Annotated in this window: 198 protein-coding genes and 1 tRNA gene (2 of these 199 only partly in view); 98 read left to right on the forward strand and 101 right to left on the reverse strand. The window is 39.2% G+C overall.

The window, feature by feature from the left end; genetic code table 11:
• A protein-coding gene (gene rsmI / locus L0668_RS14635) for a 16S rRNA (cytidine(1402)-2'-O)-methyltransferase (RefSeq protein WP_235313456.1) crosses the window boundary here: on the reverse strand, positions 1-779 show its 5' portion. Its footprint begins 55 nt before the window's first position; only the first 779 of its 834 coding nucleotides appear in the window; it begins with the start codon at positions 777-779; its stop codon lies beyond the left edge, outside the window.
• Positions 780-933: 154 nt separating this feature from the next.
• Here rsmI and L0668_RS14640 point away from each other — a divergent pair, with 154 nt between their 5' ends.
• From L0668_RS14640 to dolP, 4 genes are read left to right on the forward strand one after another with little or no spacing between them, the layout of a single operon-like run.
• Positions 934-2,769: a penicillin-binding protein activator gene (locus L0668_RS14640; protein ID WP_235313457.1), complete on the forward strand. Its 1,836-nt coding sequence runs from the start codon at positions 934-936 to the stop codon at positions 2,767-2,769.
• Positions 2,756-3,127: a YraN family protein gene (locus tag L0668_RS14645; RefSeq protein ID WP_235313458.1), complete on the forward strand. Its 372-nt coding sequence runs from the start codon at positions 2,756-2,758 to the stop codon at positions 3,125-3,127. Before L0668_RS14640 ends, L0668_RS14645 begins: the two co-directional genes overlap by 14 nt.
• 32 nt (positions 3,128-3,159) lie before the next feature.
• A complete protein-coding gene (locus L0668_RS14650; RefSeq protein WP_235313459.1) occupies positions 3,160-3,753 on the forward strand; it encodes a phosphoheptose isomerase in 594 nt (197 codons plus the stop codon).
• A gap of 12 nt (positions 3,754-3,765) precedes the next feature.
• The gene (gene dolP / locus L0668_RS14655; protein ID WP_235313460.1) at positions 3,766-4,344 is read left to right on the forward strand and encodes a division/outer membrane stress-associated lipid-binding lipoprotein; all 579 of its coding nucleotides are present in this window, start codon (positions 3,766-3,768) and stop codon (positions 4,342-4,344) included.
• Positions 4,345-4,460: 116 nt separating this feature from the next.
• Here the strand turns inward: dolP and L0668_RS14660 are convergent, their stop codons facing one another.
• The 7 genes from L0668_RS14660 to rplM all read right to left on the reverse strand — a co-directional run bounded on the left by L0668_RS14660 (position 4,461) and on the right by rplM (position 9,469).
• Positions 4,461-4,865 carry a ClpXP protease specificity-enhancing factor gene (locus L0668_RS14660; RefSeq protein WP_235313461.1) on the reverse strand — a complete coding sequence of 135 codons (405 nt, stop codon included), beginning with the start codon at positions 4,863-4,865 and terminating at the stop codon, positions 4,461-4,463.
• Positions 4,866-4,878: 13 nt separating this feature from the next.
• Positions 4,879-5,511 (reverse strand): stringent starvation protein SspA, encoded by a 633-nt coding sequence (sspA, locus tag L0668_RS14665; RefSeq protein ID WP_235313462.1) that lies wholly within the window; start codon positions 5,509-5,511, stop codon positions 4,879-4,881.
• Between the two features lie 190 nt (positions 5,512-5,701).
• A complete protein-coding gene (locus tag L0668_RS14670) occupies positions 5,702-6,436 on the reverse strand; it encodes a cytochrome c1 (protein ID WP_235313463.1) in 735 nt (244 codons plus the stop codon).
• Positions 6,433-7,701, reverse strand: a complete 1,269-nt coding sequence (locus L0668_RS14675) for a cytochrome b (protein ID WP_235313464.1) — start codon at positions 7,699-7,701, stop codon at positions 6,433-6,435. Before L0668_RS14675 ends, L0668_RS14670 begins: the two co-directional genes overlap by 4 nt.
• A gap of 1 nt (position 7,702) precedes the next feature.
• Complete coding sequence (petA, locus tag L0668_RS14680) at positions 7,703-8,335, reverse strand: ubiquinol-cytochrome c reductase iron-sulfur subunit (protein WP_235313650.1); 633 nt, start codon at positions 8,333-8,335, stop codon at positions 7,703-7,705.
• 300 nt (positions 8,336-8,635) lie between these two features.
• The gene (gene rpsI, locus L0668_RS14685; protein WP_235313465.1) at positions 8,636-9,028 is read right to left on the reverse strand and encodes a 30S ribosomal protein S9; all 393 of its coding nucleotides are present in this window, start codon (positions 9,026-9,028) and stop codon (positions 8,636-8,638) included.
• A 12-nt stretch (positions 9,029-9,040) separates the two neighbouring features.
• A complete protein-coding gene (rplM, locus tag L0668_RS14690; protein WP_235313466.1) occupies positions 9,041-9,469 on the reverse strand; it encodes a 50S ribosomal protein L13 in 429 nt (142 codons plus the stop codon).
• Between the two features lie 257 nt (positions 9,470-9,726).
• Here rplM and L0668_RS14695 point away from each other — a divergent pair, with 257 nt between their 5' ends.
• Both L0668_RS14695 and L0668_RS14700 read left to right on the forward strand, forming a co-directional pair.
• Positions 9,727-9,981: a hypothetical protein gene (locus tag L0668_RS14695; RefSeq protein WP_235313467.1), complete on the forward strand. Its 255-nt coding sequence runs from the start codon at positions 9,727-9,729 to the stop codon at positions 9,979-9,981.
• Positions 9,982-10,478: 497 nt separating this feature from the next.
• Entirely contained in the window at positions 10,479-11,144 is a 666-nt protein-coding gene (locus tag L0668_RS14700) for a DUF2971 domain-containing protein (protein ID WP_235313468.1), read from the forward strand.
• Positions 11,145-12,176: 1,032 nt separating this feature from the next.
• On the opposite strand, the gene L0668_RS14705 is transcribed toward L0668_RS14700, so the two are convergent.
• On the reverse strand, positions 12,177-12,770 hold the full coding sequence (locus tag L0668_RS14705; RefSeq protein ID WP_235313469.1) for a hypothetical protein: 594 nt from the start codon (positions 12,768-12,770) through the stop codon (positions 12,177-12,179).
• 9 nt (positions 12,771-12,779) lie between these two features.
• The gene (locus tag L0668_RS14710) at positions 12,780-13,076 is read right to left on the reverse strand and encodes a hypothetical protein (protein ID WP_235313470.1); all 297 of its coding nucleotides are present in this window, start codon (positions 13,074-13,076) and stop codon (positions 12,780-12,782) included.
• A gap of 87 nt (positions 13,077-13,163) precedes the next feature.
• On the opposite strand from L0668_RS14710, the gene L0668_RS14715 reads away from it, so the two are divergent.
• Positions 13,164-13,394, forward strand: a complete 231-nt coding sequence (locus tag L0668_RS14715; RefSeq protein WP_235313471.1) for a hypothetical protein — start codon at positions 13,164-13,166, stop codon at positions 13,392-13,394.
• A gap of 242 nt (positions 13,395-13,636) precedes the next feature.
• Here the strand turns inward: L0668_RS14715 and L0668_RS14720 are convergent, their stop codons facing one another.
• The 3 genes from L0668_RS14720 to yejK form a co-directional block, all read right to left on the reverse strand.
• On the reverse strand, positions 13,637-14,440 hold the full coding sequence (locus L0668_RS14720) for a M23 family metallopeptidase (protein WP_235313472.1): 804 nt from the start codon (positions 14,438-14,440) through the stop codon (positions 13,637-13,639).
• Positions 14,433-15,308, reverse strand: a complete 876-nt coding sequence (locus tag L0668_RS14725) for a 6-carboxytetrahydropterin synthase (protein WP_235313473.1) — start codon at positions 15,306-15,308, stop codon at positions 14,433-14,435. Before L0668_RS14725 ends, L0668_RS14720 begins: the two co-directional genes overlap by 8 nt.
• Positions 15,309-15,388: 80 nt before the next feature.
• Positions 15,389-16,465 carry a nucleoid-associated protein YejK gene (gene yejK, locus L0668_RS14730; RefSeq protein WP_235313474.1) on the reverse strand — a complete coding sequence of 359 codons (1,077 nt, stop codon included), beginning with the start codon at positions 16,463-16,465 and terminating at the stop codon, positions 15,389-15,391.
• Between the two features lie 118 nt (positions 16,466-16,583).
• Between yejK and L0668_RS14735 the strand changes: the two genes are divergently transcribed.
• The 3 genes from L0668_RS14735 (at position 16,584) to L0668_RS14745 (ending at position 19,464) form a co-directional block, all read left to right on the forward strand.
• Positions 16,584-16,802: a YejL family protein gene (locus tag L0668_RS14735; protein ID WP_235313475.1), complete on the forward strand. Its 219-nt coding sequence runs from the start codon at positions 16,584-16,586 to the stop codon at positions 16,800-16,802.
• A gap of 24 nt (positions 16,803-16,826) precedes the next feature.
• Positions 16,827-18,380: a DUF3413 domain-containing protein gene (locus tag L0668_RS14740; RefSeq protein ID WP_235313476.1), complete on the forward strand. Its 1,554-nt coding sequence runs from the start codon at positions 16,827-16,829 to the stop codon at positions 18,378-18,380.
• Positions 18,381-19,011: 631 nt separating this feature from the next.
• Positions 19,012-19,464, forward strand: coding sequence for a hypothetical protein (locus tag L0668_RS14745; protein WP_235313477.1), 453 nt, complete (start codon positions 19,012-19,014; stop codon positions 19,462-19,464).
• Between the two features lie 149 nt (positions 19,465-19,613).
• Here L0668_RS14745 and L0668_RS14750 read toward each other — a convergent pair whose 3' ends face one another.
• The 3 genes from L0668_RS14750 to L0668_RS14760 all read right to left on the reverse strand — a co-directional run bounded on the left by L0668_RS14750 (position 19,614) and on the right by L0668_RS14760 (position 24,520).
• Positions 19,614-21,776 (reverse strand): TonB-dependent receptor family protein, encoded by a 2,163-nt coding sequence (locus L0668_RS14750; protein WP_235313478.1) that lies wholly within the window; start codon positions 21,774-21,776, stop codon positions 19,614-19,616.
• Between the two features lie 213 nt (positions 21,777-21,989).
• Entirely contained in the window at positions 21,990-22,841 is an 852-nt protein-coding gene (locus L0668_RS14755) for a putative RNA methyltransferase (protein ID WP_235313479.1), read from the reverse strand.
• Positions 22,842-22,936: 95 nt separating this feature from the next.
• Complete coding sequence (locus tag L0668_RS14760) at positions 22,937-24,520, reverse strand: sulfatase family protein (RefSeq protein WP_370659906.1); 1,584 nt, start codon at positions 24,518-24,520, stop codon at positions 22,937-22,939.
• A 263-nt stretch (positions 24,521-24,783) separates the two neighbouring features.
• Here L0668_RS14760 and L0668_RS14765 point away from each other — a divergent pair, with 263 nt between their 5' ends.
• Entirely contained in the window at positions 24,784-25,491 is a 708-nt protein-coding gene (locus tag L0668_RS14765) for a DsbC family protein (RefSeq protein WP_235313481.1), read from the forward strand.
• Positions 25,492-25,564: 73 nt separating this feature from the next.
• Here L0668_RS14765 and L0668_RS14770 read toward each other — a convergent pair whose 3' ends face one another.
• Complete coding sequence (locus L0668_RS14770) at positions 25,565-26,011, reverse strand: hypothetical protein (RefSeq protein WP_235313482.1); 447 nt, start codon at positions 26,009-26,011, stop codon at positions 25,565-25,567.
• A 215-nt stretch (positions 26,012-26,226) separates the two neighbouring features.
• Between L0668_RS14770 and L0668_RS14775 the strand changes: the two genes are divergently transcribed.
• Entirely contained in the window at positions 26,227-26,943 is a 717-nt protein-coding gene (locus L0668_RS14775) for a ZIP family metal transporter (protein ID WP_235313483.1), read from the forward strand.
• A gap of 4 nt (positions 26,944-26,947) precedes the next feature.
• On the opposite strand, the gene L0668_RS14780 is transcribed toward L0668_RS14775, so the two are convergent.
• A complete protein-coding gene (locus L0668_RS14780) occupies positions 26,948-27,808 on the reverse strand; it encodes a prephenate dehydratase (protein ID WP_235313484.1) in 861 nt (286 codons plus the stop codon).
• A 295-nt stretch (positions 27,809-28,103) separates the two neighbouring features.
• On the opposite strand from L0668_RS14780, the gene L0668_RS14785 reads away from it, so the two are divergent.
• The 7 genes from L0668_RS14785 (at position 28,104) to L0668_RS14815 (ending at position 37,343) form a co-directional block, all read left to right on the forward strand.
• On the forward strand, positions 28,104-29,420 hold the full coding sequence (locus L0668_RS14785; protein ID WP_235313485.1) for a c-type cytochrome: 1,317 nt from the start codon (positions 28,104-28,106) through the stop codon (positions 29,418-29,420).
• Positions 29,420-30,865 (forward strand): DUF7133 domain-containing protein, encoded by a 1,446-nt coding sequence (locus L0668_RS14790; RefSeq protein ID WP_235313486.1) that lies wholly within the window; start codon positions 29,420-29,422, stop codon positions 30,863-30,865. The genes L0668_RS14785 and L0668_RS14790 overlap by 1 nt, the downstream gene beginning before the upstream one ends.
• Before the next feature lie 324 nt (positions 30,866-31,189).
• Positions 31,190-33,364 carry a glutamine synthetase III family protein gene (locus L0668_RS14795; protein ID WP_235313487.1) on the forward strand — a complete coding sequence of 725 codons (2,175 nt, stop codon included), beginning with the start codon at positions 31,190-31,192 and terminating at the stop codon, positions 33,362-33,364.
• 205 nt (positions 33,365-33,569) lie between these two features.
• Entirely contained in the window at positions 33,570-34,982 is a 1,413-nt protein-coding gene (locus tag L0668_RS14800) for an ATP-binding protein (protein WP_235313488.1), read from the forward strand.
• A gap of 7 nt (positions 34,983-34,989) precedes the next feature.
• The gene (locus L0668_RS14805; protein WP_235313489.1) at positions 34,990-35,682 is read left to right on the forward strand and encodes a response regulator; all 693 of its coding nucleotides are present in this window, start codon (positions 34,990-34,992) and stop codon (positions 35,680-35,682) included.
• Between the two features lie 193 nt (positions 35,683-35,875).
• Positions 35,876-36,238 (forward strand): hypothetical protein, encoded by a 363-nt coding sequence (locus L0668_RS14810; protein ID WP_235313490.1) that lies wholly within the window; start codon positions 35,876-35,878, stop codon positions 36,236-36,238.
• 82 nt (positions 36,239-36,320) lie between these two features.
• The gene (locus L0668_RS14815) at positions 36,321-37,343 is read left to right on the forward strand and encodes a DUF4405 domain-containing protein (protein ID WP_235313491.1); all 1,023 of its coding nucleotides are present in this window, start codon (positions 36,321-36,323) and stop codon (positions 37,341-37,343) included.
• A gap of 76 nt (positions 37,344-37,419) precedes the next feature.
• Here the strand turns inward: L0668_RS14815 and L0668_RS14820 are convergent, their stop codons facing one another.
• From L0668_RS14820 to L0668_RS14830, 3 genes are all read right to left on the reverse strand, one after another.
• On the reverse strand, positions 37,420-37,941 hold the full coding sequence (locus L0668_RS14820; protein ID WP_235313492.1) for a CC0125/CC1285 family lipoprotein: 522 nt from the start codon (positions 37,939-37,941) through the stop codon (positions 37,420-37,422).
• A 66-nt stretch (positions 37,942-38,007) separates the two neighbouring features.
• Entirely contained in the window at positions 38,008-38,736 is a 729-nt protein-coding gene (locus L0668_RS14825) for an anti-sigma factor family protein (RefSeq protein WP_235313493.1), read from the reverse strand.
• A complete protein-coding gene (locus L0668_RS14830; protein ID WP_235313494.1) occupies positions 38,733-39,224 on the reverse strand; it encodes an RNA polymerase sigma factor in 492 nt (163 codons plus the stop codon). The genes L0668_RS14825 and L0668_RS14830 overlap by 4 nt, the downstream gene beginning before the upstream one ends.
• A 132-nt stretch (positions 39,225-39,356) precedes the next feature.
• On the opposite strand from L0668_RS14830, the gene L0668_RS14835 reads away from it, so the two are divergent.
• Complete coding sequence (locus L0668_RS14835) at positions 39,357-40,688, forward strand: S8 family serine peptidase (protein ID WP_235313495.1); 1,332 nt, start codon at positions 39,357-39,359, stop codon at positions 40,686-40,688.
• 2 nt (positions 40,689-40,690) lie between these two features.
• On the opposite strand, the gene L0668_RS14840 is transcribed toward L0668_RS14835, so the two are convergent.
• The 3 genes from L0668_RS14840 to L0668_RS14850 form a co-directional block, all read right to left on the reverse strand.
• A complete protein-coding gene (locus L0668_RS14840) occupies positions 40,691-41,626 on the reverse strand; it encodes a hypothetical protein (protein ID WP_235313496.1) in 936 nt (311 codons plus the stop codon).
• A 79-nt stretch (positions 41,627-41,705) separates the two neighbouring features.
• Positions 41,706-42,527, reverse strand: coding sequence for a hypothetical protein (locus L0668_RS14845; RefSeq protein ID WP_235313497.1), 822 nt, complete (start codon positions 42,525-42,527; stop codon positions 41,706-41,708).
• A 188-nt stretch (positions 42,528-42,715) separates the two neighbouring features.
• Positions 42,716-43,618, reverse strand: a complete 903-nt coding sequence (locus L0668_RS14850) for a LysR family transcriptional regulator (RefSeq protein ID WP_235313498.1) — start codon at positions 43,616-43,618, stop codon at positions 42,716-42,718.
• Between the two features lie 169 nt (positions 43,619-43,787).
• On the opposite strand from L0668_RS14850, the gene L0668_RS14855 reads away from it, so the two are divergent.
• The 3 genes from L0668_RS14855 to L0668_RS14865 all read left to right on the forward strand — a co-directional run bounded on the left by L0668_RS14855 (position 43,788) and on the right by L0668_RS14865 (position 46,187).
• The gene (locus L0668_RS14855) at positions 43,788-44,411 is read left to right on the forward strand and encodes a glutathione S-transferase family protein (protein WP_235313499.1); all 624 of its coding nucleotides are present in this window, start codon (positions 43,788-43,790) and stop codon (positions 44,409-44,411) included.
• Between the two features lie 112 nt (positions 44,412-44,523).
• Positions 44,524-45,513, forward strand: a complete 990-nt coding sequence (locus L0668_RS14860) for a PNPOx family protein (protein ID WP_235313500.1) — start codon at positions 44,524-44,526, stop codon at positions 45,511-45,513.
• A gap of 2 nt (positions 45,514-45,515) precedes the next feature.
• A complete protein-coding gene (locus L0668_RS14865) occupies positions 45,516-46,187 on the forward strand; it encodes a cupin domain-containing protein (RefSeq protein ID WP_235313501.1) in 672 nt (223 codons plus the stop codon).
• 66 nt (positions 46,188-46,253) lie between these two features.
• On the opposite strand, the gene trxA is transcribed toward L0668_RS14865, so the two are convergent.
• Complete coding sequence (gene trxA / locus L0668_RS14870) at positions 46,254-46,565, reverse strand: thioredoxin (RefSeq protein ID WP_235313502.1); 312 nt, start codon at positions 46,563-46,565, stop codon at positions 46,254-46,256.
• Positions 46,566-46,677: 112 nt separating this feature from the next.
• On the opposite strand from trxA, the gene L0668_RS14875 reads away from it, so the two are divergent.
• Entirely contained in the window at positions 46,678-47,556 is an 879-nt protein-coding gene (locus L0668_RS14875; RefSeq protein WP_235313503.1) for a LysR family transcriptional regulator, read from the forward strand.
• Between the two features lie 426 nt (positions 47,557-47,982).
• Complete coding sequence (locus L0668_RS14880) at positions 47,983-48,153, forward strand: hypothetical protein (protein ID WP_235313504.1); 171 nt, start codon at positions 47,983-47,985, stop codon at positions 48,151-48,153.
• A gap of 5 nt (positions 48,154-48,158) precedes the next feature.
• Here L0668_RS14880 and L0668_RS14885 read toward each other — a convergent pair whose 3' ends face one another.
• The 5 genes from L0668_RS14885 to L0668_RS14905 all read right to left on the reverse strand — a co-directional run bounded on the left by L0668_RS14885 (position 48,159) and on the right by L0668_RS14905 (position 54,280).
• Entirely contained in the window at positions 48,159-49,103 is a 945-nt protein-coding gene (locus tag L0668_RS14885) for a hypothetical protein (protein ID WP_235313505.1), read from the reverse strand.
• A 73-nt stretch (positions 49,104-49,176) separates the two neighbouring features.
• Positions 49,177-50,601 (reverse strand): PQQ-dependent sugar dehydrogenase family protein, encoded by a 1,425-nt coding sequence (locus L0668_RS14890; RefSeq protein ID WP_235313506.1) that lies wholly within the window; start codon positions 50,599-50,601, stop codon positions 49,177-49,179.
• The gene (locus L0668_RS14895) at positions 50,601-51,974 is read right to left on the reverse strand and encodes a c-type cytochrome (RefSeq protein WP_235313507.1); all 1,374 of its coding nucleotides are present in this window, start codon (positions 51,972-51,974) and stop codon (positions 50,601-50,603) included. The genes L0668_RS14890 and L0668_RS14895 overlap by 1 nt, the downstream gene beginning before the upstream one ends.
• A 336-nt stretch (positions 51,975-52,310) precedes the next feature.
• Positions 52,311-53,840: a carotenoid oxygenase family protein gene (locus L0668_RS14900; protein WP_235313508.1), complete on the reverse strand. Its 1,530-nt coding sequence runs from the start codon at positions 53,838-53,840 to the stop codon at positions 52,311-52,313.
• Entirely contained in the window at positions 53,840-54,280 is a 441-nt protein-coding gene (locus L0668_RS14905; RefSeq protein ID WP_235313509.1) for a DUF2141 domain-containing protein, read from the reverse strand. The genes L0668_RS14900 and L0668_RS14905 overlap by 1 nt, the downstream gene beginning before the upstream one ends.
• A gap of 27 nt (positions 54,281-54,307) precedes the next feature.
• Here L0668_RS14905 and L0668_RS14910 point away from each other — a divergent pair, with 27 nt between their 5' ends.
• Positions 54,308-55,189 (forward strand): LytTR family DNA-binding domain-containing protein, encoded by an 882-nt coding sequence (locus L0668_RS14910; protein WP_235313510.1) that lies wholly within the window; start codon positions 54,308-54,310, stop codon positions 55,187-55,189.
• Positions 55,190-55,223: 34 nt separating this feature from the next.
• Here the strand turns inward: L0668_RS14910 and L0668_RS14915 are convergent, their stop codons facing one another.
• Positions 55,224-55,976 carry a DUF5995 family protein gene (locus L0668_RS14915; RefSeq protein WP_235313511.1) on the reverse strand — a complete coding sequence of 251 codons (753 nt, stop codon included), beginning with the start codon at positions 55,974-55,976 and terminating at the stop codon, positions 55,224-55,226.
• A gap of 59 nt (positions 55,977-56,035) precedes the next feature.
• Between L0668_RS14915 and L0668_RS14920 the strand changes: the two genes are divergently transcribed.
• The 5 genes from L0668_RS14920 to L0668_RS14940 all read left to right on the forward strand — a co-directional run bounded on the left by L0668_RS14920 (position 56,036) and on the right by L0668_RS14940 (position 60,027).
• The gene (locus L0668_RS14920; protein WP_235313512.1) at positions 56,036-56,542 is read left to right on the forward strand and encodes a DUF3087 domain-containing protein; all 507 of its coding nucleotides are present in this window, start codon (positions 56,036-56,038) and stop codon (positions 56,540-56,542) included.
• A 572-nt stretch (positions 56,543-57,114) separates the two neighbouring features.
• Complete coding sequence (locus L0668_RS14925) at positions 57,115-57,804, forward strand: DUF6680 family protein (protein WP_235313513.1); 690 nt, start codon at positions 57,115-57,117, stop codon at positions 57,802-57,804.
• Between the two features lie 829 nt (positions 57,805-58,633).
• Complete coding sequence (locus L0668_RS14930; RefSeq protein ID WP_235313514.1) at positions 58,634-59,041, forward strand: GFA family protein; 408 nt, start codon at positions 58,634-58,636, stop codon at positions 59,039-59,041.
• 35 nt (positions 59,042-59,076) lie between these two features.
• Positions 59,077-59,514, forward strand: coding sequence for a hypothetical protein (locus L0668_RS14935; RefSeq protein WP_235313515.1), 438 nt, complete (start codon positions 59,077-59,079; stop codon positions 59,512-59,514).
• A gap of 27 nt (positions 59,515-59,541) precedes the next feature.
• Positions 59,542-60,027: a hypothetical protein gene (locus L0668_RS14940; RefSeq protein ID WP_235313516.1), complete on the forward strand. Its 486-nt coding sequence runs from the start codon at positions 59,542-59,544 to the stop codon at positions 60,025-60,027.
• 66 nt (positions 60,028-60,093) lie between these two features.
• On the opposite strand, the gene L0668_RS14945 is transcribed toward L0668_RS14940, so the two are convergent.
• The 3 genes from L0668_RS14945 to L0668_RS14955 form a co-directional block, all read right to left on the reverse strand.
• Entirely contained in the window at positions 60,094-60,381 is a 288-nt protein-coding gene (locus L0668_RS14945; RefSeq protein WP_235313517.1) for a type II toxin-antitoxin system RelE family toxin, read from the reverse strand.
• Entirely contained in the window at positions 60,371-60,619 is a 249-nt protein-coding gene (locus L0668_RS14950) for a type II toxin-antitoxin system Phd/YefM family antitoxin (protein ID WP_235313518.1), read from the reverse strand. Before L0668_RS14950 ends, L0668_RS14945 begins: the two co-directional genes overlap by 11 nt.
• A 333-nt stretch (positions 60,620-60,952) precedes the next feature.
• Positions 60,953-62,125: an aminotransferase class I/II-fold pyridoxal phosphate-dependent enzyme gene (locus L0668_RS14955; protein ID WP_235313519.1), complete on the reverse strand. Its 1,173-nt coding sequence runs from the start codon at positions 62,123-62,125 to the stop codon at positions 60,953-60,955.
• A gap of 174 nt (positions 62,126-62,299) precedes the next feature.
• Here L0668_RS14955 and L0668_RS14960 point away from each other — a divergent pair, with 174 nt between their 5' ends.
• On the forward strand, positions 62,300-63,289 hold the full coding sequence (locus L0668_RS14960; RefSeq protein WP_235313520.1) for a hypothetical protein: 990 nt from the start codon (positions 62,300-62,302) through the stop codon (positions 63,287-63,289).
• Positions 63,290-63,355: 66 nt separating this feature from the next.
• Here the strand turns inward: L0668_RS14960 and L0668_RS14965 are convergent, their stop codons facing one another.
• Complete coding sequence (locus L0668_RS14965; protein ID WP_235313521.1) at positions 63,356-64,024, reverse strand: MlaC/ttg2D family ABC transporter substrate-binding protein; 669 nt, start codon at positions 64,022-64,024, stop codon at positions 63,356-63,358.
• A 194-nt stretch (positions 64,025-64,218) separates the two neighbouring features.
• On the opposite strand from L0668_RS14965, the gene L0668_RS14970 reads away from it, so the two are divergent.
• On the forward strand, positions 64,219-65,202 hold the full coding sequence (locus tag L0668_RS14970; protein WP_235313522.1) for a LysR family transcriptional regulator: 984 nt from the start codon (positions 64,219-64,221) through the stop codon (positions 65,200-65,202).
• 191 nt (positions 65,203-65,393) lie between these two features.
• On the opposite strand, the gene L0668_RS14975 is transcribed toward L0668_RS14970, so the two are convergent.
• The gene (locus L0668_RS14975; protein WP_235313523.1) at positions 65,394-67,142 is read right to left on the reverse strand and encodes a gamma-glutamyltransferase family protein; all 1,749 of its coding nucleotides are present in this window, start codon (positions 67,140-67,142) and stop codon (positions 65,394-65,396) included.
• A gap of 566 nt (positions 67,143-67,708) precedes the next feature.
• Here L0668_RS14975 and thiI point away from each other — a divergent pair.
• The 6 genes from thiI (at position 67,709) to L0668_RS15005 (ending at position 74,972) form a co-directional block, all read left to right on the forward strand.
• Complete coding sequence (thiI, locus tag L0668_RS14980) at positions 67,709-69,166, forward strand: tRNA uracil 4-sulfurtransferase ThiI (protein ID WP_235313651.1); 1,458 nt, start codon at positions 67,709-67,711, stop codon at positions 69,164-69,166.
• Positions 69,167-69,242: 76 nt separating this feature from the next.
• On the forward strand, positions 69,243-70,256 hold the full coding sequence (locus tag L0668_RS14985; protein ID WP_235313524.1) for a fatty acid desaturase: 1,014 nt from the start codon (positions 69,243-69,245) through the stop codon (positions 70,254-70,256).
• A gap of 86 nt (positions 70,257-70,342) precedes the next feature.
• Positions 70,343-71,566, forward strand: a complete 1,224-nt coding sequence (locus tag L0668_RS14990; RefSeq protein WP_235313525.1) for a helix-turn-helix domain-containing protein — start codon at positions 70,343-70,345, stop codon at positions 71,564-71,566.
• Between the two features lie 116 nt (positions 71,567-71,682).
• Entirely contained in the window at positions 71,683-72,645 is a 963-nt protein-coding gene (locus L0668_RS14995) for a hypothetical protein (protein ID WP_235313526.1), read from the forward strand.
• 98 nt (positions 72,646-72,743) lie between these two features.
• On the forward strand, positions 72,744-73,640 hold the full coding sequence (locus tag L0668_RS15000; protein ID WP_235313527.1) for a DUF4440 domain-containing protein: 897 nt from the start codon (positions 72,744-72,746) through the stop codon (positions 73,638-73,640).
• A gap of 60 nt (positions 73,641-73,700) precedes the next feature.
• Positions 73,701-74,972, forward strand: a complete 1,272-nt coding sequence (locus tag L0668_RS15005) for a S41 family peptidase (RefSeq protein WP_235313528.1) — start codon at positions 73,701-73,703, stop codon at positions 74,970-74,972.
• Positions 74,973-75,036: 64 nt separating this feature from the next.
• Here L0668_RS15005 and L0668_RS15010 read toward each other — a convergent pair whose 3' ends face one another.
• A complete protein-coding gene (locus L0668_RS15010) occupies positions 75,037-76,410 on the reverse strand; it encodes a hypothetical protein (RefSeq protein ID WP_235313529.1) in 1,374 nt (457 codons plus the stop codon).
• 108 nt (positions 76,411-76,518) lie between these two features.
• Between L0668_RS15010 and radD the strand changes: the two genes are divergently transcribed.
• Positions 76,519-78,300, forward strand: coding sequence for a DNA repair helicase RadD (gene radD, locus L0668_RS15015; protein WP_235313530.1), 1,782 nt, complete (start codon positions 76,519-76,521; stop codon positions 78,298-78,300).
• A gap of 236 nt (positions 78,301-78,536) precedes the next feature.
• On the opposite strand, the gene L0668_RS15020 is transcribed toward radD, so the two are convergent.
• The 3 genes from L0668_RS15020 to L0668_RS15030 form a co-directional block, all read right to left on the reverse strand.
• Positions 78,537-79,823 carry a HipA domain-containing protein gene (locus L0668_RS15020; protein ID WP_235313531.1) on the reverse strand — a complete coding sequence of 429 codons (1,287 nt, stop codon included), beginning with the start codon at positions 79,821-79,823 and terminating at the stop codon, positions 78,537-78,539.
• A 2-nt stretch (positions 79,824-79,825) separates the two neighbouring features.
• On the reverse strand, positions 79,826-80,104 hold the full coding sequence (locus L0668_RS15025; protein WP_235313532.1) for a helix-turn-helix domain-containing protein: 279 nt from the start codon (positions 80,102-80,104) through the stop codon (positions 79,826-79,828).
• A gap of 673 nt (positions 80,105-80,777) precedes the next feature.
• Entirely contained in the window at positions 80,778-83,984 is a 3,207-nt protein-coding gene (locus L0668_RS15030) for a DUF3427 domain-containing protein (protein ID WP_235313533.1), read from the reverse strand.
• Between the two features lie 185 nt (positions 83,985-84,169).
• Here L0668_RS15030 and L0668_RS15035 point away from each other — a divergent pair, with 185 nt between their 5' ends.
• Complete coding sequence (locus L0668_RS15035) at positions 84,170-84,742, forward strand: hypothetical protein (RefSeq protein ID WP_235313534.1); 573 nt, start codon at positions 84,170-84,172, stop codon at positions 84,740-84,742.
• 41 nt (positions 84,743-84,783) lie between these two features.
• Here the strand turns inward: L0668_RS15035 and nadS are convergent, their stop codons facing one another.
• Together nadS and L0668_RS15045 are read right to left on the reverse strand one after the other, a co-directional pair.
• Positions 84,784-85,068, reverse strand: coding sequence for a NadS family protein (gene nadS, locus L0668_RS15040; protein WP_235313535.1), 285 nt, complete (start codon positions 85,066-85,068; stop codon positions 84,784-84,786).
• Positions 85,065-85,400, reverse strand: coding sequence for a type II toxin-antitoxin system RelE/ParE family toxin (locus L0668_RS15045; protein ID WP_268820385.1), 336 nt, complete (start codon positions 85,398-85,400; stop codon positions 85,065-85,067). Before L0668_RS15045 ends, nadS begins: the two co-directional genes overlap by 4 nt.
• Positions 85,401-85,753: 353 nt before the next feature.
• Between L0668_RS15045 and L0668_RS15050 the strand changes: the two genes are divergently transcribed.
• Together L0668_RS15050 and L0668_RS15055 are read left to right on the forward strand one after the other, a co-directional pair.
• Positions 85,754-86,041: a helix-turn-helix domain-containing protein gene (locus L0668_RS15050; RefSeq protein ID WP_235313536.1), complete on the forward strand. Its 288-nt coding sequence runs from the start codon at positions 85,754-85,756 to the stop codon at positions 86,039-86,041.
• On the forward strand, positions 86,031-87,323 hold the full coding sequence (locus tag L0668_RS15055; RefSeq protein ID WP_235313537.1) for a type II toxin-antitoxin system HipA family toxin: 1,293 nt from the start codon (positions 86,031-86,033) through the stop codon (positions 87,321-87,323). The genes L0668_RS15050 and L0668_RS15055 overlap by 11 nt, the downstream gene beginning before the upstream one ends.
• A 446-nt stretch (positions 87,324-87,769) precedes the next feature.
• Here L0668_RS15055 and L0668_RS15060 read toward each other — a convergent pair.
• The 6 genes from L0668_RS15060 to L0668_RS15085 all read right to left on the reverse strand — a co-directional run bounded on the left by L0668_RS15060 (position 87,770) and on the right by L0668_RS15085 (position 99,880).
• Positions 87,770-87,859: transfer RNA gene (locus tag L0668_RS15060), tRNA-Ser, on the reverse strand.
• Between the two features lie 747 nt (positions 87,860-88,606).
• Positions 88,607-91,744 carry a TonB-dependent receptor gene (locus L0668_RS15065; RefSeq protein ID WP_235313538.1) on the reverse strand — a complete coding sequence of 1,046 codons (3,138 nt, stop codon included), beginning with the start codon at positions 91,742-91,744 and terminating at the stop codon, positions 88,607-88,609.
• Between the two features lie 101 nt (positions 91,745-91,845).
• On the reverse strand, positions 91,846-95,082 hold the full coding sequence (locus L0668_RS15070; RefSeq protein WP_235313539.1) for a glycosyl hydrolase: 3,237 nt from the start codon (positions 95,080-95,082) through the stop codon (positions 91,846-91,848).
• Between the two features lie 510 nt (positions 95,083-95,592).
• A complete protein-coding gene (locus L0668_RS15075) occupies positions 95,593-96,816 on the reverse strand; it encodes an AGE family epimerase/isomerase (RefSeq protein ID WP_235313540.1) in 1,224 nt (407 codons plus the stop codon).
• Positions 96,817-96,822: 6 nt separating this feature from the next.
• On the reverse strand, positions 96,823-98,010 hold the full coding sequence (locus L0668_RS15080; protein WP_235313541.1) for a glycoside hydrolase family 130 protein: 1,188 nt from the start codon (positions 98,008-98,010) through the stop codon (positions 96,823-96,825).
• Between the two features lie 31 nt (positions 98,011-98,041).
• A complete protein-coding gene (locus L0668_RS15085; protein WP_235313542.1) occupies positions 98,042-99,880 on the reverse strand; it encodes a sodium:solute symporter family protein in 1,839 nt (612 codons plus the stop codon).
• 220 nt (positions 99,881-100,100) lie between these two features.
• Between L0668_RS15085 and L0668_RS15090 the strand changes: the two genes are divergently transcribed.
• The 3 genes from L0668_RS15090 to L0668_RS15100 all read left to right on the forward strand — a co-directional run bounded on the left by L0668_RS15090 (position 100,101) and on the right by L0668_RS15100 (position 103,058).
• Positions 100,101-101,096 (forward strand): LacI family DNA-binding transcriptional regulator, encoded by a 996-nt coding sequence (locus tag L0668_RS15090; protein ID WP_235313543.1) that lies wholly within the window; start codon positions 100,101-100,103, stop codon positions 101,094-101,096.
• 172 nt (positions 101,097-101,268) lie between these two features.
• Positions 101,269-102,459 (forward strand): AGE family epimerase/isomerase, encoded by a 1,191-nt coding sequence (locus L0668_RS15095; protein WP_235313544.1) that lies wholly within the window; start codon positions 101,269-101,271, stop codon positions 102,457-102,459.
• 74 nt (positions 102,460-102,533) lie between these two features.
• Positions 102,534-103,058 (forward strand): NUDIX domain-containing protein, encoded by a 525-nt coding sequence (locus L0668_RS15100; RefSeq protein ID WP_235313545.1) that lies wholly within the window; start codon positions 102,534-102,536, stop codon positions 103,056-103,058.
• Here L0668_RS15100 and L0668_RS15105 read toward each other — a convergent pair.
• The 5 genes from L0668_RS15105 to nlpI all read right to left on the reverse strand — a co-directional run bounded on the left by L0668_RS15105 (position 103,055) and on the right by nlpI (position 107,802).
• Complete coding sequence (locus tag L0668_RS15105; RefSeq protein WP_235313546.1) at positions 103,055-103,894, reverse strand: glycerophosphodiester phosphodiesterase; 840 nt, start codon at positions 103,892-103,894, stop codon at positions 103,055-103,057. The two genes, L0668_RS15100 and L0668_RS15105, sit on opposite strands and share 4 nt — an antisense overlap.
• Positions 103,895-104,608: a CPBP family intramembrane glutamic endopeptidase gene (locus L0668_RS15110; RefSeq protein ID WP_235313547.1), complete on the reverse strand. Its 714-nt coding sequence runs from the start codon at positions 104,606-104,608 to the stop codon at positions 103,895-103,897.
• Between the two features lie 104 nt (positions 104,609-104,712).
• Entirely contained in the window at positions 104,713-105,771 is a 1,059-nt protein-coding gene (gene nadA, locus L0668_RS15115) for a quinolinate synthase NadA (protein WP_235313548.1), read from the reverse strand.
• 118 nt (positions 105,772-105,889) lie between these two features.
• A complete protein-coding gene (locus tag L0668_RS15120; RefSeq protein WP_235313549.1) occupies positions 105,890-106,894 on the reverse strand; it encodes a hypothetical protein in 1,005 nt (334 codons plus the stop codon).
• A 2-nt stretch (positions 106,895-106,896) separates the two neighbouring features.
• Positions 106,897-107,802 carry a lipoprotein NlpI gene (gene nlpI, locus L0668_RS15125; protein ID WP_235313550.1) on the reverse strand — a complete coding sequence of 302 codons (906 nt, stop codon included), beginning with the start codon at positions 107,800-107,802 and terminating at the stop codon, positions 106,897-106,899.
• Positions 107,803-108,047: 245 nt separating this feature from the next.
• On the opposite strand from nlpI, the gene cdd reads away from it, so the two are divergent.
• A complete protein-coding gene (gene cdd / locus L0668_RS15130; protein ID WP_235313551.1) occupies positions 108,048-108,467 on the forward strand; it encodes a cytidine deaminase in 420 nt (139 codons plus the stop codon).
• An 11-nt stretch (positions 108,468-108,478) separates the two neighbouring features.
• Here the strand turns inward: cdd and L0668_RS15135 are convergent, their stop codons facing one another.
• The 4 genes from L0668_RS15135 to L0668_RS15145 all read right to left on the reverse strand — a co-directional run bounded on the left by L0668_RS15135 (position 108,479) and on the right by L0668_RS15145 (position 111,349).
• Positions 108,479-110,014, reverse strand: coding sequence for a multicopper oxidase domain-containing protein (locus L0668_RS15135; protein ID WP_235313552.1), 1,536 nt, complete (start codon positions 110,012-110,014; stop codon positions 108,479-108,481).
• A 21-nt stretch (positions 110,015-110,035) separates the two neighbouring features.
• Positions 110,036-110,557 (reverse strand): multicopper oxidase domain-containing protein, encoded by a 522-nt coding sequence (locus tag L0668_RS15140; protein ID WP_235313553.1) that lies wholly within the window; start codon positions 110,555-110,557, stop codon positions 110,036-110,038.
• Positions 110,558-110,753: 196 nt separating this feature from the next.
• Positions 110,754-110,885 (reverse strand): hypothetical protein, encoded by a 132-nt coding sequence (locus L0668_RS20735; RefSeq protein ID WP_268820386.1) that lies wholly within the window; start codon positions 110,883-110,885, stop codon positions 110,754-110,756.
• A gap of 44 nt (positions 110,886-110,929) precedes the next feature.
• Complete coding sequence (locus L0668_RS15145; RefSeq protein ID WP_235313554.1) at positions 110,930-111,349, reverse strand: MarR family winged helix-turn-helix transcriptional regulator; 420 nt, start codon at positions 111,347-111,349, stop codon at positions 110,930-110,932.
• A 123-nt stretch (positions 111,350-111,472) separates the two neighbouring features.
• On the opposite strand from L0668_RS15145, the gene L0668_RS15150 reads away from it, so the two are divergent.
• The 6 genes from L0668_RS15150 (at position 111,473) to L0668_RS15175 (ending at position 113,901) form a co-directional block, all read left to right on the forward strand.
• Positions 111,473-112,204 carry a siderophore-interacting protein gene (locus L0668_RS15150; RefSeq protein WP_235313555.1) on the forward strand — a complete coding sequence of 244 codons (732 nt, stop codon included), beginning with the start codon at positions 111,473-111,475 and terminating at the stop codon, positions 112,202-112,204.
• 6 nt (positions 112,205-112,210) lie between these two features.
• On the forward strand, positions 112,211-112,465 hold the full coding sequence (locus tag L0668_RS15155) for a hypothetical protein (RefSeq protein WP_235313556.1): 255 nt from the start codon (positions 112,211-112,213) through the stop codon (positions 112,463-112,465).
• Positions 112,466-112,468: 3 nt separating this feature from the next.
• A complete protein-coding gene (locus L0668_RS15160; protein WP_235313557.1) occupies positions 112,469-112,681 on the forward strand; it encodes a DUF4405 domain-containing protein in 213 nt (70 codons plus the stop codon).
• On the forward strand, positions 112,678-112,989 hold the full coding sequence (locus L0668_RS15165) for a hypothetical protein (RefSeq protein ID WP_235313558.1): 312 nt from the start codon (positions 112,678-112,680) through the stop codon (positions 112,987-112,989). The genes L0668_RS15160 and L0668_RS15165 overlap by 4 nt, the downstream gene beginning before the upstream one ends.
• Positions 112,990-113,096: 107 nt before the next feature.
• Positions 113,097-113,447: a hypothetical protein gene (locus tag L0668_RS15170; RefSeq protein ID WP_235313559.1), complete on the forward strand. Its 351-nt coding sequence runs from the start codon at positions 113,097-113,099 to the stop codon at positions 113,445-113,447.
• A 214-nt stretch (positions 113,448-113,661) separates the two neighbouring features.
• Positions 113,662-113,901, forward strand: coding sequence for a hypothetical protein (locus L0668_RS15175; RefSeq protein ID WP_235313560.1), 240 nt, complete (start codon positions 113,662-113,664; stop codon positions 113,899-113,901).
• A 380-nt stretch (positions 113,902-114,281) separates the two neighbouring features.
• Here L0668_RS15175 and L0668_RS15180 read toward each other — a convergent pair whose 3' ends face one another.
• The 8 genes from L0668_RS15180 to L0668_RS15215 form a co-directional block, all read right to left on the reverse strand.
• Entirely contained in the window at positions 114,282-116,501 is a 2,220-nt protein-coding gene (locus tag L0668_RS15180) for a xanthine dehydrogenase family protein molybdopterin-binding subunit (protein ID WP_235313561.1), read from the reverse strand.
• Positions 116,501-116,971, reverse strand: a complete 471-nt coding sequence (locus L0668_RS15185; protein ID WP_235313562.1) for a (2Fe-2S)-binding protein — start codon at positions 116,969-116,971, stop codon at positions 116,501-116,503. Before L0668_RS15185 ends, L0668_RS15180 begins: the two co-directional genes overlap by 1 nt.
• 109 nt (positions 116,972-117,080) lie before the next feature.
• Positions 117,081-118,319, reverse strand: coding sequence for an ABC transporter permease (locus L0668_RS15190; protein ID WP_235313563.1), 1,239 nt, complete (start codon positions 118,317-118,319; stop codon positions 117,081-117,083).
• Positions 118,319-119,497, reverse strand: a complete 1,179-nt coding sequence (locus tag L0668_RS15195; protein WP_235313564.1) for an efflux RND transporter periplasmic adaptor subunit — start codon at positions 119,495-119,497, stop codon at positions 118,319-118,321. The genes L0668_RS15190 and L0668_RS15195 overlap by 1 nt, the downstream gene beginning before the upstream one ends.
• Entirely contained in the window at positions 119,494-120,474 is a 981-nt protein-coding gene (locus L0668_RS15200; RefSeq protein WP_235313565.1) for an HlyD family secretion protein, read from the reverse strand. Before L0668_RS15200 ends, L0668_RS15195 begins: the two co-directional genes overlap by 4 nt.
• Complete coding sequence (locus L0668_RS15205; protein ID WP_235313566.1) at positions 120,467-121,459, reverse strand: HlyD family secretion protein; 993 nt, start codon at positions 121,457-121,459, stop codon at positions 120,467-120,469. The genes L0668_RS15200 and L0668_RS15205 overlap by 8 nt, the downstream gene beginning before the upstream one ends.
• Before the next feature lie 4 nt (positions 121,460-121,463).
• Positions 121,464-122,159, reverse strand: coding sequence for an ABC transporter ATP-binding protein (locus tag L0668_RS15210; protein WP_235313653.1), 696 nt, complete (start codon positions 122,157-122,159; stop codon positions 121,464-121,466).
• A gap of 139 nt (positions 122,160-122,298) precedes the next feature.
• Positions 122,299-122,604 carry a DUF1244 domain-containing protein gene (locus tag L0668_RS15215; RefSeq protein ID WP_235313567.1) on the reverse strand — a complete coding sequence of 102 codons (306 nt, stop codon included), beginning with the start codon at positions 122,602-122,604 and terminating at the stop codon, positions 122,299-122,301.
• Between the two features lie 218 nt (positions 122,605-122,822).
• Here L0668_RS15215 and L0668_RS15220 point away from each other — a divergent pair, with 218 nt between their 5' ends.
• Positions 122,823-124,448, forward strand: a complete 1,626-nt coding sequence (locus L0668_RS15220) for a methyl-accepting chemotaxis protein (RefSeq protein ID WP_235313568.1) — start codon at positions 122,823-122,825, stop codon at positions 124,446-124,448.
• 216 nt (positions 124,449-124,664) lie between these two features.
• Here L0668_RS15220 and L0668_RS15225 read toward each other — a convergent pair whose 3' ends face one another.
• From L0668_RS15225 to L0668_RS15240, 4 genes are read right to left on the reverse strand one after another with little or no spacing between them, the layout of a single operon-like run.
• The gene (locus L0668_RS15225; RefSeq protein WP_235313569.1) at positions 124,665-125,294 is read right to left on the reverse strand and encodes a hypothetical protein; all 630 of its coding nucleotides are present in this window, start codon (positions 125,292-125,294) and stop codon (positions 124,665-124,667) included.
• A gap of 56 nt (positions 125,295-125,350) precedes the next feature.
• Positions 125,351-126,235 carry an archaetidylserine decarboxylase gene (gene asd / locus L0668_RS15230; RefSeq protein WP_235313570.1) on the reverse strand — a complete coding sequence of 295 codons (885 nt, stop codon included), beginning with the start codon at positions 126,233-126,235 and terminating at the stop codon, positions 125,351-125,353.
• Between the two features lies 1 nt (position 126,236).
• Positions 126,237-128,969 carry a glycosyltransferase gene (locus L0668_RS15235; RefSeq protein WP_235313571.1) on the reverse strand — a complete coding sequence of 911 codons (2,733 nt, stop codon included), beginning with the start codon at positions 128,967-128,969 and terminating at the stop codon, positions 126,237-126,239.
• Positions 128,970-128,971: 2 nt separating this feature from the next.
• A complete protein-coding gene (locus L0668_RS15240; protein WP_235313572.1) occupies positions 128,972-130,759 on the reverse strand; it encodes an aminotransferase class III-fold pyridoxal phosphate-dependent enzyme in 1,788 nt (595 codons plus the stop codon).
• A gap of 347 nt (positions 130,760-131,106) precedes the next feature.
• Here L0668_RS15240 and L0668_RS15245 point away from each other — a divergent pair, with 347 nt between their 5' ends.
• A complete protein-coding gene (locus tag L0668_RS15245) occupies positions 131,107-132,372 on the forward strand; it encodes a LamG domain-containing protein (protein WP_235313573.1) in 1,266 nt (421 codons plus the stop codon).
• Between the two features lie 106 nt (positions 132,373-132,478).
• Here the strand turns inward: L0668_RS15245 and L0668_RS15250 are convergent, their stop codons facing one another.
• Complete coding sequence (locus tag L0668_RS15250; protein ID WP_235313574.1) at positions 132,479-132,892, reverse strand: SRPBCC family protein; 414 nt, start codon at positions 132,890-132,892, stop codon at positions 132,479-132,481.
• 273 nt (positions 132,893-133,165) lie between these two features.
• Here L0668_RS15250 and L0668_RS15255 point away from each other — a divergent pair, with 273 nt between their 5' ends.
• Positions 133,166-133,543 (forward strand): TonB-dependent receptor, encoded by a 378-nt coding sequence (locus L0668_RS15255; protein ID WP_235313575.1) that lies wholly within the window; start codon positions 133,166-133,168, stop codon positions 133,541-133,543.
• A 69-nt stretch (positions 133,544-133,612) separates the two neighbouring features.
• Here the strand turns inward: L0668_RS15255 and L0668_RS15260 are convergent, their stop codons facing one another.
• Entirely contained in the window at positions 133,613-135,130 is a 1,518-nt protein-coding gene (locus tag L0668_RS15260) for a sulfatase family protein (protein ID WP_235313576.1), read from the reverse strand.
• Positions 135,131-135,148: 18 nt separating this feature from the next.
• Positions 135,149-136,936, reverse strand: coding sequence for a sulfatase-like hydrolase/transferase (locus L0668_RS15265; RefSeq protein ID WP_235313577.1), 1,788 nt, complete (start codon positions 136,934-136,936; stop codon positions 135,149-135,151).
• Between the two features lie 262 nt (positions 136,937-137,198).
• Here L0668_RS15265 and lhgD point away from each other — a divergent pair, with 262 nt between their 5' ends.
• Positions 137,199-138,398 carry an L-2-hydroxyglutarate dehydrogenase gene (lhgD, locus tag L0668_RS15270; protein WP_235313578.1) on the forward strand — a complete coding sequence of 400 codons (1,200 nt, stop codon included), beginning with the start codon at positions 137,199-137,201 and terminating at the stop codon, positions 138,396-138,398.
• A gap of 123 nt (positions 138,399-138,521) precedes the next feature.
• Here lhgD and L0668_RS15275 read toward each other — a convergent pair whose 3' ends face one another.
• A complete protein-coding gene (locus tag L0668_RS15275) occupies positions 138,522-139,850 on the reverse strand; it encodes an HD-GYP domain-containing protein (protein WP_235313579.1) in 1,329 nt (442 codons plus the stop codon).
• Positions 139,851-140,069: 219 nt separating this feature from the next.
• On the opposite strand from L0668_RS15275, the gene mgtE reads away from it, so the two are divergent.
• Positions 140,070-141,425, forward strand: coding sequence for a magnesium transporter (mgtE, locus tag L0668_RS15280; RefSeq protein WP_235313580.1), 1,356 nt, complete (start codon positions 140,070-140,072; stop codon positions 141,423-141,425).
• 1 nt (position 141,426) lies between these two features.
• Positions 141,427-142,290 (forward strand): DMT family transporter, encoded by an 864-nt coding sequence (locus L0668_RS15285; protein WP_235313581.1) that lies wholly within the window; start codon positions 141,427-141,429, stop codon positions 142,288-142,290.
• Here the strand turns inward: L0668_RS15285 and L0668_RS15290 are convergent.
• Positions 142,264-143,091, reverse strand: coding sequence for a sialate O-acetylesterase (locus L0668_RS15290; RefSeq protein ID WP_235313582.1), 828 nt, complete (start codon positions 143,089-143,091; stop codon positions 142,264-142,266). The two genes, L0668_RS15285 and L0668_RS15290, sit on opposite strands and share 27 nt — an antisense overlap.
• A gap of 149 nt (positions 143,092-143,240) precedes the next feature.
• Here L0668_RS15290 and L0668_RS15295 point away from each other — a divergent pair, with 149 nt between their 5' ends.
• On the forward strand, positions 143,241-143,954 hold the full coding sequence (locus tag L0668_RS15295) for a DUF3313 family protein (protein WP_235313583.1): 714 nt from the start codon (positions 143,241-143,243) through the stop codon (positions 143,952-143,954).
• A 367-nt stretch (positions 143,955-144,321) separates the two neighbouring features.
• Here the strand turns inward: L0668_RS15295 and galK are convergent, their stop codons facing one another.
• From galK to arcB, 3 genes are all read right to left on the reverse strand, one after another.
• Positions 144,322-145,485 (reverse strand): galactokinase, encoded by a 1,164-nt coding sequence (gene galK, locus L0668_RS15300; RefSeq protein WP_235313584.1) that lies wholly within the window; start codon positions 145,483-145,485, stop codon positions 144,322-144,324.
• 5 nt (positions 145,486-145,490) lie between these two features.
• Positions 145,491-146,540, reverse strand: a complete 1,050-nt coding sequence (locus L0668_RS15305; RefSeq protein WP_235313585.1) for a UDP-glucose--hexose-1-phosphate uridylyltransferase — start codon at positions 146,538-146,540, stop codon at positions 145,491-145,493.
• A 125-nt stretch (positions 146,541-146,665) separates the two neighbouring features.
• Positions 146,666-149,011, reverse strand: a complete 2,346-nt coding sequence (gene arcB, locus L0668_RS15310) for an aerobic respiration two-component sensor histidine kinase ArcB (RefSeq protein WP_235313586.1) — start codon at positions 149,009-149,011, stop codon at positions 146,666-146,668.
• Between the two features lie 611 nt (positions 149,012-149,622).
• On the opposite strand from arcB, the gene gltB reads away from it, so the two are divergent.
• From gltB to L0668_RS15325, 3 genes are all read left to right on the forward strand, one after another.
• Entirely contained in the window at positions 149,623-154,089 is a 4,467-nt protein-coding gene (gene gltB, locus L0668_RS15315; protein ID WP_235313587.1) for a glutamate synthase large subunit, read from the forward strand.
• A gap of 9 nt (positions 154,090-154,098) precedes the next feature.
• Positions 154,099-155,514: a glutamate synthase small subunit GltD family protein gene (locus tag L0668_RS15320; protein WP_235313588.1), complete on the forward strand. Its 1,416-nt coding sequence runs from the start codon at positions 154,099-154,101 to the stop codon at positions 155,512-155,514.
• A 571-nt stretch (positions 155,515-156,085) separates the two neighbouring features.
• On the forward strand, positions 156,086-157,636 hold the full coding sequence (locus L0668_RS15325) for a malectin domain-containing carbohydrate-binding protein (RefSeq protein WP_235313589.1): 1,551 nt from the start codon (positions 156,086-156,088) through the stop codon (positions 157,634-157,636).
• Positions 157,637-157,855: 219 nt separating this feature from the next.
• Here the strand turns inward: L0668_RS15325 and L0668_RS15330 are convergent, their stop codons facing one another.
• Positions 157,856-158,392, reverse strand: a complete 537-nt coding sequence (locus L0668_RS15330) for a VOC family protein (protein ID WP_235313590.1) — start codon at positions 158,390-158,392, stop codon at positions 157,856-157,858.
• Between the two features lie 835 nt (positions 158,393-159,227).
• Here L0668_RS15330 and L0668_RS15335 point away from each other — a divergent pair.
• Both L0668_RS15335 and L0668_RS15340 read left to right on the forward strand, forming a co-directional pair.
• Positions 159,228-162,752: an Ig-like domain-containing protein gene (locus L0668_RS15335; protein WP_235313591.1), complete on the forward strand. Its 3,525-nt coding sequence runs from the start codon at positions 159,228-159,230 to the stop codon at positions 162,750-162,752.
• Positions 162,753-162,774: 22 nt separating this feature from the next.
• Entirely contained in the window at positions 162,775-163,317 is a 543-nt protein-coding gene (locus tag L0668_RS15340) for a cohesin domain-containing protein (protein ID WP_235313592.1), read from the forward strand.
• A gap of 283 nt (positions 163,318-163,600) precedes the next feature.
• Here the strand turns inward: L0668_RS15340 and L0668_RS15345 are convergent, their stop codons facing one another.
• Both L0668_RS15345 and L0668_RS15350 read right to left on the reverse strand, forming a co-directional pair.
• On the reverse strand, positions 163,601-164,035 hold the full coding sequence (locus L0668_RS15345) for a hypothetical protein (protein ID WP_235313593.1): 435 nt from the start codon (positions 164,033-164,035) through the stop codon (positions 163,601-163,603).
• A gap of 342 nt (positions 164,036-164,377) precedes the next feature.
• Positions 164,378-165,289, reverse strand: coding sequence for a helix-turn-helix transcriptional regulator (locus L0668_RS15350; protein ID WP_235313594.1), 912 nt, complete (start codon positions 165,287-165,289; stop codon positions 164,378-164,380).
• Between the two features lie 574 nt (positions 165,290-165,863).
• Here L0668_RS15350 and L0668_RS15355 point away from each other — a divergent pair.
• Both L0668_RS15355 and L0668_RS15360 read left to right on the forward strand, forming a co-directional pair.
• The gene (locus tag L0668_RS15355; RefSeq protein ID WP_235313595.1) at positions 165,864-167,852 is read left to right on the forward strand and encodes a TonB-dependent receptor plug domain-containing protein; all 1,989 of its coding nucleotides are present in this window, start codon (positions 165,864-165,866) and stop codon (positions 167,850-167,852) included.
• Positions 167,853-167,864: 12 nt separating this feature from the next.
• Positions 167,865-169,226 carry an ABC transporter substrate-binding protein gene (locus L0668_RS15360; protein ID WP_235313596.1) on the forward strand — a complete coding sequence of 454 codons (1,362 nt, stop codon included), beginning with the start codon at positions 167,865-167,867 and terminating at the stop codon, positions 169,224-169,226.
• 111 nt (positions 169,227-169,337) lie between these two features.
• On the opposite strand, the gene L0668_RS15365 is transcribed toward L0668_RS15360, so the two are convergent.
• From L0668_RS15365 to L0668_RS15375, 3 genes are all read right to left on the reverse strand, one after another.
• On the reverse strand, positions 169,338-169,916 hold the full coding sequence (locus L0668_RS15365) for a hypothetical protein (RefSeq protein ID WP_235313597.1): 579 nt from the start codon (positions 169,914-169,916) through the stop codon (positions 169,338-169,340).
• Positions 169,917-169,977: 61 nt separating this feature from the next.
• Positions 169,978-170,655 (reverse strand): DsbA family oxidoreductase, encoded by a 678-nt coding sequence (locus L0668_RS15370; protein WP_235313654.1) that lies wholly within the window; start codon positions 170,653-170,655, stop codon positions 169,978-169,980.
• Positions 170,656-170,735: 80 nt separating this feature from the next.
• A complete protein-coding gene (locus tag L0668_RS15375; RefSeq protein ID WP_235313598.1) occupies positions 170,736-171,245 on the reverse strand; it encodes a DUF2937 family protein in 510 nt (169 codons plus the stop codon).
• Positions 171,246-171,353: 108 nt separating this feature from the next.
• On the opposite strand from L0668_RS15375, the gene L0668_RS15380 reads away from it, so the two are divergent.
• From L0668_RS15380 to L0668_RS15415, 8 genes are all read left to right on the forward strand, one after another.
• Entirely contained in the window at positions 171,354-171,734 is a 381-nt protein-coding gene (locus tag L0668_RS15380; protein ID WP_235313599.1) for a hypothetical protein, read from the forward strand.
• Between the two features lie 115 nt (positions 171,735-171,849).
• Positions 171,850-172,461 (forward strand): DUF2726 domain-containing protein, encoded by a 612-nt coding sequence (locus tag L0668_RS15385; RefSeq protein WP_235313600.1) that lies wholly within the window; start codon positions 171,850-171,852, stop codon positions 172,459-172,461.
• 261 nt (positions 172,462-172,722) lie between these two features.
• Complete coding sequence (locus L0668_RS15390; RefSeq protein WP_235313601.1) at positions 172,723-176,778, forward strand: hybrid sensor histidine kinase/response regulator transcription factor; 4,056 nt, start codon at positions 172,723-172,725, stop codon at positions 176,776-176,778.
• Between the two features lie 252 nt (positions 176,779-177,030).
• The gene (locus L0668_RS15395; protein ID WP_235313602.1) at positions 177,031-180,327 is read left to right on the forward strand and encodes a DUF1553 domain-containing protein; all 3,297 of its coding nucleotides are present in this window, start codon (positions 177,031-177,033) and stop codon (positions 180,325-180,327) included.
• Between the two features lie 76 nt (positions 180,328-180,403).
• On the forward strand, positions 180,404-181,885 hold the full coding sequence (locus tag L0668_RS15400) for a DUF1501 domain-containing protein (protein WP_235313603.1): 1,482 nt from the start codon (positions 180,404-180,406) through the stop codon (positions 181,883-181,885).
• Positions 181,886-181,949: 64 nt separating this feature from the next.
• On the forward strand, positions 181,950-183,557 hold the full coding sequence (locus L0668_RS15405) for a c-type cytochrome domain-containing protein (protein ID WP_235313604.1): 1,608 nt from the start codon (positions 181,950-181,952) through the stop codon (positions 183,555-183,557).
• A gap of 32 nt (positions 183,558-183,589) precedes the next feature.
• Positions 183,590-184,612 carry an NHL repeat-containing protein gene (locus L0668_RS15410; RefSeq protein ID WP_235313605.1) on the forward strand — a complete coding sequence of 341 codons (1,023 nt, stop codon included), beginning with the start codon at positions 183,590-183,592 and terminating at the stop codon, positions 184,610-184,612.
• A gap of 86 nt (positions 184,613-184,698) precedes the next feature.
• A complete protein-coding gene (locus L0668_RS15415; RefSeq protein ID WP_235313606.1) occupies positions 184,699-185,067 on the forward strand; it encodes a hypothetical protein in 369 nt (122 codons plus the stop codon).
• A 90-nt stretch (positions 185,068-185,157) separates the two neighbouring features.
• On the opposite strand, the gene mdh is transcribed toward L0668_RS15415, so the two are convergent.
• On the reverse strand, positions 185,158-186,093 hold the full coding sequence (gene mdh / locus L0668_RS15420) for a malate dehydrogenase (protein ID WP_235313607.1): 936 nt from the start codon (positions 186,091-186,093) through the stop codon (positions 185,158-185,160).
• Positions 186,094-186,391: 298 nt separating this feature from the next.
• Between mdh and argR the strand changes: the two genes are divergently transcribed.
• Positions 186,392-186,865, forward strand: coding sequence for a transcriptional regulator ArgR (argR, locus tag L0668_RS15425; RefSeq protein WP_235313655.1), 474 nt, complete (start codon positions 186,392-186,394; stop codon positions 186,863-186,865).
• Positions 186,866-187,018: 153 nt separating this feature from the next.
• Here argR and L0668_RS15430 read toward each other — a convergent pair whose 3' ends face one another.
• Both L0668_RS15430 and L0668_RS15435 read right to left on the reverse strand, forming a co-directional pair.
• Positions 187,019-188,161, reverse strand: coding sequence for an endonuclease/exonuclease/phosphatase family protein (locus L0668_RS15430; protein ID WP_235313608.1), 1,143 nt, complete (start codon positions 188,159-188,161; stop codon positions 187,019-187,021).
• Positions 188,162-188,277: 116 nt separating this feature from the next.
• Positions 188,278-191,487, reverse strand: coding sequence for a TonB-dependent receptor (locus L0668_RS15435; protein ID WP_235313609.1), 3,210 nt, complete (start codon positions 191,485-191,487; stop codon positions 188,278-188,280).
• 342 nt (positions 191,488-191,829) lie between these two features.
• Here L0668_RS15435 and udk point away from each other — a divergent pair, with 342 nt between their 5' ends.
• The 3 genes from udk to L0668_RS15450 are packed head-to-tail and all read left to right on the forward strand — an operon-like array spanning position 191,830 to position 194,572.
• The gene (udk, locus tag L0668_RS15440) at positions 191,830-192,453 is read left to right on the forward strand and encodes a uridine kinase (RefSeq protein ID WP_235313610.1); all 624 of its coding nucleotides are present in this window, start codon (positions 191,830-191,832) and stop codon (positions 192,451-192,453) included.
• Between the two features lie 52 nt (positions 192,454-192,505).
• Complete coding sequence (locus tag L0668_RS15445; protein ID WP_235313611.1) at positions 192,506-193,714, forward strand: NupC/NupG family nucleoside CNT transporter; 1,209 nt, start codon at positions 192,506-192,508, stop codon at positions 193,712-193,714.
• 21 nt (positions 193,715-193,735) lie between these two features.
• Positions 193,736-194,572, forward strand: a complete 837-nt coding sequence (locus L0668_RS15450; RefSeq protein ID WP_235313612.1) for a 2OG-Fe(II) oxygenase family protein — start codon at positions 193,736-193,738, stop codon at positions 194,570-194,572.
• A gap of 72 nt (positions 194,573-194,644) precedes the next feature.
• Here the strand turns inward: L0668_RS15450 and L0668_RS15455 are convergent, their stop codons facing one another.
• Positions 194,645-195,688 (reverse strand): tetratricopeptide repeat protein, encoded by a 1,044-nt coding sequence (locus L0668_RS15455; protein ID WP_235313613.1) that lies wholly within the window; start codon positions 195,686-195,688, stop codon positions 194,645-194,647.
• 324 nt (positions 195,689-196,012) lie between these two features.
• Here L0668_RS15455 and mtnN point away from each other — a divergent pair, with 324 nt between their 5' ends.
• Genes mtnN through L0668_RS15470 form a run of 3 tightly spaced genes read left to right on the forward strand, consistent with a single transcriptional unit; the run spans position 196,013 to position 198,119 of the window.
• Positions 196,013-196,723, forward strand: a complete 711-nt coding sequence (gene mtnN / locus L0668_RS15460) for a 5'-methylthioadenosine/S-adenosylhomocysteine nucleosidase (RefSeq protein ID WP_235313614.1) — start codon at positions 196,013-196,015, stop codon at positions 196,721-196,723.
• Between the two features lie 17 nt (positions 196,724-196,740).
• A complete protein-coding gene (locus L0668_RS15465; RefSeq protein WP_235313615.1) occupies positions 196,741-197,703 on the forward strand; it encodes a cobalamin biosynthesis protein CobD/CbiB in 963 nt (320 codons plus the stop codon).
• A gap of 41 nt (positions 197,704-197,744) precedes the next feature.
• Positions 197,745-198,119, forward strand: coding sequence for a rhodanese-like domain-containing protein (locus L0668_RS15470; RefSeq protein WP_235313616.1), 375 nt, complete (start codon positions 197,745-197,747; stop codon positions 198,117-198,119).
• An 81-nt stretch (positions 198,120-198,200) separates the two neighbouring features.
• On the opposite strand, the gene tyrS is transcribed toward L0668_RS15470, so the two are convergent.
• The gene (gene tyrS, locus L0668_RS15475; protein WP_235313617.1) at positions 198,201-199,400 is read right to left on the reverse strand and encodes a tyrosine--tRNA ligase; all 1,200 of its coding nucleotides are present in this window, start codon (positions 199,398-199,400) and stop codon (positions 198,201-198,203) included.
• A 209-nt stretch (positions 199,401-199,609) separates the two neighbouring features.
• On the opposite strand from tyrS, the gene L0668_RS15480 reads away from it, so the two are divergent.
• Together L0668_RS15480 and L0668_RS15485 are read left to right on the forward strand one after the other, a co-directional pair.
• Positions 199,610-200,902: a peptidoglycan DD-metalloendopeptidase family protein gene (locus L0668_RS15480; RefSeq protein WP_235313618.1), complete on the forward strand. Its 1,293-nt coding sequence runs from the start codon at positions 199,610-199,612 to the stop codon at positions 200,900-200,902.
• A 10-nt stretch (positions 200,903-200,912) separates the two neighbouring features.
• Complete coding sequence (locus L0668_RS15485; protein WP_235313619.1) at positions 200,913-202,025, forward strand: anhydro-N-acetylmuramic acid kinase; 1,113 nt, start codon at positions 200,913-200,915, stop codon at positions 202,023-202,025.
• A gap of 8 nt (positions 202,026-202,033) precedes the next feature.
• On the opposite strand, the gene L0668_RS15490 is transcribed toward L0668_RS15485, so the two are convergent.
• Both L0668_RS15490 and L0668_RS15495 read right to left on the reverse strand, forming a co-directional pair.
• Positions 202,034-203,149, reverse strand: a complete 1,116-nt coding sequence (locus L0668_RS15490) for a succinylglutamate desuccinylase/aspartoacylase family protein (protein WP_235313620.1) — start codon at positions 203,147-203,149, stop codon at positions 202,034-202,036.
• A 45-nt stretch (positions 203,150-203,194) separates the two neighbouring features.
• Complete coding sequence (locus tag L0668_RS15495; RefSeq protein ID WP_235313621.1) at positions 203,195-204,436, reverse strand: EAL and HDOD domain-containing protein; 1,242 nt, start codon at positions 204,434-204,436, stop codon at positions 203,195-203,197.
• A 344-nt stretch (positions 204,437-204,780) separates the two neighbouring features.
• Here L0668_RS15495 and rpoH point away from each other — a divergent pair, with 344 nt between their 5' ends.
• On the forward strand, positions 204,781-205,635 hold the full coding sequence (gene rpoH / locus L0668_RS15500) for an RNA polymerase sigma factor RpoH (RefSeq protein ID WP_235313622.1): 855 nt from the start codon (positions 204,781-204,783) through the stop codon (positions 205,633-205,635).
• Between the two features lie 78 nt (positions 205,636-205,713).
• Here rpoH and L0668_RS15505 read toward each other — a convergent pair whose 3' ends face one another.
• The 3 genes from L0668_RS15505 to pip all read right to left on the reverse strand — a co-directional run bounded on the left by L0668_RS15505 (position 205,714) and on the right by pip (position 208,111).
• Positions 205,714-206,619: a bifunctional GNAT family N-acetyltransferase/hotdog fold thioesterase gene (locus L0668_RS15505; protein ID WP_235313623.1), complete on the reverse strand. Its 906-nt coding sequence runs from the start codon at positions 206,617-206,619 to the stop codon at positions 205,714-205,716.
• An 86-nt stretch (positions 206,620-206,705) separates the two neighbouring features.
• Positions 206,706-207,143: a D-aminoacyl-tRNA deacylase gene (gene dtd, locus L0668_RS15510; RefSeq protein WP_235313624.1), complete on the reverse strand. Its 438-nt coding sequence runs from the start codon at positions 207,141-207,143 to the stop codon at positions 206,706-206,708.
• Positions 207,140-208,111 (reverse strand): prolyl aminopeptidase, encoded by a 972-nt coding sequence (gene pip, locus L0668_RS15515; protein WP_235313625.1) that lies wholly within the window; start codon positions 208,109-208,111, stop codon positions 207,140-207,142. Before pip ends, dtd begins: the two co-directional genes overlap by 4 nt.
• A gap of 95 nt (positions 208,112-208,206) precedes the next feature.
• On the opposite strand from pip, the gene L0668_RS15520 reads away from it, so the two are divergent.
• Together L0668_RS15520 and L0668_RS15525 are read left to right on the forward strand one after the other, a co-directional pair.
• Positions 208,207-208,440 carry a hypothetical protein gene (locus L0668_RS15520; RefSeq protein WP_235313626.1) on the forward strand — a complete coding sequence of 78 codons (234 nt, stop codon included), beginning with the start codon at positions 208,207-208,209 and terminating at the stop codon, positions 208,438-208,440.
• Positions 208,440-209,078 carry a DUF2959 domain-containing protein gene (locus L0668_RS15525; protein ID WP_235313627.1) on the forward strand — a complete coding sequence of 213 codons (639 nt, stop codon included), beginning with the start codon at positions 208,440-208,442 and terminating at the stop codon, positions 209,076-209,078. Before L0668_RS15520 ends, L0668_RS15525 begins: the two co-directional genes overlap by 1 nt.
• Positions 209,079-209,100: 22 nt before the next feature.
• Here L0668_RS15525 and L0668_RS15530 read toward each other — a convergent pair whose 3' ends face one another.
• Entirely contained in the window at positions 209,101-210,009 is a 909-nt protein-coding gene (locus L0668_RS15530; protein WP_235313628.1) for a virulence factor BrkB family protein, read from the reverse strand.
• 219 nt (positions 210,010-210,228) lie between these two features.
• On the opposite strand from L0668_RS15530, the gene metJ reads away from it, so the two are divergent.
• Complete coding sequence (metJ, locus tag L0668_RS15535) at positions 210,229-210,564, forward strand: met regulon transcriptional regulator MetJ (RefSeq protein ID WP_235313629.1); 336 nt, start codon at positions 210,229-210,231, stop codon at positions 210,562-210,564.
• 27 nt (positions 210,565-210,591) lie between these two features.
• On the opposite strand, the gene L0668_RS15540 is transcribed toward metJ, so the two are convergent.
• Together L0668_RS15540 and L0668_RS15545 are read right to left on the reverse strand one after the other, a co-directional pair.
• Positions 210,592-211,176, reverse strand: a complete 585-nt coding sequence (locus tag L0668_RS15540; RefSeq protein WP_235313630.1) for an HD domain-containing protein — start codon at positions 211,174-211,176, stop codon at positions 210,592-210,594.
• Between the two features lie 83 nt (positions 211,177-211,259).
• The gene (locus tag L0668_RS15545; protein ID WP_235313631.1) at positions 211,260-211,586 is read right to left on the reverse strand and encodes a c-type cytochrome; all 327 of its coding nucleotides are present in this window, start codon (positions 211,584-211,586) and stop codon (positions 211,260-211,262) included.
• A 403-nt stretch (positions 211,587-211,989) separates the two neighbouring features.
• Between L0668_RS15545 and L0668_RS15550 the strand changes: the two genes are divergently transcribed.
• The 7 genes from L0668_RS15550 (at position 211,990) to L0668_RS15580 (ending at position 221,338) form a co-directional block, all read left to right on the forward strand.
• Positions 211,990-214,839, forward strand: a complete 2,850-nt coding sequence (locus tag L0668_RS15550) for an EAL domain-containing protein (protein ID WP_235313632.1) — start codon at positions 211,990-211,992, stop codon at positions 214,837-214,839.
• Between the two features lie 166 nt (positions 214,840-215,005).
• Positions 215,006-215,626, forward strand: a complete 621-nt coding sequence (ribA, locus tag L0668_RS15555; protein WP_235313633.1) for a GTP cyclohydrolase II — start codon at positions 215,006-215,008, stop codon at positions 215,624-215,626.
• 123 nt (positions 215,627-215,749) lie between these two features.
• Positions 215,750-217,213, forward strand: coding sequence for a DUF3300 domain-containing protein (locus L0668_RS15560; RefSeq protein WP_235313634.1), 1,464 nt, complete (start codon positions 215,750-215,752; stop codon positions 217,211-217,213).
• 112 nt (positions 217,214-217,325) lie between these two features.
• Positions 217,326-217,796, forward strand: a complete 471-nt coding sequence (locus L0668_RS15565; protein WP_235313635.1) for a GNAT family N-acetyltransferase — start codon at positions 217,326-217,328, stop codon at positions 217,794-217,796.
• A gap of 34 nt (positions 217,797-217,830) precedes the next feature.
• Positions 217,831-218,835: an aspartate carbamoyltransferase gene (locus L0668_RS15570; protein ID WP_235313636.1), complete on the forward strand. Its 1,005-nt coding sequence runs from the start codon at positions 217,831-217,833 to the stop codon at positions 218,833-218,835.
• 64 nt (positions 218,836-218,899) lie between these two features.
• On the forward strand, positions 218,900-220,201 hold the full coding sequence (gene hemL, locus L0668_RS15575) for a glutamate-1-semialdehyde 2,1-aminomutase (protein WP_235313637.1): 1,302 nt from the start codon (positions 218,900-218,902) through the stop codon (positions 220,199-220,201).
• A 54-nt stretch (positions 220,202-220,255) separates the two neighbouring features.
• On the forward strand, positions 220,256-221,338 hold the full coding sequence (locus L0668_RS15580) for an adenylate/guanylate cyclase domain-containing protein (RefSeq protein ID WP_235313638.1): 1,083 nt from the start codon (positions 220,256-220,258) through the stop codon (positions 221,336-221,338).
• On the opposite strand, the gene L0668_RS15585 is transcribed toward L0668_RS15580, so the two are convergent.
• The 4 genes from L0668_RS15585 to L0668_RS15600 form a co-directional block, all read right to left on the reverse strand.
• Positions 221,335-222,261, reverse strand: a complete 927-nt coding sequence (locus L0668_RS15585; RefSeq protein WP_235313639.1) for a Dyp-type peroxidase — start codon at positions 222,259-222,261, stop codon at positions 221,335-221,337. The two genes, L0668_RS15580 and L0668_RS15585, sit on opposite strands and share 4 nt — an antisense overlap.
• Before the next feature lie 14 nt (positions 222,262-222,275).
• Positions 222,276-223,967: a gamma-glutamyltransferase gene (gene ggt / locus L0668_RS15590; RefSeq protein ID WP_235313640.1), complete on the reverse strand. Its 1,692-nt coding sequence runs from the start codon at positions 223,965-223,967 to the stop codon at positions 222,276-222,278.
• Positions 223,968-224,088: 121 nt separating this feature from the next.
• On the reverse strand, positions 224,089-225,333 hold the full coding sequence (locus L0668_RS15595) for an ammonium transporter AmtB (protein ID WP_235313641.1): 1,245 nt from the start codon (positions 225,331-225,333) through the stop codon (positions 224,089-224,091).
• Positions 225,334-225,350: 17 nt separating this feature from the next.
• On the reverse strand, positions 225,351-225,689 hold the full coding sequence (locus L0668_RS15600; RefSeq protein WP_235313642.1) for a P-II family nitrogen regulator: 339 nt from the start codon (positions 225,687-225,689) through the stop codon (positions 225,351-225,353).
• Positions 225,690-225,959: 270 nt separating this feature from the next.
• Between L0668_RS15600 and L0668_RS15605 the strand changes: the two genes are divergently transcribed.
• Together L0668_RS15605 and L0668_RS15610 are read left to right on the forward strand one after the other, a co-directional pair.
• On the forward strand, positions 225,960-226,331 hold the full coding sequence (locus L0668_RS15605) for a hypothetical protein (protein ID WP_235313643.1): 372 nt from the start codon (positions 225,960-225,962) through the stop codon (positions 226,329-226,331).
• Between the two features lie 163 nt (positions 226,332-226,494).
• The gene (locus L0668_RS15610; RefSeq protein ID WP_235313644.1) at positions 226,495-227,175 is read left to right on the forward strand and encodes a hypothetical protein; all 681 of its coding nucleotides are present in this window, start codon (positions 226,495-226,497) and stop codon (positions 227,173-227,175) included.
• A gap of 84 nt (positions 227,176-227,259) precedes the next feature.
• On the opposite strand, the gene bamJ is transcribed toward L0668_RS15610, so the two are convergent.
• A complete protein-coding gene (gene bamJ, locus L0668_RS15615; RefSeq protein ID WP_235313645.1) occupies positions 227,260-227,880 on the reverse strand; it encodes a BamJ family beta-barrel-assembly machinery protein in 621 nt (206 codons plus the stop codon).
• A 210-nt stretch (positions 227,881-228,090) separates the two neighbouring features.
• On the opposite strand from bamJ, the gene ppc reads away from it, so the two are divergent.
• Positions 228,091-230,686: the 5' portion of a phosphoenolpyruvate carboxylase gene (ppc, locus tag L0668_RS15620; RefSeq protein WP_235313646.1), read on the forward strand. 23 nt of this gene lie beyond the right edge of the window; only the first 2,596 of its 2,619 coding nucleotides appear in the window; it begins with the start codon at positions 228,091-228,093; its stop codon lies beyond the right edge, outside the window.

Genomic DNA, 230,686 nt, shown 5'->3' on the forward strand with positions numbered 1-230,686 from the left:
GCGGTAATGGCTGCGGCTTTTTTCAAAGGTAATTCTTTCATTAAGGATGTGAGTAACTTTAAGGCTTCTGGTGAAACTTGAGTTTGATCATTTTTTTCTCCGGCGATCATTAATACAAACTCCCCTCTTTGATGGTTTGCATCTTCCTCTAACCAGCTAACACATGAACCAGCGCTGCCAGAATAAAAAGTTTCAAAGGTTTTAGTTAATTCTTTGGCCAACACCATTTGTCGCTGCTCTCCCAGCACCTCTACAATTAACTTTACCGTATCCAATACTCGCCTAGGTGATTCATAAAAAACACTGGTACAAGTTTCAGCTTTCAACTTTTCTAATGCTTGTTGCCGAGCCAAGGCTTTTACCGGTAAAAAGCCTTCAAACCTAAATCTATCAGTAGCTAAACCCGCTCCACTTAAAGCTGTAATAGCAGCACAAGCTCCAGGTAGCGGAATAACATTTACCCCTGCTTCACGACATTGACTGACAAGTCCGTAACCTGGATCACTAATAAGTGGTGTGCCCGCATCAGAAATTAATGCAATATTTTCGCCCAACTTAAGTTTTTCAATAAGTTGTTTTGCTCTTTGACTTTCATTATGATCGTGCAAAGAAATTAAGCGTGTGCCAATCGCATAATGTTGCATTAATTTTTGACTATGCCGCGTATCTTCCGCTGCAATTAGGTTAACCTCAGCCAAGACTGTCAAAGCCCTATGGGTGATATCTGCCAAATTACCGATTGGCGTAGGCACAATAAAAAGCGTACCAGTTTCGTTCAATTTAATTCTCCGTAAGCTAAGGTCTGTTTATCTTAATATCGCCGACTAACCTAGATATTTATTCCCGATACTATAAACTATTACGCAGTGAAATTTTTGAGTATCAACCATGAGTATGAGAGTTTTTTTAGGGTGTACAATCAGTATTTTTGTAATGCTGTCATGTACAAATAAACCTACTCAAATTAGCAAAGTTAAAACGGAACAACCAGTAGTTAATCAAACTAAAACCTTCGAGGACAGTCGGTATTATCTAGATTTAGCGCAAACTTCGTTCACAGCCAATCAAGATACGTTTCAGCGCAACCAGTTATTACTCAAAGCTGCCCAGATGTTTCAAACTGAACAACAGTATTCCCAAAGTATTAAATTGATCCAAGTATTATTGCCAGAGCTGCAAGATAAACAACAATTAAGTCAGGCTTATTTAGACATGGCTGAAAGCTATTTGGCTATTTCTGACAAAAACATATCTGTAGTTGCCAAAATTTTACAACATGTGGATGCCCAACTAGTCGATTCGAATCAATTATCCTTATTACAGTACAAAGTACTAGTTAACCAAAAAAGCTGGTTAAGCGCAGCTGACATACTGTTAAATACCCAGTTAAGCCCTGAGCAAAAAAGTCAAAATATTTGGCAAGCCATTTCACATTTATCCACTAAAGAATTAGAGGAAGCTCGTTGGCAAAACCCTACACTTTTACCTTGGATTCAATTAACTTTAATCACTCGGCATTATGCTTTGACACCTACAGAGCTAAGCAAACAGGTGGTGGCTTGGACATCTGCTAATGTAGGACACCCGCTGCAAGAAAATTTACCCTTGAACTTAATCCAAGCATTAGAGCAGAAACCCATTGTAGCTAAACGAATAGCAGTATTACTGCCACTTTCTGGGCGTTTAGCAAGCCAAGGAAAAGTATTAAAAGATGGCTTTTTAACAGCTTATCTAAATCAGAAAACCAATAACACTGAAGTACAGTTTATCGATTCTGCATTAAAAACAGCGCCAGAATTAAATGAATTAGTCACAGATTACGACGTAGTGGTTGGCCCATTAATAAAAGAAAAAATTCAAGCCTTAAGTGAAATTCTACCAGCTGAAAAAATACTCCTAGCGTTAAACCGCGTGGACACATTAAATCAAGTGGGCACATTAAATGTAGAACAAGTCGAGAGTTTATCGCAACCCAGCCCGACAGGTGATAACAAAGAGCATTATTACTTTTCTTTGGCTCCAGAAGACGAAGCTCAGCAGTTAGCTAGGTTAATTCATAAAAAGCAGTTATCTAGACCTATACTTTTTGCAGATGATAATAGTATAACCAAGCGAATGGCCCAAGCCTTTATCCAAGAATGGCACAAAGTTCCAACAGCCAATAAACCAGAACTGACAATTTTTAAAGATATAAAAGAAATGCGCACCAGCGTAGCAGCCATGTTGGATGTAGAACAAAGCAAAGCTAGAATTCGTCAAATTGAACGATTAGCCAATGTTGAAGTAATTGGTAAAGAGAGAAATCGCAGAGACATTGACGCCATAGTGCTATTTGCTAACCCGGAACAGACGGGGTTGCTTAATCCAATAATAGAAGCAAGTTTAAGCTCATTTGCAGAAGTTTCCTTGTCGGTTTTCGCCACCTCACGAAGTTATAGTCAAAATCAAACCACAGGCAGTCTGCGAGACTTACGTAATTTAACCTTTAGCGATATGCCTTGGTTACTACCTGACCACCCATGGCAAGATTTACAAAACCAAACCACTCTGCTTTGGCCACAAAGGCAAGATTCGTTAGCCCGCTTATTTGCTATGGGTTACGATTCTTACAATTTAATTCCCCACTTACGCCAAATGAAAAACTTACCACAAGTGACGAAACAAGGCTTAACCGGACAAGTAAACTTAGAACAATCTGGTATTATTCGCAGACATTTACCCATGGCAAAAATTAGCATGGAAAAGGTCACCTTACTTGAAATGGATTAAACAAGCCCTTTCACCACTGATTGGTAACGAGGCAGAGCAATTTGCTCGTCGGTTTCTAGAAGATCAAGGCTTAAAATTTGTATGCCAAAACTATCGCTGTCGAAGTGGTGAAATTGATTTAATCATGCAAGATCAACAAGAATTAGTTTTTGTTGAAGTAAAATACCGTAGTAGTCAATCCCATGGCAGTGCAATTGAATATTTTCATAGTCACAAGCAGCGAAAATTCATCTCAGCGGTAATGTTTTACCTGCAAGATAATGGTTTAAACCCAAACGTTATTCCTCACAGGATCGACTTAGTAGGGATTGATAAACACAAAGAACACAACAAAGTAAATTGGTTAAAAAGTGTGTAACCAAAGTACCCAATATTATTCCGAGGATATTCATGTTAGATCAGATTAAGGCTAATTTTACTGAAAGCATTCAGACCAAAATTGCTGCTATAGAGCTATTACCTGAGCCTATTTCTAACGCCACATTAATGATGGTAAATGCCTTGATTAATGGCAACAAGATTTTGTGTTGCGGAAATGGGGGCTCAGCAGTCAGTGCCCAACATTTCTCTTCACTATTACTTAATAAGTTTGAACGGGATAGACCTAGCCTACCGTCCATTACCCTTACAGCTGATGGAGCCACCTTGTCTTCCATAGCTAATGATTTTGACTTTGAGCAAGTTTACTCAAAACAAATTAGAGCCTTAGGTCAGGCTGGTGACATACTATTTGTTATTTCTACCAGCGGCGACTCACAAAACGTAATTAGAGCTATGGAGGCAGCATTAAGTCGAGACATGACCATTGTGGCATTAACTGGTAAAGATGGCGGTAAAATGGCCGGTTTAGTAGGCCCTAACGACGTTGAAATTAGAGTCCCCTCAAATCGTACTGCACGTATTCAAGAAGTACATTATTTGGTGGTACATAGCCTTTGTGATGGAATTGACAATTGTTTGTTCCCAGAAAATATTCAGGATTAGGATTAAAAGTTGATGAAGATAAAAAATACTACACTTGCGCTCACTATATCTAGTGCACTTTTATTGCAAGGTTGCGCAGGGTTAATTGTAGGAGCTGGAATGGGTGCAGTAGCCGTTGCTCACGATAATCGTACTATTGGTACACAACTAGATGATAAAACTACAGGCAGTAAGATTGCTACAGTTTTAGGCACAGACGAAGCTATAAAAAACCAAACAAATATTACCGTGCAAGTATTTAATGGAACCGTATTACTGGTAGGTCAAGCGCCTACGCAAAACCTAATCCAACATGCTGGAAAGTTAGCCGCTTCAGTAAAAAATATTAAAAAAATACATAACCAAATCCGCCTAGGCGCACCAATCCCACCCAGCGTTGTGGCTCACGATTTATGGTTGTCATCAAAAATAAAAACCAAACTAATCGCTGATAAGCGTATTGATGGCCTAAACATTGAGATAGAAATTGAAAATGGTGAAGTGTTTTTAATGGGCTTAATCACCGCTCATGAAGCCGCTATTGCTGTAGAAGTCACACGTCATATAGAAGGCGTTAAACAGGTTATTAAAGCCTTTGAGTACTTGGACTAAATACTCATAGCCATAAAAAAAGCGCCATTCGGCGCTTTTCAAATTCTACTAATAACTATTTACCTATTTATAACCCGCTTACTTATCTAACAGTTTACTGTGGTTTATTGGTTCGCTTATTTAACGACAGTTAAAGTGGGTCGACCCTTTTTAGGTTTAGTTGGAGTTGATTCAGCCGGTACAGAATCTTCTGCATCAGAAGGCTCCATATTATCTTCAACCGTAAACACTGTGCCTGCACCGTTTTCTTTAGCATAAATAGCTAACACACTAGGACATGGAATAACCAAACTACGAGCTACACCACCAAACCTAGCTTCAAACATAATGTAATCCAAACCTAACTGCATTTTTCCAGTAGAAGAAGGAGAAACGTTCAACACTATTTGCCCGTCTCGAACAAACTCTTGGGGCACTTGTGCTTCAGGGTAATGCGCGTCAACAACAATGTATGGAGTGAGATCGTTATCCACAATCCACTCATAAAATGCTCTTAACAAATAAGGTTGGTTAGGTGTCATAAGTCATCAACTCTTATAGAGGGTTGTGAATTTCACGTTCTTGGTCAGTTAAAGAAGCTTTAAATGAAGCACGATCAAAAATACGCTTCATATAAGTACGCACATCTTTACTACCATTACCCGTAAGCTCAATACCTAAAGCTGGTAAACGCCATAATAACGGGGCTAAGTAACAATCCACTAAACTAAACTCTTCACTCATAAAGAAAGGAGTTTCGGCAAAAAGCGGCGCTAAACTTAATAATGCTTCGCGCAATTCATTACGGGCAGTATCTACATTACCTTCACCATTTAGGATTTGTTCTGCCAACACATACCAATCATTCTGAATACGGTGCATTGTTAGGCGGCTTTGACCACGAGACACTGGATATACTGGCATCAAAGGTGGATGAGGAAAACGCTCATCTAAATATTCCATGATGATATGCGAGTTATATAGAACCAGCTCTCTATCAACTAATGTAGGAACCGTTCCATAAGGATTAAGATCTAATAGATCTTCCGGTAGGTTAGTAGGATCAGTATAACTAATTTCTACACCAACACCTTTTTCAGCTAGCACTATACGTGCTTGGTGACTGTATATGTCTACGGTATCTGAAAATAACGTCATGATTGAACGTTTATTTGCGGCTACAGCCATTTAAATATCTCCTAAATTTTACATTTTGCGCTTAACTCTAAAAAGCCAGTGCACTATTAATCTATTACAAACGAGCGTCAATTAACGCTTTTTCTTCATAATAGAAAACGAAGGGGCCACTATCGGATGATAGCGCCCCTTCAAAATTTTCGCGGATTATACACTAAATTAAACCAAAGGTTTTGTTGATTTAATGTACATCTCGCCAATATTCTTTTTTCAATAAATAAATCAACACTAGCAGAACCAGTAAAAATAACATGACATAACGCCCGATGTTTTCTGACTCTAACCGTGAAGGTTCACCTACATACACTAAATAATTAACTAAATCTAATACAGCAGTGTCATATTCAGCAGCGCTTAGTTCACCACTTCCGTCCGCTTTGATACCGACGTAGCGTTCAACCATTTCACCGTCAACCATAGTCTGCTCTGTGGTCTTACGAGGAACACCTTGTAATTCTTGAAGAACGTGTGGCATACCTACTTCAGGAAATACTTCATTGTTCACACCAAATGGACGACTTTCGTCAACATAGAAAGCACGTAAATATGTATATATCCAATCTGCACCACGTACTCTGGCCACCAAGGTTAAGTCTGGTGGCGGCGCACCAAACCACTTTGCTGCTGACTCAGCAGGCATAGCATTTTTAATATGCTCGCCTGGTTTCTCACCAGTGAACTGCAAATATTCTTGACCTAATTCAACAGGAATACCCAAATCAGAAAAAGTACGTTGATAACGCTGATACTGAGTTTGGTGACAACCTAAGCAATAGTTCATGTATAACTTAGCGCCATTTTGCAAAGATGCTTTGTCAGTCAAGTCATATTCAGCTTTATCAAGATGGGCGCCACCTCCAGCGGCTATAGCGCCCATAGGTAGCAGCATGGCTAAAACAAAAATTAACTTCTTCATTCTGTAATCCTCGCTGGTACTGGCTTACAGGTCTCATTTTTGCTGTAGATATATAACAATGCAAAGAAACCAAAATACATAATAGTGGCAATTTGAGATGCGGTAATTTTCCAATTTTCCTGAGGTGTACCACCTAAGTAACCTAAGAAAATAAATACCACAGCAAAAATTAACAAGTTCCATCTGTGCAATCCACAGCGGTAGCGCCACGACTTAACCTTTCCTCTGTCTATCCAAGGTAATAAGGCTAAAGCAATAATTGCAGCAAACATGGCTATTACACCACCTAGTTTATGAGGTACAGCTTTCAAAATTGCGTAGAAAGGCGTGAAATACCAAACAGGAAAGATATGCTCAGGAGTTTTCAACGGGTTAGCAATTTCAAAGTTAGGGTGTTCTAAGAAATACCCACCCATTTCAGGGTTAAAGAACATGATGTAACAGAAAGCCAACAAGAAGAAAGCAAAGCCTACTAAATCTTTCAACACTATATGTGGGAAGAAAGGCACTATATCATCAACAATATCGTATTTGCTTGTGTAATATTCGTGGATTTTAAAGTTAGTTTTTTCGTCTTCTTTTAACGAACCTTTTTTACGTTTAACGTCTGTTCCGTCCGGGTTATTTGAACCCACTTCGTGCAACGCAACTATGTGTAAGAACACCAAAATAACGATAACTAACGGTAGAGCAATGACGTGTAAGGCAAAGAATCTATTTAAGGTAGCACCAGAAATAACGTAGTCACCTTGGATCCAGATAACTAGGTCAGGACCAATTACCGGAATAGCACTAAACAGAGATACAATTACTTGTGCCCCCCAGTAAGACATTTGTCCCCATGGCAATACATATCCCATAAAGGCTTCAGCCATAAGCGCAAGATAAATAAACATACCGAACAACCAAAGTAACTCCCTTGGTTTTTGATATGAGCCATAAATCATGCCGCGGAACATATGTAGATATACCACAATGAAAAACGCTGATGCGCCAGTACTATGCATGTAACGCAGTAACCAACCATATTCCACATCACGCATAATATATTCAACAGAAGCAAACGCACCTTCAGCAGATGGGGTATAACTCATAGTTAACCAAACACCAGTGACAATTTGGTTGACTAATACTATGGTGGCTAAAAAGCCAAACATGTACCAAAAGTTCATGTTGCGAGGAGCTGGGTATTGAATAGCGTGCATATTGGCCACACGCATTATAGGTAGACGATATTCCACCCAATCCATTAAATTTTTCCACATGTTATGCTGCCCCCTCTTCCGAACCAATCAAAATGGTATTGTCGTCGATAAACATATATGGCGGTACCACTAAGTTTAATGGAGCAGGCACGTTGTCAAATACTCGACCAGCCATATCAAATTTAGAACCATGACAAGGACAAAAGAAGCCTTCAGGTACACCTTCAACGTACTCTTCAAATGCACCATCTTTTAAATGTTGTGGTGAACACCCCAAGTGAGTACAAATACCCACTAATACCAAATATTCTTCTTTTAAAGATCTGTGAGTATTCTTGGCAAATTCAGGCTGTTGTTCTTCATCAGAATTAGGATCTTTAAGCTGACCTTCTAAGCCAGCTAAAGTAGCGATAAGTTCAGGGGTTCTGCGAGCGATCCACACAGGTTTACTTCGCCAAATAACCCGAATTAATTGGCCTGGTTCAATTTTGCTAATGTCTGCTTCAACATCTGCACCTGCTGCTTTTGCCTTAATGCTGGGATTCCAAGATGCAATAAAAGGCACTGCTGCACCTACTACACCTACACCGCCAACCACAGAAGTCGCCACAGTTAAAAATCTGCGCCTTGTATTATTTTCTGGTTGGTTTTCAGCTTCAGACGAATCATGCGCATCTAAAGATACATTGCTCATCCACATTTCTCCGAGGGTTGGATTTACTTTTACTTTCAGTGTTTGCAGCATAAAAATGATACAAAGTGGCTGAAAAAGTTATGGTTCTGTTATTAACAGAAAATGATAAAAGAAAACCCACAAGAAAGACAAGGAAATATCCAATAAAATGAAGAATAACTGGGACTTATAGCTATTTATGGCAATTAAATTACTGAATACAGAACTTTGACTAAAAAAAAGCCAATAAAAAACCCAGCATAAGCTGGGTTTTTGTAATATTTGGTTTGTGCACTTTTTTGTAAAAGTGCCGTCGAACAATTAACGTTTTGAGAATTGAGGACGTTTACGTGCTTTATGAAGACCAACCTTCTTACGCTCAACTTTACGTGCATCACGAGTAACAAAGCCCGCTTTACGTAATGCTGGACGAAGAGTTTCGTCAAATTCCATCAATGCACGAGTAATGCCGTGACGGATTGCACCAGCTTGACCACTAATACCACCACCAGCAACTGTGATGTATAAGTCAAACTTTTCAGTCATTTCAACTAGTTCTAAAGGTTGACGCACGATCATACGTGCAGTCTCACGACCAAAGAACTCATCAAGAGGACGTTTGTTAACTACTATGTTGCCACTACCTGCACGAAGAAAAACACGTGCGGTAGAACTTTTGCGTCGGCCTGTGCCGTAATATTGATTATCTGCCATGTGTAATGCTCCTTACAGGTCTAAAACTTGAGGTTGTTGAGCAGCATGCATATGCTCAGCACCAGCGTAGACTTTCAATTTGCGGAACATATCGCGTCCAAGTGGACCTTTAGGCAACATACCTTTAACCGCTTTTTCAATGATCATCTCTGGTTTGTGGGCTTGTAACTTCTCGAAAGTAGTATCTTTAAGGCCACCTGGATAACCAGTGTGAGAATAGTAAATTTTGCCTTTGGCTTTGTTGCCAGTAACAGTTACTTTCTCTGCGTTGATCACAACTATGTAGTCACCAGTGTCTACATGAGGTGTATATTCTGGCTTATGCTTACCGCGTAAACGGCTAGCGATCTCAGTCGCTATACGACCAAGAGTTTTGTCTGCGGCGTCAACCACATACCATTCACGTTTTACCGTTTCTGGCTTTGCAACAAAAGTTTTCATTTTAAATTACCCGAAAAATATAATAATCGTTACTCTAGTTTCTACTTAATTAACCACTTTAAAAGTATTTAATTAATCTGCAAGAAACCGCTAAAAATCAATACTTTGACCCCTTCGAGTCGTATGATTCATCCGCTTTCCCAAAGCGGGGGCAACTGGGCAGGGCGCGAATTATACAGAAGTTAGCTTAAAACGCGAGAGGAAATTTTGAACAAATTAAGGTTTTTTGAAGCATTATTTGTTAAAAGATTAAAAGTATGCGCTTCGCTTGGGTTATGGCTGCGCCACTTTATGAGCTTAGCTCACAAGGCATGTACTTCGTACACAAAGAGCATTCACTTCGTTCACCGCAATCCATTGCGATATGGCTGCGCCACTTATTCGCTGCGCTCACCGTCATCCTGACGTTTTTCAAACAGCGTCCCTGCTTTTCGATTTACTTTTTACCAACAGCAGCAAAAAGTAAACAAAAAGTGCCGCCCACCAGCAAGTTTTCTTCTTCAAATGACTGATATTCATAAGGCCGCTTGGAAATGTTCCCGACATTGCCAAGCTTAATTGACGTCCTGTCAATTATCCTGATGAATATTGGCGTCATTTGAGAAACCTTGAATGTGGGAAATGGTCATCAACCGTGAGTTAGTAATATGCCTAGGCTTTAAGACCTACAGTTTTCTCGGAAATTTGCAATACCTTAACAATTGCCAATCGAAAGTTCAGCTGGCAAGATGAGTAGTAACTAGCATTACGCCGAAATTAAGCTTTAGAAATGAGTCCTATATATCGATTTGTTACGTTAACAGAATTATTCACCATTTTGTTTGAGAAGAAATTAAAGTTTACTCAGTCAAAACTTATGGAAGATGCGAATGAAGGTTTAGGCCTCGCAATGAGTTCGCAATAAGCACTAGATGCTTGGACATTAGAGCAATCATCAGCATTAGAAAAACACCATCAAGTGATAAAAGAATTGGTCTACTTATCATGTTGGACAAAAGAACCTGATCTTATGGCGATGTGGTTGTTGTACTCGAAAAACAAAGACTGCATTAGAATCAAAACGACCAAGGAAAAGTTGGTAAAAGCCGCTGAACAGTTTGGTAAACGAAACCACTGGAGCAAGCATGTAAAGTCTCCTGAAAAAACTCCTATCTTATTAAGCAGACCTCTGGTTGACGATGTAAAATATGTATCTTTTGAAGAAATCTCTGAAAAAATTAAAAAAAAATACAAAGAGATCAATGAGAATATTTTATCTGGTAAATGCACTAAGGAACTTGACGCTAAATCTGTTATACCGATTCGTGAAGCCTCTTTCTTAAAAAACAAAGCATATTTTCATGAACAAGAATTAAGGGCTTCTTTCATTCTTCGTTTCAAAAATAACTATCCGTATGAAAAATGGAAAAGTGAAATAGAAACAGAAAGTACGATAGATCATATGTTGGGCGGGATCTTTGTATCTGAACATAATACAAACGATTTCCCGAATATATTTAAAATAGAAATACCTGATGATTTTATAGATTCAATTTGTTTCGACCCAAGATTACCCTTATACATCAAAGAGGATATGTTAATCATTATACAGAGTGTTTGGCCAGATGTAATTGTAGAGGAAAGCTATGTATTTGGTAACAAATTCAAAACGCATGACTTTTCATTACCAACTTGAATTACATCACTCATCTTAATTATCCAAGTAAACTAGACATTCTTGATAAAAAAGCACCATGATGTTTTTTGTTATACATACATTGCTCCAAAAAACACAATAATTAAAACGGCTACGATCTCTTTTACTCTTAATTGTTTACTTAAACAAACATAAACGGACAATTAGTCAACTTTCATTTGCTACAGCAAACAAATAACGCTAACGAATTACATGGACATCCACCTTAATTATCTTTGTCGGCAACGCCGATGCTTTTGATTTTCCCCGACTCTATGTTCGCCAATTATCGACTTACTTTTGTGGGTCAAGAGCCATGGATAGGCGATTGAGTGATGCGCTGCCGGGAGCAGCTCAGCACGACCTGCAAAAGTATGCTGATAATTGGAAGAAGAACACAAAAATTAACAAGACACCCTTGATAAAAAACACTTTCAATAAAACAAATTAAAACAACATATTACCTAGCTTTCACAAAATTAAAATGTCGGGTATTTACGAGGTTAGCAGAGTCATGCTTTGATTTTCCTCCACATTCAAAACTTCCCAATTAATTTATATTTACTTTTTACGGCTGTTGACTAATTTTTAAAGGATAAAAATAGAACAGCTTTAGCTGGCCCGCACTAGAAGTCGAATATCAAAAAATTAACAAGGCACCCTTGATAAAAATACTTTAGATAAAATTAATTAAAACAACATATTACCTAGCTTTCACAAAATTAAAATGTCGGGTAATTACGAGGTTAGCAGTGTCTTGCTTTGATTTTCCCCCACATTCAAAACTTCCCAATTAATTTATATTTACTTTTTACGGCTGTTGACTAATTTTTAAAGGATAAAAATAGAACAGCTTTAGCTGGCCCGCACTAGAAGTCGAATATCCGCCACATCCCATTTGCAGCCACTCCACACATTTGATGGTAACTTCGGCTTCACGTCCAAAGCGGACTAAATAACGTATGAACGGTAAAATTGGTGACAAATGATACGCTTCAGCGAACCTGCCCCTGCAGGTTAAACCAAGGTAGATTATGCGAAGGCGGCAGCTACGCCTTTAAGGTTGTTAATGATCTGAGTTTTAGGGTGGATAAATACATCATCATTGATTTTAAGTACAACCGCTTTAAGCACATCGGTAGTACTTTTAATACTCGTTTTGATTTTGATGTTATTAATCTCTTGAGATACTTGCCTACCTTTTAACGAAATACGCTTTTGAGCCTCTCCTTTTGCAAGATCGCTTTTAAGGTATTTTGTTAAACTTTTAACCGACGTCTTATCTTCTGATAAATTATGTAGGTAGTATTTAATCAAGGCATTGGAAAAATCGGTGCTACCACCTAGCTCCATGCTCGCTAAGTTAAGCATATCTACCATATGTGCTGGCACTCTGGTTTCAACTGCTTTCTTCTGTACATCCATTTGTTTTTTGATAGCTGGAGTTGACTGATGTGGGATCAGCACCACTTCATCACACTTATCGCAGACACCTGCTAATACCTTTTTAACGATTCCACTACCATCACTAAAAGGTACATTACGTAGTAAAAATGTGGCATCGGTAAGTGACTGACACGTCTCACAGACGGCCTTTTTTTTATCTCCTACTTTAAAAATATTCATAACTTCGCCTTAATGATGAACACTGATGAAAATACTATCAGGCTCAATAAAATACCATTTAATGTACCAGTTTTTCCCTCGATAATGCGTTTTAAGAATATGCACATCGATTGCAGATATTACATGATGTTTACTCAATTCGTACTCAGTCCCTTTTGCTCTGGCAATAATATCACTCACGTCATCTTCAGAAACTTGCCCAGTAACTAATAAATTTTTAACATCAATAGTTTGTCTTTGCTCATGCTGGATATTGCCAGATGCTAGACATGCCAGCACCTGACTTTTCACATTTTTAAATCCCATCACTCGGCCTCATTGTACGTATATTTACGTACATATCAAATATTATCATTTCTACTCCCTTAGACTCTGATGATTCATGGCTGATGAATGACAGTTATTGTAGACCTTACTCAATACTTTTTTGGCTGTTTGACCAAATATTTACTGGATAAATATGGAACAGCTTTAGCTGGCCCGCAGGGTGAAACATTAATTACATGGACACCCATCTTAATTATCTTTGTCGGCAACGCCGATGCTTTTGATTTCCCCCCCCACATTCAAAACTTCCCAAATAACGCCAAGATTAATTGGGGCAATTGGCAGGACGCCAATTGAGCTTAGCCTTGTCGGGAACAAATCTAAGCGACCTAATTAATATCAGTTATTTGGAGTAGAAGTTTTGTTGGTGGGCGGCCCTTTTTGTTTACTTTTTGCGGCTGTTGGTAAAAAGTAAATCGAGCAGCAAGGATGCTGCTTGAAAAAGGCATGGAAGCCGTGTGCGTAGCACATAAGTGAACGTAGTGAATCCTTAGTCGCATAGCGATGCTTTAAATTCATTGTGCGCAAAGCGCATGCTTTTAGCGTTTTGGCACAAGTAGTGCCGGGTCTAGTCTTTCGTTAAACCAATTAATTCGCCAATCTAGATGTGGCCCAGTCACACGGCCTGTTGCACCAATTTCGGCGACTAAGTCACCTTGTTTGACTTTTGTACCAGCCTTTGTGTGCCCTTTACTCAGGTGTATAAAAGTAGAAGTCACCCCAAAACCATGATCGATAATCATAGTGCCACCGGAATAATACATATCTGGCACCCATAAGGTCACTATACCATCAGCAGGTGCATGTACAGGCGTGCCGGTTGGTCCTGCTACATCGACACCAAAATGAGGCCTTTTAGGCACGCCGTTAAACACTCGGCGACTACCATATACCCCGCTTATCGGGCCTTCAGCAGGCCAAATAAAATCTTGGATGAAATCTAATCTGTCGTCACTATTATTGCGCGCTTTACCAATTTGTTGATTGTCTTTTTTAATTCTGGCTAACACTTCTTTAGGTGGACTGACATATTTGCTGGCCACACCTTCTATTTTTTGCTCAACATAAGTTCTTTGGGTTAAATTTAAGGTTTTGTTGTGTGTAACGCCTTGCTTATCAAGCCATCTAAGTTCTTGTGTGAGTTCGGCATCACGGCCAAAACCGAAGGCAAAATGGCCTTCATCAGAAATTTTGACTTCTTTACCATTTAACCAAATTTGGCTAGCGGCTGGCAATACGCCGCGTATTAGGCTGCCTTGAGTCATTTCACCTTTAAGTTGAATATCATTCGCAAACACATTCAAGCTAAAGCATAAAATACATATCAAAAAATACCTAAGCATGGGCAATCGCGCCTTTACCTACCCCTTCAAAAGCTAAGACCTTATATTCACTTTTTGCGTCTAAACGTTTTTGCTCTTCAACCATATACTGGGCTAAACACTCCACAGTGGTATCGGTTTGCATTAATTCTGATTCAGATTTTGGTATGGCTAATTCAAAACGGCCTTGGGATGCTTCATATGCAAATACAAAATGACTCTCAAAACCGACACCTTCTATACCAAGGTTGGTCGTGTCAGTCTCAACTATGTCTTCTTCAGTGCCAATGTAAATATCAGCCCAACGTTTAGCCCAATATTCCTGCCATTTAAGGCTAGGTTGTTGATTTTCAAACACTAACACTTTGGACCTGTGTCCATGGGCAATACGTTGGCAATTACCGTCATGTTTTTTCAAACCATGAGTGTAATGATAATATGGAGTGTTGATTACCTCAGCTCTTAGTATCAGTTCAATACCTTGTACATTTTCAGGTAGATGAGTGGCAATCACGTCTTTTAAATAGTCACTTACCGACGGCATAGTTACTTGTTCTGCATACACAAAAGCATAGGCTTCTGCAGGGCAATCTAAGTGGATCGACTTGCCATTAGGACGCATAAAATCGACTTTTACTCTGTCGTTTTTTTCATCTCTATGTATCAAACTGTAATCATGTTCAACCGCGACTAATAACTTATGGTCGATATATTCATCAATCAAATATTTAAGTTGCTTTTTAACTTTACCAAAATCCAACACCATGCTTTCTTCATTCAGGTCACCATTTAGGATCACATCGACAATCCAGCTTTCTCCTACCATACCCCGCTCAGGGCAAAGGTAAGAGAAGTCCATCACGGTTAAATCATTAACGAATAATTGCATAAAAAATTGTGTCTACTTTGTTAGGTAATAGTTTAAAACAAGCTAATTATATACTTATAGTGCCAGAAGTCAGTGAGATATTAGTTCTGCGACTTTAATAACTGATCTTTCAAATTAGGTGGTATACCACGGATCATCAAGGTATCTGAGCCTGCATCGTAACTCACTCTATCGCCTAATAATTTACGTTCAAAGCTCAAAGAAATCCCACCACCTTGGCCAGTAAATTTAGCTAACGTTTTTAATGCACTGCGATCTGCTTGAAATTGTTCTTCAACTGGCTGTTCGGCATTTTGGTTGAATTGTTCAAAACTCACATGATCGCTAGGTAATTTAGCGGCAAGTTCTTGAATTTGAATATCTTCACCCATTTCTAACTTTTCTTTGTAATAGTCAGATACTGTTTCACGGGCTTGATGCTTTTCTTGGGGGTCTAGTTGTTCTGCCGCTAAAAACTCATCAACAGTGGTAAGCAACTGTTTATTTTGCTGTTTAACATCAACCAACTCTTCGCAGCCAATAAAGTGCATAAAGAAATCAGATACTTTACGACCCATGCGGCCTTTAATAAAACTAATGTATCTTTGTTGCTCAGCACTTACCGCCAGTTGGGTTAAATCAATACGCACAGCCAACTGCATTTTGGCTAAATCGAGATGATCGCTGCTACTTAGTTCTAATTCACGGTTAATTTCTACATGTTGTTTAGTATTAATAATCGCAATCATCAAATAATCAGTGGCCAAAAACTGGTAATGGCTAAACACTACAAAACCTGTTTCTAAAGTGCCAGTGTCAATTAGCGACTTTTTAAGTAACTCACTGGCTTGAATACTAAATTCAACAAAATCATGCTCTTCACTTAGCATTTTTTCGAGCAAAGTTTTAAATTGTACATCATGGGGTTTAAGTACAGGTGATTCATCATCACTTTCACCCTCTGTATCTCGACTCACACTGACAATTTCGGCATTTGGCTCAACAAAGCAGCCCACACCTTTGCCTGGTTTAGTATTAAAAGCGTGATTGATTTGCTGAGCTAAATTTTCAATTTCAGGGCTAACCTCAAAACAACTAGCCCGTGGAACAAGCGTCAATTCTTCTTGTTGATTAACCGCTAGTTGATGTACAACAAAGTGATGGATTAAGGCACTCACATTATTTCCTTAACTAAATTCAATATAATTACTTGCTTAACGCGCTGTTTATTCGCATTTTACCCAGACCATTGTTACTATCGCGCTAATAGTTAGTAAAACTTTAGAGCTTAACGCCATGCCACAAAAATCCAAATATTCAGACAGTCAATTTGACGCCATCATGCACGACTTTATTGTCACTCTTGAAAAACACCAAGTAAACCGAGACTTATCTCTTATGGTACTAGGTAACTTAATCACTAATATTTTTCATCAACAAGTGAATGAAAACCAACGCGAACAAATGGCCGAACAGTTTACACAAGTGCTATTAAAAAGTATCAATGGAAAATAAAAAAATTAAAGGCTATTGCGCTCAATGATTTTAACTGAAACACCACGCAGAAAATTAGTGACTCAATTAGTTAATTGGGGACACTGGTTCGCATTACTCAATATTTTTATCGCGATTACCATAGCCGGAATTTATATTCTTAATTCTCCAGCCCCAGATACAGCCTTAGGTATGGTGTACCTATTGACTAACTGGGTCAGTCATATTGGCTTTTTAACCTTTTTTGGCTTTGTGATCTTGGTTTTGCCTCTGTGTTATTTATTACCAAACGCCAAAGCAGTTAAAATTACCAGTTCAGTCTTTGCAGCCTTAGGATTGGCTCTTTTGGGTTTTGATGCCTTGTTATATAACAAATATGGCGTACATCTTAGTCTTAACTCAGCAGAGTTGATTCGCCATGAAGCGCAAACCGTTATAGCCCAATTTGGTTGGCAACAATGGGGTTTTTTGGTGTTTTTATTTTTGGCTTGGTTATCGTTTCAGTTAGTTGTGGCAAACGTTTTATGGCAACGCATTAACAGACTACAAAAGCGTAAATTAGGATTACCCATTAGCAGTGTTTTTGTTGGCTTTTTTGTAGCAAGTCATACCTTACATGTGTGGGCCGACGCTAACCTATATCAGCCCATAGTGCAGCAAGACAATATGTTTCCGTTGTCATATCCAGCTACAGCTAAAACCTTAATGGCCCGTTATAGTTTGTTAGATATAGAAAACTATCAGCAACGTAAATCCTTGCAATTTAATCACAAGGTTAAAGGCATTACCTACCCAGCAGAGCCGGTTTATTGTGCAGTTAACAAAACTGAAAAGGTATTAATACTAACTGTAACTGACGGCAAGTTAGCAGACTCAATTAGTGGGCTTACCAGTCAATCGAGTCATTTTGCATTTCATTCCACCCAAGCTGACGGTGAAAACACTATTTTATATGGTTTGCCTGAGTTATATCATCAGGCTTTACAAGCGCATCTACCAATATTAATCAGCTTGCCAGACTCAATGGGATTAACCATATCTTTGTATGCACCACAAAATAGCCAAACTCAGTTACAAAGATTTATGACTGGATGGCAACAGTTCAATCAATCCATCCAAAATACGAGTGACAACTTAGCTATCGGCTTTATTCAAGCCCAGCAACTAAGTGACGTGTTAACCCCTAAGGTTTTGGCTGAATATAAAGTGTTAGTCACTGATTTAAATACTCAGGAAGATTTAGGCAGTACTTTATTAACTAATTTTAAGACCAATAAAAGCATGTCTAGCCAAGAAGACATAGCACCTACCGCACTTAATTTATTAGGCTGCCAAGCCAAAGCCAATAGTTACAGTACAGGCACTAGCCTAATCGCAACCGATAGCCCTAAGTATTTGGTAAGTACCCAAGGCAATAAAGTACTTTTATTGGATAAAAATCATAAAATTGAAGTGATGAATAATGGCAATGTAGAGATATTTGACTTAAGTACCAATCAAGAAGTGTTTAGCCCGATAGACACCAACCTGCTTAGTCAAGGTATTAAACACTTAAGTCGTTTCTCCAATAAGCGTTCTTACACTCTGCCCTCCAATTAAGACCAATCCCCTTAAATATCAGTAATGAGCGGCAATCCAGTCGCTCGTATTGCTTACAAGATAAACTCGTTACATAAACTCAGTTGATAAACTCACTGTCACGGCCTGCCTAAAACATACAGAAATTTAACACTTTCTCTTGACACCTTGTGCCAACTAAAATAATGTAAATGAAAATCATTCTCATTAACGAAATTTGAATAGAGAAAATCATGTCTCATTATTATTGTTTTACATTTTCAGCTATAGAATCCACAGTCCGGTATTGCGATAACCAAGCAAACGATCTCGATCTTATCGGTAGCTATGTGCACCTAGGATTGCAAAGAGCCAAAAGTTTAAAACAATTAAACAGTGTTCGAACTGCCCACATGCGTGTGGTTAATACACTGATAGAAACAATGTGTGATAGCAACATCCCACTTGTTTGGCGTGAGCACTGCTTTTTATATATCAAACGTTTAATGCCGCTATTATTTGAAATGTTAAGCCGTGATGAATATGACAAAAAAACCATTCAAATCAACACTCTGTATCACTACTTTATTTGTAAGCAGCTAACTCAAAGTCCAACAAAAGCCAAAACTCATCACACTACAACTATTAACAATCTAATTAAAAGGAGGAATTTATGATTGAATATCAATATATTTGTATTAAACACAGAATATGGGTTGATGAAAATCCTGAGCTAGCATTTGACAATGTATTGCAATTAAGCAAACAAGCCGAAAAAAAACTGCTAAAAAATCAATATGATGAGGCCATAATATTATTGGGTACAGCTTTTGAAACCGCTGAAATTATTTTTGATAACAGACTAGAGTCTCCACAACTCACTACTTGTTTAACCTCATCAGCTATCATGTTAGCCCACGCGTATTCTATGACAGGTCAAGTGGAAGCTGCCAACCGCTTATTAGTTAAACTTAAACATAAAATGCAATGCGCAATAAACTGTGCTGTTGGATACGCCACCAAAGTCGCCTTTTTTAAACATTGTTCAGAGGCAATTACCGAAGCTAATAATGACATCACTAACGCGATACAAGACAATCCAAACCATCAATTAAGCTATCACTAAAATCGGCAATAAATATAAAAGCACAACCACAATTAAACTTGCTTTGATTCAATATATTTTTACCGAATTCTGTTTATAAGGATTGTAAAAAAGCCTATTTATCTTTGCTAACAAAAAGATAAACAGGCTTATTTAATACTAATTACAGCTTAGAAGCTGTACTTATAACCTATATTCGCAGATAAAGGTTTACCTACCATAATTGAACCATGCACTCTTGAACTCATGTATTTTTCATCAAGCAAATTATCAATGGAAAAACTTATTTGTTGATTTTCTGCAAGGTGATAACCAGCAACTAAATCGACTATAGTTCGAGATTTTATCGGCTCTAAAGCCACACCATTACCCGCTCTTGTGCGCATTTCACTGGAATAACGAACTAGTATATTTGAGTGCCATTTTCCTTGCTCTAAGCCAAGGGTAAATTGAAATTGATTTTCAGGTACATAGGGGAATTCATCACCAGCTTGCACATCCCCCCAAAAATCTGATTCAAAGGTGTTCATAAACTCGGTTTGTGTATATGTGTAAGTAAAATCTAAAGGCATAGATATCTCACCCAAATTCACTATATAGCCCGCTTTAAGCTCTAAACCAGAAACATCTACCTCACCCGCATTGTATTGGTCTCCAATATTTTCATCATCGCAATTTTGGCTAGCTGTGCAGTTACCATGCATGTTTTCATAATCAGATTGGAAAACAATAGCTTCAGCTCGAAACTGATTATGGGCATATCTGGCACCCAACTCAAAATTCATACTTTCTTCATTTGTAGCACTTGCATTACCTGGCGCTGGAGGTGCAAAGCCTTTTTGAACACCTGCCAACAAAACCATATCCTGGGTTAATCGATAAGTCACAGCTAAAGATGGAAGAAAAACATCTACTTTGTTTTCTTTATAACTTGGTGTAGTTATACGGCTGGGATCTTCTTTCCCCCAGTCACGGCGGTCGAGCACCATATCTTCATAACGCAATCCAGCGTTAATTACAAAGTCCCCTACTGCCCATTGGTCATGCACAAACAAAGCTAAGGCCTCAGCACTGTCAATCCTATTTGAGTCAGTTCCAGGTACACCAGCTGAAGACAAGGTCATCTGATAACTAGCATCCAATAAATATTTATCCACCCACTGAAAACGATCCATTTCATCTTTATGTAAACGTAAGCCAAATTTAACCTGATGCTCATTTAAATCAGCATTTAAAACAGTTTGTATACCTTGGGATAAATAATCTCGACTATTCGCTTTTACATCAACAATTAAACCTACGGAATCACTTTGTTGATCAAAATCAGCAGCTATTTCAATACCACCAGCACCTAAACTGCTGCCATTAACACTGCTCGTTTTATACCAGTTTCGGCTAAAATCATTGTGATAAAAATTGCTCACCAAAGCAAAACGCTTGTTTAACTCTATTAAATGATTGATTTGAACTTGAGAATGCTCAGTAGCCATATTGTCTTTTTGCGAAGCAGAGTAACGACTATATGGAGAACGGTTATAATCGTCTTCAGTTAACCCCATATAAGTTTCATCTGAATCTTCATCCGAATATTTTACTTTTAATTCAAGCTCTTGATAAAAATTAGAGCCCACATCTGAGTTAAAACGTAATTTTCCTAACAAATCATTTTTTACAAAACCCGTATCATTATTACTGTGATTGATATGTTTAAATCCATCAGCCTGATATCGGTACAGTTCAAATAATGAGCCAAAATTTTGGCTGTTAGTGCCAACATAAGCATGCAATTTGGCAAAGCCATCTTGCCCTGCTTGCACTGCTACACGACCAGCTAAGGCTTCCTGTGGGATCTGACGAGACAACAAATTCACCACACCACCCGTGGTCCGAGGCCCATAAACAGCGCTTGAAGTACCTTTTAACACTTCCACTTGTTGCATGCGGCCCGAGGTCGGAAAATAATAGGCAGAAGGCGCTGCGTAAGGTGCAGGAGCCGCCAATACGTTATCTTCCATTATGGTGACTTTTTCACTTCGGTTCTGACCTGTACCTCGCATACCAATATTGGGACGCAAACCATAACCGTCTTCTTCCAACACATAAACACCAGGCACAGAGGTTAATGTTCGCATAATGTCTGAATAATCAAAGATTTCTAACGCCTGTTGCGAAAGAACGTGAGCACTACCAGGAATATCATTTAACGATTGATTAGCCCCAAAAATCGAAATGTGTTCCACAACAGAAGTATCTTCATTATTTGCCAAGGCAATTGGCGACAATATGCTAGCAACAATAAGGCTTAATAAACTAGGTTTACAAAAGTGTTTCATCAAAAGTATCCGGTAAGTTAAATCTTTAAAATTAAATTATGCATATTAAAACATACACACAAATGATAATCACTCTTATTAAGAAATGTATTTATTATTAGTTATGAAATAATTGCACAGGTAAATCTATACTTTTCAACAAAAAAGATGGGTGGGAGATAAAACTAAAAAGTAATTTCTTTGGTGGAGTAATACCAATCTCAGAAGAAGTCGCTAATTTCCAAAGCTCTGATAAACCCTAATATCAAAATCTGTAGTGACTAATTCTAAGCTTTCAATCAAGAACTGCTTTTTGTCTGGTGTGGCAGTCCAGTAATAAGGTGTCATCATTAGCAAACTTTCTCTTACTGCTTCGGTAGTCAATGGCACTGTAAAACTGACATTTTGGTGTTTGGTGAGTTCAAATCCTTCTGGTATGTCTGAGTGATCTTTATTTTCAGTGGGCGTGTCATACAAAGCTTGTTTCATTTCTTGTAAATGATTACTTGCAGGATTGACTGTGATCCAGACTCCAGTCGATTTTAATACTCGACGAATTTCATGCTCGCTACTAGGGGCGAATATTTGTAGTACAGCATCTTGGCTATGGGTGGCAACGGGTAATTGATAAGTACTGGCGACTGCAAAAAAACTGTCTGGATATTTTTTAGCGGCTTTTAACACCGCATTTTTTGAAATATCGATGCCACTAAACCGACATACGTGCTCTAAGGTTTGTATATGCTTACTAACAACATTCGAATAATACCCTTCACCACAACCTGCATCAAAAAATGCCAACTCGGATTTATCTTCTAACGACTCAACATACTCAGCAAATATTCGTGCGACTGTTTCGGCCAAAGGTAAATAATGGCCTTGTTCTAAAAAGGCACGCCTAGCATTCACCATAGCTTTATTGTCACCCGGTTCTTTGCTATTTTTTTGATGAGCCAATAATAGGTTTACATACCCTTCTTTGGCCAAATCAAAACTATGATTATTTTTACAACGCCAAGTATTGGTTTCTAATACCAATACGTTATGACATGTAGGGCAATTCCAAGAGGCCGGGACACTGTTCATTAAATAGTTCTAAAAATTTATTTATACTTATAAGTGTAACAGAAGCGATAAAAAATGGACGTTATTCATTACAAATACCCCCTCTTTTAAAGTTACTATTTTTTAGCCTTAATAGCTTGAATTCGTGCATGTAACTTGGCCACAACATCTGGATACCGGGCTGCTACATTGATTTGTTCTGTTACATCTTGGGACAAATCAAATAATTGTGGCTCTGCCCTTAAACCGTTTTCGATGGCGGTTTTATTAGCTAACCAGCCTGGTGTTGTGCCGTTAAAAGGTGCTACATATTTCCATTTTCCACTGCGTAATGACAAAGTAAACGACTCCTCTAACATCTCCTCACGTGCATCCACAGTGTTATCTAATAATGCTGGTAATACATCCAGACTATCGATGGCTTCACCTTGCTCAAGGGGTGCACCGGTTAAAGTTGCCAATGATTTATAAAAATCGATATGGCTAATTAATGCATCACTATCACCTTTATTTTTCATACCATTTGGATAAGTCACTATCATAGGAACACGAGTACCGGCTTCATAGGCACTGTATTTTCCACCACGGAACCCACCAGCTGGATCATGCTCTCCTTTTAATTCTTCTGCTTGGTCAGCGTATCCATCATCCATAACTGGACCGTTGTCACTGGAATACAAGATAATAGTATTGTCGTAAACACCTTGTTTTTTCAATTCATCAACAATTTGACCTGTCATCCAATCCATTTGCAAAATTGCATCACCACGCGGGCCCATACCTGATTTACCCGCGAACATTTGGTTTGGCACACGGGGTACATGGATATCATGAAACGGAAAGAACAACATAAAAGGTGCATCTTTGCTGTCTTTGATAAAGTCTTTGGCTTTGTCGGTAAACACATGGGGGAAATCTTCATCCACCCATTCAGCGGCTTTCCCCCCAGCCATCCAACCAATACGTGAAATACCATTTATGATTGTTCTACTATGTTGTAAATCGGCTGTTTGTTTAAGTAACGCTGGGCTTTCAGTGCCTACTGGCCTGTCACCAATACGTTTTTCGTAACTTATGGTGATAGGGTCATTTGGGTCTAAATTAACCACTTTATGGTTTTCCAGATACACAGTAGGTACACGGTCGCCTGTAGCTGGCATTAAAAAGCTGTAATCAAAACCTAACTCCAACGGACCAGGTTTAACGTCTTTGTTCCAATCTACAAAACCATCCCCTAAACCTAAGTGCCACTTGCCCACTACCGCCGTTTTATAACCTGCTTTTTTCAACATTTTTGGCAGCGTAGGTTTAGTATGGTCAATAATTAGAGGCGCGTCACCGGGTAGAATGGCGGCATCATTTCTAAAAGCAAACTGTCCTGTTAGCAAAGAATAACGAGACGGTGTGCAAGTAGCGGCCGAGCTATGGGCATCAGTAAAACGAATCCCCTCTTTTGCTAACGCATCAACATTCGGTGTTTGGGTAGCTGTCATGCCATAACTACTCAGGTCGCCATACCCTAAGTCATCTACATAAAAAATCACTATGTTTGGTTTGGTATCCTTCACAGAGGTATCTTTTGCTTTTGGGGGTATTTGTGATGTGTCGCTGCAGCTCACTAATCCTAATAACACCAATACACTTATGCTTGTTTTGAAAAAAACAATCGATTTATTAATCAAATCTCTACCCTCTATCATGTGGAAAAATGTGTGAGCCTTTCACTTCGGCTGCTTTTTATAGAATAAGATCAACTGTAACAAGAAGAATTAATGATTGAAAAATAAATTACATATATAAAAGGTAATTTAAATATGAATTAATAGGCTATTTCCTAAAAATGCAGTAGATAAGTGTTTTTACGTATAGACATATATTCCCCAGTCGCTAAAGTATCGATTCATAGCCTGAGTAACCTTTCGAGTGACATATTATCAAAACTGTTGTTTTTAGCTGTTTAATCTTGTTTTTCTTAGCCAGCCTAAAGGTTTTTAGTCAGGAAGTTCCACCACAAATCCAAGCTAACATCATTAACGGACTGAAAAATGGGCCTGCTGGCTTACAAATCACCCGTATAGAATCCACACCAGTAAATGGCATTTATCAGGTAAGTGTAGGCGCTGACCAAGCATTCTATACCTCTGAAGATGGGCAATTTATCCTGACTGGAAAAATGTTCCAAGTAGCCAATGGTAAAGCCACAGATGTTGTGCAAATAAAACAATCACTGGCACATATTAAAAAGATCCAACAAGTGCCTTCCCATGACACGATTGTTTATCCAGCCACAACCGCCCAAAAATATCAGTTAAAAATATTTACTGATGTTGATTGCCCCTATTGTGCCAAATTACATAAAGAGATACCTAAGCTAAATGCACTAGGCGTTGAGGTGGTTTATTTGGCTTTTCCAAGAGCAGGGATTGACTCACCGTCATTTTCTAAAATAGCATCTGTTTGGTGCAGTGAAAACCGACAAAAAAGTATGGACCTTATGTACCACAATAACCAAAGCACACTGAAAAATTGCGACAATACAGCCGTAAAGGCTCAATATGAATTAGCCAAACAACTTGGATTACAAGGTACACCAGCTACTTTTTTTGCCGATGGAAAAATGATGAATGGCTACCATAGTGCCGAAAGTTTGTTGGAAATGTTGCAGAATTAAGCGAGATTGAATTATCAACCTAAGGGCTTGGGGAACTAACTCCCCAAGCTAACATTCCTGCAGTATTAATTCATTAAAATGTACACACCGCAGTCCAAGTAGATGCTACACCACCCGCTGCGGCAGGCGTGTAATTTGGGGTGCAATTAGCCTTACCATTACCCGGATTACCAATGCCTGAGTTGAACACAGCTGGTCCACCAATATCTATTGATGTAGCCACAGCAGTTGTCCCTCCCAAAGAACATTTGGCTTTAACTTCAATTTGGTTTCCATTAACTCCTCCAACAATACTGGCTTCAGCCTTAACTTGAGGAGAAGTAGGGCTACAGTTTCCCCCCCCTACAACCCTAGTAACATTCCCACCTACTCCAGAAATTGTGACTGAGGTAGTTGGCGCAGCTTGAAATTCCTCAGTATCTTGATCTTCGATAGTATCTTTTAAATTAATGTATGAAAAACCAACAGCTAGCAAAGTCAAAATACTAATGATTAATAATAGTTTGTTTGGATTTTCCATTTCGTTTCTCCACAAAACATAGTTAGTTCGATCACAAATGATCAAACGAATTATAGGAGAAAGCTCAATATTCGCCTGTTAAGCTAGATTGCCAAACAGCATTTAGGCAAGACAAATAAGTACAGATATACTCGTTCTAGAGTAAAGTTATTTAACGTAGAATAAATGCTAGAAAAGTGCACAACTAAATAACGTTTTAACTCAAGGATAACACTATGCCACTTTTACTGACGGTTGTTACTACTACTCTTTTAGCGGGTTTAGCTATGCCATTAGGTGCGGTGATTGCCCGATTTGAAAAATTTCAAAGCGAGTGGTTTGAACAAGAGTTTAGGCATATGGTCACCGCATTTGGTGGTGGTGCACTCTTATCTGCCGTAGCCTTAGTTTTAGTGCCAGAGGGTATCGCCAATCTGGCCCCTCTCTTCGCATGTGCTTGGCTTGTTGTAGGTGGATTGTGTTTTATGGGGTTAGATATTTTCCTTAATAAAATCAATACCCCAGCCAGTCAATTGGCTGCAATGCTCTCTGACTTTATTCCTGAATCTATCGCACTAGGAGCCGCATTTGCTACAGGTAATAACCACGCCTATTTACTCGCAGCATTAATAGCGCTACAAAATTTACCGGAAGGATTCAGCGCCTATCTGGAATTAAACTCATCTCATGTTTATAAGACCAGTAAAATCATCATTATATTTTTACTGATGGCTTTGCTTGGTCCAGTAGCAGCTGTGATAGGTTTTTTGTGGTTAGCTGAATCGCCACAAATTATCGCCGCGGTTATGTTGTTCGCTTCTGGTGGAATTTTATATGCAATTTTTCAAGATGTAGCCCCACAAGTAAAACTAGAAAAACATTGGGCGCCACCTATGGGCGCCGTATTTGGATTTGTTTTAGGCATGTTGGGCTTAATGTTAACTACCCAATAAAACGTTAAAGGGTGTCTTCAACTACTTTTAAATGTATTTTTGCCGCTGGGTAAGATCCCATATTTTTCACTTTGGCTATTTTATTAATTTCGGTAATTGCCTCAGCTACCGCTAACTCGGCAAAGTGTCCTTGCACATCAATCAAAAAGTTATATTGGCCAAATTCAATTTTGGTTGGCCTAGAAATAATTGAGGTTAAATTGACGTTTCTTGAAGCAAAAGACGTTAACACTTCTGCTAATAACCCAGGCCTATCGCGATCATCAAACACCACCAGACTCGTTTTCCAATTTACATTGGAGCTCGGATCAAGTGCCCTACTCTCTTTTGATAAAGCTAAAAATCGGGTTTGATTATTTTTGTAGTCATTTACATTTTCAACCACATGACGAAAACGCTTTGACTCAAATGATGTTGACGGCACGATGGCCGCACTATTGCCAGCATCTTCTATCACACAATTCAAAGATTCGATATTGCTTTGAGTGGTGATAATTTCAACGTTAGCCAATGCGTCAATATAGTCAGAACATTGCCCTTTAGCGACAAACTGCACAAATAGTTTATCTATTGAACTCAAATCAGCGGTATTACTGACGAAGGAGAATTGAATGGGCAATAATATTTCAGACACGATTGTGAGTTCACTTTCAATCAAATGATCAAGTACTAAAGACACAAAACCTTCAGACAAATTTTCAATCGGCAAAACAGCAACATCACTGCTTTGTCCTACTGAATTTAGTACTTTTTTAATGGAACCAAAATATTCGATTTCATGGGGAGAGTTACTCGCGTCAATATATTTCAACGAAGCCGACTCAGAGTAAGTCCCTCTGGGACCTAGGGTGGCTAATTTATTCATTTTTCTAAACGGGGAATTCCTATATGCAAGTTATTAGCATCATACACAATATACACACTTTACTATGTTATTCAGCAAACTATAAAACACCATTATTTATTAGTAATACCATTATTGGTGGTAAATAAGACAGGCAGATATCTAAAACCTAATTGAAAAAAGCGCAAAACAAATAAAATAACTTCAACAATAAAAACAGTTATTTTTTAAACTGTTAAATTTAGTGAAAATAAGATCATAATTGGTTAAATTTTGCCTGGAATATTGTTACCAAGCTAATAATAAAGGAAATACTTTGAATTTGTTAAACCACAAAATAGTAAAAATTAGTCTAGGCGCGCTGTTTAGCTTCACACTACACAGCCCTTTAGCACACTCAGCTCAATCAGAAGGTCAAGCATTGTACGAAACAACTTGTGCAGCTTGTCATGGTAAAGACCTGTCTGGCGGCGCAGGATTTAATTTAAAAGATGAAACCTGGGTGCATGGTGACAAACCTAGTGAAATTTTAGCCAATATTAAAAAAGGCTTTGGTCAAGCGGGTATGCCAGGTTTTGAGGCCGTTTATTCCGAACAGCAACTAAAAAGTATTGTTGATTACATACTGTCCAAGCGCCAAGGGTTCGAAAACCTCACCTACAAAATTTACCATTTAGAAGAAGATGCTCCTGCTGACTTTTCCATACTAAAGGATCTCAAAGCTCAAAAATCAGGCAAAGTGCCAAACAATATAATCGACTTTACGCTGCCCGAAGTAAAAAATTACATCATTGAATTCGAAGGTGATTTAAATACCCCTAAAGAACATGCCGGACAAATTTTTGCCATGGTCTACAAGGAATTATTCGAGGTAGAAATAGACGGAAAACTAGTACAGCCATCTCAACAAGAATGGTTAAGAGTGGCTTGGCCACTTAAAGCAGGTAAACAACATTTTAAAATTCGTTATTCAACGGTTGGTACAAGACAAGACCACAATAAAAACTTTAACTTTTTTGTGGCTGACCAGGCCTTAACTCAAAAACTATTTGGAATCAGTACCGGCGGTAAACAATTTTTAAATAAAGCTACGGTAAACATCAAAGCAGAATCTCAACCTCAAGTGGTGCGTAAAAAAATCGTTAACTTACCTACATCATCTGTTGCAGTGGGTTTCCCAGAAAAAATCAATTATGCATTTAACACTAAAAATTGTTCGATTAACGGTATTTGGACCGGCGATTTGCTCAATATCGGCCCGAACATTGAAGGTAGAGGCAGAGACGGTGGGGTGATATTGGGAGAGTGGTTATTCCATTCGCCACAAGCTATCACTCACCATGCAAACAACTGTGTATTTAATAAATATAATCGCCAAGGCAACCCTATTTTTGAATATGCGCTATATGACAACCAATATTCTGTTCAAGTTAAACCTGAAAGTAGTCAGTCCTTAACTTTTATCTACACCTTGCTGACGGGCAAAAGCTCTACATTAGCCTTAACTTTACCCACTTTAGCTAATGCTACTTTTAGTAGCCAAGATGGCAGTATCCAGAGTAATCAATTTAGTACTCAAGCCAAGGTAGGCCAATCTTATGCAATCACCTTAACCTTGAAGGAAAGCAAATAATGAAATTCAAACAATCTATTTTGACTTGTAGTTTGATGCTAGCTGGCCTAATCAATGTTGCAGATGCAAAAACGACTTATATTCCAAAAGGTTATTCAATTCAAACCATAGAAACACCTAAAGACGTGCGTTTTCATGCCACTGGACTAGATACCAATAAACAGGGTCATGTTTATGTTGCCACACGTTTTGGCGATGTTTGGGCCTATAAAAATGACACTTGGAGTAAGTTCGCCGACGGGTTACACGAGCCTACCGGTCTTATGTGTGAGGACGATGGCAGTATACTGGTCGGGCAAAAACCCGAATTAACCCGTCTAGTCGATCTCAATAAAGATGGTGTGGCAGATGATTACATTCGAATAGCCGATGGTTGGGAATTTCATGATAATTACCACGAATTTAACTTTGCGCCTGTTAAAGATAAAGCCGGTAATTATTACGGCACCTTAAATTTAGGTCATGGTGTGCCCGATGCTCTTGCACTTGGCGCGATGGATAGCGGTGGTGGTTACCGAGGCTGGGCATATAAAGTGTCTAATAATGGCAAATTTACTCCTTTTGCTTCTGGCTTGCGATCTCCTGCAGGTTTAGGTATCAGCCCAGAAAACGAATTGTTTTTCACTGATAACCAAGGTGATTGGGTTGAAACCTCTAAGTTGCACCTACTCGAAGAGGGTAAGTTTTATGGGCATCCAGTACCTTTGCGAGACGACCCAAATTTTGGCTTGAATAAAGTGCGTAAAAATAAGTCAAATTTCAAATTGTTTGACGACATGCGTGAAAAACCAGTGGTGTGGATCCCGCATATTGAAGTGGCCAACTCGCCTGGTAACCCTGAATGGGATGTCACCAAAGGTAAATTTGGCCCTTTTGAAAATCAAATTTTTATTGGTGACCAAACCCAATCTAATGTTTTCCGCGTAATGTTAGACAAAGTAAATGGTAAATACCAAGGTGCCGTAATTAACTTTATCGATGGCTTTCAAAGTGGCAATATCCGCCTAGATTTTGATACCCAAGGTCAGTTGTGGGTGGGCCAAACAGCCAGAGGTTGGGGGGCAAAAGGCAACAAACCTTTTGGTTTACAAAAAGTGGTGTGGAATGGAGAAATGCCATTTGAATTGTTAGATATGAAACTGACTAAAAAAGGATTCAAACTATCTTTTACCGAAGCTTTAAATGACAAAACCGTGCTGGCTAAACACTTTAAGGCTCACGAGTACAATTACAATTACACCAACAGGTATGGATCTGACAAACACAATATTAAAGATTTAAAAGTGAAAAACGTAACTTTGTCTAAAGATAAAAAGTCAGCTGAGATCGAATTAGATTTAACTGCCGACAAAGTGGTTGTGGTGGATTTTTCGAATTTACAAAACAGCAATCAAGACAAACCATCTGTGACTAAAGTGTATTACACCTTAAATCAATTATTGTAAGCACCCTCAAATACAAAGTAACCATTTGGGCTAATGCCGTTTACTTAAAGTGAACGGTATTAACCCAAACTTCCAATTATACCAATCCAATAAAATACTGAGCAAAGCACATAAATCAGAACCTTAGCGTTATTGTTTTGCTGCCCATGTACTTTTACATTATATTGCAATTATCTACACTCAACTTTCATTGTTTCACTTTATAAGATTGGCTTAATTGATGCTTGTATAGCACTTAAGTAATACCAATTAACCTGATTTGATTTGTCAATTTACCCCTGACAAATCCTTTCATCCCTTTAGATTTAAAGCTTAGGAAGAACTATGTCTGGATTAAACTATCGTAAAACTGCCATTAATGAAATCACCAAGCGCGCACCAAAAAAGTGCGGGCCAACAGACCCATTGAAAAAAATATGGGCAACAGATGTATTTAGTCTAGCTGCCATGGAAGAAGCCTTGTCAAAAAATGCCTTCAAAGCCATGAAAAAAACAGTGCAAACAGGTTCACCATTGGACACAGCTACAGCTGATGTGGTCGCTGCCGCCATGAAAGATTGGGCGATGGAAAAAGGCGCTAAATTTTTCTCACACATTTTCTACCCAATGACCAACATCACGGCTGAAAAACATGATGGTTTCATTGTAACTAATTCAGACGGTGGAGCTATCACCGAATTTACCGGTAGCTTATTAATCAAGGGTGAGCCAGACGGATCATCATTCCCGAATGGTAGTTTACGTATGACCAACGCCGCTCGTGGTTATACCGCTTGGGATCCGTCCAGCCCAGCTTATGTCATGCATACAGACAACGGCGCCACCTTAATGATCCCAAGTGTATTTATGTCTTGGACAGGTGAAGCCCTGGATAAAAAAATCCCATTATTGCGTTCTAACAAAGCTATGGATAAAGCTGCTCAAAAAGTATTAAGCTTGATGGGTGAAACCGAGATAGCCACACTTAATTCTAGCTGTGGTGCAGAACAAGAATATTTCTTAGTAGATGAACATTTTGCAAATGCTCGCCCAGACTTAGTTTTGGCCGGTCGCACCTTGTTTGGCGCAGCGCCAGCCAAAGGGCAACAATTTGATGACCACTACTTCGGTGCTATTCCTGCCCGGGTTCAAGTGTTCATGCAAGACTTTGAAGATAAATTATATCGCTTAGGTATTCCTGCCAAAACTCACCACAATGAAGTTGCGCCGGGGCAATTTGAAATTGCACCATACTTTGAGGCCGCTAACGTTGCTGCTGATCATCAACAAATGATGATGACCTTAATGAAAAGTACAGCCAAAGAACATGGTTTCTTATGCTTATTACATGAAAAACCTTTTGCCGGCGTAAACGGTTCAGGTAAACATGTAAACTGGTCAGTAGGCAACTCAACTCAAGGTAACTTACTTGATCCAGGTAGCACACCTCACGATAACCTTAATTTCTTATTATTCTGTGGTGCGGTGATCCGAGGCGTACATAAATTTGGTCCACTTTTAAGAGCGGTAATCGCATCAGCAGCGAATGACCATCGCTTAGGGGCAAACGAAGCGCCTCCGGCTATTTTGTCTGTTTATTTAGGTACACAACTTGAAAGTGTGTTTAATGATATTAAAGAAGGCAAGTTACTAGAAAAAGCCAAAGGTGGATTGATGGATTTAGGTCTTTCCCAAATTCTTCAATTTGAACGAGACCCAGGTGATCGTAACCGAACTTCTCCGTTTGCCTTTACAGGAAACCGTTTTGAGTTCAGAGCTGTAGGTTCATCACAATCTGTATCTGGACCTTTAGTAGCGATGAATACTATGTTAGCGGATTCTCTAAACTGGATTGCAGAAAAACTAGAAGTAGTATTAGCGAAAGGTGAAGACAAAACTGCAGCTGTTATCACTGTTTTACAAGAGTTAATGGAAGAACATGGAAACGTTATCTTTGGCGGTGACGGCTATTCAAGCGAATGGCATAGAGCGGCTGTTGAAGAGCGTGGCTTAAAAAATATTCCAACTACGGCTGACGCATTACCAGCCTTCAAAGATCCTTCTGTTGTTGAGTTATTTAAATCAACGGGCGTGTTATCTCCAGCTGAATTAGCCAGTCGTTTTGAAGTTTACGCAGAACAATATGTGTTATCTATTGAAGTAGAAGCTAAATTAGTTGTAGGCATGGCCAGCACTCGAATTTACCCAGCTACCATTCAATATTTAGATAGTTTAGCCAGTGCAGCAACTAACCTTAGTAAACTTAATATTAGCATTAGCCACAACAGTATCGACACTGTAGTGGCTGAAACTGACGCTATGATGGCTGCAGTAACTAAACTTCAAGCAGCTATTGATATTGAAGAGTTTGATAGTGAAGAAGCCCACATGGATCACTGCGCTAAAGTATTATGCCCACTTATGTTAGAAGTGCGTACCCATGCTGATGCACTAGAGCTAATTGTGTCTGATGACTTATGGCCACTAGCTAAATATCAAGAAATGTTATTTATAAAATAACAATTAATCACTGTACTAACAGGTATTAACTAAAGAGCAAAAGGGCCATCCCTTTTGCTTTTTTTATACAAAAAATATGCCTAAGCTTTTTTCTTACAAATTGTGAAAACAATATGAAACCAGTTTGGTTATGGTTTCAAATACTGTTCAAGTAATCACTAAACCACTAAGATACCTGCCACATATTTTGTTCAGAGCGTTATTTATGCGTATTAATGTTGGTGGAAAACTGTGGTTAGCTTTTTTCTGTACATTAACCTTAACCGTACTGACTATGTATTTATTGCTACACAATAGTCTTAAACGGGGCTTTTTAGATTACACCTCGGTACAAGCAATACAACGACTAGATGTGATGCAAGGTGCTTTACTCAACATCTATAGATCTGAGGGTTCATTTAGTGAACTGGTACAAGATCCTAAACGTTGGTTAGACGTAAAATCCATTATATTTTCAGATAGTCACCGCTCTGTATCTCCCCCTAATGAAAGCCAACAGCAGGTCCAACTGACACAGAATTATTATCGTGAATTTGTCACCAGCATCAGTTTGTTCGATGCTGACAAAAACCTATTAATGGGCATTATAAAACCAGAGAAAACCATTAGTTGGATCCCTTTAGTGGATAATAATGCAGTTGTAGCCTTTATTGGTTTTGTTAAACCAGAGGTAGTAGAGCGCGAGTCAGACCGACGTTTTATGGCCCAGCAATTGACGTTTTTTGGCATTATTAGCCTAGTTGTGTTGTTTATTTCCATTGGTGTAGCCACCATACTTACCCGTCGAATTAGCCGGCCAATCATAGCCTTGTCTAAACATACTGAAGCGCTCGCTTCAGGCGATTATCAGCAACGTATTAAGATAAACAGTCACGATGAAATTGCCCAACTTGGAGATAATTTCAATAAACTTGCTCAAACCTTAGAAGCCAACGAGCAATCAAGGGCCAATTGGATAGCCGACATATCTCACGAGATGCGCACCCCAGTGGCGGTATTAAAAGCACAAATTGAAGCCATGCAAGATGGTATTCGCCCGCTAGATAAAAATGGCTTAAGCTTACTGGCACAAAAAGTAGAGGGGCTGAATACTTTAGTTGATGACCTTTTTGAACTTACCTTGTCAGACATAGGGGCATTGAGTTACCACAAACAACGCTTGTCCATCGACGAACTGATCCAATCATGTGTTGAGCAATTTCAAACTCAAGCACAAGAATCAAACTTAAGCTTAGTCACTCAACTACCTAAAACGCTGCCAATTAACCTGCATGGTGATGGTAAACGTTTGGAACAGTTACTCACTAATCTCATCGAAAACGCCATTCGATATACGGACTCAGGTGGCCGTATAGAAGTCGAATTAATAACAAGGTTTGAACAGGTCATAATATTAGTGCGAGACAGTGCGCCTAGTGTTGATATAAGCCAACGAGAAAAGATATTTGAAAGATTGCATCGCCTAGAAAACTCCCGTAATCGCGCAACCGGCGGGGCAGGGTTAGGTTTAGCAATTTGTAAAAATATAGTCGCCGCTCACCAAGGTACCATTTGTGCCGAAGATTCACCTTTAGGGGGCATTTGTATTCGAGTGACCCTCCCCCAAAAAGCACAATAGGCCGCTTATGACAGACTCACAGTTAATTTGTATAATTGAAGACGAACAAGATTTAGCATTACTGGTAGAAGATTACCTCATAAACCATGGCTACCAATGTATTCAGTTTCAGCGTGGTGACACAGCAGACACATGGCTTTCCAGTCATCAACCTGATTTAATTTTATTAGACTTAATGTTACCGGGCATGGATGGTTTACAAATATGCAAAAATCAACAGGCTCGTAATAATACGCCTATTATAATGATGACGGCGAAAGTAGAAGAAATCGACCGCCTGCTGGGCTTAGAGCTGGGAGCCGACGACTATATTTGTAAACCTTTTAGTCCCAGAGAAATGGTAGCCAGAGTCAAAGCCGTTTTGCGACGAAGTCAAAATCAACATATCCATACACCTATTGCTACTTCTGAGTCAGCAGTGATCTTAAATGAACAGAGTTTAGAGGTAATGGTTTTTGGTCAGTCTATTGAATTAACCAGCATAGAATTCAAACTATTTGCCCTACTGCATGCCAATCCAGGACGAATTTTTTCGCGCCAATATATTCTGGATAACTTGTACCAAGATTACCGAGTGGTAGGTGATCGCACGGTAGACAGTCACATCAAAAAACTGCGTAAGAAACTAAATTCAGCGAAAGATGATATAGAACTGATCCGCTCGGTTTACGGTAGTGGATACAAGTACGACCCCCCTTGAATGATATTCACCTAGAGATTTCATACCAACTGTAAAGCGGCCATCCCCTAAACCGTCCAGAACATTTTTATACTTACACATTTCTTTCACATTTCGAACATTTTGCTTCCCTAATTTTGTAGCAATCTAGTCGTGTTCCCAAGCAAAGGTGTTCGCAGGGGAATAAACATCACTTACAAATGAGGATGAAATGATGAAAAAATTATTATTAGTTGGTTTAGTGGTATCTGGCTTATGCGGGCTAGTATATGCCTCTGGTCATGTTAACCACCAATACGGTGCGCAAAAGTTTATTGCTAATTTAGAGTTAGATGAAACGCGCCAAGCTAAAACCTTAGAAATTCTGCACTCCTATAAACAAATAAAAGATTTGGCCATGAGTGGGCAATTCGAACAAATACCAATTTTTCTTGAAAAAAAAGAAAATGAACTAGCTCAAGTACTAACCGAAGCCGAAATGCAACAGTTTAAACAAAATGTTGGCAAATGGGCTGAAGGTAAAGACTTTTCTAAATATCAAAAATACGCCGAAAAGCACTTTAACAAATACGATTAACTCACCGACTTAGTTGGCTAACCAACATAAAGGTTAGCCACCTTGCCTATAAAAAACATAAACAATGACTTGAGGCTGTATTATGACTTTAAATCAACGCTCCGCTACCACAGTGACCATTTCTATTATATTTGTCACATTAATGACCACAGGCATTTTACTCTATGCCCTACCATGGAATTATTTTATTGGTGCCATTCATATTTGGGCCTCTTTCTTTTTTATCATAGGCACCATTTTACACTTTAAAAACAACCTTAAAGTTTACCTAAGCCACCTACAAAAAAAGGTAGGTAAACAAACCTTAATAAGAACTGGATTAGGCTTTTTAGTGGTGGTGATTGGGCTTATGGCAGGTGTACCGCCGTTTTCTAGTATAATGGAAGTGTCAGAAGAACTTAAAACAGCCAACCAACCCGTCACCGCTGAATATACAGTATTAGATCTGACCGCTAATCCAGAATTGCCAAAACTAAACTTATTCGTAAAAACAGGTAGCTCCTATGTTTCAGAGCCACAGCCTTACATGTTAGGTATTACCTACACATCCATTCCACAAATGGCAGTGTGGATGGAAACCATAGAAGGCCAATACATAGACACACTTTATGTAACCGGAAAAATCTCTTCATCAGGTTTTGGCGAAACAGATACAGGCCCTACTCGTCGCCCAGAAGCACTGCCATACTGGAGTCATAGCCGTGGCATTCAAGAAGACGATGGCTATTTCGCGCCAGTTGCCAATAACGCTGATTTAGATGGTGTAACCAGTGCTACACCAAAAAATGATTCGTTAATTGCCCTTACTGCTCCTCAAATGGGCAAGTATCGACTCATGTTAGAAATAAACCGTAGTTATGATTTTAACGATTATTACAGCAAAGATAGATTCCCAGAAGACCCTATTTATAGCGGTGACGGCTCGTCGGGCCAACCTTCACTGATTTATTCCGTGACTATAGATTCAGCTTCACCAGGCAAATATTTATTAGAACTCATTGGCCATGGTCACCACTCTGGCCAGAATGGTGACTTGTATTCAGACCTGTCTAATATTTCCAGCGCTAAAGATATACTGTCATTTATTGTGGCTGAGTTAGAATAATACTAGGGCTGTTGATCTTTGGTAAATACACTGATTATTGAAAATAAACTGAGGCCTAGCACCTCAGTTTATTTTATTAAGCTTTATCGACTTTTGTTTTTAAGTTATCAATTACATCTTGGGCTTGAAGGGCATCTTCATTTAGCTTTACTCCCCTACCCATTCTGACTTCGATAATAGTATGTACTTCTTTACGACTGTCACCCGTTCCTAATTGCAAACTAGCGCCTATTTGATTGCTAGGTCGAGCAGACGTTTCGCAAGTTAACAAACCACATCGTCTCTCAATATACTGATGGCGTGCTAAATGAATTTCAGATGCAGGGACTTTTTCAGATTCTACAAAAGTTTCTTTGCTACTTACCACAAACCAGTCAAACTCTTGCTGTTTAGTTAATTCAGCGGCGCGCAGTAAGGCGTAATCATATGCATCTGCCACACTTTTACTGCGACTTTTAAACTGGATACGGAACCTATCATCACTGATTTTTTGTTCGCTGTAGCCTACTGAGCCATTTTTAGCTTCCCGATATTCTGGTTTAGCTGCACATCCGGATAACAAGATAACTGCTGATAAAAACATCATGATAATTTTCATATTTCACCTCTTTTATTGTTAAAGACTTCTATAGTTAGCGACTTTTATTAGTTCAGGACTTAACGTTTAATGCCAATTATTGTTAATCGCAGCTTGCTCTTGAGCACGGTCAAATGCCGGTCCATCAATTAATTTGTCAATTTCAGTATCCAAATCATTTTGATTGGATGCAGCTTGATAAGCCGCCTGTGGCTCAATATAAGACACAGCACCTTGAGCTTTCAGTTGCCATTCACCAGCTTCTTTGCAGGCAATATTTGCTCGGCTGTTGGTGCCAGTTGTCACCTGATATTGACGACACATTTGACCTTGTACACTAGCAAAACTTAACTGACTCTCTACAATTGAATCGTCACTTAGCGTACGCGGCGAACCACTTGGTGCTGTATCCAATACTTGGGCGACTTCTGTAGAAACCGTTTCCACACTATTTAATGTGGTCATGATCCCAACACCCACCACTACCGCAATACCTGCTGCCACTTGGTAATACTTACGCATACTTTGGCTAGCCGTTTTCCATTTAGATATTTGCACTACATTACTTGTTGTAGCTTGGTTATCCCTCGCCAATTTAGAATCAATTCCATCAGCTAATTGATTTAGTTTGTTAGGAATAGGCGTGGCATCAATTTGTTCGGCATATTCAACAACCCATTGATCAACTTCAGCCAATTCTGCCAGGCGCAGCACCAATTCATCGTTTGTTTCAAGTGCAGTTCTCACTTGCTCCATCTCAGCTTCGCTAAGTTCAGCATCTAAAAAAGCACTCAACATTTGGTCACTGATTGTCATATTTGGTCTCCTAACTGTTGAGTATTAACTTTATCTAAAAGTGTGGTTCTTGCTCTAGATAACCTGCTCATCACAGTACCTACAGGTATTTTTAAGATGGACGACACGTCTTTATAAGACATGCCTTGTAATGCCACCATAGATAAAATTGAACGTTGATCTGACGGTAAGTTATCCATGGCAAGATGCACTTGTTTTAATTTTTCTTTTGACTCTCGTTGGCTTTCATCTTCAACATTATGTATTTGTTGTAATTCAGGCTTCTCAACGGCGGCCAATCTTGTTTTTCTAGCGCGGTATTCATCAATCCATACATTGCGGCATACTTTAAATGCCCATTTAGTTATCTCTATTTCTGCCGGTATACCTTTATCTAAAATACGTTCCATAGTAGTTTGCACTAAGTCATCTGCATCTGCGGTACTACCCGTTAACGAATACGCAAACCGTCTAAGTGTTGGTATCAATGATTTAAAAGATTGTTGCATTATAATTACTCATGTTTTTAAGCTCTTTGTAACAATGACGAATGAGATTTAAATTTATTCCCAAAAAATTGAAATTTTTTTGAGTTTAAAACGTTATTTTAATACCTGTTATATAATTTATTAGGAAAACCAATGTCTTGGCACAAGTTAATGTTATTCAGCTGTTGCATTATTTGCCACCCTAGTCTTGCTCAATTAGTCGATACCAGCAAAATTACAGGCAGTATTAATCAAATTAATGATCGCTTAACCAACCAGGTTGAAAACCTTGAAGACCGTATTCAAGATAATGTAGATCTGCCTTTCTCACTCAGTGAACTGCCGCCTATCGAGAGCCTATCTAAAGCCCCGTTAAGCGCATTGCCATTGCAAATATCGGTAGGGACAAATGTCCTACAGCCGGCATTAATTGATGTAGAGGTAGAAAACGGGTGGCGCGCCATAAAACAACAATGGTTCTTGTTATCAGATCCGCAAACCAAACTGTTACTGATTGACCTTGGGGCAACTATTATTTCTGAAAAACACTACCAAGGGTTAGATCTTAGCTTACTGCAATTTGAAGTGCCTGCTCATTTAGATTCCACTCAGGCTTTAGCTGAACATCTACCTAAAGATGTGATTGAATCTTTAGCCCGTAACCATGTTTATCAAACTCAAAACAAGCAAACAGCAGAGCAAGTCCAACTTACTAATCAAACATCAAAGGCATTTTGCCATGACTCTATAAAAGTTGGCATGATTGATAGTGCCATAGACGTGCATCATCGAGCTTTTGCTCAAGCTCAAATTATCTCCCGTGACTTGTTACCTGAATCAGCAGATTCTCCAACGTTTCATGGCTCTGCTGTAGCAGGTGTGATGGTGGGAAGAGTAAACAACCAAGAGCCACTGAATAAAAATGCGACCTTATATTCAGCCCAAGTATTTTATGCTCAATCTAATTATTCCCAAGGCGCGCCATTAGACGCCATTATTGCTAGCTTAGATTGGTTACTTACAGAACAAGTCCCTGTGGTTAACATGAGTTTAGCTGGCCCAGACAACCCCATGTTGAAACGCATCATTCAGCAGGCGCACAAAAAAGGCATGTGGATAGTGGCCGCTGCTGGAAATAAAGGCCCTGCCTCCGCACCATTATATCCCGCCGCCTATGAACCGGTTTTTGCCGTGAGTGCAATTGATTCAGCCATGCAAGCCTATCGCTGGTCGGTAAGAGGTGAGCATATTGATTTTTCAGCCTTAGGGGTAAATGTATTAACGGTGAAAGCCGGTGGCGACTATGCAACAGAATCTGGCACCTCTATGGCTGCCCCAGTGGTGACTATGGCCTTGAGCTGTCTAATCAAGCAACACACTAATCCCCTGTCTAAATCTGAAATATTAAAGCGCATGAGAAAAGTAATAAAAGATGAGGGCCCCAAAGGTAGAGACCCAGTTTACGGAGAAGGAGTGGTTATATAAAATTAATTAAATTTAGCGCCAAATGACACATTAAACATACTTTGTTGATAGGTTTGCTGGCTTAATTTACCGTGATAATCACCATATTCGACTTGGGTCTTGACTAAGATGTAGTCGGTCACATTGAGTTGCCAATCGGCGGTAACCACACTCCGGTATTGATCTCTTTCTACTATTTCTTGAGTAGAACCCAACTCTGATTCTTGAGAGACTAAAACTTGTTGATAATCTTTTTTCTTATATTTCCAACCTAAGCCGATTTTATTATCTAACCCCATAAACGAAAATTTTTGGCTAATTTTGCTTTTAATACTCAAACCCACAAAATCAAATTGCTCGTCAGTCGCTTGTTCTTTTTCTGCGCCTATTCCAGCGGTCAACATTAAATTAGTCCCGTCGGCAAAATAAAACAAATCTGCTGCTACGCCATAATTATCAGCATCTCTTTCGCTTAGAGTAGGAAATGACTTTTCTTTTAAATTGCCACTGGTTCTGAAATAAGTGGTGCTAGTTAAAAACTGTCCATGATACAAACTTAGCTGCTGAAAAGACAAAAACTTATCATTTTGCAACAAGGCATTCACCTTGTCATATCTCAGGCCAATTTCCTGATCAGTCAGTTTATAACTTGAGTCCATGTAAAAACGCTGCAAACTCAGATCAAATTGTTCAAACTCGTGATATTGCTCTTGTGAATAACCTACTCCTGAAGCCAGTTTAAACTTGTCAGTAGGTTTCCAAATTGCGCCAAGTGTACCTTCAATTTTCGTTCCATTATCACCTTGGGTGTTCACTGCATCTATTTCTTCCACGGTTAATGCTGAGTTATACATGTATCCAGCCGATGCTTGGCCTGAAAAAGTAAAGGAGTCATCTTGGTTAGCCACAACCTGTGGGATAAATACTGCCCCCAAGACACAACAAAATAGGCGTTTCATACGCACCTCCAAACAAATAAGAAAAAACAGCCGGTCTATGACCGGCAAGAAATATAAATATGAATTATATCGATTGATATTAAAGCTCTAGACCCGTTGTGATATCACTCACAACTTCTGTTGCTGCTGTGGTGGCAATTTCAGAGCTCAGCTCTTCTGCAATCGAAGTACTCACTTGATTAGTCACAGATTGAGCTATTTCAGAACTTGCTTCGCTGGCAATAACCTCAGACACTGAGCTATCAATAACCTGGGAGACAGACTGATTAAGCTCGCCTGCCACATCAGCTGCAGCGAGATTTTGCACTTCACCTGAAATTGATTGTGTTACCTCTGAAACCACAGCCACAGAAGCCTCTGAAACTAAGCTAGCATCAGCAATTTGTTCAGACGATAAAGCACTTACGCTAGATACTGCTGAGTCTACGGCGCTAGTATCTGGCACCGAAATGGCACTCACTGTATCAAGAGTGTTACTCACACTTGCATTAACTCGATTAGTTAAATCAATTTCATTGGTAGCCGATTGCGCTGTTTCTCCCGTTGCTTCAGCGTTTTGCTCTAGGGTTTGCTCAGCGGTTTCGGTGTTTTCTTCAGGGTTTTCTTCAGCGCTTTCTTCAGTACCTTCTTCGGTCGTATCATCAGCAGGTGTTTTTGCTGCAGGTGGGGTGTCAGCTGTTTCAGCGTTTGCGTTAGCACTGGCTTGTGCATTAGCTGAAGAATCGCCTTCAATACGTGTTTCTGATTGATTATCTTGGCTATCAATATTGTGAGATACCTTAGATTCACTTGATACATTTGATTCAAACTTGACTTGAGTTTCTACTGCTAGTGCTGCAGAAGTAGCACTCATAAAACCTGCTATTAAAATTACTCGTGATATTTTGTTTAGCTTAGTCATTGTCGTTTCCTCATGTTTTAGTTAAATGACACTTGGATAACGAAGCAAAAAACGTTTTATTCCAAAAAAATACAATTTCTTCAAATGATTTTATGATCTACAACCCTAAAAAATCTATTTTTAGTAGTTACTTCAATGCGTTACAACATAAAAATAGCCCACTAAATTTTTCATTGGCTCTCTGAGCATTAACCTTGGTTATTACAGTTTTTGAATTTTTGCTGCATAAATTCTACAAAACAGCGAACCTTACGCGACACATATTTTCTATGGGGGTACATCACGTACAAACCTAAGTTCTGTGAGCGGTAATCTGGCAGTACTTCTACTAGCTCACCGCTACGAATGGCTCCAATAGCGGCATGCATAGTGACATAACCAATACCACCACCCGCTTTCACCATATTGACTATGGCCTGAGGACTGTTACAAGATAAATCACTAAACACTTCAACCACTTCTTTTTGACCTTGTGAGTTATACAATTCCCAGGTTTTTCCATCGTTAAAGTTTGTATCCACAATACAGGTATGGGCAACTAAATCAGCCAAGTTCTTAGGTGTACCTTGAGTATTAAGGTAGGCAGGCGAGGCACAAATGACCCGTGACACATCACTAATATGCCTAGCGATTAATGTTGAGTCTTCTACATTTCCCACTTTTATTCGAACATCAATCCCCGCTTGTAACATGTCTACGGCATGATTGTTGAGTACCAAATCAAACTGAATATCTGGATAGAGCTGGCAAAATTCTGGGATATGTTCTGCTAACCAAATTTCACCAAAGGTCACAGGTGCACTGACTCTCAACGAGCCTTTAGGGCTAGATTGCTCACCTACCACATGATCCATCATAACTTCGTAACGCTCTAGCACTTGTAAGGCGTGGTGATAATAATTACTCCCTGATTCGGTCAGTGAAATTTTTCGAGTAGTGCGATTAAATAGTCTCACATCGAATTGTTTTTCAATTTCTCCAATGTATTTGCTCACCAAAGCTTTTGAAATATTCAGTCTTTGGCTTGCTGCTGTAAATGAGCCTGTCTCAACAACGGCAATCACAGTTTTGATTGCGTCTAATGAATCCATCTAAATTAACCACGATACGTTGACAATATTTCAATATTAACAGTATTTATCAACTTATCGTGAACAAATACTATCTAAACACTGAATACAAGTTTCGTCACTTACATCAGTAAACTTAAACAAGATAATTTCATCACTTAACCTAGCAAACTTTAACAAGGTAAATAACATGTCAAAACTTAAACTTTATACTTTTCCTTTATCAGGCCATTCCCACCGCGTGGAGTTGATGCTCTCATTATTAAGCTTAGATGCAGAATTAATTAAGGTGGATCTAGCTAAAGGTGAACATAAATCGGCTGAATTCTTAGCAAAAAACCCAGCCGGACAAGTTCCAGTATTAGAAGATGGCGATATAACCCTAGCTGACTCCAATGCCATCATAATGTACTTAGCTACCAAATATGACCAAGGCAGAACTTGGTACCCTGAAGACTTAGTGACTCAAACCAAAATTCAAAGTTATCTTTCACTCGCCGCTGGAAAACTCGCTTTTGGCCCCTGCAACGCGCGCATTATTAACGTGTTTGGAAAACCGCTGGATAAAGAGTTTGCCTTAACTTTGGCTCACGACTTACTTACCTTACTTGACCAAACTTTATCATCACAAACATGGTTAGTTGGTGACACGCCGACCTTGGCAGATGTGGCACATTACACTTACATTGCTCACGCGCCAGAAGGTGATGTGTCGCTAGAAAACTACCCTCACATAAAAACTTGGCTAGCTACAATCGAACAACTTAAAGGTTTTGTGCCAATGCCAAAAACCAAAACAGGCCTGACCGCATAAATAACCTGACCGTGTAAGTAACCTGACCGCATGAGCAGGCCTGACCGCGGAGATAACCTGACAGCGTGAAAAGCCAAATCGCATCAAAAGTTAAGATAGGAACGAAGTAAAGATGACTGATACAACCCTAATAACTAACAAGCCTGAAATGGCTTCCGCTTTTCATGAAGGTGAACAATTCATCCAACAAAAAGTGGGCAAAAAGAATATAATGGATGCCGTTGGTAAAAAATTCATTCGTTCATTTTTACTTGAACAACACTGTGAATTTTACCAAGGATTACAATATGTGTTTATCGGTCATCTTGACGCACAGTTACAACCTTGGGCATCTATTTTATTTAAAAAAACCGGCTTAATAAAAGTTATATCTCCTACCCAGTTACATATTGATATCAGTGAAACTGACACTAAAACCCATGAATATTTTTCGAAAGGTGATCAAGTAGGCTTGCTAGGGATAGAGCTTAGCAACAAAAGAAGAAACCGCTTAACTGGTGTGGTTCTAGACATATCCGCTGATTGCATCAAAATTCAAGTGAAACAGTCTTTTGGAAACTGCCCTAAATATATTACCCCTAGAGTTATAGCCGATTGGCCTGCTTCCAACCAAGCAACTCACAATAAAGAGACGCATAGTCAAGCTTTACACAATCAAGATGTACAAAAAACAGAGGCATTTAATAATAAGATGCTTGATTTGCTCAAACGCGCTGATTCATTTTTTGTGGCTAGCTATTATCAGAATAGTCTAGCTAAAAACCAGCATGTGTCAGAAGGGGCTGATGTTTCTTATCGTGGAGGTGAGCCAGGCTTTATTGAGATTATCAATAATAAACAAATCATTATTCCAGACTACGTAGGCAACAACTTTTTTAATACCTTAGGTAATATAGAAAAATCCGGCAAAGCGGGTTTATTATTTATAAACTTTGACAATGGCGATACCTTATCCATGAGCGGTAAAGCAAAAATTTTGTGGGATCTTGAACCAACAAAGCAAATATCTAAGTCCAATAAAGCTCAGCGTTACTGGCAATTTACCCTAGAACAGGCTTATCTTAAGCCTCATCATTTACCTTTAAAATTTGAGAAAGTATAACCATGCTTAATATGGATTTCAGCCAACGTATAGCGATAAACACCAACAATTTGGAGTGGCAACCAAGCCCTAAAGCAGGTGTATGGCGTAAACCTTTGGCTAGAGAAGATAAAGAACGAGGCCACGCCACAAGTATTGTAAAATATGAACCTGGTGCTTCTTTCTCTGAACATGACCATCCTCTTGGTGAAGAAATATTAGTCCTAGAGGGCACGTTTTCTGATCACTCCGGTGACTATAAAAAAGGGCAGTATTTTCGAAACCCAGAAGGTTTTAAACACGCTCCTTTTAGTCAAGAAGGCTGTACTATTTTAGTAAAACTACATCAGTTTCAAGCTGTCGATGATCAACACATACAAATCGATACAAATTCACAACCTTGGCTAGCTGGACAAGGTAACTTACGAGTTATGCCTTTACATACTCATAATACTGAATCAACTGCTTTGGTTTATTGGCCAGCCAATACCAAGTTCAAACCTCATCAACATTGGGGCGGTGAAGAAATTTATGTGATTTCTGGTGAGTTTATCGATGAACAAGGTCGATACCCAGCCGGCACATGGATCCGCAGTCCACATTTAAGCAGTCATAATCCTTATGTAGAAGTGGACACTTTGATTTGGGTAAAAGTGGGCCACCTTTTGGGAGAGTTAGCTAACCCCAAGGATTAAAGCCATATAAGCCAATAAAACTCCCTTAAAAGCTCGAGAAAAGGAAATGCCCGAGCGAATTTTAATTTAAGCAACAAAGGCTTTTAAATCAGTGAAAGACAATGCGCCAACTTTGGTTGCCGCTAATTCACCATCTTTAAACAGCAGTAAAGTAGGAATGCCTCTAATACCAAACTTCACCATTAAATCTTGGGCTTCATCGGCATCCACTTTAACAATTTTAATCTCATCGTTCTCGGTAGATAGTTGGTCCAATATCGGCGCTATCATTTTACATGGACCACACCACTGGGCAAAAAAATCCACTAAAACCGTTCCTTTGTGTGCGCTAACTTCTTGCTCAAAATCATTTGGGTTAATAACAGTTACATTACTCATCTTGGTTTTCCTCATTATCAAGTTTATTTGAGTGAGAGTGTAAAGCCTTTGCTTTTTATTGTATATATAGGCCCAATAAAACCAATTGTTCTATTTATGAGACAAATTAACCATGCTGAATTTAGATGATCTGACTTTTTTCTCAACCATAATTGATAGTGGCTCGCTGACCTTAGCCTCGCAAAAGATGGGTGTACCTAAATCAAAACTAAGTCGCAGATTAGCTAATCTTGAAGCCGAATTAGGTTATCAATTATTAATCCGTACCACCCGAAAACAAGAATTAACCGAAAGCGGTTTATTGTTGTATCGGTCTTGTAAGCCCCATTTAGAAGCCTTAAGCCAAGTTGAAAATGACTTACATGAGCTCAACACCGCGCCTAAGGGCAGATTAAACATACTCTTACCCATAGAGTTTTTTAACCAAGTAATTAGTACCATAGTGACCAATTACGCCAAACAATACCCAGATGTGATGGTACATTGTAGTCACTACTCATCTGTATTACCGGATGAAAGTTATCAATACGACCTTATATTTGTACTCCACGAAACGGACTTGGCTGATACTAGCTGGGTGGGGAAACAACTGTTAAGTTTTCCTCAATCTATTTATTCAGGGCTCGACTACAAAACGGAGCATTTACACAGCCCCGAAGATCTTGAGCAAGAAGATTGCATCACCTCTAGCGACAATACCCAGTGGTTATTTAGAGATAAACATAAAGTGCAGCTAATTTCTGCGCCAGCTAAAATGATCTTGTCTAGCCCACAAATGCGTCTTCAAGCAACGGCTCAAAATTTAGGCATAGCGAAACTTCCAGATTACCTTTGTCAGTCGACCCAAACCTCAGCCATGGTCAAACGTGTAAAACTAGATAAAGAACCTGTAGCACTTAAATTAACTGTGTTGTATCAAAGTCGAAACATTGCCTTTAAAACCCGTAAGTTTTTGGAATACTTTCAATCCAATATTGGTTGCTTAAATTAACTGTTCAAGCTTATGCATAAGTGGGGGGATGTTATACCATTTCACCTTGATATGTGATCACTCAGAATGCGTCCAGCGGATTTTGATTAAGGCGTCGCTATGCAGTAATGGTTGTTCCCTTTCAAATAGCGAGAACCAGCTCTTTTTAAAAAGATAGGCGCAAAACCCGCTGGGGCATTCCTTTCAGGCGAGTTTTAAAAGGGCTTACTCTACGTTGCATGAATTCGAAATAGAACTAGTTGATTTTAATAAAAAGCTATCAGCCATGCGCCTTGATTAAGCCCTTTTAAACTCTCGCTGAGTGACTACATATAAAGATGGAATGGTATTACCTTTCGCAGTAAAATATTAAAAAGTGAGGTGTACAAGTGCTCGACAAAAATTATACTCTTGCCTGGCTAATTTATTATAGAAATACGGTGACAAATGTCTGAAAAAACCATTAAGTTTGAATTTGAAAAGCAGAATAAAAATAGCATTCGCTACAAAGAGACGCCCGAGGAGGGCATGCCTCCTGTGATAGGAAGCATTTATGTGCAGAAATGGTTTGCTGGCAATAGTAAAACTTTAGAAGTCACTATTAATAAAAAAGACTAGGACTATTAGTTACTGCTTTCTGATGCCAAACCAGCCTTAGAATCAATTAAAACCTTACCTTGACTCACAACAAACGCCTGCCAAAACTCTTCAATGGTGTGTAACCCCGACATATTTAAAATAAACCAAACTTCTGATGTATCAGAAAAATCAACACCGCCATGATGAATCGAAGACCATTCTTCAGGAAAGCCATTTGGATAATATCTATCAACCACATCAGAAGCTTTATTCCACAATGCCTTAGCTTGCTTTATTGAAGATGATTTGGCCGATGGTAAAAAAGTCTTCACTTTGTTTTGATAGCCAGGAGTACTATAGTCACTGCGATCGCCCCATTCAGTTGTTCCATATGGGGCGTTGCCGTCATCTAGTTGCACATACCAAGAGTTGACTTTTACGTAGGCTAAATCATCATCTGTGGTTTGATTCTCGTTCCATTGGCTATGCTGCACCACCACCACCTGACGTTTAATGGTATCGGCAGAAACCCCGTCTTTGAGTAAGGCCGCCATCCAATCAGCTGTTACATCCGATTGCCCAGCTTCTGCTACCCATACACGGCCACCAGCTTGAATAATGCTTTTAGTTTTATCTTTTAAACGCTTAACCGAACCCTCATTGTCAGTGTGCCTATCTGTCCATTTAATATTTTTCTGACCAAATGCCAAAGTAAACAATTCAGGCGAATGCATAAACTTGCCATTTTGTTTTCCATAGGCACCAGACACAGCATAATAATTTACATCTTGAAAATCAGGGTGAGCTAAAATACTCCCTGCAGCGGCAATGGCGTGTATATCATCTGGATCAGGCTTACTGTCATATTGCAATAACAGAAGATCTTTACTGCGATCGAATTGTACCTTTTGGCTTGTTTGCGCCGCTACATTCGTCACACTTGTAAAAGCCATCACGACAAAAACACAGCCTAATATTTTGTTTTTCATTTTGTTCTTCTTATTCTTCATAACTGATTATTTATAAATTGCTTATTCATAAATTGCTTATTTATAAACTTGGCTATTTATATACTTGGTTTAATGTATAAAACACCTTACTAGATGATGTTTTACGTTGACTGGCGCTGGTAACACCTTCAAATGCAATTTCTACTATTTTTTCCGGCGTTAAGGGCATAGTGATATCCACATAAGTTCTATCTTGAGATAACTCCACCTTACTAATGTTGACATCCACCAAATCGACTTTTTCAGAACCGTATTTTTGATGATAGTGATAATGCCATTGTTTAGCCTTGAAACTACCCACAGAAACACTATCAGCCTTTAGCGCTTCTGTAAAAGAAAGTCTAAACCCTGTTTTGGTTAATTTAATATCAAGTAACTCAAATGGATTGGTACCATCCCACACGACTTTTTGTAAACCAAAAGGTTTATTGCCATCCGCGCCCCAGCCTCTAGCGGTTTGTCCCACCCAAAGCTGACCTTCTTTATCAAACTCTGCACGAATATTGCCACTTTGAAAGCCATTCATAAAGTTAATCACGGCGCCTTGATATTGACCATTCACCTTTTCTAACAAGACACGAAATAAACTCGACATGGTTAAATCTGGCATAAAGATTTGCTCTTTAAATGGCCCAAATTTGCCTTTGGTTAAATCCCACTCAGGATTACCTGGCGACTTAGCAATCTCACCATGGGGCATTTGAATAATTGGCTTTTCGCGCATCCGATCTAAATCTTCAACCGTGTATTTTTCTTTCCAGTTTTTAGGCTCTCCTGGCACATTCATTAATGAACTAGGCTGACCATAAAACTTGCCTTCTTCTAACAAGTGCATTTTGGAAGTGCCCACCCAGCCACCTTGATTATCCGTAAAGAAGATTTCACCTTGTGGGTTAATGCCTATTCCTGCTGGCGAGCGTAAACCCCATGAATAAGGGGTAAACTCACCTTGTGGTGTCACTTTGTAAGCAAATCCACGATAACCACCCCAACCTCCTTGGAATCCTAAATTTAGGGTACCGTGTAAGTTACCCGCTTTATCTTTGATAGGCCCAAAGTTAAATTCGTGATAGTCATTATGAAACTCCCATCCACTAGCAACATGAATATAATCTTCAGCCACGCCGTCATTATCAATATCCACTAAACGGGTTAATTGTGGTTTATGAGCAACCAATATACTGCCATCGTCATCCACCAATAAACCTGTGGGTTCATGCAAACCAGAGGCAAATTTAGACCATTGATTATTTTTGAGCTTCCACACTTCACCCAAGCGCGTAGCTACATACACCACACTGTCTGCATCGGTATCTAAACCCGTTATGTGAAATCTGACATTTTCCGGTGTTTTTATTGTTTCTAACTGGTATCCGTCTGGTTTATACACTTGGGCCGCAATAGCAGAGTAAGTGTGCGTACATATCAGCAACAAACTTAAATTAATTATCTGACTTAACTGAAAAAACTTAGTCATTATTGATTATCTCCAGTCCAAGCCATTTGAATCGAGAAGTTAGAATAGGCTTTAATATCAAAAACCAAAGAATCTTTTTGTATCTTGCCTTGAGCGCTGTTTATAGCCAAAGAGGAACTTTGCGGAAGACTAAAAGCCAGTTCAGTGTGTTTATTTGGATTAGCTAATACTCGATAGATAAAATTAGCTCGGCCGGGCACACTAAAATCTGACGTCACCATCAATTTGACTTGGTTCAAAGTGAAATAGAACTCAGGGGTATTGTCGTTTATACGGTATTTGTCTAACTGGCAACTTGCTTCGCTATTTGCTTCACTTTTTACTGAAGCACTAGGTTTTAACTGCTGAGGAAAGTGAAAAATCCAGTCCCCTAGAGGGATACTACCGTCTTTGCCTCGGCCACCAATATTGGGGCCCACATTTAATAAGTCGCCTTGCCACATACCGTTAATCGCACAGGTTTTAGCATTAAAGGCATAGTTTATTTTTTCTGGCGCGCCTACCGCGATTGAATAAGCTGGTAACTTGATAATTTTCTTTTGTTGTACCAAGTATTCACCTGCAGTTTTTACCTCATATTTAGTATTTTTACTGGCTGCTAGCGCTAAAGTAGAAACCGGAAATAACTTGATGGTTGAATCTTCATTCACTACATATAAAGGAATATTACGTAAGTAAGGGCTCGCTTTACTTGAATTAAAAGTGAAGGTTAATGCTTGTTGACCTGGTTTTAATAACCACTTGGCCACACCACCATAGGTAATTGGTTTAATTGGCTTTCCATCTACCTTAACTTCTATCTTTAAGTCTTTTACACGCTCAGAAAACAAAAATGACTTTTCATTTTTAGGAGCATGGAATACCCCAGAAAACCGAATGGCATAGTGAGGGATCTCAGGTAATTCAAAATCAACCACATTATTTTTCAAGGCACCACTTTTAATAATATCGTCTTCGCTTAATTCAAAGTCTTGATCACTGTCTAATTGATAAATTTTATAGACTAAGTTTTCAAACCCTTGCCGCTGCGACAAGATATACGCCACTATGGCCTGTTGATCACTTTTAGCTAATATATTGCCAAATCCAGGCATACCTGCTTTATCAAAACCTTGCTGTAAGCTGCGCAAAATTTGTTGCGGCTTTCCGCCATGTACCCATTCTCCGTCTTTTAGATTAAAACCAACTGAGCCACTTAAATCTTTTTTATGACAGCCAGCACAATGCTTCAAATATTGATTTTTGCCTTGTTCAAGCACTTGAGTAGAGGGTAATTCCGACTGAGAAGTTTGCTCTGAGGTTTGAGCGTTAGATTGAAAACATAAACTTGCTAACACCACAGAAGGTAAAAAATAAGAGTAATTGTATTTCATACTGAAATTAAATATAAATCATGTTTTTTATATACGTAAAATAAATGCTAACACTGTTTTAATTCCTTGTCTAAATTCTCTGTTTTTAATCCCCCAATAAATGTATTACTACAAAATGAACCTTTCCGAGATATATTACTAATTAAGTATTCAAATAAGTCTAACTATTCTAATACATTAATTTTGCTCACTACGTTACCACGCTCACCAACCCGAATAAGCTTTGTAATCGCAGTACCAGTGAATCCAGGGAAACGGACTACCTTAGAAAAATAAGCCATTTGTTGATCTTTTAATAAGATTAAAGCCCAACTTATGCGGGCGTTAAAAGCAGGTTTACCCCTTTACAAAATTACCGTGGAACCCCAAGGGTATATGATAAGGTAACCAAGCTCTGGCCATTGGCCCGTCGGTAAGGGCATCAGCATTAAAAACATTTAAACATGTGCGCTTTGTTGGAACATTCAATGCCGTACCTAACAAGTAATTTTGTTTACCTGTTCCTTTAATTGGAATATGTTCCTCCACCAGATATTCATCACCAAAATGATAGTGTTGATAGCTTTGGGAACTTAGATCAAAACGACTTACCCTGTCGCTCCACATCTTGCCAGTCTCATTACTAACATGAAACAAAGTTTGATTTTTTAGCCCAGTGACCTGTGAAAACACTCGAGGGAATTCACTATTCACCATAGTATTGAGCATGCTATGACTGCCATTTTTATGTAGTGTCACCAAAACATTTTGAGCATCAGTTGCCCCTTGTAAATCATGCCCTTGCATTACGTCAGACAGAGCAGTTAAGACACTTAAATCAGGATACAAACTGGCGTCAAAATGCACGGTTCCGTCTTTATCCTCCCACGCATTTCCATAATGAAACGCAAAACCAGCAGGCAACTCATACTGTTTGGTTATGGAAAAATCTTCTTTATTAATTAACAAAACCTGCATAGGTAATTGCTTAGAAAACTCAATACTAGAGAAAAACCCATCATTTTTATGTGAGCGCTTACTTTTTATTGAAGGCAATATAATCAATAAGTTTTTATCTGTAATCAAAAAATCATGAAGCATGGCACCTTGGTATTGAGTGGCAATCACCTTAACTTTTTTGACCTTACCATTGGCCCCTAAATGATAAAGCACGATATGCCCGGTGGGATTCAATCCAAAATTCCAAATATCGCCATTAGCTTCAATTTTAGGGTGGGCCGAAAACGGTACACCTTTTAATGATTGTCCGTAACTTTGAGTACCACCTATTACTTCATAACCTTCAAAATCTAAACTTTTTTTGTTCACCAAAGCAGGAGACCCCGCTTCCCAAAGGGCCCATAATTTTTCACTGACGGGAATAATATTTGTATTCGCCACATTAATATCATTCGGGCTCGCTACACCAAGTGAATTTTCTAGACGAGAATCAGGGCCTGAATACAAAAACTTTCCAGCTTGGTGCTCTTGGGTAAATTTAGGCGTTTGAATAAAGCGACCACGATGACGCACTTTACCATCGGCCATTGTAAACTCCTGCAACATGCCGTCGCCTTCGAACAAGTGTTTGTATCTCTGACCACCTCTTTCATGTTTTGCAGGGCCATTGCGATAAAAAGCGCCGGTTAACTCTTTAGGCCACCTCCCTTCAATGGTGAGTTCTTGTGGTTTAAAGTCTGATTTAACATCTGTAAATCCTAGAAGTGCAGGTTCATTAGCTAACGCCGAAGCGAAGTTTTGCTGCACCTGAGTTAAATCGCTGTATTTTGTTGTATTGGATAGGCTTTTTGCTAATAAATTGGCTTCAGGCGTCATACCCAATACCGTCATAGCAGACAAACTTTTAAGAACTTGGCGGCGATCCATTAGTAAATCACCTGAGTTTTGTTGACAACTTTTTGCGCGCCAGTAGGCACATTAAACTTTATTTGTTGATAAGTAGCCGGACCAAAATTAGGTTTCGCACTATTTGAGTAACCGTACCCTTCCGTTGGCATACCAAACATATTCGTTTCTAACTTTCCGTTGTCATTTTCATCATGGAAAAACCTTATGGCATACTCTCCTGCTTCAATCACGCTAAACATAATTTTCGCTTCACCTTTTTGAGCGTTAACTATAGATGCATTTACCGCTTGTCCATTTTTGTAACCCTCTTGCCCTTTAAACAACTGCACATACAACTTACCCTTGTTACTATTTATACCCTGTATCTGAAACTCAATATCTTTGGCTTCACTTGCAAAACTGTGTAAATTACCCATCACCATAGCTAAAGCAACCAAGTTAAAAGTACGTTTTTTCATTTTTATTTCCTCGTGTAAATTTCGGTATTGGAACAATTGCGTCCCGTTGAAAAGACGATAGAATGTTGCCTAGCAGAAGCACAGCCAGATTACGCGAAGCAAGTAAAAGACTTCGCAAAATACACAAAATTAAGGCCAGAACATTTGACGAATCGCGAAATTGTCACGAAAAAACTTCAAGATTTACTGATAGTTATAGGAATTGGCTCCTTTGTTGGCTTTTTATCACCCTATGGTATGAATAAGCTTTCATTACTCACATCTATTCTTTATTGGAACACAGTGTGTATTGCGGGATACTTTGTCTATCACCCAATTATTAGCTTTGCCGAAACCCACCTAGAAAAACCCATTCCAACTCATTGGCACAGGGTTGCCATAGGCTCGTTAATTTCGAGCATTCCTATGAGTTTTGTTGTCCCCTTAGTTACGTACTTATTTTTTGATTACAGCCGCCCTATATGGCAACAATTTGTAGATGTATTGCCAAAGGCCATCGTCATTGGCGGAGTGATCAGTTTGATCAGTATGGTAAAAGACATCTTGATTGAACAAAAAACCGAGCTAAATAAAACCCAAGCAAAAGATCAGGAACAACTCGACAAGTTTATGGCCTTATTACCTGTAGAAAAACGCGGAGTGTTATATTGTTTTGTTTCCGAAGATCATTATTTAAAAGTATACACAGACAAAGGTCATCACCTAATCTTGATGCGATTTAAAGATGCCGTAGACATGTTAAATGAATATCCCGGCATACAAACTCACCGTTCTTGGTGGGTAGCACTTGATGCCATTCAATCTGTAACAAAAGAAAACCGTAAAACCTTACTTAGCTTAACGAATCAGGTTCAAGTGCCTGTATCCAAAACCTACTCAGAAGCCGTTAGGCATGCTGGAGTGCATTAATGCTCATTGAGCAATTGTAAAGCTCTGCCATTTTCTAGATTAATACATTAATTTTGCTCACCACGTCACCGCGCTCACCAATCCGAATAAGTTTTGTGATCGCAGTACCAGTGAATCCAGGGAAACGGATCACTCTAGAAAAATCAGCCATTTGTTGATCTTTTAATAAGATTAAAGGCTGCTGTTCAGGTTCTGACAGCGGCGCTAAACTCTCTGCGAATTCCCACGCAGCATCACGTGCTTTTTCCATACTGAAGTTGATAACAGACTTTTGAAGGTTTCCCAGATTGCGATTAAAAAAGCCCAGAATCGGCCAAATCTCTGCTAAATCGTTTTGCACTCCATTTACTAAAGAGGCTAAAACTTGGTTGATGCGGTTAAAATCCTCTTGCAACAATGGCAGTTCGTCTTCTGGGTAGGTTTGTGCTGCTGCAATGCCCAAATCTAAATTAATATGGGCGTTCATGCCTAACAATAAATGTTGTAAAACAATTGGCCACCAATTATCGCTGACTTCAAAAGCCCTCTGCCAAGACTTAGTAGGCTTTGCACCATTTTGATCTTGGTAAAACGCTTGAATATAACGATTAGCAAAAATGACATCTAGCCGCTCCATACGTTCTGCATTTTCAAACTCTCCTTGCTCGATCCCTTCTTTCACCCTAATGGTTACTTTGCAATAAAGAGCGGCAAAATACCCAGCTCTAGATTTATGTACTTTTGCCCACTGCACTATATCTGTTAGTTGTTCAATAACTTGGTCTATCGTTTCAGCAGCTTTTACCATTGCTCACTTCCTTTTGATGTTATGATCATAATAGTGAATGAATATATGTATAAACCAAAATGCAACTTATCGAAATTAATAAAGAACGTTATCGTAAACACCTTAACCAAGTCATTATTGCCTGTATTGCTAGTTTAGTTGTGGGCTGTTTAGCTGTCGCACAAATTCTCATTGCACTTTTTCCTGACGAAAGTGGCAGTCACTTTCATTGGAACTTAACTGGTGTAATCGTAACTTGTCTTGTCATTGCTTGGGTGTTGAATAAGTATCGTCAACATGAATTTATGACCGAACTTGTGTATGTATGGGAGTTAAAACAAGCCTTAACTAAAATCAATCGTAAAATGCTCAAACTTGAGGCCGCAGCTAAAGCCGGTGACGTAAACGCGTTAATTAGCTTGCAGTATTGTTATGCAGGCTCTCGCCAACTTTGGAAATTAGACGACAACACAATAGTCATGGATGAATTAGCCGTTAAACAAGTTGAACTTGATACCTTGGCCAATCAATACAATTTAACCTTGAATGCTGAGGATTATGATCCAGCTATGTTGCAGGGGTTTTAAGTGGTAGTATTCGATTTCTTCCCAAAAGCAAAAAATGTAAACCACTGAGAACACAGAGCGCTGCACTTCACAGAGAAAAAATGCTCAGTGCTGACATATATTCTGGCTGGCAGCTATAAGCGAAAGAGTACGTTGGAAGTACCAATTACTAATGTCTCCTTATCCGACAAGCCGGACCTTAGCCTTTTATCAACAACGATTACTATAATGCAATTTTACTAAAAAATTCTATCTCCCTTCCTACTATGTAAATTTCCGAGGTCTCGTTTTGTTTTCTAAAAAACGTTAAGTTATTCATTTAACTATGGAAAATATTTTGCACATGGTTTTTAATAGGAAGCAGAAAAGTCGCGTTAAAGTCAGGTCTCCTTTTGCTTTTGAAATATGCTGTTTTCTTGATAGCAGAATAGTGAAAAATACATAATAAAATCAAAAGGTAAGTGCTGATGGTGACTAAATTAAAAATCAAATCGAGAAGTTACATATACGACATGCTCGATAATAAGTGTTATGTGTAAGTCAGCGTCTGAGAACAAGCAACCTCTATAGGCTAAAAGAAGGAAAGCCAAACTATGTTATCGAATTTTAGCTTTAGTGATCTTCTAATGATAATCGCCGTTCTATCCGCACCGTTAGTTGCGGTACAGGTGGAAAGGTTTCTAGAAAAGAAGAGAAATAAGAGAGAGCGAAAACTCAATATATTTAAGACTCTCATGGCGACTAGAGGAAGAAATCTCGACCCACGTCATGTTGAAGCTCTCAATATGATTGACTTGGAGTTTGATGGTGACAGAGATGTTACAGATGCATGGAAATCATATTTGGATCACCTATTGAATGTACCGAAGTACCCAACTTCTGAAGGTAAGAGCGAAGAGGTTAAAAAATCTGAAAAGGCTCTATATGATTCGCAGATTTCAACATGGGGGGATCAGAAGGAAAATCACTTGGCTGAACTCCTTCATACTATGGGTAAGAGACTTGATTATAGCTTTGATAAAACTCATATAAAACGTTCAATATATTCACCCCAAGGGCATGCAGATATAGAGAATGAGCAACAATTGCTAAGGCGAGCTTCGATTGAGCTTTTAATGGGGCGGCTATCGTTACCCGTTAAAACCATAACCTCTGATCCATCTGAGGATGCTCTTAATAGGCAACGTGAAGAACAAGAAGAGCAAAAACTAATAAGGGAGTTGCTCATTAAACATTATCAAGGGAAAATTCCCACAACTGTTAAAATTGTCAAAGAGCAATAAAACACATAATCGGGTAGCCGGAGGTCTCTAACCTCCAGCCCCCACAACACCCTGCATGCGGCTCCGCACAGGGCGTTTCCTGAAAATGTTTAAAGCATGATGGCCGATTAGCTCCTTCATGCTCCAATTATGGCTTCTGATTTTGCGCCACTGTTCCTAAGTCCGGTCGGATACGAAACAAGTGAGCTGCACAGGCTCCTAATTGATTTTCAGGTTCAGGCCTTCACCGTGTCCCAACCATTACGATGGGCATTTGGCTACTATGCCGTCTGCTGACTTCTGCTTAATCATCAACAAAGTTGCCCCTGTTGACGCTATCGGTTTTCATCTCATTCGCTCCTTGGGTTGATGAAACTCAAAGGCCAAGACACTTATATACCAGAGTCTCACTGGTTATTTACCGATCGCCTGTTAAGCAGATCTCCCCAGATAAGAGCATGAACTGTCTCTGCACTGCTGCATCATTTACGGTGGCCGTTAGATCACGTGGTTTCGTCGTCTTGTGCCAACTCACCTTCAGCCTACGCCTCATATGATGTTCTTGTTCATCAGCTCGCAGATTTGCGTCCGGCTTCCTTCAGACCCAACCTCGCGGTTAAGCCCTTGCCATTCGCTAGTAGTTATCGTCTAATCACAACATGGTTTTCGACGGTGACCTTCCTACAGAGGACTTTCACCTCATTAGTTCATGCCCATGCTGGGCGTACACAAAAACATCTTGAGCGACATTTTGGTCGTCGCTTGAAAAAGACCAAGCAACAACCAAAATGCGCCAAATGTTGGCGTTAGATGCTTACTGTTTCGTTTTTGAACATATAGAGAATTGATTATGAGTGGATTGCATTGCGGGTCTTGCCTTTGTGGTCAAATTCAATATGAAGTCATAGGTGATTTTGAAGGTTTCTTCTTGTGTCATTGCAAATACTGTCAGAAAGACACCGGATCTGCTCATGCTGCTAACCTATTCAGTTCAACAGCAACGCTAAAATGGTCGGCTGGGCACGATAAAGTTGTGGTTTTCAATTTGCCTTCAACTCGCCACTCTCGATCATTTTGTTCGCTCTGTGGTTCAGCGGTTCCTTCTCAACAATTCAAGGGCAGCTTGTTGGTGGTTCCAGCTGGCAGTCTGGATAGCAAAGTGAGCCTAAAGCCCAATGCGCATCTCTTTGTGTCCAGCAGAGCAAATTGGGATCATGAGTTAGAGCATGTGCCATGCTACGAAGGGCTACCAACGTGAGCAAATATGCCAAGGCATCTAACAAGAGTTATTAAGTGGGATTTATTATCCATACAAGGCGGCGGGTTAGCTTGTCGTTAGGTTTTCAGGAGAGTTTGGTGGATACATTCAAGGGTCGAAGTGTTGAATTATTTAGGTTAAGTATTTGGCTGTTAATTTCACTATCTATCATTGTTAGTTTACTAATTTATCCTGATAAAAAAATGTTATTACTAGGCATGTTTATCGGACCTATCAATATGCTCTTTAAAATGAATCAACCTTTGGTGCTTAACAAATTTACTAAATTATTTTTTGTATTTTTTGGTACGGTATTAATCTACTTAATGCTAAATGTTTTTTTCCCTCTTGAGTGGCTTCCTGAAGTAGCTAAAATCAGTGACACAGGTTTAATATACTTAACATCAGTCTGCCTTTTAATTATCTTTATCGTTCAATATATTAGTAAGTTACGGCAAATAATGAGGCGTTAGGCGCCATCAACTAAAAGGATGTATAAATTGAAAGTAGCACTTCTAATCATTTTGCTTTTTTTGACAAGTTATCATTCAAAAGCAGAAGAACGCTTTCTCAGCCATGAGGAAGTCCCGAAAAGCATCTTGTCTAGAATAAAAGAAGGATCAAAGCATACAGTAAGCCAGATGCATGAACAGGGTATATCTCACTTTGATTATAATGAAGCGTCAGTGAAATTTCTTAGTGAGGTAATCACAGATGAGCACCTTCATTTATCTGATAATGCGAAAAGGATTCTACCTGAGATATGGGGTGCTTTCTTAGGGGAAGTCATAATCGAGGAGCTTGGCGGCAAATGGGTTAAATTTGGCGACCAATATGCCGTATTGGTTAGTGATAGTCACCTATGTTTTCCAATGAACAAAGTACATGAGCAAATCGCGAACGGGCAAATAGATTCTATTTATGCTTTTTATTTATCAACAGCTAGGATAGCAAATGAAATTTCAAGCGCAGACGATGGCGCCTAACAAGTGCATCATGGTGGGAATTTTACTCGCTGAAAAAGCGCTCCTAAAATCCCCATATTCAAAGCTTTAGTTGGTACGATCCATTGCAGTCTTATATACCTTTCCTTTGTCACGTTTTCCAACAGAGATTACAGTGACGGTAATGACCGTATCGTTGACCTCATACACTAATCGATAACCCGCTTGTCTAAGTTTGATTTTGTATAATTCATTACCACCTGAGAGATTGGCACTTTCTATGTGGGGATTATTTAAGATATCAGTAAGTTTCTTCTTAAACTGTGATTGGATCGTAGCACCTAGTTTTTTCCACTCTCTAAGAGCTGACTTTTTAAATTCCAACTCATAGGTCATTCAAACTAACCTTTACACTTGCTTCATTCTTACGTTGTTCAACAATTGCAAGTAGTTCTAGATCTTCAATATGATCCATCATAAATTCATATGTCTCCGCTGGTATGCAATAGAATGCAGGTTCATTTCTATTTAAAACTGCAATTGCTTCACCATGAGCGCTCAATGCAACTTTCATCGGGTTTGCTTTTAGCTCGCTTATACTTGCCGCAGCTTCGGTTAATATTCTAGTTGTCATGCTCTCACCAGTACGTTAAAGTGGTCTTTAATTAGGGCTAAGTATAAACAACGAAACTTAACAAGGCAATTAAATAACGGACACATAACAGTTGGCTCGGTTCCGCTTCGCTTCACATTTTAGCCAACTATTACTTAGGCGTTAATGTCCACTTTAGGTCGATTTAAGCCGTTTCTATATTAGAACCTTATGTCGGTTTTTGGCACAGCCTCACCTATCAATCTTACTTAAACTATTCATTTAACAATGTAAGGTGGATAATCGGTCACCTTGATAATTTCTTTTTACTTTACCTCTGCGCGCTCGGCGGTAACTAGCTTTTTATATTAGAGTTCAGGTATTTAAGCTAGCCATAAACTTTGCCAGACGGCGCAAACCTTCTTCTAGTTCTGACGCTGCGGAAGCATAAGACAAACGTACAAATTGGTTATGCTGCTCACTAAAATCATCACTAGGTGTCAAGGCTACATGTACTTCTTGCAATACTCGTTCACAGAATTCCATAGCACTGAGTCCGGTGACACTCACATCTATGTACACATAAAATGCCCCGTCTGGTTGCACTGGCACTTGTAAACCACACTTTTGAATACCGGCTAACACTAATTTTTTGCGAGTAATCAAGGTTTGTCGCCGTGTCTCACACACAGCAAGTGAGTTTTTAGTAAAACATTGTAATGCGGCTTTTTGCGCCACGGTTGATGGGCAAATAAAATAGTTTTGCGCCAAGCGTTCCATCACATCCACCATTTCTTGCGGCACTACACACCAACCAAGGCGCCAACCTGTCATGCCGAAATATTTGGAAAAACTGTTCACCACTATAGCCTTGTCATCGAAACACAACACACTTTTCGGCTGTTTATCAGCTTCACCATGATGCAAGTTAAGATATATCTCATCCACAATTAGCCATGCACCTCTGCTACGGGAAAATTCACACATTGCAGCTAACTCTTGTGCAGGAACTGATGTTCCTGTGGGATTTGACGGCGTAGCTAACATTAACCCTTTAGTATCTGGCTGCCAATGCTGTTGCAATAACTCATTGTTAAGTTGAAAGTATGAATCGGCCTGAGTGGGCACCAACTGCACCTTGCCAGCAAAACTTTTGATAAATTCTTGATTACAAGGATAACAAGGATCAGCCATGATCACTTGGTCGCCTTCATCAACCAAAGCGGCTGACAATAACAATAACGCAGCAGAGGCACCTGCAGTTACGACAATACGATTTGGATCGATATCAACTTGATGACTGGTTTGGTAAAAGTCAGCGATAGCTTGGCGTAATTCAGGCAAGCCCAGAGCTGAAGTGTAAGGTAAGTCTGTATTCTCAGCTAACTGCTGCATAGTGTTTAACACATCAGGTGGTGCGCCAAAATCTGGCTCACCTAAATTCAACTTAACAACATGTTTACCTTGGGCTTCTAATTTTGCCGCTTTTTCACCAAAAGCCATGGCATAAAAGGGAGAAATAGCTTGTGCTCGTTGGGAAAATTTCAAGTAACAACACTCGTATTTTAATCAGTATATGAGCCAGTTATTTTGCCATTTGTAAGGGAGTGACAACACCCTTAAATTACATTTAGTTTTAAATGTAAATCGACTGTCTTACATGCTTGTTTCAGCTACTTTTTTGCATTAGCATAAAATTTAGACAATAAAGAAGGAATTGAAATGTCTTTCGCTGACAAACTGAAAAATACTCTAAACACGCTTTGTTACTTAATATTGTTGTTTACTGTCACATCTTGCGGACAAAAAAAAGATCCCAATAATGAACAACAAGAGCAGGCTAACTCTGTTGAGCCGATTGTTGAAATTCCAGTAACAAATACGGCCAAGGCGCCCCCTGAAATTTCAACACCACCCGCTGTGATAGTAGCTCCACAGCCTATATTAGTGCCACCAGTCCAAATAAGTAAAGCGCCCTCATCAGGTATGGCTAAGACTCCAGTCACTGGCTCTAGCAGCAAGGGTAAGACAAATACCTCAGGCAATGGCGGCACAAATAAAGCAAACTATCCTGATAATACTGACCACGATGCAATCATTGAGGCGATCTTGACAGGTGGATCCAGTGTTGAAGAACTAGGTACTGCCGCAGGTGGTGTTTCAGCACTTGAGTTTTATTCTGTGGTGGTGTCTGGCTCTAAACAACTTAAGTTGCCGGGTAATAAAGGCCTGTTAAATGTGTGGATAGGCGACGAACAATTCACTCCGCAACCAGACATAGATATGAATTATGCAGGAACCCAGATAGCCGCGGTGGGGCAGTATGCATTGGTTGAAGCGAATGCCCCAGACTTCGAAGTTTCTCCGGTATCTTCACGGTGTTTATTACTCCACCCTTCTGGCGTAGATGCAAAATTCAATTTAACCGCCACTAAAGCGGGTAACTTCGTGGTGAGTGCCACCGTAAACCTGTTTAACACTGACGATTGCACCGGTCCTGCAATACCTAAAACAGCGAATACTCTTGAAGTTAGCGTAGAGGTAAATGAAGCCTTTATAGACAACCAAAGGCGGAAAAACTTTGAGGATACCTTTTGGACCAAAGCCCTGGAATTTTGGGGTGCACTATTAGCTTTGATTTTTGGTTTGAGCTTGTTTTTAGTACGCAAGCAGTTAAAAAAATGGTTTGGCTACGATAAGAGTGATGACTAACCCCCTTAACTTTTGAAGAAAATCAGGGGATGCTTAATCCCCCTTTATCTAATGTCTAATGATAGTTTAGTTAGCGTTTGCAGCCAGTTCCAATGGTTGATTATTTTTATCTTTCATAATGTCGATCACAGCTTGAATACCCTGTTGGCGAATAACCGAGGCAAACTCAGTTCTTTTGCTAGATAACAAACTTATACCTTCGGCCACTAAGTCATAGGTTTTCCATTCTTGTGTCTTATTATTTTTACGTAACTTAAAGTGCAGGTTAATGTCAGGATGACCTGCTTCACGGATAATGGCTTTGATGGTTAAATTTTTAAGGTTCTCGACATTTTTTACTGGTTCAAAAATTAACTGCTGTCCACCGTAACTAGCCAGTGCGGTGGCAAAATTTGAGATTAAATACTGTTTAAACTCTGCTACATATTCAGGAATTTGCTTTTTGGGAACAGCCCTAAACTGATTTCCCAACACTTTAAAAGCAGCAAACTGATGGTCAATATGAGGCATTAACTCTTGTTCGATTATGCCTTTAAGATGATTAGGGTTTGACTGAATGTCTTGCTGTTCTGACTCAATTCGTTGAAAAGTGGTGTTGGTCACTTTTTCAAGTAATACCTGCGGATTAGTTTGATCTGCATAGCTAATATTCGCCGACAGTGTCGCCATCCCAGTCAACAAAATAACTAGAGCCGTTTGACTGACCTTCCTTAGTATAGAAAATTTCACATTCATTTTTTCAAACCCCTTAAGAGCAATATAATTTTTAATTAAGTACGACTGATTCAAGCTTTAGGTTCAAAATCTAAGCTCGAATGTTATAGCTTAAGTATGCCTAATCAAAAAACATAAAAATAATTATATATTCATATGAAATACATTCACCAAAATGATACTTTATTAAGTATGACTTTTTAGGAAAAGATCCCATGCGCCCGCAAGAATTAAACCTTTTAATGGTTTTTGATGCCATCATGACCGAACGCTCTATCACCCGAGCGGCGAATAGATTGTCTATGACTCAACCAGCCGTATCCAATGCCGTAAGTAGAATGCGTGTGGCTTGGAAAGATGAATTATTTGTCAAAGATGGGCGTAATATTCAGCCTACTTTACATGCACAAAATTTATGGAACCAGATACGAGCGCCACTGACTTCGTTGACCGAAGCGGTAAACCCTAAAAGTTTTGACCCCGCCACTGCCAAACGTACTTTCAGAGTAGCAGCAACTGACATAGTAGTAGACATGGTGTGGCCAGATTTACGGGCTGTCATTGAAAAAGAAGCGCCAGGTATCAACATTCATACAGTGCCCTATACAATAGTGAATACCAACCAAATACTTGAAGACGCAGAAGTGGATATGGTGGTTGGCTCATCTGGTGTTATATCCAATACCTTCAGAGCTGAGTATTTATTTTCACCCCAATTTATCTGCATAATGCGGCATGGTCACCCATTAGCCAAAGCTGACTTAAAATTAGCAGAGTTTGCAGCAGCAGATCACCTGTTAGTTTCTTTGTCTGGCGACGTAACAGGTTTTACCGATCAGGTCTTACTCGAGCATGGGCTCTCTAGGCGAGTAGCGGTTACCATCAATCACTTTTCATCTGTGGCCAATTTAATTAAACGAAGTGATCTAATTTGTGTCATTCCAATTTCTGCAGTAGCCAACGAGATTATTACGGGTGAGATAGCCGCCACCAAGCCACCTATCGAACTCATGCCCCAGCAAGTATCCTCTTTGTGGCACAAACGACAAGATAGTGATCAAGGCTTGATATGGCTTCGCGAGCACATTAAACGAATAATCAGCCAGCACATTGAAATTGAAACCAAACAAGTGATGGACAGTTTATGTAAAAATAATCAATCCATGTGTACTCAAAATAAAAACGAGTCTGCACTTTAATACCATTAATTGCAGTAAAAAATAGCAAAAAAAAAGCCTGATAAAAAATCAGGCTTAAAATTACAACACACATGAAAACTACATAGTCAGACGGTAATAAACAGCATAAATTCAATGTGTTGCATATTATTTTAAAAACTTTACAAAGCTATTACCGCTTAGGTTGCAAAAAATGAGTATAAGGTTAAGCCCTAAAGGACACCAATAACCCCTTCTCTGCGTTTGTCTGCTGCACCTTCAAGGGTGCCGTCTGGTTTACGTAAAATAACACTCAAACCAGAGTTTTCACCTCTTGAGGCATCCACATCAAATCCCAAATCTTTCATTGCCGAAATAATTGCTTCTGGGGTCGCGCCTTTTTCTAAACGAACAGTTTTTCCTCTAGCCACCATATTAGGTAAATCAACAGCGGCTTGCGGATCTAAGCCCCATTCAAACACACCCACCATTGTCTTAACGGTATAAGCAATGATGTTATTACCACCTGGAGATCCCGTCGCCATTAAAAACTCACCATTTTTATCTAATACGATAGAAGGTGACATAGACGAACGTGGCCGCTTATTCGGCGCAACTGCATTAGCAATAGCGTTGCCATTTTTATCAGTATGTTGAAAAGAAAAATCAGTTAGTTGGTTATTTAAAAACATGCCGCCAACCATACGAGTAGTGCCAAAAATACTTTCAACAGTCGCGGTCATCGACACCACGTCACCCTTTGTATCTACAATAACAAAATGCGTTGTACCATGAACGTCTTGGGTCGCATCAATACCTGCAGTTTGGTCACTTGGCGTGTCGTTGTAGGCCCAAGGGTTGCCTACAGCATAAGTGAGAGGTGTAGACCTATCTGAAATAAGTTTTGCACGACTCGCTAGATACTCTTTGTTTAGCATTCCTTTTATTGGCATGTCCACAAAATCTGGATCGGCTATAAATTGATCTCTATCGGCATAAGCAAGCTGTTGAGCTTGCGCTAAAATAGCCCAGTTTCTTGGATCACTAGGACCTGCAGTAGTTGGTTTTGGACCATTTTCTAATATCCCCATGATCATACCCACAGCCAACCATGAAGAAGGAGGCGGCACACCGCATATTTGAGTATCACGATAATCCTGACAAAGAGCCTCACGCTTGACTGGTTTATAGGCCGCGATATCTTCAGCCGTTAAGCTACCCGCTCTTGGTTCTTGTTGCACCATAGCGGCTATGTCTTTGGCAATTTCTCCGTGATAAAACGCCGATGGGTCTTTAGCTATTATTTCTAAGGTTTTAGCATATTCTGGATTTTTCAGCAGGTACCCCTCAGGGTGAGCTACTCCCGCGTCATCAAAAAAATACTCATAGGCATCGGTTGGACCTTGTTCTGGAGTACTTGGGATATACTTTCCAAACCGAACCAACATACCGTGTAAACGAGGAGATATTTCAAATCCTTCTTTTGCCAACTTGCTGGCATGACTAAATAAGCTGCCCCACTCCAATGTGCCCTGTTCTTCATGGGCCATTGATAACATAGCTAATACGCCCGGTGCTCCGGTAGACAAGCCACTGTTTTTGGCTTGAATAAAAGGCATACTGTCTCCGTTTTCTAGCAGGAACATATCCGCTGTAGCACCACTTGGTGCACTTTCTCTACCGTCATAAACCGCTAGTTTTTTTGTCTCACTGTCAAAGTGCACCATAAAGGCACCACCGGCTAAACCTGAACTTTGTGGCTCTACTAGACTCAATACCGCTTCAATTGCAATAGCCGCATCGACAGCAGATCCTCCCGCTCGTAACACATCTAAGCCAGCTTTTGTGGCATGTGGATTCGCAGTCACCACCATAGCTTGTTGTTTTGGTGTGTCTGTTACTTTTTCTGTTTGTTTTTCTTCAGCGCTACAACTCAAAAGTCCAGCTGAGAAAACCCCTAACACCCATATCCGAAAGTTCATAGACTGTTCCTTATAGTTGAAACTTATTAAGTTAATATTTTGTATTGAATAAATAAGGCGAGGTTCACGTAAAAAGTTTAAACGTGTAATACACCAAAAGGACGGAACAAAAAATGTTCTGATAATTTTTTATCACAAATAAAGCTTGGGTAACAACGGAATTGCAATATTAGGCGCTATTTATTCAATTTACCGAACACAAATAAATCTAAGCCAACTTTAAACACTGAAATTCAACAAAAATTCAACAAAAACAACAACTAGTAAACATAAAAATAGTGGAAGGTGATTGTTATGCAACCCCATAACTTATGTCATTTTAGAATGTAACAGCAAAACTTAAAGGCGCTGAAAAGCCACTATATAAATTGTTTGTCACTCTACTAGGAGGGTCTTAATCTATTAACTAACCTTTGGTTTTTAATGAAGATGGAGTGATTATTTATATAAAATATGCTTCTGGGTTTTGTAGCTAAATCAGCCTGCAGGTTAAAAGCTGTTATAGCAAAGTATTTGGTATTATAATCCGCAGCCGTAAATTCAATAGAGCTATTTATTAACTTAGTATTATGCAGTTTATTATCCGTTTACATCCCGAAATTATTATTAAAAGCCGCGCAGTACGCAAACGTTTTACTTTTGTGCTGGAAGGTAATGTTCGCAGGATTTTCAAATCAAACGAGCTCTCAGTAGAGGTACGTTCTGCATGGGATAAACTGATACTTATCATTAATCCAAAGTCTATAAACAAGCAAGATAAAATTATAGCGTTATTGCAACGAATACCCGGTATTGATCAAATCATCCGAGTACAAGAAAGCACCTTCACCGACCTAGATGATATTTGCCAGCAAGTCAAACAGACTTGGGCACCATTATTGGTTGGAAAAAGTTTCGTAGTACGGGTAAAACGCAAAGGTAAGCATGATTTTTCCTCACTCGAATTAGAACGATATGTAGGGGGGTATCTCAACCAAAACTGTGAGACCGGCGGGGTAAACCTTAAACGACCAGATCAAATTATTGAATTTGAAGTCCACAACGACAAGCTCATTCAAAGCCATAGCAGAATTAAATGTTTAGGCGGCATGCCACTGCCCACCCAAGGTGATGCCTTGTCACTCATGTCTGGCGGTTACGACTCAGGTGTGGCCAGCTACCAAATGATCCGTCGTGGCACGCGTACCCATTTTTGTTTTTTCAACTTAGGTGGCCGCGAACACGAAATTGGGGTCAAACAAGTCAGTTATTATTTATGGAAGCGTTACAGCGAATCTCACAGAGTGAAGTTTATCTCGGTAGATTTTGCCCCTGTGGTTGCGGATATTCTAAAAAATGTCGAAAATAATTTGATGGGAGTGGTCCTTAAACGAGTGATGATGCGCGCCGCAAGTAAAGTGGCAGACAAGTTAAATATCAGTGCCTTGGTTACCGGTGAAAGTTTAGGCCAAGTATCGAGCCAAACATTAACCAATCTAAGTGTGATCGATCAAGCCACCGACAAAATCATCCTTAGGCCACTAATTTGTTTAGATAAATATGACATTATCGATCAAGCTAAACAGATAGGTACCGAAGAGTTTGCTAAAGTCATGCCCGAATATTGTGGCGTGATATCAAAAAGGCCAACCACTACTGCACAATTAGCTGATATTGAAGCTGAAGAAAACAAGCTAGATCCAAGCATCTTGGATCGAGTAATTGGTGTAGCTGAAATGCGTGACATACGCACCATAGCCCTAGAAGCCGAGCAAGAAACAGAATATGTGACAGAAGTAGATATATTACCGGCTAACGGCGTAGTACTGGATATTCGCTCCTTTGAAGAACAAGAAGCCAAACCGCTTGATTTAGCTAACATCACAGTTAGTCATATTCCATTTTTTAAGTTGGCCTCAAAATTCCCAACACTCGATAAAGACAAACACTATTACTTGTATTGTGAGCGCGGGGTAATGAGTCAACTCCAAGCGTTATTGTTGCATGAGCAAGGTTACACCCAAGTGCAGGTGTACCGACCTTAGCAAGATATATATCATAAATAGTAAATACCTATTAATTTAGAAAACCCAATAGTAAAAACACCATAACAGGAAACCAATGCAAGCCAACCAAGATAAAAATACGATTCGAGAAATTGTTAGTTTTATAAAAGCTCAAGAAAATAACTTACGCTGTAAGTTGCCCATCTTAGCTCAGCAAAACAGCCTAGGTTTAGCTTTACTGTTATTTTCAGTATTGGGGTTTATGACATCAGGTATCTTGTACTTTTATGGGCTTATCCCAGCTTGGGTATGTATTGTTTTAGGCGCTTTGAGCACGTCTATTACCCACGAAATTGAACATGATTTGATTCATATGCAGTACTTCAAAACAAACTCCATCATGTACCATTTGATGATGTTTTTAGTGTGGATTATTCGACCTAGTACGATTAACCCTTGGTATCGCAAAAGTATTCATTTAAACCACCATAAAACCTCAGGCACCCAACAAGACATTGAAGAGCGTTTGGTGGGCAATGGCACTAAAAGCCATTTTTTACGGTTGTTAGTCATATGTGATGGTTTATTGGGATTAATACTGCGTACTAAACAATTTTCTAAAGAGATAAAAGGTTATAACTTTTTACGTTTGTTTAATGCAGGTTTCCCGTTAACCACTCTGTATTACATTATTATTTACGCCTTTGTATTGTTTCATGGAGCTAACTTTATACTTGAGAGTTTAGCCATTGCAACTGACTACCCCGCTTGGTTTATGAGCCTAGTGGATTACATGAACTTAGCTATGGTGGTATGGGTAGCCCCGAGCTTTTTACGTTCAGCTTGTTTAAACTTTGTGACTTCGTCGATGCATTATTATGGCGGCGTTTACAACTTAATCCAGCAAACCCAAGTGTTAAATCATTGGGCCTTTATACCATTCCAACTATTTTGTTTTAATTTTGGTAATAGCCATACCATTCATCATTTTGTACCGGGTCAACCTTTTTATATTCGACAAATGATCAGCAAAAAAGTGAATGCGTTTATGCAAGAAAAAGGGGTAAGGTTTAACGATTTGGCTAGCATTCTGGCGGCAAATCGCTTTCGAACATCTGACAATTTGTAATCATTAGATCTCTAACTAAGGGTATTGATTTTATCAAGACTTACTAGCATCATAAAACCTATGCTTGTACGACTCACGTAACGAAAATGGATATTTTAAACTTCGCGCAACCCATCAGAGGCGGTTTTTATATCACTGCACTGGTTGTTTGTGTGTTGTTTTTAACCTTTATCAAACAAGCAAAATTAACCCACAAAGGTTATTTGACTGGTTTTTTAGGCATAAAGATGACTATGGCTTTATGTGAATGGTTAATCATTCATGTACCCATGCCGCAAAGCCATATCTGGCTGTCTTTATTATTTGTTTTATCATTTGGCTCTGCGCCACTTTTATTACGCTTTGCGCGTGGTGTAACAAACACTCCAAACCAAGCTTTATCCCATAAATTTAAACTCTGGGAGTGGGCATTTATTCTAGCCAGTATTGCCTTAGTTACCCCATTATTTATGGCGTCACAGGTGTTGTTCTATTTTGAATTTGGTGGGGAATTTGGTCACTTTATTCACGTGACTATGTTGTTGTGTGTTTTATTATTTGTTGCCCAAGTTTCAGTGTATTGGCAAAAAGCCTTCAAAATATACAAGCTTGAAGTTAGGCGCACTATGCAGCAGTTTTCAAGTTTACACGGCCGCTCACTATTAGTATTAAAATTACTTTTAGTCTTAGTGTTAGCCAACTTGGTATTTAGCTTAATTCGCACCTTTAATTGCTGGTTTTGGCAAAGCCAAATTGAGATTACTGTAATTGCCAACATCATGGAATATGCCATTCTTTTGGGGTGTTTATTTTATATATTTCACGGTGCTTTGCCTGCGTCGACTCCGGATGCAACAACTACAATACAAGCAATAATCGATGAAAATACAGCTGCGCCTAGTTCAAGCACTAGCCCACATACGCCTGAAACAGATAAATCACCCAAATATGCAAAGACAAAACTCGATAGCCAATTTATAAAACGGGTACAGGCCAAGTTACTCAACAAAGATAATGTTACTCAACTGGCCTTAGACAGTGGTATATCCCTAGCTAAATTTGCCGATGCTATTGGTGAAAAACCTTATTACGTGACCCAAATTCTGAATCAAGATTTACACACCAATTTCTATGAATTTATCACAGAACATCGAATTCAACATGTTATGAGTAAACTGTCAGAACCTTCTGAGCAGACCATTCTAGATATAGCCCTGACTGCCGGATTTAATTCAAAATCCACCTTCAATACTGCTTTTAAAAAACAAACAGGCCAAACACCTTCGCAATATCGTAAACAAATCCCCCAATCTTCGCCTTTATCAACATAATTCTACTGAATTAGCCAAATAAAACGTTCGACCCACTGAGTTCGTACGTTTTAAAAAACCTTCACTGTTAGCCTTCCAACTAAGTATTAGTTAAATCGACATAAGAGGCATTAATAGTGAAAAACCTCCATCTACTCCCCATGGTGTTAAGCGTTATTTGTATATGTTTATTAAGCAATAGCGCCCAAGCCCAAAATAATTCCAAGACTACAAATGTTGAAAAACATATTGCTCAATCCATTAATAATATAAATCAGCACTGGCAGACTAACCTGCAAAAAGGGCATGTTGCTAAGGTACTGGAACACTATGCTGAAAAAGCGATTTTTATGCCTGAATATCAACCCACCTTAAACGGTGCACAGCAGATAAAAGACTATCTCACAGCGCTCAATAAACAACGTAAATTTCACCAGATTAATTACCAATCGACGGAAATGCTCAAACTAGGCAAATACGTGCTGGAAATTGGTAATTTTGACATGGATGTCCAATGGTTAAATCACACCTCAACCAAAACCTATACAGGTAAATATTGGCGAATTTGGGATACAGATAGTGGAGTAAAAAAAGAGCTTCAAATCATCGGTGAAGCCTTTGGGTTTTATAAACACCTAGAAAATCCAGAACTATGGGTAACCGATAGGAAAACTCGTGCCGGCCTTTCGCCTAGTGGTTTTAAAGCCACAGATATGAGTATTGAACTACAGGCCTACCACTCCCTAGGCCAAAAAGGCGTGAAACAAAAAGACGGAGAATTACGAGCCAAAATGTATGCTCAAGACGCCGTTTTTTATCCCTTTGCTGATACCCCCAAAAAAGGCATGGAAGTGCTTAAACCATACCTTATTCAGTATTCCTCTCATGGCGCGATTATTGAGTCTGTGAAAACTTACAGCCATGAGGTGATTTACCTCGATGGTTTCATATTGGAATTTGCCAAATTTGCTGTGGCTTGGACCTACGACGGCGTGCCTGGCAGCGCAAATGGCAAAGGGATCTCTTTGCGTAAACGCCTAGAAAATGGCGAATTAAGATTTTTCCGCCACATAGGCATGCACAATTATGATGGTTATTAAACAGGATTAAAGATATGAAACTATTGATAAACAGATTAACAAAATTTAAGAAATACCTAACATTGTTATTTGTAAGCCTAGTGTTTTCAAGCAGCAGTATGAGTGCACAGAACGCACAAACTGCTTATGCAAAATCTGGCGTAAAGACAGATGTAGCGAAAATTCTCAATCAGCATCGCACAGACTATACCCAAGCTATGCTGGCAGAAAACACAGTAGCATTATTAAACCAATACTCAACTGACACTCGCTTAATGCCTGAGGCTAACCCGACTATTTTTGGCAAAGAGAATGCAAAACACTATTTCGACAGCTTGTTTGAGCGATTTGATATTCAAAGTTATAAAAAGTCAGCCACTGACTTTATTCCCATAGCAAACAAACTTATCGCAGAATCTGGGGCATTTGAATTGACCATGCTCAACAAGCAAGGACAACAAAAATTAGTATCCGGTCACTACACCAACTTGTGGCGTAAACAAGCTAAAGGCCAGTGGACTATAGATACCGACATATGGAACTTTAACCAATGGTTTGATTTCAAACAGGAGTTAGTTTTTAAAAATGTCCCCTCTGTTGTCACAGCCTTAGGCTCGCGTATTTCGTTAGACAATGAATTAGCAATAGAGTTGGCGGCGTACGAAGTATTAAGTAAGGACGCCGTGTTAGAAGGAGATCCCAGAGTATTAATTGGAGTTTATGCACAAGATGCCAGGCAATATCCCAACTACCATCCGCCAGTAGTCGGTAAAAAGGCCATCGATGATTATTGGCGTAAACATATACAGCAACTACCCACTTTTAGTATGTTGCAAGATAGAACCGACAAAGCCGAAGAGCATGGAGATTACATCATTCAACACGCATCCCATATTGCCGCTTACCGCACAGCAGAAATCTCAGGGGTAAGTACAGGAAAACATTTAAGAATATGGAAACGCAATGCTACAGGCAGAATAAAAACACTTTTATCCATCAGTGCATACGACAATTAAGTTAAAGATTGAATTGATAAAACCTACCACACCATAGTGGTACACAAGGAGGAATACATATTGAAATTTTTATTGGTCTTTTTCACAGCTTTTTTGACAGTAAGTTTACTGAGTGCCTGTCAAAATAATAATCCAACACAGGGTGACGTGCAGCCTTACCCTATTTTATTAGACGACCCACTACTTTGTGCAGATCAAACCGTTAAAAATCAGACTTTAATAGATTATTTACGCCAGTGGTATTTATGGGAAGACGAGATCCCCAGCCAGTTAGTAGCCGAGCAATTTTTAACCTTGAGCGACTTACTAGAAGAAATTAAGTCCTCTACAAACTTAGATCGTTGGAGCGAAGTGATGAGCGCTCAACAATATGCTGATAATTTTTTAAACAGCTCTGCGGCCAGTTATGGTTTTAAGATTGGCTTTAACACAGCAAGAGATGCCTTGCTAGTATTCGACGTTTACCCGCAAAGCGCGGCAAACCTAGTAGGCTTAAAACGCGGCGATAGAATCACCCATGTTAACGGTCTGCCAGTCTATAAACTGCAGAATTCAGTACTACTACAAGCCCTTATCACCCCAGGAGAAACGGGTGAAAATAGTGGAATATCCATCAGCTGGATCAACGCTAAGGGTATCCAACATCAAAACTTTATTCAGCGCACATACATAGAAACAAACGCAATCAGATACCAAACTATCTTTACACTTAATCAGCAAAAAATTGGCTATTTTGTGTATGACTCTTTTGATCAACCCAGTAGCGAACAGCTAAACACACTGATAAATGAATTTATTTCACAAGACATTGAGCAATTGATTGTAGATTTAAGATACAACCCAGGTGGATTTGGGCATATTGCTAATCAACTCGCCTCTCAAATTGCTGGAGAAAATGTGCGAGGTGAGATATTCAACCACCTTAAACTCAATAATATCCAGTCTCAGCAGTCGCAAGTTAGCCGACCTTTTATCTTAGAAAATGGCCAAAATACTTTGCATTTATCTGAAGTGACAGTGCTCACCACCAAGAGAACCGCTTCAGCTAGCGAAATGTTTATTAACGCCCTAACACCGCATATAAAAGTGAACATTATTGGCCAGCAAACAGCGGGCAAACCTATTGGCATGAAGGTAGTAGGAATATGCGATCAAGTGATATTTGCCGCCACCCAACAAAACCTAAACTCACAGATGCAAGGTGACTACTTTGATGGACTAGCAGCAGATTGCCCCGCCATTGATGAGTTTTCCTCAGACTGGGGAGATAGCCAAAATGACAATATTTTACAAAAAGCCTTACACTTTGTTGAACATGGGCAATGTGATTAGTAGTTGTTCTAATTGAGTGAGTGATGAAGCAATAGAAATGACGCACAAATACTGCCCCGCAGGATCACTCGCCTTCACGCACAGGAATAGGTTCAATATTAATAATAGTCGAACGGTTTAGAGTTATTTTAAAGCGCTGCATTTGTTGCTCGTTGTCTTTATCGGTGTGCGTTAACACTAGATTAATCTGATATCTACGCTCAACGGCTTGTTTGGTTATTTTGCTGTTATCTAGCGAATACAAGCGCCCTTCGCCCTTTTTCAAAAACCGAATAAAAGGGGTTAAGTTAAAATAAATACGTTGCTGGATATCGTCGTAACCAGGTAAAAACTCTTTTACATTAACCTTAGTGTCACTCCTAAAATGCAATAACTGGGCTGCCTGTTTATTTTGTTGGCGACGGGTTTGTAATAGTTTATCCACCTTTTCAGGCAAGTCTTTGTTACGAATATACTCTAGCCAAAGGGTTTGGGTAGCCACTTTACTTTTAGTCACACTATGACTAAAAATCACTCTCCACTTAGGCAAACCTTTTTGAATACGCCGCCAAATAATGCGCGTAAGGTCATCCTTAAATATCTCCCTTAATCCGTAAATCACACCTAACATACCGACAAGGGCAATAGTCACCTCGGTAAAGTTAGTGCGAGCATTTAGTACTAACACCATAACAAGGGCCATGATCACAGCTGTAACTGATCCCCGCACCATACGATTTAGGTTTTTATTTAGGTTTTTAATGTCTTTTTGAAACACCACGCCGTATTCAATTAACCTTTGCAGTAAACGCATTTTATTAGTAATGCGATTGGGGTCGCTTAAAGTTAATTCTGAGTTGTAATGATTAGCCGCTCGATATTCGTTTTCACTGCGACAAAATGTCAAAATAAAAACTCTTTCACTAGTAAAGTCACTACTTTTCGGGGCTCGTGACAATAATTCCAAAAATGCCTGCTCCACCCGCCAGCTCAAATAATTATCTGCATTGTCAAAATAGGCTTTAAGCTTTTTATCAGGTGGCGTGTAACGTCGTAATTTTTTGAGTAAGCCAGAAATTTGCTCAGCCAATTCTATGGCTTTAGGATAAAACTCTTCACTATCTTTAAGTTTAAGGGTTTGTTTTATGTCTGTGTCTAGGGCAATCCGAATTTGATAAGAGAATAAATTCAGATTAAGACGATAATCGTTTTGTTCACCTTTTTTTTGACTAATAAAGCGGCTGCGTACTAAAGGTAAATGTAATTGGTCAGAATAATAAGCACTATGACTTTGAATGCTACTATGAAAATAATGCTCTTCGGTTAAGGTTTTGGCACTAATGCCCATCTCATCAGGCAGTGAAAAATACAGATCAAAACGCTGATGATCACTAGGCAACAGTTGATAACTCACTCTAAGAGAAAGATTTTCATCTTGCGTCAGATGTATTTTGTTCAATTAAGTTCTTTTTTCCTTGTTGAGCAATATTGCTAAAATGCGATAAAACAATTATGCCTTATTTTTGATACGATCCACAGTTAAAGTGACGCCTACCCATTTACGTTAATGAGCCAAACATTCATATTACGAGATTACCAAACTCAAGCTGTTGAAGCAGCTGTAGAGCATTTTCGTCATGGTGATGATCCAGTAGTGATTGTATTACCTACAGGTGCGGGTAAAAGCTTAGTGATAGCAGAATTAAGTCGATTGGCAAAAGGTCGGGTGATTTGCCTTGCCCATGTAAAAGAATTGGTTGAACAAAACCATGCAAAGTTTCTGGCTACTGGAGCGGTGGCAGGTGTGTTTTCAGCAGGGCTGGGCCAAAAGGAAAATGGCGCAAAAACCACCTTTGCCAGTATTCAGTCACTGTCTGCTAGTTTAGATGTTTTTCAAACCCCAGCCAGCCTAATTATTATTGATGAGTGCCACCGAGTAGGCATGGACGATAGCGGCCAATACAGTAAAACACTGGCCCATTTTCGCGCACTTAATCCTAATGTAAAAATTTTAGGCCTAACCGCTACTCCCTATCGATTGGGCAGCGGCTGGATCTATCAGCATCATTATCACGGGTTTACCCGACCCTGCCCTAGTTCATTTTTTAAAAAATGTGTTTTCGAGCTACCACTACAACACATGGTAAAAAAAGGTTATTTAACTCCGCCCATTCATTACGATGCAGCCATTGCCCATTATGACTTTAGTTTATTAACCGAAAGCTTAGACGGCGAGCAAAACACCGATGACATCGCTTTAAACGAACTTATTCACAAACACCCACGTGTGACCAAAGCAGTTACCGAGCAAATTATACAGCTTAGCCAAGAGCGCCAAGGCGTGATGATTTTTGCTGCCACTATCGACCACGCAACAGAGATCTGCGGCTATTTACCCACAGAACAAACCGCCTTAATTACAGGCAGCACAAAAATAAAACAACGTGATGAGCTAATCGTCGCGTTTAAAGCTAAAAAGATTAAGTACCTGGTGAATGTATCGGTATTGACCACAGGCTTTGATGCGCCCCATGTTGATGTGATTGCTATTTTACGGCCCACCCAATCCATCAGTTTGTTTCAACAAATTGTAGGCCGTGGTTTACGCTTAAGTCCCGGCAAAAAAGACTGCTTAGTATTGGACTACACCAATAATGGTTACAATATTTTTCAGCCAGAAATCGGCGAAAAAAAACCCACACCAGATTCCGTTGCCGTGCAAATCCATTGCCCCCAATGTGATTTTGCCAATGTATTTTGGGGCAGAAAAGATCCTGAAGGGAATATACTTGAGCACTTTGGCCGCCGTTGCCAAGGGCTGGTAGAAGCCCCTTCTTCCACGGAAACAAGTGAAGACACAAAACACCAAACCCAATGCACATACCGTTTTCGTTTTAAGCACTGCCCTTATTGCAACCAAGAAAACGACATCGCCGCCCGGCAATGCCAACACTGCAATGAAAAACTCATCGACCCCGATGATTTATTAAGAAAGGCGTTAAATTTAAACAATAACAAAGTGCTACGCTGTGCCGCCATTACTTCAAAGATTAACAAGGCCGACAAGTGTGTAAAAATCACTTACCACGACGAAGACGGCCTGACCTTATCCGAAACCTTTCGTTTTAACTTTAAAAAATCAAAGCAAAGCTTTAACGATTTGTTTGCCCGCAGAATAGCCAAGGGTACCCAGTCTCTTGAATTTGACTCACTTGAAGAGTTAGCGCCTTTTTTACCCCACCTGCCTGCACCCGATTTTGTAATAGCCAAAAAACAAAAACAATACTGGCAAGTCACCGAAAGGTTGTTTGATTATCAAGGGCCTTATAGAAAAGCTAATGAACTTTGATAAAAGCAGAGCTTAGTAACGAGTATAGAGACACTGTTAAAAGCCAAAGATATTGAACCACCGAGGGCACAGAGAACACGAAGGAAAAGACAAGTAAACTGTAGATTGGGCTTTAGCTCATCAATCTATCTAGCTTCGATCAATAATTGCTAAATTGACACTCTAAAGGACGACCTACAAACACAAAACGTAAGTATACGGTTTGTTTACAGTTCTATTGTTAGAATTTCTTGTACCTAGCTTTGTAAATGGGTGGTTCTCATTCTTATGTTTTCAAGTAACTCATCAATATATGCATGTTCTGCGCTAGACAAGGTTTGTTGTTCGATTAACTCGGTTAAAAAATGCCTATCGTCTAAAGCCTTTAACACAGACTTAGCTAAGTCAGTTAACATTCGAGAAACTAATTTTCTGTCTAAGCCGCAGGTTTCTGCAAAGTCTGCAATTTGATAAGCATGAATACTTTTGGGATCAAACTCATCCCCCATGGCCATAGCAAGCACATGTTTGAACTGTTCGAACATGGCGACATTCACCAAATCATAAGCAGGTGTAAATGAGAAATCACCTAGAGAAAAATACAGCGATACATTTTTACCATGACTGTCGTAATTGTTGATCATTAGATTGAACAACTGCCAGTTAATCAGCCATTGCATAGACTTAACTGGTGATGAGGTACGTTCACAAAGAGCAAACAACCCCTGCAAACTTGCACCATCGCGTATATGTAATACATCTGTGCCATCACCCAAGTTTCTTTCGTATTTATAGTCTCTAGATAAGTTAAGTGCTTGGCATCCATCGATCACATGTCGCCTCAGTACTCGGTTGGAGGTCTGAGCTAGCCTTCGATCAAAACGGGTCACTAACAATGCAGGGTGTGAACCAAAACGTTTGAATGCAACCTCTGCGGTTGGCAGACCTATTGCTGATGATAATTTCATGCAAATATATTCATTCAACACTAAGTGTTCGCAGCTTGGCTTTTCGAACTTTAAAATATGAGTAGAACAATAAGCACCGTCGCCAAAACCGATTTCCCCTTGTGCAGTAACAAACACATTAAGCTTGTCTTGCACTCCCGCCACACTCAACCTTGGTTTATCATCCCATTGCAGCAGGCCGAAATCTTCTTTGTGATTAAGCCGTTCTGTTAACTCTTGCTCCCCCAGCAACCTAAAACTAGCAGCAGCGCTTAAATCCGCAGCGTTATCCGTAAACGAAAAAGCGCCTGACAAATCTTGACCTAACACTCTTATTTGCGGGTAGACCTGTTTTTCAGATACACCTAAGTCCAGTGCCAATAACTTTCTGGCTTCTCCTTCTGGCAATAAGTTATCCAAATAATTGTAGGCAGCAGTTAATGAATGCTGATTATCTAGGGGTAACCCTGTTGAAATGGCATAACCATTTTGTTGCCATTCAGTTTGATAAGTAATACTAAGTAGCCCACTGGCTTCATCTTGAGTAAGCGTACCTACCCGAGTGTCCCGTAAAAATATACCTAGTGAATAAGCCATAATTAGACCCACTCGTCATCTGGAGTATATTTACTGGGCTCTAAGTGTGACAACCTAATACCTAACCCTTTTAGAATAGAAAAGGTAGCACCCAATGTGCTATTTGGGTTGCCATTTTCAATACGTGATAGAGTATTAATGCCCACACCACACAAAGCAGCACAATCAGCCAACTTCATTTTCATTGCAGTACGCTTAGCCTTGATAAGTTTTCCAAGGTTGACCGGATCTAAGATCAAATCCGTTTCCGGCATAGTAGACTGCGTTACTTGCTTACCCATTTATTTTACTCATAATCACCGTTATTAGTGATTATAGGTAAAGGTAGTAAACTGTCAATTAAATTCACCGATATCGGTGATTAATTAAATGTTATAGATAAATCATGAGCTGCGCTCACTTTATGCTTCGCACAGGGATTATTCACTACGTTCACCAAGCATGGCTACGCCATAGGGCATCGCTACGCGACAAAGCATTCACTTCGTTCACCAATACGCTGCGCTCACAAGGCATCGCTGCGCTTATTAAGATCATTCACTACGTTCACCGTCATCCTGACGTTTTTGATAAAGCATCCCTGCTTCACCAGTTACTTCTTTTCAAACGACAAAATAAGTAACCAAGAAAGTCTCTGCTCCCACCAAATTTACTTCGGGCTATCCATGCCCTACGTGAACCAGCTAAAGCTGTTCAAAAGTTTTCCAGAAACTTTTGTCTAATCCATCAAATAATTGTCTTCAATGTTGAGACGGCAATAAGCCGCTCCCAGCTATAAAAGATTGCCTTGTTCGAGCGTCCTTGCTCGAACACACAACAAGCCAACTATTTGATGGGTAATTTGGAGTCGCGAGAAAATCAAAAGCATGGCTTTGCCACCAAAAAACAAGTGCAATTGTGACTTATAGTCCGTGGATTAATAGCTTACTAGAAGCTAATTAGTATTTACATATGTTAGCCAACGGCTAATTTGGCTGTATCGTGCCACATATAAGAAGGCATGGGGTGTTTGAGTTTCCATGTAATATTCATTGGTTGAGAGCCGTCATATTTAACAAATTCAACTGGGCCAAAATTAACAAACCCCATAGTTTTTCCATACTCATCTTTTGATTTCTCACGGACGAATAAAATAATAACTTTGCGATCTTTTTGTTGATTAATATAACTCAACCCTCTTCCTGAGTTTGGCCTAGCACTGTTTTGAGTTTGCCAATGAAATAACGTCGGGCTCAGCGCATAATCATGATACATAGTGGTTGCTGAAAACTGTTTTTCACATTTATCTAGAGTAACAAAAAGTAATTCAGTATTAGCATTTTGTATACTTAGTACACCTTCTCGACTAGAAGACTTTTTATTAAAATCAGTATCGCCAAATGCAACTAAAATATGTTCTTTAGGATATCGAACATGCATTTTTAAAGGTGAATGGTCGATAGTTTGATTACCAACCTTTGGCATATCAAACTCATTAAACTCTAACCTTTCAATTAACACTTCTACGACTTCCAATAATTCTTTCTGTAAATAATTATTGCGTAAGGCCAGTAGGCTAACTTCTACATCTTCAAACCCAGCTTGTGACCCTACACTGTCCCAAAAATCATAATGTGCCATTAAGGCAAATAATTTAATATTCTCTTTGGTACGCACTACATCTTTTTGTGTTTTACACTTTGCCAGTTCGAAGTTTTTCTCACATAAACTTTTTATAAAAAGTAGATAAGAAATAGACGTACAAGTTAATAGGCGATTATTAATAGCTCTGTAGTAGGCTTTATGCAGAGTAATTTTATCTGAATTAATAAGCTTACTCTTAGCAGCCAAAATCAAAGTATTCCAACCACCAAATTTCCCTATCTTAATTTTATAAACATCCTCTAATTTAATATCAGGATAAATATTTAAAAAATTATTTAGGGTTAAAGGAAGATCTGTCACATTGCTGAAGTTTTGAATTAAACTAATTAACTTGTTTTTATTCAGGGTCGCACTCTTGATATTTTTTAAAATCATTTGTTGTGTTTGTTCTTGCAACTCAATTCGGCAACCTATGGGTAAATGAGGAAAACCCTGCTCTATCTCTTTATTCATCCCTTGGTTTGTTTTACCAACCAATGCCCTAAATTTGTGGGTGAAATCATATTCTGGTCGAGAGTTACCTACGAAATCTAATACAGTGCAACAATCTTTATCATCAGTTAAGCGCAGGCCACGGCCTAACTGTTGAAGGAATATTGTTAAACTTTCTGTGGGCCGCAAAAACAAGAGCGTATCCAACTCGGGAATATCGACTCCTTCATTAAATATATCAACCACAAACAATACGTTGATTTGTTTGGTTCTGAGTTGCTGTTGTACAAGAGCACGATCAGCGCTGTTATCACTGGTTAGTACTGCACATGGAATACCGCTTAAAGAAAATTTTTGTTCCATAAAATTGGCATGCTCTTTACTTACGCAAAATGCCAGAGCACGCATTTTGGATATATCTGTAATTATTTCATCAAGACTTTGAATGACCTTCTTTACACGTTGGTCATTCAGAGTATAAAGCCTAGTCAACTCTGCTATATCGTATCGGCCTTTAGACCATGAGATGGCCGTTAGATCAGTATTGTCGTCAATTGCGAAATACTGAAAAGGTGAAAGGTGCCGTTGATTAATTGCTTCAGGTAACCTAATTTCAGCTGCTATCACATTACAAAAGTCAGCAAGAATATCTGTGCCGTCGTGGCGTTCTGGTGTAGCAGTTAATCCCAATAAGATTTTAGGCGTAAAATACTCCAACACACCTCGATAACTCTTAGCTGCCACATGATGTACTTCATCAATGACAATATAGTCAAAGTAGTCTTCACTAAGGGTTAATGTATTGATTTGATTATTCAAACTCTGGATAGAAGCGAATAGATGATGGTAATTATCCGGCTGATTATTGCCTACTAATAGCTCACCGAAATGACCATTTTTTAACACTCCCCGATAAGCACTTTGTGCTTGCTTTAATATTTCTTCCCTGTGAGCTAAAAACAAAAATTTAGCTTCTGGATTTTTTGAATAAAACCGAGCAAAGTCGAAGGCTGAAATTATTGTTTTTCCGGTGCCTGTTGCCGCCACAACTAGATTTCTATATCGAGCGTGAAGTGTGCGTTCAGCTTCTAATTTATCAAGTATGGCTTGTTGATGGGAGTATGGCTTAACATCAAAATAAAAACGTGGTGCATTACTATCAATAGAGCCTTTAGCCTCCTGTAATGCTTGAGTTAACTTAGTTTTACTTTCTAGATTACCATCAAAAATTTCAAAATCAGGAGACTCCCAGTAAGTTTCAAATGTACTCAGGGATTTTTCGATAATATGATGGATTTCTTGCGAAGTAATCTTTAAGTTCCACTCAAGACCACTGGTTAAAGCGGAGTGAGACAAATTAGATGACCCAATATACCCAGTATGGAAACCCGTATTACGAATGAACAAATAGGATTTCGCATGTAAACGCTCCCTATTGGTATTGTAACTAAGCTTAACTTCAGTATTAGGCAACGAAGCTAAAAACTCCACAGCTTTAGCATCGGTAGCTCCCATGTATGAAGTGGTAATTATTTTTAACTGTTTACCGCTACGGGTGAAATTTTCTAACTCTTTTTGGAATATCCTAATACCAGCCCATTTAATAAATGAAACTAACCAATATATTTTGTCGGATGATTGAATTTCTCTTTTAATCTCAGTCTCTAATGACACACCTACGTTACTGCCGCAAAACAACTCACTCTGGCTAAGGCCAGTAATTGGCATAATAGAATCAATATATTTAGGCAAATCTGCTGAGACTGGATTAGCTTTATCAAACAGAGCAGTTAGAATTTTACCTTGGCTATCGATTAAGTTTTCGTTTATCAGCTCATGATCATTTATATGTTCGCTCAACCATTTAACAATGATATTTGCTAACTTAATTTGTTCATGAACTCTTAGCTCCCCACTCGGCACTGAGTCCATAACAATTTCAATGATATGAGTTAAGGACCGTGATAACCATCTAGCCGCTTCAGCTTGCTCTAGATTGCGCTCACCAACGTAAAATTTTTCACGATCTAAATTCTGTTCAACTAACTGAGTGATTAACTGCTCATAAATTCCAGTCGAATTCATGCAAGTCCTTTTTCGTATTTTTAGCTATGACTAGAGTATCTGAAAGGCGCGAAAAACAAAATATACTCAAAGGTTAAATGCCAAAACACCCAAAATAAATTTAACGTTCAATATAAACTGGTGCTCACCCTATATATTGATATTGTTTTACATTACATGACAGTAGGAGCTTTCAGGAAACAAACATGTCTATGCCTTCAATTGATTTGAACTGTGTTAAATGTGACGGGATATGGAATGAGTCTATTACTTGGGGGCCGCACCTTTATGTACATGAAGGTTTAAAAGTTTCTATAAACCGCGAGTTAGTTTGGTGCAAGAGTTGCGATTCATTTACGCCTGTTGAGTTATTTGAACAAAATGATGTGTTGAGTCAGTTTAATGAAATTAGGCAAGAACTAGATCGTTTATTGGCGTACCCAATACTTCAGGTCATCAGTAAATCTAGACGATACAGAATTAAAGACTATCAAAACCAGTTAAGTGAACTGGCATTAAAGTTATATATCTACTCGAAAAGGCTGGGTTCAGAAAAATGTTTAAGCTGTGAAAGCACAGATTTAATTGAATTTAAAAATGACTATTCACTCGATTATCAATCTGGACTTTATCGAGGTATGAAAAAAACTGGGTTTTCTCATCCTAATTGTGGTGGAGAAATTATAGCCATACCCAACCCCATTCGTTTTAACAGAAGATACACTCCAAAGCTCTATGATATTGAAGGGCTAGCCCTTCCGAATAACGATAGTTTTTAACTGCCAAGCAATCAAAAATTCTTAGTCGGCAAAATTGATGTTTAATGATTAGCTAACTCTTGATAAATCGCTGGATTATCTTTGATGGTAGCTAGCACTTTGGCTGCTAAGCCAGTTGGGTTACGACGTTTTTTCTCCCAACTTTTAATAGTATCAACACTGGTACCCAGTACAGCGGCAAACTCAACTTGAGACACATTAAGTTGCGCACGAATGGCTTTAACATCTGCGACTTCATAGGATGTCACACGAGAAGGTTTTTTGTTCCCTTGCTCAATAGCTACAGCTTCTTCAAGAGAAGCTTTCAAATCATTAAATACACTCATTTATCTTCCCCTTTCAATAATTTCACGAGTTTCTTCAACTCGGCTTTTTCACCTTTAGTTAAGGTGACTTTGACACTTTTGGGATACGCCAATATCAAGTGGATCTTTTCAGCATGGGCCAAGAAATAGATCACTCGCGCACTGCCACTTTTACCTTGATTACCTGTGGCCATTCGTATCTTTCGTAGGCCACCGGTATCTTTGATCAAATCACCTTTTTCAGGTTGCGCAATAAGTTCTAATTGAAGGTCTTTTAGTTCATCATCGGTCGCAATAGCGCTAATCTGTTTGGTAAAAATTGAAGTTTCAATAAAATCAATAGCATGGCTCAATAGATTCCCTCCTATCCCAAACAACAAGGTGTACAATGTACACCAATATGGAAATTTACACAACTGATAACGTTTTGCCACCAATGCCAATGCTTTTGATTTACCCCAACTCTATGTTCGCCAATTATCTGTTTACTTTTACAGGGGGAAACTGAATTGTTTGGAGGCACCGCTTCGCCCAGTTGAACTGGCTCGACAAAAAGGCGTGGCTATGCCAAATAGTGATGGATAGAACTCCCATTCAGCACTAGAAACACTCAAGCAAATCACCAAAAAAAATAGATACTATTATATCCATTTATTTAAATTAAGTGCTATTATGGACATATATGTATCCATAACATAAATTCAACATGCATAAACTCTTTACTGAAAATGATATACAGTTAACCCTTGCTAATTATCTACGAGATTTAAGAAAACAAGCTAAACTCTCTCGTGATGCGCTAGCAACCAGAAGCACTGTGCCTTCATCAACCATTAAAAAGTTTGAATTAACTGGGCATATATCGCTGAGACAATTTTTATTGCTTTGGCAGTCTTTAGATGATTTAACTAGGATCCATCAATTAACGGTCAATTATGGGGATAAACACGCACTACCTACATCGATAGATGAGATCTTGAAAGATGAATTTTAAGGCTATTCAAAAGCTGGAAGTGAGCCGCCGACTAACTAGCGGAAAACAAGTTACGGTTGGTGTACTTGCTCAAAATAAGCAAGGTGTTTTCTTTCAATATGCCCCCCAATACCTTGCTAAGTTTGCTAGCCTTTCACCGTTTAATTTGAAATCAGACAATAGTGTGCAACTAGCACCCAAAACACCCCACAATGGCTTGCATGGTGTATTTTCTGATGCGTTACCTGACGGGTGGGGATTGCTTTTACAAGATCGTATTTTTAGGCAACAAGATATTCTACCTAGCCTAGTCACCGCTATGGATAGACTGGCTTTTGTTGGTGATACCGCACTAGGCGCTTTATCATTTTCCCCCGTATCAAAATATGCTACTCAAGATAATCAAGTTGCTGATTTGTTTTCGCTGGGTATAAATGCACAGCAAATTTTCGATGGGCAAACAGATGACGTGCTAAATGCATTAGTAGCAGCCGGCAGTTCAGGGGGCGCTCGACCTAAAGCTCAGATTTATGTAAGCAATAACAATTTTCAAGAATGCAGCACAAAAGAGCGACTGGGGGACCAAGCTTGGATTGTTAAGTTTACCTCTAAAAATCTAGCACTTGGTCATGAAGAAGGGGTATGTGAAGCTGTCTATCTAACCTTAGCTAAGCAAGCTGGTTTAAATCCACCAGAATGGGCATTACTCAACGCACCTGAACATTCAGGTGCCAAACAGTGGCTAGCGGTGAAACGATTTGACCACATCCCCTATCAAAACCAAGCATCTGGGCGTTACCATATGCATAGTGCATGTGGCCTTTTAGATGCCGATTTTAGAGCGCCATCATTAGATTACGATGATTTAATTAGAGCCAGCAGAGTATTATGTAAATCTCCAGCAGCCGGACAGCTTCAGTTCAAAAGGGCCATATTTAATTTATTTGCTTGTAATCAGGATGATCACAGTAAAAATTGGGGTTTTCTTCAAGACGACAGTAACAACTGGACCCTTGCTCCCTTCTTTGACATTACATTTAGCCCTACCCCATTCGGTGAGCATTCAACTGCATATTCAGGCTTCGGAAAGTTACCACCCATAACGGCAATTCAAAAACTAGCACAATCAGCTGGCTATGCTCGTTGGGAGCATGCAAAAATAGTGGTTAAAGAAGTAATGGAAACTGTGTCTGACTTCCCAAATGTAGCGACCAATCTTGGTGTGTCTGCTGCCACTAAAAAGTTAATTACTAATCAATTAGAAAGTAATAAAAAAGCATTACGCAAGACTCTGTCAATCTAGAATATAAGTTTGACTGAGGGTACTCATCCCGACTCTAATCCGCGTAAATGAAAAAGCCCTGCTGGACGGCGCTGGCAAAATAAGAAGCACTTAATTTAGATACAATGAAATTTAAAGGTTAGGAGTCTACTTTACGGGATTCACTCAGGTACATCCTTGTACCTGCCCCTTCGGGCGCCAGTGGCGGTGCACCAAAGTTTGTTGGAACAAACTAGAATAGCTTTTGCTAGCCCACGAAGTGGGTGAACTACATGGATGTAGTGAGTAAAATGTTCCTGACATTTTGTACTCAGGCTATCCCTGCCTTCGCCTACTCCGCAGACCATGCTGCGCATGTTCAAAAATATTCCAGACATTTTTGTCGAACCGCGAGGGTTCTCATCCCGACTCTAATCCGCGTAAATGAAAAAGCCCTAGCGGACAACGCTAGGGCTTTTTCATTTATATGGCGGAGAGAGAGGGATTCGAACCCTCGTTAGGTTTAACCCTAAACACACTTTCCAGGCGTGCGCCTTCAGCCACTCAGCCACCTCTCCGTAAAACTTTTAAATTGTAAGCCTTATTATAATGAGTTAATAAACCTAACTCGGCGCAAGGCGTGCGCTGTTTCTACCGCTTAAAACTTAATACAAAGCAAAAGCCAAAACTGTATACATACGGTGAAATGGTCAAATACACGTCCCTGATGATATACACCCAATCTCGCCATCCATGACTCGATGTTAAACCACCGCGGAGCAGTGCTCCTAAATATAGTGGTTTAACCCACCTCTCCGTAAAACTTTCAAATTGTGAGCCTAATTTATAGTGAGTTATTAATTCTAACTCGGCGCAAGGCGTGCGCGTTATTCTACAGTTTAAGACTTATTACAAGACAAAAACCATATACATACGGTGTAGTAGTCAAATACACTTCCATGATGATATGCACCCAATCTCGCCATCCTTGACTCGATGTTAAACCACCGCGGAGCAGTGCTCCTAAAGATAGTGGTTTAACCCACCTCTCCGTAAAACTTTTAAATTGTAAGCCTAATTTATAGTGAGTTATTAACTCTAACTCGGCGCAAGGCATGCGCTACTCATAAAATCTAAATGACTTTCTGAGGGCGCGTATGTTAGGTAAATCAAGGCCATGAATCAAGTTAAAAACCCTAGTTTTAGAATAATTTAACGAAACCCACACTTAATTCTCTTTTATGCTGTAGTTTCTCCTTTCTAACGTACAAAAAAGTAGCACATAAAAAAGCCCTCCGAAGAGGGCTAATCACACTCTTAACACTTTACAGTTTAACTTGTACACCCAAAGTTAAACGACGTTCAGCATAGACTCGGCTATCAATATTCGATTGCCATTGATGATAGTTTTCTTGGTACTCTTCTGTCAGGTTAGTCCCTTGCATTGATATCGTTACCATCTCATTAACGTCATAGCTTACCGAGGCATCCACGTAACTGGTGGCTTGTGTCCAATAGGCAAAACGATAAGCGCCTTCGTACTTCACACCATTAAACATTTCACTACGGTAGTTATGGGCAATACGCGCTTGTAGACCGTCTTTTTCATACCACAAGGCTAAGTTAGTTTGATGCTTGGAGTTACCAATACCCGGTAATGATTGGCCATAGAAATCCATGTCGTTACTGTTACTCGGTGAATAAGTATAGTTGGCAGTGATACCAAAGCCACTGGCCCAGCCGTCAAGGAAGTCTAAGCCTTGCTGGTAGCCGATCTCAACGCCCGGATCGCTCCAATCTCCTGAGATATCAAAGGTCTCGGTAGTTTGAATCGGAACGGTGCCGGTAAAGCTGTCAGTTGACAGGTTATAACCTCGCACCACACCATCACTATCGACAATATCATCACGCTCGATTAATGAGGTTCTGAATTCGGTATTACCGCGGCCAATAAACACGCCAAGGTTAAACATACCGGTTTCACTGAAATACCACTCATAGGAAATTTCGGCGTTATCATTACGGTTAGGTTGTAAATTAGGATTACCATCTTGGCCACCACCAGTAGCACAGAAAACTTCTTCGCCTTGGGCATTAGTGATACCGCAGTTTTTCACGCGGTTAACGGTTAAACCACCGGCCAAGCTATCGGTATTATGGGTCGATACCGTTTCAGTGTAAGAGAAACGCAATATCTGCTCATCATCAAGATTCAACGCAAAGTTAATGGCTGGCAAGAAATCACTGTAGTCATTAATAGTGTTAATCTTATTGCCATCGGGCTGCAATATTCCTGGACCAATTAAGAAATCCTGACCATTAAAGTTAGCTACTGTACCTTGTAAGCCCTCACTTTGAATAATATCGAACTCGGTTTTGATATAGCGAAAACCCACATTACCGGTATAAGTCATACCGGCGATATCGCCCTCTAAGTTCGCTTGGAAGTACAACGATTGGGTTTCTTCTCTAACGTTATACACATTGGCTGCGTCAGGCACCAACACGTTAGTACCGTAAATTTCATTGTGCCAGGCGATAGGATCTTTCATCGCTTTGGGGTCAATAAAATACAAGGTGCCTAAACCCGTGGTCCCATGAAAGTCACTGATACCGGTGATCATGCCTTTGCCATCAAGTTCAGTGAATGACATCGGCTCGATATAAGACTCAAGAGTCAATGGGGCTTGAGTAGCAACATCTTTCCAGCGAGCCAAGAATGCATCGCCATATTGGTTGGTACGTGCCACACCGCCATACCAGCCGTCTTTGGATACTTCGCGTTTACCGATACGCGCACCAAAATCCACCGAGGTGAACATATCTAACGCATCTAACTCCAGTATATAGCTTCCATCAAAACGTAGGATGTCCAAATCCGCATTAGAATATTCACCGTACAAATTACTAGATTTATTGCTATAACGGTTCATATTACTACCAAATTGTTCGGTGGTAATACTGCCATCAGATTCGGTGAAATCCATCGATGGGAATGCCCAATTTTGCGTGCCACCGGCATAGGAAATTTGAATAGGGATTTGTGTATAGGCATCCACTGCTGTGCCATCGGGCAATGTCGCTGGCAGCCCCGCATAACCCCATGGGTTTGCATCGCTGATAAATTCGGTCCCTGGCCCATGGTAGGTATCACCAATTTGTGAACCCGAGGTAATAAATGAGTCGATAACACTGCGGCTCATATCATTGACCGCTTCACCATGTACCCAACGTACTTTACCGGTAAAATTGCCACCATTATCAAAGGCTAATTCCAAATTAGTATTCAATGCTTCTTTGTCTATCGCCCAGGTTTGGGTATGGGTTTTCACCGCCCGCGCCTGATAATCGGCCGCCTGAATGGTGTAATAATTACCCTCGTTGGTGGTAAACACGCCATCCGAACTGGTGATATTTGGATACTCAGTAGTTTCGGTCGGTGTATACCAACCGGTTACCCCTTGCCATGCTTGGCTGGCCACAATACCTGCAAAGTATTGGTATTCTTCTAACTTGGTATAAAACACATCACCCGTTAATTTTAATGAATCTGTCAGCTGGATCTGCAAAGAAGTATTCACCCCAGTGCGATCTCGCTCTATAAAACGGTTACTGGCTTGATGCCCTTGAAAGCCGTAATAGACATCATTAAAGTCACCATCACCGTTAACGTCCACATTATCTTGCACAAAGTTAGAAGTTTCAGAAGCATTAAATGACCAACCGCCATATTGCCCGGGTTCTCCACCCTGTGAGCCATTGGTATAGTCCGCCAAATAACTACTGGATTGTGAGACGTTTAAAGTAAAACCATAATCACTATCTTGGTTGTAACCGACAAACGCCGATAACGCACCATCAGTTTCTTTACCGAGTGATCCACGTTGTGCTTCAGCCTTACCTAATGCAGTCCAGCCATCTTCCAATAAAAATGGGCGGTTGGTTTTAAGATCAATTGTACCGGCTAAACCACTGACCACATTACGGGCTTGTGATGATTTATACACATCCAAGCCCGACACCATAGTCGATGGGATATCGGCAAAATCAGGTGTAATAGTAGTCACGTTACCTGCCGATAACATTTGTTCACCATTTAAGGTAGTAGTGACGTTACCATTACCACGAATGTTAACCAAGGCGCCTTCACCACCAGAACGGGTGATTTGAATACCGGTAATACGTTGCAGTGAATCCGCAATAGTCGCATCGGGTAATTTACCAATATCAACCGCACTGATTGAATCCACCACACTGCCAGCGAAGCGTTTATTAGCTATCGATTGGATAAGTGAACCACGAATACCACGCACAATAATCACTTCATCATTAGGTTCAGCTTGATTAGTAGATTCATTTTGTTGAGCCAAAACATCGCCCGAGAGCACTATACTTGCGGAAATACTAGCCGCTATACTGGCAGACAAAAGACTGCGATTAAATTTTTTACTGTGGAAAGACATATTCATTCCTTTCTTATTAAATTGGTCGTGCAGGCCACACTCAATGCCAATATTTGTGCATTGAGTGAGCCTGAATAGAGGCTATTCGATATATTTGTAAATTATTCGAATACCACGTTATCTATGTAATAGTGAGATTCAGAGCTACTATTTACAGCCCCCATAAAGCGCACACCAAACCCGCTAATTTCACCCATATCTGCAATATCTAACGACAATTCAGTACCTTCAGCCGCCAAATCGAACGCACCTCCATCACGCCACGCGCCGTCTTTATCTTTGGCAAACAGTTGCACTTGTACCGCATCACCCGCTTCTTTGGCATAAGCCGTGACGTTAAGTGTAGAAACAGTTCCAAGTAACAAGCCGCCTACTGGATAGGTTTGTAAAATGATATTGTCATCACCATCGACTAATTGAGTGGTACCTGCTAGCGAATAATTACCCTCGGCTGTCCAGTCGCTGGCGATATGTAAACCTGATGCAGGCCCCCAGTTCACTTGGAATTCCCAATCTTGTGTACCCTCAAAGTCATACAGAACAGCATCATCGGCGCGGATGTTATCAATATAGAATTTGGCGTTGGTTGACGCGGCGTCAAAGTTTTCAATCTGTACGCCTAAACCGGCTAACCAAGTAAAGCCTGATACATCCACTTCTAGCTCAATGCCGTTATCAGCAATAACTTGCGCACCAGAATCAACCCACACCCAATCATCACCATGTTTAACAAAGAGTTTGATGGTAGTTGCTGCTCCGGCATCGATTGCATGGCCGGTTAGTTTGATGGTGCTAACATTAGTCACATCAATACCGCCGGCGGGGTAAGCTTGGAATACTACGCCGCTTGGGTCAGTTTCTTGAGTGAGGTCTTTATACAAGGTTAAGGCACGTGAGCCTGTGGCAGACCAATCATCGGTAATGGTGATCCCAGAGGTATTCGCCCAATTAACTTGCGCGCCCCAATCACCAGCAGCGGGTTCAAAATCGTATAACACTGCATCATCGGCACGCACGTTATCCAGATAGAATTCAGCAGCGGTAGCTGTAGGGTCAAAGTTTTCAATATGCAAACCTAAGCCGGCGAGCCAATCAAATTCAGACACATCTACCGACAATTCGATACCATCGGCGCTAATAGCCATAGCACCAGAATCAACCCACGCCCAATCATCACCATGTTTAACAAACAATTTGATAGTGGTATCGGGTCCGGCATTAACCGCATGAGCACTGACCGTGATGGTGCTGACTTCGCTAACATCGATGCCAGCAGCAGGATAAGCTTGGAAAACCACCCCTGTAGGATCGGTTTCTGCACTTAAATCTTTAACTAGGCTCAAGGCGTTGGCACCATTAGTCGCCCAGCCACCACTAACACTTATTCCAGGAGTATTTGCCCAGTTAATCTGTGCCCCCCAGTCTGCAGTTGATGTCTCAAATGTGGCCCATGCACCGGCTTCCACTTTAGAGCGGCCACCTGGAATATCAGCTAAATTGATCACCCCATCATAGGCATAATTAGTATCAATAGTCGCGGCATCTATGCCATCTGGACCATATTCACCACCTGAATTCCAAGTGATAAAGAAAGACCACCAAGCATTTTGCTCATGCATGAGTGCAACATTAGGAATAGTGCCCGTTTCCGTTAGAGCGACCATTTTTTTACCATTATGACGATCTTTTAGAATCGCATATTGGCTCTTGAACGGATTATCGGCGTTGTTACCGTCGTAGCCGTCATAACCGACTATATCCACATAAGCATCACCGGGGTACCAATTTTCATCAATGCTACCGGCATGGGTATACACCCAAATCAGGTTATTTAAGCCATGGGTATTGGTCATGCGCTCGTACATGAGGATCCACAACTCTTTTAGAGCATCGGCTCCGGCTGCGCCCCACCAAAACCAAGCGCCTTCGGCTTCATGCAATGGACGCCATAGAATGGGAATTTCAGCGTCGGAAAATTTCTTCAACTCGGCAGAAATCGTATCGATATCGCTAATTAATGCAGTATATTCAGGGCTGCTGGTATCGGCCAAGGCAGCGGCTAAATCAAAGCTAGTAGCGCGAGTATAAAAACCTGACCACCATGCTTCGTCACTAGAGCCGGATACATCCCCCACACCATCACCATCGGCATCGAGTAAATGCATAGGCGCATTCCAATGCCATAACGCCGACAACATCACGTTTTTAGTATTATGGTGCGCAATCATAGCTTCGGACAAACCAACAGAATCGGTACCATTACTAACACGGGTGGCCGACATATCGATAAAATCAAAACCAATAATAGCTGGTGCATCATCACTGGTTGCAGCGACAACTTTGTCAAACTCGACCAATGGGAATGAGCCATCGCCCTTATTTGGATATTCCGTTTGCCCAGATAACGTACCAACACCGTAATTGGCTGATAAGTATTCCATCATGCTAACCGCAGATGCTTGAGCATTGGGGTTAGTCAGTGTGGCCGGAACGGCTAACGGTGCAGGCGGTTGCGCGGCAGGTACCGTCATTAAATAATCAAGACGGTAATAGTTCCACCCACCACCGACTTCAATCACGTTATCACCTGCATTTAATTTAACAACGCCAACGCGATACTCAGACACGCTACCCGTAGCATTGATAACTAGTTCATTATCCACCCCATTAACCGTAACAATGGCATTTTTACTACCATAACCAGCAGCCGGAATACCAAAAGCAGCATAAAGGGTGACGAACGCATCTTGTTCCATAGGAATGGTAAATACTACTGATGCACCCGGAACAATATCTGCAGTGTGAGCACCAGATGCGCCACTTAAATAGTTATCACCCGAAGACACAGCTTCTACTGAGACTAACTCGGCATATGCAGGGTCTTCGATTTCATAGAAAATCTTGGTGGCGGGATCAAATACCGTCACCTCGGTTTCAGCAACTAATGGATCACCATTAACATCTGTGGCTACGCTACCATCGCTATTAATTGCCGCGATTTGGAATTTGAAAGATTCAATACCAATAACATCAGGTGCGGTAAAAGTAATATTCTCAGATGTCCAATCGGTCACCCCTTCAATCGCAGTACCTTCAATTTGGGTCCATACAATAGATTGACCATTAACAGTGCCAACCAAGCGTCCACTCAAGGTCACATTACTGCCTGGCTCATATTCAGCGCCATTACCAGCCAATATGCCGAGAGGTCTATCTTCCGGCGTATAAGTCGCCGTATCAGTATTTAGCTTTGCCTCATCAACACAGCCCGTAGAAATGCCAGTTAACAATGCGATTAACATTGCACCAACTGGTTTTATGCTTGTTTTAAGTCTCATTTTTAGCCTCTAAAATGGATCATTTTAGTAAGTAGTTAGTTTACCCACCAAAAATGAACCGGTTCATTTGGTTTTTACAAAAAAACCGGAATGCTTCATTAACAACAAAGTGAACCGGTTTACATTTATACAATTAAATTAATCTATATGCGTGACAAATTCAACCCTTTTATTACAAAAACTTAACAATGTGATTTATTTAAATTTTGAAAGAACCACGGTTTGTATATTTGCTGGTTAAGATTCGCCTGATTCGTATATGGCAATGACTCTATAATGGTAACGACCATCTTTAAGTACAGAGTGATCTTCAAATAAATCATGCTTTGTAGGAGCAAATATATTTCAACCATCAGATACGTTTTCTGCAAAAACCTGCCATTTTTTTGAGCAGAATTTATTCTCTCAATGCAGTAATACCCACCGGTAGGCGCACCTAACCAATTTAGTTTTAATTTATAAGAAATAGGGTGGAGTACTGGCGGCTCAGGAATAGGCAAAGTAAGATTTTCATTTGGTTACCAGTTTGTCGAATAATTTAATGGTTTCCATCATCGCCCTGCCATTGTGGTACGGCGCTTTCCAAAAGCCTGCTTTGTAGCTATCTTGGCTTTTTCCCCCTTCAATATTGGCCAACCAAAACCATTCTCCGTGGATAGGATCTTTATGATAGAGCTGAATGAACTGCCAAACACTTTCACATATTTGAGTCATTCTCTTGTCACCATTAAGGTGAAATACATTTAAAAACCCCACTAAAGCTTCTGCTTGTACCCACCAAAAAGCATCTTGAGCCTTATGCTGGTTTACGATGTCAAAATCTTCACATACTTGTCCGTAATCGCCCAAAGACTCTTGGGCACATACATTTGCTATGTGAATTATCAAAGGCTGCCACTCTGCATGTAGTTGTGGACAATCTAAAATCTCTACCGCCTCCCAAATTAACCAGCTGGCTTCTATGTCGTGACCATAAGAGAAGCTTGTAGATTGATCTTGCCAATCCTCAGTAAAAAATAACTTTAAATGACCATTTTCGAGATCCAAAATATGCTGTTTAAACATAACGAGTATATGCCTTAAGGCCTCTTCGACTTTAGCGCTCGGGTTAACCTTATACAAGGCTGCATATGCTTCTAATACATGTAAATGAGTATTCATAGACTTAGGCGTATTCATGTCTTTTTTACTTAAGCGAAAATCTTCGATGGGCTGCCAATCTCGCTGATAAGCTTCAATGTAACCACCGTATTTTTTATCTCTTGTATGCAACTCAACAAAAGAAAAATACTCCATGGCTTTGTTCAGTACTTGTGGATCAAGCGTGGCTTTGTAAAAAGCACAAAATGCGTAAATACAGAAACACTGCGCATAGGTTTGCTTTTTACTATCTACACATTCACCTTGGTGATTAAGCTCCCATACAGTGCCGCCAAATTGTTTATCATCAAAGTGCTTCATCAAATATTGATAACTGCGCCTTGCTGTGGCCAATGCCCTTTGCCCAGCTTCGGAATCTAAACCTTTAAACACGGCTAGCTCACTAAAAAACCACAATATACGGCTATTCAAAATAATTCCTTTGTTAGCCTGATATTGCGGTTGATTGACTGAATTTACTTCGCCTATAAAACCACCATCTTGGTGATCTATAGTATGGGTTTGCCACCATTCAGTGATCTCCTCTAGTTCGTCTAACATGGCTTGTCGAGTAAATGGTTGAGATTGATGCATAAATGACTAAACCCGCTTAAACTCTGCGTTACGAGCAATCAAATCATTAATCGATTGCACAGATGTAGCTGATCGTAAACCGTCCTGAGGCGTGTTAAGACAATAATCCACTAACACATCCACTGTACTGGTTGCCACATGCATACGAGTGTCTGACGAGGCATAATAAATAAATAGCTCTCCTTTGCTATTTTTAATCCAGCCATTGGAAAAGGTCACATTCGACACATCCCCTACTCTCTCACTTCCTTCGGGCGCGATAAGGTACCCTGCTGGTTTATGAGTGACCTGCCAAGGTTTATTTACATCGGTTAAAAATGCATAAAGTACGTAGCGCAAACCCGCTGCCGTGTTGCGCACACCATGGGCTAAATGCAACCATCCTTTGTCTGTTTTAATGGGTACAGGGCCTTGGCCGTTTTTGACCTCGGTGATGGTGTGATAGACCTTTTGATCAATAATCACCTCTTCTTTTACTTCAGCGTTTACCATAGATTCAGACAGGCCCCAGCCAATACCTCCGCCACCACCAACTGAAATAAAGCCATCTTGTGGACGGGTATATAGTCCATATTTTCCATCAATAAATTCTGGGTGCAAGACTACGTTTCTTTGTTGTCCAGAATAAGTAATGAGATCCGGTAAACGTTCCCAATTAACTAAATCTTTGGTGCGCGCAATTCCACACTGGGCTTCGGCGGCAGAGGTGTCTTCTAGGTGGGCTAGATCTTTTCTTTCAGTACAAAACAAGCCGTATATGTAACCGTCTTGATGCTGAGTCAAACGCATGTCATATACGTTAGTGTCTGGCCTGTCTGTTTCCGGCATAGTGATGGGTTTATCCCAAAAGGTAAAATTATCTACACCATTATCACTTTCACAAACAGCGAAATAGGATTTTCTATCCACACCTTCGACACGTACCACTAATACATATTTGCCGTTAAATAATATCGCTCCAGAATTCAGGGTAGCGTTGACAGCAATACGCTCCAATAAATTTGGATTAGTTTCGGGGTTAAAGTCATAGCGCCAATTAAGTGGGATATGCTCGCGGGTAACAATTGGATTTTGCCAACGGGTATACACACCATTCCCCAAAGATTCTGGTGAATTAGGTTTAATTAGCAACTCGGAGTGCTCCTGAGTTAACCGGTTCATTCTTAATTCGAACTCAGCTGCTGTTAAAGACATAATAATTTTTCTCACTCAATAATGTTGGCCGCTAAGCCTTAGAGGTTAATTGCTGTAAGTCAGCAGGATAATCAGATAATTTGTTCCACCAGTTTTTCTTTAAAAACCAAGAACATAATATTGCGATGGCGCAGGCTATGGTCATACTTGTCCAATCTTCTATCACCATAAAAATGGGAGCAGCGGTTAAACTGGTGTGCCATATCAAGCCAACCAAAATATTCGATGCATCTTTTTTAAACTCTTGATTGCCCGATATCTGTGGATATTCTTTTTGTAATTCGAGTAACACGGGTTTCCAAATGCCCCATGGACGAGTTTTTAAATAGAAAGCTTTGAGCACTTCCATATCATCTGCAGGTCCCATTAGGCTTACAAAAATACAAGCGAACAAACAAACCGCAAACATTACAGGAAATGCATATAGAGGCGATATGTCGGTGAACATCATGGGAATTGCTGCCAAAATGCCAACTGCCATACCGGCAAAGTAACCCATGCCGGTAAATCGCCACCAATACCACTTGAGCAAATTAGATGCGGTGTAGCCACCATAAAGAGCAGAAACCAACCACAGTACTATGTCATTCAAAGAAGGAATAAACAGACCAATTAATGTGCCTAATACGATAAAGAAAATTGAAACGGCGTAACTCATATAAACATAAGTCTTAGGGTCTGCATTTGGGTTGATATAAGTACGGTAGATGTCATTCACCACATAGGCTGGAGCTGCATTTGTAGTGGCGGCAAAGGTCGACATAAAAGTAGCCAGTAAACCTGCGAGTATTAACCCTAACAAGCCTGCAGGCACGTAGTTGGCTAATGCAAAAGGTAGAATTTGTTCGAAGTCTACATTTGGTCCCATTGCTTGTAAATCAGACGAAAAATATACCAAAGCTAATATGGTTAAGCCGGTGATCATCATGTATCGAGGGAATAATAAAACCAAGTTTACAAAACCGCTCATCTTAGCTGCTTCGCTTGGCGTACGGGCTGATAACACTCTTTGCATATCAAAGTTTGGAGCCGGGCCTGCTAAACTTTGCAAGATCCCTTTAAACAACACCAACATGAAAAATATGGAAAACAACGACCAGCCATCATCTACAATTTTTTGATTGGCACTGTCCAGAATGCCAGTCCAATCTAAACCTAGATCCCAGCCAAAAGATAAACTGCCCCATCCATCCGGTGTAACCTTAGCTAGCATATCCGGCGACACTTGTTGCATGGCAATAATTCCGATGGCAATACATGCAACTGTCATAATGATAAACTGTAACACTTCAGTAAACACCACTGACACCATGCCACCTTTCACCACATATGACGCGGTAAGAAAGGTCATGATCAATCCATAATAAATTTCGTTAGTACGAGGATCTGATGACAACTCCCATGGTAAAAATACTGCTGCAAACTTACCTATACCAATAAAGCCATAAGCCAGAAACCCCAACACACTTAATAACGCAAAACCCACCACAATAAAGTGACTTAGCCTAGCGCCTTTGCCTTCACCAAATCTAAACTTGATCCATTCTGCCCCTGTCATTACGCCAGAGCGACGTAACCAAATAGACAAAAAAACCATCAAAAATATTTGATTAAAACTGGGCCACAACCAAGGGATGTAAACACTTTTAAGACCGTATATGAATAACAAGTACACCATCCACATAGTGCCACTGATATCAAACATGCCAGAGGCATTAGATAAGCCTAATAACTTCCAGCTAAGCTTATTGTTACCTAAGAAATAGCCTTCAACATCTTTATTAGCCGAACGTGAAATCCAAATTCCAAGCACAACAATAGCCACTAGATAAAGGCCAATAATTGATAAGTCGAGTGTGGTTAAATTCATTATTATTACCTTGTAATCCGGCCTAATTATTTTTTATATTTACTTTTATTTGAGGTAAGCAAATATAAATTTGTTGCTCAAACATTAAAAATGAACCGGTTCATATATATTTAGACTAACCATAACTGTTCTTTATTACCAGTTTAAATTACAATTTATTAAAAATATTTTCGAATGAAAAACAATATAACTAAAATTTTCAATAAGTTAAGGTGGTATTTTGGCAACTATTCGCGACGTAGCTAAGGAAGCAGGCTTATCTACAGGGACTATTTCTAAAGCTCTGAGCACACCTGAACGGGTTTCGAAAAAGAACTTAGAAAAAATTCAAATAGCCATAAAAAAGCTAAAATACAAACCCAATATGTTAGCCCAAAAGTTCCGGGCAAAGTCTTCCAAAACCATTGTGGTACTAGTACCAGATATCGCTAATCAATTTTTTGCTAGCGTGATTAGTGGCATTGAACTTGTAGCGCAAAACCGCGGTTACAGTGTGTTACTGGGCGATACAAGAGACTCTGCCGTCCGTGAACGTGAGTTTGTACGAATGGTAGAAACCAAGCTGGCGGATGGCATTATCAACCTGCGCCCATATAAAAAAGAAGACGCCATATTACCTCAGGATGATATTCTCTCCGTCAGTGCAAGCTCCTGTGAAGGCACACCTTCTTATTCAGTTCGTATAGATAATGTAGGCGCGGCCAAAAAAGCAGTCAGTCATTTAATTGCCTTGGGCCATAAACGCATCGGTGTTATCTCTGGTTTAAAGGAAAACCCTCATAACATTGATAGATTTAACGGATACAAAGCGGCATTAGCTGACGCGAATATTACCTATGATCCAAAACTAGTTGTAGCTGGTGATTTTAATTACTGGTCAGGCTTAACCGCGGCAGAACAATTTTCAATCATGAAACCAAGACCCACAGCGATTTTTTCTATGAATGATGAAATGGCAATTGCCGCTATTCGCGGGTTCAAGGATAAAGGCATCAACATGCCAGAAGATATGTCAATTATTGGTTTCGACGACATGGAAGTATCACGATACTGTATACCCACTCTTACCACTATATCCCAGCCTGCCGAAAAAATAGGCGAAAAATCAGCTGAGTTATTATTGCAATTAATCGAAGGAAAAAAACCGGAAACAGAAGAATATATTTTGCCATATGAATTTGTAATACGAGAAAGTATTGCGCCACCCAAAATATAAATAAACCCTAATTCTCAGATACAGTTTCAAGCGCACCCTGTGCGTTTGCCTTTGTTATGCACTCAATTATAAAAATCTTTTCCATGATTAACTCTTTACAAAATGAACCGGTTCATTTATTTTACTGAAAAATATTAAAGTGTCTGTGTTAAAAAGGCTAGCCGGTTTACTCATGAATCCAAATCCACTTAATTCTAACCACCAGAAGTTAAAAGTTGATATCGAGCAGTACCTAGCTTGGTTGCATAAACTAGCTGTGCCTTGCTGGATCGAAAGAGGATTAGATCCACAAGGTGCAGCATACGAACGTTTATTATCAAATGGACAAGCTGATTTGAATTGTGACCGCCGCGTTAGAGTTCAGGCTAGGCAAATGTTTGTTTTTGCAGCAGCCCATAAAAACCAATGGATAAACAATGGTTTGGAGCTTATCGCTGGTTTAGACCAGTATGTTCAGCGTTTCGCCAAAACAAATAACTCAGTTATTTTTGCCCATATTTTAGATAAAGATAACCAAGTCATTAACCAGTCACATGACTTGTATGACGTAGCCTTCTTTTTATTAGCTTACGGCTGGCGATACCATGTGTTTAATGACTTAAAAGCACTCGATTACGCAAATAAATTACTCCTGCAAATAGATACCGATTTGAAGGGCCAAGCAGGTGGCTGGCGAGAAGGTTCGTACACATATCAGTACCGAAGACAAAATCCACATATGCATTTATTCGAAGCATTTTTAACCCTGTATTCAGTCACAAAAGACGCTAAATGGCTGGCCAAGGCTGGTGAAATATTTAGCTTATTTGAAACAATATTTTTTGATTCAAAGCAGCAGGTATTATTAGAGTTTTTTAACCATGATTGGACACCTTGTCACGATGCAAAAGGACAAATCATTGAGCCTGGTCATATGTTCGAATGGGTATGGTTATTAAGACAATACAGCCTTTTGACCGGCACACCTGTTGATGATTACTGCCATGCTTTGTATCACAAAGGATTACATTATGGGTTAGATCAATCCAGTGATTTAATTCTTGATGAGGTCAGTCTATCTAATACCAAACACAAACAGACAAAACGTTGTTGGCCAATGACAGAATGGATTAAAGCGGCGTTAGCCCAAGCGACCTATTGCAAAAAATCAGACCAATATAATTATACTCATGATGCACAAATTGCTTTATCTAGTTTATCGAAACACTTTCTAGTAGCAAACACCAATGGTAGTTACGTGGATCAATACGGTGTCGAAAATCAAGTGATTTCAGACTTTGCACCTTCTAGCACCTTATATCATCTAGTTATGGCTGGGCTAGAAGCGAAACGCTTTATTCAAGATAAAAAAGATGTGTTTTAGCACAATTACAACCGCTAAAAAAAGCAGTAAACTACAAGCGACTTATTTTAATACCACAAAAAAGTGATACTACATTGACAACTTTCGACACGTTTAATTTTTGCCCACATTGTAAAAGTGACAAGATCCAATCTGATAATGGTCACAAATATGTGTGTCCTGATTGCCAGTTTGAATACTTTCATAACACCGCTTCTGCAGCGGCGGCAATTATTTGTTGTGGTGATGAAATGTTACTTACAGTACGTGCGCAAGATCCTGAAAAAGGACAATTAGATTTACCCGGTGGATTTGTTGATCACAATGAATCTATTGAAGATGCGCTGACTCGTGAGTTAAAAGAAGAACTCGGTCTGCATATTACTAATTGGCAGTATTTTTACTCAGGTGCTAACACCTATCCATATAAAGGTGTCTTGTATCACACTTGTGACGTAGTGTTTGTTAGTAGACTTTCAAAAAAACCTGAGATAAAGGCAGATGCCGCTGAAATTGCTGAATACAAATGGATAAAGTTTGATGAGATTGATAGTGACAAAATCGCCTTTGCATCGCTGCGAAAGGCGGTGGAAAAATTTTTAGCTAAAGCCAAAATCTAGCAACTGCCAATTAAACAATCTGTTGTGATAGAAACATTTGGCTGTAACAAAACTTTTTTTAACTTCTCACTATTCACTACCCAAATGTTTAACAACAACTTTTGTTCAAGCCAAAAGTTAATAAACCTCTCATTTGCTAATAGGTGATCAGGCTCAATCATAGAAACTCCCAAATATTTGGCAGTGAAGGGTTGCTGTAATACGTACTGAGTAAAAGACGAATAAGGTGGGTGTGCTTTCAAGGCTAGTGATGTATTAATTTTAGGGTTTAGACTTCTCACGTAATACAACAACCTTGGATCAAATGAGGATATAAAACCTTGTTGATAAAAATTAAAGCGCTCGAACAAGGCCGCAATTTTTTGCGCCACAAGATAGTGATTATGTATTTCAGTTTTAAGTTCTATTTCTAGGATCAAGCCTAAATTTATCGCCTCTTGCATAACTGTTTCTAATTTAGGTATACGCCACTCGGTTGGCTGGCCACGACTTGTATTTACTAAATTAAATGCTTGTAGCTCCAAAGCTGTGAAATTTTTTACCTTACCTCGCCCATTAGTTGTGCGTTCTAGACTTGGGTCATGAATAACCATAGGAACGTTATCTTGGCTTAGCATCACATCTATTTCTATGGCTTGTGCACCGGCCACAGAGGCTGCACGCATCGCAGCTATACTATTTTCAGGAAAGGCAGAGGTATCTCCTCTGTGCAGAAAAACTAAACCACCAAACGGCCCTACTTGCTCTTGTTGTGGTAGCGCTGTCGTTACATATACTAAAAGCAATAACAAAATTACCAACAACTCAAACACCACTAAATTACGTATTGAGCGCACTTAAATTAGCCCTAACGCAGTTGCGGTAATACCGAGAGAAAAATGCAAGGTTACCACCCCCACCAATGACTTATGCCTACGATACAAGGTACCAAACAGTATACTAGTTACAAAAACACCTACGGCAATACTCACAGACAAGTGCAGATGACAAACTGCAAACAACACACTAATGGCTAAAACGGGCTTCAAAGATGTAAAATCATGCATGATGCGCGACACCATTAAAATTCCCACTCCACGAGCTATAAACTCTTGCCCCGCTGTATGAGGTAGGTAACTCAAAATATAAAACCAATGTTCTGCTGAGCTATATTGGCGGATAGTTAACCAGTTAAATAATGGTTCGATTGGGTTTTGACTAAAAATTTTTGCCAATATTAAGAAAGGAACAAGGATACAAAACACATAAAAACATTCTACTAAGGCTGTTATGCTGCCATTAAAGGTTAGGCCTAATTCTGCTCTGGTAAAAGCCATTCCTTTAATTGCCCAAATGGTAGGACCAAGCAATAAGAATAAAAAAAACCAACGTATAAAAGTTTGAACACCTAGAGGTTCATTAGCATAATCGGGGATCAACCCTGTCACTAAAAACAACCAAGTTGATACAAAATAAAACCGCCAATAAAGTCGTTTTTCGTATCTATGATTTTGGCTAAGTTGCTCGATTGAGGCTAAATCGCTGGTCTCAATATTTCTTTTACTACTCAAGCTTTCATCCTTTGATTTAATCTACCTGTAGAGGACTAACCCCAAAGCTTTACAGTAGTTACCATTCCTAATATTGACTGATAAAAATTAACTTAATCGATAATTTAAGCATTTCCCGCTACTTTCATATTTAACTGAGCTGAAAAATCTAACATTCTGTTTAGTGGTATCAGGGCCTTTTCTCGCAATTCATCATCTACGAAAATTTCATGGCCACTGGTTTCAGTGAGTGATTGTAAAATGGCTTGCAGGCCATTCATAGCCATCCAAGGACAATGAGCACAACTTTTGCAGGTTGCGCCATTTCCACCAGTTGGTGCTTCTAATAATATCTTGTTAGGCGCGGCATGTTGCATCTTGTAGAAAATGCCCCTGTCGGTAGCCACAATAAACTTCTCGTTGGGTAAGTTTTTAGCTGCGTTTATTAACTGAGTAGTGGAACCCACAGCGTCGGCCAAAGCCACAACACTAGCAGGCGATTCTGGATGTACCAACACACCGGCATCAGGGTGTAAGTGGCGCATATCATTTAACGCTTTTGCCGAGAACTCGTCATGCACAATACATTCACCTTGCCATAACAGCATGTCGGCACCGGTTTGTTTGGCAATGTAGGCACCTAAATGACGATCTGGGCCCCAGATAATTTTTTCACCAAGTGAATCTAAATGTTCAACTATTTCAAGAGCAATGCTTGAAGTCACAACCCAATCGGCTCGGGCTTTTACAGCGGCCGATGTATTGGCATAAACCACCACAGTGTGATCAGGGTGGGCATCACAAAAAGCTGAAAATTTGTCGATTGGGCAGCCTAAATCGAGTGAACATGTCGCCTCTAATGTGGGCATTAACACGGTTTTTTCTGGACTGAGTATTTTAGCTGTTTCGCCCATAAAACGTACACCGGCTACAATCAAAGTATCAGCGTCGCAATCACGGCCAAAACGTGCCATTTCTAGCGAATCAGAAATACAACCGCCTGTTTCTTCAGCTAATGCTTGAATTTCAGGGTCGGTATAATAATGCGCCACCAGCACAGCATTTTTTTGCTTAAGTAGAGTTTTAATTTGTTGAACATGACTTTGCTGTTCAATTTGACTTAATGGCACCGGTTTAGCCGGAAACGGGTAGTCAATAGTTTCGACTTGAAATTGCTGAGACATAATTTTAAGTGTTTTTTACGGGGAAAATCTAAGGTTCGAGTATTATATCAAACTGTCACATAAATGACATATGCCTTTACATCTGTGTTATGCCCAAATCCTAGTTTTTACTAACGACTTATTGAGTTAAGTAGGTCTGATATTTGGCTCGCCAAAATTGGCTTTCAATTACGTTGCTTTGCGATTCATAAAATTGAGCAAAATTCACATGGGCCGATGGATTATTTTGTTTTTCTAAACTTTGCCTCCACGCAGCGAGATATTCGCTGGGAATATACGCCACATCGTGATACTCCATAAAAGTTAAACGATTGCTTTTTTTATAAGCTTGATTAGGATGATTATCGCAAGTTCGCGCAGGTACTAAATTTGAACCTTGGTCAGGTTCAATAAACTGTAAATTAGGTGCTTCATCCAATTGGCAAATATGTTTAGCCATATCAGCGTTTAGAGCATATTCATCTACAAAACCAGAAAAGTGAGCCAATTCATGTACAAATACATCATAGGTATCTTGTTGATCTAAATACATTATGCCGTTGTGCACATTGGCTTTTCCATTTTCAGCAAATAACACTAAATGAGTAAATTGCTGAGCTTTGAGCTGTTGAGCCAATAAAGGTAAATTACAAGTTAGCCGATTATTTTTATTAGCATTTTTAGTACATTGCACAGTTTCAGGATCAAACCAAATGAGCTCATGAGTACAAATAGATAAAGACGCTAACCTAGGGTCATTATTAAACTTTTGTTTAAATCTCTCAGCTTGAGCTAAAGACTGTGTATTACCTGTGACAAATAATAATTGTTGGCGGCACGACTTAGGTAAACTTGGTTGGTTAGCAAAAACTTGATTGAGATTTTGCTCTACAAAGGTTTTAAAATAAAACTGATAAAAGCCAGCTTCGCCATATGGCTGTTCCATAGCTTTTAGTTCATTAATCGACTCTTGATATTGTTTTTGTTGCCACTTACCTAGAGCCTTAGATAATGAAGGCCTTTCAGGCTTTTCAGTGGCAGTCTCTGGCCGTGTGTTGGCAGAGTGAGAAATAGACAAACATATTAGAAAAAGAGGTATACCTGCCGCTAGGCTGACTAGCCCCCCTTTTACAAAATTAAGCATAACTAATGAGTTTGCGGAGTGTCAGACTTATTTTTATCGTTTTCATCCCGTAACAAATTCAATTCCAAACGAGCGTATCTGTGTTCAACATATTCAAAAACATTGGTACTTAAAGCCAATTTAAAATAATTTGAAGCCACCCCTTTATTGCCTAATTCAGAGTGATATTTACCCAAATAAAAATAAGCTTCACATAACCTGTCAGTTAATTGTTGTTGGCTTGTTACGCCGGATATTAAGGCACTTAATAACTCATTTTCTGTGACTTTTCCTAGGTATAAATCCACTAGCTTAGTAGCCCAGTTTTGTTCATCTAAATTTTTTCGCAATTCAGTTAATTGTTGTTTAGCCACAATTGGATCGATTTCAATTTCAGCTAAATAACGCCATAAAGCTCGATAAGGATCTGCGGCATTTTTATTATAAAACTCACCTAGATCACGCACGGCTAAATCAGGTCGGCCTCCGTAATACAAGGCTATTCCTCGGTTTAAAAAAGCAAATTCCATTTCAGGGTTGATGTCCAGTGTGGCATCGAATGCTTCATATGCCTGGATAAAGTTCATCTGCTGGGTGTAATGAACTCCCATAGAATTATAGGCTTCCGCTAAGTCAGGTTTCAATTGAATAGCTTGATTAAAATCGTACTGAGCTAATCCAGATAACCCCACACTGTCATATAAGGTGCCGCGTTGGTGTAATAGTTGTGCTCTTTGGTCATCTTCCAATTCCGCTTGGCCTAAAATATGGCTATATCGAGCAATAGCCAATTGTGACCTAGGATTCATGGGGGCAGGTTCAGCTAATAGCAAATTTCCCATTTGCCCACCTTGGTTTGAAGTCGAATTGGTAGCGCAACCAGTTAAGAAAGTGCTAACAAGAATAATAATGAAGACAATTTTTTGCATAATTAAGGAGGTTTGTAACCTTTAAAATAGATTATTAGTGAGACCTAAACACAGGACAGAATGTTCATTATAGCCAGTAAAAATAATCGAAAAAACAAGATAAATAGAATGGCTAGACTCGCTTATTTCCCACAAAAAGTAAAGTTACTCGGTCTTACTGCTAATAATATTTGAATTTAACTTGTATCAATACGTAAAAGTGGTGCAGACTAAATGGTCAAGAAACAAGTGAATCATAGAAAAGAATGACCAATAGTTCAGACAAAATACATCAACAGCTTTTACAACTTGCCACGCAAGCTCAAAAAAATGCTCACGCACCTTATTCAAACTTTAAGGTGGGAGCAGCGATTTTAGATGAAAATAATCAACAACACGCTAGTTGTAATGTTGAAAATGCAGCTTACCCCTTAGGCCAGTGTGCCGAAGCAGGGGCAATTTCAGCTATGATTTCCTCCGGTAACACACAAATAAAACAGATATTGATCGTAAGTCCTAATGACAATTTTTGCCCGCCCTGTGGAGGTTGCAGACAAAAAATAGCAGAATTTGCTAATGACCAAACCCAAGTACATTTAGCCAAAAGCAACGGAGAAGTTAAAAGTGTTCACTTCAAAGACTTGTTACCTTTGGCTTTTGGCTTCGACAAAAACGAATCCACTTAGAAAAAGATTAATTAAAAGGTAGCTGCTATACCTACTCCGACTCCAGAAGTCTGATTAGCATTGATACCGATTGACCAACTAGGTGAAGAACTATACTCAAGTGTGACTTGCCATTCTTCTTGAGTTGATACACCCAAGTCTAAACCAATACTAGGTGTGAGCTGAAAACTAGTTTCAGCTTCGGCTTGTATTTCACCTTGGTTATTGATCCACAAAGCTGTATCAATATTAAATGGCGTCACATACTTAATGCCCACTAACACGCTATTTTCTTCATGCTCACGTTCTAAGCCTATAAAATAGCGTAACCAACGAGAAGTTTTGTAATTGTAATCTAATGACACTTGATTATATTCAGAGAAATAATTCGTAGCGTCAAACTCCACACTATGTAACGTATTACTGTATCTAACGGACAAATCTGCAAAAGACGAATAAAATCCCAAGTCGGTTCTAACGTACCAATCATTATCCATGATTTCGTTACTGGCCATTTTAGCCTTAGCAAATTCAGGGTTACCTTCATAGTCGCTGTATTGCACAACACGAGCCATGCCGGTTTTGGCGTGATATAAATTATGACAATGGAAGAACCAAGCTTTTTCTTCATTAGCCGCAAATTCGATAGTGACATTACCCATAGGTGGTACATCAACAGTGTGCTTTAGAACATTATATTCACCATTACCTGAAATAACCTTAAAAAAGTGCCCGTGTAGATGCAGAGGGTGATGCATCATGGATTCATTTTTAAAATGAAAACGTACCACTTTACCTCGATCAATTTTAAGCACATCTGCTTTTGACAAAGGTGTGTTATTAAAACTCCAGTTATAACTTTCCATATCACCTGTTAGCTCTAAAGTGAATTCCTGCAACTCACCTGAGTATAAAACTGGCTCCTTTGATTTTAGCATGGAGTAGTCAAGCTTATCCGCCTCTGGCTTGGGCGTTTTCATCATCTGGTGGTTAGCATGTTGCGACATTTCATCTACGTTAGGTGCAGCCTGCATTTGATGCATAGAATGATCGCCGCCTTGTTGGGTCATGTTTGTATGAGCACCGCCGTGACCCTCTCCGTGCTCCATTTTGGCAAACACATTAGGCCGTTTAGGATCAGGTGATGAAATGACTTCACCTTGTCCTAGAGTAATTTTAACTCCACCAGTGCCGTCCATATTGTTAGCGGCAAACTCATAGGCACCAGACTCAGGTATAGTCACAACCACATCATAGGTTTCGGCCATACCCATTCTTAACTCTTTAACTTTAACCGCTTGTACGTCCAAGCCGTCTGCAGCCACTACCTTAAATGCGCCAGAGCTTTGTTGAATATCAAAATAACTCGACGCGCCCGAATTAATTAACCTGACTCTGACTTTATCCCCGACTTTAGCTTGGGGTAATAGATTTAACGACGTTTGACCATTTGCCAAAAATGCATCGTAGCCAACATCAGATACGTCCATACCTTCCATTCGTTGCCATCTATTAGTTAACCAAGCGTCAAGGCTACTATTTTCGAGATACCCCTTAATGCTGATCACCGAATCCTTTTTATAAGCGTATCAATCACCGTCTTTTTTTAGATTTTTCAGCACATCTAGAGGGTCTTCGTCTGTCCAATCAGATAATTGCACCACAACATCATGCTCAAAATCGTCTTGATACCCATTTTTAGGATGAACCACTATGGCGCCATATTGACCTTTTTGTTCATCTATTCGCGTATGACTGTGATACCAATAGGTGCCTGCATGTTTCAGTTCAAACTGGTATTCAAAAGTAGCGCCTGCCTCAATAGGAAAATAAGTCAGGTAAGGCACGCCGTCTTGCTCTTGAGGTAACAATAATCCATGCCAATGAATTGAGGCTTCGTCAGACGTGTGATTGACGACTGTGATTTTGGCAATATCGCCTTCCGTAAACTCTAAAACGGGCCCGGGAATCGAGTCATTGACAGCCATAGCTTGCGCTGGCTGGCCAGAAAAGTTAACGATTTTATAATCAACATTGAGTTGATAGTGAACATCTTTTGCTAGTGCTGCGCTTACATAAACACAACATAAAAATATGAAAATAATTTTCATTTATTTCTCCAATATAAAAAATAACTGTTAAACAGTGTTAATACTTTTTTAAAGGAAGAAAAAAATCGGAGGACGGTAGTTGGGGTTAAAAGTTAATGATTGATACTGAGTCAAATCCGACGAAGGCGATTCTAATGCCAATGTATTCAATAATAGAGAGATAAAAGACTGAGCATATTGTGCACATTTATCACAATCACATAAGTGGGATATTTGCTCGTTCAGATGTTTCAGAAACAGCATCATGTTCCATAATACAAACACCCGCTGCGGCAAAAGTATTAGCCGCTAAGGTAAATAATAAGATAAAAACAATCAGTCGTTTCATGTCTTTATTTTACACCAATATTTTCATGTATAGGTCTATATTTTTTAAATCGATTCTAGATTAACTTTTAATTTTTGAGATAACTGTATAAAAGCTTGTAGGTCTTCAGGCTCTATATTTAATGCCATTATATCAAACAATTCTTTTTCAACTTTATTAAATCGTTTTACAAGTTCATGCCCACTTTCTGTCAAGGTCAATAGTTGGCTTCTTTTGTCTTTAGGGTTGTCAATTTTGGTCACCATTTTTTGCTTCACCAACTCTTTTATTAATCGATTAATTTGAGCTTTATCTCGCCCTAAAAAATCAGCCAACTGCTGTCCAGTGCTTTCCTCTAGTTTAGAAATGACCTTCAGAGACTTCATATGCATCGGGGATAAATTTTTGTCCAGCTGTTTAAGACGCAGGAGCATAGTACTTCGTACACTATGCATAAGACTAAACAGTGCTTCATTTAAATTCATATTATTTCCTTAATCATTACTACAAAATATAGTTGACACTATCATCTAAATATATATAGTAGACCTTGTCAACTATATTTAATTATTTGCAATCAAGCAAGTTTAAAAAAATTGGAGGAAATAATGGGCCCCAAAATGCGTATGACGCAAGTGTCTTCTATTGAAGACTTGTCACCTCACATGAGGAGAATAGTGCTGAGCGGAGAATCATTAGCAGATTTCCCTGCAGGTAAAGAAAGTGCTCATGTAAAAGTAGTTTTTCCAAATCCAGAATCTAAAGACAAACGCCCAAAGCTTGGAATTTATTTTGGTTTCAAAAAATTTATGCGCTCTTATACTGTTAGATACTTTGATCAAGCCAATTTAACTTTGACCTTAGACTTTGCCATTAATGATCATCAAGGTTTAGCCAGTAATTGGGCCGCTCAGGCTAGAGTTGGAGAATATTTGGGTATTGCAGGATCTGGCGATATCAAACATACGGATTTTCATGCTGAAAGACATTTGTTGTTTGGCGATTTAACTGCTTTGCCAGCCATAGCCGCAACACTTGAAAAGCTACCAAAAAACGCCACAGGTAAAGCTTGGATCCAAGTACCCGATAAACAAGATATTCAACCCTTAAAATCACCAAACGGCATAGATATAAGGTGGTTAGTGACAGAAAACAAAATGACTAATGAATTTTTAGATGCATTGACATCTCAACCAACAGATTTAACTAACACTGCCATTTTTATGGCTGTTGAAGCAGGTGTACTAAAACAACTAAAACAACACTTAAATAAACACTGTGAATACCAAAAATCAAAATTGTATGCCAGTGCTTATTGGAATAATAAAAAGAAGGTCTAATTAAGCATGTCTGATTGGAAGCAAAATTTACACAAAACCCGATACTTAATGGACGTATTGCTACTAATAAGCTTTATGATAGTTTCGGCTCCACAAGCTACAGGTATCGCCGGACATGAATGGCTGAGCTTAGTCTTTGTGATACCTTTTGCTATTCACCTTTTATTACACTGGGATTGGTTGGTGCACAGTTTCCAGCGAATATATTCTAAAATTCCCGGCAAAGAACGCTTTAATTTAATTTGGAATTATTTGATTTAACTGATGATGTTAGTAGTTTTTGTCAGTGGATTTTTAGTCTCAGTTGCTTTATTTCCTACCCTAGGAATAGAGCTGCATATTCAAGATTTTTGGTCCAAAATTCATCATGACTCTGCGACCTTAATTATGCCCATGATAGGTATTCATTTAGCACTTCATTGGAGCTGGATTGTCAAACTTACAAAAGGTATGTCTGCAAAGGGGGTAAAGTCATGAAATATTTACAATATCGCTGGAAATCACGGCTACTCATGGTTTTGCTAGTTTCCATATTAATCAGCTTATTATTTATCACTTTAGAACAAACAAGTTGGGCCGAGCAAATTAACCTTCAAGGTTACACTCATGGAGAAAACGAGGGCAGTACCCAAGGAAATAATAGCGGAGGTAAACCCAATTTCCCTTCCTACTTAATGTACATTTTGCCCTTTGTTAAAGAATTAATCCTGATTGGAGTACCTTTACTTTTGACACTTTTAGTCACAAAGTTATTTGCTAAATTTAGTCAAAAAAATAAAGCTTAATTTGGATACGGTGGACTGCCGTGATACATTTTTAACCACTTAATTCCAATTGAGTTTGTTAAATTGTGCCTTTATTTTTTTCAGTCATACTTTTTATTAGCTTGATAATGAGCCCAACTGTTTGGTCAAAACCACAATTGACCAGTTTACAAGCAGACGGTCCAAATTTTGGCTTAAGTGCCTATCAGTTGATAAGAGAATTCGGTGGTAAAAAGTCAATTGAGTCACCGGTTCTATACCCAGACAATCACCCAAACATACCTCATATTTATGAAGAAACAGATGACAAAGTGGGACATCACTTTGTATTTCTATTACACCGAGATATTGACAAAGATCGCGACAAGTACATCAGGTTTTCAGACAGGCAAAGAAACGAAATCAAAGCCTACGATAAATCAAAAGAACAATTAAAAGGTTATGAGGGAGAAACCCTCACCTATCGCTGGATAGTTTAAGCTAGATCCAAATATGTCACTATCAAAAAACTTCAGTCATTTTTTCCAACTAAAGCCTGTTGATGTGGGCCTCAACATGCCAATTGTTACCTTCTCGGGTAGGTCATATCGTGGCGATAAATAGTTTGCAATTTCTCATACACCAATTTTAAAACCTTCTATTTTAGATAAAATCCTATGGAAAGAAATATCTGGCCAGTGGTTACAAGCCGAAGTGAAAACAACCTATGCAGATAATGGTAGTTTAAGTATTAAGATTAATCGGCTGTCAGACAAACAAACCATTATTGACTACCAATCAGACAAAATAGATATGTGGAGAGGCAGCCAAAAAGAACATTTTGTACGACCTAAATGGGGTCTCTACCGCTCACTAAAAACCAAAGAGATGTTAGAAAACAAACAAGACACCATACGTTTTGCAGACTTTGAAGTGATTAAGACGGGCATTTAGTTTGTAGTTTTCTCTCCGTGGCGAAGCCATGCTTTTGATTTACCCCGTGAATCAAAGCTCGTCAATTTCATGGTGAATTAATTGGTTCAATTGGCATGGACAGCCAATTGAGGCTTGCGACGTCGGAAACGTCTCAAGCTGGCCTGCTTAATTCATCATGAAATTGGATTAAGAGTTTTATTGGAGCGCGGCGTTTCTTGCATACTTCTGTGAGCTGTTGCAAAGGAGTCTGTCGAGCCGCAGGGACGCGGCTTGAAACCCGCATGCGACCGCCATGGATGGCGGAAGATAGAGTAACGCATGACGCAGTTACCGAGATTGCGGTGAACGTAGTGAATAGAGTGAGCAAAGCGAATGCTCTAATCACTCAAAACAAAAAACTACACAGCTTGAGGTTTAAACGGTAAATCTCGATAACGTTTACCCGATGCCGCAAAAATTGCATTACTTAATGCGGGAGCAAACGGTCCAAGACCAGGTTCACCTAATCCAGTGGGTTCTTCTCCAGCTTGGATAAAGTGAACATTAACTTTGGGCATTTCGTCAATACGTATCACAGGGTAATTATGGAAGTTTGAATTCACTACAGCACCTTCTCTAAATACGATTTCGGTGCGAAGTGCGAGTCCCATACCCATTACCACAGCACCTTCCATTTGTGCTTTTGCACTATCGGTATTAAGCACTTGACCACAGTCGACTATGGCATCCACTTCTAGTACTTTAATATCATCGCCATTCACTTCAACACGTACTGCCATAGCCACATAAGACTGGAAACTATAATGCACGGCTAGGCCTAACCCTTGATTCTTAGGTAAGTCCCCTCGCCCAGCCCAGTTTGATTTTTCTGCGGCTAAAGCTAACGCGCGCTTTGAACGTTTAACCTGTTCTGCTTTTTTAACATCTTGGTTATTGTCATAAATATTATTCAACATGCTAACCGTATCTTTGTTGGCTTTAAGAGCTAATTCGTCAGCAAAGGTACCAAAAGCAAATCCATAAAATATGGCATACACAGCACGATACCAACCAATACGAGTATGAGCTATGGCTTCGCCTGATTCACTGCGTACGTTTTCAATGCCAAAGGGGTGATTAAGAATTTCACTCAACTCACCTTTACCAGCTCTATCTACTGCAGAATTGAACAAGGAGCTAATTGGTGGGAAGGCCGCTCTGTGCAACCAAGCGCTCACATTTCCATTTTTATCGAGGGATGCTTGAATATGTTGAGCACTAATTGAATGGTAATATCCAGTACGCATATCTTCTTCACGAGACCAAGTCAGTTGTACTGGCGCGTTAATTTTTTGAGATATCACAGCCGCTTCATGCACGTAATCACACTTAAACTTACGCCCAAATGCCCCTCCCGCCATAGTCACGTGTACTAAAATATCTTTAGCTTCGCGCTTTAAATACTGAGCCAATACTTTTTGAATATCTGCTGGGCTTTGGGTAGCGGCCCACACTTCACAACTGTCATCTTGCACCCAAACAACACTAGCATTAGGCTCCATAGGTGAGTGAGAAATATGACCACCTGTATAAGTCGCTTTCACAATATGTTCAGCACTATCAAAAGCTCGTTGCACGTTACCACGCTCTTCACCTAACTCAGCAGGCGATTCTACATTTTTCACTAATTGTGCTTTGTAGGATTGAGTGTCGTAACTGCCGTTTTTACCCGAGTCCCACTCAATTTCTAATAATTTAAGCGCCTGCTGGGCGGTCCAAGTGTTGTCTGCTACAACTGCAACACCACCAATTGAACCGAAAGGCACATCAAATCTAGGAATTTCAATAACTTCAATTACACCTTGCACTTTTAATGCAGCGGCTTTATTGCCGACACTTTTTAATTTGCCACCTAAAACTGGGCAATGGGTAATGGCCGCGTATTTAAGACCTGACATTTTGGTATCGACACCATAGGTCAAAGTACCTTGTAGAATATCGTTAAGATTATGACGAGCGAGATCTTTACCTATATATTTATATTCAGACTTTTCTTTTAGTGCTGGTTTTTCTGGCACTTCCATAGTGGCAGCTATGCTGGCTAACTCACCATAAGGTAACTTTTGTTGATTGCTTGTATTAATCACAAAGTGATTGTCTGCAATACAATTGTCAGCTGAGGTATTCCATACTTTAGCTGCCGCTGCAATTAACATCAATTTTGCAGCTGCTCCAGCCTCACGCATAGGGATATACATTCGACGAATACTGGCTGAACCACCTGTTGCTTGTGGGCCGTATAAATCTTCATTGCCATCTGCTTGACGTACTTCTACTCGAGACCAATCTGCTTCTAATTCATCAGCCACAGCGGCAGGTAATGCGGTGCTAATGCCTTGTCCCATTTCACAACGGCCACAATATATTAAGGTGTCGCCATTTTCGGCAATATGAATAAAGGCATTAGGATTAAAATTGGAGTCTGCCCCGTGAATTACTTCTGCCATCAGATGTTGCGGCACTGTCACACCTAAAATTAGCCCGCCAGTTGCCACACCAGATGATTTAAGAAACCCTCTTCTACTTAAATTAACTGGCCTACTTTGATTAATTTGTCTGCTTGGATTAGAAATAGACATTATTTCACCTCCTTGTACATCACTTCAGCAGCATCTGTAATAGCCGCTTTGATCCTTTGATATGTTCCACAACGACAAATGTTGCCTTGCATAGCATTATCAATTTCGTCGCCACTCGGTGATTTATTGGTAGCCAAAAAACTAGCAGCGTTCATGATTTGACCGGCTTGACAATAGCCACATTGAGGGACTTTATGCTCTAACCAAGCCTGTTGTAAAGGATGACTGCCTTCTTCCGACAATCCTTCAATTGTAGTGATAGATTTACCAGCCACTGAAGAAACAGGTAGTACACAAGAGCGGGTGGCTTGACCATCAACATGAATGGTGCACGCGCCACATAAGCCCATGCCACAACCAAATTTAGTACCAGTTAACTCTAATTTATCACGTAAAAACCATAACAAGGGCATGTCGTCTGGCACATCGATCGGGTACTCTTTTTGATTGATAACAATAGACTGACTCATTAAACTTTTCCTTTAAACTTGGCTAGCTCCCCTAACTCTGGGATAAGCGGCGAACTTACAAATAATTAACATAACCATTTAAACATACGACGTTTAACTTTTTATACAATTAATCGCTGTGTAGCGCATCTATCGGGTTGAGTTGCGAAGCTTTAATAGCGGGATACACGCCAAAGCCAATTCCCACCGCCATACAAATAGTTAAAGATAGAACAATAGCAGTAATTGACCAAGTCACAGCCCAGCCTGAATAAAAACCAATAATTTCAGATAAAATTAAACCAAATGCGATACCTAACAATCCACCTAATACCGAGATAGTGAAGCTCTCCGCGATAAACTGCATTTTAATATTTTGCTGAGTGGCGCCGACTGCACGCAATAATCCAATTTCTTTGGTACGCTCTAACACATTGGCCAACATAATATTCATAATGCCAATCCCTCCCACCAACAAAGATATACCTGCCACACAAGCCATAACAATATTGAATATTTGCTGGGTTTGTTTTTGTTGTGCTAGTAATGCAGCAGGTACAATTAAACTGTAATCATCGGCTTCACCATGACGCAATTTAAACAATTGGACCACAGCTTTAGAGGCAACAAGTGGATCTACATCTTGTTTGATCTTAAGTTTAATTAAATCCAACTCACTGGCTAAACTTGGCGCATTGAGCTTTTTCAAGCTAGTACTCAAAGGCACAAATACTTTTTCACCGTCCCCACCAATTTTTACTCCTTGAAATTCATCTTTAGCTAAAAAAGGATTATTAAGCACTCCCACCACTTCAACCCAAAGATGATTCACTTTAACAAATTGGCCAACAGCCTGCCCTTCAGGAAACAAACTTTGCGCGGCACCAGAGCCTAATACAGCCACTTGGGCTACATTTTTGTCATCCTCGTCTGTCAGCTCTCTGCCGTACTCTATTTTCATATTAGACAAAGAAAAGTGACTGGCGCTAACTCCTAACACTGACAAGTCAGCCGAATAGTTATCACTGTACACAGATTGAGTTTTTACATGCCTTTCAGCGCTAAAACCTTCAACAAAAGGCAAGGTAGCTTGTGCGGCATAGACATCGGCCAAAGTTAAACCTAAGGATTCTTCACGTATGTCTCGCAACTCATCGCCACTAAAAGGTTTAGCTTCAACAATTAGGTTGCGTAGCCCCATAGAATCAATCATTTTTAAAGCTTGTTGCTCTGCACCTTCACCAATATTTAACATGGCAATCACAGCACCTACTCCAAAAATCATGCCTAACAAAGTTAATAAGGTACGCAGTTTGTGAGCGGCCATTTCAGCCAAGGCATCGAACACCAGTGGAATAAAATTAGTCATTACACTTGCTCCGGTACACTAAGAGCAATCACATCTCCTGAAGATAAACCTTCAGAGACTTCTACAAAGTGTAGGTTTTTATTTTCGGTTTTTATGGTTTGACGCACAAAGCCACTGCCTTGTTTAAGGTATACATAGTTTTCACCTTTTTCGCTGAAGATGGCTTGTAATGGAATGACGACTTTTTGTACTTCGTCTTGCACAATAATTTTGGCCAGTACCTTGCTACCTGGCTTTAACTGCATTTTATCTTTAGGCAAGGTCACTACAACATCAAAATATTTAGTAGGATTACCTCGGTCAATTGAACGAGAAAAACCAGACACTGATTTCACTGTGCCCATCAATAATTTATCTGGGTATGCCTCCAATCGCACTTCCACTTTTTGTTCTGGTTTTAGGTCAATTGCATTTTTATCCAGCACATAGATTTTGGCCTGCATCTGCTCTAAATTGGGTAGTTTGGCTATAACACTACCGGGGTAGACGGTTTGTCCAACACTAGGTTTTTCTCCCCTATGGTTTTTTTGGTATACCAACATACCATCAAAAGGGGCGATCACTTCTAACTTAGCCAGCGCAGATTGATGCTGTTTAAATTTAGCCTCATGGCCTTTTTTGCGAATATCTAATACATCCACAGAGCTTTGGATCCGCTCACCTATACTGTCCTGCTTCCATTCGATAAATTCATCTTTAGCACCTAGATAATCCCGATTAGATAAGGTTTCAATAATTTCTAACTTGGAATACAAGCGTAAATCATCAATCGCAAAAGCATCTACAAACTCATACTCTTTACTGACAAAGACCTTGTCTGATTCGAGTGCATTTTGTTGCTGGGTTTTTTCTGCCTTTTTAGAAACAATATCTTCATCTAACAACATCATTTCTAATTCTTCTTTACGGCTATCCAAGGTCAGTTTTTCAGCATCAAAACGGGCCACAACCTCGCCTTTTTTAACCAGAGTATTCTCTTGTGCCATCCATTCAATCATCATAGGACGTCTGCCAGGGGCGTTGATAAACTTGGCATGCTCGGCTTCTAATTCACCAAAGGCGGGGATTTCAATGTTGAATTTTTTTTGCTCTACTTGGAAGGTAGGTATACTCGATTTAGGCGCTTCTGAACACGCCATTAGTGTTAAGGTTATCGCTAAAGCAACATATTTTATCACGATTTCACCACTTCAATTTTTGCTTTCATTCCTGGCCGCATCACCTCAGGGCGTGCTTCACCTAGCTCAATTTCAGCTTCAAATACCACTTTGGGATTCTGTGCTGATTTAGGATAAAAAGCTTGGCCTAACTCTGCTATTTTCCCCATGTATGACATTTCTGGATAAGCGTCAAATAATACTTTTACTTGCTGACCCACACTTAATTTTGCTATGTCTGGCTCAGCAAATTCAGCCTTTAAGGCAACATTGTCTAGTGAAGGCAGTTGGATGAGCATTCTGCCCATATAAACCGTTTCTCCCTCTGCCGCTTTTTCTCCATTCCAATCTTCTAAATACATCACCAAACCGTCTTTAGGGGCTTTAACCGACAACTTTTTAATTTCGTCAGTCATACTTTGTACTCTTTGACGTAATTTTTTAATTCTGCCTTGTGATACTTGACGATTCACTAGGGTGGCTTGTTTTTGATATTCTAGTTTTTGTTTAGCTTGAGCTAGCTTTTCTTGTTGATAAAGGAAGTCAGCCTGCTGTATTTTTTTATCTATTTCGGAACGAGATACATCCACAATTTCTACTTTTCGTTTGGCTTTCTCGTAATTCATTTCGGCTTCAGCTAAAGCCAATATTAAATCTTGTTTAGTTGACTCATCATTGAGATCGTTGTTTTCACCTTTTTTAATCTCAGCGTTTAACTGGCTTTTTCGACCTATAAGATCATTTTTCAATCGCTGTCCATCAAACTGAATAACCACATCTCCTTTTTTGACATAATCATTTTCAGCCGACATTTTTTGGATTTTAAACTGCCACATACGGTCAACAGAAGGAGGACCAATTTGTGCATTATCTAAAGCGATTAGTTCAGCTGGAGCACTTAAAGTAGTGGTTTGAACTTTGCTTTGTGTCACACTCTCTTCACCACAAGCAGACAATATTAAACAGGTGACTAGTCCAGCAAATTTAAGATTAGTCATATTCGGCTACTCCCGCTAATTCAGGTATGTCACTAGACAACTTGATCCTAACGCTCATACCTGGAAATATTTCATTTACCACTTCTTCACTAAAGGTTAAATCCATTCGATAATAAGCGCTATCGCTCCATTCGGTTTTTTGTTCCGCTTGGGACAAAACATCAATTATTTTTCCTGAATATTCATGATTTGGATAGGCATCTAGTGTAAGCATCACCTCTGCTGAATCAAAATTTATGCGCGAAGCATCTAATTCATGTACCCAAGTAGTAACTTGATAAGAAGATTGGGCTTGTACCATCAAGACTTTTGTACTCACCCGAACGTTCATACCTGTGGCAACTTTTTCGCCTGGCATATAAGGGTGCATCATGTGCGATACTGGGCCGGTAACTTGACTAACGACACTCATTTTAGTCAGCTGATTACTCTTATAAGCAATGTTTTCTTTTAATTTGATAATTTGAATTTTTTGCTTTTGAATCCCAACTTTTTGCTCTTCTAAGCTCAATTTGTAACTTTCTTCAGCTTTAATTTTTTCTACTAAGGATTTTTCATAGGCAATGACATGTTTACCTTTTTCATAGGCACTGATTTCGCCATCTGGGATTGAAGCTTGAATTTTAGTTTTTTCTACCATTATTTCGGCTAGTTTTAATCTTCCTTGTGCGTCTATCACAGCTTGTTGCAAGCGCATTTCAATTTGCTTTAATTCGAGCTTTTCCATTTCTAGTTGTTCTTGACTTTGTTCAACCTCTGCTTGAATACCACCAGAATCAAACACCACCACTAGATCGCCTTTGTTAACAATACTACCTTCTTCGGCCATCCACTGGATTTGCACTTGCCAATTATCAGACTTTGGTGCCGTCACTAGTTGATTTTCTGCCGACGATATTACGCCGGTGAGCAGATGAGTTTGTTTGGCATTCACTGATAGGCTAACAAGCAAGATACAGCTTAAAAACACTTTTTGCATAGTCATAAAATTAATCCCTTGACGAATTATCGTTGAGGCGATCATTTAATACTTCACCATCTCGCATGGTGACCACCCTTTGTGCATAAGTAGCAATATCATCTTCATGGGTCACCATCACTATGGTTTGCCCCTGTTTATGTAAATCAGTTAATAAAGCCATGATCTCAAGAGAGGTTTTACTGTCTAAGTTACCCGTAGGCTCATCAGCTAGTACCACAGTAGGCTTATTTATTAACGCTCGGGCTATAGCAACCCTTTGCCTTTGACCACCGGACATTTCGAAGGGTTTATGCTCTTTTCTATGTCCAAGGCCAACCTTGTCCAATAAATCATTTGCCCGCTTATCCGCTTCTTCTTCGGATACATCTTCGGCGTACCTCAGGGGCAACTTTACGTTTTCAACTGCAGTTAATTTAGGTAACAAATGGAAGGTTTGAAAAATAAAACCTATGTGCTTATTTCGAATGGCCGACAAAGTATCGTCATCCATAGTGGCCACATCTTGGCTATTTAATACATATTGACCTGAATTAGGGGTATCTAAACAGCCCAAGATATTCATTAAGGTCGACTTACCAGATCCTGAACTGCCCATAAAGGCAACAAATTCATTTTTATTAATAGTTAATGATATATCTTTTAAGGCATGAACCACTTCTGATCCATTGGCAAAAGACTTAGCAATATTGCGAAGTTCTAACATGTAAAAATAATAGTCTAGATAAGATGGAATATTTTCCACCTTATACTCATACGACTAAAGTAGCAATCAACAACAAGATTGTGTATTTACAATTACTTAACTTAAATGTTTCAAAATATTTCTGATAAAATTCAAATAATTAAGAACACCCTTTATTAGCTTGTCTGGCGTCAAAGGCAGCTAATTGCTCTGGAGTAGCAGGTAATTGATGTTTTTCTTTCCACTCTTGCATAGACATACCATAAATGGCTTGTCTGGCTTGATCATAATCCATTTCCAAACCCTGCTCTTTCACACCAGCCATGTACCATTTTGACAAACAGTTACGACAAAAATCTGCCAAAATCATCAGATCAATATTCTGAACATCTTTGTTGTCATCAAGATGTTTGACTAATGTTCTAAAAGCGGCGGCTTCTGCTTGTATTTTTTGTTGTTCGTTCATTTATATTCTGCTTAATTTATTTATCAGGTTACTAGTAAAAATAGGAGTTGCTCGAGCGAATAATAGTTACTCGTTCGAAAAATAAAGAGAATGATAAATCTCATTAACCCAAGTTAACTGGCGTTTAAATTTATATAAGCTAAATTTTTGAATAGCACAGTCGATAAATTTTAAATTAATGAGAACTATTCTCTCTATAACATGAGCAGTGAATTTATATGAAAGATTTAAGTATAGCTATAAAATATTCTATCCCGACTATGGTCTTAGCTCTTGCCTTAGTTATCATAGTCATCGCAAATGCCATATTAAATTCATCTATGGAAAAAAGAGCAGACACATTTCCTAAAGACTTTATGCAAGCAATCAACGTGGTATTAAATGCTGACAGAGATCTATATCAAGCAAGAGTAGCTGAAATACGCATTGTATATGACGACAATGGTCAGTTAGAGCAGTTAAAAACTGATTTTGATGAAAATGCACAACAAGCCAAAGATAGATTTAATCAATTTAAAAAACATATGGCTGACTATCCAGATGTCATTCGACAAGTAGCAAATTTTGATACCTTGTACAACGACTGGTTAAGCAGTGCTCAAAAGTCTATAAGCTTACAAGGGGCTTCTCAAAGTCAACAAGCCAAAGTCCAGTTAAATGGTGAATCTAATGATAAGTTTTCTGCTCTTAGACAGATATATGACAAAGCCGGTGAATTAAGTTTCGAAAAAGCCAATTTATTGAGAGACCAGATACGCGACCAAAACTTCAGTGCTAAAACAACCATGTGGATATTGGTAGCCATTACTATGATAGTAGTTTGTGGATTTGTTATATATGGGCAAAAATCCATGTTAGCTCGAATATATGAACTCACTAACAGAATTGCTGAAATTAAGTCTGGTGGTGGTGATTTAACTAAAAAAATTCATATCAAACAAGGAGATGAATTAGGCCTGCTAGCTAAAGAATTTAATGGTTTTTTGGATATGTTAAGAGGGCTAATAATCGGCATTGGTAAAGATGCCACAAATCTAGATAGCACAAGTAGCAAACTAGATAAATCTGCGGACAACACGGCAAAAATAGTTGCACAACAACTCATTGCCTCAGACACAATTGTACATTCCGTCAACGAAATGAGTTTAGCCACCAAAGAATTATCTGAAATAGCCCAAAATACCGCAAATGAAACCAACAGAGCCATGGAGTCAACCAAAAAAGGCGTAGCTGTAATTGGCCAATCTGTAGGACAAATAGATTCTTTATTTACTAGTGTTGAAGGAGCTTCTAAGAGCGCAAAAGCCCTTGCCGACGAATCGAATAATATTTCCAATGTGTTAGATGTTATTCGAGGTGTAGCCGAGCAAACTAATCTATTGGCCTTAAATGCAGCCATAGAAGCGGCTAGAGCAGGAGAACAAGGCCGAGGTTTTGCTGTGGTAGCCGATGAAGTAAGAGCGCTAGCCAGCAAAACTCAAGAGTCCACTGAAAACATTCAAAATATGATACAAAGCCTACAGAGCGGCGTAAGCGAAGTAGTGTCACTCATTGAAGATGGATTTAACAAAGCTTCCAGTTCAGTAGAATTATCTAGAGAAACCCAAACCCTACTAACTGAGTGTCAAAGCATAGTGAATACAATTAGCGCTATGTCAATCCAAACTGCAGCGGCTACCGAACAACAGTCAGTGGTATCTGATGGTATTAATAACAACCTGCAAGATCTTAACGCTCAAACACAATCAACTAAGGTAGAAGCGGATCATACTAAAGCGGCAGCAAATGAGCTCACAACCATAGCTAGCAGTATCAGCCAAGGTGTAAACCAATTTAAAGTGTAGATAAGTTGAATTTCGTTTAGATATATTAATTTTATTTTTTTATATGATTTACTGAACTATTTGGAAAACAGCCAGTCCTAATATTGTGTGTTAAATTTTTATGTGTGTTTCCTAGTATGTGTTTAAGCCCAGCGTTATCTGGGCTTTTTTTTGCCTAAAATATACCAACATATCAAGCAGCCAAAACGAAAACGTCTTGGCGTAAACTTATACCAATTACAGCGCTTTATTCTCGAATGAGGCTTCTTCGTACCAGTCTTCCATATTGTCGTACATTTCGCCTTTCATGATGTAATAAATCGACTTATAGTAAATCTTAATATCGTGATAGGGGTCGGTGATAATCTTACAAGCCCACACTAAACCAGACTGTACACCCATTAATATAAACAAATGAACTGTTCTAAAAGCTATGGCCCCTAAACCAACAAATAACCAAACTATGGCCATATTGTTGATAAATTCGTACAAGTTAGCAGCGGGAACAAATGCCCCAAAAAAGCTTGGCTCGATTAACATAATAATGGGTACTACGGCCCAAATAGATAATAAAACCACTTTACGTCTTAAGTTGTACCCTACTTTTACTTTTTCTTTATATTCGTGCGTGGCTTTATTAACCTTGTCGTAATCTAGTGGCTCAAAAAAGAAATGTCCGGTTTGGCGTAAACTCATGGCTAACAACCAGCCCACTAAAGCCGCTATGGCAGGATAATAAAAGACCAATATATAACTGGCTAAAAAACACATAGCACTTAGTAAATGTAAAAACTGGTTAATTCTATTATGGTGATAATAACGGTGGTCATCCCAACGTTGTTGCTGTAGCTCTTGTAAAAATGTCATAGGTTTGCCTGTTTGGTTGTAAGTTAAAAGTTAGTAAATTAAAGTTTTGGCTTAATTTAGTGTTTTCTAAAACGAGTTAAATGACCGCTTAACAAAGGTTGTCCCATCTTGATTGGGCTCCCCGTTTCGATGCCCTCGAAAAAGCTGTAGTTATTAGTGGCAAATAAAATAATGGTTGAACCATGTTGGAAATAGCCCATTTCATCCCCTTTTTTAAACTGGGCGTCACACTCAATTTCATTTGGCCCTTGGTACTTCAAATCTAAAGTGTCAGCCAAAAAATTAAACTTCATACTGGCAACTAAAATAGCCGCAACAGGCACAAGAGTGATACTGCTAGTAGGATGATCATTGTTTAGCTCAATCACAGCTCTTTCGTTTTTACAGAACAGCTTTTCTACTCGCTTCAGAGCAACCGGGTTAACATTCCATGTATCGCCGGAAATATAATTCACCTTGCTGACACTGCAATCTACCGGGGCGTGAAATCTGTGATACATGCTTGATTTGAGACGTAAAGTAATAAAAACACCGTCTCGATATTTATGGCTTAGATGAAAATCAGGAATGAGCTCACTTATGTCGTAAGGAAAACCCTTAGCTTGAAAAACTTGGGTACCTTGAATTTTTCCACAAGCACCCACTATGGCATCACAGGGGCTAGTGACTGTATCAGGGTGTTGCACAACAGGCCGTAAACCGTCTTTTAATTCTCGAGTGAAACACTCACCTAAACTGGAAAACTTTCGCTTTTTCGCATCTTGTAAACGCAAATCGTCGGCAAATAACTGCCAAATCCAAATTAACACTTTGGTTAACAATGGGCTTTGAATTTGACTTATCCAGCCAACAAAAAAAGTTAACCAACGTCTTGGAATTCTATTGGTCAAAAGAAAGTTAATTTGCTCTCGTTTGGTAAGTTGTTGAATTGACGTTTCCAACTTAAGCAACCGTTCTTTGAAAGTTGTATTGGCTGTTATATTCGCTGTTATAAAAGTCTGGTAACACCAATCCCATATCGCTTAAAAATTGCTGCATTATGGGTTCAGCTTGATATTCAGCCGCTCGAAGCATAGCGTTTTGGCGCATATTATCGCGAGTTGATTTATTGTTGAAAAACGCGACTATGTTTTGAGCCATTTCATCCGTATCTTCCACTAAAAAGCCATTTTTGTTATCTTGGATTATATCTTTTGGACCCTTACAGTTATAAGCAATCGTCGGCATACCATGCACAAAAGCTTCTAAAATCACGTTACCAAATGTGTCGAAACGAGAAGGGAAAATAAATAAATCTAAGCTTAAATATAAGGAAGCTAATTGTTTTTTGGTTTGCCAACCTAAAAATATTGTATCTGGCAGAGCTTGTTTTAACTCTTCGGTCGCAGGGCCTGAGCCCGCCACGACTATCTTTAAATCAGGAAGCTTTAGCCTAGCTTGATTGACAATTTCAGGCAGATCCAAAATGCCTTTTTCTTTACTTATACGACAAGCAATAAATAGCACTGGGGTGTCGTCTTTGGCCCCTGAAATAATACTGGCTTTAGGTATCTTGTGGCTGCCTAAATCCCTTGGTTGAGTGTGATGAGCTGTTAAATATACTTGCTCAGGGTTTAACTCCATTTCATGGCCAGTTAACCAGTCTTTATGTTCTGAATTAAGTACAAACACACCGTCATAACGATTGTACAAAGCGCGCATCCAACGGCGTATGCGATCACGCTCGTGTTGATTTAAATCTGTGGTATGTTTAATAAAATCAATCCAATCTGTGTGCATGAAAAAATAACTTGGCACGTTAAACATCTGCTGGATAAACAAAGACACCACAGCCATAGGGCCTTCGGTAGAACACACAATCCTGTCGTAGCCTCCTTCATAGAATATCCTTGCCACTTCCATCAAATCTGGGATACGGATTTTTTGTTCCCCATATTTTTGTACGTCAAATTCACTGATTGGACGCACTACATGTAAGTGCGGTGCAGGCTCGGCTTCGCTGTCACAAATTAAAAAATCTACAGGTAAATCCGCTCGTTGAATTTCTTTCAACTTACCGGAGAGTGAAGTAGACACGCCGTTTTTATCTAGCAAGGTATCAGTTAAATACAAGGCACGATTTGAGTGTTGATTTTTGCCAAGGTGCTCTGCAAATTGGTTTAATAACTCTCTGTTTTGATACAAGACTCGGGTTGAAGCCAAAGTAGAACCTGCTAGAACCAAGCTAATCAAAAGTGGAAATGACAAATTATCTAGCAACTTTTCAACTCGCACATTACTCATATTGTCTTGGCGTTTGCCGTCACCAAAGAATAAGGCGGTTAATTGACTGGGGATTTCAAACTTGCGGGTGATCTCTTCGGTGGAAAAACTATCTAATTGAATGCCCTTGTTGTCTTTAAGTGCGTTTTCAACTCGACTAGCAATAAGTTTGTTGAGGTGACCAAATAGGTCATTAATGGCGCTATTCACTGTATGGCTAAAGGCTTCTGGTGAGGACTTTTTACTATCAGCAATTTTCTCTAACTGGCTAATACAAAATTTATAGTCTTTGTTAACTTGCCATTTCAATAATTTGTTCGGCTTCTTACCTTGTAGGGCATCGTGCACAAAAGAGAAAAACTTCATAGTTTTTTTATGTTTTTGCATTTCAAGCAACAAGTTACTCACCACAAAACAACCTACCTTATCCCAAGTCGATCCTCTGTGTAACATGATGCGAAACAAGCCCGGATCTTTGATTTTAGTCGCCACTTGCGAGAAATAATCAAGTAAAGCTATGTTTAGTTTTTGGTTCTCTCCTATTTGTCCAAATGGCGCAATATTGCCGGCTTTGATTGCTTCTAATGCCAGTTCTGAAGGTTTAGCTGTTTTTAGGCGTTCTTGTAAGTTTTCAATGTACAAATACGAGCCACATTGTCCAGCAAATATACCTGTATGGTCATCAGAGCCACCTGTGAGGACTTTAGGTTTATTTGGATCAACACCGAAGTCAGCGGGGTTTAAGTTATGTTTTAAGGCATAACGTTTTACTTTATCCGGCGTTAAACTTTGCGCCCAGTTTAGCGTGAGTACACTTTGCCAAAGATCTCTTTGACCATTTAACACTTCAAAGCGCGTAAACAACACGGCTAATTTCTCAAACAAATCTAGATCTATTTTGTCGTTACGAGTATAAAAATATAAGGGATGAGGCATGATCACCGGAATATCGTGAGTCGCGGTATAACGCAAAAATTCATAAATATTTTGCCGTTTTTGGTTCAGAACCAGTTCTTGTTCTTGACTAAACCCATAGGTTAATACATGAATAAACAAGTCATATTCAGGAAAAAAACAGGTAAATTCAGCCGCAACTAATACGTCCACTCCCTGTTCTTTTAGCTCCCAACATGAACGGGCGTTATTGTGATTAGTCACAGTATAAACGTCGCTACCATTCGCTTTTAGTAACTTGACTAACTTTTTGGTTTTTAACCAAGTTTCAGGAAGGCGCAATATTCGCCCCCACAATTCATCTGGAATATCACTGTTATGATCATGACAGTGAAAGTCTATTTTCAAACAGTTTCTGCGGTCAAAACGTTGGCTTTGTTGCTGAATATATTGGCTAAATTCATTTTGTAGTGAATAGCGAAAATCACTATTGATTGAGCTTTCGAAAGTCAGCGACATAATTATCCAGCCTTTTGAATGTGGTTAACGTCTGTTGAACTTTTTAGTTCATTTGCGGAATTAACTTGCTCCAAAGCTTCAGTTTGTTTGCTTTTTGGAGCTAGCTGTTTTAATGGTTGTGGAAGCAGCCTTGCTAAAATAGGAAACTTTGTGCATAACATATCGCTCATAAATTGCTGTTTTATAGCTTTGTTGCTGAGCTCTGGAGCTTGCCACCACCAACCATCTTGCTGCATGTTTTTGGCTGCTTTTACAAAACACTCAATCACATCTGAAAATTCTTGTTCAGTAAAACTAAAACTCATAATCAATCGGCCAGTTCCGGTCCAACTCAACTCTAATCCGGCTTGACGTAGATAGAATTGCAACATCCAGTTGTAACGACTCGGCTGGGTATAAATGACCGATAATATAGAATGCATATTGGTAATTTTAATAGGGACACCCGCTGCACTTAAACGCTGATTAAATTGACTTACTCTGTCATTCCAAAGCGGCTCAGATGCTAGGTACATGGCCTGTATTTCAGGAGTTTGAATACGCTGTAAAAATTCATGCATGGCAGCTAACACATGGGGATGTGAGTTAAATGTGCCTCGTGCGAAGGATACGTCTACTGGCTTATCATCTTTAAACCGCTTCATTAATGCATGAGTACCAGTGAGAACCCCAACCGGTAACCCACCACCTAAGGTTTTACCGTAAGTAACTAAATCAGCTTGAATGCCAAAGAATCCTTGAGCACCGCGATAACTCAATCTAAAACCGGTAAACACTTCGTCAAAGATCAACACGATATTACGTTTACTACACACCTCTCGAATCTTGTGCAACCAAGCTGTATAAGCTTTTTTGTCAAAGTGGGTAGCGCGGTCGCTAGCAATAAGTGACACATCTGAAGCTGAATCTGAATTCGGATGAAAAGCTTGTAATGGGTTTATCAAAACACAGGCTATATCTTTTCGCGTATTCAAAATATGTAAGGTGTTATCGCTCATGTCAGACAAGGTATACACATCATGAGTTTTACGACTGTTACCTATGCCGGGTTGCACGCCATCCCACCAGCCATGATAGGCACCACATAAGCGCACTAAATGGGTTTTACCTGTATGGTAACGAGCCAAGCGAACCGCCTGCATCACTGCCTCGGTACCAGACATATGAAATGATACTTCGTCTAAGCCAGATACTTGTTTTAAGATCTCGACATTTTCGGCTATGACTGGATGATATGACCCCAATGCCGGCCCTAAGTCTTTGGTTTTTTCGGCACCTGCTGCCATACACTCTTTATAAAAATCGTAACCAAAAACGTTTACACCATAGGAGCCAGACAGGTCATAACGCCAGTTACCATCTAAGTCTTTTATCTTGGAGCCTTGGGTTTGCTCAACAATAGAGCCTAATTTCAATTCTTGGCTTAGTTGATTTCTATAAGGGAAAGGAATGCGATAATGACTGGTAAATCGTACATCTGAAATACTATCTTCCAAAGCAGCGCTATGAGCCAAGGTTTTGGGGCTGGTTTGCTGAACATGTGTTTTTAACTTCAGTAAAGCTGATTGTCTTTGTTTGATAATATTTTGGGGTGCGCCGTCAGAGCTAAAGAATTCAGACTCTGAATAGGCAAAAAATGGAATGTGTTTGGCGATCCTACGAGACCACTTACTATGCCCCCGCAAAGAAGGATGTTTTGCCCGAGACAACTGCAAACGAATACGAACTTTGTTTACGAGGTAAACAGTCAATAAAATTAAAACGAGGTAAGAAAAGTAAGTTTGTGGCATTTCGACAGCTAAGACATATTGTTTGTCACAAACTATCACGGGATTTTGAACGATTTATTTCAGTTTTTAGACCTTTTTATGACAAGGTTCAAAGAGATAAAAATTTACCTTAAAAAGAAAGCGGCAGTATGAGAGAGTATTCCTACTGCCACCTAACAAGTTAAATGGGAACGGTTAACTTACCCTTATAATTTAAACACTAAGTTTATTGTTCGGCTAGTTCCTTTACCTATCTTTACTTTTCTTTACCTTTACTTACAAACATAGTTATTTTTATTCAGCCACACATGCAGTACAATTAAATTTAAATATATATATTCATATACAAACTACCAACGAGAAAAATAATGAAGTTAACCAAATTTTTACTTACCTTGTCTTTATTCTCTTCATCTTTGGTTTATGCAAAACCTCCTGAGCCAGAATTAGGTAAACGTTGGGTGATTAATAATGCTTACTCTGACGAATTTAATGGCAAGACTCTAGACAAACGCAAATGGCTTGACCACCATCGTACTTGGAAAGGTCGCCCACCGGCTATGTTCGACCCGTCAACGGTTTCAGTTAAAAATGGCAATATGCAAATTGCCAATAAAATGATGGAGAAACCTAATAAAAAATACACTATTTCTGGCGGAGCAGTGCAATCTATAGGGCAAACCGCCTATCACGGTTTTTATGAATCCCGCTTCAAGGCATCACGACTCAATATGTCCACCACTTTTTGGCTGTCTAATCGCAATGTGCCCTTTGAAGGTAAAAATCACTTAGGCCAAGACTGTGAAAGAGACGGCTGGTCAATGGAGCTGGATATAGTAGAAGCAGTAGGTGGTGTAATAGATAAAGCTTTTGGTGCCAACTTTCGCCAAGGCATGCAATACAACACACACGTTTGGTACAGCGGCTGCGAAAAAGGTTCTCGCTCGCGTTTTTCCAAAGGCGCTAACGTAGCTGAAGGTGACGGTACACAAGCTTTCAATAATAAACTGCCAGACGGCGAAGAGGTATGGCAAAACTATAATACCTATGCAGCTTGGTGGAAAAATGAAAACCAAGTCGATTTCTATTTAAATGACGGTTTTGCCGGTCGTATCCAAGTGGACACCACATTACTAGAAAAACCTTATAGTCGACCTATGAGCATGCAACTTTTAACTGAAACATACGATTGGGGACGCCCCTTGCCGACCCCAGAACAATTAGCCGATGATGCAATTAACACTTCATATTACGACTGGGTGCGATCTTATTATTACGTGGACGTAGACAAAGATGCCAAACAACAACTTGAAAGAGTGGGCAAGGCTGACGATATTTTTGTTGAATCGGCCACTATTAAAAACACTAGACTAGTACTTAACAGCCTAGAGTTTAGTTATTTGTACGAATCAGACGAAAACGTGAATGCACTAATCGAACTGAGCAAAAACAACCAATCTATCTTTAGTAAAAAAGTTAAGTTAAAAGCTGGGTATGGTCATGTAGCCGATCAAATCAAACTATCTAAAGCCATGGATTTTGACAAGACACAATTAACCGTGCATTTATTGCATACTGAAACTGAAAAACTAGCTTCGTCTGAACCGGTGAAGATTAAAGTTAACGTTAAATAAAAATGATTAGTTGATATAAAACTAATGCTTTCAATTAGAGCTAAGCATTTCGACTTGTAGGCCCTTTACTCAAAAAGGTCAGGGCCTAATGCTTACCAAGCTTTTGTTAAGGAGTTAGGCCTTCTACATATGTTTTAAAGTTTTCTAATATACATAACCAGCCTTGCCTTTGCTGCTGCGCCGAGTTTTCATCTTCAGCTTCAAATGACTCTATTACTTTCACCCCAGCTGGGGTCGCTATAAATTCAATATCTACAAGCCTGTTATCATCAAGTTCATATTGAATATATCCTTTATCTATTACCTTGGTGAATGTTCCCTCAAAGTCAAAAGCCATAGAAGCATCTTTGGCTTCCATTCGATAGTTGAAACGACCTCCTTGGACAAGGTCAACCTCTGCTCTTGGGCAACACCAATCGTCCGAAGCGAAGTTCCATTTTGTTATACATTCAGGGGTAATCCAAGCATTCCAAACAATATCTAATTGCTTATTTACCAAGGTCTCAATAGTTATTTTCATATGAGTTTTTAGTTTCTTTTATTAGAGAGTTAGAACTACTATATCAAGAGATAAGCTAAAAGGTTTTTAGCAGCATAAACAAGCCAGAGGGTTACAATTTAACTTGGCATTTTTATAAAAATGTAATTATCTCTGCGTTTTTTTCTTATACAAACTATTGTATGTTTACAACACACTGCCAAGCTTAAAACAAATAGATTAGGCTGAAGTTGGTATTTTCCAAACTTTTAAATTCATAAACTCAAATTCACACGCTCAGAAAAGGTGAAAGTAATGGATAGAAAATACGTTTTAACTGCTTTAGGTTACGCCTTGGTTGGACTAGTTTTAGGCATTTACATGGCTGCCTCAAAAAATCATGGCCAACTTGTTGCACACGCCCACATTATGCTTGTTGGTTTTGTGGTGTCGTTTATTTATTCTGTAATCTATAAAGCCTGGCTCACAGATCAAACAAGTAAGTTATGTGTGGCGCAATATATTTGTCATCAAGTGGGCGCACTGGTTTTGGTATCTGCTTTATTTTGTATGTATGGCAATTATGCAGATGCAGCTGTTTTAGGGCCCATTTTAGGCATTTCTTCGATATTAGTTTTAATAGGTATGATTTTAATGAAAATAATATTTATTAAACAAACTAAAAATTCATAAAGAGTTAAAACCAGCTAGAAGCCCACTTCATTCGTGGGCTTTTGGAGATTAATTAGACTTAAGCTTAACTTAAAGAATCGGCGCAGTGCGCATTCCTGAATCACGGATTTGCCAATACTTTTTAAACATAACTTGCGCACGGGCTTTATGTTTTGGTTCATTGATTAAATTACGTTTTTCAGATGGGTCGTCTTTTAGGTTATACAAAGCCACTAGCTCTTTTTTAGTCACTTTGTTGTTGGACTGAATGATTATTTTCCAGTCACCTTCCCGTAACATCAACTGATTTTGACTACCAGCTTGTTGCATTAATAACTCACGGCCTTGGTATGGTTTACCGGTCAAAGTCGGCAATAGATTCCATGAGTCTTTGGCTTGATTTTCGTTTAGTTTTACGTCTAACACTGCCGCCACAGTGGCCACTATGTCAGTGCCATTCACCATAGTGTCATTTATGCTGCCAGCCTTGATTCTACCCGGCCAAACAGCAATAAAGGGCACTCTATGCCCTCCTTCAAGAGGCGAGTTTTTTCGGCCATTATAAATAGCTGATGAATTATGCCCTGCTTGTATTTCTGTTTTTTCAGGCAATCCACCGTTGTCAGAGGTAAAGATAATCAAAGTGTTCTCGTATTCACCTGACTCTTTAAGCGCTTTAACAATACGTGACACCTCAATCTCTAACACTTTGGTCATATCTAAGTGCTGTGTGGGTGTTGAGCCTAAGATTTTTTCACCATCAATTTCTGTCGGTGGGGTGTGAGGGATATGAGTGGCTGGACTCCAATAATTCAATAAAAAGGGCTTATCGCCTTTGGCACTGCGCTTGATAAAGTCAGCCGCCTTGTTGGCTAACATCATATTTAATTTAGTGCTGTCCCAATGGCTATCCCCCATACCTGGGCCTTTATCACTGACAAAACTTTTATCTATAGCTGAATGTTCGTCTACGTATATTAATTTTGAATCTTTGTTAAATTTATACCACTGGCCATTTTCATGTAGTGAATATGTTGGCCCTTGCACACCCGTTGGTGCCGTGAAGTCGTAGTCGAAACCAAGCTCTGCGGGATTACCCGCCACCCACTTAGTTAAATCCACATTTTTTGATTTTGGCCCACCTTTTGCCCCTTTATAAATTTCACCATTTTTACCTAAAAAGGTGCCGCCTAAATGCCATTTCCCCACAAAACCTGTGGTGTAACCCGCCTGTTGACCAATACGGCCTATTGTCGCATCTTCTTTAGTCACAGCCGTTTTAGCAAAAGTACTCCATACTCCCCATTTGGCGTAAGCGCGATAGGTAGAGTTACCACTCATGACAGAGTAACGAGTAGGTGCGCATAAAGCAGTGGGTGAATGAGCATCGGTAAACGACATTCCTTGCGCTGCGAGTGCGTCAATAGCGGGTGTTTCAAGTACCACTGGCTTATCAGTATATTGGCGATGAAAAGCACTCACATCGCCTAAACCCACATCATCGGCCATGATAAAAACAATATTAGGTTGAGCTGCCGCCATAGACACAGCGGGTAATACGCAGCTTAAGGCAATCAGAGAGTAGTTTAGTTTTTTTAGCAAGTTCATTTTATTGGTCTCTGTTAATTAAAATACTGTAAAGGTACGGGTATCGCTTATACCCGTAGTTAAAAACTCAGCTGATTTTTTATCAGCTAAAGGTCTAGCGTCTGCCCAAGCGTAAACTTTGATTTGCGCAGTCCCCTTTTTATGTGCGCTGAGTTCACCAAATTTATTGATAGACAGTACGCTTGGATCACTTGAATGCCATATCAGGCCATTTCGAGTGGTATTAGCGGGCGTGAGCTTGGCATGCAACTGGCTCATTTGGCCGACTTTCAACTTATTAGGTGCAGACATTATTGTAATGTCTTGTATCTCGACAATTTGGTTTTGTTTTAGCACTTCACCTAACATATCGTAGGCTGCCTTTTGCTCGGCATTTAAAGACTCAATAGGTAAACCACTGTAACGTAAAACTTTAAATTTAAACTCTTTATAGCTATCGCCAGCGCTCTCTAACAAGTCGGTACGTAAATCAAAAAAGCGCCCTTTAGGGAAGTGTTTACTCGGTGCATAACGCTTAAAGTTTTGATTAAAGGCGTACTTAACTAACACCTCATTGTCTGTATATTTGTTATTGGCATTACCCCAGTGATAAATGGTTTCTCGTGCCACACCTGCGCCGCCTATAGCTTGCTGCCAAAAACTAATGCCGTCGATATCTTGTTGATTAGGGATAGTTACATTAGCCGCTTCAGCTATGGTGGGATATATGTCGACTATGTCTACCAAACCTTGATAGTGGTTTTGTTTTTTACCTAACCCAGCAGGAATGGTTTTAGGCTGATTAAGAATTAACGGCACATGTAAACCGTTATCGGCATGGCCACCTTTACGCCCCGGATAACGAGAGCCATCAGCAAACACATGTTCAAAGGTTTCTTTGGTGCCATTGTCACCCACGACTACAATTAAGGTATTTTCTCGTAAACCTGTTTCATCTAACTTTTTCACCACATTGCCAATCATTTTATCCATGTAGGCAATCATGTCAGGTAAAAATTTATGGTCGTCGCCACTGACTTCCATAGGGACTTTAGTTTTTTTATTTTCTTGGAAGTTATCAAACACTGAGCGGGGTAAAGTATCTGGCGTGGGCTGATGTTTGTCATGAATTAACATCATGGGATAATACAAAAAGAACGGCTTATTTTTGTTTTTTTCAATAAAGTTTAAGGCATCACGATTCACTATATCTGGCCCATACCAACGGCGACCGGTAATAGGGTCTACGTCTTTTCTATCGTTGTAATTGGTGATTTTTCCATTCACCACTAAATCGGGATTAATAAAACGATTTTTAGCCCCTACTACGTCAAACGCAGTAAATTCGTCCCAACCAAATTCAAATATGTAGTCTTTGCCATGAATATGTTGGGTGCCGCGGCTTTGTTTCCATTTGCCGAACAAGCCTGTTTTGTAACCGGCTTTTTGAAAAGTATCGCCAAAGGTAATATCAGAGTGATGCAGTGACTTAGGTTGCAAATAATTACGTCTATTTTCTTTGCCACTCATAATGGCAACACGCGTGTTTTCACACAATTGATAGGCAAAGGCATTTTCCACCAGCACACCTTCATGAGCTAGTTGATCAATATTAGGAGTAGAGAATTTAACGTCTTTAAACCGTTTTCGATAAGAGTTAATCCTATCTGCCCCGTATGCCGTTACGCCATAATGACTAATATCATCAATCAGTATCAATACAACATTAGTGTATTCTTTATTTGACTCAGCACGACTAACAAAAGCAGTCATCACACCGCAGAAAACAAGCAAAAATATACAACAGATTCGTTTTAGAAAATTCATCTATCAACCTAACCATGATTATGACCTTGCCATTCAAGAAGCGTAAACGGACTTAGTAACGTAAACACAAGCAAGATAATTTTAAACTAGGGCAATGATACATTTGTTATATATAAACACATAGATTCATATGCGTAAATATAATGTAAAGGTAGTTTGTAATGACGGCAGACGAACTTAGCTAAACAGGCTAAGATGTTTAACTCGAATCTGGGATACGAAATACCAATATAAGTAAATCCAATAAAACGTGGGCTTAAGATTGAAACGATATGACTTCATTATAGTTGGAGCTGGCATAGTAGGCGCTGCTACGGCTTATGCTTTGATCCAAAAATATCCAGACAAAAAGATCTTAGTGGTAGACAAAGAGAAACAATGTGCAAGCCATCAAACTGGACGGAACTCTGGTGTGATCCACGCAGGAGTTTATTACGCACCCGGTAGCTTGAAAGCCCAATACTGTAAAGAAGGGCTCAAGCGAACTATAGAGTTTTGTAAACAACATGATTTGCCATACGAACAATGCGGTAAGTTATTAGTTGCCACCACGCCTCAAGAACTCAAATGTATGCAAGACTTGTATTCACGTTGTCAACAAAACCAAATTGAATGCAGCCTATTGGATCAAACCCAACTACAAAAACGTGAACCCAATATTGTCGGGCTGGGTGCCATTTTTGTTAAAGATACAGGTATCACAAATTACACACTTATTACCTCAACCTTGTTAAATCTATTTAAAAATCAAGGGGGTGACGTTCAATTCTCGTGCCCGATAGAATATGCCAAAGAAACAAGCCTAGGTATCACTTTAGGTAATAACGCAAACCAATTTGACTGTGGATTTTTTATCAACTGTGCGGGAATTTATGCCGACACAATTGCTAAAAAGTTAGGCTTATCATTTGATTTTCAATTATTGCCCTTTAGAGGGGAATATTTTCGCTTACCAGAAAAGTACAACAAGATAGTTAATCATTTAATATACCCTATACCCGACCCAGACTTACCCTTTTTAGGAGTGCACTTAACTAAGATGATCGATGGTAGTGTTACAGTTGGGCCCAACGCAGTACTGGCTTTAGGTAAAGAAGCCTACGCAAAAACCAACATTAATTTTAAAGAGTTATGGAACACCATTAAATTCAAAGGTTTTATGCCTATGACCAAAGCCCATCTAAAAAGTGGTTTAGCCGAACAACGAGATTCTATTTTTACTCAAGGTTATTTACGTAAGGTTCAAAAATACTGCCCTGATATTCAAAAACAAGATCTATTAGCTTACCCCAGCGGCATTCGTGCTCAAGCAGTTAAAGAGGACGGCACACTGATACACGACTTTTGTTTTCTACACAGCCCACGAAGTTTGCACATAGGTAATGCGCCCTCGCCCGCTGCCACATCGGCTATGCCGATAGCTGATGCCATTGTTGAAAAAGTGCTAAAGGCCTTGGGCTAACAAGCTATATTGAGTTTTTTATAATACGGAGCAGCCAATTACTGTTAACCCTAGATGAATTTAAGTCGGTGGAAGCAAGAGTTAAAAAATAGACCTTATTTCCATTTAAACAGGAAAGCTTGACTATACTATTCGGCGTTTTTCGTCAGGATCTAAAATAAACATTAAGCCTTCATAATATTGAATAGGTAGATCTTCGTCACCGAACAATTTTGTTAACTCATCTTTGAATAAAACTAATTTTTGCATCACAAAAAAACATTGCTCTTCAATCTCTTCTAGATCTAAGTAAAACTCTTCAATTTCATTTTCACAAATATTAATAGTTTGCTGGTACATGGCTTGTAGCCAACGTTCTTGTTGCTCAACTAAAATACCAGAGGTTTTAACCGTATATTCTAATTGTTCAAACAATGCTATGGGCTGAAACTCGTCTGAATCTTTCAATAAAGATTCGTGGTCTACGTAAATCTTCGCATATTCTTTAAACCAAAAGGCCAGCCTTTTACGCTTTTCGATACAAATAGCTAAAAGCTTTTTGTAGGTAGCAGGCGGAAAGGCAGGCTTGTAATCTAAGGTAAAATATTTAATAAGCCTAATCATCGCATTTTGCATTTCAGGCGTATGAGCCGTACTAGGAATCTGGAATACCGATTCAACTGACGACCACGAATAAGAGCCGTTTTGCACCAGTCTTTGTGTAATCAAACTTAACTTATCCACCATAGATAAGATTTGCCCTTCAATACAGAGCTTTGAAATTTTTCTACCATAAGGGTAACCGAAACCATCTGCTCGCTCATGGTGCTCCAAAATAGCTCTACCTACAATACTAGGTAAATTTGGTACCATTTCGCTGAAGTGTTTGGCGATAACAACATGCCCTTGCAGCAACTTAAGCTCTTTGGCATTTCTCTGCCCCTTCTTATTCACTATTGTTGGATCTATATGCAACACCCCCACTTCAGAAATCATACAGGCCAAAAACACATTATTTTGTGTGTCAATGGGTAGTTTTAACTCTTTAGACAGCGCCTTTGCCATTACAGAGGAGCCTAATGAACGACTAAATACGTCTGGCAAACGCTCAGCAAGTACCATTAATTTTTGTGCTATTAAAGGGTATTGAGTTAATAGGGTAAAAGCTTTTGCCGCTTCTTCAAAAACGTAACTTTTTTTAACTGCCTTTGACAGGTTTAAGCTTTCGAGTCGCTGGCTAAATATCATCAAAGACTGTTTAGGAGTTAAAATGTTTTGCAGCGAAATTGAGGTGTCTAAAGGTTTTTGTAATTTGTGTTTAGCAATTTTTTGGGCCAACTCGCGATCAACTTGAGTGCCTTTTTTAACAACTAAAACACCACGCTCGTTATAAATATCTTCTTCTAAGACAACTTTATTGCTTTTGCTGACTTCAGCGAGATGACTAACATAATGCTCACTTGTATCACCCATACAATTCTTTTAATCCGCAAAATAATTTATCGAATTGTAAAACATAGGTTCAATTAGCGCCAAATTTTTTACCACAATTAAGTGTGATTGATTTGCGGGAGTATTTTGTAATTGAAATAAGCATCGATTAAACTAATGGTGTAAAATCACCAGACTGAACACTTCATTGTTAGTTACCTAAATTGGAAATTACCTAAACTGGAAAAATAGTAGTCACTCATGCCAGATTCTTTCGAAGCCAAAAGCACTAAAAGTCAACTTAATGCTATCAATGATGCATTAGCAGAAGGCAACACTGCGTTAGTGATGGGTTTATTGCAAGAGCTCAAACCCTGTGATGTAGCATTACTTTTAGAATCTAGCCGCACCCGCAGCCGATTAGACATATGGCAATTAATTCAGCCTGATTTATACAGTGATGTATTAGAAGAATTATCTGAAGACGTACGTAACGGCATCATAGATAAGATGCTACCAGAAATAGTCACAGACGCTCTTGAAGAGATGGATACTGATGACTTAGTTGAAACCCTGCACAGTTTACCTGAAGCCGTATCTCAAGATTTGCTGTCTGCTATGGACGAACAAGACAGACAAAGAGCTGAGTTGGGTCTGTCATATGGTGAAGAAACCGCTGGCTTCATCATGAACACAGATACGATTACCTTACGCCCGAAAATAAACGTAGATGTAATTTTACGTTATTTACGTCTAAAAGGTGATATACCCGAGCACACTGATACCTTATATGTAGTTGATAATGAAAATAAATTAATGGGTGGTGTAGCCATTACTCAGCTCATTACTGCGGCGCCAGACGTGCCCGTTGAATCATTAATTAAGGACTCCATTTCTATTCCTGTTGATATGGAAGATGGTGAGGTAGCCAATTTATTTGAACGCTACGATTGGTTATCAGCTCCCGTTGTTGATGCTAATAATCACCTTTTGGGTCGAATCACAATTGATGATGTAGTGGACATAATTCGTGAAGACGCTGAGCACTCTATGATGAGTATGGCCGGTTTAGACGACGAAGAAGATACCTTTGCCCCAGTAGTGAAAAGTACTCAAAGACGTACTTTATGGTTAGGTGTCAATTTATTTACCGCCCTTATGGCCGCTATGGTCAGCGATTTATTTGAGACTACCTTAAGTGAGCTAGCCGTACTAGCCATTTTAAATACCATAGTACCTAGTATGGGCGGCGTAGCAGGAAATCAAACCTTAACCTTAGTTATACGGGGTATGGCTTTAGGTCATGTCACAGGGTCCAATGCTCGCTGGTTGATCAGTAAAGAATTAGCCATTGGATTTTTGAACGGAGTGATTTGGGCTGTATTGATAGCTTCAGTTATTGCTCTATGGAAACAAGATTTAATGTTGGGCGCGGTTATCGCCTTTGCCATGATGATTAATATGATTGCCGCTGGTTTAGCCGGAGCAACCTTGCCTATGGTTATGAAAAAGTTAAAAATTGACCCTGCATTAGCCGGCAGTGTTATTTTAACTACCATTACTGATGTAGTAGGTATATTTGCCTTTTTAGGTACAGCTACTTGGTTGTTATTATAACTTGGCGGTCAAAACTGTTAGCACAACACTTTTTACCCTAGCAGCATTATTCGCTTTTGCTGCTAATTCGGTACTATGTCGCCTAGCGCTAAACGTAGAGCGAGTGGACCCAATAAGTTTTACTGCAATACGATTAATATCGGCAGCAGCTGTTTTGTTATTGATTTTGAGTATAAGAACTAGGCCTACTGCCAAACACATTTTTAAATTCGGCAGTGTTGCTGGGGCCTTTTATTTGTTCGTTTATGCTGCGGGCTTTTCCTTCGCTTATATAACGTTAAACACAGCAACGGGCGCACTAGCCTTATTTGCCTGCGTACAGTTCACCATGTTATTTCACAATTGGCTAAACGGTAATAAATTAACAAACATAGAAAAGATCGGAGTGCTGTTCTCCCTTATAGGATTTGCTTACTTTGTTTATCCTGAATTGGGCCAACCTAGCTTACTAGGATGTTTGATTATGGGTGTAGCTGGTATTGCTTGGGGTATGTATAGTTTAATTGGCGCTAAATCTAACCAGCCACTTTTGGATACAAGCAGTAACTTTATTCGATTGATGCCAATTTCGATTGTTGCTTTATGCTGGTTATATTTTACCTCTGATTTTTCCATAAGCCCTGCGGGCTTATTTTACACCTTAGCTTCAGGTGTGCTTGCTTCTGGTTTAGGTTACGCTGTTTGGTATTATGTGTTACCTAAACTGCCTTCTAGCTTAGCCGCAGTATCCCAACTTTCTGTGCCCATATGGGCTGCACTAGGTGGCGTAATGTTTGTCGGCGAATCAATTAGCTTGCATTTAATAATTTCTAGCTGCTTAATTTTAGGGGGCATTCTGCTAATTTTGTTCAGCCGATTGAAATAGAAGCTTTGTTTGTAATTTCAACATAGCTTGTGCATATCCTGAGCCTAATTTATTAATACTAGGGTTGTCAAAATGCCACCGATCCATAGCGCTAAGGTTTTCTGCCATCACCACTTCAGTAAAAGGTACTTTTTTCGGTAGCTGTGCAATTTGCTCATTGATTGAAGGTGTTTTATAGATTTGTCCTGCTACAAAAGGTAAATTTGGTTGAGCTAAATCACGCCTTAAATTATTGACTAGATCAATTAGTTTAGGAAGATAATCTTTATCTTCAAAGTCTGTTTCGCCTTGGTGCCACAATATGCCTTTTAGGGTACCCGTTTGCTGAGCCAATTTGGCTCGTTTTATTGCCTCCTCATAAAATTTATGACCTGGCTGCCATTTAGTGATACTGGTACCACCTTTAGCATTCACTACCAAACCAAGTTGGGTTTTATGACTCGTTTTAAATAAATTCTGGCTCATAGTTATTGCAAAAGCATAACCAATTCCCAACTTTTGCATCGACATGTCTTTTCTAATGCTGGAATACCTATTTAATGGATTGGTAGCTAACTGCCATTCACCTTCCGAATCAAATAACAAAGTGTTTTCTATCACGTTATATTGCTCAGCCAATATAGGCGCTCGCCCTGCCATGTTCGACTGGCCAATTAATAAATAAATATGTAAGTCTTGTTCCGTACCTTGATAATGATTTTGGCTTGTTTGATTAATTTTATGATCATTAGAAACCGAAGTAGAGCTAGTGCAAGCGTTCAAAAAAGTACAAACCAATAGTAGTAACAACACATTTTTCATAGAGAATAATTTATATTTAGATTGATAAAACTAGCCTAGCAAATTAGTGCGGAGCTTTTTACTAATAATTGGCACCTACTATTCATCGAACTTTTGACTCAACTATTTTTTGGTGTATATTTTAACCACTTCATTCAAAAGGAAAAATAATGAACAGATTATACAGTGTGTTTTTAATGATATTAATTAGTGGATGTGCTGGTTTCGGCCTGCAACCGGAATTAAGTGTTAAACCTTTGGCTACGTCAGAATTACAGATGGTAGAAAATAGCAACTTCGATAGGTTCGTAATTGCTAACGGTCAAGATTTTCAATCATTTAATAAAGTCATTTTTTTCGCTATGCAATTTGACCGTTTATCCATAGATAAAAGTGCCGATAAAGAACTACGTAATAGCTGGAATGAATCTAGTTGGGATGAAATGGATGCAATTTGTCAGCACTTTGATGACTTTGCAGCTAAAATTTTTAGCGAACGGGATGGTTTCGCGATCACAAATCAAGGCGGTGAAGACGTACTCGCGATTGAATTTAGATTAATGAATTTTGTTCCATACAGTAAAAGATACAATGATGCTGGATTAAGTACAGTTGGCACAAGCAGTAATGAGAAGGGAGTAGGAACTATTACCTTTCAAGCTGTGATTGCCAATGCAAAAACTGGTGATTTATTAGCTGTCATTGAAGATGGCATGGAAGTCAACGCAGGTAACAGAATGATTGTTACCGGTGACTTATCATTACAAATTAATAGTAATAATAAAGCCTCTCAAAATAGAGCCTGGCGAAAAGTGTTTAAACGTTGGGTTTCGTTACTTCACGAAGATTTAACCCGCTTACAGACTAAAAATCCAACCACATAGGCATATATTTAAAGCTAATTTAAATTAAGTTTAAAAAATTGACTAATTTGGGAACTAATAGAAAACCCCTTGGTCATAATTAGTGTGTTCAAGTTTTGTGTGTGTTTTCCTTATATGTGTTTTAGCCCAGATGATATCTGGGCTTTTTTTTGCGTTAATTTTTCACGTTAAGTAATAACAATCTGGAGGCAGTTCCTAGCTCCCAAAATTAAATTAAATTAATATTTTTATTCGTATGAGTGAACTAAATAGAAAACACTGAGTCATATATAGTGTGTTTAGTTTTTATGTGTGTTCCTAGTATGTGTTTTAGCCCAGATTTTATCTGGGCTTTTTTTTGACTAAAGATTAATCCTAAAATAGCAGATTAAACTTCGCCCGCACCGTCACTAGCACTGCAGATATAAATAGTTTCTTTGTATCCCGTTTCAGCTTGGTATTTTTCTTCAATTAATTGTTTAGCCCCTTCAACCATATCGTGAGGCATTAAGGCCACCATACAACCGCCAAAACCACCACCTGTCATACGAGCACCGCCTTTGTCGCCTAAATAGTCGTGCAAGGTTTGCACTACAAAATCGATAGGTGGAACGGTAATTTCGAAGTCATCACGCATTGACGCATGAGATTCTGCCATTAACTTAGATAACAATGCAGCATCACCAGCCCGTAAAGCATCTGCCGCTTTTAAGGTACGTTCGTTTTCAGACACCACATGATGGGCACGCTGATAAACCACTTCTGACAACTTATCTTTACTGGCTTGTAAGTCAGTTAAACTAATGTCACGTAATGCTTTTAAGCCTAAAATACTTGCAGCTTCTTCACACTGTTCACGGCGAGTATTGTATTCGCTGTCAACTAATCCACGTTTAACATTGGAGTTAATGATCATCACAGATAAGTTTTTCGGCATGGAAATTAACTGAGTTTCAAGTGAGCGACAATCAAGCAACAAAGCATTGAATTCAGAACCGCAAGAACTGACCATTTGATCCATGATCCCGCAGTTACAACCTACAAACTGGTTTTCTGCTTCCTGGCCATTTACTGCTACATCAGATTTGCTTAATGACAAGTTATAAAGCAGGCGGAAGGTTTCACCAATCGCTACTTCTAATGAAGCTGAAGAACTTAAACCCGCGCCTTGTGGCACATTACCGGTTATCGCAATGTCAGCACCTTTAAATTTATGACCACGTATTTGTAGATGCTTAATTACACCACGCACGTAGTTACTCCACAGCTGAGTTGGGTGACTTTGAATATCGGCGTCTAGAGTAAACTCATCTTGTTCGTTGTTATAGTCTGCCGCCACAACACGCACAGTCATATCATCTCTTGGCGTAACCGCTACTAAAGTTTGATAATCAATAGCGCAAGGTAAAACAAAACCATCATTGTAATCTGTATGTTCACCAATTAGGTTGACTCGACCCGGCGCTTGAAAATGCCGAGTTGGCGCGGCACCAAAAGTACTGGTAAAAACTGCATCTAAGTTAGTCAGCATTGATTGTGAAATATTTGCCATGTTAATTATTCTCCTGCTGACTCATTGTAATGAACATCACTTAATTCTTGTAAACGTGCCGCTGCTTGTTCAGCTGTTAAATCACGTTGTGGCTCAGCCATCATTTCATAACCCACCATAAATTTACGCACTGTGGCTGAACGTAACAACGGCGGATAAAAATGCGCATGTACTTGCCAGTGATCAGTATTGTCCAAGTTATTTGGCGCGCCATGCCACCCCATAGAATACGGGAAAGAACACTGGAATAAGTTATCGTAACGACTGGTGAGTTTTTTTAACGCTATGGCTAAATCAGCTTTTTGCTCTTCATTGACATCAGTCAACCTTGGGCAAGCAAATTTAGGCATTAACAAAGTTTCGAATGGCCACGCTGCCCAATATGGAACAACTGCAATCCAATGGTCTGTTTCTACAACTGTGCGAGACCCACCGGCAGATTCTTTATTGGCATAATCTAACAACAACGAACTGGCATGCTTGTCAAAATAAGCTTTTTGGCTTTTTTCGGCTTTAGCCACTTCATTTGGAATAAAGTTGTTAGCCCAAACCTGTCCATGTGGATGTGGATTAGAGCAACCCATAGCCGCACCTTTGTTTTCAAACACTTGTACCCAAACGTACTCTTTAGATAAATCAGCCACTTGTTCTTGCCACGTTTGGATAACGCCCTCTAATGCCGGTAACGTTAATTCAGGTAAGGTTTTATTATGCTCAGGTGAAAAACAAATTACTCGGCTGGTTCCTTTAGCGGCCTCTAAGGTAAACAAATCATCATTAGATTGTGCTGATTCTGGCGTGTCTTTCATTAAGGCCGCAAAGTCATTAGTAAACACAAAAGTCCCTTCATACTTAGGGTTTATTTCACCATTAATACGGGTATTGCCAGAACATAAATAACAACTAGGATCATGGGCTACACTGTCTGCTACTTGTGGCTTTTCGACTTGGCCTTGCCATGGTCTTTTAGCACGGTGAGGTGATACTAACACCCAATCCCCAGTCAAGGGATTACGGCGACGATGTGAATGATCAATCGGGTCAAATGTGGACATTATCTGTGCAACCTAAAATAAATTAATAATAAAATTGTTAACAGCCGTTTTATCTTTGCAAAACTTTACTGCATTCTTTTATAGGGTATAAACCAAGAGTGACAAACTCGTTGTCACTCTTAATGCTAATCATCAATATCTTGTTGGCTTAACCAACTTTGTAATTTTTCTAAATCTTTGTGTGCCGCTTCATTAAGTTGTTCTACCCAGTCATGAACATTTTCCCACCAAGCTGGGTGATCGCCTTGTTGAATTTCGTTGGCTATTTTCTGTACTCTAGCTAAACCAACAGATCCAGCAGCTCCTTTAATTTTATGAGCTTGAGAGCAAACTTCATCCTTTTCATCGGCACTTAAGTTAAGTTGCAGTATTTCTAAGTATTCAGGCATGTTGTCCTGAAAAACTCCAACACTGGTTCTAACCATTTCGTGGCCTATGGTATCTACCAACATCTGTAACATTTCTAAATCTAATATAGATTCAAGCTGACCAGTTTTAGGCGCCTCAATAGGCTTATATGGTTCAGAAACCGGTTCACAGAATAGATTATTGAACACTTCAATAATGCGACTCTTTTTAACAGGTTTGGCAATAACATCGTCCATACCATTATCTAAATATTCTTGACGAGTTTTTATCACATTGGCGGTAAGAGCCACTATGCTAGTTTGTTCAACTAACCCTTCTTCATGTAACACATTCGCCACATCAAAACCCGTCATATCCGGCAACTGTATATCTAATAAAATTAAATCGTATTCTTTATCTCTAGCCTTATCTATAGCTTCTTGACCTGTCATGGCTACGTCAACATGCTGACCTAGTTTTTCTAATAAGGCTTTAGCCACCATTACGTTTAGTTCTATGTCTTCAACTAATAAAATTTGTAACCCTGTGACTTTTAGCTCTTCTACTTGCAATGGTTTTTGACTAATTGCTAAAGGTAAATTAACCGTAAAACACGTCCCTTCACCTATCACACTGCTGACACTAATTTTACCATTCATCAAGGATACCATCTGCTGGCAAATTGCTAAGCCAATTCCAGTACCTGTGGCACTTTGGTGCTCAGGTAAATCGACCTGATAGTACATAGCAAAAATCTTATCTAAATCTTGTTGCGGAATTCCCACCCCAGTATCACAAACTTTGAAAGTCACCATGCTATGTTTTGAGTCAATAGGCTCTGCTGACACTTCTAAAGACACTTTACCTCTTTGGGTAAACTTCACTGCATTAAATAGTAAGTTCCACAAGGTTTGTCTGAGCCTGGTGCCATCCACTTCAACTAATGCCGGAAGAGGATCATTCACTGTAGCTTCAAAGGATAAATCTTTATCTTTAGCTAATAAATCAATAATGCTACCTAACTCTTGAGTGAAATCTCTAATGGAAACCGTCTTCAGGGATAATTCTAACCTATCTCTATCTAAGCGATCTAAGTCAATAATGTCATTAAATATATTTCCTAGGGTAATACCACTAGCATAGATAGTACTGACCCAAGAAAATTGTTCATTAGTAAGCTTGGTATCTCGCAACATACGGCTTAAACCTACAATGCCGTTAAGTGGGGTGCGCAACTCATGGCTGATGGTAGCAATAAACTTAGTTTTGTCTTTACTGGCTTTAGCTAAAGCATTTTCAGCTTGTTTACGTTCAGTAATATCACGGCCGAAAGCCAACAAACCTAATAAGGTGTTGTCTGCGTTATAAAAAGGTACTCGGCACATTTCAAAATAACGACGTTTTCCATCGGCAAAACGTAACCAAATCTCTTCGGTGACAGTCACGTTGTTTTCCAACACATAGTGATCACTGGTCACAACTTGATTAGCCAGTTCTTCATCAAACACTTCATGGGGGGTTAAACCGATCAACTCTTTTTCGGTTTTGCCTGTCATTTGCTCTGCAATTTTGTTGCAACCAGCAAACTGTCCTTCAGGATTCCGATAATAAATGAGATCGGGGGAGGCATCGATAATTGATCTTAATAATGTAGATAGGCTTTGAGCTTGTTGTTCTTTTTCTGATTTATCCTCAATCTCTCTTTCAAGATCAGTGAACATATCTTCACGCTCCAACTGAGCATTTTTGCGCTGTTCAATCTCGTGGTTTAGCTGTTTGATATTATTTTGTAAGGTACGATTGAGTAGTTCGTCTTCTTCGCGCAGTTTTTCCAACTGAGTAACAGCATCTTTTAACCTAAGTCTTGACTGCTCGAGTTGTTTAACTAGTTCACTAAAAAACCATAATACCCAAGGTGCGCTCAATAAAGAAAGAATGGTTGCGCCAATAAAGTCTTGAGTCTGTACGCTACCATCCAACCATATACGTAAACAGTAGGTTCCTATAAAGGTAAAAATCAATGTTAGAACAACAAACAACAAGCTGGCCTTAACAGCACCAAAACGTATTATAAATTTGGCAAAGCGGATTACCCATGGATCTAGTGGAGAATTTTGTGACATAGTTATGGTTCTCAAAGTAAATCGAATTATCTGTACTTATTATTAGCGCTTACGCTTATATAAAACGTCTGTTTTTATCGATTATTAAATGGTCAAAATCATTTAAGACGCGACATGCTACCAAGAATGTTCTTAGGATCAAAACTTAGCCTAGCATTAAACAATATAAGACCCAGCAAAAAAGACTACTTATGCGAAAAAAGTGGATAATTATTCCATTTAAATCAATGGATACTACAAAAAACACTCAGTATTTTAACTTTTTAATTACAAATACAGAGAAGAATGTGGTTTTTTTTATAGCTTATAACCAACACAAAAAAACATCCTAAACATTTGATATAATTATCATTTTAATGTTTATTTCATTTAATATTTGTTTTTTCTTCAATTCTATATAATATGAAATTTGATTTATAAATTGATACTCGGTATTTTACACGACCTGCTTAGTATAAATATTCGATAGTCGACTGGCATCCCCAATACAAAATACGAAGAAAGAGCATCGGGTTAGGCAAGAAGCCAATCGCGTGTGATACACGTACCTTTGATGTTTAGTAGCAGCAAAACAACATACACCCAGTCGAAAGTTGAAGGAGTTTAGATTAATGAGTTTATATCATCCCAACGATTCAAAGGATAACTGTGGATTTGGATTAATCGCCCATACTCAAGGCGAGCCAAGTCACAAATTAGTCAGTACCGCTATTGAAGGTCTTGACCGTATGCAACATCGTGGCGGTATTGCTGCTGATGGCATAACCGGTGACGGCTGCGGTTTATTGTTACAAAAGCCTGATGCTTTTTTTCAAAAAGTAGCAGCTGACAACGGCTGGAAGCTTAGTAAGAAGTATGGTGTAGGTATGGTATTCCTTAACCAAGACCAAACACTAGCGGCCACTGCTCGTCAGATCATTGCTGAAGAACTAGAAAAAGAAACCTTAGGTTTAGTTGGTTGGCGTGTAGTGCCTACCGACGATTCAATTTTAGGTGACTTAGCAGCTAGTTGTGTACCTCAAATTGAACAGGTTTTTATTAATGCTCCACTAGGTTGGAGATCGGAAGATTTGGGACGTCGTTTATTTATGGCTCGTCGCCGTATCGAAAAACGTCTTGAAAGCGATCCTGAATTTTATATTGCCAGTATGTCTAGCACAGTGACAGTCTACAAAGGACTCGTCATGGCAGGTGATTTACCTAAATTTTATTTAGACTTAGCCGACGAGAACATGAAATCGTCTATTTGTGTATTTCACCAACGTTTCTCTACCAACACTTTACCACGTTGGCCATTAGCGCAACCCTTTAGATTTTTAGCACACAATGGTGAAATTAATACTATTCGTGGTAACCGTGATTGGGCAAAAGCCCGTTCAGGTAAATTTAAAACTCCTTTATTACCAGATTTAGCCGATGCCGCGCCTTTTGTTAATGAAGTAGGCTCAGATTCTTCTTCATTAGACAATATGTTAGAAGTATTTTTAGCCGGTGGCATGGATTTGTTCCGCGCTATGCGTTTATTAGTACCACCCGCGTACCAAAATAACAAAACCATGGACGAAGACTTAAAAGCCTTCTACGAATTTAACTCAATGCACATGGAACCATGGGATGGCCCGGCTGGTATCGTATTAACTAATGGTCGTCATGCTGCCTGTAACTTAGACCGTAATGGTCTACGTCCTGCTCGTTATGTTATTACTAAAGATGGTTTAATCACTTTAGCCTCTGAAGTCGGCATCTGGGATTATGCACCTGAAGATGTAATAGAAAAAGGTCGTGTGGCACCAGGCGAAATGTTAGCGGTTGATACTGAAACTGGTAAAATCTGGCGTTCTAATGAAATAGACACAGATCTTAAAAGTCGTCATCCATATAAAGAATGGCTAGACAAGAGTATTCGTCGTTTAGTGCCTATCGAAAAATGTGAAACACCAGAAATCGGTAAGCGTATGTTTGACGATGACATGATGAACACTTACTTCAAGCAATATAATATTAGCTATGAAGAAATCGACCAGGTTGTAAAAGTACTAGCCAAAGATGGTCAAGAAGCGACAGGCTCTATGGGTGATGACACCCCAATGGCCGTTTTGTCGAGCAAGAGCCGAACTATTTATGACTACTTCCGTCAGCAATTTGCTCAAGTAACCAATCCACCTATTGATCCATTACGTGAAAACCACGTCATGTCTTTAGCGACTTGTATTGGTCGGGAGATGTCGGTATTTACTGAAACATCTGGTTATGCAGACCGAGTCTTATTTGACTCACCAGTCATGACCTACACAGATCTAAAACAACTGCGCCAATACGATCCACAACACTATTATGCGGAGTTTGTTGAGCTTAACTATCAGCCGTCTGAAGGTATCAAAAAAGCCCTTAGTCGAATATGTGATGAAGTTGAACACCTTGTGAGCCATAAACGTGCCGCGTTTGTAGTGTTGACCGATCGTGGTATCAAACCTTCACTTATCCCAATACCCGCTGCTATGGCTGTAGGTGCGGTGCAAAAACGTTTAGTGGATAAAGGTTTACGTTGTGATGCGAATATCGTAGTAGAGACAGCTTCTGTACGCGACCCTCATCATTACGCAGTATTGCTAGGTTTGGGAGCCACAGCTGTTTATCCATTCCTTGCTTATGAAATTATTGAGCAATTGTGTGAATCTGGTCAAATTGAACAAACACCTCTGCAAGCCATAGTGAATTACCGCAAAGGCATCAATAAAGGTCTGTATAAGATCATGTCTAAGATGGGTATTTCTACGATTGCTAGTTATCGTTGTTCTAAACTGTTTGAAGCAGTAGGTATCAATGACTCTGTCATGGACGTGTGTTTTAAAGGTGTACCTAGCCGTATCCAAGGTGCAGGTTTTGAAGATTTCGAACAAGACCAAATTAACTTAAATCGCATCGCTTGGTTAAAACGTAAAACCATTACCCACGGTGGTTTGTTAAAATATGTACATGGTGAAGAGTACCATTCATATAACCCAGACGTCGTCACTACACTACAAAAAGCAGTAGTAAGCGGTAACTACGCAGATTATGAAAAATACAGTGCATTAGTTAATGAACGTCCAATTGCTTGTTTCCGTGACTTATTAGCATTTGCACCTGATTCTGAAGCCATTTCAATTGATGATGTAGAGCCCGCTGAAAACTTATTTAAACGCTTTGATACCGCAGCTATGTCTATTGGTGCATTGAGCCCAGAAGCACATGAAGCGCTAGCCATTGCCATGAACCGTTTGGGTGGTAACTCAAACTCTGGTGAAGGTGGTGAAGATGTTAAACGTTTTGGTAATGAGAAAAACTCAAACATTAAACAGATCGCCTCTGGCCGTTTTGGTGTCACACCTCATTACTTGGTAAATGCCAAAATTCTACAAATTAAAGTCGCTCAAGGCGCTAAGCCTGGGGAAGGTGGTCAATTACCTGGTGATAAAGTTAATGCATATATTGCTGAACTGCGTCACTCAGTGCCAGGCGTCACCCTAATTTCACCACCACCACATCACGATATTTATTCTATCGAAGATTTAGCCCAGCTAATTTTTGACTTAAAACAAGTTAACCCGGCTGCACTTATTTCTGTGAAATTAGTATCTGAGCCAGGTGTGGGAACCATTGCTTGTGGTGTAGCCAAAGCTTATGCCGATTTAATTACTATCTCTGGGTATGACGGCGGAACAGGTGCAAGCCCACTGACTTCAGTTAAATATGCCGGTAGTCCTTGGGAGTTAGGTCTTGCTGAAACGCAGCAAGCCCTAGTCAGTAATGGCCTACGTCATAAAGTACGCGTACAAACTGATGGTGGTTTAAAAACTGGCCTAGACGTAGTTAAAGGCGCCATATTAGGTGCTGAAAGTTTCGGTTTTGGTACAGGTCCTATGGTTGCACTAGGTTGTAAATACCTACGAATTTGTCACTTAAATAACTGTGCTACAGGTATTGCTACTCAAGACGAGAACTTAAGGGACAACCATTTTATTGGTTTGCCTGAAATGGTAATGAACTACTTTAGGTTTGTTGCTCAAGAAGTACGTGAGATCATGGCTTCTTTAGGTGTCGCTAAGTTAGACGACTTGATTGGTCGTACTGACTTACTAAAAGTGCTAGATGGTGTTACCGCTAAACAGAACAAGTTAGATTTAAGTCCTATTTTGGCTAAACCAGAAGAAGGTGATCACACTAAGTTATTCTGTAGTCAAGAAAACAATGCACCGGCTGACAAAGGTGACTTAAACCAGCAATTGTTGAATGACGTAACATCGGCTGTAACTAGTAAATCTGGTGGCGTATTTAATTACGACATCCGCAATACTGACCGCTCTGTAGGCGCTATCATTTCTGGCTTAATTGCCCAACATCATGGTAACCGTGGCATGGACGAACACCCAATTAAATTAAACTTTAAAGGCACTGCTGGTCAAAGTTTTGGTGTGTGGAATGCTGGCGGCTTAGAAATGACAATAGCCGGTGATGCTAACGATTACGTGGGTAAAGGTATGGCTGGCGGTAAGCTAGTTATTCATCCACCAAGAGGCGTAAGCTTCAAATCTAACGAAAGTGTTATCGCTGGTAATACATGTTTATACGGTGCAACTGGCGGAAAATTATTTGCCGCAGGTTTAGCCGGTGAACGTTTTGCGGTACGTAACTCAGGTGCTATAGCTGTGGTTGAAGGCATAGGTGACAATGGTTGTGAATACATGACTGGCGGTATCGTTGCTGTATTAGGTCGCACAGGGGTTAACTTTGGTGCAGGTATGACAGGCGGATTTGCTTATATTCTTGATGAGCAAGGTGACCTTGAACACAGAGTTAACGGTGAATTAGTCGAAGCCATGACAATCGGCGACAAAGCTATTTTAACTGAACACTTGCGGGGCTTAATCAACCAACATTACGAAGAAACTGGTAGTGAACACGCCCATAATATCTTGAGCAATTTTGCCGAGTATTTACCTAAGTTTAGACTGGTAAAACCTAAAACCAGTGATGTTAAAAATTTACTTGGTCACATTAGTCGGTCTACTGCCGAACTACGTGTACAAGTCAACTAAGGGGGTATCATGTCTAAGAATGTATACCAATTTGTAGATGTAGGGCGTATTGATCCGCCAAAGAAACCCTCTCATATCCGAAAAGAAGAGTTTGCTGAAATTTATCAGCCTATGAGTGATACCCAAGTAGCTGGTCAAGCCGACCGCTGCTTAGATTGTGGTAACCCTTATTGTGAATGGAAATGTCCGGTACATAACTATATTCCACAATGGTTAAGTTTAGCCAATGATGGACGTATTTTTGAAGCCGCAGAGTTATCTAGCAAAACCAACACGCTACCAGAAGTATGTGGCCGTGTTTGTCCGCAAGATCGTTTATGTGAAGGGGCCTGTACCCTAAATGACGAATTTGGTGCGGTAACTATCGGTAGTATTGAAAAATACATTACAGACACAGCCTTCAAACAAGGCTGGCGTCCAGATATGTCTAAAGTAGTTAAGACCGACAAAAAAGTAGCCATCATTGGTGCTGGCCCTGCTGGTTTAGGTTGTGCCGATATTCTGGTGCGTAACGGTGTTAAACCAGTGGTTTTCGATAAATACGAAAAAATTGGCGGCTTGTTAACCTTTGGTATTCCGTCCTTCAAATTAGAAAAAGAAGTCATGTCGTTACGTCATGAAATCTTTACTGAAATGGGCATTGAGTTTGTTCTGAATACCGAAATTGGCAAGGATATTCCTTTCCAAAAACTATTAGACGAATACGATGCTGTGTTCCTTGGTATGGGTACTTATAAACCTATGCAAGGTGGCTTTGATAACGAACAAGCACCGGGAGTTTACGAAGCATTACCTTACTTAATTGCCAATGTTAACCGTCAATTAAAGCTAGAAAAATCACCAGAAGACTTTGTCGATATGAAAGACAAAAAAGTCGTGGTTCTTGGTGGGGGTGATACCACTATGGATTGTGTACGTACAGCCATTCGCCAAGGTGCCACTGAAGTCACTTGTGCTTATCGTCGTGATGAAGCCAGCATGCCTGGTTCTCGTCGTGAGGTTGTGAATGCTCGCGAGGAAGGGGTTAACTTCAAGTTTAATCTTATGCCTTTAGACATAGCTACTGACGAAAATGGCAAAGCCATTGGTGTAAAAATGGTTAAGACCGAAATGGGTCAACCGGATGCCGAAGGTCGTCGTCGCCCAGTAGTTGTTGAAGGTTCTGAACACGTACTTGAAGCTGACGCTGTGATCATTGCGTTTGGTTTCCAACCTAGTCCAGCGCCTTGGTTTGCTGATTACGGCATCATCTTAGATGAAAAAGGCCGTGTTCGTGCACCAAGAAACGGCAAGTTCGCTTTCCAATCCAGTAACCCACAAATATTTGCTGGTGGCGATATGGTGCGTGGTTCAGACTTAGTGGTAACTGCCATTGACGAAGGCCGAGTAGCCGCAGAAGGCATTTTGGATTATTTAAGAGTCTAATTTTCAGCTAATATCAATAAATCTTGAAGGCCGCTATCTAAGCGGCCTTTTTTTTACCTAACGTCCATACATTTCATAACCTGATGTGATGTGATGGTCTTCTCCCGTTTGATTGTTTGGTTCAATTCAATCATGGCACATAGCTAACGCTTAGATGCCGAATTAGGGAGGAGACCATCACATCAGGTTACATACTAATACCATTCTTTCTCAGCCCATTATTTTTGGTTTTATTCTCCTTTATGAACGGCAGTCCCACAAGTAAATAATTTACAAGTAAAGGCACTTAATTATATTTGCACCGGCAAATATAATTCGCTACTGTTATCGGGATGTTAAATTGCCGTTAATGAAAACATGTATTTCTAATACGGAACTTGATGAAAACTAAAATTATCAATTTTAGACAAATAAACGGACGTAAAAATGCATATACCAACACTCAACGCTGAAGTCGCTTAAAAAAAGCGCCATTGCAAATTTAGTTCTAGCAGGCCTGATTTTATCAGGCTGTGGCGGCAGCTCTGGCTCAACCCCTTCTGACTCAGAAGAGCAAGAGACCCCACCGGCAATGATTGAACCTATGACCATGACTGGCATCAAAGACGGAGACTTAATTGCAGCGAATCAAAACATTGTTATCACTGCTAATTCGGGCGATCTAACCCAAGCCGCATTAACCTTAAATGGCGAGGTAATATCAACTTTAACTTCAGCCCCTTTCGAATTTTCATCGGCAGATATCAGTCAGCTAGCTGAGTTACCCATTGGCGAACATCAAATCGAATTAAGCGGTACAGTCGATGGTGAAGAACAAAAGATTGCTCTAACAATTAAAAAAGACGGAGAATTTCTAGCCACTTATGCTGCCGTTAATTATGCCTTCGAAGATAGTCCCTATGCTTTGGACTCAATCAACGAAATAAATAATATTCCTTTCACAGCTAAAGCTGGTGGTTGGATTGATATTGCTGGCGATGCAGAAATCGAAGGCACCGACTTAGATACCTTATACACCCGAGAATTAGCTGGCGCGAATATCCAATTAGCCCATCAAGTATCAACCGGCTCATACACAGTTGAACTACACTTTGCAGAAATTTGGTTCAACGGCACCACTCGCCCAGGACGAGACGCCCGAGTGTTCGATGTAAAAGTTGAAGAAAACTTAGTAGCAGATGACTTAGACGTATTTGCCGAGGCCGGCTATTTAACCGCCCATACGATTAAACAAGAATTTGTGGTGGAAGATGGTGAGCTAAATATTGCCCTTGAAGGCGTGACAGGCGAAGCCAAAATTAATGCCTATTCTATCCAACGCATGTTAAGTGCATGGGAAGATGAAGATGCAGACGCTGTAGTTAATTACACTGACCAATGCTTAGGTACCGAGGCTGATGCCGAAATAGATGAATTCGGCTGTGCATTACCACCGCCTCCGCCAGAGCCAGGAGAACAACCAGTTAAAATTGATGGCAGCATCTTTGTTGAAAAAGAGGGGCTGCTGGTTGTTGAAATGGAATCTACTGACCATTCAGACGGTTGGGAGTTTGAAACAGGCAGAAACTCAACCGGGGCTGGTTACTTGAATATGCTAGCGGCACAAGCGGCGTGGAACCCTGCAAATATTAAAGAAATTATCAAGGTTAGAATTAAGGTCACTAATCCCGGAAAGTACCAATTTGCATGGCGCAACTTGATCACCAAACCGGGCGTGCCTTCTACTGAGCATAACGATAGTTATTTAAAAATCATTGCTGATAAATTTTATGGTGAAAAAGGCGCAAATATAGTCTGCCCTAAAGTGCTGGAACCAGATAATGCTTGTGTTGCTTCAGGCAGAAAACTAGTCGGTGAAGCGGCACTTGGCTACTTCAAAGTATGGCGCTCTGGTTCACCAATCGACGAGTGGAATTGGTCGAGCAATACAAGTGACAGCGACGGTCATACAGTGTTTGCAGAATTTGATACGGCTGGTGAATACGAGGTAGAAATAGCCAATCGCTCTGACTACCACGCTCTTGACCGTTTTGTGTTGTTTAGAGATGGTAATGCAGATAATAACGTGGCAAGAACCATAGCGCTGGACATAACGACAACAGAATCAACTAGAGAGCCTTAACTAAAATAAGCAAAGTGCATTAATGCGCTTCGCTTACCAAACAACGCTGCACGCAAAGAACTAAGCAAGAAAACAGCACTCCATCCAATTTTGTTATGAATTAAACAGACCGTTTTTAGTCGTTCACGACGGCTAAAAACTTAATTGGCTATCTGGGTAACTGCTCCATACGTTACAGTTAAGGGGTCTATAGATACATAATTGTAAAAAAACACATAATTAATCCCATGCCGAAAGACCAACAATCTCTCCATTTGGTCCTTCAAAAAATGTGTACTTATCTATTGCGTAATTCTCATTTTCTAAAGCGTATCCTGCTGCTTTCAATTTATCACCAATCGTTTTAATATCATTCACTTTAAGCATAAAATGATTATGGTTAGTATTTCCAATAGGTCCTATTTGATCTTTAAACTCAGGAGCCGTTAATGATAAATGTATTGTTAAATCATTGGCTTTAAGTTTCATTACCAACATACCTTCTAATCCTGGGCCCTTATAGACTTCAGCACCATCCATTTTAAAACCAAGAATTTCTCTATACAACTTTAAGGTTTTTTCAAGTTGTAAAACATGAATAGCTATATTTTTTAAACCAATTACTCTAGCTTTGTTGTTTTCCTTATCTTCATCAGATTCTTGTGCATAAGCAAATTGACCTCCAACTAAAATAAACATAGCAATAATAAAACTCTTAGGAAAAAACATAAATTTAGTATTATTCTTTTTTTTGATTTTTAAAATATCGACTTTCATTTTTAATCTTATATATAAGGTTTAGTTAAATTATATTGCGATTTATGAAAAAAATACAAACGAATAGTTCTATCAAAAATAAATTGAAGAGCAAAACATAAATCAAACTTAACAAGAACCTAACAGACTGTATAGGCTTAACTATAACAATGCAGAAGTAAATAAATGTAGTGTGAAATTACTTCAATAGCATATTATCTTGGTCAACAGAAAGTGGCCATCAAACTGACTGAAGCCCTCGGTATTGATATTAGCGCTGGAGGTGTGCGTAGCATGTGGCTAAGAAACAATATGAATACCACTGCACTGAGAGTTGAAAGGTCGCAAGCGTTGCAAGAATCATAGCCAGTTTAACAACTGGCTGATATGCTCTTTACGCCAAAGTTGCTCGGTAATTAGACCGACAGTCTCCCTTGGTAACCCACTAAAGCAGTTAAACGTTACGAATTATTTTTCAAACACCAACAAGCGGTTATTCGCTGACATTTAATTGTCTTCAAGTAATAATACTGGAGGCTGAATTACTTCTTCATAGAACCTTTTAGTATTGATTTGTTCAACAATACTCCGCCTCCTCTGTTCACATTAATTTATGCTTATTTTTATTCTTTAAATAAGCTACAAAGTTAAATCTCACCCCCACATAAACATAAATAAGCTGTTAACTATGAAGCAACACACTGTTAACCATGCGACGACACACTGTTAACCAAATTGCAATAAATTGTTAACCATTAATTGTTTTTGGTGTAAACTCCTTTCGATTTTTTTGAAAAAGCAATTTTATATACAAACAACAAATAAAAAATACAAATAAAAATGGAAGGACTATCTCATGTTGAAAGTAATGCCGTGGATTCTCGTTACAGCAGGATTAGCAGCCTCACCGCTCACTGTTCTGGCTAAAACCGAAACAGTAATAAATGTAAATGTAAAACACTCTATTAATGGACAAAATAATTTTGATCGTCGTAAGTTCATGAATATACATTCGACGGTTACCGACCCTGACTGGGTTGGAGAAGAAGATAAACTGGAATACCTAATGGAAGATCTTGATGTCTATTTTGGTCGAGATAATGGAGGTTCTGTTTGGAACTTTAATCAAGCGAAACAAGACCCTAATAATGCTGGATATGTAGATCCTGAAGATATGGCAGCTAGAGGAAAACAAAGTAGAGAAGTTGTATACGGTATAAATAAAGCTGCTTTGCATAAATATGACAGCCGATCAGACATCATGATTGGTGGGCAAGCTCATCCACACTGGAAAGCGCTAACTAAGCCTTGTTGTAATAACGCTGAAGGATGGCAAGCAAATGGCGCAGATGCTGTTGGGGATTTCTTTGGTCGATATTTAACTGAATTTTACCGCAATGATAACGACGCTGTAACCGACGGACACCAACGCCCTAATTATGTAGAAGTATTAAATGAACCACTTTGGGAGCTTATTAACGGTGTTGGTCCAGACGAAACGCCAGCAACTGAACTTGAAGTGTTTGAATTTCATAATGGCGTGGCGCAAGGAATTCGACGTCACCACCCAGATGTAAAAATTGGTGGTTATACATCGGCATTTCCATGGTTTGAAAGAAATAACTTTCAACGTTGGGAAGAAAATATGAAATTATTCATCGATACTGCCGGTGAAAACATGGATTTCTATTCATTACATTTTTACGATCTTGCCCATAATAACAACACCTTCCGAGGCGGTCGTCTTGAGTCAACTTTTGATATGGTTGACCATTATTCAAGTATAAAATTCGGCCAGCCGAAAGAGTATATTATCTCTGAATATGGTGGCCGTAATATCCCTTTAGAATCAAAACCTTGGTCTCCGATTCGTGATTGGGCTTTACTCCGTTCAGCCAGCCCAATGATGATGCAATTGATGGACAGACCTGACAGCATTATTAAGTCAATCCCATTTATTACAGTGAAAGCTGCATGGGGAACTAAAGACGGTATTCCGTATCCTTGGAGATTATTACGCCAAGCAAAAGAAGGCGAAAATGAAGAAGGCGAAAACTGGGTATTTAGTGAATTAGTTAAATTTTATGAGCTTTGGTCAGATGTAAACGGCACGCGTGTTGATACTCTGTCAACCAACCCAAATTTACTGGTTGACAGTTACGTTGCTAGCAATAAAGTTTATGTTATTGTCAGCAACTTAACCGCAAGCTCAGAAAGTGTATTATTACGTAAACGCGGCGCTGATTCACAAAGCATTGAAAAGGTAAAAGTTAAACACCTATATTTAGACGGTGCAACACCGGTCCTAGATGTTCAAGAATATGCAGCAGACATTAACAGTATAGAATTAGCGCCAGAAGCAACGGCAATTATCGAATATTCTTATAACGATCCTATCGCTATTGATAACTCGTCTGAAGAATCACGTTATTTTGCTACGGAATATTATAAAGAAATAGCAAAAAATACGGCATCAACATTTACTATTGAAAACGTAAGTTTGAATGCATTTGGTGAAGCTGTATTACGTGTGGTAGTTGGCCGAGATCATGGTTCATCTTTAGCACCTAACGTTGTTCTAAATGGTCAAGTGTTATCGGCTATAAATATTTCTGGTGATTCTCAAGAACAGCGCGAACGTTTTTTTGGTTTACTTGAATTTCCTGTTGATAATGCGTTGTTACAAGAAACAAACAACGTCAGTATCACTTTCCCTGATGACGGCGGACATATCGCTAGTGTCAATATGAAAGTATTTAAATTTGATAATAACATTCGTCCAACGGATGGTGTGGTTGATGGTATCTACTTAAGTTCAGACAGCAAATTAGTCGGTGTTGGTAGTACACTTGAATTAACCACTTCGATTACACCTTTCTATGCAGCTAACAAATCAATTGTTTATTCATCAAGCGATATTAACCTAGCAACTGTCGATACAAATGGCGTAGTTAAAGGCCTTCAAGCAGGTAACGTTGTTATTACTGCAACTGCGGTTAGTTCTGGAATTACTGCAGAAATTGAAATAAGTATTGAAGAGCCTGTTGCTTCGTCATTCTCATTTGACGACCCAAGTATATACACAAGTACCCTATATAAATCGGGTGACGTTATGACAGTAACAACACAATACGAAGCAGGAACAGGCTTTGTTGTTAATAACTTACTCGGCGGTGTTGAATATAGATTAAGACACCTAGCATCAAACTGGTCATTAATTAACGATGTCGCAATTGTTAATGATTCAACAGCAATAAATGAACAAAGAGGCACATCATCTGTAGATATTCCATTAACTGGTTTAACCGCTACTGCAGATCTTGAAAATGGCGAGTTTTATTTCTTATTTGTACGTTTTAAAAATACTAATGGTGAAACTAAAACCCTTGCTTTAGCTAATATTAAAATAGAAAAAGACCAAGTAATTGTTGAACCGTCTCTAACCTTTGATGATGCTGCTAAATATAAATCTACTGTATATACAACTGACAGCACATTAGATGTAACCGCTTTATACCAAGCAGGAAATAACAATACAGTTACCAATGAGTTAGGTGGTGTGAAATTTTTCCTACGTGAAATGACCGCTGATTGGTCAACCGTTGTAAACGATACGCTTGCTTATGATGAAAGCCCTATTGATAAGCAAAGCGGTACGGCTACAGCTTCTATTCCGTTAACCGGGTTAACGCCAAGTTCAGCATTAGCAGATGGGAACTTTTATTTCTTATACGCTCAATTTAAGGCATCTGATGGGACAATATACAAAACCTCAGGTGTTGCTAATATCAATATTGAACAAGGTCTTGTTGCTGCTTCATTCTCATTAGATAACGCTAGCACATATTTAACAACTGAATATGAAGTGGGCACATCTATGGACGTTACCATAAACTTTGAAGCGGGTACTGGTAATACGGTTACAAATCAATTTAATGGCGTACGTTATTTCTTAAGGCAAATCAACGTGGTTAATGGTGCTTGGGTACCAGTAAAAGACGTTATTGTTGAAGACAACAGTGTTATTGGTCGACAAACAGGCTCTTCACAAGTAAGTCTTCCACTTACCGGTTTATTAGCAACAGCTGATTTACCCGAAGGGAACTTCTACTTCCTTTTTGCACAAGCACGTACTTCTGATAACCAAACCATGACGATAGCACTACCTAATATCAAGCTCGTTAAACCCGCCGCTATTATAGGTGACTGGGATGGCGATGGTGATGTCGACAGTGTAGATATTCGTGGATTAATGAGTGCGGTATTAGGCAGACAAACAATCGATATGGTTTTTGATATAAACAACGACGGCGTCGTTAATATGTTTGATGCAAGAGCTTTAGCCCCTTTATGTACACGCACTCGATGTGCAATTAACTAAATAACAGTAAACGGAGTAGAAAATGAAATTTTATAAAATAATAGCCACTTGCATGTTAATCATTGGCTTTCAAGCAAACGCTAACTTAATCACTATTGATCTAGATAATAATGATGTTGCCGTTGGTGAAACCATCAACGTCAGTTTATGGGCTAACTTTACTGATTCAGTAGATACCATCGATTTTAATTTTAACTTTGATAACAGCCTATTCAGTTTTATTGATAGCTCTGAAACAACGGCATTACCAAATGACGGATTTTTGAACTACTTCACAGCGACTCCAAATGCACAAGGCTTAGGTTTAGGATTTATATCGTTTGACTCTTTTGTTACTGGAGAGTTTCTATTCGCTTCATTTAGCTTAGAACGCACAGATTTGGGAGATTCAGAATTTTCATTAACCAGCAATATATTTGAAAGTGCTGCAACATTCGAATCTTTTACCTTAGATCCTGTTAACTCTGTATCAATATCGGCTGAAGTGCCTGAACCAGAAACACTAGGTTTGTTCGCTATTGCTGGATTAATGTTACTGAATTTTCGCCTAAAGAAAAAAGCATAACGTTTAGTTTAAACAGAATTAAAATCATCCAATTAGTGGTTGTTAATAGAAGATTTATGTAGATAAACAAATCTTAAAAAAGCGACGAATAGAATTATTTGTCGCTTTTTTAATATCGGGGTCAGAACAAAGTTAAAGTGGTTAAATCAAATTAGTTTTTACGCCACCGCGGTTTTCTACCGGGAGGTAAAGCGTGCAACCTTCTACCTGTTAGTGATGCCAGTTCACTTTTAAACCTTTCGTTACCCAAGGCCACTTTTTTTTACGAGCTATGGCTTATAGATCATTGATAATTTTCGACTGTGTCTTTCCAAAACTGCTCTTTGGTTAACTTATTAAGGGCGATGGTATGGGGGTCGGAATTTTTGCCTTTTGTCACGCGAATAAGTAAATATTTGATAAGCTGCTTAATGGGTCCGGTATCGCCATTTTCGGCCATGTTTAAGGCATATTCCACTGAATATTTAAACGCAGCATATTCATGCTTAGCTTTATTTCTGGTCTTTTGAACGGCCATTCGGTTATACAGAATATGTCCGTATTCGTGCATAACCACTACTACTAGTCTGTCTTCGGGGTGTGTTTCCATTTTTCGAACAAACATTTTAGGAGCAAGGTATATAGTATTTTTACCTTGCGCTTTACCCATAGACTTTTTATTTACTTCAATAAATACATCTACATTTTGTTGAGTGACTCGCTCAATAGTACGCCACAATTTAGGTAGTTTGGCGGGGCTATTTTTTACAATATTATCGAATAACTTTTGTGATACGCCCTTTCCGCGTTTGAGCTCTCCAGCGGTTACAGGCTAACGATAGGTAATGTGTTCAATTTTCTAATCCCTCTGTCAATTATGGAAGTTAGCCAAAGTCTTGTATTTACAGACCTTCAAATCCGAGTTTAAATATCGATGACATTATTCTCTTCTATTTCGGCACAAAATAAATTCCACTTACGAGTACCTTAAAAGCAACCAATTCTATAAGCAAATAATCTTACAATTGAAACGACTCAGATACTATCGTATATCCGAGAACATAACGTAAATCCTTGGTTATTAACCTTTACGCCAAGTATTGGGCGACATGCCGAACTTTCTCTTAAAGCACCTTGAAAAATACTGACTACTTGAAAAACCCAAATCAAATGTTAATTGAGTGATTGAGCATTCTAGGTTGTCTTTCAATAATACGGCAGCGTGCTCTAGACGACAGTGATTTAAAAACTCTATAGGGCTAGTATTAGTCAGTTGCTGGCAATAATGGCTAAATGCCGTGCGTTTAATACCGCAATACTCTGCCATTGAGTCTAAGGTCCATTCTACACTAGCAATTTTATAGCTAATACGTAGCTCCTCTAAAAACAGCCCTACTGCTCTGGCTTTAGTAGTTAAGTGATCTTGGGTCACAATGTTTTTAGTGCGCAATAACTCCAACAGGGCAACAAATAATTGATTTAAATTAATCATCAATTGTGAGGCATAATCTTCGATTGGCTCTGCTGTAACATAACTTTGTAAGCGTTTAAAAATATGTAAAATTTCGTTATTGGCTTGCCAGGCCGGATGTTCATTTCCACGCAACAATTGGGATAGCTCTTGTTTGTCTGGCTCGGTTAAAATAAACCAGTCTGGCCACTGCCAATCTTGATTTGGCCGACGTACTCCCACATCTAAGATAATCCAATGTAGCCTACCAGGGCCTAAATTAGGGTCGCCCACTTGATGCAATTGCCAAGGACGGGTAATGGTTAATGTCTTAGAAGGTGTTGTGTACTTTCTACCATCAACTGTGAGTATGTTAACGCCGTTCTCTTGAAAGCAAATTTCGACACCTTCATTTCTATGAGGTTCTATGCCCCAATCTTGTTCTCCTACTACATGCATAAACCCCATACTACTGATGCCAGAAAGTAATTTTTCATCCAGTACTTTTCCAGGATAGTTACCATGAGAGCTAAGTAAAGACACCCACGCTAAGAACAAATAAAATAAAGCAATTATAAACCAATAACTTAATGATAATTAAAATGTCGAAAAGTTAGTCAATTAGCTCCCATGATTTTTTTTGCCGACTTTCATATGTTTTAAGATCTTTTCCTCCGTGTTCTCGGTGGCCTCTGTGCTAAATATCTTTTCGCTTTCAAGACATCCAATTAACGGCTAGCTATGCCTTATTAAACATAGCTATCCATATCAAGCATTTGGCGCAGGTTTTCACCACCTTTTGCCAAAACTTTTCCTTGGTTAATTTTTAACAACTTGGGGAGAGAGGCTGACTTTCGCTGCTTTCACTCCCATTAGGATTAATTTATAAGTTATTTTATGAGGCCAGTGTCGCCATGCTCTGCCACAGATAGAACATGAGTTTATTAATTACCTATTGACTGTTTCTGATTGATACCTAAACTTACCCTAACACTATTATTTTTATTCTTATATGTTCTTCAACAAAGCCTTAAAATTACTAATATTGACTATTACCATTGGAAGCGCTCTCCAAACTAGTCACTCTCTTGCAAACGCGGAAGATGATTTATTTGAAATGTCCCTTGAAGACCTTTTGAATATTGAAATAGTCACAGCTGTTGGTAATGGGCAAAAAGTAAAAGATGCACCGGCTATCGTGTCGGTTATTACTAAAAACGACTTACAAAATTGGAATGTTAGTTCAGTTGGTGAAGCCCTTTCTCGGGTACCAGGCTTCTATTGCAGTTTTGACATGTTAAGTTATAACTGTGGGGTTCGTGGCATTAACGGCGGCTTCCGTGGTCACAGTAAAGTGATTAAAGTCATGATTAACGGCCAGTCTGTGGCGTTTAGATCAGACACTAACAACTACATTGGTCAAGAGTTAATCCCTCTAAACATAATTGAACGAATCGAAATAGTTCGCGGGCCTTCATCAGCACTATATGGCGCCAATGCTTTTTTAGGCGTAGTCAATATTATTACTAAAACCGCTACCAAAGAATTTAACGCCACTTTTAATGCTAATGTAAACACTATTGAAAGTGGTACAGGTTATGATTTTTCAGCGGGTGTGCAAGGCACGACTCAAGGGTGGAAATATAATTTAGCCGCGAGTTTTGCGCGAACAGATCGCAGTGGTTTAGCCATACCCAACACCCTACCTTCACTTTCTACCTTAAAAATAGGACAAGATTCGGAAAATGATATTGCTCAACCATTTAATGTCTACGGCGATATAGGCAAAAATTTCAGCGGTATTTTCAAACCCGATGACCAGTTAGATATAAGTCTAATTGCTTGGTATTCAAAACTTGATAGCGATGCCCAATGGCTGGATTTTGGGTACTTTGGGCAATCTGGTAGTCTAGGGTATGGACACCATATCAGTATTGAAAACCAGTATCTAAAATTAGCAAGTCAATACCAATATTCAAAAGACTTACGTTTTGATGGCTGGCTAGCCATAGCTCAAGGGAATCCAACCCAAGATGAATATTTAGACTTAGGTGTACCATCCTTTATTCCAAGTCGTCAATTTGGCTTTGACTCAGTTGAGTTTCAATTTGAAGCCACTTGGTCACTCTTATCTAGCCGCACTTTAGTCATGGGGATAGACAACACTGCTGATGACGAAGATTTACTTGAAGTGTATCGTATCGATAGACAAACTGGCGAAAAGTCTCTTGCCACCAATGCCCAAGGTTCTAAGAAGTTCGATAATTTAGGCATTTATCTTCAATATACAGATTTTATCACTGATGATTTTGGCTTAACCCTAAATATACGTCACGACGACCATAATATTTATGGTAACGAGACGAATTACCGAGCGGGCTTGGTGTATTCGTTCAATAATAACTTATCCACTAAATTATTGTATGGCACCTCTTACAAAGCGCCGGCAGCATTACAATTATTTTCGCAGCCGCTATTTTCTGGCGAAGTGAATGGTAATCCCGATTTGTTAACTGAAAGTGCCGACACGCTAGAACTCGCCGTAGACTGGAAAGTATCGAACGAAATCAATCTGTCTATGACACTATTTAAAACCCATGTTGAAGACAAAGTAGAAGTAGTCGGCACCCAAGCCTTTAATGCAGGCTTACAAAGCAGTCATGGTTTAGAAGCCGATTTTAAATGGGTTAGACAAGACTTATCTATTATTGCTAATTTTTCATGGCAAAAAACAGACGCCGAAACTCAGAATTTTATTGGTCAAGTCGTTGAATACCCGAGCTCTATGTACCCCAAATTAATGACTCGCCTATTCGCCAGCTATAAAATTAACAAGGGTTTCAGTGCTCACGCTGGACATAGTTATATTTCTCCACGTAGAGCATCTGAAACGAATATTCTATTAAACGGCACCAGTCCTTATCAATTAGAGGCGTATCATTTAGTAGATTTTATAATAAATTATAAAGTATTAGACAACGCAAAAGTGTATGTAAAAGCCACTAATCTATTCAATGAAAAATACCAACAAGTGGGATTTAACGGGTTAGACGTAGCAGGCTTACCTAGAATGTTAACTCTAGGTTTTAACTTTAATTACAACTAAGTGACTTAGAAAATGAAATGGCCCTTTTTTATCTTAATTTCGATTTTGGTTGCCTCATGTGGAGGGGAAACGGATGTTGATAACTCTGCAGAGAACATATCAAAAGAAGCATTAGTGTTCGCTGTTATGGGCCGTTACCGAGACAACCAAGATCCTTTTGGTCGAGGGGTACAAATGGTCGCGAATGAAGTGAATGTGGCCGGCGGGATCGGTGGACGCCCTATTGAGTTAGTATTTCGAAAATCAGATTGCAGCTCGACTATTGCCAAATTTGAAGCTGAAAATTTACTCCAACAATATCCCAACCTGATTGGTGTAACTGGCCCCGAATGCAGTGGCGCGGGCGCTTCAGTGAGTGCAGTGATGGGCGCTGAAAACATTCCCATTGTTGCCTACACCACCAGCTCGCCGTCTTTATCGGTTGCTGACACTTTTTATCGTTTACAAGCGTCAGACTTAGCTATTATCGGTGGTTTTGTGCAATCTATGCTGTTAGAAAAGGATCGAGATAACGACGGACGACTTAGCCTTTCAATCATTTATGGAGACGACCCTTTTAATGCTGGTTTAGGCCAAGGCATAGTGGATGGCTTTAGACAAGCTGGAGGAGAAATCATCTCGGAAGTCCCTTATCCGGATGGCACTTTAGTTGATTTTACTGAGTATTTACAAACCATGTTTGCACCGAATGGAGAGATGGTTTATCCGGATATCATTGCCATCATGGGCTTTGAAAAAGAAATTGCCAACATCACGCTCCAAATTCCACAAATAGCTGAAAATATGCCAAATTTTCCCGTTTACACCTCTGGATTAGATCAAACCGTGTTGACCGATGGCTCCCCAGACATAGTAAAAAACGCTGTCACATTAACCCCTAATGGCGCATTTTCTCCCATAGTTTTTCCTTATCTAGATAGTTTTTTGAACGAGTTCAATCGCATTTGGCAAACCGAGGAAACGGCAGAAGACTCAGCACAAGGGTATGACGCCATGATGTTGCATGTTTTGGCATTATTACAAGCTCACGAATTAGGCCAGATAGATGTAACCACCTCCTCCGTAGCTGATATTAGACAAGGCATATTGGATAATTTAACTGACGTTTCTCGAGGCGTGAATGACTTTGAAAAAGAAGGCGACCAGCCAAATACCGCTTACATCAAACCGTTCGAATTCGCTAAGGCACTAGCTGCATTAAAAGCAGGACATGATATTAATTACAATGGCGCTTCGGGTTACATTGATTTTGATAAATTAGGAGATATCAATTACGGAGCCTTCTTTTTACAAGTACCTGTACGCAGTGGTGAAAGTTTTACAGTTAAAAACTTAAGCCTAAACTGTTTTGGTCCACCTGAATGTACCCTATGACTTAGACGCTAAGATTGAGACCACAAACAGAGTTGGTTTTGTTAAAGGCGAATACTTATCCTACGTAGTTTCATGTAAATTTTAGTAATTCTAATTCATCTTGGCAGGTGATCATTCATAAGTTTTAACTGCCTGTTTCCAAAATTTTTCTTTGGTTAATTTTTTCAGGGCTTGAGTGTGGGGGGCTGACTTTTTGCCTTTTTTCACTCTCATTGGTAAATATTTTATAAGTTGCTTAATCGGCCCAGTGTCACCTAGCTCTGCCATGACTAAGGCGTGTTTTACCGAATATTTAAACGCGGCATATTCGCGATCTGCTGTGCTACTAGATCTAACTCCTGGCTGACGGTTAAACAGAACATGGCCAAATTCATGAAGTACAACCACTACTAACCTGTCTTCTGGATGTGTGTCCATTGCTCGAAGAAACATTTTCGGTGCAAGGTAAATAGCTTTTTTACCTATAGCCCTTCCGAGAGAGCCTTTAGTTGCTTCAATATACACATCAACATTTTTTTGTGTGACCAGCTCTATGGTTTGCCAGAGTTTAGGATATTTAGCAGGATTATTTTTTACAATCTTCTCAAACAATTTTTGAGATATTCCTTCACCGCGTTTCACTTCACCAGCGGTTAAAGACCAACAAGTTAATAGAGCTACCAGAAAACTAGCAAGGCGAATTATTTTCAAGAGTTACTATTCCTTTTTTCGTTATGATTTAAAGTCTATTATTCGAATGTATTCGACGACTTTAACCTTCTTTAGCTATTTCCCTAAGTGCCGCTTCAAACACTTCCACTGGCTGGCCACCGCTGATTAGGTGTTTGTTATTGACTATCACAGCAGGTACTGAACTCACTCCAGCTGACTGATAATGCTGCTGTATTTTTCGAACGTCTTGAGCATATTGATCTGAATTTAAAATACCTTGAGCTATGTCTTTATTCAGCCCAACTTTATCCACTACGGCTAGTAGTTGTTGATGATCACTAGGATTACCTTCTTGTTGAAAATACAAATCAAACAAGGCCAGCTTTAACTTTGTTTGATTACCTTGTTCACAAGTATTCTTCTGCTCTTCATCAAGCTCCTGAGCCCAATGTAATAACCTATGGGCATCAAAGGTATTGTAAATGCGGCCCCCACCTCTAACTCCAAATTTATAACCTAAAGACAAGCCCCGTTGCTTGATGGTTTCACGATTTTGTGCAGCTTGCTGCTCACTAATACCGTATTTCTGGGTGATATGTTCAACAATCTCCTGCCCTTCTTTAGGCATTTTCGGATTCAGTTCAAAAGGTTGCCAACTAATGCTAGCTGTAATATTTGGCGCGATATTTTGCAGCGCCTGCTCAAGAGCTTTATAGCCAATAATACACCAAGGACAAGAAACGTCTGAAACAATATCAATAGTTAACTGAGTCACAATCATTCACCTATTTTGATTATAATATTCTATAGACCTGAGTTTATTCGGTATAGGCTCATTTTATTTTTTAAACATCCATATCAGGCCACTTTCTTGCGGCCAACAAACACATAACCCAACATACCAAAAATAACATCCAACAGAGCTGCTACTAAAAAGCCACTGACTAAGCCCCATACTAAAGCCACGGGATTGATTAAAATCACATAACTATATTGCTGCATGGTTTCTTTGAGGATCTTACTGTCTGGGGTTAATAACACATGGCTAGTTCTAAAAATTGATGACTGTTGCAAGGCTGCCAATTCAGCTTTCAATAAATTAAGGCGATCAGACATAAAACGGATATTTTTAGCGTCATCTCTAAAAATTACATCATCACTTTTTTCATAATGCGCCACCAGCGCAGACATATCGCCATTAAAATATTTATCTGCTGTTTGTTGAAATCCAGCAATTAACTCTTTGGCTTCAACCAGATGTGCGTCCACCCTTTTTTGGTATTGATCGACCACAGCCGGAATTTGAATGCCCATAAGCAATCCACTGCAAAACAAAATAAGTCGAAAATAATCAGTAATAAATTTCATTTTATATACTCAAGCTAATCTACCGATACCTTAGTTTAGCTGAATTACCTTGCTGCTATTTAACCGAACTTCTATAGTAATCAAAAGCGCACGTAAAAGGGTATGAGTTTGTTAAATAAATTAGTCAAAACATCTTTATTCGCCACATTCTGTTTGGCTAGCTTTACCTATGCAGAAGATAGACCTATTCTAGATATCACTATGCACTCTGAGAAATGTCCAGAATCTTTTTACGCCTTGCCAGTGTTACCTCAAGCCAAATTTTGCCAACAGTTTTCGGCCGATTTGCCAGCTAGTATGTCTTATCACGTTAATAATGATCAACAAACTGCCGCTCAATTTTATCTTGAAAAAATGGGCCAAGCGCAAAGCCAAGAAACCTTAAAAGGCCGTATCGTTTTACAATACAAAAATGGCAATAAAATTGTGATTATTTCTGCTGATGGAAACGGCAGCCAAATCGACATTTTAGTCAAATCCAACAGTTAATCAGTATCTAAAAACATAAAGTGCCAAGCCGTTAATCTTGCTTGGCATTTTTTTTGCAAAACATTCTTCGAAACTAACCCTCAGTCAACTTTTTGACATTCGTTTTGGAGAAAGCATGGAACTCGCATTTGTATTAATGATGATGCTAATCATAGTGGCTGTAGCTGCGATGAAATTGCATGAACCGGCATTAGCCTTCCCTTTTAAAAAGAAAGCTAACTTATTCACGCCTGTTGAACGTTCTTTTTTAGACTTAATTGAAAAAGCTGTGGGCTCTGAAGTTCGTATTATGTGCCGAGTAAGAATGAGTGATATTTTATCGATACGCCAAACTACTGACAAAAAAACCATGAAGAATGCTTTGAACAGAGCAGGCGGCAAACAGTTCGATTTTGTTTTATGTTCTAAAGACAATATGACCCCTATGTTAGCCATAGATTTAGTGCATAACAAAGGTAAAGAGGGCTATAAAAATCAAAGAGATTTTTATGTCAGTGGTGCGTTAAATGCAGCCCACATTCCTCATGTTAGAATTAAAGTACGTTCTGGTTATACGGTCAAAGACATCCAAGAGTGCATCCAAGCCAAATTACCTAAACAAAAATACACACCGCCACCTGTGATGTCTGGTACAGCTAAGTTAGCCAAGGATTTTGCTAATCAAGCCAGACCTACACGACCAATCAAAACCAATAAAACGGTTCCAAGACCAGTAGCAGCTGCTTAACCTTTTTTACAGCCAGTAATAAATCGGTACAAGCTAAATGTTTTAGCTTGTACCGATTTATACCAATGACAATAACATTCAATTTAACAATAAGCCTTAAAAAACGGCCACTAAAAATTATATATAAAGATCGTAATTAGTATACAATTTACAAATTCATTATCTGATGCGACATAAATCCTTAAAATGACTAGTGGATATTTGTACTCAAACCCACGCTTTAGTGTCTTAATCTGTATATTTGTAATCTGTTTAATCGTTTTGTCTTTGTTACAACCGGCCAATGCGGTCACACCATACCAGCCCGACATTACACCATATGCTATAGAGCCGTACGCTTGGCCTGAAGTAGAAGGACTACCCAACGATAGTCTTTTTGACATAACCACAGACAAAAATAGTCATCTGTGGATGGGAGGGGCAAATGCCATTCTCAAGTACGATGGTGAAACTCTTACAAAATATACGCCTAACAATATCGAAGAGAACTTAGGCTCATATACATACTCATTAGCTGTTCGAGATGACGGAGAGTTGTTTGCCATGTCTCGTTCCCAAATGTTTCATTTTAATAAAACAAAATGGCAAGCATATGGACCGCCAGTGTCCCCCATACCTTCTGGCTTCTGGGTACAAAAACGTATTACTTTTGGGAAAGACAACTTTTGGCAAAAATCCAGCGAAGATCTGCTTAGAATAAACCAAGATGAATTTGAATATATCCATCTAGACAATGGGCATATAGAACATTTTATCATTGACCAACAAGGCTACTTTTGGGTGTTGTTCCGTCAATCGAAATCAGTAAAACGATTCGCTTACAATAAAGGGAAGTTTATTGAATTAAATCATTGGCCTAGGTTGATGGAAAATACTCAGCAGAGCAAAATCGTACAACTAACTCATTCTGAATTATGGATAATTAGTCAAGATCCAAAACAACCGCCCCTCGCCTTAAACATCCAAAATATAAATAAAAATCAAACAAGCAGTCACACCTGGAAACAGATTCGTTATCCGACTACTAACGGATTTAGCAATCAGGCTGTCATATCAGACACTGATAACAACATTTTACTTTTTTCATCTAGTCACTTGCACCTCAAAACACCTGAAAAATGGTATTCAGTTCCACTAAACACTTTGAATATTACGCGAGATATTTTATCACTTAAACAAGCTTCGAATGGCGATATATGGTTACTTGAACTCGGCAAAGCGGTTCGTCGTTTTAATCCTGTTTCACCAAGGCAAATGACCTTCAATGACTTGATGTTTGGTTGTGAAAGTCAAAATAGTGAATTTTTTATTAACAAGGCTGGCTACATTATTCAACATAATCAATTGACCGATAGTTGGCTTAAGCATGAAAAAACTAAGCAGTTAATATCCACTCCTTTAAATTTATTGTGCACCCAACAAAATGACATCATTGTTTATGGGTCAGACAATAAAACTGCCGCAATTTCAGTGTTAACTGCTGAGAACGTACTACAAAGTCCAGATAAAGCGCTTAATTGGCAAAAAATATTGCTACCACAGTTACATCAAAACATTGGCTTGTTGTCTGCCATTGAATTACAAAATGGTGACATCTACCTAGGGAGAAATGATGAGTTACCAAAAACACAAGGAGTCATAGTTAAGCTACAAAAAAAGAAGGATGGTTACAAAATTAGCAATATCCCGCTGGATTATTATTACAATCGTGTGGCCACAATAGCCGAATTACCTGATAACCAACTAGCCTTTAGTAACTCAAACCTACAAATTCTCTCTCTAAATAAAACGGCAAAGACCACAAATTCGACAGCAGTCACTTTGCCTAACAATTTTGTAGCAGCTTGGATTGAAGGACTCGCTGCAGATTCTCGCGATAACCTTTGGGTTGCTACATGGCATTACGGCGTCTTAGCTTTTAACAATGGGCAATGGCGACAATATGCCCTTAACGAAGGCTTAAGTGGTAAAAACGCCGCTAGCATAGCCCGACTAAGTAACGATGACATAGTGGCATTAACCCACAATGGTGTAGATAGGTTTGATGGAGCGGTTTGGCAACCACTCGATATATATGGAGTTAAAGCTATACGGGAAGGCAGTAATTTAGTTGAAGGCAGCGATAGTACCATCTGGGTAAACCAAGCTTCTCGAGAGTGGACATTTAGATATCAACGTCCCTATTCATACAACAGTTTCGAATATCATCAACAACAAGATATATTTAAAACGATACGCTATCAGGCAACAAAAATGGCGCCATCGGTTGAAATAGAGCTAGCTAACCCTTTAATAGAATATCAAAATTCAGTATTGGTATCCTGGCGCGGATTTGACCAATGGTTTGAAACATCTTCAGCCAACTTAAAATATTCTTATCGGGTAAATGACGGAGAATGGTCCATTTTTTCCTCTGACACCAGTCATGCGTTTACTAATTTATCACCTAAGACTTACACCATTGAAGTACGATCCCGTGATGCGGATGGTAACACTTCCAAAAGCCCCGCAAGTTTGTCTTTTACTATCAGTGCTCCATTCTGGCAACAAACCTGGTTTTATATTGTTATAACGGTCATTTTTGTCTTAATGCTAACGACATTATTAGTATTAATCGCCCAGCGTTTGAAACAAAAAAGTCAGATAAACCAAGCGCGTATGGAGTTTTTAACCCATATTTCTCACGAATTACGCAATCCTTTGGCTTTAATCATTTCTCCCATTGAAGAATATTTTCAACAACACCCCAAACAAAAAAACTATGGGCTACAACTTGCCTTGCGTAATGCCAACCGATTAAAGGAATTAATCAATCAATTATTGGATTACCGCCGTTTACAAGCTGGAAATATCAAATTAGAGAACAAGCCAAATGATTTAATTCAAATGCTTAAAATTTTAATCGCTGATTTACATTTCATCGCCGACAAAAAGCAGCAAAGCATTAATTTTTTAAGCCCACTAAATCATTATCATTGCCTTTTTGATTATGACGTAATGCGTAAGATTATTGAAAACTTAATCACAAATGCTCTCAAGTATTCCGATAAACATGCTTCGGTAATCGTTATAGTGAACAAACATTCAAGTGGAATTAAAATATCAGTGGAAGACAATGGCATTGGTATTCCCCTAAATGAACAAGCACATATTTTCACTCCATTTTATTCACAAAAAAAGCATAGATTTGACAACCATAATAGTTTTGGTATTGGCTTATCATTAGTTAATGATTTAGTGGCGTTAAATCATGGGAATATAAAAGTAGAAAGTCCAATTAAAGATTCCCAGCATGGTTCTCGTTTTACCCTTACCTTTAACCACTTAACAGAAATCAAATCGGCTAGTACAAACGTCACTCACAAGCCCAATGACTCAACTAGTTCAAATTCAATAAATATTCCGATTGCGAGTCACTCATTAACAACAGAGCCTAGCAAACAAAAGGTTCATGTTTTATTAGTGGATGATAATATTGAGCTTACTCAGTATTTACTACAAGAGTTATCAGCAGACTTTCAATGTCATGTAGAACACAATGGTAAGCAAGCACTTACATACGCCATAAATAACATTCCAGATATCATTATCTCAGACTACAAAATGCCAGAAATGGATGGTTTGGAGTTATGCCAAGCACTTAAAAATAACATTGCGACTAGTCATATTCCCTTATTACTGCATACCGCAATGACATCCGAAGCGCACCAATTAAAAGGTTTAACTTTTGGTGCGGTAGACTATTTATTAAAACCCGTTTCTATTCAACTGTTGAAAAGTCGTATTTATAGCTTAATGGATCATAGAGCCCATCACGCTATTTTTGTTCAGCAAGCCTTACAAACTAAACAACAGATATCATTCCCTAACTCAGACTTGGATAATGAGCCTGCTGATGAAACTATCTCAGCTGCACAAATTAGCAAACAATCCCATGATGAACTTCTAAAGATAAACATTGCGATTACACCACAAGAACAGACTTTCTTAACACTGGTACATCAGCAGTTAAAACTCAACTTTAAGAATACTGATTTTAATGCAGAACAATTAGCGCAATTGGTACATATGAGCCGTAGTGCTTTTTATCGAAAATTTAAAGCTTTGACCAATATTACCCCAGCCGAACACATCAAAATTTATCGACTCAATACTGCAAAAAAACTGCTGTTAGATGGTTATACAGTCTCAGAAATTATCAGGCAGACAGGCTACAGCGATCCCAGCTCTTTCAATAGAGCCTATAAAAATCTGTTTGGCAAAAACCCTTCCGATGAAAAAGCTCAATCAAAAAAGTTTAATGAGAAAGGCCAGTAAAAACTGATAATTTGTCCTTTTATGTTGTCAATTTGTATCAGCTTTGTATTAAAAACTAGGCCAGAAAGTATAACTTATTGATTTCAATTAAAATTTATATATAAACTTCACTTTGCATATTTTGACTCCGTGTCATAAATCTTTTACGCTGTTATTAACATTATGTTCACACAACGATATTAACTGCCTTGATGCGGTAAATAACATTGGATACAGAATAAAATTTATCTAAGTAAGACCTGGAGAGCTATTTTGCAGCATATATCATTAACCAAGGAGTATTTTTTTAGTTCAGTGACTTATGCAGTTACTCAAACTAAAAAAAGTGCCTTATTTAGCTTATTTGTTTCCCTACTTTCTTTTAACGCTTTTGCCGAACTTAAATTTAACAACGACATCCGCCCAATCTTGTCGGATAAATGTTTTCACTGCCATGGCCCAGATAAAGCCGACCGCAAAGCAGGTTTACGTTTAGATACGGCAGAAGGATTAGTCACAGATTTAGGTGGATATGCTGCCATTATCCCGGGTAACCCAGAAGACAGTGCAGTATACAAACGAATCACTCATAGTGATCCAGAAGAACGTATGCCACCCGCCCATATGCACAAAGATCTCAGCGAACAGGAAATTGCCACTATTTACCAATGGATAAAAGAAGGCGCACCGTATCAAAACCATTGGTCTTTTGAACCGATAGTAGCTACCACTGTACCTAAGGTAAAACAGAAAGAGTGGGCTCAAAACCCTATCGACAACTTTATACTGGCTCGTTTAGAACAAGAAAATTTCTCTCCTTCGGCCAAGGCTGATAAACATACTTTAATTCGCAGATTGGCTTTAGATTTAACTGGTTTACCCCCCACTCAAGAGTTAATCGAACAATTTACCAATGATCCATCAGCGGATGCATATGAAAAAGCAGTCGACACCTTAATGGCCACTACAGCTTTTGGTGAGCACCAAGCCCATTATTGGTTAGACGCGGCTCGATATGCTGATACTCACGGCTTACATTTAGATAACTTACGAAGCATATGGCCATATCGAGATTGGGTAGTAAATGCTTTTAATCAAAACCAGCCTTTTGACCAATTTACCATCGAACAGCTTGCAGGGGATCTATTACCGGACCCCACTCAAGATCAATTAATTGCCACAGGGTTTGTAAGGTCAAACCCTAGTACCAGTGAAGGAGGGGCGATAGACGCTGAATATGCGGCTATTTATGCTAAAGATAGAACCGAAACCCTATCTACAGTTTGGATGGGGTTAACTACAGGCTGTGCCGGTTGTCATGATCATAAATTTGATCCTATTTCTCAAAAAGAATTTTATCAATTAACCGCCTTCTTTAGAAACACCACAGAAAAAGCTATGGATGGGAATGCGGCTGACTATCCGCCCTCTATGCACGTTTTTAATGATAAAGACTCGGCGCTAATGAAGCATTTAAAAAACAGCAATGAGTCACTAAAAGCCAAAATAAAACAGCTTAGTGAAAGTAGCTCATCAGAGATTAAAAAATGGATTAATAATCACCAGGACCCATCCCTTCCTCTGGCAGAAAGTGAACTTGCCTTCCACTTACCTGCCAATGAAGGTAAAGGAAATATAGTCACAACCCAGTTAAATCAAAAACAGTCTACTGCCAAAATCACTGGAAAATACCAATGGGTGGATGGCAAGCAAGGCAAAGCCTTAGCCATTAACAAATCAACATTAATAGAGCTAGGTGACGCTGCTCAATATGACTATGGAGATAGTTTCAGTGTTAGTTTTTGGATAAAGCCACCAAAAGAAGAAATCAAAGCTCAACCCATAATAAGTCGAATGAACGTAGATCCTGAAAAAGGATGGTGGGATAGGCAAAGCGAAACCGCAGGTTGGTTTGTTGAAGTATTAAATAATAAATCTTTAAGATTGACCTTAAATTATGGCAAAACAGCTTTTATCTATGGCAATTTAGGCAATGTAATGGAGCCTGAAAAATGGCAACACATCACTATTCAATATGATGGCAGTGCCAGCCAAAATGCCTTTAGATTTTATGTAAATGGTGAAGATCGCGGTAGAGCTCAAACAAAAAGCTTGTCGCCGGAAGAATTAGCTATAGTGCCAGAAGCTAAAATCGAAACACCTTTATCTATTGGTTTTGTTCAAAATCCTTATGACCACAAGGAAGATCGAACTGCCCCTGAAATAATTGAAAAAAATACCAAAACACCTTATGTAGCCATACAAGATATCAGGGTATACAAGAATGTATTAACCCCAGAAGAAAATATGCTAATTGCCAAATTACCTGATATCCAACAAGCACTTACAGTAAGTAAACGATCTAAAGAACAGCAGACTTTGTTAAGTAATTACTACACCAGTCAGTTTTCTAAAAAAGGGCTAGAATACTATGCACTGCGCCGCGCCCAACTACCACAGATAACGGCTATTCAACAACGTACGCCTATCACCCTTATTCTTGAAGAAAAGGCTGATAGCAAACCTTTTGCCCATATTCTAAACCGAGGGCAATATGATGACGAAGGTGAAAAAGTATTTTCAGGCACTTTAGCCATGTTACCGGCTATGGAAAAAACTGAAGGGCTCAATCGTTTAGATTTAGCTAAATGGTTAGTTCGAGACGACCATCCATTGACCGCACGGGTGACGATTAATCGCTTTTGGCAATATATATTTGGTCGAGGCTTAGTAGAAACCGCGGGAGATTTTGGTAGCCAAGGTACTCCGCCAACTCATCCAGAGTTATTAGATTGGTTAGCTAACGACTTCAAACAAAACGGTTGGGATGTGAAACGTGCCATCAAACAAATGGTGATGTCTGCCACCTATCAACAAACTTCAGTGTTCACACCTGAGTTGTTAGCCAAAGACTCCCACAATACTTTGTATGCACGATCTTCTCGTCCTCGCCTCGATGCTGAAGTGATTAGGGATCAAGCTTTAGTAGTTAGCGGACTGTTAAATGACCAAGTGGGTGGCCCACCGGTAAAACCTTATCAACCAGCAGGTTTATGGAAAGCGGTAGCATATGTAGACAGTAATACCGCACACTTTAAACAAGATCACGGAGATAAATTATACCGAAAGAGTTTGTACACCTTTAGAAAACGTACGGCAGCTCCTCCAAGCATGTCTCTTTTTGATGCACCAGACAGAGAAAGCTGTGTAGTTCAGCGAGAGCAAACCAATACGCCTCTTCAAGCATTATTGCTAATGAACGATCCTCAATTTGTTGAAGCTGCGAAAAAAATGGCTGAAAGAGTGTTAATTGAGAATAAAGAAGACAAGTTTAGCTTCTTAATCCAACAGGCTTTAGGCAGGTCGCCAGATGAGCCTATGTTAACCAGCTTACGCCAGTCCTATGACAATCTACACAAGCTTTATTTGAGCAATGAAGGTTCAGCCCAAGACTTAATCAGTGTAGGAGAATCTAAAGTCGATCCGTCGCTAGACCCAATAGAGTTAGCCACATGGACTATGTTAGCTAACCAAGTATTTAACTTAGACGAATTTATTACCAGAAACTAACTCGACCACAAATCAATAACCAAACAGTAGGTTTAGCTAGTTATCGAGCGCATAAATGGGCCGATTGGAGAAAAAGATGAATAACAGTAACGACACAGATTTTGCTAAAAAATATAACACTCTCAGCCGCCGTGGCTTTTTAAAGAACGCAGCACTGGGTGTTGGCGGTACAGCTTTAGGATCATTGCTAGGTCAAAGTGCTCACGCCCTTGAAAACGCAAAATATCAGTTAGGCCAAGGTAGTTTGGGTTCACCTCACTTTAGACCCAAAGCCAAACGGGTAATCAACTTATTCATGGCTGGCGGCCCGTCGCAACATGACATGTTTGATTACAAACCCAAAATGAAAGATATGTTTGGTAAAGATTTACCAGAAGAAATTCGCAATGGCCAACGTTTAACAGGCATGACATCGGGACAAGATAGTTTCCCCATCGCCCCTTCTAAATATGATTTTAAACAACACGGTGACAGTGGTGCTTGGGTGAGTGAATTACTACCCTACACATCTAAAATGGTAGACGAGTTAACCTTTATTAAGTCCATGCACACAGAAGCCATTAACCATGACCCTGCCATTACTTACATTCAAACTGGCTCACAACAACCAGGGCACCCGAGTATGGGTTCATGGTTAAGTTATGGCTTAGGTAGCGAAAACGCAAACTTACCTAATTTCGTAGTATTACATTCTAGTTGGACAGGCCGAAAAACTGCTCAGGCTTTATACAACCGTTTATGGGGCAGTGGCTTCTTACCTGCCAGTCATCAAGGTGTATCGTTTCAATCAACCGGCGACCCAATTTTGTATTTAACCAACGCCAAAGGCGTTAACTCAGATGTCCGCCGCACTATGTTAGATGGCCTTAGAAACTTAAATCAACAACACTTTGAGAAGATGGCAGATCCGAGTATTACCTCGCGTATTGCTCAATATGAGTTAGCCAACCGCATGCAAAGCTCAGTGCCAGAGTTGACTGACTTAAAAAAAGAAAGCAAAGCAACTTTAGATTTATACGGCCCAGATGTGCATAAACCAGGGACCTTTGCTTACAACTGTTTGATGGCAAGACGACTAGCTGAACGTGGCGTACGTTTCACCCAAATATTCCACAGAGGTTGGGATCAACACCAAAATATATCGGGCGATTTACCCAACCAATGTCGCGACGTTGACCAAGCCTGTTATGCCTTAGTCACCGACTTAAAGTCTCGTGGTTTATTAGAAGATACAATCGTCACTTGGGGTGGAGAATTTGGCCGTACTATTTATTGTCAAGGCAAGTTAACCAAAGAAAATTATGGTCGAGACCATCATCCTCGCAGCTTTACCACTTGGGTCGCGGGTGGTGGGTTTAAGGCAGGTATCACCTACGGGGAATCTGACGATTTCGGCTATAACATAGTTAAAGATCCTGTGCATATTCGAGACCTAAATCGAACTGTGTTGCATCAATTGGGTGTAGACCACAAACGTTTGTCGGTTAAACACCAAGGTTTAGATCAAACCTTAACAGGCGTGGAAGAATCACACCTAATCAAAGGTATAATTAGTTAGTTAGCAAGCACACACTACCCTTGTAAAAGTCACTAATAATAAGAATATAGATTAAGAGAATTTTATGCAGCCAGCGCAGTCATCATTACCAAAACAATTACAAAAAAAGATGTCCAAACAACTAAAGTACGCTTGGATGATTGGTCTTGGATTGTTCAGCTTTTTATTATTATTACCCTCATTCGTTAGCCTCGATGGTGAAGCAGGTAATGACTGGGCAATATTTTTCGGCCGTTTTCATATTGTGGTATTACACCTGCCAATTGGTTGGTTGATGATTATTCCTTTTATAGAGTTTATCGCTCGACAATGTGCCTTACCAGAGCTTAAAAAAGCCATTCGTTTCATTTTATTCTTTGCTTCTTTTTCTGCTATTTTAGCCGTAATCATTGGTTTAACTTTAGCTAGTTCAGACGGTTACTCTGGTGACATAGTGACCACTCATATGTGGCTGGGCATCACCACTGCAATTTTTACTATTCTGGCTTGCTTGTTTAATGAAAGTTTTCATGTATTAGCTAAAAATCTATTCCAAAAAGCCTATTTCATCAGCTTATTTACAGCTCTGCTTGCCGTGACTTGGGGTGGACATTTAGGTGGCTCTTTAGTGCAAGGTGAAGGATACCTAACCGAAAAATTACCCGCTGATTTAAAAGTGACCTTAGGGCTAGAAGAAGCTCCAGAACTGTTAAGTTATGACACACCAATTTACCAAGGTTTTATCGAACCTATGCTGGCTGCTCAATGTATGAGTTGTCACAACTCAGGTAAAGTAAAAGGTCAATTTAAACTAGACACATTAGAAGATTTATTCAAAGGCGGTAAAAGCAAAAAAGCAGGGATTGTTGCCGGCGACTTAAAGGCTAGTGAAGTATTCCATCGAGTCACTTTGCCTCGGAATAATGATAAAGCTATGCCACCAGAGGGAAGAACACCTTTAACTGAAGAACAAACTGCTCTAATGCGTTGGTGGATTGAGGCTGGCGCACCTACCACCACAAGCATCAATCAACTTGAACCTGACTCTTTACCCCCCGAAGTTATCGCTGCGTTAGACAACAAAATTAACGAGTCTGCCGAACGTTTGTACCCTACTAAAGTGTTTACTAGTATTGAACCGACTCTGTTGAAACAATATATTCAACAACTTCAGACTGAGTTTGGAATTGATATTGTACCTGTATCTCAAGATCCTAAAGACGGTTTACAAATAACTGCGTTTAACTTCCATACCTCTATGGATGAAAACGCTTGGCAGGCCTTGTCACCTTTAGCTGAGTTTATTTCCTACGCTGATTTTGGTGGCATGACAATTAACCAACAAAGTTGGCAACAAATTGCTAAGTTACCGCAATTACGGTCATTGCTACTAGATAACGCCAATCTTGAAAGTACCGATTTAGCCCCATTAAACCAGTTAAAAAAGCTTCAAGTTCTTAATTTATTCAACACTGGGATTAATGATAAAAACAGTCCTGACTTAGCAAAAATCATCAGTTTAAAGAAACTGTATGTAGGCCAAACTGAGATAACGCTGGATGGCTTACAAATTATCCAATCATCGCTAAAACAAGCGAAAATTTATCACTCATTAGTTGAACAAGCTGTGCTCAACTTACCAGAAATAAAAACAAAAGAAGCGCCAGAAAAAAAATCAGAATACGCTGAATAACATTACATCTAGAATATAAGGCTTTGAGATCCATGCTAAAAATAAAAAGACCCATCACCACCCTAGCGTTATCAGCACTATGCAGCTTTTCTGTATCTCAGTTTAGTTTTGCCCATGAGCATAAGGTGCACAAACTAGCTAAACCTTCTCCAGTGATTGAAGGGAAAACGATCATATCAGGTGGGTATGAGTACCAAGCTGAGTTATTGCAGTTACCCAAAGAAGTCGACATTAAACATGCTCATGGCTTAACTCGTGACAATGAAGACAATATTTACCTAGCTTATGAATCTAATGACATTACCGATAAAACCCACGCGATCATTAAATTTGATAAGAATGGTAAGTTTGTTCGATACATAGGAGACTCTAAATTTGCTTGGGGCGCACCTCATGGTTTAGATCTGGTGTATGAAAATGGCAAAAAATATTTATATCTCAGTAATAATTGGCTAACAGTACGTAAAATAGATATGCAAGGCAATCTAGTATGGCAGTCTGAAGAAGCGCCCGATACAGCCCCTTATCAAGTCGAGAAACCCAAATACCGTCCAACCGATACCGCCACAAACCCAAATTCCAAACAAGTGTATATCGCAGATGGATACGGCAGCAGCACTATCACCGAGCGAGATAAGATAACGGGTGAATATGCCAAGAAGTTGTGGGATGGAACACAATCAGGCAAACACTTTAAGACCCCACATGGTGTGACTTACGACGCCAGAAACAATCAGGTGTTAGTCGCTGATCGTGAAAACAGCCGTATCGTAGCTTTTGATACACAAGGAAATTTTATTAAAGTCATCGAGGGCGAAGGCATTAGTCGAGTGTGCAATACCGACACGTGGCAAGATCAGTTATTAGTACCTAATTTAAATGGCTCAGTTGCCTACTTAGACAAACATAATAAATTGATAGACGTAATAGAAATCAATCAAGTATTAGGCGAAAAAGGCCACAAACACCCTCACGATGCCATATTTATGTCGAATGGCGATATTGTGATAGGCACTTGGAATCCGGGTAAATTGTCTTATTGGAAGAAGTTGTAAATTTTTTATATGAAAAATGTGACCTCTTTGGCTTAAACTATCTATAAATAGTAGTTTGATTTGAAAAATAGGTATCTCAATAAAATATGGCTTACAAAATAGAGTTCATTGAAAGTTCCGACTTGGTTAGGGTTGAGTTTAGTGGAGATGCAACTTTAGATGACCGGATAAGTGTCATCCACAAAATCTGTTTGGACTTTTGCAATGCGACAATTGCTAAAACTAAGATTCTAATTGACGTTAGATTAATAACCAAATTAATGACAGAGAATGAGCAAAAAATAGTTGGAACTTATGTAGCCTCTAGAGAGGAGCTAAAGAAAGCAAAAGTTGCTATTATTGCAACCCCAGAACAATTGATACATCAAACAGCTATTGATACCTCTGCGCAATTAGGCCATAGAATTCAACTATTTAGTACTGAAAACCAAGCTTTAATTTGGTTGAATTCTTAATCCAAATACCATAAAAAACAAAAACCAGCACGAATGCTGGTTTTTAATCTCTAAGCTTCCCACAAAAACTTTGGGGAGGAGTTAGTTAAATTAAGCGTTGACGAAGTCTTGGCCTAATTTAATGTCACCACGTAGACCTTCTAACATAGCGTTTTTAGCATCTTCTTCGAAAGCACTTAACTCGCCATAAGAAAGAATCTCTTCTACGCCATTTTTACCTAAACGTACAGGGTGAGAGAAAAACTCAGCGTCGTCGCTGTTAGTTTCAACGTAAGTGTATTCCACAACGTTTTCACCGCGCATAGCATCTACTAAAGATAAGCAGAATCTAGCCGCTGCTTGCCCCATAGATAAAGTAGCTGATCCGCCACCCGCTTTAGCTTCAACAACTTCAGTACCTGCATTTTGAATACGAGTAGTAAGACTTGCTACTTCTTCGTCGGTAAAGTCAACACCTTCAACTTGAGAAAGTAGAGGAAGAATAGTCGTTCCAGAGTGGCCACCAATTACTGGCACGTGTACGTTTTCTGGGTTAAGACCTTTCAGGTTACCCACAAAAGTTTCTGCACGGATAACATCAAGAGTCGTTACACCGAATAATTTGTTTTTGTTGTAAACACCTTTAGCTTTTAACGCTTCAGCAGCAATCGCCACAGTGGTGTTAACTGGGTTAGTAATAATACAAGTACATGCTTCTGGGCAGTTGTCAGCGATTGCATCAACTAGATTTTTAACAATACCTGCATTGATATTAAATAAATCTGAACGATCCATACCTGGTTTACGAGGAACACCAGCTGGGATCAAAACAATGTCGCAACCTGTTAATGCGTCAGCTAAGTCATCTTTGCCGAAACCTTGCACTTTAACATCGGTAGGGATATGGCTTAAATCAACGGCTACGCCAGGAACGACTGGAGCTACGTCATATAAAGACAGCTCACAACCTGCTGGAAGTTGAGTTTTTAACAATAGTGATAACGCTTGGCCGATACCACCGGCGGCACCTAGTACTGCTACTTTCATAATTATCTCCTGTGAATGCTATGTGTAGGGCGTAATTTAAGTTTCTATACCCTTATTCTTTTTGTGTGTTCAGACCCAAAAACGTTTTACGCCTATGAGAATGCGCGGCATTATACTAGAGCGAGCTGACCTTTTCTGTATAATTTTCGTTCTATCTAAGCGCTTTTTAATCAAAATAGTAGATTTAATGGCTTACTACGGCAAGTCAACACCCTGTTATTTGCGCAGTCAAGATGTTGTCAAATTGCTTAAACTCAAACAATGGGGCAGAATAGCGCCTCATCAATACGAGGGATATATGGCAACTATCAAGCAAGAAGCGTTAATCAAAGCGTTTAAAGATATTTTGAAAACAGAAAGTTTTGGCTCTCAAGGCGATATTGTTGATGCACTAAAACTACAAAGTTTTGACAACATAAGTCAATCAAAAGTATCTCGAATGCTCAGTAAGTTTGGCGCAGTCAGAACCCGTAATGCGCGCGGTGATATGGTTTATTGCCTACCACCTGAGTTAGGCATGCCTACGGCAAAAAGCCCACTTAAACAGCTTGTTTTAGATGTAGTTCACAACAATGTTATGGTGATCATTCGTACCAGCCCAGGTGCGGCACAACTCATCGCTAGATTACTTGATTCCTTAGGTGAAAAAGATGGCGTATTAGGCACCATAGCCGGTGACGACACCATTTTTATTGCTCCTGCTGATGTTAACAAAATTGCTGAAACCCGAGACAAAGTAGAAGCCTTATTTGAAAATGTGGCTAGTGGCTAGTGGCTAGTGGCTAGTGGCTAGTGGCTAGTGGCTAGTGGCTAGTGGCTAGTGGCTAGTAAAATTAAGCCTGAGTAGCCCTAGCTAAGCCAACTATTTTCTATTTTCTATTTTCTATTTTCTATTTTCTATTTTCTATTTTCTATTTTCTATTTTCTATTTTCTATTTTCTAAAATAATATCTAACCACACCAATCTGTGATCAGAGGAACTGTTTCGGTCTTTAATTAAACGATATAAAGGTTGGTCTTTAGTTGGCCAAAACACTTCTGCATGTTTAATGGTTAATCCTGATTTTGACGGTAGAACGTAATCTGCTCTCATTCTCCAAGCTGCAGTATGTGTGGCGCCTAAAACATTATCAGGTGTATGTTGATTACCACCAACACTTTTAGGGATAATGTCCCCATGAATTTTAGTGTGAGTTAACAAGTCTACTATGGCTTGTTTGTGCGAGTCGCCCTCAGTCATCGAGGAGTTTAAATCCCCCATCACAACAAAACGTTTGCGCGATAATCCACCAGCATGACCTTGGTCGTCATAAATATAACCTGCTTGCTTGCCAGCGCTAATATAGTCCACCCAAAAACGTATTTCATCATGGTTACGTTTGCCATTACGATCTTCTGGCCCGTCAAACACAGGCGGAGTTGGGTGACTTGCTAGAATGTGTACTGTTTTACCATGTACAGTAACTGGAATATCCCAATGAGACTTAGAGGATAAACGTAAATCTTGCTGAGCCAATTGCGAATACCAAGCTTGGCCGTTTTCATCAACAATACTAGTCAATTGGTTGTTAGGCATATCTTTCCATTTAAACCTCTGGAAAGTGCGTATAGCTGATTTGTCGATAGGATAACGACTCAACAAGACCATGCCATAATGGCCTGGATAGAAACCAAAACCAAAGGCATCACCTTTAACACCCGACGCAACTCCATCTTTGTCTAAATCATGGCCACTATCGACCCCAGTATTGACAGGTGCCGTGTAATAATATGGGTAATCGATTGGCTGGTTACCATTTTGCGACTTGTCTAAATAGTTTTGTTTAAACGCCAGTACACCTTTTGCATCGTTATTTGTGTAATCAAACTCATTTAACAAAATAATGTCTGGGCGCACATGCTGAATGATCTCAGCAATATTTTTGATTTGAGGGTGTTCACCGGTAGCCAACCTTTCAAACAATTCATTGCCGATAATACTTTGCCCTTTTTCAACATAGTTTGTGGCATCCATACTGACATTAAACGTCGCCACACGGACTTGTTCTGCTTGAACCAGTTGAGACATAGTGATTACCCACAATAATAAAAATCTAAATATCATTCTAAAACCCGTTATTAACAAAAACAAAAAAGCCGATCATAAGACCGGCTTTTGATTTTATAATCTAAACAAAATAACGTTTAGAATCTGTATTTAACGCCTAACCTAACTTGCCATAGTGACTGAGTTTGGAACGGAGATTGACTAGCTGCACTAGTATCAATTTCGTTATAGGTGTAGGTACCATCATCTTCAATATCCGCATCAATTACAGCAGCTGAATTGAATGGACCTTGATTGGTTACACCCCAATCATCATTTAGTAAATTACCTAAGTTCTTAACCACTAAGAACACATTACCACTGTGACCTTTAATAAAACCAGGAATTTCTTGGTCAATTCTAAAGTCAACCCGAGTACTCCAGTCTGACTCTAGTGAATTACGGCTAAGAATTGACCCTCTTTCACCTTCTAAACCAAAGTCTGCTACGAACTGGTCAAAGTCAGCCTGGACAGCATCAGATGCAAATTTAACAGCCGAACCATACTCTTCTACAGTTGGAATATAAACTAACTGTCTAAATGCATTAGTATCTTCGTTAATTCTCAAGTTTTGGTATGTTAATGAGTAGGGGCGACCTTTCTTGCGACTCCCAAATAAAGAGAATGTTGTGTCATAACCGCTCATAAATTCTGCTGAATAACGTAAGTTAAAAGTAAAGTTATGAGGAACTTCGTAGTTTGAAGTTGCAATACCAGGATTTAATGGATCAGATACAGATACATTACTGTAGTTAGAAAATGATACCGCGCTTGTCATTGGATTATATTCGGTAGATTCGTTAAAAGCATAACCTACAAATACATCTAGCCCATTATCATATTCTTTGTTCATCGCAAAAGAGATAGTAGTTGAATCACCATCTTCTGGGGCGTTAGTTAAGATAAAATCGTTCTTCAAGAAATTTCGACGAGTAGTATTTCCATCGCCGTCAGTAACAGTTAATTTTTCATATACTGGACGACCATCTACCAGAGTCCCATCTTGTTCTATAGAACCATCAATGATGGTGGCTGAATCCTGTTTCTTTGTATAAAGGAAATCAGCTTGGAAAATATAGTCATCATCAGTTGCGTAAGTTAAGCCTAAGTTATATTTCCATTCTGTAGGCAGCTTAAAGTCATCAGCAATTGCATTTGTACTTGGTTCTGCACCAAATGCAGGGTTATTATCAGCAACTTCTTGCACTTGCTCATTTAGTGGATTGTATATGGCTCGGCCATCACCAGAAATAAGACCTGGAAGCGGCGTTCCATCTGCAGCCAAGATTTGCACATCACGGCGAAGTGTATCGATGTTAGTTATACCATCATTTGAAAACGAATTAGACAACCAAACATTTGGATTACCACCTTGGTACAAGCCAACTCCACCACGTAATTCAAAAGAATCACTCATTGCATAGTTGAACCCAACGCGCGGCTGTAAAACTCCCTCTCCATCAAAGGTGTTTTGGTTAGAGTAGCCATATCTATCTTCAAATTCTTGATTGTAGTTAGGCTTGTCACTGCTTGTAATCCAATCATAACGTAAACCAAATTGTAATGTTAAATCATCCAATGACCATTCATCTTGAACATACAAAGCGTGGGTTGCGTATGAAAAAGAAGCGGCAGCATCATCTGGGTTATTTGTACCGGCAGAGTTATTGTAATAAATATCATCTACAATACCTGATTCGAAATCATCTAAGCCAGAAGTTCCGTCACTACTGTTTCTGGTTCTATCTCCACCAAAACGATATTCACCTATGGTATGTTGCATGAATAGGTTGAAAACACTAAGACTTTCGTATTCATAACCACCAGTAATGGTATGGTCGTCTAAATAATAAGTACCAGCTACTTTTAAAGTAGTGCTATCCCAATCTAAATCATTAGACTGACGAGAGTCGTCTGGACCAAGATAAATAGTTCCGAAACCGTCTAACGAACCAATTTGTACTTCAGCAAAACCGCTAGCTTCATCAACAGACTGCTGTAAGTTATCTAGTTTAGTGTGGCCGATTCTTACTTCTGTCGAGAAATCATCTGTCCAGTCTGAATACAAAGAAGCAACAACTGCATCTAACGTAGCGCCTTTCTTATAGAAATGATTAGACAATGTTACGCGCGAACTAGACTCATCTGATTGATCAATTAAAAATCCATCGTTGTAATTATATACTAAAGCAGCACGATGCGAATCATTGATATTCCAATCAAGTTTCACCAATAACTTTTCGTCTTCAACTGGGGCTGAAGTAGGCAAGCCTCCGGCATCATATCCGTATACATCATTTGCTATTTGGATTGCACGGTTAACTTCGTCCATGCTTACAGCGCCATTATTTAGAGCCTCATAGGTGAAGATTTGAGCTCCTTCCAATTTTTCGTAAGCTGCAAAAACAAATAACTTATCTTTAATTAATGGAGCACCAATATTAAAGCCATAACGCTTAACGTCGAAGTCACCAAGATCAACTTTTTCGCCGGCAATTTCATCACCTTGCAGAGCATCACTAGTATAATCAAAGAAGACACCACCATGAACTTCATTTGTACCAGACTTAGTTACTGCATTGATATTACAACCAGTGAAACCACCGTATTGAACATCAAAAGGGGCTATTTCAACGGCAACTTGATCAATAGCGTCAAAAGAAAATGGCATTCTTATAGTTGGGTAGCCATTAAAATTAAGACCAAAACTGTCGTTCATTCGAACACCGTCAACGGTTAATGAACTGAATCTTGGGTTATTACCACCGCAGATGATCGCTTCATCACCATTTGCTTCTGCAATACTTATACGCGGGTCGATTCTGACTAAATCTTTAATATCACGATCAGCTGTTGCCGCTTGTTGTAAATCAGTAATATCAAACGTTGAACCCGGACTAGTTGTTCCGAATTCAACCGACCCCATTGCAGAACCTACGACAGAGATTCTTTCAACGTCGTCATTTGAGAGGGTAAGATTTAACGAAGGAACTTCTCCCAACTGTAAAAACACATCATCTACAACTTTATCTGCAAATTGATTTGAATCGAAAGAAATAGAGTAAGGCCCCCCTACACGAAGCCCTTTGGCTGAAAATTGCCCCGCTCCATTTACAGTTGTTGTCTTAGTCGAACCAGAAGGAACGTGAGTAATTGTAACCTTAGTTCCTGCGGCTGGATTACCTTGTGGACCTGTTATAGTACCGGTAATACTTGAAGATGTTTCTTGCGCCATTGCAGCAGACGACAGTCCTACTGACAGAGCGACAGCCATCGCTATGCGATTCAGCTTATTATTTTTTAACATATATTCATTCCTATTTTTAGTGTGTTCTTTAACATTCCATGAGCATATATACCTACCCAACGGAGGACATGAGCGACGGTCGTTATAATACGACTTCTAAATTTAAAACGGCCTGAGTGTAACAGATAGATTATGACACTTTTATTACAGTCACAAGAGTGTTTGACAAATTTCATCAAACTGTCGCATTTCTCCGTTGTTAACCCGCAAGATAGCAACATTTATTAACAATCTAGTTACAAAGCTGACCAAATAGTCTGGCATAAAACTATATGCAGCACTGACATTTATGTCGTACACTGGTATCTTCTTATTCATTATTTAGTTATCAATCGGAATGGTATGTCTACTCCACTCATAATTGCCATATCGGGAGCATCAGGTTCTGGTAAATCACTTTTTACCGAAAACTTACTAAAAGAGTTTTCAGAAGAAGGCAAAACTGTACAGATCCTCCGCGAAGATCATTATTATCGTGCGCAAGATCACATGCCTTTGCCTGAGCGTGAAAAAACTAATTACGACCACCCAAAAGCATTCGAACACACTTTACTAGTGGAACACTTACAAGCCTTAAAAAACTGGCAATCAATTGAGTACCCTCATTATTGCTACAAGACCCATACTCGTTTAGCGCAAACTGAAACACTAATTTCAGCGCCAGTGATAATTATTGAAGGCATAATGTTGCTCGCCAATGAAGCCTTACAACATATGTTTGATATCAAAATATTTGTCGATACACCGCTAGACATATGTTTGTTACGCAGAATGAAACGCGACATTGCCGAAAGAGGCCGTACTTTAGAGTCAGTGGCAAATCAATATGAATCAACAGTTAAACCTATGTATCATCAATTTATAGCACCCAGCCGATTTACCGCCGACGTAATTGTGACTCAAGGTGGTGAAAATAAAATTGCTTTGGATGTCATTAAGTCACATATTCAGCAAAGTTTGATATAAATCTAAGCACAATAATAATTAGTATTAATAATGATAATAAAAAGGAAACTATATGGTTAGTTTGATTGGTGTTGTATTGATGTTAGTCATTGCCTATGCAGCATCTGCACACCGCAAAGCAATAAACTGGCGAACCGTTGGTGGTGCTTTTGCAGTGCAAGCGTCAATCGGCGCATTAGTGTTATATTTCCCTCCGGGTATTCAATTTTTATTAGCCCTAACTGGCTACGTAGAAAATATTATTGGCTACAGCCAAGATGGGATTAATTTCATTTTTGGTGATTTGGGTAATAAGTCTATTGGTTTTATTTTTGCCTTCAATGTGTTGCCTGTAATTATTTTCTTCTCCTCTTTGATTACTGTTTTATATCACTTAAAAATCATGGATGTGGTTATTCGAGTGATAGGTGGTTTTTTACAAAAAGTGTTAAAAACCAGTCGTCCAGAATCCATGTCTGCTGCGGCTAATATATTTGTTGGTCAAACTGAAGCCCCTTTGGTGATTAAACCTTTTATTCCAAACCTAACTCGCTCTGAATTATTTGCCGTTATGGTAGGGGGGTTAGCTTCTATTGCCGGCTCAGTGATGGCTGGATATGCGGGTATGGGCGTTGAAATAAAATATCTGTTAGCCGCTAGTTTTATGGCCGCTCCAGGCGGGCTATTAATGGCTAAGATGATTATTCCAGAAACCGAAGAGTACAAAAATGAACTATCTGATGAAGCCATCAAAGAAAATCAATATGCCAACATATTTGATGCCGCCGCTAGTGGCGCAGCTTCAGGCTTAAAATTAGCCGTTAATGTAGGTGCCATGTTGCTTGCTTTTATTGGTTTAATTGCTTTATTAAACGGTCTAATTGGCTGGGCCGGTGGATTATTTGGTACTGAAAATTTAAGTTTCGAAGTCATTCTAGGTTACGTTTTCCAACCCATTGCTTGGACCTTGGGCGTACCTTGGTCTGAAGCCAATATTGCCGGTAGTTTCATTGGCCAAAAAATGGTGGTGAACGAGTTTGTTGCTTATTTAGATTTTTTACAACACCAAGCGGATATTTCACCTCATAGCCAAGCTATTATTATTTTTTCTTTATGTGGCTTTGCCAACTTTTCATCTATTGCTATTTTAATGGGTGGTATTGGGGCCTTAGCGCCCAATAGACGTAAAGAAATTGCCCAACTTGGGCTCAAAACAGTTTTAGCGGCTACTTTAGCCAACTTGATGAGCGCGGCTTTAGCCGGGTTTTACCTTAGCCTCTAAAAGCCAAATAAAAGGTTACTTATGGAATTAATTGCAGTCGATTACCAAGCGCCCAACGCAGACAAACTATTTGTTGAGTCTTTACGTACCACAGGTTTTGGGGTGTTAAAAAATCATCCCATTGACCAACAAAGAGTGCGCAGTATTTATCAAAACTGGCAGGCATTTTTTAATAGTTCAGACAAAGAAAACTTTGCTTATAGCAAAGAAAATCACGATGGTTTTTTTTCAACTTCAGTATCTGAAACTGCTAAAGGTTTTAAAAAGAAAGATATCAAAGAGTACTACCATTATTACCCTTGGGGCCGTTGTCCTGAGTCTTTGAAACAAGAAATATCAGACTACTATCGCGATACTAATGCATTAGCCTCTGAGTTATTAACTTGGGTAGAGAAACATTCACCTGCAGAAGTATCGGCAAAATATTCACAGCAGTTGTCGAGTATGGTCACCAATAGTGAGCAGACTTTACTACGAATTTTACATTACCCTCCGTTAGATGGGTCAGAGGAGCCCGATGCCATTCGAGCGGCGGCACATGAAGACATTAACTTATTAACTATTTTACCGGCAGCTAATGAGCCTGGCTTGCAGGTAAAAGGAGTGGCTGATAGTTGGATTGATGTACCTTGTGACTTTGGTAATTTAATTGTCAATATTGGAGATATGTTACAAGAAGCCTCTGGCGGATACTTTCCTTCAACCACTCATAGAGTGATTAATCCTGAAGGCAGTGATCAAACTAAATCTAGAATTTCACTACCGTTATTTTTACACCCTAATCCAGAAGTGGTGCTGTCTGAACGACATACAGCAAAAAGTTATTTAAAAGAACGTTTGGATGAATTAGGGGTTTAACAGGGCTGATATCATTTTAGATAAGTATTTATGCCCCATAGATTTATGGGGCACGATTAATAAATTCGTAAATTATAACTCACTCAAAAGACTTAATTTATTTTGATAAGTTTCCTCCCAATGTTTACTGCTCGCGGTATTTCTAGCTTGCTTTAAATAACGTTCACTTTGTTGTAACTCACCAATTTCAAGATACACACGAGCTAAGCCATAGTAAGTTTCATGTTTATGCCTATCTAAAGATAAAGCTCTCTTAAAGTGAGCTAACGCTTCATCCCAATTTTTTCGCTCTATCTGCTCTTCGCCAAGGTTTAAATGATAATAAGGATTGTTTCTACGCTTTCTATTCACTTTGCTAAATATTTCTTGAGCTTGTACTTCTCGGTCAGTAACACTATATAGGTAAGCTAAATTTTCCCATGCAGTTAATGCCTCTGCATTCAATTGTATTGCATATTGATAAGCCTGCTCAGCTTGAGGGAAATACCCCATATGGCGATACAGAATGCCTAAATTTATCCAAGCGGATTCAAAGTTTTTTTTCTTTAAAATAGCCGCTCTAAAATAGCTATACGCATCTATAAAATTACTTTTCATTAAAGCATCAGCGCCTTTATTATTGTAAAACATTGCCACTACATCTTGTTTTGACACAATCTTTTTTGGCAGTGAATTACGAGGCACTTGAGGATCAAAATCCACTTGATAACCCGCAGAGGTAAAAGAAGAGAGTGATTGGCCTACTTTGGGTTTAATACGCAAATTAATATGACCATTTAATAAAGAATAGCCATTACGTCGCGTCCAATATTCAGGGATAATGATCTCTTGGAAGTTAACATCAAATCCTGCTTCTTTAGCGAGTGCATACATCATAATAGACATAGATAAACAATTAGCCGCTCTAGTATGAAATGTTTCGTTTGCCGACGTATTAGCCCCCCCTTGATATAATAAATTCATTTTAGAACGGTCAAATACCGCATAAACGAGCTCTTCCATTTGGGCACTAGGTCTTTTTTTAGGAGAGAGAGTTTTACGCACAAAGGCTTTAGCAACTTTATCCAAATAGAAAATATCTTGTTCTGATTCAACATAATGTAATTTCTCAGACACAAACCCCTCATCATAAAGTAGAGGAGTAGAATTGCTGCCAGCTTGTTTTATAGTAGATTGGCAGGCACTAAAAAAAATTATATTAATAATAAAAATCAGAAGCTTATAAACAATATGTAAATTTTTCATCATATAAGTCCAAATTAATTTACCTATATTAAGGTAAGCCCTAATTGGTCAAATTACGAGAAAAATTAACATTTTATTTACATTTATTTCATAAACATTCGTAAACATATGAGATTAGATACCGGCAAACTATTTTATAAAGGCTTCAGACATAATAGACTTGGCCTAAGACTTAACTTACAAAAGTATAAATTTATGAAAGTAGCTATTCTCGGTGCTATGGATGAAGAAATAACCCTAATCCGCGACTCTTTGCAAAACTGTCAAGAACACAACTATAATCATCTAACTGCATATGTTGGCCTAATTGGTAATGTTCAAGTGTCGCTAGTAAAGTGTGGTATTGGCAAAGTTGCGGCGGCCGTTTCAACAGTTGCGGTGATCAATCATTTTAATCCGGACTATGTAATTAATACTGGTTCAGCAGGCGGTTTCTTAGCCCATTTGAACATTGGTGACATAGTTATAGGCACAAGTTTAAGACATCACGATGCAGACCTGACCCACTTTGGTTATGAATTGGGACAAAATGCCGGTATGCCTGCGGGCTTTTCTGCAGACCAAACCTTGATCAATTGTGCTACTAAAGCAATAAACCAATTGCCAGAGATTCAGGTGGAGCAAGGCTTAATTTGCACGGGCGATTCATTTGTAGGTAGTGACGAAGCGGCTGAAGTAATACGCAAAAACTTTCCATCTGTATGTGCAGTAGAAATGGAAGGTGTAGCCATTGCCCAAACCTGCTTTTTGTTAGAAACCCCATTTTTAGTGATCCGTTCTTTATCTGACATTGCTGGAAAAACCTCTACTGTTTCATTTCAAACCTATTTAGAACAAGCCGCTAAAAACTCGGCACAATTAGTGATGCAAACCATTGTTGAATTAGCTGAAACCTCTAATGTTTAAGTTTTTTTTCTAGCTTAATGGATAAAGTGTTAGCCACAATATTTAGCCAAGAGTTAATCACCTTTTGGCTATCACTTTTTACGGTTTTAATTGAAAGACATATGCCGTGGCCGGATAAATATCATCCGCTAAGTCTTTGGAAACTTTTTACAATTCGCATGGCGGATAAGGTTTTGCCCACCAAAGAGTTTGGCGCAAAACAGCAAAAACTATCCGGTAGCCTTGCGTTTATAGTTTTATTAGTTCCTGTTTGTGTCAGTATTGCTGTGTTTTTATACATGTCTGTTTATCCGGTCTTTTTTGAAGCCCTGTTATTGCTTATCGCTTTGCGGTACAAAAACACCCAGCTTGTGTGCCACAGATTATCCAAACAAATTGCCTTAGATAAAAAGATCTTAGCTAGGCATACTTTACAGCCAATTGTATTAAGAGAAACAAACCAGATGTCTGTGCTTGGCTTAGCTAAGGCAGCCTGTGAGACATTAATATTGCGATTTAATTATCAATATTGCGGCGTCATGTTTTGGTTTATGCTTACCGGTGGGGTCGGCGCAATCCTCTACCGCCTTTTATATGAATCTTCTCAGTCTTGGAATATCAAGCTGACACGTTTCAGTAATTTTGGCTTAAGTGTCAAGTTTTTAGTGACTTGCTTGCAGTGGTTACCGACCTTATTGAGTGGATTTAGTTTAGCCCTAGCCTCACTTACATTCCGTGGGCTGTTCGCATTAAGTAAAGTAAAAACGCTGCTAGATATTCGTGGCTATATATTAAATGTTGGCGGAGCTTGCTTAAATATTGAACTCGCTGGTCCTGCAATTTATCAACAACATAAAATTAGAACCATTAAATGTGGTGGCCACAAACAAGTAATATTAGTTGACATAAAACGTGTACAAAACTTAGTTAACTTGGCTATATATTTATGGCTAGCGGTTAGTTTTTTAATATACGCATTACTTTATGCTGCGGCTCAATAGTTAAAGTTTTAAATTAACAGTTTAATTTTGTAGGGGAAATTATGTTTAAGAAAATAATCGGTGGGTTAATTGGCTTGATAAGCCTTTCAGCTTACGCTGCTCATATTGAAGATATCACTCAACAAACATTAGTTGAAATGGATAAAAAAACTCATGTGATAATAGATGTGCGTACTGAAAAAGAGTACCAAGAAGGACATGTGCCAGCCGCAATTAATATTCCGTTGCAGATGTTACAAGACAACTTCGAATCAGTTCAGCCAGATAAAAACAAAACGCTAGTGCTGTATTGTCGTTCTGGCTATCGCGCGGGTAAAGCTGCAAAAGTATTGCAAGACAAAGGTTATACCAATTTAGTTCACTTACAAGGCGATATGTTAGGTTGGCAAAAATCAGGTCTACCGATAGAAAAATAACCTAAAAGGCATAAATAAAAAGGGGTAATTTGAATTTTCAAATTACCCCTTTTTTAGAACTATCAAACTCATACACGAGAATTACTGAAAATTAACTCTGGCAAACTTTCTTTTACCTACTTGCAAAACCACAAGCTGAGCTTGATCAAACAGGTGTTTAGTATCTTCAACTTTTTCACCATCTAACTTCACTGCGCCTTGTTTGATCATGCGCATAGCATCAGATGTTGAGTTAGTTAAACCGGCATCTTTTAACACGTTCGCGATCATCAAACCTTGAGTGCCTAGGGTGAAATCAAATTCTGGCATTTCATCTGGTATTTTATTTTTTTGGAAACGCTGAATAAAAGCATTATGCGCCCCTTCAGCAGCTTCTTCACTGTGGAATCGGGCTATCAACTCTTTAGCTAAATCAATCTTAGTATCTCTAGGGTTTAAGCCTTCAGCTACTTTTTGTTTAATGGCGTCAATTTCAGTTTTAGGTTTAAAACTTAATAAGTCGTAATAACGCCACATTAAATCATCTGATATAGACATGATTTTTCCAAACATATCGTCGGGCTCATCAGTAATACCAATATAATTACCTAAAGACTTAGACATTTTTTGTACACCGTCTAATCCTTCCAGCAAGGGCATCATCAATACGGTTTGTTGTCTTTGGCCCTCAGATTTTTGTAGCTCCCGGCCCATTAATAAATTAAAACGTTGATCAGTACCGCCAAGTTCTACATCAGACTTTAACGCAACTGAATCCCAACCTTGTACCAATGGATACAGAAATTCATGGATAGCGATTGGTTGGCCACCTGCGTAACGCTTTTTAAAATCATCCCGTTCTAACATGCGTGCTACAGTTTGATTGGCAGCTAATTTAATCATACCAGCAGCACCTAACTCTTCCATCCATTCAGAGTTGAATCTAATAGTCGTTTTTGCAGGGTCGAGTATTTTAAACACTTGCTCTTTGTATGTTTCTGCGTTGGCCAACACATCTTCTTTAGTAAGAGGTTTACGTGTGACATTTTTACCCGTGGGATCGCCAATCATGCCAGTGAAGTCACCAATCAAAAATATGACCTCATGACCCAATTGTTGGAAGGTTCTAAGTTTATTGATTAAAACCGTATGACCTAAATGTAGATCTGGCGCGGTTGGATCAAAGCCAGCTTTTATTTTTAGGGGTTTGCCCTCTTTTAACTTAGCAACTAGCTCTTCTTCAATTAATATTTCTTCTGCTCCGCGCTGGATCTCAGCCAACGCACTTTGCCAATCTGACATTTTTTAAAACCTACATTTAAATCTACAATGAATTTTATCTGTCCTATTTTACGTGTCTAGCCAAAGCAATGAAAGGGAAAGCATATTTTTTCTGATAACCAATATGTAATAAACAAACCTAACAAACTACTGAAAATCACCGTTTGGGCTGGAAATGAACCTACAATCCATATATTCTGAGATTAGGTTCATTTTATTGCGTTGTGTTTGTGTTGAAGAAATCTATAAAAAATCTACCTACGCCACATAAATGGTTAATTTCAGTGGTGGTAGGGATCTTATTTATTTTGATGTTATTGCCATCAGAGCCAGCTAGTGCCTACAAAAACACCACTAATTTAGAAATTGGTAAACGTTATAACCTAAATTTAGACGCTAGCAACCTTCCCAAAGAAACCACTTCAGCCGCGGAAGAACAAGAAACCAAATATACCTTTACTGTTAAAAGTGGCGATAACCTAGCGATTATTTTTAAGCGCGCAGGACTCTCACCGCAAGAAACTTATAGAGTGAGCAAAGCCGGTAAACTAGCTAAAAAGCTATTAAAAATTATGCCAGGGGAATCTTTGGAGTTAGATATCAATTCTGAAGGTAAACTTGATGCGTTGTTTTATTCCTACTCAGCCACAGACACCTTAGTTATAAATAAAGATGAGCAGCAAAATTTTGTTAGTTCTATTCAAAGCAAAACTGTAGATACACGGATTAATTATGCTCAAGGAGAGATTTCCAATAGCTTATGGAATGCCGGTCGTAACGCGAAATTATCTGACAATCAAATTATGAGCCTAGCGGGAATTTTTGGTTGGGACATTGATTTTGCATTAGAGCTAAGAGCAGGCGACAGTTTTTATGTGATGTTCGAAGAGCGCTTTATTGATGGTGAATTTGCTGAACATGGTGACATTATCGCCGCACAATTTGTCAATCAAGGTGAAACCTACTCAGCGATTCGTTATTCAGATGGCAGTTATTACACACCTGAAGGTAGAAGCATGCGTAAAAGTTTTTTACGCGCGCCAGTCAACTTTAAATATATTAGCTCTAATTTTAATCCTAAACGATTCCACCCTATTCAAAAAAGAGTTAAACCGCACAATGGTACAGATTATCGAGCCAATACGGGTACGCCGGTAGTGGCGGCTGGCGATGGTAAAGTGACACACTCTACTTATAATAAATACAATGGCCATTATGTATTTATTCAACACAGTAATAATATTGTGACTAAGTACTTACATTTTTCAAAACGAGCCGTGAAAAAAGGACAAAAAGTCAGTCAAGGACAAGTGATTGGTTACGTAGGTTCAACGGGAATGTCTCAGGCTCCGCATTTGCATTATGAATTTTTGGTCAATGGTGTACATAGAAACCCAAGAACCGTGTCTTTACCCAAAGCTCAGCCCATAGCTAAAGCAGAGAAAGATAAGTTTGCCCAAGTAGCTGAACAAAGAATGCAGCAGTTAAACAATAATAAACGTATCATGCTAGCCATGCTTTAAGGCCATTTAAATGTCTCAGTTTTACCTTGGATTAATGTCTGGCACCAGCATGGACGGCGTAGATGTAGCGATAGTCGACTTTTCAGAACTCCACCCTAGATTATTAGATTGCCAAACTTATCCCTATCCTCCTGAATTATTAAGTGATTTGCATCGTCTATGTAAATCCAGTGACAACGAAATTGAACTGATGGGCCGAGCTGACAGAGCGGTAGCCAAAATATTTGCCGATGCTTCATTACAATTACTCAAAAGTAATTATATTAACCAAAATCAAGTGATCGCTATTGGCTCTCACGGGCAAACAATTCGACATATTCCTGAAGGTACTAATAGTTTTAGTATACAAATTGGTGATCCGAATACGATTGCCGCCTTAACGGGCATAGATGTTATTGCCGACTTTAGACGTAAAGATATTGCGTTAGGTGGGCAAGGAGCTCCGCTAGTACCAGCGTTTCATCAAGCCATATTTAGCCATAAACAAAAATCTCGTGTTGTAGTCAATATTGGTGGTATATCCAACCTAACGTATCTACCTAAAAATCCAAAGGATAAGATCATTGGTTTTGATACAGGCCCGGGTAATACTTTGTTAGATATGTGGTGTCATAAACATACCGGCAAAGAATATGATGATAAAGGTAAGTGGGCGGCGCAGAGTTCGGCTGATCCTGAGTTGCTGTTAAGTTTATTGTCCCATCCTTACTTTTCAGCTCCCGCTCCAAAAAGTACGGGCCGAGAATTATTTAACCTAGCATGGCTGGAGCAACATATTGCACAGCTTTCTCACACTCCTAACCCACAGATGGTTCAAGCTACGTTAGTGGCACTCACCACACGTAGCATTACTGAACAGGTAATTAAATTTAAAGATGTTGAAGAAGTTTATATTTGTGGTGGCGGAGCAAGAAACGAATTCTTACTCGAAGAATTAGAATCAGAATTACATGAGTGTGAGTTGTTTACTACTGACGAACTGGGTGTCACCGCTGATGCTGTCGAAGCCATGGCTTTTGCATGGTTAGCCTATGCCCACGTCAATAAAATGCCCGGCAATATCGCTAGCGCAACTGGCGCCAGTAAAGAGGCCATTCTAGGTACCTCTTGTCCCGCGAATTAACCCTAAAATTATAATTCAAAATACTTAGTAAAACATTTGTACAACTGAGTACCACTTAAAATCGAGGCTGAAGGAAAATGTAATATAGCCACTAGGTCACAAGGGGCTAAAATATCTGATGTAGCATTTTCAGACTCTAAATTATCTACATTTAGTACTCGTGCTAACACATCACCTTTATTTGCACTTTCACCAGGTTTGAGCATATATTCAACTATGCCACCTTGTTTACTATACAAGATTTTATAATCCTCCAGCAAAACTGCTTTGCGAGACATTTCTTTGGGTATTAATTCTGACTCCACTAGTACTTTTTTGGCAGTTAAATAAGTCAAGATACCGGTAGCGTCAATTTCCCCTTCAGCAAAGTCTATGACTTCTTGGCTCCCCATTTCTAAGGTAAATGCTTCCACATCAAAATTAAATTGCCTTGATTCTTGTTGATTAACTAAATCAGTTAATAGCCACCAAGGACAAAAAGTAGCTTCATCTAAAGCGCCAGAAAACACTTGAGGAATTAAAATCACATGGGGGATATTGAATAAACTGGCTGATTTTTTTGCATATTCAGGTACATAAATATGCCGAGTAGAAACAGGGCCATTATGTAAATCGAGGACATAGTCCGCATCAAAAGCCAATTGTTGCAGCATCAAATTAAGTCGTTGCGCTAAACCTACTCCCCAGTCTTGAGCCAATTTATCTTGTAATTGCTTTTTCATCGCTGCTCTAAAACGCTGTTTAATTGACTCGACTGATTCAGCAGTGTTGACAGTAGTGGCAAATTCCTCAACAAAAGCCTGATCAAAATGATAACCACGATTCCAGTTAGTCCCGTTGACCGGATCAAATCTGCCAAGAGTATATTCACCAGCCTTAATATTGGTGCCAACCGGATTACAATTTGGCACGAGTATAATTTCGCCTCGGATCGGCATATTTTGCAACTTTTGGATCAAGTGGTATATAACCACATTACCTTGCACTTCAGCGCCATGAATTGAACTTTGAATATAAACTTTAGGGCCTTGCTCATCCCCCACAAAACGATACAAAGGTACATTCATATTGCGTCCCGATGCATTCTGGGCCACAACTAAATGTTGTTTGATAAACTGAGGCATATGTAAACTAAGCAGCCTTAGGGGTTAAACGGTTAAGAAAAAAAATTATGCTTTAGCTTCTGGAAAATGTGGTGAAATAGATCTACGTACACCATTACCCCACAGAATCGCTTCGTTAAACATACTATGCAGTTGCTTTTGATCGATTTCTAACAACTTCGCAATCCGGATAACTTTTAGCCAATTTCCACTTTCAAACGCTTGCACTAACATTAAATACACTGATAACTCATTTTGGCCCCCACATAAGGCCACTTTAACTTCATCGACCAATGGTAGCTTGTCAACCAGACTATTCATCTCTTTATCCAGTAAAGCGTCTAACATAGAAAACAAACCAACCAAAAATGCGGTAGGAGGATTACTGCCAATATTTTTTTCAATACCCACTAAGTCACAAAACTTAGCCCTTACTAAAGAAAGGTGTAATAACTCTAAAGGTTTATCGTCTGATAAATTGGTTAATGCCAATAAAGCAATAAACTTCTTAATTTCCACTTCGCCCATATAATTAAGAGCATGACGCAATGAAGTGATTTTATAACGTTTGTTAATGGTTGGGTTATTAATAAAGCGCAACAGCATATAAGATAAACCTACATCATGTTCAATCACCCGATTAATATTTTCAACATCAAATGTGGCACTAGAACTAGCGCCCATTAGCTCAACTAAAGTTAATTTAGAAGTAGGTAAATTCTGTTGCGAAACCGATTCAGGCTTAGAGAAAAAATAGCCTTGGAAATAATCAAAACCTACATCACGACAAATATTAAAATCTTCGTGAGTTTCCACTTTTTCAGCAATTAACTTAACGTCTGCATCCAAAAATTGCTGGATATTTCTAGACAGGTTTTCATAATTACATTTATCTGTATTAACTTTTACCATATCCACATAAGGCAACACTGACTGCCATTTGCTTTCTACTCGACAATTTTCTAGTGCAAGCTTATAACCTAAGTTCTTCACTTGTTTACAGACATCTAGCAAAAGTTCCATTTTATTTTCTTCAGCTGCTAATTCCACCACTACGTTTTCAGGATCCAAAGAGGCATTTAAACCGTCTTTTAACGCATCTGTCTCAAAGTTAATAAAAGATTTTTTACTACAGGAGATATCGTCAAGTTGCAGAGTCCGATATTTTTGCGCGATCAATTTATTAGTGGCTTCATCTCTTTCAACCATAGGAAAGCAATTGTTTTTTCCATCTCTGAAAAAAAGTTCGTAAGCAAAAACATCCTTTTCTAAATCTAAAATAGGCTGGCGGGCAATAAAAGCAAACATGGTATTCCTATACAAATGTTAAACTGAGCTAAATTGTTATTCTTATTGAACATAATCATACCACTATTAAAAGTAGAATAGCTAAACTAGCTATGTATATTTAATAGCCAACACACATAATAAATTGCTTATTAAATCACCGATAAAATTTCGTAAAAATTTTTTTACTGAAATTAAAAAACGCCTTACTACTTGAATTTTAAGTGTAAATCTAAATATTAAAATTAACTGGGAATTTTTCTTAATTAGTTTGGTCTATTAGTTTAAGAAATTGAGCTATTTTATGTCGCGATTTAGATTTTTTTTTGCTAGCATCGAGGCATATAGCGTTATAGGAGATATTTATGAGCAAAGACTTATGCGCACTAACATTAACAGTGCCTCAAACAGGTAGCATCGAGACTTACATTCAAGCTGTAAGCGGTATTAATATGCTAACTGCTGAAGAAGAGCGTGGCCTTGCCGAACGGTTACAACAAGATGATGATTTAGAAGCGGCTAGAAAACTAATCATGTCTCATTTACGTTTTGTAGTGCATATTGCAAAATCTTACTCTGGTTATGGTTTACCTCAAGCTGACTTAGTTCAAGAAGGCAACATAGGTTTAATGAAAGCGGTTAAACGTTTTGACCCAACCGTAGGTGTCAGACTTGTTTCTTTTGCAGTGCATTGGATTAAAGCTGAAATTCACGAATTTGTTTTACGTAATTGGCGTATCGTAAAAGTAGCCACCACCAAAGCTCAACGTAAGTTGTTTTTTAATCTGCGTAAAAACAAAAAACGTTTAGGCTGGTTTTCTCATGCTGAAGTTCAAAAAGTGGCGGAAGATTTAGGTGTAAGCACTAAAGAAGTACTACAAATGGAAGCTCGTATGAGCAGCCAAGACCAGGCTTTTGATTTATCGGCTGATGATGATGAAAATAGCAGTTTTGCACCTGCACAATACCTAGAAGACAAAACAACTGATGTTGAGTCGGATGTAGTCAATGCTGATTGGGACTCAAACGCTTCGAGTAAACTATATTCGGCGATTAAAACACTTGATGAACGCAGCCAGCACATTATTCAAACTCGTTGGTTATCAGATGATAAAACCACTTTGCAAGATTTGGCTGATAAATATCAAGTATCTGCTGAACGAGTCCGTCAAATAGAAAAGAATGCGATGAAAAAACTACAAGGTGCTATGGCAGCCTAAAGTAATTCGAGCGAAATTTAATTAATAAAAAGCGCATTTAATGCGCTTTTTTTATACACAATTTATTCAAACACTCAATTATTCAACTTTTTCGGGTAACACCCAAAATACGCCAGAAAACTCAGCCACAGGATTATCACCATCTAAAATAGCCACACTTAAATTAAAGCTACATTTCTTATTTTTAGAAAGTGGGTCAAATTTACCTTTTAACGACTCTAGGTTACATACAGCTTTAGGCTGCATGGTAATAGGTTTGTGATAATGAATATTGCCATCCCCCAATACAATTTCGCCAGCTAAACCTTTCTCTTTTAACTGTAAAAAAATCATACCCCAACCAGTTAATGTGGCCAAAGAAAAAATACTGCCGGCAAACATAGTACCGTGAAGATTAATATTTTTATTCAGAGAAGCTTTGGTTTCAAGCGTACGACCAGTATATTGATGCAACTTAATACCCATTTGCTCACTGATGGGTATGGTGTCACGCCAAGTTTTCTGCAATAACTTACACCATTTAGGGTGTAAAGTTATGGCATTGGGATCTGATAACTTTTTAACCATTTGTTGGCGATGTTGCTCACCTAATTCATTTGAGTTGGCTGAGTCAATTTCAAAGCCGGTGCTTTTAAAAAAGGGGATGGACAATTCAGTGCTATTCGTCACCATACGTACCGCACCTTCAGAGCGTGCAACAGACTCCAATGAGGCAAGTAACATTTTGGCTAATCCTTTACCTTGGTATTTTTTAGCAACAGCAATATGCCTAACCTGCGCCTCTTCAGCTGAATTCATATGAACTCGCCCAACTGCAATAACTTCACCATCAGGGTTACGGATCATTCTATGTTGGCTAACCTGTTCATACTCATCCTTTTCTGAACCAATTGGCGCTTTCCAAGGCTCCCGCAACATCTTCCAACGAAAATGAAAATAGTCTGCAAAGTCTTGTTCGCTATTAGGCACGTCAATTTTAAACATCTAAATAGTTATTCCTATTTTTCTAATTTTTATTTTTTGATGAAAAACCAAGCACTATTAGACAGTAATACGTCTTTCTCAGCAAATTATACTTTTAACTGAAACGTCACCGGACCATCATTGAGCAAAGAAACCTGCATATCAGCTGCAAACTCCCCAGTTTGACAATCTATACCTTTAGACAAGCATGATTGAACAAAAGCCTCATAAAGCTGTTTTCCCAATGCTGGAGGGGCGGCGCATGAAAAGCTAGGTCTGTTACCACTTTGTGTATCAGCGACTAGCGTAAACTGAGAAACCACCAGCAACTGGCCTTTTATTTGTTGCACATTTAAATTCATTTTTCCGGCTTGGTCGGAGAATATTCGATAGTTTAGAACCTTTTGGCTGAGCCTTTTTACTTTTTCTTGAGTATCGTCTTTTTCAATACCTAACAATACCAATATGCCAGGTCCTATTTCGCCTGTGACTTGGTTATCAACTTCTACTTTGGCATGTTTAACCCTTTGAATTAATGCAATCATTCTTGCTCCTTAAGGTATTTAGCCATGTCTTGTGTGGCGCTACATAATGCTTGAGTGACGGCTTTTTCACCTGCACTATGTCCAGCTTCAGGGATAATATGCAATTGACTATTTTGCCAATTTTCAGCCAAAGAATAAGCCGCTTCTATTTTACACACAGTATCATATCGGCCGTGAATGATAGTGGCAGGCAGATGTTTAATTTTATCAAGTTTTTGCAAGATGGCATTTTCTGCAATGAAACACTTATGTTTAATAAAATGACATTCTAACAGAGCTAAACTAATAGCTTTGTGTATGTCATCCGGCAATAACTTATCTTCGTCGACTTGGCAATGTAACCAGCTAATTCTTGCTTCCCATAAATACCAAGCTTTAATTGCCGCCATTTTTTGCACTTCATTTCCATTCGTAAAAATATGGTAATAAGCGTCTACGATAGAAAAATCTGCTAATAACTTTTGAATGGGCGCTAAAAATGCTTGGTAATATTCGGGAAACAATTGTGCAGCACCACCGTTTTTAGCTAAATACCAAGCATAGTCTTGCTCTCTGGCTAAAAATATCCCTCTCAATATTAAACCAATGACTCTTGCTGGTTGTTCTATCGCCACCAGCAAAGCTAAAGTTGAACCCCAAGAGCCGCCAAATAAAAGCCATTTATCAATTTTTAAGTAATCTTGAATCGTTAATACATCGGCAACTAAGGCCTGACTGTGATTGTTTTCCAGCAATCCGAATGGTGTTGATTTACCACAGCCTCTTTGATCAAATCCAATTATCCAGTATTTTTCTGGATCAAAGAATCTTCGATAATTTTCTCCTATACACCCACCCGGCCCTCCGTGTAGATAAGCGACAGGAATGCCACCAGGTGTGCCTGATTGTTCAATATATAGCGTATGCCCACCTGACACTTCTAAGGTTTCTTGTCTAAAAGGTTTTATATTTGGGAATAATTGACTCATAAGCTTTTACATTTCTTATTTGAGAATTGTTTCATTATGATTTAATTTAGAGGGTAAATTCTACTTTCTTTTTACTTTTCAATTTGGAGATTTATATGTCCGGACAAGGTTCAGGCGGAAATGTGTTAGCTGCGATTTGTAGTATTTTTATCGCAGGATTGGGGCAATTAGTGCAAGGGCGAATACTGGCTGCAATTGTTTTCTTTTTATTAGTTTGGGTTAATTATGTTTTAGCAGCTACTGGTATTTTATTTTTCATGGCGATATTTGGTTTTATCTTCCATGTCTGGTGCATTATCGATGCAGCAAAATACAAAGGTTCTGATTAATGAAAACACTACTTATTGTAGCTTTATTTGGCGTGCTTAGTTCTTGTCAAACGGCTTATTATGCAGCATGGGAAAAACTAGGCATAGAAAAGCGCGATATTTTGGTTGACCGTGTTGAAGACGCCAAAGATTCTCAAGAAGAAGCACAGCAACAATTTAGTTCAGCTTTAGAAGAATTCAGCCATTTACTCAATTTTGATGGTGGCGAATTACAAGACGTCTACGAGGAGTTAAAAGATCAGTACGAGGCAAGTGATGCGGCTGCAGCAGACGTAACCAAAAGAATTGATAAGGTCGAAAGTGTCGCTGAAGCACTTTTTGATGAGTGGCGAGAAGAAGCTGACAAATATACCAATGCCACATTTAAACGTGATAGCTTACGCCAACTAAAAGATACCCAAAGGCGTTATAAGTCTTTGGTATCTGCTATGCGCAGGGCAGAAAGCAAAATGGCGCCTGTTTTATCTACCTTACAAGACAATGTGTTGTATTTAAAACACAATCTTAATGCGAGTGCTATTGGCGCATTACAAGGTGAATTTAAGGGCATTAAACAAGAAATAGGTCAACTGATTAATGAAATGAATAAAGCCATTTCTGCATCAAACAAGTTTATTTCGAGTATGGAAACCCAATAATATATTGGCATTCAATTTACACTTATGAGGAAGAACTTTGTTCTACCTCATCTTCTGTATCTTCTGTAAAGGCATCTCCTGGCTCATCATTGGTATAAATTTCTAAAGAGCGAGTAAATTCAGCTCCCACCAAAACCACAATCCAAGATAAATATACCCACACAAATAAAATTGGGATAACCGCTAAAGCGCCATAAATCACTTGGTAAGAAGGAAAATTTGTTACATAGAAAGCAAATCCTTTTTTACTCAACTCAAACAAAATAGCCGCCACACAAGCTCCGGCAAGAGCATGTTTGGCTTCAATACGTTTGGTCGGCACCAACATATAAATAATAAAAAATGCGCAAATAGAAGTAGCATACGGCACCAACTTTAGAAAAAAAGTGGTTAAGCCAGGCGAGTACTCTTCAGCAAAAGCGGCTAAACCAACCAAATAAGAGCTTACAATGACACTCGCCCCCATCAACAAAGGCCCTAAAGTTAATACCATCCAATAAATAGCGAAAGTGAAGATAATCGGCCTAACTGATGTGGAATCCCATATACGATTTAGCGTTTTATCAATGTTAGAAATCAACAATAAGGCCACAACAATCAGTGATAAAACACCCACTCCCCCCATTCCAGAGGCATTATCTACAAAATCCGCCATGTATGTTTGTACTTGACCACTGGTACTAGGCAAAAAGCTATCAAACACTAAATCTTCTAGCTCCCCTCTAACTTCTGCAAATGCTGGAAAAGCCGATAATATAGTAAAAAATACCATAATAAATGGCACTAACGACAACAAAGATACATAAGCCAAGTGGCCGGCAGAAACAGTTATACGATCCTCTTTGCACTGGTTAATAAAAATGTGGATAAAACTTTTAGCCGTGAAAAAAACAACTTTACACTTTTCCGACCAATCTTTAGAGAATTCCATCTAGATCAAACCAATTATTTACTTTGTTATTTATGTGCCTAGTTTGCTCTAACCCTCTACTTATGGCAAATAACAGGGATAAATTAAATTGGCTTTATGCTCTTTTCTTAGAACAGGTCAGATTATCCATACAGACATCAAGATGTTTAGCAGTCTATTATTGATATTTTCTGAGTAATGGTTAGAATTTCCAAGAATAAAAAATATAAGAACTCATTAATGGCAAATCAAACTAAATGGAATGGTGAATACATTCACCCTTACGCTGAACACGGGAAAAAAAGTGAGCTAGTGAAAAAAGTCACAGTTTCTATTCCGTTAAAAGTACTTAAAGTACTAACTGACGAACGTACTAGGCGCCAAGTCAATAACTTACGTCATGCGACCAATTCTGAACTGTTATGCGAAGCCTTTTTACATGCTTTTACAGGACAACCCCTGCCAGGTGATGAAGATCTTGAAAAAGACAACACCCATAGAATTCCCATAGAGGCCAGAAAACTCATGGAAGAAATGGGCTTAGATATAGAAGAAATTGACGTAGAAGAAGACTAATTAAAACAAAGGAAAAGATAAATCTAATTATTTTTCACGCACTCCGGCTTGTTCACCTATCACTTTTACTTGTTGACTCACCCACTGCCATAATTCAGGGTTAGCTTTGGCCACAACTTTATTCTTTTCTAACACTTGTTCGATGGAAATATCATGCTCTAACCAACTTTGACAGCCATTGTGTAGATTTTGAATAACTGGCATCACTCTATCTAAACCTTTAGCAAAAATAGCCTCTGCAGATTCAGCCTTTTCAAACTCAATCCATAAACTTAAAAATTTTTGTTCTAATTGTGAGGGTAATAAAGCAAATAAACGTTTCGCCGCTACTAACTCATTTTCAAAATCGTCATGGTTAGCGTTATAGGCAAATTTGTCACCTGTGTCTATTTCAACTATGTCGTGTAACAACAGCATAGTAACAACCTTAAGAACATCTACTTCCTGCTTAGCATAGGGACTCAAAGTTAACGCCAATAAGGATATTTGCCAACTGTGTTCCGCACTATTTTCGTAGCGACTCAACCCAGGAGGCTTGATTCTACGCTCGACTTTTTTTAGTTTTTCTAATTCAACAATAAAACTAGTAATGGCCTGATAATGCTCAATCATTGGAAACTCAAAGAAAAAGATTTAGTAGCAGTGGAATACTGCTACTTTAGATAGGAGATAGTCAAAAACTGCAATTTACTTGGCTATTTTCCAGCAGGATCTAGCTTGGCATAATATGCTGCTAGATTTTCGATGTCGGCATCACTCAAGTTTGCCGCCATCGGCGCCATAATCATATTTTTTCTTTGTCCATCACGAAAAGCTTTTAGTGAAGACACCAAATATTGCTCTTTTTGGCCAGCTAAGTTTGGATACATAGGAATTTGAGAAATGCCATTGGTTCCATGACAAGCGGCGCATACTACTGATTTTGCTTTTCCGGCAGCAGCATCTGCAGCTAACGTTGATGTAGAAACCAATCCTGTCACGGCTAAAGCTAATAAAACTGCTGAGGTTTTCATTTTTTTCATAATATATCCTTTGTAAATCACCCAAACGGGTACAAGTAAATAATAATTAAATACGGGGCAATGTGATCTTAGATCACTTTTTTGCTACAGCAACTTACTGGACTGGGCACTTATGTCAAGCCCAGCGAGTTGAATAATTCTAAATTAAAAAAAGTTAAGCAATAGTTATCTAAGCAGCTACAACTCGCAAATAGCAGTAATTATAGCGCCAAGTGCGCAAACTCAGCTTACCGAATTATTATCTCCAGCAAGGAAATTTTCAATAGACTGTCAAATTGAAAAAAGTATCGAAATATCTTGCAGCAGTTAGCTATTCGTAATTGAATAGAAACATATTAAACTTAAGAAAAATGACCTAACATGTAGTCGAGTAATTATAAACTCAGACGTTCTAAGGGTGATAATGAACTTGTTGTTTTTAACTTTTTTTAGATGTTGTTTAATCACTAGCCTATGGCTATGTTCGACCATTACTGTAGCAAACACCTTAAAAATAGCTGAAACCGATAGCACAATTGACTTAGTGCAACACTTTGAATGGTTGGTCGCAGACAAGTCCATACAATTATCAGATATACAAAAACACCCCCAGTGGTTACCTAAAATAAGCACGGGCACGCTAAAACCGCATGAAAACTTATGGGGGAAAGTGACCTTATCGTTTGATTACAACAGCAAAGAACCTTATTTATTAAGCGTAGGCAATCCTTACCTTAGCTTAGTTGATATTTACCTGTTAGATTCCAAAGACCGTATTTTAAGCTCACACCTTATGGGCGCTGATAGAGATTTTGCTAAAAGAGAGTTTCAACATAGATTATTCCTTGCCGCCATTGATTCTAGCCAAAGAACGATACAAGTATTCTTAAAAATAAATCACGATGGACCTGTTACCTTTCCCGTATTCTTAGATAAACAGTCCTCTGTTCTGATCAGAGAGCAAATTTTACTTGCAGTTATTGGGTTTATTAGTGGCGGATTAACTATTTTGTCCTGCTATTTCTTAATTACCTATATTTTTATGCGCAGCCCTATTCGCTTTTGGTTCTCACTATCTTGTGCTGGATTTGTTTTATTATTCCTAAACACCAGTGGAGTATTAGGTCAAGTCACCGGCATCACTGCTTATATAGCCAACATAACCACTATTTTAGTAGGCGCCTTGTTATTGAGCTCAGTTAAAGTGGCCTTCGCGATCTTGGAAAGGGTTCCACCATACTGGCGTTATGTATTTTATTTTCTAGGATGCGCTTTAGTTGTGGTTGCTTTTATTCCGAACAATCAACTTCAGCTATACCTAGTTTTTTCTCTAGTTTCTTTTGCTTTTATATTGGTTACAGTCTTGGCTAGCCTTTATTACAATGCTGATAAAAAAGCGGCGAATTTACTCAGTGTAATAGGACTAAGTTTGACTGCATTAAGTAGTGTCAGTCAGGTAGTATTATTTTATTTTGATATTTCACTCAGCCAGCCCCTTTTACTTTTATTAGATAGCGTCATCATGCTTGGTTTAGTAATCATAGCCTTAGCAATTGAGGCACACGAAAAAGTACTCACTCACAGACATAACTTAAAACAACTCGATGTAATCAATGACCTACAGCATTTTTATAAGCTATTTAAAAATTCAGCTGAGGGTTTATATACCTCTAGCATAGACGGGGAGTTAATATCCGTTAACCCAGCCATGTGTAGCTTGTTTGGTTATGATAACGAACAACAAATGTTAGAACACATTCACAATGCTAATCAATTTTACGCCAACCCAGAAGATAGAGATTTACTTTTGGGTGAAATACATCAACATGGCAAAGTACTAGGTAAAGAAATAAAAGGTTTAAGAAAAGACGGTAGTGAATTTTGGTTTTCAATTTCGGGACAAATCAAAACTGAAAATGACCAACGCTATTTATTTGGCAGTATCTTTGATATCACTAAAAGAAAGCAATCTGATATTAGCCTTGAATTTATGGCCACTCACGATTCATTAACAGGCGTATTTAACCGCCGAGAGTTTGAGTTTCGATTAAAAAATGCATTACAAAAAGCTTCAATAGATGGCAGCGAATTAACACTTCTATATTTAGATTTAGACCAATTTAAAGTGGTAAACGACACCTGTGGGCATAAAGCTGGTGACATGTTAATTAGCCAACTATCGCAAAAAATCGATAAATTAGTAAATGGCAAAGGTACACTTGCTAGGTTAGGTGGTGACGAATTTGGTATTTTATTAGAAGACGACAATGCGCAAATGGCCTATTTATTAGCCAACAAGATATTAAATACAGTGAGTGAATTTCGTTTTGTTTGGGAAAAAAACATATTTACTTTGGGTATCAGCATTGGCCAAGTATCTTGGCAAGCAAATATCACCACACCAGAACAATTATTAAGCATGGCTGATTCTGCTTGTTACATGGCAAAAGAAAGAGGCCGAAACCAAATTCATACCTATTCTCAAGATGACAAACATGTTCAGCGATATGCCTCTGAATTGTCTTGGTTATCACAAATTAATAAAGCACTTGAAGCCAATCAATTCGAATTATACTACCAACATTATCAAGCTTTGAATCAAAACAAGCAGGGACATCACTACGAAATATTGTTACGCATGAAAGATACTGAAGGCAACATTATTACACCAAGCACGTTTTTGCCCTCAGCAGAACGTTACAACTTAACCTCACAAATCGATCGTTGGGTAATCGAAAATTATTTTGCGTGGTTAACAGAAAACCCAGAACATAACGGACAACTCACCCAGGTTAATATCAATTTAAGTGGCCATTCATTGGCCGATAATGAGCTTAAATTGTTTGTACTCAATGCCTTTGAAAAATACAAAGTACCCTACAACAAAGTATGTTTCGAAATCACCGAAAGTATGGCAATTTTAAAGATGGAAGAAACCTTAGAATTCATTAACACCTTTCACACCTTAGGTTGCAAGTTTGCATTAGATGATTTTGGCAGTGGCTTTTCATCCTACAATTATCTAAAAAGTTTGCCTGTACAACAATTAAAAATTGATGGAAGCTTCGTCAAAGATATTTTAATTGATCCTATTGATATGGCGATGGTTTGCTCTATTAAAGACGTGGCAAAAGCCATGGGCATGGAAACCGTAGCTGAGTTTGTTGAAAGCACTGAAATAATGGTAGAACTAGGAAAAATGGGGGTCGATTATGCACAAGGGTATGGCGTAGCTAAACCCACTCCTCTAACAAGTTTTAGCCCGCTAAATTAACCAATAAGGCATGACTTATACTTATAGTAGTTTTTTTTCACTAGCTAAATTTTTGAATAACACTTGCCTTTTCGTAGATAATGCCCCACATATAAGCTTCGCACTAATTTTTACGCCAATCGAATAAAACGTTTGAGTCGATTGATATGAGTACAGTAATACCTCCATGACACAAGAATCAGATAAATACCAATATGTCAGTTCTGCAAAATTACCGACTAAATTAGGTCAATTTAAAATCCACGGATTTGTTGAGCAATCGACACAGCAGGAACATGTGGCCCTGTCCTACGGAAACTGGCAGGTCAATGACATAGTTCCCATTCGAATTCATTCGGAGTGTTTAACTGGCGATGCATTATTTAGCACCCGTTGTGATTGTGGCGCCCAATTAGAAAAAGCCCTACAAAACATTGTTGAACAGGGTAAGGGAGTATTACTGTATTTACGCCAAGAAGGGCGAGGCATTGGATTACTTAATAAAATTCAAGCTTATAAATTACAAGATGAAGGCTTAGATACAGTTGAAGCAAACGAACACCTGGGGTTCGACGCCGATTTACGTGATTACAGTATTTGCCAATTGATGTTGGAAAAACTCAATGTAAAAAACGTTAAGTTAATGACCAACAACCCGAAAAAAAGTGCTGCTCTTATCCAGATGGGTATAAACGTAGTAGAACGCACCCCTATTGATCACGGGATAACCGATGATAATCGCCATTATATTCGTACAAAAACAGATAAATTAGGTCACCAGTTTTCTGAAAACTTGTTCAAAAAATAATTTATTAGAAAGTATTTTATTAAAAAACAAACTTCCGCTCTTCATTCAGTCTTGGTTAAGATAACACCATGTATAACTTTATTATGGTAGCGTTGCCATGAGTTATTATTGAAGGAAAGGGTTATGCGAAATCAAGCGAAATACCTACTTATTTATTTATGTGTAGTATGTTTTTTGGTTGGCAGTGTGGTTAATCTTGCCCAAGCCCAAGAGTTGAACCAAAAGCAAGATACAAACACCACGCAAAACAATCAAGAAACCTTACTAGTGGATATAAGCCAAGCTGAACTTGATCAATTATTAGCGCCTATAGCCCTGTACCCAGATACTTTGTTATCCCACATCTTTGTTGCCTCGACTTATCCACTTGAAGTTGTACAAGCCGCTCGATGGCGCCGAAATAATAAAGATTTAGACGAACAAGAAGCATTAAACGCCGTTGAAAAAAAGGATTGGGATCCAAGTGTAAAAGCTTTAGTGCCCTTCCATGACCTGCTACAAACATTAAGTGACGATTTAGACTGGTTACAATCGTTAGGTAACGCATTTTTATTTGCTGAAGAACGAGTATTAGATAGTGTTCAAACGCTAAGACAGAAAGCCTATGCTCAGGGAAACTTGCACGACAACGAATACCTAGAGGTTGAACAAGACGGCGATGAAATCGTCATTCAAACGGTTGAAAAAGAAGTAGTGTATATCCCCTATTACGACACTCGACATGTTTATGGAAATTGGTGGTGGAATGATCACCCTCCGTATTATTGGCATAGCCCTAGTCATTATATTTTGAGTGCTGGCATATACTGGAGTTCACGGTTTTACATCCGCCCTAGTTTTTACTTCTCAGGTTTTCATTGGCACAAGCGTCATCTGGTGGCTGATTATACTTATAACAGACACTCAAATAATCACTATTGGGCACCCCACCATTCTCGTAAACAAAAAGTACGCATAACCGAATATTCACGTTGGAAGCACAACAAGCACCATAGACGAGGTGTGCAATACAAACACAATGGTCAAAGGGTAATTCGAAATACAGAAAATCCAAAACGCTACGTATCGAGTACTAACCAACCTCATAGCAAAAAGCAGCACCAGATAGATAAGCAAAGAGTGTTGGATGTGAGTCGATATCCTAAAGCTCACCCTAAATTGGAAAGGCGCTCTAGTGCTCAAGTGAAAAATCAACTACAGCGTCATTCAAAAACCACAAAATTCGATAAGAATACACACCAATCGAATAAAACGGCTAACTATACGAAAAAACCGACTAGTCATAAAACCAATGAACTTAAATCAGTAAATCAATACAAAAGGCCACTTAGCCATAAATCTAAAGATTATAGGCCAGCAAACCAGCAGGAAAAGTCTAGAGATTCTTATAACAGGCCAACGTCGTATGCATCAAAACCAGAACGTGCTAAGCCGCAAAGGCAAAGTTCTAGTTACAAACACCAGCAAACTCAACAAAGAAGTAAACCTAGTTACCAAAATAAAAGTCGTCAGTCTGGGAATAGCTCGAGTAATAGATCTAGGCCCGTAAAAATCGAGCGGCACAGTAAAATCCGAGAAAAAAGGTAGACATATACACAAGCCACTTTAAAATTCTATTTTTGAGGTGGTTTGGGTATGTACCCGAGTGCTTCAAAAATATAACTGTTCGAACAACTAGAGTGCTTGGGTATATTCATACATGCAAATAAAACTAGATGATTTAACTCACCCTAAAATAGCGCTTTTACTCGAAGAACATTTAGCCGACATGCGGGCAACTTCGCCCCCAGATAGTGTTCATGCACTAGATTTGAATAATCTTCGCTCTACTGATATTACCTTTTGGAGTATTTGGAGTGACGCAGAGTTACTTGGTTGCGCTGCTATCAAAAAACTCAACAATATCCATTACGAAATTAAATCAATGCGCACTGCTCGAATCCATGTACGAAAAGGAGTAGCGAATAGACTGTTACAGCACATTATTCAATTCGCGCTAGATAAAAGTATTTTACGATTATCTTTAGAAACAGGCAGCCAAGACTTCTTCATACCTGCCCACCAACTATATCTCAAATATGGCTTTGAATATTGTGAGCCATTCGCCGATTATTCACCTGATCCGAATAGTAAATTTATGACATTGCAGCTGAAAACTTTGATAAAATAGGAGCATATCCAGCTCGTAAAAAGATCTAACTCATATGAATTTTAAAGGCAGCCACATTCTTTCAGTTAACCAATTCGATCGCGATGCTATCGAACGGGTTTTTAATGTTGCCCATCAAATGTTGCCTTACGCCAAAAGAGAAAAACGTACCACAGTATTAGACGGGGCTATTTTAGGAAATTTATTTTTTGAACCTAGTACTCGTACACGTGTAAGCTTTGGTACAGCCTTTAACTTACTAGGCGGAGAAGTAAGAGAAACCACTGGCTTAAGCAACTCTGCGCTAGCTAAAGGCGAATCTCTTTACGATACAGCACGAGTATTAAGTGGCTATTCAGACATCATTGCTATGCGGCACCCCGATATTGGTTCTGTCGCTGAGTTTGCAGAAGGTAGTCGCATACCCGTGATCAATGGCGGAGATGGTGCCAACGAACACCCAACCCAAGCTTTATTAGACCTATACACGATTCAAAAAGAATTACAGGCACACGGTAATAGTATTGATGGCATGCACATTGCCATGATCGGTGATTTAAAACATGGGCGAACCGTACATTCATTATCAAAATTATTATGTTTGTTTAACAAGATTAGGTTTACCCTTATTTCACCAAAAGAACTAGCCATGCCCTCTTCAATTATTGATGCCATTGAAAACTCGGGTCACCAATATACAATCACTGAACAATTTGAAGGTAACCTTGATGCCGATATTTGTTATCAAACCCGCATTCAAGAGGAGCGTTTTGCATCACAAGATGAAGCCAACCAATACCGTGGTAAATTTCGTTTAAATCAACAAATTTATACTCAGCATTTCCAATCAAAAACCGTGATCATGCATCCTTTGCCTAGAGACTCTAGAGCAGAAGCCAATGAATTAGACAATGATTTAAACCTAAACCCTAATTTAGCCATATTCCGTCAAACAGATAATGGCGTGTTGGTTAGAATGGCATTGTTCGCGTTAACCTTAGGTGTCGAGTCCCTCGTCAGTCAATTTGAGCAAAAAGTGCATTGGTACGTAAACAATTAATTCAGATTGCCCGTAACAAAAAACTAAAAATTTTCATTTAAAAATATTATTACAAGAAGCCATTATGCAAACATCAGAAAGTCTTTTTAATCGCGCAAAACAACATATTCCAGGTGGGGTTAACTCCCCCGTTAGAGCATTTAAAGCAGTAGGCGGAACCCCTCCATTTATTAGTAAAGCCGACGGCCCTTACATATTTGATGCAGATAACAAACGTTATATCGATTACGTTCAATCTTGGGGGCCAATGGTGTTAGGCCACAATAATCCAAAGATCCGCCAAGCCGTGATAGATGCTGCACAAAACGGATTAAGTTTTGGTGCACCAACAGAGATTGAAGTCATCATAGCTGAATTAGTCAGTGAGCTGGTGCCTTCGATGCAGATGTTACGCATGGTGAACTCAGGCACAGAAGCCACAATGAGCGCTATTCGTTTAGCGCGCGGTTACACTAATCGAGATAAAATCTTAAAATTTGAAGGCTGTTATCATGGTCATGCTGATTCATTATTGGTTAAAGCCGGTTCTGGTGCATTGACCCTTGGTGTGCCTAGTTCTCCTGGTGTACCGGCAAATGTAGCTGAACATACATTAACTATGGAATACAACAACCTTGAGTCTGTGGCTCAAGCCTTTGCCCAATACCCAGAGGATATAGCTTGTATCATAGTGGAGCCTGTAGCGGGCAATATGAATTGTATTCCTCCGGTTGACGGTTTTTTACAAGGATTACGAGATATTTGTGACCAATACGGAGCCTTGTTAATTTTAGATGAAGTCATGACTGGCTTTCGAGTCGCTTTAGGTGGTGCGCAACAGAAGTATCAAGTAGAGCCTGACTTAACCTGTTTAGGTAAGGTAATCGGCGGGGGCATGCCAGTAGGTGCATTTGGGGGTAAAAAAGAAATCATGCAACATATGGCCCCGCTAGGGCCCGTTTATCAAGCAGGCACATTATCAGGAAACCCAGTGGCAATGGCGGCCGGTTTAGCCTCTTTGAACCAAATTAAAAAACCCGGATTATATGAACAATTAAGTCAAACTACGCAAACCTTGGCTGAAGGTTTTAAGAGCCTTGCTGATAAACATGGTATACCTATGTCGGTGAATTATGCGGGCAGTATGTTTGGGCTATTTTTTACTGACGTAGAGCGCGTGACAAACTATCAACAAGCAATTAACTGTAATACCGAACAGTTCAATATGTTTTATCATGGTATGTTAGATAACGGTGTCTACTTAGCGCCTGCTTCTTATGAGGCAGGGTTTGTTTCTGCGGCTCACACGGATGAAGTGATCCAAGAAACCTTAAAAATTGCCGATAAAGTATTAGCTGAAGTGGCCTTAAAAACACGACAGCCTTAATTTTTTAAAGACATCATCTAGTAGAAAGAAGAATAGTAGAGTGCAGACGTTTTAATGTTAGGGCAACTGTTACAACCCGTACCTTTAGCTTTGTTGTTTATCATATTGATATACACAATTGTGTTACTGATCTTGGTAAATAAAAATAAAGCTAATCAAAACCACTCTCAACAAAAGGTTAAGGTTTACTCTTCTTCTACGCCAACTTTAGAACAAAACTTCGATAAGTCTGCTGAAGAAGCCAAAGAGTTAAATAAAACTTTTCGAAAGTTTGTACCTAAACAATTCGTCGACCACTTAGCTAAACATGGTTCGGACAGTCTTGAGTTGGGCAAAGCAGATGAAGATGAATTAGCGATTTTGTTTAGCGACATCCGAGGTTTTACTGGGTTATCGGAACAAATGAGCCCCCAAGAGTTAATGAACTTTCTTAATTCTTACTTTTTACGAATGAATGATCCGATCCACCAGAACAATGGTTTTATTGATAAGTTTATCGGTGATGCTGTGATGGCTTTATTTGATCGACCTAAAGGTACCAATGTAGACAAAGCCCAAGATGCCATTCGTGCGGCGCTGGACTTGCGTTATGCCATTAATCTTTATAATCAACACAGAGCTAACTGTAACTACCCGCCGGTTAATATTGGCATAGGCGTGCATTTTGGCCCGGTTATCATAGGTACAGTAGGCTCTAATGACAGGATGGATACCACAGTAATTGGTGACAGTGTGAATGTGGCATTTCGCTTGGAAGCCTTAGCACCCATTTACCACACCGATATAATTATAAGTGAACAAACCTTAACTCAGGCCAATGCCCAAGAGCTATTTCAATATCGATTATTGGACTGGGTCAGAGTTAAGGGGCGACAAACTCCTATTGAAATATACGAAATAATTGATCATCAAGAAGAAACCTTAAAGTTACAAAAATTAGCCAACGCTGAGTTAATTAAACAAGGCTTGTTCTATCGAAAAAAACAGGATTGGCAACAGGCACAAAGCTACTTCCAACAAGCTTTGGATATGTGTCCACAAGATCCTTTACCCATGCATCACCTTACACAATGTGCTCGCCTACAAAGCGCAAATTTGGCAGAGGATTGGGACGGTTCAATCTTATTGACAGCTTAAGCTTCTAACGCTTGTTGCTTAATGAATTTAACCGACGGAGCAAAATAAGCACCACCAGTTTCAGCAATGGTATAATCCAAAAGTTTGTCGTAATTACCTTCTGCATCAGCAAAAATCATATTCCGCAACATATCTGTAAAAGGTTTAGGACTGCTGGCACAGGATATGAAATACAAGCCCTGCACTGACATGTCACCATAAGGCATACTTTGCCTAAGGATCTCAACACTTTTACCTTCTTCATCTTTTAAGCTAGTACGTTTGGTGTGAGCAAAAGCGGCTTTTTTGTCACTACTAAACTCTACATTATCGGTTTTTGTACGCCCCATTACCTCTTCTTGATTGGTCGTAGCCAAAAGCTGCCATTTAGTCATATTATGACGATAACGTTGTATATGAATATAACTGCCACCAGCAAATTCTGGATCTTTATCACCTACCAATGCCACTTCAAATTTATGCATACCTTTAGGATTTTCAGTACCATCCACAAAGCCGGTTAAATCTCTTCCATCTAGAAAGCGAAAACCACTAATCTCTTCATATAAATCTACATGAGGTTTAAGCAATTGGATCACTTCAATACCAATGGCGTGGCATATATCCGTTCTATCGGCTTTTATTTGAATAAACAAATCACCAGGGGTAACGGGAGCCTCACGATCATCACTTTGCATACTCGGAAATGGTGCTAACTCTTGAGGTATTAATCTTGGGTATAGCTCGTACCAATAGTCAGTTCCTACGGCAATAACCCCAGATACCATAGCTTCGTAATATTCTTCATCAAAATAACTGAACAACTCTAACACTCGCACTAATTTAGCACGCATCGCTTGCACATCATCATCAACCACAGTAAAAGTTAAATAAAGTGCATGTAAATTGGGCTCTGCACAAATGCCTTTTTGAGCTTGGCTCATACTAAATTTTCACCTTAATATCCGGCCGCTTGACCATCTTTTCGACTCTCTGAAGCACCATAATATACTCCAGTTTTTAAATCACGCATAATGGCCTGATAACCACCAAAAGCATCGACTTTATCTTTTAATACATGACCTTTTTGGATTAACTTTCTACGAGTAAGTTGATCAAATCCAGACTCTAAGCTGATATAACCACCGTCTTGCATTATTTTACCAGTTGGTTGGCTCGAACCAGAATGTAACACTCTAGGGGCATCACCTGCTTCTTGTAAGTTCATGCCAAAATCAATTAAGTTCACTATCACTTGCGCATGCATTTGTGGTTGAGCACCGCCGCCCATCACACCAAAACTAACCCAAGGTTTACCGTCTCGAGTAATAAATGCTGGAATAATGGTATGAAAAGGCCGTTTATTGGGCTCATACTGATTAAAGTGACCTTTTTGCAAACTAAATAACTCACCTCTATCTTGCAGTACAAACCCTAAGTCTGGAGGAGTCATGCCTGAGCCCATGCCGCGGTAATTACTTTGAATCAAAGACACCATATTGCCATCTTTATCCGCGGTAGTAAGATAAATAGTATCCCCTTCATTTATGCCTGCGTCATACCGTTTTGCCGCCTTTGTATTATCAATTAACTGGCTACGTTGTTTAGCATATTTTTTTGAAATCAACCAATTCACGGGAATTTGGTTAAAAGCGGGGTCGGCATAATATTTAGCACGATCTTCAAAAGCTAACTTTTTTGCTTCCACAAAAGTATGTATGTATTGCTGGGAGCCAAAGCCCATTTCTTCAATATCGTGCAACTCTAGTATGTTTAATATCTGTAATGCAGCAATTCCTTGACCATTGGGCGGTAACTCCCAAACGTCATAACCTTTATAATTGGTGGATACAGGCTCTACCCACTCTGACGTATGACTTGCCAAGTCGTCATAACTTAAATACCCATCTTGTTGTTTCATGTAAGCTGCAATAGAGCGAGCTATATCCCCTTTATAAAAAGCATCTCGGCCCCCTGTGGCAATTTTTTCGTAGGTCACAGCCAAAGCTTTATTTTTAAAAATCTCACCTTTTTCAGGCATAGTTCCAGTTGGCATATAGGTCTGTGTAAACCCAGGGAACTTAGCTAAGAATTTTGCATTTATTTGCATATTATGAGCGATTAACTCACTAACTGGAAAGCCTTTCTTAGCATACTCAATGCTGGGCTGTAAGATCGAAGTCATGGGCAAACTGCCAAATTTTGCATGTAACTCAAACCAGCCATCAACCGTGCCTGGCACAGAGACCGGTAAAGGCCCAAACGCAGGAACTTTATCTAATCCTTCCAGTTCAAAGTGTTCTAAAGTAAGTGATTTAGGTGAACGTCCCGAAGCATTTAAACCATATAATTGTTTGCTTTCGGCATCCCATACTATGGCAAATAAATCTCCACCTATACCGCTGCCTGTTGGCTCAACAAGCCCTAACATAGCGTTTGCTGCAATGGCTGCATCAATAGCATTACCGCCTTGCTTTAAGATATCCAATGCAACTTGTGTCGCCAATGGCTGGCTAGTTGCCACCATGGCATTTTGCGCTATCACTTCTGAGCGAGAAGCAAATGGTAAACCCGTTACTCTATCGTAAGTCCAAGCAGAACTTGACAAAACGATACAAGCTAACAAACTGAAAAGCCGAACTTTTTTCATTTTAATTCTCAAAAATCAACAATCCCTTAAGCATACTATTATACAAACAAAAAGCCCCGCTATTTAGCGGGGCTTCACATCAATCGATTAGGTGTATGCACTACACCTAGACCAAATAATATTAATTACGTTTAGTTGTGAAATCAGGGTAAGCTTCTAGGCCACACTCACTGATATCAACACCTTCGTACTCTTCTTCTTCACTTACACGGATACCAATAACCGCTTTGATAATTGACCAAGCAATAAAGCTAGTAGCAAATACCCAAACGAAGATAGTAACAGCGCCTAATAACTGACCACTAAAAGTAGAACCGTCGTTAGTGATTGGAACAAGTAATAGACCCAATAAACCTACTACACCGTGAACAGAGATAGCACCTACTGGATCATCAATCTTCAGCTTGTCTAGACCGATAATACTAAGTACCACAACAATACCACCGATAGCGCCAAACAAAGTAGCTTGTAACGGAGAAGGAGTTGAAGGTTCAGCAGTAATCGCAACTAGACCGGCTAGCGCACCGTTTAATGCCATAGTTAAATCAGCTTTCTTAAACAAGATTTGTGCAAATAATAAAGCAGCAACTAAACCACCAGCAGCAGCAGCGTTAGTATTCATGAATACTACTGCAACAGCGTTAGCACTTTCTACAGTAGCTGTAGCTAGAACAGAACCACCGTTGAAACCAAACCAACCCATCCATAAGATGAACATACCTAAAGTAGCAAGTGGTAAGTTAGCACCAGGGATTGCGTTGGCACGACCGTCAGCTGAATATTTACCTTTACGAGCACCAAGTAATAACACACCAGCTAAAGCTGCAGCAGCACCCGCCATGTGTACAATACCAGAACCAGCAAAGTCAGAGAATCCGTTGTCACCCAAAGTGTACATACCGAATACTGATTCGCCGCCCCAAGTCCAAGCGCCTTCCATTGGATAAATGAAACCAGTTAATACAACAGCAAAAGCAAGGAAAGCCCAAAGCTTCATACGCTCAGCAACTGCACCAGAAACAATAGACATAGCTGTTGCTACGAATACTACCTGGAAGAAGAAGTCAGCAGCTGGAGCATAAGTAGCTGGCTCTGCAGCACCCGTTGCGCCGTCTGCAGTGATGCCGCTTAGGAACATAGTGAACTCACCGCCACCGTACATGATTGAATAACCACACACCATGTACATGATGCAAGATATAGAATATAGCGCCACGTTTTTGGTTAATATTTCTGTAGTGTTTTTAGCACGAACTAAACCGGCTTCCAACATAGTAAAACCTGCAGCCATCCACATTACCAATGCGCCGCAAATTAAAAAGTAAAATGTATCTAGGGCATAGCCCAATTCAAATGTAATTTCCACAATTATCTCCTCAAATTCTAAATGGCTTCGCCATCTGTTTCGCCTGTACGAATACGAACAGCATGCTCTAGGTCATAAACAAAAACTTTACCGTCACCAATTTTGCCGGTTTTAGCTGCGCCAACAATAGCTTCAACTAAACGCTCAACTTGATCATCTTTAACACCTACTTCAAGTTTAACTTTTGGTAAAAAGTCTACTTGATATTCAGCGCCGCGATATAGTTCTGTATGACCTTTCTGACGACCAAAGCCTTTAACTTCAGTTACCGTCAAACCATCAATTCCGATTTCAGATATTGCTTCACGCACATCGTCAAGCTTGAAGGGCTTAATGATTGCAGTTACTAATTTCATAGTGCTACTCCCAGTGTTTTATTATATAAGTATTAAAATCTTCCATTACTAGAACAAATCTTATGCCATAAATTTTTAACCAATAAAAACAACAGCTTAACAATATACCACTCATAATCTAGCGCCGCGAAAGCTTGATTATGGTGCAACAAGTAACAATTGCACCATTCTGAAGCTTGAATTGTTAAAAGATTTAACTTCTAGTATTTTTAGCAAATAGACCTGCTATGAATTAAAGTAGTTATTGAGGAGATCGATAAGAACAATCATATGCGATTTTACGTAAACACTCTTGATGACATTTCATGTATCACCATAGATGGCACACTCAACGCTTTAGATATGATTTTTATGATGCAAAGTGCTGAATTTAAAACAGCTATTACCAGCAATAATAAGTTATTGTTTGACTATTCTGCTGTCGATGGAACTAACATGTCAGCTGAAGATGTATTTGGCGTGGCTATGTTAGGCAAAAGAAGCTTAGAAAACTCTGGGAATACTCACCTTGCAATTGTGGTAGATGATCTAGCGAGACGAGATATGGAAAAGATCAGTAAAGCCATTTTTTCCAACACGCAATCTGAAATTTTTGTCAGTGATGATAAAAACCAGGCCATACAAATTCTTAAATCGACCTAACCGAAACCCCATAGAATTAGCAAAGTTGAACTAATGGTTTAAACAAGACTCTACAAAAAACCAATTTTGTTAACTTGAACCAACTTGAGTGTTTAAAAATAACCAGCTACTTATAGTGACTATTGCTCTGTCAATAATACTGCATTTGTTTGTGTTATTTTTTATGCAACGGGGCAATATTTCAAAACCTCAGCTAAAAACGCCGAATAAAAAACCATTACAAGCCAAACTATATTTTGAACTGCCACAGCCAGTTACCAAATCTATTGCTACACCATCTCAAATTGAAATCAAACCAAAAGTAAAACCGGCAACATCCAAAACATCTGTTGACCTGCCATCAGAAAAACCTCCTGTAAAAACAATGACCAAACGCCCCCCTGAGGTTAAACAGATGATAAATATTTCGCCTACAACCGAGTCAAACCTAACTGCACAAAAACCTGTTCAAGCTTTAGTCCCCATCAACAGTCAATTTACTGGTATAGCAGGAAAACATGTGCAGCAATACAATTTACAACAAGAAGCCAAAATGATGGACGAAGCAGGACGCTATTATCAGCAACAAAAAAATTCTCCTATTATTCATACGCCAAATAATAATCAATTTAAGTCTGCAGATGAAAAACTGATTAACAATATTAAGGTCCGAGCAAACTGCGATGGTGCAGCTAGAAAAACAACAGCCGTAATATTAGGTTTTATGGGCGGTATGGTGGATTGTACAAGTAAACCAGATATCAACAGCTTCATCGAAAAACGCATTAACAAACACGCCTTGTTGCCCGCTAAACACAATAAACCTTTAGATAAATTACCAAAATCACTTGTGATACTCGATTAGGGTAGTCGACAATGAAGCTTGCAAGGCATAAAAAAGACCGGATATACCGGTCTTAATCTATTTGATTGATTTTAAAAATTGTAATTAAGCAACAATATCCAATAATTCAACATCAAATACTAAAGTAGCGTGTGGACCAATTGCACCACCAGCACCTTGTTCGCCGTATGCTAGCTCTGCAGGAACATGAAGTTTCAATTTAGTACCTACTTTCATGAACTGAAGTGCTTCAGTCCAACCTTTAATAACACCATTCACTGGGAATTCAGCAGGTTGGCCACGATCGTATGAGCTATCAAACACGCTGCCATCTAACAAGGTACCATGATAATGAGTACGTACAGTTGAAGTTAAAGAAGGTGTATCTCCGTCTCCTTGAGTAATCACTTCATATTGCAGACCACTTTCAGTCACTGTCACTTCATCACGCTTAGCGTTTTCTTCAAGATAAGCTTGACCGTCAGCAATTACACCAGCAAATTGTTCAGCTTTAGCTGCTTGCATGCGCTCGTGAATTTGGTTGAAAGCTTCACGTAAAGTATCGTTATCCACTTGAGCAGGCTGTTGATTGAAAGCATCTTCAAGACCAGCTTGTACTGCTGCAACATCTAATCCTTCAAAAGGGTTTCCAGCTAATTGTTCGCCCATTTGTAAACCAATACCGTAACTTGCTTGTGTTTCTACTGTTGTGTATTTATCTGACACCTTAACTCCTAAAAATAATGTCTGGTTACCCACTGGTAACCTCTAAAAAAGTGGCGCTAGCATATCACACTGATCACCTTGCTTTAACCTCTAACTCGGTCTTTACGAGTCCAATATGACCAAATTTGAATAAAGTGGATTATTTTGGCTTAGACAAATGCCTTGCATATAAGTATCTTGTATTTTTACAAAAATACATTGGAGCCTCATATGCCACAAAACCTTGACTCTCAACTAATTGAAACTGTTCGTAATTTAGGCGTGGTGTTAGGTGAAACAATAAAAGACCAGCTGGGTGAAGAATGGGTCGATAGAATTGAAGCTGTTCGTAAAGACGGTAGACAAGCCTTCAAAGGTGATAATGAATCTGCCGCTAGGGTAAAACAATTATTTACCGAACTACCCAACGAAGACCTACTTACCGTTGGTAGAGCCTTTGCTCAATTTTTAAATTTAGCCAATATTGCCGAACAAGAATTTAATAGCAATAATGATAAAGATGATTCTATCGATAATTTATTTAGTCATTTAGATGATGCCAATATTGAAGCAGATACCTTTGAACAAGCTGTTCAACAGCTCGACATAAATTTGGTATTAACCGCTCACCCAACAGAAGTAACTCGCCGAACACTCATACATAAACATAGTGAGTTAGCCAAATGTTTGAGTGATGTACATGCAACGGCAATCAAACCTTCTCAGCGTAATAAAATAGAAACGCGTATAGCTGACCTCATTAGCCAAGCTTGGCATACCGAAGAAATAAGAACCATTCGCCCAACGCCAGTTGACGAAGCTCGCTGGGGATTCTCCGTTATTGAAAACTCTCTATGGGAAGCAATTCCTGACTTTATACGAGAGTTAGACGGTCGGTTTAATGAGAAATATGGTATTTCACTGCCCCTTGATGCGTCACCAGTTACCTTAGGATCTTGGATGGGTGGCGATCGTGACGGCAACCCGTTTGTGACATCAAAAGTGACTGAGCAGGTATTATTGTTAGCCAGAAAAAGAGCAGCAAAACTCTTTGCTAAAGATATAGACTTTTTACAAGTTGAATTATCCATGGGCGACTGCGACAACGAATTACGCCTGTTAGTAGGTGACACCCTTGAACCCTACCGCGCATTGTTAAGGCCTTTATTAGACAAGCTACTCAAAACCCAAGAAGGCATCATAGATAAACTGGATGGTAAAGTTGTCAGCCAAATAGATTGGATCACTGACAAAGACCAGATACTTGCACCTTTGATGGCTTGTTATAGATCTTTACAGGCTTGCGGTATGTCGGTCACCGCTAATGGGCACTTGCTCGATACAATACGCCGAGTACATTGTTTTGGTGTGCATTTACTAAAACTTGATGTACGCCAAGATTCAGAAAGACATTCAGACGTATTCTCTGAATTAACCCGTTACTTGGGAATTGGCGACTATGGACAATGGAGTGAAGATGATAAACAAGCATTTTTGCTTAAAGAACTTAGCTCAAAACGCCCTCTTTTCCCGCCAGCATGGACACCTAGTGAAGATGTTCAAGAGGTACTAGACACCTGTAAAGTGATTGCTCAAAACAGCCAACACGGATTTGGAATTTATATCATCTCTATGGCTAGTTTGCCATCTGACGTACTCAGCGTGATCCTTTTATTAAAAGAACTAGGTGTAGATTGGCCAATGCCAGTGGCACCATTATTTGAAACCTTAGATGACTTAAACCAAGCATCGAATGTTATCAGTAAACTTTTATCTGTCGATTGGTACCGTGGTTATATCCAAGGTAAGCAGTATGTGATGATAGGTTATTCTGACTCAGCCAAAGATGCGGGTGCTATGGCAGCCGGTTGGGCACAATACGAATCACAAGAGGCACTAGTAGCACTAGCCGCTAAAAATGATATTGAACTGACCTTGTTCCATGGTAGAGGAGGCACAATTGGACGCGGTGGCTTACCTGCACATGCGGCAATATTGTCTCAACCTCCAGGATCGTTAGAAGGTGGCTTTAGGGTAACCGAACAAGGCGAAACCATTCGCCATAAATTTGGCATGCCTATTTTGGCTCAACGCAGTTTAAGTTTATATGCCAGTGCCATTTTAGAAGCATTAATTTTACCACCACCTGCTCCTAAACAAGAATGGCGTGAAGCAATCATTCAAATGGCCGCAGACGGCCGTGATAATTATCGCAACATAGTGCGCCATGATGAAAATTTTGTCCCATATTTTAGAGTGGCCACACCTGAACAAGAGCTTGGTAAACTGCCTTTAGGTAGCCGACCTGCTAAACGTAAACCGACTGGTGGTATTGAAAGCCTACGCGCTATCCCTTGGATTTTTGCATGGGCACAAACGCGCATGGTTTTACCATCTTGGTTAGGTGTAATGAAAGCCGTACAAACCTCACTTGATAATGGTAAACAAGACACTATCAGCGATATGTTAGCCAATTGGCCTTTCTTTAATTCAAGGTTGTCTATGTTAGACATGGTATTTAGTAAAGCTGATCCACGTATCAGCCAAGAATACGATCAAAGATTGGTACCACAAGAGCTAAGACATTTTGGTGATGCTTTACGTGACGAGTTACAACAAAGTATAGACTTGTTACTCACTCTACTTGATCAAGATTCGGTGATGCAAAGTGATCCTAAAGGTGCGGTATCTATGAATATTCGAGCTAGTTATTTAGAGCCTTTGCATTACCTGCAAATTGAACTATTAAGTCGGATCCGCGAATTAGGAGAGGAACATGATCCAATCTTAGAACGTGCAATGATGGTAACTATAGCCGGCATAGCAG

This window comes from Paraglaciecola algarum (assembly GCF_021532655.1).
Taxonomy (GTDB): domain Bacteria; phylum Pseudomonadota; class Gammaproteobacteria; order Enterobacterales; family Alteromonadaceae; genus Paraglaciecola; species Paraglaciecola algarum.

Coding starts and splice junctions, on each gene's coding strand:
- L0668_RS14640 (WP_235313457.1), top strand. CDS start 934: ATGCTGTCATGTACAAATAAACCTACTCAAATTAGCAAAGTTAAAACG.
- L0668_RS14650 (WP_235313459.1), top strand. CDS start 3,160: ATGTTAGATCAGATTAAGGCTAATTTTACTGAAAGCATTCAGACCAAA.
- dolP (WP_235313460.1), top strand. CDS start 3,766: ATGAAGATAAAAAATACTACACTTGCGCTCACTATATCTAGTGCACTT.
- L0668_RS14660 (WP_235313461.1), bottom strand. CDS start 4,865: ATGACACCTAACCAACCTTATTTGTTAAGAGCATTTTATGAGTGGATT.
- sspA (WP_235313462.1), bottom strand. CDS start 5,511: ATGGCTGTAGCCGCAAATAAACGTTCAATCATGACGTTATTTTCAGAT.
- L0668_RS14670 (WP_235313463.1), bottom strand. CDS start 6,436: ATGAAGAAGTTAATTTTTGTTTTAGCCATGCTGCTACCTATGGGCGCT.
- L0668_RS14675 (WP_235313464.1), bottom strand. CDS start 7,701: ATGTGGAAAAATTTAATGGATTGGGTGGAATATCGTCTACCTATAATG.
- petA (WP_235313650.1), bottom strand. CDS start 8,335: ATGAGCAATGTATCTTTAGATGCGCATGATTCGTCTGAAGCTGAAAAC.
- rpsI (WP_235313465.1), bottom strand. CDS start 9,028: ATGGCAGATAATCAATATTACGGCACAGGCCGACGCAAAAGTTCTACC.
- rplM (WP_235313466.1), bottom strand. CDS start 9,469: ATGAAAACTTTTGTTGCAAAGCCAGAAACGGTAAAACGTGAATGGTAT.
- L0668_RS14695 (WP_235313467.1), top strand. CDS start 9,727: ATGCGCTTCGCTTGGGTTATGGCTGCGCCACTTTATGAGCTTAGCTCA.
- L0668_RS14700 (WP_235313468.1), top strand. CDS start 10,479: ATGGCGATGTGGTTGTTGTACTCGAAAAACAAAGACTGCATTAGAATC.
- L0668_RS14705 (WP_235313469.1), bottom strand. CDS start 12,770: ATGAATATTTTTAAAGTAGGAGATAAAAAAAAGGCCGTCTGTGAGACG.
- L0668_RS14710 (WP_235313470.1), bottom strand. CDS start 13,076: ATGGGATTTAAAAATGTGAAAAGTCAGGTGCTGGCATGTCTAGCATCT.
- L0668_RS14715 (WP_235313471.1), top strand. CDS start 13,164: ATGACAGTTATTGTAGACCTTACTCAATACTTTTTTGGCTGTTTGACC.
- L0668_RS14720 (WP_235313472.1), bottom strand. CDS start 14,440: ATGCTTAGGTATTTTTTGATATGTATTTTATGCTTTAGCTTGAATGTG.
- L0668_RS14725 (WP_235313473.1), bottom strand. CDS start 15,308: ATGCAATTATTCGTTAATGATTTAACCGTGATGGACTTCTCTTACCTT.
- L0668_RS14735 (WP_235313475.1), top strand. CDS start 16,584: ATGCCACAAAAATCCAAATATTCAGACAGTCAATTTGACGCCATCATG.
- L0668_RS14740 (WP_235313476.1), top strand. CDS start 16,827: ATGATTTTAACTGAAACACCACGCAGAAAATTAGTGACTCAATTAGTT.
- L0668_RS14745 (WP_235313477.1), top strand. CDS start 19,012: ATGATTGAATATCAATATATTTGTATTAAACACAGAATATGGGTTGAT.
- L0668_RS14750 (WP_235313478.1), bottom strand. CDS start 21,776: ATGAAACACTTTTGTAAACCTAGTTTATTAAGCCTTATTGTTGCTAGC.
- L0668_RS14755 (WP_235313479.1), bottom strand. CDS start 22,841: ATGAACAGTGTCCCGGCCTCTTGGAATTGCCCTACATGTCATAACGTA.
- L0668_RS14760 (WP_370659906.1), bottom strand. CDS start 24,520: ATGATAGAGGGTAGAGATTTGATTAATAAATCGATTGTTTTTTTCAAA.
- L0668_RS14770 (WP_235313482.1), bottom strand. CDS start 26,011: ATGGAAAATCCAAACAAACTATTATTAATCATTAGTATTTTGACTTTG.
- L0668_RS14775 (WP_235313483.1), top strand. CDS start 26,227: ATGCCACTTTTACTGACGGTTGTTACTACTACTCTTTTAGCGGGTTTA.
- L0668_RS14780 (WP_235313484.1), bottom strand. CDS start 27,808: ATGAATAAATTAGCCACCCTAGGTCCCAGAGGGACTTACTCTGAGTCG.
- L0668_RS14790 (WP_235313486.1), top strand. CDS start 29,420: ATGAAATTCAAACAATCTATTTTGACTTGTAGTTTGATGCTAGCTGGC.
- L0668_RS14795 (WP_235313487.1), top strand. CDS start 31,190: ATGTCTGGATTAAACTATCGTAAAACTGCCATTAATGAAATCACCAAG.
- L0668_RS14800 (WP_235313488.1), top strand. CDS start 33,570: ATGCGTATTAATGTTGGTGGAAAACTGTGGTTAGCTTTTTTCTGTACA.
- L0668_RS14805 (WP_235313489.1), top strand. CDS start 34,990: ATGACAGACTCACAGTTAATTTGTATAATTGAAGACGAACAAGATTTA.
- L0668_RS14810 (WP_235313490.1), top strand. CDS start 35,876: ATGAAAAAATTATTATTAGTTGGTTTAGTGGTATCTGGCTTATGCGGG.
- L0668_RS14815 (WP_235313491.1), top strand. CDS start 36,321: ATGACTTTAAATCAACGCTCCGCTACCACAGTGACCATTTCTATTATA.
- L0668_RS14820 (WP_235313492.1), bottom strand. CDS start 37,941: ATGAAAATTATCATGATGTTTTTATCAGCAGTTATCTTGTTATCCGGA.
- L0668_RS14825 (WP_235313493.1), bottom strand. CDS start 38,736: ATGACAATCAGTGACCAAATGTTGAGTGCTTTTTTAGATGCTGAACTT.
- L0668_RS14830 (WP_235313494.1), bottom strand. CDS start 39,224: ATGCAACAATCTTTTAAATCATTGATACCAACACTTAGACGGTTTGCG.
- L0668_RS14835 (WP_235313495.1), top strand. CDS start 39,357: ATGTCTTGGCACAAGTTAATGTTATTCAGCTGTTGCATTATTTGCCAC.
- L0668_RS14840 (WP_235313496.1), bottom strand. CDS start 41,626: ATGAAACGCCTATTTTGTTGTGTCTTGGGGGCAGTATTTATCCCACAG.
- L0668_RS14845 (WP_235313497.1), bottom strand. CDS start 42,527: ATGACTAAGCTAAACAAAATATCACGAGTAATTTTAATAGCAGGTTTT.
- L0668_RS14850 (WP_235313498.1), bottom strand. CDS start 43,618: ATGGATTCATTAGACGCAATCAAAACTGTGATTGCCGTTGTTGAGACA.
- L0668_RS14855 (WP_235313499.1), top strand. CDS start 43,788: ATGTCAAAACTTAAACTTTATACTTTTCCTTTATCAGGCCATTCCCAC.
- L0668_RS14860 (WP_235313500.1), top strand. CDS start 44,524: ATGACTGATACAACCCTAATAACTAACAAGCCTGAAATGGCTTCCGCT.
- L0668_RS14865 (WP_235313501.1), top strand. CDS start 45,516: ATGCTTAATATGGATTTCAGCCAACGTATAGCGATAAACACCAACAAT.
- trxA (WP_235313502.1), bottom strand. CDS start 46,565: ATGAGTAATGTAACTGTTATTAACCCAAATGATTTTGAGCAAGAAGTT.
- L0668_RS14875 (WP_235313503.1), top strand. CDS start 46,678: ATGCTGAATTTAGATGATCTGACTTTTTTCTCAACCATAATTGATAGT.
- L0668_RS14880 (WP_235313504.1), top strand. CDS start 47,983: ATGTCTGAAAAAACCATTAAGTTTGAATTTGAAAAGCAGAATAAAAAT.
- L0668_RS14885 (WP_235313505.1), bottom strand. CDS start 49,103: ATGAAAAACAAAATATTAGGCTGTGTTTTTGTCGTGATGGCTTTTACA.
- L0668_RS14890 (WP_235313506.1), bottom strand. CDS start 50,601: ATGACTAAGTTTTTTCAGTTAAGTCAGATAATTAATTTAAGTTTGTTG.
- L0668_RS14895 (WP_235313507.1), bottom strand. CDS start 51,974: ATGAAATACAATTACTCTTATTTTTTACCTTCTGTGGTGTTAGCAAGT.
- L0668_RS14900 (WP_235313508.1), bottom strand. CDS start 53,840: ATGGATCGCCGCCAAGTTCTTAAAAGTTTGTCTGCTATGACGGTATTG.
- L0668_RS14905 (WP_235313509.1), bottom strand. CDS start 54,280: ATGAAAAAACGTACTTTTAACTTGGTTGCTTTAGCTATGGTGATGGGT.
- L0668_RS14915 (WP_235313511.1), bottom strand. CDS start 55,976: ATGGTAAAAGCTGCTGAAACGATAGACCAAGTTATTGAACAACTAACA.
- L0668_RS14920 (WP_235313512.1), top strand. CDS start 56,036: ATGCAACTTATCGAAATTAATAAAGAACGTTATCGTAAACACCTTAAC.
- L0668_RS14925 (WP_235313513.1), top strand. CDS start 57,115: ATGTTATCGAATTTTAGCTTTAGTGATCTTCTAATGATAATCGCCGTT.
- L0668_RS14930 (WP_235313514.1), top strand. CDS start 58,634: ATGAGTGGATTGCATTGCGGGTCTTGCCTTTGTGGTCAAATTCAATAT.
- L0668_RS14945 (WP_235313517.1), bottom strand. CDS start 60,381: ATGACCTATGAGTTGGAATTTAAAAAGTCAGCTCTTAGAGAGTGGAAA.
- L0668_RS14950 (WP_235313518.1), bottom strand. CDS start 60,619: ATGACAACTAGAATATTAACCGAAGCTGCGGCAAGTATAAGCGAGCTA.
- L0668_RS14960 (WP_235313520.1), top strand. CDS start 62,300: ATGTCTTTCGCTGACAAACTGAAAAATACTCTAAACACGCTTTGTTAC.
- L0668_RS14965 (WP_235313521.1), bottom strand. CDS start 64,024: ATGAATGTGAAATTTTCTATACTAAGGAAGGTCAGTCAAACGGCTCTA.
- L0668_RS14970 (WP_235313522.1), top strand. CDS start 64,219: ATGCGCCCGCAAGAATTAAACCTTTTAATGGTTTTTGATGCCATCATG.
- L0668_RS14975 (WP_235313523.1), bottom strand. CDS start 67,142: ATGAACTTTCGGATATGGGTGTTAGGGGTTTTCTCAGCTGGACTTTTG.
- L0668_RS14985 (WP_235313524.1), top strand. CDS start 69,243: ATGCAAGCCAACCAAGATAAAAATACGATTCGAGAAATTGTTAGTTTT.
- L0668_RS14990 (WP_235313525.1), top strand. CDS start 70,343: ATGGATATTTTAAACTTCGCGCAACCCATCAGAGGCGGTTTTTATATC.
- L0668_RS15000 (WP_235313527.1), top strand. CDS start 72,744: ATGAGTGCACAGAACGCACAAACTGCTTATGCAAAATCTGGCGTAAAG.
- radD (WP_235313530.1), top strand. CDS start 76,519: ATGAGCCAAACATTCATATTACGAGATTACCAAACTCAAGCTGTTGAA.
- L0668_RS15020 (WP_235313531.1), bottom strand. CDS start 79,823: ATGGCTTATTCACTAGGTATATTTTTACGGGACACTCGGGTAGGTACG.
- L0668_RS15025 (WP_235313532.1), bottom strand. CDS start 80,104: ATGGGTAAGCAAGTAACGCAGTCTACTATGCCGGAAACGGATTTGATC.
- L0668_RS15030 (WP_235313533.1), bottom strand. CDS start 83,984: ATGAATTCGACTGGAATTTATGAGCAGTTAATCACTCAGTTAGTTGAA.
- L0668_RS15035 (WP_235313534.1), top strand. CDS start 84,170: ATGTCTATGCCTTCAATTGATTTGAACTGTGTTAAATGTGACGGGATA.
- nadS (WP_235313535.1), bottom strand. CDS start 85,068: ATGAGTGTATTTAATGATTTGAAAGCTTCTCTTGAAGAAGCTGTAGCT.
- L0668_RS15050 (WP_235313536.1), top strand. CDS start 85,754: ATGCATAAACTCTTTACTGAAAATGATATACAGTTAACCCTTGCTAAT.
- L0668_RS15055 (WP_235313537.1), top strand. CDS start 86,031: ATGAATTTTAAGGCTATTCAAAAGCTGGAAGTGAGCCGCCGACTAACT.
- L0668_RS15065 (WP_235313538.1), bottom strand. CDS start 91,744: ATGTCTTTCCACAGTAAAAAATTTAATCGCAGTCTTTTGTCTGCCAGT.
- L0668_RS15070 (WP_235313539.1), bottom strand. CDS start 95,082: ATGAGACTTAAAACAAGCATAAAACCAGTTGGTGCAATGTTAATCGCA.
- L0668_RS15075 (WP_235313540.1), bottom strand. CDS start 96,816: ATGCATCAATCTCAACCATTTACTCGACAAGCCATGTTAGACGAACTA.
- L0668_RS15080 (WP_235313541.1), bottom strand. CDS start 98,010: ATGTCTTTAACAGCAGCTGAGTTCGAATTAAGAATGAACCGGTTAACT.
- L0668_RS15085 (WP_235313542.1), bottom strand. CDS start 99,880: ATGAATTTAACCACACTCGACTTATCAATTATTGGCCTTTATCTAGTG.
- L0668_RS15095 (WP_235313544.1), top strand. CDS start 101,269: ATGAATCCAAATCCACTTAATTCTAACCACCAGAAGTTAAAAGTTGAT.
- nadA (WP_235313548.1), bottom strand. CDS start 105,771: ATGTCTCAGCAATTTCAAGTCGAAACTATTGACTACCCGTTTCCGGCT.
- L0668_RS15120 (WP_235313549.1), bottom strand. CDS start 106,894: ATGCTTAATTTTGTAAAAGGGGGGCTAGTCAGCCTAGCGGCAGGTATA.
- nlpI (WP_235313550.1), bottom strand. CDS start 107,802: ATGCAAAAAATTGTCTTCATTATTATTCTTGTTAGCACTTTCTTAACT.
- cdd (WP_235313551.1), top strand. CDS start 108,048: ATGACCAATAGTTCAGACAAAATACATCAACAGCTTTTACAACTTGCC.
- L0668_RS15140 (WP_235313553.1), bottom strand. CDS start 110,557: ATGAAAATTATTTTCATATTTTTATGTTGTGTTTATGTAAGCGCAGCA.
- L0668_RS20735 (WP_268820386.1), bottom strand. CDS start 110,885: ATGAAACGACTGATTGTTTTTATCTTATTATTTACCTTAGCGGCTAAT.
- L0668_RS15145 (WP_235313554.1), bottom strand. CDS start 111,349: ATGAATTTAAATGAAGCACTGTTTAGTCTTATGCATAGTGTACGAAGT.
- L0668_RS15150 (WP_235313555.1), top strand. CDS start 111,473: ATGGGCCCCAAAATGCGTATGACGCAAGTGTCTTCTATTGAAGACTTG.
- L0668_RS15155 (WP_235313556.1), top strand. CDS start 112,211: ATGTCTGATTGGAAGCAAAATTTACACAAAACCCGATACTTAATGGAC.
- L0668_RS15160 (WP_235313557.1), top strand. CDS start 112,469: ATGATGTTAGTAGTTTTTGTCAGTGGATTTTTAGTCTCAGTTGCTTTA.
- L0668_RS15165 (WP_235313558.1), top strand. CDS start 112,678: ATGAAATATTTACAATATCGCTGGAAATCACGGCTACTCATGGTTTTG.
- L0668_RS15170 (WP_235313559.1), top strand. CDS start 113,097: ATGAGCCCAACTGTTTGGTCAAAACCACAATTGACCAGTTTACAAGCA.
- L0668_RS15180 (WP_235313561.1), bottom strand. CDS start 116,501: ATGTCTATTTCTAATCCAAGCAGACAAATTAATCAAAGTAGGCCAGTT.
- L0668_RS15185 (WP_235313562.1), bottom strand. CDS start 116,971: ATGAGTCAGTCTATTGTTATCAATCAAAAAGAGTACCCGATCGATGTG.
- L0668_RS15190 (WP_235313563.1), bottom strand. CDS start 118,319: ATGACTAATTTTATTCCACTGGTGTTCGATGCCTTGGCTGAAATGGCC.
- L0668_RS15200 (WP_235313565.1), bottom strand. CDS start 120,474: ATGACTAATCTTAAATTTGCTGGACTAGTCACCTGTTTAATATTGTCT.
- L0668_RS15205 (WP_235313566.1), bottom strand. CDS start 121,459: ATGACTATGCAAAAAGTGTTTTTAAGCTGTATCTTGCTTGTTAGCCTA.
- L0668_RS15210 (WP_235313653.1), bottom strand. CDS start 122,159: ATGTTAGAACTTCGCAATATTGCTAAGTCTTTTGCCAATGGATCAGAA.
- L0668_RS15215 (WP_235313567.1), bottom strand. CDS start 122,604: ATGAACGAACAACAAAAAATACAAGCAGAAGCCGCCGCTTTTAGAACA.
- L0668_RS15220 (WP_235313568.1), top strand. CDS start 122,823: ATGAAAGATTTAAGTATAGCTATAAAATATTCTATCCCGACTATGGTC.
- L0668_RS15225 (WP_235313569.1), bottom strand. CDS start 125,294: ATGACATTTTTACAAGAGCTACAGCAACAACGTTGGGATGACCACCGT.
- L0668_RS15235 (WP_235313571.1), bottom strand. CDS start 128,969: ATGTCGCTGACTTTCGAAAGCTCAATCAATAGTGATTTTCGCTATTCA.
- L0668_RS15240 (WP_235313572.1), bottom strand. CDS start 130,759: ATGCCACAAACTTACTTTTCTTACCTCGTTTTAATTTTATTGACTGTT.
- L0668_RS15245 (WP_235313573.1), top strand. CDS start 131,107: ATGAAGTTAACCAAATTTTTACTTACCTTGTCTTTATTCTCTTCATCT.
- L0668_RS15250 (WP_235313574.1), bottom strand. CDS start 132,892: ATGAAAATAACTATTGAGACCTTGGTAAATAAGCAATTAGATATTGTT.
- L0668_RS15255 (WP_235313575.1), top strand. CDS start 133,166: ATGGATAGAAAATACGTTTTAACTGCTTTAGGTTACGCCTTGGTTGGA.
- L0668_RS15260 (WP_235313576.1), bottom strand. CDS start 135,130: ATGAACTTGCTAAAAAAACTAAACTACTCTCTGATTGCCTTAAGCTGC.
- L0668_RS15265 (WP_235313577.1), bottom strand. CDS start 136,936: ATGAATTTTCTAAAACGAATCTGTTGTATATTTTTGCTTGTTTTCTGC.
- L0668_RS15275 (WP_235313579.1), bottom strand. CDS start 139,850: ATGGGTGATACAAGTGAGCATTATGTTAGTCATCTCGCTGAAGTCAGC.
- mgtE (WP_235313580.1), top strand. CDS start 140,070: ATGCCAGATTCTTTCGAAGCCAAAAGCACTAAAAGTCAACTTAATGCT.
- L0668_RS15290 (WP_235313582.1), bottom strand. CDS start 143,091: ATGAAAAATGTGTTGTTACTACTATTGGTTTGTACTTTTTTGAACGCT.
- L0668_RS15295 (WP_235313583.1), top strand. CDS start 143,241: ATGAACAGATTATACAGTGTGTTTTTAATGATATTAATTAGTGGATGT.
- galK (WP_235313584.1), bottom strand. CDS start 145,485: ATGGCAAATATTTCACAATCAATGCTGACTAACTTAGATGCAGTTTTT.
- L0668_RS15305 (WP_235313585.1), bottom strand. CDS start 146,540: ATGTCCACATTTGACCCGATTGATCATTCACATCGTCGCCGTAATCCC.
- arcB (WP_235313586.1), bottom strand. CDS start 149,011: ATGTCACAAAATTCTCCACTAGATCCATGGGTAATCCGCTTTGCCAAA.
- gltB (WP_235313587.1), top strand. CDS start 149,623: ATGAGTTTATATCATCCCAACGATTCAAAGGATAACTGTGGATTTGGA.
- L0668_RS15320 (WP_235313588.1), top strand. CDS start 154,099: ATGTCTAAGAATGTATACCAATTTGTAGATGTAGGGCGTATTGATCCG.
- L0668_RS15325 (WP_235313589.1), top strand. CDS start 156,086: ATGATTGAACCTATGACCATGACTGGCATCAAAGACGGAGACTTAATT.
- L0668_RS15330 (WP_235313590.1), bottom strand. CDS start 158,392: ATGAAAGTCGATATTTTAAAAATCAAAAAAAAGAATAATACTAAATTT.
- L0668_RS15335 (WP_235313591.1), top strand. CDS start 159,228: ATGTTGAAAGTAATGCCGTGGATTCTCGTTACAGCAGGATTAGCAGCC.
- L0668_RS15340 (WP_235313592.1), top strand. CDS start 162,775: ATGAAATTTTATAAAATAATAGCCACTTGCATGTTAATCATTGGCTTT.
- L0668_RS15355 (WP_235313595.1), top strand. CDS start 165,864: ATGTCCCTTGAAGACCTTTTGAATATTGAAATAGTCACAGCTGTTGGT.
- L0668_RS15360 (WP_235313596.1), top strand. CDS start 167,865: ATGAAATGGCCCTTTTTTATCTTAATTTCGATTTTGGTTGCCTCATGT.
- L0668_RS15375 (WP_235313598.1), bottom strand. CDS start 171,245: ATGAAATTTATTACTGATTATTTTCGACTTATTTTGTTTTGCAGTGGA.
- L0668_RS15385 (WP_235313600.1), top strand. CDS start 171,850: ATGGAACTCGCATTTGTATTAATGATGATGCTAATCATAGTGGCTGTA.
- L0668_RS15400 (WP_235313603.1), top strand. CDS start 180,404: ATGAATAACAGTAACGACACAGATTTTGCTAAAAAATATAACACTCTC.
- L0668_RS15405 (WP_235313604.1), top strand. CDS start 181,950: ATGCAGCCAGCGCAGTCATCATTACCAAAACAATTACAAAAAAAGATG.
- L0668_RS15410 (WP_235313605.1), top strand. CDS start 183,590: ATGCTAAAAATAAAAAGACCCATCACCACCCTAGCGTTATCAGCACTA.
- L0668_RS15415 (WP_235313606.1), top strand. CDS start 184,699: ATGGCTTACAAAATAGAGTTCATTGAAAGTTCCGACTTGGTTAGGGTT.
- mdh (WP_235313607.1), bottom strand. CDS start 186,093: ATGAAAGTAGCAGTACTAGGTGCCGCCGGTGGTATCGGCCAAGCGTTA.
- argR (WP_235313655.1), top strand. CDS start 186,392: ATGGCAACTATCAAGCAAGAAGCGTTAATCAAAGCGTTTAAAGATATT.
- L0668_RS15430 (WP_235313608.1), bottom strand. CDS start 188,161: ATGTCTCAACTGGTTCAAGCAGAACAAGTCCGTGTGGCGACGTTTAAT.
- L0668_RS15435 (WP_235313609.1), bottom strand. CDS start 191,487: ATGTTAAAAAATAATAAGCTGAATCGCATAGCGATGGCTGTCGCTCTG.
- udk (WP_235313610.1), top strand. CDS start 191,830: ATGTCTACTCCACTCATAATTGCCATATCGGGAGCATCAGGTTCTGGT.
- L0668_RS15445 (WP_235313611.1), top strand. CDS start 192,506: ATGGTTAGTTTGATTGGTGTTGTATTGATGTTAGTCATTGCCTATGCA.
- L0668_RS15450 (WP_235313612.1), top strand. CDS start 193,736: ATGGAATTAATTGCAGTCGATTACCAAGCGCCCAACGCAGACAAACTA.
- mtnN (WP_235313614.1), top strand. CDS start 196,013: ATGAAAGTAGCTATTCTCGGTGCTATGGATGAAGAAATAACCCTAATC.
- L0668_RS15465 (WP_235313615.1), top strand. CDS start 196,741: ATGGATAAAGTGTTAGCCACAATATTTAGCCAAGAGTTAATCACCTTT.
- L0668_RS15470 (WP_235313616.1), top strand. CDS start 197,745: ATGTTTAAGAAAATAATCGGTGGGTTAATTGGCTTGATAAGCCTTTCA.
- tyrS (WP_235313617.1), bottom strand. CDS start 199,400: ATGTCAGATTGGCAAAGTGCGTTGGCTGAGATCCAGCGCGGAGCAGAA.
- L0668_RS15485 (WP_235313619.1), top strand. CDS start 200,913: ATGTCTCAGTTTTACCTTGGATTAATGTCTGGCACCAGCATGGACGGC.
- L0668_RS15490 (WP_235313620.1), bottom strand. CDS start 203,149: ATGCCTCAGTTTATCAAACAACATTTAGTTGTGGCCCAGAATGCATCG.
- L0668_RS15495 (WP_235313621.1), bottom strand. CDS start 204,436: ATGTTTGCTTTTATTGCCCGCCAGCCTATTTTAGATTTAGAAAAGGAT.
- rpoH (WP_235313622.1), top strand. CDS start 204,781: ATGAGCAAAGACTTATGCGCACTAACATTAACAGTGCCTCAAACAGGT.
- L0668_RS15505 (WP_235313623.1), bottom strand. CDS start 206,619: ATGTTTAAAATTGACGTGCCTAATAGCGAACAAGACTTTGCAGACTAT.
- dtd (WP_235313624.1), bottom strand. CDS start 207,143: ATGATTGCATTAATTCAAAGGGTTAAACATGCCAAAGTAGAAGTTGAT.
- pip (WP_235313625.1), bottom strand. CDS start 208,111: ATGAGTCAATTATTCCCAAATATAAAACCTTTTAGACAAGAAACCTTA.
- L0668_RS15520 (WP_235313626.1), top strand. CDS start 208,207: ATGTCCGGACAAGGTTCAGGCGGAAATGTGTTAGCTGCGATTTGTAGT.
- L0668_RS15525 (WP_235313627.1), top strand. CDS start 208,440: ATGAAAACACTACTTATTGTAGCTTTATTTGGCGTGCTTAGTTCTTGT.
- L0668_RS15530 (WP_235313628.1), bottom strand. CDS start 210,009: ATGGAATTCTCTAAAGATTGGTCGGAAAAGTGTAAAGTTGTTTTTTTC.
- metJ (WP_235313629.1), top strand. CDS start 210,229: ATGGCAAATCAAACTAAATGGAATGGTGAATACATTCACCCTTACGCT.
- L0668_RS15540 (WP_235313630.1), bottom strand. CDS start 211,176: ATGATTGAGCATTATCAGGCCATTACTAGTTTTATTGTTGAATTAGAA.
- L0668_RS15545 (WP_235313631.1), bottom strand. CDS start 211,586: ATGAAAAAAATGAAAACCTCAGCAGTTTTATTAGCTTTAGCCGTGACA.
- L0668_RS15550 (WP_235313632.1), top strand. CDS start 211,990: ATGAACTTGTTGTTTTTAACTTTTTTTAGATGTTGTTTAATCACTAGC.
- ribA (WP_235313633.1), top strand. CDS start 215,006: ATGACACAAGAATCAGATAAATACCAATATGTCAGTTCTGCAAAATTA.
- L0668_RS15560 (WP_235313634.1), top strand. CDS start 215,750: ATGCGAAATCAAGCGAAATACCTACTTATTTATTTATGTGTAGTATGT.
- L0668_RS15565 (WP_235313635.1), top strand. CDS start 217,326: ATGCAAATAAAACTAGATGATTTAACTCACCCTAAAATAGCGCTTTTA.
- L0668_RS15570 (WP_235313636.1), top strand. CDS start 217,831: ATGAATTTTAAAGGCAGCCACATTCTTTCAGTTAACCAATTCGATCGC.
- hemL (WP_235313637.1), top strand. CDS start 218,900: ATGCAAACATCAGAAAGTCTTTTTAATCGCGCAAAACAACATATTCCA.
- L0668_RS15580 (WP_235313638.1), top strand. CDS start 220,256: ATGTTAGGGCAACTGTTACAACCCGTACCTTTAGCTTTGTTGTTTATC.
- L0668_RS15585 (WP_235313639.1), bottom strand. CDS start 222,261: ATGAGCCAAGCTCAAAAAGGCATTTGTGCAGAGCCCAATTTACATGCA.
- ggt (WP_235313640.1), bottom strand. CDS start 223,967: ATGAAAAAAGTTCGGCTTTTCAGTTTGTTAGCTTGTATCGTTTTGTCA.
- L0668_RS15600 (WP_235313642.1), bottom strand. CDS start 225,689: ATGAAATTAGTAACTGCAATCATTAAGCCCTTCAAGCTTGACGATGTG.
- L0668_RS15605 (WP_235313643.1), top strand. CDS start 225,960: ATGCGATTTTACGTAAACACTCTTGATGACATTTCATGTATCACCATA.
- L0668_RS15610 (WP_235313644.1), top strand. CDS start 226,495: ATGCAACGGGGCAATATTTCAAAACCTCAGCTAAAAACGCCGAATAAA.